The 230686-nt window shown below is 32.6% G+C and carries 198 protein-coding genes, 2 tRNA genes and 1 pseudogene (2 of these 201 cut by a window edge); 97 read left to right on the top strand and 104 right to left on the bottom strand.

What is annotated here, in order from left to right; genetic code table 11:
* On the top strand, positions 1–641 hold the 3' portion of the coding sequence (gene dusB / locus CELLY_RS06505) for a tRNA dihydrouridine synthase DusB (protein WP_013620868.1). Its footprint begins 352 nt before the window's first position; 641 of the gene's 993 nt are visible here — the last part of the coding sequence; its start codon lies beyond the left edge, outside the window; it ends in the stop codon at positions 639–641.
* 112 nt (positions 642–753) lie between these two features.
* Here the strand turns inward: dusB and CELLY_RS06500 are convergent, their stop codons facing one another.
* Positions 754–1962: an ABC transporter permease gene (locus CELLY_RS06500; RefSeq protein WP_013620867.1), complete on the bottom strand. Its 1209-nt coding sequence runs from the start codon at positions 1960–1962 to the stop codon at positions 754–756.
* Between the two features lie 2 nt (positions 1963–1964).
* Positions 1965–2357: a 30S ribosome-binding factor RbfA gene (gene rbfA / locus CELLY_RS06495; RefSeq protein ID WP_013620866.1), complete on the bottom strand. Its 393-nt coding sequence runs from the start codon at positions 2355–2357 to the stop codon at positions 1965–1967.
* Positions 2358–2471: 114 nt separating this feature from the next.
* Here rbfA and mce point away from each other — a divergent pair, with 114 nt between their 5' ends.
* Together mce and CELLY_RS06485 are read left to right on the top strand one after the other, a co-directional pair.
* Positions 2472–2885, top strand: a complete 414-nt coding sequence (mce, locus tag CELLY_RS06490) for a methylmalonyl-CoA epimerase (protein WP_013620865.1) — start codon at positions 2472–2474, stop codon at positions 2883–2885.
* A gap of 74 nt (positions 2886–2959) precedes the next feature.
* A tRNA-Ile gene (locus CELLY_RS06485) sits at positions 2960–3033 on the top strand.
* 40 nt (positions 3034–3073) lie between these two features.
* Here the strand turns inward: CELLY_RS06485 and CELLY_RS06480 are convergent.
* Positions 3074–4087, bottom strand: a complete 1014-nt coding sequence (locus CELLY_RS06480; protein ID WP_013620864.1) for a helix-turn-helix transcriptional regulator — start codon at positions 4085–4087, stop codon at positions 3074–3076.
* A 157-nt stretch (positions 4088–4244) separates the two neighbouring features.
* Here CELLY_RS06480 and CELLY_RS06475 point away from each other — a divergent pair, with 157 nt between their 5' ends.
* Complete coding sequence (locus CELLY_RS06475) at positions 4245–5624, top strand: RtcB family protein (RefSeq protein WP_013620863.1); 1380 nt, start codon at positions 4245–4247, stop codon at positions 5622–5624.
* A gap of 65 nt (positions 5625–5689) precedes the next feature.
* Here CELLY_RS06475 and CELLY_RS06470 read toward each other — a convergent pair whose 3' ends face one another.
* Positions 5690–6037 carry a YegP family protein gene (locus CELLY_RS06470; RefSeq protein ID WP_013620862.1) on the bottom strand — a complete coding sequence of 116 codons (348 nt, stop codon included), beginning with the start codon at positions 6035–6037 and terminating at the stop codon, positions 5690–5692.
* A gap of 394 nt (positions 6038–6431) precedes the next feature.
* On the opposite strand from CELLY_RS06470, the gene CELLY_RS06465 reads away from it, so the two are divergent.
* Together CELLY_RS06465 and CELLY_RS06460 are read left to right on the top strand one after the other, a co-directional pair.
* Positions 6432–7511: a metallophosphoesterase gene (locus tag CELLY_RS06465; protein ID WP_013620861.1), complete on the top strand. Its 1080-nt coding sequence runs from the start codon at positions 6432–6434 to the stop codon at positions 7509–7511.
* A 105-nt stretch (positions 7512–7616) separates the two neighbouring features.
* A complete protein-coding gene (locus CELLY_RS06460) occupies positions 7617–8792 on the top strand; it encodes a dicarboxylate/amino acid:cation symporter (RefSeq protein ID WP_013620860.1) in 1176 nt (391 codons plus the stop codon).
* Between the two features lie 129 nt (positions 8793–8921).
* On the opposite strand, the gene CELLY_RS06455 is transcribed toward CELLY_RS06460, so the two are convergent.
* The 10 genes from CELLY_RS06455 to CELLY_RS06410 all read right to left on the bottom strand — a co-directional run bounded on the left by CELLY_RS06455 (position 8922) and on the right by CELLY_RS06410 (position 26708).
* Positions 8922–10559 carry a sulfatase family protein gene (locus CELLY_RS06455; protein WP_013620859.1) on the bottom strand — a complete coding sequence of 546 codons (1638 nt, stop codon included), beginning with the start codon at positions 10557–10559 and terminating at the stop codon, positions 8922–8924.
* Between the two features lie 2 nt (positions 10560–10561).
* On the bottom strand, positions 10562–11491 hold the full coding sequence (locus CELLY_RS06450) for a carboxylesterase family protein (protein ID WP_013620858.1): 930 nt from the start codon (positions 11489–11491) through the stop codon (positions 10562–10564).
* A 9-nt stretch (positions 11492–11500) separates the two neighbouring features.
* The gene (gene bglX / locus CELLY_RS06445; protein ID WP_013620857.1) at positions 11501–13765 is read right to left on the bottom strand and encodes a beta-glucosidase BglX; all 2265 of its coding nucleotides are present in this window, start codon (positions 13763–13765) and stop codon (positions 11501–11503) included.
* Positions 13766–13822: 57 nt separating this feature from the next.
* The gene (locus CELLY_RS06440) at positions 13823–15205 is read right to left on the bottom strand and encodes a glucoamylase family protein (protein WP_013620856.1); all 1383 of its coding nucleotides are present in this window, start codon (positions 15203–15205) and stop codon (positions 13823–13825) included.
* A complete protein-coding gene (locus CELLY_RS06435; protein ID WP_013620855.1) occupies positions 15195–16532 on the bottom strand; it encodes a glucoamylase family protein in 1338 nt (445 codons plus the stop codon). The genes CELLY_RS06440 and CELLY_RS06435 overlap by 11 nt, the downstream gene beginning before the upstream one ends.
* A gap of 35 nt (positions 16533–16567) precedes the next feature.
* Positions 16568–18292, bottom strand: a complete 1725-nt coding sequence (locus CELLY_RS06430; protein ID WP_013620854.1) for a LamG domain-containing protein — start codon at positions 18290–18292, stop codon at positions 16568–16570.
* Positions 18293–18305: 13 nt separating this feature from the next.
* Positions 18306–19856: a RagB/SusD family nutrient uptake outer membrane protein gene (locus tag CELLY_RS06425; protein WP_013620853.1), complete on the bottom strand. Its 1551-nt coding sequence runs from the start codon at positions 19854–19856 to the stop codon at positions 18306–18308.
* A 5-nt stretch (positions 19857–19861) separates the two neighbouring features.
* Complete coding sequence (locus CELLY_RS06420) at positions 19862–22888, bottom strand: SusC/RagA family TonB-linked outer membrane protein (RefSeq protein WP_013620852.1); 3027 nt, start codon at positions 22886–22888, stop codon at positions 19862–19864.
* 232 nt (positions 22889–23120) lie between these two features.
* The gene (locus CELLY_RS06415; RefSeq protein WP_013620851.1) at positions 23121–25886 is read right to left on the bottom strand and encodes a helix-turn-helix and ligand-binding sensor domain-containing protein; all 2766 of its coding nucleotides are present in this window, start codon (positions 25884–25886) and stop codon (positions 23121–23123) included.
* 66 nt (positions 25887–25952) lie between these two features.
* A complete protein-coding gene (locus CELLY_RS06410; protein WP_013620850.1) occupies positions 25953–26708 on the bottom strand; it encodes a sulfite exporter TauE/SafE family protein in 756 nt (251 codons plus the stop codon).
* 74 nt (positions 26709–26782) lie between these two features.
* Between CELLY_RS06410 and CELLY_RS06405 the strand changes: the two genes are divergently transcribed.
* Together CELLY_RS06405 and CELLY_RS06400 are read left to right on the top strand one after the other, a co-directional pair.
* Complete coding sequence (locus CELLY_RS06405; protein ID WP_013620849.1) at positions 26783–28594, top strand: sodium:solute symporter family protein; 1812 nt, start codon at positions 26783–26785, stop codon at positions 28592–28594.
* Positions 28595–29680 carry an acyltransferase family protein gene (locus CELLY_RS06400; protein WP_013620848.1) on the top strand — a complete coding sequence of 362 codons (1086 nt, stop codon included), beginning with the start codon at positions 28595–28597 and terminating at the stop codon, positions 29678–29680.
* Position 29681: 1 nt separating this feature from the next.
* Here the strand turns inward: CELLY_RS06400 and CELLY_RS06395 are convergent, their stop codons facing one another.
* On the bottom strand, positions 29682–30266 hold the full coding sequence (locus CELLY_RS06395; protein ID WP_013620847.1) for a riboflavin synthase: 585 nt from the start codon (positions 30264–30266) through the stop codon (positions 29682–29684).
* 55 nt (positions 30267–30321) lie between these two features.
* Here CELLY_RS06395 and pdxA point away from each other — a divergent pair, with 55 nt between their 5' ends.
* The 12 genes from pdxA to CELLY_RS06335 all read left to right on the top strand — a co-directional run bounded on the left by pdxA (position 30322) and on the right by CELLY_RS06335 (position 42046).
* Positions 30322–31374 carry a 4-hydroxythreonine-4-phosphate dehydrogenase PdxA gene (gene pdxA / locus CELLY_RS06390; protein WP_013620846.1) on the top strand — a complete coding sequence of 351 codons (1053 nt, stop codon included), beginning with the start codon at positions 30322–30324 and terminating at the stop codon, positions 31372–31374.
* 167 nt (positions 31375–31541) lie between these two features.
* Complete coding sequence (locus tag CELLY_RS06385) at positions 31542–32075, top strand: YceD family protein (RefSeq protein ID WP_013620845.1); 534 nt, start codon at positions 31542–31544, stop codon at positions 32073–32075.
* Between the two features lie 9 nt (positions 32076–32084).
* Positions 32085–32282 carry a 50S ribosomal protein L32 gene (rpmF, locus tag CELLY_RS06380; protein WP_013620844.1) on the top strand — a complete coding sequence of 66 codons (198 nt, stop codon included), beginning with the start codon at positions 32085–32087 and terminating at the stop codon, positions 32280–32282.
* A gap of 172 nt (positions 32283–32454) precedes the next feature.
* Positions 32455–33450, top strand: a complete 996-nt coding sequence (locus CELLY_RS06375; RefSeq protein WP_013620843.1) for a beta-ketoacyl-ACP synthase III — start codon at positions 32455–32457, stop codon at positions 33448–33450.
* 40 nt (positions 33451–33490) lie between these two features.
* On the top strand, positions 33491–33976 hold the full coding sequence (gene accB / locus CELLY_RS06370; RefSeq protein WP_013620842.1) for an acetyl-CoA carboxylase biotin carboxyl carrier protein: 486 nt from the start codon (positions 33491–33493) through the stop codon (positions 33974–33976).
* 66 nt (positions 33977–34042) lie between these two features.
* Positions 34043–35398 carry an acetyl-CoA carboxylase biotin carboxylase subunit gene (accC, locus tag CELLY_RS06365; RefSeq protein WP_013620841.1) on the top strand — a complete coding sequence of 452 codons (1356 nt, stop codon included), beginning with the start codon at positions 34043–34045 and terminating at the stop codon, positions 35396–35398.
* 142 nt (positions 35399–35540) lie between these two features.
* Entirely contained in the window at positions 35541–36299 is a 759-nt protein-coding gene (locus CELLY_RS06360) for a DUF2314 domain-containing protein (protein ID WP_013620840.1), read from the top strand.
* Between the two features lie 95 nt (positions 36300–36394).
* Complete coding sequence (locus tag CELLY_RS06355; RefSeq protein WP_013620839.1) at positions 36395–37084, top strand: hypothetical protein; 690 nt, start codon at positions 36395–36397, stop codon at positions 37082–37084.
* Positions 37085–37088: 4 nt separating this feature from the next.
* Positions 37089–39029, top strand: coding sequence for a hypothetical protein (locus tag CELLY_RS06350; RefSeq protein WP_013620838.1), 1941 nt, complete (start codon positions 37089–37091; stop codon positions 39027–39029).
* A gap of 12 nt (positions 39030–39041) precedes the next feature.
* On the top strand, positions 39042–40439 hold the full coding sequence (locus CELLY_RS06345; protein WP_013620837.1) for a hypothetical protein: 1398 nt from the start codon (positions 39042–39044) through the stop codon (positions 40437–40439).
* A gap of 45 nt (positions 40440–40484) precedes the next feature.
* Positions 40485–41603 (top strand): NAD(P)/FAD-dependent oxidoreductase, encoded by a 1119-nt coding sequence (locus tag CELLY_RS06340; protein ID WP_013620836.1) that lies wholly within the window; start codon positions 40485–40487, stop codon positions 41601–41603.
* Positions 41597–42046 carry a GreA/GreB family elongation factor gene (locus CELLY_RS06335; RefSeq protein ID WP_013620835.1) on the top strand — a complete coding sequence of 150 codons (450 nt, stop codon included), beginning with the start codon at positions 41597–41599 and terminating at the stop codon, positions 42044–42046. The genes CELLY_RS06340 and CELLY_RS06335 overlap by 7 nt, the downstream gene beginning before the upstream one ends.
* 64 nt (positions 42047–42110) lie before the next feature.
* Here CELLY_RS06335 and CELLY_RS06330 read toward each other — a convergent pair whose 3' ends face one another.
* The 9 genes from CELLY_RS06330 to CELLY_RS06295 all read right to left on the bottom strand — a co-directional run bounded on the left by CELLY_RS06330 (position 42111) and on the right by CELLY_RS06295 (position 48724).
* Positions 42111–42497 carry a plastocyanin/azurin family copper-binding protein gene (locus tag CELLY_RS06330; RefSeq protein ID WP_013620834.1) on the bottom strand — a complete coding sequence of 129 codons (387 nt, stop codon included), beginning with the start codon at positions 42495–42497 and terminating at the stop codon, positions 42111–42113.
* Between the two features lie 35 nt (positions 42498–42532).
* Positions 42533–43066, bottom strand: coding sequence for a carboxymuconolactone decarboxylase family protein (locus CELLY_RS06325; protein ID WP_013620833.1), 534 nt, complete (start codon positions 43064–43066; stop codon positions 42533–42535).
* A 54-nt stretch (positions 43067–43120) separates the two neighbouring features.
* Positions 43121–43282: a hypothetical protein gene (locus tag CELLY_RS17050; protein WP_156099830.1), complete on the bottom strand. Its 162-nt coding sequence runs from the start codon at positions 43280–43282 to the stop codon at positions 43121–43123.
* A gap of 97 nt (positions 43283–43379) precedes the next feature.
* Positions 43380–44222 carry a helix-turn-helix domain-containing protein gene (locus CELLY_RS06320; RefSeq protein WP_013620832.1) on the bottom strand — a complete coding sequence of 281 codons (843 nt, stop codon included), beginning with the start codon at positions 44220–44222 and terminating at the stop codon, positions 43380–43382.
* 132 nt (positions 44223–44354) lie between these two features.
* Entirely contained in the window at positions 44355–45803 is a 1449-nt protein-coding gene (pyk, locus tag CELLY_RS06315; protein WP_013620831.1) for a pyruvate kinase, read from the bottom strand.
* Positions 45804–45805: 2 nt separating this feature from the next.
* On the bottom strand, positions 45806–46270 hold the full coding sequence (locus CELLY_RS06310) for an IPExxxVDY family protein (RefSeq protein ID WP_013620830.1): 465 nt from the start codon (positions 46268–46270) through the stop codon (positions 45806–45808).
* Between the two features lie 110 nt (positions 46271–46380).
* Positions 46381–47121: a ribonuclease III gene (gene rnc, locus CELLY_RS06305; protein ID WP_013620829.1), complete on the bottom strand. Its 741-nt coding sequence runs from the start codon at positions 47119–47121 to the stop codon at positions 46381–46383.
* 4 nt (positions 47122–47125) lie between these two features.
* The gene (gene fabF / locus CELLY_RS06300; RefSeq protein ID WP_013620828.1) at positions 47126–48376 is read right to left on the bottom strand and encodes a beta-ketoacyl-ACP synthase II; all 1251 of its coding nucleotides are present in this window, start codon (positions 48374–48376) and stop codon (positions 47126–47128) included.
* Between the two features lie 114 nt (positions 48377–48490).
* Complete coding sequence (locus CELLY_RS06295) at positions 48491–48724, bottom strand: acyl carrier protein (RefSeq protein ID WP_008269813.1); 234 nt, start codon at positions 48722–48724, stop codon at positions 48491–48493.
* 162 nt (positions 48725–48886) lie between these two features.
* Between CELLY_RS06295 and purN the strand changes: the two genes are divergently transcribed.
* The 5 genes from purN (at position 48887) to CELLY_RS06270 (ending at position 54698) form a co-directional block, all read left to right on the top strand.
* The gene (gene purN / locus CELLY_RS06290) at positions 48887–49453 is read left to right on the top strand and encodes a phosphoribosylglycinamide formyltransferase (protein WP_013620827.1); all 567 of its coding nucleotides are present in this window, start codon (positions 48887–48889) and stop codon (positions 49451–49453) included.
* Positions 49453–50085, top strand: coding sequence for a ribonuclease H1 domain-containing protein (locus CELLY_RS06285; RefSeq protein WP_013620826.1), 633 nt, complete (start codon positions 49453–49455; stop codon positions 50083–50085). Before purN ends, CELLY_RS06285 begins: the two co-directional genes overlap by 1 nt.
* An 86-nt stretch (positions 50086–50171) precedes the next feature.
* Positions 50172–51098 carry a PfkB family carbohydrate kinase gene (locus CELLY_RS06280; RefSeq protein ID WP_013620825.1) on the top strand — a complete coding sequence of 309 codons (927 nt, stop codon included), beginning with the start codon at positions 50172–50174 and terminating at the stop codon, positions 51096–51098.
* 48 nt (positions 51099–51146) lie between these two features.
* Positions 51147–53045 (top strand): amidophosphoribosyltransferase, encoded by a 1899-nt coding sequence (locus CELLY_RS06275; protein ID WP_013620824.1) that lies wholly within the window; start codon positions 51147–51149, stop codon positions 53043–53045.
* A 756-nt stretch (positions 53046–53801) separates the two neighbouring features.
* On the top strand, positions 53802–54698 hold the full coding sequence (locus CELLY_RS06270; protein WP_013620823.1) for a metalloprotease: 897 nt from the start codon (positions 53802–53804) through the stop codon (positions 54696–54698).
* A 407-nt stretch (positions 54699–55105) separates the two neighbouring features.
* On the opposite strand, the gene CELLY_RS06265 is transcribed toward CELLY_RS06270, so the two are convergent.
* On the bottom strand, positions 55106–55714 hold the full coding sequence (locus CELLY_RS06265; RefSeq protein WP_038507327.1) for a superoxide dismutase: 609 nt from the start codon (positions 55712–55714) through the stop codon (positions 55106–55108).
* A 122-nt stretch (positions 55715–55836) separates the two neighbouring features.
* Between CELLY_RS06265 and CELLY_RS06260 the strand changes: the two genes are divergently transcribed.
* From CELLY_RS06260 to CELLY_RS06210, 11 genes are all read left to right on the top strand, one after another.
* A complete protein-coding gene (locus CELLY_RS06260; RefSeq protein ID WP_013620821.1) occupies positions 55837–58956 on the top strand; it encodes a UvrD-helicase domain-containing protein in 3120 nt (1039 codons plus the stop codon).
* Positions 58957–58960: 4 nt separating this feature from the next.
* Positions 58961–60154: a glycine C-acetyltransferase gene (kbl, locus tag CELLY_RS06255; protein ID WP_013620820.1), complete on the top strand. Its 1194-nt coding sequence runs from the start codon at positions 58961–58963 to the stop codon at positions 60152–60154.
* Between the two features lie 114 nt (positions 60155–60268).
* A complete protein-coding gene (locus CELLY_RS06250; protein WP_013620819.1) occupies positions 60269–61627 on the top strand; it encodes an OmpA family protein in 1359 nt (452 codons plus the stop codon).
* Between the two features lie 68 nt (positions 61628–61695).
* The gene (locus CELLY_RS06245) at positions 61696–64428 is read left to right on the top strand and encodes a PD-(D/E)XK nuclease family protein (RefSeq protein ID WP_013620818.1); all 2733 of its coding nucleotides are present in this window, start codon (positions 61696–61698) and stop codon (positions 64426–64428) included.
* A 182-nt stretch (positions 64429–64610) separates the two neighbouring features.
* Positions 64611–65012 carry a response regulator gene (locus tag CELLY_RS06240; protein WP_013620817.1) on the top strand — a complete coding sequence of 134 codons (402 nt, stop codon included), beginning with the start codon at positions 64611–64613 and terminating at the stop codon, positions 65010–65012.
* Between the two features lie 78 nt (positions 65013–65090).
* Entirely contained in the window at positions 65091–65633 is a 543-nt protein-coding gene (locus tag CELLY_RS06235; protein WP_013620816.1) for a heme NO-binding domain-containing protein, read from the top strand.
* Entirely contained in the window at positions 65626–67608 is a 1983-nt protein-coding gene (locus tag CELLY_RS06230) for a PAS domain-containing sensor histidine kinase (RefSeq protein WP_013620815.1), read from the top strand. Before CELLY_RS06235 ends, CELLY_RS06230 begins: the two co-directional genes overlap by 8 nt.
* An 8-nt stretch (positions 67609–67616) precedes the next feature.
* On the top strand, positions 67617–68750 hold the full coding sequence (locus CELLY_RS06225; protein ID WP_013620814.1) for an FIST signal transduction protein: 1134 nt from the start codon (positions 67617–67619) through the stop codon (positions 68748–68750).
* Positions 68750–69811 (top strand): sensor histidine kinase, encoded by a 1062-nt coding sequence (locus tag CELLY_RS06220; protein WP_013620813.1) that lies wholly within the window; start codon positions 68750–68752, stop codon positions 69809–69811. The genes CELLY_RS06225 and CELLY_RS06220 overlap by 1 nt, the downstream gene beginning before the upstream one ends.
* A gap of 1 nt (position 69812) precedes the next feature.
* A complete protein-coding gene (locus CELLY_RS06215) occupies positions 69813–70130 on the top strand; it encodes a hypothetical protein (protein WP_013620812.1) in 318 nt (105 codons plus the stop codon).
* 3 nt (positions 70131–70133) lie between these two features.
* Positions 70134–70856 carry a LytR/AlgR family response regulator transcription factor gene (locus CELLY_RS06210; RefSeq protein ID WP_013620811.1) on the top strand — a complete coding sequence of 241 codons (723 nt, stop codon included), beginning with the start codon at positions 70134–70136 and terminating at the stop codon, positions 70854–70856.
* A gap of 43 nt (positions 70857–70899) precedes the next feature.
* Here CELLY_RS06210 and CELLY_RS06205 read toward each other — a convergent pair whose 3' ends face one another.
* Complete coding sequence (locus CELLY_RS06205) at positions 70900–72972, bottom strand: tetratricopeptide repeat protein (protein ID WP_013620810.1); 2073 nt, start codon at positions 72970–72972, stop codon at positions 70900–70902.
* Between the two features lie 226 nt (positions 72973–73198).
* Between CELLY_RS06205 and CELLY_RS06200 the strand changes: the two genes are divergently transcribed.
* The 3 genes from CELLY_RS06200 to CELLY_RS06190 all read left to right on the top strand — a co-directional run bounded on the left by CELLY_RS06200 (position 73199) and on the right by CELLY_RS06190 (position 76301).
* Complete coding sequence (locus CELLY_RS06200; protein ID WP_013620809.1) at positions 73199–73501, top strand: STAS domain-containing protein; 303 nt, start codon at positions 73199–73201, stop codon at positions 73499–73501.
* A complete protein-coding gene (locus CELLY_RS06195) occupies positions 73488–74723 on the top strand; it encodes an oligosaccharide flippase family protein (protein ID WP_013620808.1) in 1236 nt (411 codons plus the stop codon). Before CELLY_RS06200 ends, CELLY_RS06195 begins: the two co-directional genes overlap by 14 nt.
* A gap of 306 nt (positions 74724–75029) precedes the next feature.
* Positions 75030–76301 carry a glycosyltransferase gene (locus tag CELLY_RS06190; protein WP_013620807.1) on the top strand — a complete coding sequence of 424 codons (1272 nt, stop codon included), beginning with the start codon at positions 75030–75032 and terminating at the stop codon, positions 76299–76301.
* Positions 76302–76356: 55 nt separating this feature from the next.
* On the opposite strand, the gene CELLY_RS06185 is transcribed toward CELLY_RS06190, so the two are convergent.
* Genes CELLY_RS06185 through CELLY_RS06175 form a run of 3 tightly spaced genes read right to left on the bottom strand, consistent with a single transcriptional unit; the run spans position 76357 to position 82196 of the window.
* A complete protein-coding gene (locus CELLY_RS06185) occupies positions 76357–77880 on the bottom strand; it encodes a glycoside hydrolase family 2 TIM barrel-domain containing protein (protein WP_013620806.1) in 1524 nt (507 codons plus the stop codon).
* Positions 77877–79106, bottom strand: coding sequence for an Ig-like domain-containing protein (locus CELLY_RS06180; RefSeq protein ID WP_013620805.1), 1230 nt, complete (start codon positions 79104–79106; stop codon positions 77877–77879). The genes CELLY_RS06185 and CELLY_RS06180 overlap by 4 nt, the downstream gene beginning before the upstream one ends.
* A 3-nt stretch (positions 79107–79109) precedes the next feature.
* Positions 79110–82196, bottom strand: coding sequence for a membrane protein (locus tag CELLY_RS06175; protein ID WP_013620804.1), 3087 nt, complete (start codon positions 82194–82196; stop codon positions 79110–79112).
* A 215-nt stretch (positions 82197–82411) separates the two neighbouring features.
* Here CELLY_RS06175 and CELLY_RS06170 point away from each other — a divergent pair, with 215 nt between their 5' ends.
* Positions 82412–83563, top strand: coding sequence for a response regulator (locus tag CELLY_RS06170; RefSeq protein WP_013620803.1), 1152 nt, complete (start codon positions 82412–82414; stop codon positions 83561–83563).
* Between the two features lie 77 nt (positions 83564–83640).
* On the opposite strand, the gene CELLY_RS06165 is transcribed toward CELLY_RS06170, so the two are convergent.
* The 7 genes from CELLY_RS06165 to CELLY_RS06135 all read right to left on the bottom strand — a co-directional run bounded on the left by CELLY_RS06165 (position 83641) and on the right by CELLY_RS06135 (position 95842).
* Positions 83641–85278, bottom strand: a complete 1638-nt coding sequence (locus CELLY_RS06165; RefSeq protein ID WP_013620802.1) for a sodium:solute symporter — start codon at positions 85276–85278, stop codon at positions 83641–83643.
* Between the two features lie 3 nt (positions 85279–85281).
* Positions 85282–86826 carry a hypothetical protein gene (locus CELLY_RS06160; RefSeq protein WP_013620801.1) on the bottom strand — a complete coding sequence of 515 codons (1545 nt, stop codon included), beginning with the start codon at positions 86824–86826 and terminating at the stop codon, positions 85282–85284.
* A complete protein-coding gene (locus CELLY_RS06155; RefSeq protein ID WP_013620800.1) occupies positions 86819–87865 on the bottom strand; it encodes a glycoside hydrolase family 130 protein in 1047 nt (348 codons plus the stop codon). The genes CELLY_RS06160 and CELLY_RS06155 overlap by 8 nt, the downstream gene beginning before the upstream one ends.
* Before the next feature lie 62 nt (positions 87866–87927).
* On the bottom strand, positions 87928–89445 hold the full coding sequence (locus CELLY_RS06150) for a hypothetical protein (RefSeq protein WP_013620799.1): 1518 nt from the start codon (positions 89443–89445) through the stop codon (positions 87928–87930).
* Positions 89446–89501: 56 nt separating this feature from the next.
* Complete coding sequence (locus CELLY_RS06145) at positions 89502–91199, bottom strand: hypothetical protein (protein ID WP_013620798.1); 1698 nt, start codon at positions 91197–91199, stop codon at positions 89502–89504.
* An 11-nt stretch (positions 91200–91210) separates the two neighbouring features.
* Entirely contained in the window at positions 91211–92746 is a 1536-nt protein-coding gene (locus CELLY_RS06140; protein ID WP_244847083.1) for a RagB/SusD family nutrient uptake outer membrane protein, read from the bottom strand.
* A gap of 12 nt (positions 92747–92758) precedes the next feature.
* On the bottom strand, positions 92759–95842 hold the full coding sequence (locus tag CELLY_RS06135) for a SusC/RagA family TonB-linked outer membrane protein (protein ID WP_013620796.1): 3084 nt from the start codon (positions 95840–95842) through the stop codon (positions 92759–92761).
* 258 nt (positions 95843–96100) lie between these two features.
* Between CELLY_RS06135 and CELLY_RS06130 the strand changes: the two genes are divergently transcribed.
* Positions 96101–96973, top strand: a complete 873-nt coding sequence (locus CELLY_RS06130) for an AraC family transcriptional regulator (protein ID WP_013620795.1) — start codon at positions 96101–96103, stop codon at positions 96971–96973.
* On the opposite strand, the gene CELLY_RS06125 is transcribed toward CELLY_RS06130, so the two are convergent.
* Positions 96970–97491, bottom strand: coding sequence for an RNA polymerase sigma factor (locus CELLY_RS06125; protein WP_013620794.1), 522 nt, complete (start codon positions 97489–97491; stop codon positions 96970–96972). The genes CELLY_RS06130 and CELLY_RS06125 overlap by 4 nt on opposite strands.
* 126 nt (positions 97492–97617) lie before the next feature.
* Between CELLY_RS06125 and CELLY_RS16650 the strand changes: the two genes are divergently transcribed.
* The 4 genes from CELLY_RS16650 to CELLY_RS06105 all read left to right on the top strand — a co-directional run bounded on the left by CELLY_RS16650 (position 97618) and on the right by CELLY_RS06105 (position 106626).
* Positions 97618–98736: a FecR family protein gene (locus tag CELLY_RS16650; protein WP_013620793.1), complete on the top strand. Its 1119-nt coding sequence runs from the start codon at positions 97618–97620 to the stop codon at positions 98734–98736.
* A gap of 144 nt (positions 98737–98880) precedes the next feature.
* Positions 98881–102306, top strand: a complete 3426-nt coding sequence (locus CELLY_RS06115) for a TonB-dependent receptor (RefSeq protein ID WP_169309919.1) — start codon at positions 98881–98883, stop codon at positions 102304–102306.
* A gap of 13 nt (positions 102307–102319) precedes the next feature.
* On the top strand, positions 102320–103663 hold the full coding sequence (locus CELLY_RS06110) for a RagB/SusD family nutrient uptake outer membrane protein (protein ID WP_013620791.1): 1344 nt from the start codon (positions 102320–102322) through the stop codon (positions 103661–103663).
* Positions 103664–103809: 146 nt separating this feature from the next.
* Positions 103810–106626 (top strand): M16 family metallopeptidase, encoded by a 2817-nt coding sequence (locus CELLY_RS06105; protein WP_013620790.1) that lies wholly within the window; start codon positions 103810–103812, stop codon positions 106624–106626.
* Positions 106627–106694: 68 nt separating this feature from the next.
* On the opposite strand, the gene CELLY_RS06100 is transcribed toward CELLY_RS06105, so the two are convergent.
* Together CELLY_RS06100 and CELLY_RS06095 are read right to left on the bottom strand one after the other, a co-directional pair.
* Positions 106695–106771 (bottom strand) — tRNA-Ala (locus tag CELLY_RS06100).
* A 9-nt stretch (positions 106772–106780) separates the two neighbouring features.
* Positions 106781–107584, bottom strand: a complete 804-nt coding sequence (locus CELLY_RS06095; RefSeq protein WP_013620789.1) for a universal stress protein — start codon at positions 107582–107584, stop codon at positions 106781–106783.
* Between the two features lie 134 nt (positions 107585–107718).
* Here CELLY_RS06095 and CELLY_RS06090 point away from each other — a divergent pair, with 134 nt between their 5' ends.
* The 10 genes from CELLY_RS06090 (at position 107719) to CELLY_RS06045 (ending at position 115961) form a co-directional block, all read left to right on the top strand.
* Positions 107719–108219, top strand: a complete 501-nt coding sequence (locus CELLY_RS06090) for a GNAT family N-acetyltransferase (RefSeq protein ID WP_013620788.1) — start codon at positions 107719–107721, stop codon at positions 108217–108219.
* A 13-nt stretch (positions 108220–108232) separates the two neighbouring features.
* The gene (locus CELLY_RS06085; protein ID WP_013620787.1) at positions 108233–109567 is read left to right on the top strand and encodes an MATE family efflux transporter; all 1335 of its coding nucleotides are present in this window, start codon (positions 108233–108235) and stop codon (positions 109565–109567) included.
* A gap of 30 nt (positions 109568–109597) precedes the next feature.
* Positions 109598–110365 carry an enoyl-CoA hydratase/isomerase family protein gene (locus CELLY_RS06080; protein ID WP_013620786.1) on the top strand — a complete coding sequence of 256 codons (768 nt, stop codon included), beginning with the start codon at positions 109598–109600 and terminating at the stop codon, positions 110363–110365.
* A gap of 6 nt (positions 110366–110371) precedes the next feature.
* The gene (locus CELLY_RS06075) at positions 110372–110854 is read left to right on the top strand and encodes a DUF4199 domain-containing protein (RefSeq protein ID WP_013620785.1); all 483 of its coding nucleotides are present in this window, start codon (positions 110372–110374) and stop codon (positions 110852–110854) included.
* A gap of 254 nt (positions 110855–111108) precedes the next feature.
* Positions 111109–111393 (top strand): hypothetical protein, encoded by a 285-nt coding sequence (locus CELLY_RS06070; RefSeq protein WP_013620783.1) that lies wholly within the window; start codon positions 111109–111111, stop codon positions 111391–111393.
* A gap of 96 nt (positions 111394–111489) precedes the next feature.
* A complete protein-coding gene (locus CELLY_RS06065; RefSeq protein WP_042257316.1) occupies positions 111490–113082 on the top strand; it encodes a SulP family inorganic anion transporter in 1593 nt (530 codons plus the stop codon).
* Between the two features lie 5 nt (positions 113083–113087).
* Complete coding sequence (locus tag CELLY_RS06060; RefSeq protein ID WP_013620781.1) at positions 113088–113861, top strand: universal stress protein; 774 nt, start codon at positions 113088–113090, stop codon at positions 113859–113861.
* A 35-nt stretch (positions 113862–113896) separates the two neighbouring features.
* Positions 113897–114526, top strand: a complete 630-nt coding sequence (locus CELLY_RS06055; protein ID WP_013620780.1) for a carbonic anhydrase family protein — start codon at positions 113897–113899, stop codon at positions 114524–114526.
* A 188-nt stretch (positions 114527–114714) separates the two neighbouring features.
* A complete protein-coding gene (locus tag CELLY_RS06050) occupies positions 114715–115164 on the top strand; it encodes a 6-pyruvoyl trahydropterin synthase family protein (RefSeq protein WP_013620779.1) in 450 nt (149 codons plus the stop codon).
* Positions 115165–115193: 29 nt separating this feature from the next.
* Positions 115194–115961 carry a UDP-2,3-diacylglucosamine diphosphatase gene (locus CELLY_RS06045; RefSeq protein ID WP_013620778.1) on the top strand — a complete coding sequence of 256 codons (768 nt, stop codon included), beginning with the start codon at positions 115194–115196 and terminating at the stop codon, positions 115959–115961.
* Here CELLY_RS06045 and CELLY_RS06040 read toward each other — a convergent pair.
* The 5 genes from CELLY_RS06040 to CELLY_RS06020 all read right to left on the bottom strand — a co-directional run bounded on the left by CELLY_RS06040 (position 115958) and on the right by CELLY_RS06020 (position 120316).
* Complete coding sequence (locus CELLY_RS06040) at positions 115958–117076, bottom strand: OmpA family protein (protein ID WP_013620777.1); 1119 nt, start codon at positions 117074–117076, stop codon at positions 115958–115960. The genes CELLY_RS06045 and CELLY_RS06040 overlap by 4 nt on opposite strands.
* 125 nt (positions 117077–117201) lie before the next feature.
* Complete coding sequence (locus CELLY_RS06035; RefSeq protein WP_013620776.1) at positions 117202–118461, bottom strand: MFS transporter; 1260 nt, start codon at positions 118459–118461, stop codon at positions 117202–117204.
* 55 nt (positions 118462–118516) lie between these two features.
* Positions 118517–118873, bottom strand: coding sequence for a hypothetical protein (locus tag CELLY_RS06030; RefSeq protein ID WP_013620775.1), 357 nt, complete (start codon positions 118871–118873; stop codon positions 118517–118519).
* Between the two features lie 11 nt (positions 118874–118884).
* The gene (locus tag CELLY_RS06025) at positions 118885–119409 is read right to left on the bottom strand and encodes an FMN-binding protein (RefSeq protein ID WP_013620774.1); all 525 of its coding nucleotides are present in this window, start codon (positions 119407–119409) and stop codon (positions 118885–118887) included.
* The gene (locus tag CELLY_RS06020) at positions 119393–120316 is read right to left on the bottom strand and encodes a DUF6607 family protein (protein WP_013620773.1); all 924 of its coding nucleotides are present in this window, start codon (positions 120314–120316) and stop codon (positions 119393–119395) included. Before CELLY_RS06020 ends, CELLY_RS06025 begins: the two co-directional genes overlap by 17 nt.
* Before the next feature lie 102 nt (positions 120317–120418).
* Here CELLY_RS06020 and CELLY_RS06015 point away from each other — a divergent pair, with 102 nt between their 5' ends.
* Complete coding sequence (locus CELLY_RS06015; protein WP_013620772.1) at positions 120419–122551, top strand: TonB-dependent receptor plug domain-containing protein; 2133 nt, start codon at positions 120419–120421, stop codon at positions 122549–122551.
* 10 nt (positions 122552–122561) lie between these two features.
* Positions 122562–123647 (top strand): HmuY family protein, encoded by a 1086-nt coding sequence (locus CELLY_RS06010; protein WP_013620771.1) that lies wholly within the window; start codon positions 122562–122564, stop codon positions 123645–123647.
* Between the two features lie 107 nt (positions 123648–123754).
* Here CELLY_RS06010 and recJ read toward each other — a convergent pair whose 3' ends face one another.
* The 3 genes from recJ to CELLY_RS05995 all read right to left on the bottom strand — a co-directional run bounded on the left by recJ (position 123755) and on the right by CELLY_RS05995 (position 126480).
* Positions 123755–125443, bottom strand: coding sequence for a single-stranded-DNA-specific exonuclease RecJ (gene recJ, locus CELLY_RS06005; RefSeq protein ID WP_013620770.1), 1689 nt, complete (start codon positions 125441–125443; stop codon positions 123755–123757).
* Between the two features lie 103 nt (positions 125444–125546).
* Positions 125547–125900 carry a four helix bundle protein gene (locus tag CELLY_RS06000; protein ID WP_013620769.1) on the bottom strand — a complete coding sequence of 118 codons (354 nt, stop codon included), beginning with the start codon at positions 125898–125900 and terminating at the stop codon, positions 125547–125549.
* A 151-nt stretch (positions 125901–126051) separates the two neighbouring features.
* Positions 126052–126480: an OsmC family protein gene (locus CELLY_RS05995; RefSeq protein ID WP_013620768.1), complete on the bottom strand. Its 429-nt coding sequence runs from the start codon at positions 126478–126480 to the stop codon at positions 126052–126054.
* 54 nt (positions 126481–126534) lie between these two features.
* Between CELLY_RS05995 and CELLY_RS05990 the strand changes: the two genes are divergently transcribed.
* A complete protein-coding gene (locus tag CELLY_RS05990; RefSeq protein WP_013620767.1) occupies positions 126535–127137 on the top strand; it encodes a carboxymuconolactone decarboxylase family protein in 603 nt (200 codons plus the stop codon).
* 68 nt (positions 127138–127205) lie between these two features.
* Here CELLY_RS05990 and CELLY_RS05985 read toward each other — a convergent pair whose 3' ends face one another.
* The 6 genes from CELLY_RS05985 to CELLY_RS05960 all read right to left on the bottom strand — a co-directional run bounded on the left by CELLY_RS05985 (position 127206) and on the right by CELLY_RS05960 (position 131675).
* Entirely contained in the window at positions 127206–127757 is a 552-nt protein-coding gene (locus CELLY_RS05985; protein ID WP_013620766.1) for a hypothetical protein, read from the bottom strand.
* Between the two features lie 2 nt (positions 127758–127759).
* Positions 127760–128104 (bottom strand): HopJ type III effector protein, encoded by a 345-nt coding sequence (locus CELLY_RS05980; protein ID WP_013620765.1) that lies wholly within the window; start codon positions 128102–128104, stop codon positions 127760–127762.
* Between the two features lie 70 nt (positions 128105–128174).
* Positions 128175–129917: a M28 family peptidase gene (locus CELLY_RS05975; RefSeq protein WP_013620764.1), complete on the bottom strand. Its 1743-nt coding sequence runs from the start codon at positions 129915–129917 to the stop codon at positions 128175–128177.
* Positions 129918–129945: 28 nt separating this feature from the next.
* Positions 129946–130617 carry a 16S rRNA (cytidine(1402)-2'-O)-methyltransferase gene (gene rsmI / locus CELLY_RS05970; protein WP_013620763.1) on the bottom strand — a complete coding sequence of 224 codons (672 nt, stop codon included), beginning with the start codon at positions 130615–130617 and terminating at the stop codon, positions 129946–129948.
* Positions 130618–130631: 14 nt separating this feature from the next.
* Positions 130632–130988 carry a DoxX family protein gene (locus tag CELLY_RS05965; RefSeq protein WP_013620762.1) on the bottom strand — a complete coding sequence of 119 codons (357 nt, stop codon included), beginning with the start codon at positions 130986–130988 and terminating at the stop codon, positions 130632–130634.
* Between the two features lie 9 nt (positions 130989–130997).
* Entirely contained in the window at positions 130998–131675 is a 678-nt protein-coding gene (locus CELLY_RS05960) for a hypothetical protein (protein WP_013620761.1), read from the bottom strand.
* 103 nt (positions 131676–131778) lie between these two features.
* On the opposite strand from CELLY_RS05960, the gene CELLY_RS05955 reads away from it, so the two are divergent.
* The 8 genes from CELLY_RS05955 to arfB all read left to right on the top strand — a co-directional run bounded on the left by CELLY_RS05955 (position 131779) and on the right by arfB (position 139632).
* Complete coding sequence (locus tag CELLY_RS05955; protein ID WP_013620760.1) at positions 131779–132423, top strand: thymidine kinase; 645 nt, start codon at positions 131779–131781, stop codon at positions 132421–132423.
* Positions 132416–133522 (top strand): alanine racemase, encoded by a 1107-nt coding sequence (alr, locus tag CELLY_RS05950; protein ID WP_013620759.1) that lies wholly within the window; start codon positions 132416–132418, stop codon positions 133520–133522. Before CELLY_RS05955 ends, alr begins: the two co-directional genes overlap by 8 nt.
* Before the next feature lie 64 nt (positions 133523–133586).
* Positions 133587–133988, top strand: coding sequence for a large conductance mechanosensitive channel protein MscL (gene mscL / locus CELLY_RS05945; protein ID WP_013620758.1), 402 nt, complete (start codon positions 133587–133589; stop codon positions 133986–133988).
* 173 nt (positions 133989–134161) lie between these two features.
* Positions 134162–135151, top strand: a complete 990-nt coding sequence (locus CELLY_RS05940; RefSeq protein WP_013620757.1) for an aspartate-semialdehyde dehydrogenase — start codon at positions 134162–134164, stop codon at positions 135149–135151.
* Between the two features lie 208 nt (positions 135152–135359).
* Positions 135360–135992, top strand: coding sequence for a LysE family translocator (locus CELLY_RS05935; protein WP_013620756.1), 633 nt, complete (start codon positions 135360–135362; stop codon positions 135990–135992).
* Between the two features lie 53 nt (positions 135993–136045).
* On the top strand, positions 136046–138193 hold the full coding sequence (locus CELLY_RS05930) for a prolyl oligopeptidase family serine peptidase (protein WP_013620755.1): 2148 nt from the start codon (positions 136046–136048) through the stop codon (positions 138191–138193).
* Between the two features lie 58 nt (positions 138194–138251).
* Entirely contained in the window at positions 138252–139223 is a 972-nt protein-coding gene (locus CELLY_RS05925) for an ABC transporter ATP-binding protein (protein WP_013620754.1), read from the top strand.
* A 4-nt stretch (positions 139224–139227) separates the two neighbouring features.
* Complete coding sequence (gene arfB, locus CELLY_RS05920; protein ID WP_013620753.1) at positions 139228–139632, top strand: alternative ribosome rescue aminoacyl-tRNA hydrolase ArfB; 405 nt, start codon at positions 139228–139230, stop codon at positions 139630–139632.
* Between the two features lie 6 nt (positions 139633–139638).
* On the opposite strand, the gene CELLY_RS05915 is transcribed toward arfB, so the two are convergent.
* Entirely contained in the window at positions 139639–140988 is a 1350-nt protein-coding gene (locus CELLY_RS05915; protein ID WP_013620752.1) for a sensor histidine kinase, read from the bottom strand.
* A complete protein-coding gene (locus CELLY_RS05910; RefSeq protein WP_013620751.1) occupies positions 140978–142348 on the bottom strand; it encodes a sigma-54-dependent transcriptional regulator in 1371 nt (456 codons plus the stop codon). The genes CELLY_RS05915 and CELLY_RS05910 overlap by 11 nt, the downstream gene beginning before the upstream one ends.
* Positions 142349–142562: 214 nt before the next feature.
* On the opposite strand from CELLY_RS05910, the gene CELLY_RS05905 reads away from it, so the two are divergent.
* From CELLY_RS05905 to CELLY_RS05855, 11 genes are all read left to right on the top strand, one after another.
* The gene (locus CELLY_RS05905) at positions 142563–143909 is read left to right on the top strand and encodes a TolC family protein (protein ID WP_013620750.1); all 1347 of its coding nucleotides are present in this window, start codon (positions 142563–142565) and stop codon (positions 143907–143909) included.
* A 14-nt stretch (positions 143910–143923) separates the two neighbouring features.
* Positions 143924–145174 carry an efflux RND transporter periplasmic adaptor subunit gene (locus CELLY_RS05900; RefSeq protein ID WP_013620749.1) on the top strand — a complete coding sequence of 417 codons (1251 nt, stop codon included), beginning with the start codon at positions 143924–143926 and terminating at the stop codon, positions 145172–145174.
* A gap of 115 nt (positions 145175–145289) precedes the next feature.
* A complete protein-coding gene (locus CELLY_RS05895) occupies positions 145290–145991 on the top strand; it encodes an ABC transporter ATP-binding protein (protein ID WP_013620748.1) in 702 nt (233 codons plus the stop codon).
* A 60-nt stretch (positions 145992–146051) separates the two neighbouring features.
* Positions 146052–148409 carry an ABC transporter permease gene (locus tag CELLY_RS05890; RefSeq protein WP_013620747.1) on the top strand — a complete coding sequence of 786 codons (2358 nt, stop codon included), beginning with the start codon at positions 146052–146054 and terminating at the stop codon, positions 148407–148409.
* Positions 148410–148437: 28 nt separating this feature from the next.
* A complete protein-coding gene (locus CELLY_RS05885; RefSeq protein WP_013620746.1) occupies positions 148438–150870 on the top strand; it encodes an ABC transporter permease in 2433 nt (810 codons plus the stop codon).
* Between the two features lie 175 nt (positions 150871–151045).
* Positions 151046–153475, top strand: a complete 2430-nt coding sequence (locus CELLY_RS05880; RefSeq protein WP_013620745.1) for an ABC transporter permease — start codon at positions 151046–151048, stop codon at positions 153473–153475.
* A gap of 29 nt (positions 153476–153504) precedes the next feature.
* Positions 153505–154257, top strand: a complete 753-nt coding sequence (locus CELLY_RS05875; protein ID WP_013620744.1) for a head GIN domain-containing protein — start codon at positions 153505–153507, stop codon at positions 154255–154257.
* Positions 154258–154267: 10 nt separating this feature from the next.
* Positions 154268–156682 (top strand): ABC transporter permease, encoded by a 2415-nt coding sequence (locus tag CELLY_RS05870; RefSeq protein ID WP_013620743.1) that lies wholly within the window; start codon positions 154268–154270, stop codon positions 156680–156682.
* A gap of 177 nt (positions 156683–156859) precedes the next feature.
* Positions 156860–159247 carry an ABC transporter permease gene (locus CELLY_RS05865; protein ID WP_013620742.1) on the top strand — a complete coding sequence of 796 codons (2388 nt, stop codon included), beginning with the start codon at positions 156860–156862 and terminating at the stop codon, positions 159245–159247.
* A 23-nt stretch (positions 159248–159270) separates the two neighbouring features.
* Positions 159271–161715 carry an ABC transporter permease gene (locus CELLY_RS05860; protein WP_013620741.1) on the top strand — a complete coding sequence of 815 codons (2445 nt, stop codon included), beginning with the start codon at positions 159271–159273 and terminating at the stop codon, positions 161713–161715.
* 12 nt (positions 161716–161727) lie between these two features.
* Positions 161728–162390: an ABC transporter ATP-binding protein gene (locus tag CELLY_RS05855; protein WP_013620740.1), complete on the top strand. Its 663-nt coding sequence runs from the start codon at positions 161728–161730 to the stop codon at positions 162388–162390.
* 116 nt (positions 162391–162506) lie between these two features.
* Here the strand turns inward: CELLY_RS05855 and CELLY_RS05850 are convergent, their stop codons facing one another.
* The 7 genes from CELLY_RS05850 to dinB form a co-directional block, all read right to left on the bottom strand.
* Positions 162507–162893: a hypothetical protein gene (locus CELLY_RS05850; RefSeq protein WP_013620739.1), complete on the bottom strand. Its 387-nt coding sequence runs from the start codon at positions 162891–162893 to the stop codon at positions 162507–162509.
* Positions 162890–163309, bottom strand: a complete 420-nt coding sequence (locus tag CELLY_RS05845; protein ID WP_013620738.1) for a GreA/GreB family elongation factor — start codon at positions 163307–163309, stop codon at positions 162890–162892. The genes CELLY_RS05850 and CELLY_RS05845 overlap by 4 nt, the downstream gene beginning before the upstream one ends.
* Before the next feature lie 14 nt (positions 163310–163323).
* On the bottom strand, positions 163324–164607 hold the full coding sequence (locus CELLY_RS05840) for a Glu/Leu/Phe/Val family dehydrogenase (protein ID WP_013620737.1): 1284 nt from the start codon (positions 164605–164607) through the stop codon (positions 163324–163326).
* A 468-nt stretch (positions 164608–165075) separates the two neighbouring features.
* Positions 165076–166398, bottom strand: a complete 1323-nt coding sequence (locus tag CELLY_RS05835) for a sigma-54-dependent transcriptional regulator (RefSeq protein WP_013620735.1) — start codon at positions 166396–166398, stop codon at positions 165076–165078.
* Between the two features lie 3 nt (positions 166399–166401).
* Entirely contained in the window at positions 166402–167493 is a 1092-nt protein-coding gene (locus tag CELLY_RS05830) for a sensor histidine kinase (protein WP_013620734.1), read from the bottom strand.
* A gap of 94 nt (positions 167494–167587) precedes the next feature.
* Positions 167588–168226 carry a peroxiredoxin gene (locus tag CELLY_RS05825; protein ID WP_013620733.1) on the bottom strand — a complete coding sequence of 213 codons (639 nt, stop codon included), beginning with the start codon at positions 168224–168226 and terminating at the stop codon, positions 167588–167590.
* A gap of 101 nt (positions 168227–168327) precedes the next feature.
* Positions 168328–169425: a DNA polymerase IV gene (dinB, locus tag CELLY_RS05820; protein WP_013620732.1), complete on the bottom strand. Its 1098-nt coding sequence runs from the start codon at positions 169423–169425 to the stop codon at positions 168328–168330.
* A 27-nt stretch (positions 169426–169452) separates the two neighbouring features.
* Between dinB and CELLY_RS05815 the strand changes: the two genes are divergently transcribed.
* Positions 169453–170121, top strand: coding sequence for an NAD-dependent epimerase/dehydratase family protein (locus tag CELLY_RS05815; protein ID WP_013620731.1), 669 nt, complete (start codon positions 169453–169455; stop codon positions 170119–170121).
* Positions 170121–170594, top strand: a complete 474-nt coding sequence (locus tag CELLY_RS05810; protein WP_013620730.1) for a CYTH domain-containing protein — start codon at positions 170121–170123, stop codon at positions 170592–170594. Before CELLY_RS05815 ends, CELLY_RS05810 begins: the two co-directional genes overlap by 1 nt.
* A gap of 37 nt (positions 170595–170631) precedes the next feature.
* Here CELLY_RS05810 and rimK read toward each other — a convergent pair whose 3' ends face one another.
* The 15 genes from rimK to CELLY_RS05735 form a co-directional block, all read right to left on the bottom strand.
* On the bottom strand, positions 170632–172023 hold the full coding sequence (rimK, locus tag CELLY_RS05805; RefSeq protein WP_013620729.1) for a 30S ribosomal protein S6--L-glutamate ligase: 1392 nt from the start codon (positions 172021–172023) through the stop codon (positions 170632–170634).
* Positions 172024–172094: 71 nt separating this feature from the next.
* Positions 172095–172490, bottom strand: a complete 396-nt coding sequence (locus CELLY_RS05800) for a hypothetical protein (RefSeq protein WP_013620728.1) — start codon at positions 172488–172490, stop codon at positions 172095–172097.
* Between the two features lie 23 nt (positions 172491–172513).
* Complete coding sequence (gene pheS, locus CELLY_RS05795) at positions 172514–173533, bottom strand: phenylalanine--tRNA ligase subunit alpha (protein ID WP_034646745.1); 1020 nt, start codon at positions 173531–173533, stop codon at positions 172514–172516.
* An 81-nt stretch (positions 173534–173614) separates the two neighbouring features.
* Positions 173615–175480, bottom strand: coding sequence for a SulP family inorganic anion transporter (locus CELLY_RS05790; protein ID WP_013620726.1), 1866 nt, complete (start codon positions 175478–175480; stop codon positions 173615–173617).
* A gap of 123 nt (positions 175481–175603) precedes the next feature.
* Positions 175604–176233 (bottom strand): carbonic anhydrase family protein, encoded by a 630-nt coding sequence (locus CELLY_RS05785; RefSeq protein WP_013620725.1) that lies wholly within the window; start codon positions 176231–176233, stop codon positions 175604–175606.
* Positions 176234–176477: 244 nt separating this feature from the next.
* On the bottom strand, positions 176478–176753 hold the full coding sequence (locus CELLY_RS05780) for a hypothetical protein (RefSeq protein WP_013620723.1): 276 nt from the start codon (positions 176751–176753) through the stop codon (positions 176478–176480).
* A 64-nt stretch (positions 176754–176817) separates the two neighbouring features.
* Positions 176818–177570 carry a tetratricopeptide repeat protein gene (locus CELLY_RS05775; RefSeq protein ID WP_013620722.1) on the bottom strand — a complete coding sequence of 251 codons (753 nt, stop codon included), beginning with the start codon at positions 177568–177570 and terminating at the stop codon, positions 176818–176820.
* A 2-nt stretch (positions 177571–177572) separates the two neighbouring features.
* Positions 177573–179351: a BatD family protein gene (locus CELLY_RS05770; RefSeq protein ID WP_013620721.1), complete on the bottom strand. Its 1779-nt coding sequence runs from the start codon at positions 179349–179351 to the stop codon at positions 177573–177575.
* 8 nt (positions 179352–179359) lie between these two features.
* The gene (locus tag CELLY_RS05765; RefSeq protein WP_013620720.1) at positions 179360–180247 is read right to left on the bottom strand and encodes a tetratricopeptide repeat protein; all 888 of its coding nucleotides are present in this window, start codon (positions 180245–180247) and stop codon (positions 179360–179362) included.
* A complete protein-coding gene (locus CELLY_RS05760) occupies positions 180248–181294 on the bottom strand; it encodes a vWA domain-containing protein (protein ID WP_013620719.1) in 1047 nt (348 codons plus the stop codon).
* A gap of 15 nt (positions 181295–181309) precedes the next feature.
* The gene (locus CELLY_RS05755) at positions 181310–182308 is read right to left on the bottom strand and encodes a vWA domain-containing protein (protein WP_013620718.1); all 999 of its coding nucleotides are present in this window, start codon (positions 182306–182308) and stop codon (positions 181310–181312) included.
* Entirely contained in the window at positions 182309–183982 is a 1674-nt protein-coding gene (locus CELLY_RS05750) for a hypothetical protein (protein WP_013620717.1), read from the bottom strand.
* Entirely contained in the window at positions 183982–184848 is an 867-nt protein-coding gene (locus CELLY_RS05745; RefSeq protein WP_013620716.1) for a DUF58 domain-containing protein, read from the bottom strand. Before CELLY_RS05745 ends, CELLY_RS05750 begins: the two co-directional genes overlap by 1 nt.
* An 82-nt stretch (positions 184849–184930) precedes the next feature.
* Positions 184931–185932: an AAA family ATPase gene (locus tag CELLY_RS05740; protein ID WP_013620715.1), complete on the bottom strand. Its 1002-nt coding sequence runs from the start codon at positions 185930–185932 to the stop codon at positions 184931–184933.
* A gap of 245 nt (positions 185933–186177) precedes the next feature.
* Positions 186178–186531, bottom strand: coding sequence for a hypothetical protein (locus tag CELLY_RS05735; RefSeq protein WP_013620714.1), 354 nt, complete (start codon positions 186529–186531; stop codon positions 186178–186180).
* Between the two features lie 146 nt (positions 186532–186677).
* On the opposite strand from CELLY_RS05735, the gene CELLY_RS05730 reads away from it, so the two are divergent.
* The 7 genes from CELLY_RS05730 (at position 186678) to CELLY_RS05700 (ending at position 193631) form a co-directional block, all read left to right on the top strand.
* On the top strand, positions 186678–187553 hold the full coding sequence (locus tag CELLY_RS05730) for an aldo/keto reductase (RefSeq protein ID WP_013620713.1): 876 nt from the start codon (positions 186678–186680) through the stop codon (positions 187551–187553).
* Positions 187554–187568: 15 nt separating this feature from the next.
* Positions 187569–188327: an SDR family NAD(P)-dependent oxidoreductase gene (locus CELLY_RS05725; RefSeq protein ID WP_013620712.1), complete on the top strand. Its 759-nt coding sequence runs from the start codon at positions 187569–187571 to the stop codon at positions 188325–188327.
* A 27-nt stretch (positions 188328–188354) separates the two neighbouring features.
* The gene (locus CELLY_RS05720; protein WP_013620711.1) at positions 188355–189491 is read left to right on the top strand and encodes an ATP-binding protein; all 1137 of its coding nucleotides are present in this window, start codon (positions 188355–188357) and stop codon (positions 189489–189491) included.
* A gap of 106 nt (positions 189492–189597) precedes the next feature.
* On the top strand, positions 189598–190734 hold the full coding sequence (locus tag CELLY_RS05715) for an SPFH domain-containing protein (protein ID WP_013620710.1): 1137 nt from the start codon (positions 189598–189600) through the stop codon (positions 190732–190734).
* 57 nt (positions 190735–190791) lie between these two features.
* Positions 190792–191874: a TFIIB-type zinc ribbon-containing protein gene (locus tag CELLY_RS05710; protein ID WP_013620709.1), complete on the top strand. Its 1083-nt coding sequence runs from the start codon at positions 190792–190794 to the stop codon at positions 191872–191874.
* The gene (locus CELLY_RS05705) at positions 191871–192596 is read left to right on the top strand and encodes a metallophosphoesterase family protein (protein ID WP_013620708.1); all 726 of its coding nucleotides are present in this window, start codon (positions 191871–191873) and stop codon (positions 192594–192596) included. The genes CELLY_RS05710 and CELLY_RS05705 overlap by 4 nt, the downstream gene beginning before the upstream one ends.
* Before the next feature lie 39 nt (positions 192597–192635).
* Positions 192636–193631, top strand: coding sequence for an acyl-ACP desaturase (locus CELLY_RS05700; RefSeq protein WP_013620707.1), 996 nt, complete (start codon positions 192636–192638; stop codon positions 193629–193631).
* A 73-nt stretch (positions 193632–193704) separates the two neighbouring features.
* On the opposite strand, the gene CELLY_RS05695 is transcribed toward CELLY_RS05700, so the two are convergent.
* The 6 genes from CELLY_RS05695 to CELLY_RS05670 form a co-directional block, all read right to left on the bottom strand.
* Positions 193705–194304 carry a hypothetical protein gene (locus CELLY_RS05695; protein ID WP_013620706.1) on the bottom strand — a complete coding sequence of 200 codons (600 nt, stop codon included), beginning with the start codon at positions 194302–194304 and terminating at the stop codon, positions 193705–193707.
* Between the two features lie 20 nt (positions 194305–194324).
* On the bottom strand, positions 194325–195242 hold the full coding sequence (locus CELLY_RS05690; RefSeq protein WP_013620705.1) for an OmpA family protein: 918 nt from the start codon (positions 195240–195242) through the stop codon (positions 194325–194327).
* Positions 195243–195626: 384 nt separating this feature from the next.
* Complete coding sequence (amaB, locus tag CELLY_RS05685) at positions 195627–197180, bottom strand: L-piperidine-6-carboxylate dehydrogenase (RefSeq protein WP_013620704.1); 1554 nt, start codon at positions 197178–197180, stop codon at positions 195627–195629.
* A gap of 114 nt (positions 197181–197294) precedes the next feature.
* The gene (locus CELLY_RS05680) at positions 197295–197837 is read right to left on the bottom strand and encodes a 3-hydroxyanthranilate 3,4-dioxygenase (protein ID WP_013620703.1); all 543 of its coding nucleotides are present in this window, start codon (positions 197835–197837) and stop codon (positions 197295–197297) included.
* A 66-nt stretch (positions 197838–197903) separates the two neighbouring features.
* Positions 197904–198374 carry a CAP domain-containing protein gene (locus CELLY_RS05675; RefSeq protein WP_013620702.1) on the bottom strand — a complete coding sequence of 157 codons (471 nt, stop codon included), beginning with the start codon at positions 198372–198374 and terminating at the stop codon, positions 197904–197906.
* A 161-nt stretch (positions 198375–198535) separates the two neighbouring features.
* On the bottom strand, positions 198536–199006 hold the full coding sequence (locus tag CELLY_RS05670; protein ID WP_013620701.1) for a CAP domain-containing protein: 471 nt from the start codon (positions 199004–199006) through the stop codon (positions 198536–198538).
* A gap of 186 nt (positions 199007–199192) precedes the next feature.
* On the opposite strand from CELLY_RS05670, the gene CELLY_RS05665 reads away from it, so the two are divergent.
* The 3 genes and pseudogenes from CELLY_RS05665 to CELLY_RS05660 all read left to right on the top strand — a co-directional run.
* Entirely contained in the window at positions 199193–204703 is a 5511-nt protein-coding gene (locus CELLY_RS05665; protein ID WP_013620700.1) for an alpha-2-macroglobulin family protein, read from the top strand.
* Positions 204704–204774: 71 nt separating this feature from the next.
* Complete coding sequence (locus CELLY_RS17280) at positions 204775–204909, top strand: hypothetical protein (protein ID WP_013620699.1); 135 nt, start codon at positions 204775–204777, stop codon at positions 204907–204909.
* 12 nt (positions 204910–204921) lie between these two features.
* Positions 204922–205281: pseudogene (locus CELLY_RS05660) on the top strand (DUF5004 domain-containing protein); the annotation flags it as partial.
* A gap of 69 nt (positions 205282–205350) precedes the next feature.
* Here the strand turns inward: CELLY_RS05660 and CELLY_RS05655 are convergent.
* On the bottom strand, positions 205351–205860 hold the full coding sequence (locus tag CELLY_RS05655; protein ID WP_013620697.1) for a CvpA family protein: 510 nt from the start codon (positions 205858–205860) through the stop codon (positions 205351–205353).
* Positions 205861–205954: 94 nt separating this feature from the next.
* Here CELLY_RS05655 and CELLY_RS05650 point away from each other — a divergent pair, with 94 nt between their 5' ends.
* Complete coding sequence (locus tag CELLY_RS05650; protein WP_013620696.1) at positions 205955–206311, top strand: hypothetical protein; 357 nt, start codon at positions 205955–205957, stop codon at positions 206309–206311.
* 22 nt (positions 206312–206333) lie between these two features.
* The gene (pbpC, locus tag CELLY_RS05645; RefSeq protein ID WP_013620695.1) at positions 206334–208706 is read left to right on the top strand and encodes a penicillin-binding protein 1C; all 2373 of its coding nucleotides are present in this window, start codon (positions 206334–206336) and stop codon (positions 208704–208706) included.
* 29 nt (positions 208707–208735) lie between these two features.
* On the opposite strand, the gene CELLY_RS05640 is transcribed toward pbpC, so the two are convergent.
* The 3 genes from CELLY_RS05640 to CELLY_RS05630 form a co-directional block, all read right to left on the bottom strand.
* Entirely contained in the window at positions 208736–209584 is an 849-nt protein-coding gene (locus CELLY_RS05640; RefSeq protein WP_013620694.1) for a hypothetical protein, read from the bottom strand.
* A gap of 10 nt (positions 209585–209594) precedes the next feature.
* Complete coding sequence (locus CELLY_RS05635; RefSeq protein ID WP_042256708.1) at positions 209595–210263, bottom strand: hypothetical protein; 669 nt, start codon at positions 210261–210263, stop codon at positions 209595–209597.
* A 132-nt stretch (positions 210264–210395) separates the two neighbouring features.
* The gene (locus CELLY_RS05630) at positions 210396–210770 is read right to left on the bottom strand and encodes a nuclear transport factor 2 family protein (protein WP_013620693.1); all 375 of its coding nucleotides are present in this window, start codon (positions 210768–210770) and stop codon (positions 210396–210398) included.
* A 104-nt stretch (positions 210771–210874) separates the two neighbouring features.
* On the opposite strand from CELLY_RS05630, the gene CELLY_RS05625 reads away from it, so the two are divergent.
* Complete coding sequence (locus CELLY_RS05625) at positions 210875–211504, top strand: 2OG-Fe(II) oxygenase (protein WP_013620692.1); 630 nt, start codon at positions 210875–210877, stop codon at positions 211502–211504.
* An 11-nt stretch (positions 211505–211515) separates the two neighbouring features.
* Here CELLY_RS05625 and CELLY_RS05620 read toward each other — a convergent pair whose 3' ends face one another.
* The 12 genes from CELLY_RS05620 to CELLY_RS05560 form a co-directional block, all read right to left on the bottom strand.
* A complete protein-coding gene (locus CELLY_RS05620; RefSeq protein WP_013620691.1) occupies positions 211516–211929 on the bottom strand; it encodes a DnaJ-like cysteine-rich domain-containing protein in 414 nt (137 codons plus the stop codon).
* A 16-nt stretch (positions 211930–211945) separates the two neighbouring features.
* Positions 211946–212404 (bottom strand): hypothetical protein, encoded by a 459-nt coding sequence (locus CELLY_RS05615; RefSeq protein ID WP_013620690.1) that lies wholly within the window; start codon positions 212402–212404, stop codon positions 211946–211948.
* Between the two features lie 43 nt (positions 212405–212447).
* Positions 212448–213044, bottom strand: a complete 597-nt coding sequence (locus CELLY_RS05610) for a hypothetical protein (protein ID WP_013620689.1) — start codon at positions 213042–213044, stop codon at positions 212448–212450.
* 255 nt (positions 213045–213299) lie between these two features.
* Positions 213300–213878 carry a hypothetical protein gene (locus CELLY_RS05600; RefSeq protein ID WP_013620688.1) on the bottom strand — a complete coding sequence of 193 codons (579 nt, stop codon included), beginning with the start codon at positions 213876–213878 and terminating at the stop codon, positions 213300–213302.
* Between the two features lie 22 nt (positions 213879–213900).
* Positions 213901–214284, bottom strand: coding sequence for a DUF3037 domain-containing protein (locus CELLY_RS05595; RefSeq protein ID WP_013620687.1), 384 nt, complete (start codon positions 214282–214284; stop codon positions 213901–213903).
* A complete protein-coding gene (locus CELLY_RS05590; protein ID WP_013620686.1) occupies positions 214274–215053 on the bottom strand; it encodes a HipA family kinase in 780 nt (259 codons plus the stop codon). Before CELLY_RS05590 ends, CELLY_RS05595 begins: the two co-directional genes overlap by 11 nt.
* A 37-nt stretch (positions 215054–215090) precedes the next feature.
* Positions 215091–215672 carry a hypothetical protein gene (locus CELLY_RS05585; RefSeq protein ID WP_013620685.1) on the bottom strand — a complete coding sequence of 194 codons (582 nt, stop codon included), beginning with the start codon at positions 215670–215672 and terminating at the stop codon, positions 215091–215093.
* A gap of 16 nt (positions 215673–215688) precedes the next feature.
* The gene (locus CELLY_RS16645; RefSeq protein WP_013620684.1) at positions 215689–216195 is read right to left on the bottom strand and encodes a DUF2314 domain-containing protein; all 507 of its coding nucleotides are present in this window, start codon (positions 216193–216195) and stop codon (positions 215689–215691) included.
* Between the two features lie 11 nt (positions 216196–216206).
* Positions 216207–216623, bottom strand: coding sequence for a hypothetical protein (locus tag CELLY_RS05575; RefSeq protein WP_013620683.1), 417 nt, complete (start codon positions 216621–216623; stop codon positions 216207–216209).
* 94 nt (positions 216624–216717) lie between these two features.
* Positions 216718–217305 carry a hypothetical protein gene (locus CELLY_RS05570; RefSeq protein ID WP_013620682.1) on the bottom strand — a complete coding sequence of 196 codons (588 nt, stop codon included), beginning with the start codon at positions 217303–217305 and terminating at the stop codon, positions 216718–216720.
* Positions 217306–217414: 109 nt separating this feature from the next.
* Positions 217415–218086: a hypothetical protein gene (locus tag CELLY_RS05565; protein ID WP_013620681.1), complete on the bottom strand. Its 672-nt coding sequence runs from the start codon at positions 218084–218086 to the stop codon at positions 217415–217417.
* Positions 218087–218330: 244 nt separating this feature from the next.
* Positions 218331–219332 (bottom strand): NAD(P)H-dependent glycerol-3-phosphate dehydrogenase, encoded by a 1002-nt coding sequence (locus CELLY_RS05560; protein ID WP_013620680.1) that lies wholly within the window; start codon positions 219330–219332, stop codon positions 218331–218333.
* A gap of 274 nt (positions 219333–219606) precedes the next feature.
* Here CELLY_RS05560 and CELLY_RS05555 point away from each other — a divergent pair, with 274 nt between their 5' ends.
* Entirely contained in the window at positions 219607–220527 is a 921-nt protein-coding gene (locus tag CELLY_RS05555; protein ID WP_013620679.1) for a hypothetical protein, read from the top strand.
* Between the two features lie 74 nt (positions 220528–220601).
* On the opposite strand, the gene mqo is transcribed toward CELLY_RS05555, so the two are convergent.
* Positions 220602–222083 carry a malate dehydrogenase (quinone) gene (gene mqo / locus CELLY_RS05550; protein WP_013620678.1) on the bottom strand — a complete coding sequence of 494 codons (1482 nt, stop codon included), beginning with the start codon at positions 222081–222083 and terminating at the stop codon, positions 220602–220604.
* A 154-nt stretch (positions 222084–222237) separates the two neighbouring features.
* On the opposite strand from mqo, the gene CELLY_RS05545 reads away from it, so the two are divergent.
* Entirely contained in the window at positions 222238–223806 is a 1569-nt protein-coding gene (locus CELLY_RS05545) for a SulP family inorganic anion transporter (protein ID WP_013620677.1), read from the top strand.
* 1 nt (position 223807) lies between these two features.
* On the opposite strand, the gene CELLY_RS05540 is transcribed toward CELLY_RS05545, so the two are convergent.
* Both CELLY_RS05540 and CELLY_RS05535 read right to left on the bottom strand, forming a co-directional pair.
* Entirely contained in the window at positions 223808–224869 is a 1062-nt protein-coding gene (locus CELLY_RS05540; protein ID WP_013620676.1) for an aldose epimerase family protein, read from the bottom strand.
* A 20-nt stretch (positions 224870–224889) separates the two neighbouring features.
* Positions 224890–225654: an exodeoxyribonuclease III gene (locus CELLY_RS05535; RefSeq protein WP_013620675.1), complete on the bottom strand. Its 765-nt coding sequence runs from the start codon at positions 225652–225654 to the stop codon at positions 224890–224892.
* Positions 225655–225780: 126 nt separating this feature from the next.
* Here CELLY_RS05535 and CELLY_RS05530 point away from each other — a divergent pair, with 126 nt between their 5' ends.
* Positions 225781–226299 carry a hypothetical protein gene (locus tag CELLY_RS05530; RefSeq protein ID WP_013620674.1) on the top strand — a complete coding sequence of 173 codons (519 nt, stop codon included), beginning with the start codon at positions 225781–225783 and terminating at the stop codon, positions 226297–226299.
* A gap of 75 nt (positions 226300–226374) precedes the next feature.
* Here CELLY_RS05530 and CELLY_RS05525 read toward each other — a convergent pair whose 3' ends face one another.
* Both CELLY_RS05525 and CELLY_RS05520 read right to left on the bottom strand, forming a co-directional pair.
* Positions 226375–227916, bottom strand: coding sequence for a glycine--tRNA ligase (locus tag CELLY_RS05525; RefSeq protein WP_013620673.1), 1542 nt, complete (start codon positions 227914–227916; stop codon positions 226375–226377).
* A gap of 36 nt (positions 227917–227952) precedes the next feature.
* Entirely contained in the window at positions 227953–228849 is an 897-nt protein-coding gene (locus CELLY_RS05520; RefSeq protein ID WP_013620672.1) for a coiled-coil domain-containing protein, read from the bottom strand.
* Positions 228850–228934: 85 nt separating this feature from the next.
* On the opposite strand from CELLY_RS05520, the gene CELLY_RS05515 reads away from it, so the two are divergent.
* On the top strand, positions 228935–229579 hold the full coding sequence (locus CELLY_RS05515) for a ComF family protein (protein WP_013620671.1): 645 nt from the start codon (positions 228935–228937) through the stop codon (positions 229577–229579).
* A gap of 47 nt (positions 229580–229626) precedes the next feature.
* Positions 229627–230686, top strand: partial view of an Ig-like domain-containing domain gene (locus CELLY_RS05510; RefSeq protein ID WP_013620670.1) — the 5' portion only. The gene runs 551 nt beyond the window's last position; only the first 1060 of its 1611 coding nucleotides appear in the window; it begins with the start codon at positions 229627–229629; the stop codon falls past the right edge of the window.

Here is a 230686-nt window from a genome sequence, read left to right as displayed (position 1 = left end):
AAGACATAGATTTAATGGTTAAGCTTACCGATGCAATGGTAAAGCACACTAAATTACCTGTTACAGTAAAGACTCGTTTGGGTTGGGATACAGATTCTATTAAAATTGTTGAGGTTGCAGAACGTTTACAAGATGTTGGCTGTGCAGCAATAGCTATACACGGCAGAACACGTGTGCAAATGTATAAAGGTAATGCAGATTGGAAACCAATTGCTCAGGTTAAAAATAACCAACGTATGCATATTCCTGTTTTTGGTAATGGTGATGTAGACTCTCCAGAAGCTGCTGTAAAAATGAGAGATGAATATGGTTTAGATGGCGCAATGATTGGTAGAGCAAGTATTGGCTACCCTTGGTTTTTTAATGAGGTTAAACACTTTATAAAAACAGGAGAACACAAAGCACCACCAACAATGCAAGAGCGCGTAGAAGCTGCCCGTAGACATCTACAAATGGCAATAGATTGGAAAGGTGAAAAGCTAGGTGTTTTTGAAACCCGTAGGCATTATACCAACTACTTTAAAGGAATACCAGATTTTAAACAGTACCGTATGAAAATGGTAACTAGTGACGATTCTGTAGATGTTTTTGCTGCTTTTGATGAGGTTTTAGATAAGTTTGGTGATCACCAGTTTTCTTAATCCAAAGCATTAAATAATTGGCACTTTTAATTGTTTAATTTAATCTCTTAACAGTTAGAATTAGGTGCAACGTTTTGTTGGGTAGAGACCCAAAAAGAAGTGTTTTTATTTTTTATTGTGTAATTAATTTTTTGCTAATTCTGCTACTTGCAATTTTAGCAGATATTAATCCTAGTACAATAATAGTAGCTAGTACAATTACAACATTTAGTATTTTGTACTCTACAGGGTAAGCTAAAAAAGCGTTTATTTTTAGCCAACCAAAAGCTAGTTGAGACCATATTAGTAATGATCCAATAAAAACACCAACCAAACCACCAATACTGGTAACAAGTGTGCCTTGTACAAAATAAATTTTGCGCAACTCCTTAATAGTAGCTCCTAGGTAGTATAATGTTTTAGAGTTTTCTTTTTTATCTAAAATCATCATAATAATAGCGCCTACAACATTAAATAAGGCAATTATAAGCACTAATGTAAAAATTAGGTATGTAGCCAAGTTTTCTGTGTTTAGCATACGGTGTAACGTGCTATTTTGCTCTTGCCTATCTTTTAAAACTACATTTTGGTTAAAAACAGCAGCAATTTCTTTTTTGATACTGTTAATATTTTTAGTTCCATCAACCTTAAAATTTATAGCAGAAATCTGTAAACTGTCTTTCTCTAGTAATTTTTGAACTACAGGTAAACTTGTAAAAAGGTATTTTTTATCTAAGTCCTCTGCTACGTTATACATACCACTAACTACAACATTGTGCTGGTTGTAGGGTGTTTTATTAAATCCGCCTTGGTTAACCGCACCTTTTTTTGGTTTGGGTACTAATATTTGCAAAGGACTCCTGTAATTGTTAACCGTTAGCCCTAGTAAATTTGCAATACCAATACCTACTACACCTCTTTGGCTATCTAGTAACCACTCGCCAAAGTACAAGGTACTATCTACGCTTGTAACTTTATTGTAGTTACTATCTACACCTTTAATATAGCCAATATGACTTTTTTCATTATGTAAAAAGTATACCTTTTCTTCTAGTTCTTTAGAAAAAGAAAGTACACCGTCTATATTTTGTAATTTGGTTTCTTGTTCTGGTAAAACCGATATAAATTTTCCGGTTAACGGAGAAGCTTTTAAATCTGGGTCAAAACTTTCACTAAAACTAAGGCTATATGTTTTTAATCCGGCAAAGCCAGATAATACAATAAAAAGCGCTGCAGAACCAATAACAATTACTAAAAATGTAATAAAATTGATAATGTTTACAGCGTTTTGACTGCTTTTAGAACGTACATAACGCTTAGCGATGTATAGCGGAAAATTCAATCTTAAGATTTTTTTCTGCGTTCTAGTAAATCTGGATTTTCTATAGGGTTATCCTCTCCCTTTAAAGATTTTTCAATACCGTCTATGTACTCTAAAGAATCGTCTATAAAAAATAACAATTCTGGTACACGACGCAATTGGTTTTTGGTACGTTGAGCAAGCTCATGCTTTATTAATGGTTGGTTAGATTTTATACCTTCTAAAAGCTCATCTGCATTTTTATGCGGAAAAATACTAATATATACTTTAGCTATAGATAAATCTGTAGTAACAACCACCTTAGAAACAGATATAAGTGTACCACGCAAACCACCATCAATCACTGCGCGTTGTAAGATATCTGCGATATCTTTTTGTATTACGCCTCCTATTTTTTTCTGTCTTTGAGTTTCCATGGGGCAAAAGTACAATTTATATTATTAGACTCCTATACCTTAACCTAGTATCCTAGGTATTAGCTAAAAGATTAATTGTTGTAATTTTAGCATTTATATTTTTAAAGATAAATTATGCAAAAAATAGAACATATAGGAATAGCGGTTAAAGATTTAAAAGCATCTAATATTTTGTTTGAAAAATTGCTGGGTATACCAAGCTACAAAGAAGAAGAAGTGGCGTCTGAGGGTGTTAAAACCTCTTTTTTTATGCAAGGACCAAATAAAATAGAGTTGTTAGAGGCTACAAAAGAAGATAGCCCTATAGCAAAATTTATAGCAAAAAAAGGAGAGGGTGTACACCATATAGCCTTTGCTGTAGATGATATTGTAGCAGAAATTACACGTTTAAAAGCTGAAGGTTTTGTGGTTTTAAACGAAATACCAAAAAAAGGAGCAGATAATAAATTAGTTGCTTTTTTACACCCAAAGGGTACAAATGGCACATTAATAGAGCTTTGCCAAGAAGCACCAACTGTGGCAGAATAAAAAAAGTAAATATAACTGCAATGTTCTTTTGGATTGTAACAAAATAAATAGTAATATTGCATCCGCAAAATGCGGGTCCTATAGCTCAGCTGGTTAGAGCACCTGACTCATAATCAGGGGGTCCATGGTTCGAGCCCATGTGGGACCACAAGCAAACAAAAGCCTTTACAGAAATGTAAAGGTTTTTTTTATTCTTGTTGATTATAAAGGTTATTTGCTGCTATTAGTTTTGAATGTATTTTATCCCTTAATTTTTTAGGCTTTATAACCTCTATGGAATCTCCAAAACCTAGAATAAGTCTTTCCAATTCAAAGTTTATTTTGACAAAAATGTTAAAAATAATTCCATTATCTGTTTCCTTTATAATTCGTTGTGATTTGTGAAAAGGTTTGGTTTTTACGTAAGGAGCATTTTTTTTATCTACCCAAAATTGTATACGTTCAGCTCTTTTGTTATTAACTGTTACTCCAATCACATCTTTATAATAATTATCTCCATCAAAATTTATTATATTATAAGTAGTAGTTGTATCAAAATCAATAGAAATAATTCTGTCTAAAGCAAATGTTACTATTTTATTTGATTTATTACTTTTTCCAATTAAAAACCATCTGTTATTAAACTCTTTTAAAATATAGGGGTGAAAAATAATTTTAGATGGCTTGTGAGCATTAAAAGATTGGTATGTTATTCGAAGAACTATTTTTTTAAGAATTGCTTGGTATAAAGAGTCTAAATGTTCTAATCCCTTTAGTTTTTCATTTTTATCTAAATGAATAATTGAAGATTGATGCGTTTTTTCTGAATATACTTTATCTTCTAATCTCTGTATAATTCCACCAAGTTCTGAAAAAAGAGAGAAATCTTTAAATTGTTTTAGCATTTGAACAGTTTCAGATAACACATTCATATCATTTTCATTTAATGGTATATTTGTTATTGAAAAGTTTTCATCTTCATATTTGTAAAATTTTTTATCATAAACAACTATAGGAGCATTATAACCTAGCTTATTACTCCTCATCATTTGTATATCTAATTGTATAGTACGTTTGCTAACGTTAATTTCTCTTCCTTCATATTCATAAAGTGCATCAGAACATGCATTAATTAAGCCATCTAATGTCCATTTACGGTATTTATTTTGAAGGCACTTATCAATTGTTTTATACCTAATTAAAGCATTTTTGTTAACGGACATAAAATATTTTTACAGAAAAATATAACTTTTTTTTAACTACGCAAAATGATTGCGTAGGTAGGGCTAATATTTGTACCGGAATCATAATTAAGACCTTAGTAAAGGTTATTTGTAGTACTCCGCCGAACAAGGAGTCGGCGGAGTTAAAAAGATAAATATGGAAAACAAAAAAAGAATTACAGGAGAAGATTTAATTAATATGGGATATAAACCAGCTAAGTGGTTTAAAGAAGCTTTAAATTATATTAACGACAACGAGTTAAAAGGTAATGCTATAGTAAGATATTTGGCTGATTTTAAATCTCCAGATCCAATAGAATTAAATAAAACTCCAATTCCGTTTAACATTAATATAAAGGCAGAGAATGAAATAGAAGAAATAAATGTAAGTAGTGTTACTGACACAATGAATGAGTTAATGAAAACACCTACATTAATTACAGGAGCAATAATGCCAGATGCCTGTCCAACAGGTCCAATAGGTACAATTCCTGTAGGCGGAGTAGCAGTAGCAAAAAATGCAATACACCCAGGTATGCATAGCGCTGACATTTGTTGTTCTGTAATGCTAACTGACTTTGGAAAAGTTAGCCCTAAAGATGTTTTAGACACAGCGTATAGTATTACACATTTTGGACCAGGAGGTAGATCAAGAGACTCTCAATTTAGATTTCCATCAGACCTATTAGAGGAAATAGAGGCTAATTACTTTTTAAACAATCAAAAATGTATTTCTGTTGCTAGGTCACATTTGGGAACTCAAGGAGATGGTAATCATTTTTTGTTTGTAGGTACATCAAAAAAAACAGGAAATACAATGATGATTACACACCACGGAAGTAGGGGTCTTGGAGCAAACTTATATTCCAAAGGTATGAAAGTTGCAGAACGTTTTAGAAAAGAGTTATCTCCAGAAACATTAAAGCAAAATGCTTGGATTCCTTATAACACAGAGGAAGGAGAAGAGTATTGGAAAGCCTTACAAATTATTAGAAAATGGACTAAAAAGAATCATGAGTGTCTGCATGACGCCACTATAGATAGACTTGGAGTAGAAAAGAAAAACAGGTTTTGGAATGAGCATAATTTTGTTTTTAAAGATGGTGATTTATTTTACCATGCAAAAGGAGCTACTCCACTAGATAAAAAATTTATGCCAGATATTACAGGCCCTAGATTAATACCATTAAACATGGCAGAACCAGTTTTAATTGTTGAAGGAGAAACAACCTCTAAAAACTTAGGTTTTGCACCTCATGGAGCTGGTAGAAATATGAGTAGAACACAACATAGAAAAAGTAAAATAGGCACTTTAGAAGATATTTTTAAGGAGGAAACAAAAAACTTAGATGTTCGTTTTTACTCTAATGAAATAGATATAACTGAATTACCTAGTGCTTATAAAAATGCAGCAAGTGTACGCCAACAAATGGAGGATTTTAATTTGGGATATGTAGTTGATGAAGTTTTACCATATGGATGTATTATGGCTGGTAATTGGAAAAAAAATGCTCCTTGGAAGAAAAAAAGAAGATAATTAAGACCTCTCTGAATTAAAATTAGGAGAGGTTTTATACGGAGGTATAAAATTAGGTGCACAACCTACTCCTCTTCCTCACTAAAATTTTTAATTGTAGCCACTGTTGCATATAGCATTACAGATGCAATGCCTAGTTCTTTTGCTTCTTCTGTATTGTATGTATTGCTTTTGCCTAGCAACGTATCTTCATTTAAATACAAATAAAAGTAGTGTTTGTTATCTTTTGTTAATTTACTATGGTAGTAATCATAGTCATAAGCATATTGTTTTATAAAAATAATTTGCTGCTTACACTCTTCTAAACTTTTAAAAACCTCGCCATATAGTATTATTTCTCCTTCACTAGTTTTTAAATTAAAGTAGTACTCATTAGTAATGGTCTTCTTAATCTCGTAGTATGGTTTAGTCATATTGGTTGTGCGTAGAAAAATACAAACTTACATTATTTAGCTTACAATAAAATACAGAAATAAATAAATACATAAAGAAAAGGTCTTACCTACTAATTTGGATAACTTCCCCCATTACCGCATTAGCAAGCAGACCTATTACCTTACTAATTGTTACCAATAAAATAATAACAACGCAAACTTATAACTTGCGTTAAATAAAGTATTACGGAAATCTGTAATGGGGAGCTATTTTTTTAGGTTGACACTTTACAAATATGCTCCTTTTTTAATATTAAGTTAACTTTATATAATTTGTTTTATAGATTCCAAAAGTAATTTTTCAGTTATTTTTGATGACTAAAATAAAAGAAGACAATCAATTTTTTTAAGGTTGATAAATAATTACACTTGTATGAAAAAGGTTTACCAGTTTATAGTAGTAGCGTTGTTACTTTTTACAACCCAACAATCTATTATAGCCCAAAAAAAATACGAAGCACCAAAACTATCTAACCCAAACTCTTGGAGTTTAATCTTGGTGCCAGATACCCAAAATTACGTTAAGTACCAACGCAACCAAGGCACTTTAGATTTAATGACGGCTTGGATAAGTGAAAACGTAGATTCGCTAAATATTAAAATGGTATTGTGTACCGGGGATTTGGTAGAGCAAAACGATATGATTGTACCAAATGGAAAAAACGGAAACCAAACAAGCAGACAACAATGGATGGCTGTGTCTAGAATGTTTGGTAGGTTAGATGGGCAAGTACCTTATGTGTTGGCTGCAGGTAACCATGATTACGGATACAAAGGTGTAGAACACAGAGGATCTAACTACAATACGTATTTTCCGGCACATAAAAACCAAGCTAATTATAAGTTACTAAGTGCGGCTGCAAAAAATGCTGGCGGTCACCCAAGTTTAGAAAACGCAGCTTTTGATTTTACAGCGCCTAACGGGCGTAAATTTTTATTTATGACCTTAGAGTTTGCACCAAGAGATACTATTGTACAATGGGCAAAAAATGTGGTAGATGAGGATAAGTACAAAAACCATACAGTTGCAGTACTTACACACTCCTACTTAAACGCTAAAAACCAGCGTATAGAAAAAGAGAATTATCCTGTAAAAGATGCTAACTACGGAGAGGCAGTTTGGAAGAAATTAGTAGAGCCATCTAAAAACATACAACTAGTCTTTTCTGGTCATATTGGTGGTGCAGATGATTTTAAAGCTCACGTGGGCTTTAAAGTAGACAAAAATAAAGGAGGTAAAAAAGTGAGTCAAATGGCATTTAACGCTCAAGCTATGGGTGGCGGGTGGCAAGGTAATGGTGGAGACGGTTGGTTACGAATTTTAGAATTTTTACCAGATAATAAAACGGTAAAAGTGCATACGTTTTCTCCGTTTTTTGCAGCATCACCAGCAACAAAGCACTTAGCATGGAGCACAGAAAGTTATAACGACTTTTCTTTTTCTTTAGATTAACTCTAGTTTATAAACCTAACTAGTTAATAAGTAACTGTTATTATAAATTAGTGACTAGCTTACTTAGGCTATATTTGTGTTTTTTACAAACATAAAAACTAGGCTATGCTTAAAAAAATTACTTCAAACCTATTATTTAAAGTATTTATTGCAATTATTTTAGGTATTTTAATTGGGTTGTACTTACCAGAATCTGTAAATAGGTTATTTAACACTTTTAAAGCTGTTTTTAGTCAGTTTTTAGGCTTTGCAATACCGTTAATCATTTTAGGATTAATTATGCCAGCTATTGCAGATTTAGGCAAAGGAGCTGGTAAACTATTAGTTATAACGGCTGCTATAGCGTATGGGTCTACGTTGTTTTCTGGGTTTTCAACCTACTTTGTAGCATCTGGTTTTTTTCCTTCGTTTATAGAAGCACAAACAGTACAAAATGTTGGTGAAGGTGTAGAAAAATTAAGTCCGTTTTTTTCCATAACAATTCTACCTGTGTTAGATGTAATGTCTGCTTTAGTGTTAGCATTTGTTATTGGTTTAGGATTAGCAACGCAAGGAGAGAGTAGTTTAAAAAAGGTAGCTAACGATTTTCAAAAAATAATAATGCTGGTGATAGAAAAGGTAATTATTCCTTTATTACCACTATATATTTTAGGTATTTTTTCTGCCATTGCTTATAACGGTCAGGTAGAGTCTGTACTTAGTGTGTTTTTAAAAATTATAGGAATTATTTTTATAATGCACTTTTTACTAATGTTAGTACAGTTTATTATAGCTGGTGCAATAACCAAGCAAAATCCATTAAAAGCATTGCTTAATATGGCTCCTGCATATTTAACAGCTTTGGGTACACAATCTTCTGCTGCTACCATACCAGTTACATTACAGCAAGTACAAAAAAATGGCGTATCTCCTAAGGTTGCTAATTTTGTTGTGCCACTTTGCGCTACTATACATTTAGCGGGTAGTACAATGAAAATTGTTGCTTGTGCAGTAGCACTTATGCTTATGCAAGGTTTAGATTTTAACTTTACAATGTTTGCTGGTTTTGTAATGATGTTAGGTATAGCTATGGTTGCTGCTCCAGGAGTTCCTGGTGGTGCAATTATGGCTGCTGTAGGTATATTACAAACAATGTTAGGTTTTAATGCAGAGGCACAAGCGCTAATGATAGCGCTTTATATTGCAATGGATAGCTTTGGTACAGCGGCAAATATAACTGGTGATGGCGCAATTGCATTAATAGTAAATAAAATAGTAAATAAAGATGAGGTTAGCGCGTAATTGTTAATGCAACATTGATATTAAATTAACATTTAAGACTTTAAAAACAGTAACATTTGCGCTAGATTAATTGTTCTTTTATTAATCTAATTTAAGTCAGTTTAAAGTCGGTGTGTATGCACCGACTTTTTAATTTATGGGTGTTCCTCTTAACTTTTTAAATTGCTTGTATGCCTTGTCTACGTCTTCTTTTTTGGCTTTTGTAAACTCTTTATTAGTTATTTTATATTCTTTTTGAAGCTGTTTAAGCTTTGTATGCATTAACTTAATTTCTTTGGTATACGCTGCATTATTTATTTGGTTGTTTTGCTCTTTAGGGTCTGTTTCTAAATCGTAAAATTCCCAACTATCTATATCATCATAAAAATGAATAAGCTTATAGCGCTTTGTTCTAATACCGTAATGCTTTTTTACCATATGAAAAGCAGGATAGTCGTAATAGTGATAATAAATAGCGTCTCTAAAATCACTCTCGTTAACAGAACCATTTAATAAGCCCTTAAATGATACTCCTTGCATATCTTTTGCTTTATTAGGTATGCCAACAAAGTCTAAAATTGTTGGTGCATAATCTAAATTTTGTACTAAAGCATTAATTTGCGTACCTGGTTGTATGGCTTTGGGATATTTTATAAGTAAAGGTGTTCTAAAAGAGTCTTCATACATAAAACGCTTATCAAACCAACCATTTTCACCCATATAAAAACCCTGATCAGAAGTGTATACTACAATAGTATTTTCATCTAAATTGTTCGTCTTTAAATAGTTTAAAATTTCACCCACACCTTCATCTACAGCTGCTATGGTTGCCATATAATCTTGTAAGTACCTTTGACCTTTCCAAATTGCTATTTCTTCATTACTTAAATCTGCCTCATAAAAAGCGTTGTTTTTTGCTAAATAAGCGCTGTCCCAAGTAGCTCTCTGAGTCTCTGTCATTCTATCAAAATCAGTGGTCCAAGGGTTATGTGCAAGCTTGGTTTTATTAATACCAGTAGATAGTTTTAAGTCGTGCCCTTCATACATATCATTATAAATGGTTTGTAATTGAGCTCTGCTAGCTTTTTGATTATTAAACTCTGGAAAATAAGAAGTAGGTAAAGTGAAAGAAACAGAATCGTATTTATTTAAATGGCGTAAGGCTGGCATCCAATTTCTATGCGGAGCTTTATGTTGTACCATTAAAAAAAACGGAACACTATCTTTTCTTTTATTTTTTAACCAATTTATGGCATCTGCAGTAATTAAGTCTGTAGCATAGCCTTGAACACGGGTTGTATCACCATTAATTATAAAATCTGGATTGTAATAATTACCTTGATCTACAAGAATTTTCCAATCGTCAAAACCTTGTGGGTAATCATGTAAATGCCATTTGCCCATTAGGGCTGTCTGGTATCCTTCTTTTTTTAAAATTTTCGGCAATGTTTCTTGGTTTCCATCAAAATGATCTCCGTTTTGCCTAAATCCATTTATATGGCTGTGTTTACCGGTTAATATTACGGCTCTGCTTGGCCCACAAATAGAATTGGTAACATAACTACCATTAAAAATTGCGCCTTCTGTAGCTATTTTATCAATATTTGGCGTTGGTGCCAATTTACTAATAGGGTGGTTGTATGCACTAATGGCTTGTACTGCATGATCATCAGACATAATATAAATAATATTAGGTCTTTTTTTTGTTTGCTTTTCTGGAGATTTCTTTTGTTTGCAACCAATAGCAAATACTAATAAAACTACAATATAAAACTCCTTTTTAAACATAATTAATTTTTGTGCTTTACTTTAATTGTGCTTTGTATATTTTGTTTTTCTAAAACACTTTCTGTAATAAACTTGGCAATAAGGTTGGTGTAACTATAGGGGATGTTAGCCCAGTTATGGTTGCCATCTTTGTCACTTACAAGTGTGTGTGCAACATCTAATTTTTCTAATTTTTCTGCAATAGTATAAGAGCCATCTAGCATAATAAAACCAGGTTTATTTTCTTCACATAAATGATGAGGTGCAGTTGCGTATGGCACCATATTATCTTTAGCTCCGTGAAAAAGCATTGTTGGTATAGCTGTATTTTTAGTAATGTAATTTGCATTAACTATAGCACCTGCAAAAGAGATAACTCCTGCGTATTTAATAGTAGCATAAGGCAACTTTTTAAAGGTGTATTCATTCTTCATAAATACTGTGTTTAAAACAGCTTCTGCGCCAGCGCTACTACCAACAAGTATTATGCTTTCTGGATTAAATTTTAATTTACCTTTCTTATCAATTAAAAACTGTGTTGCTTTAATAATATCTCTAGATACAGATACAAATGTTTCTATTTTTTGATCTGCCGGACAATTACATCCAAAACCAAGTGAGTTGCCTTTGCGCACCAATCTATAGCTCATAGAGGCTACAGCGTAGCCTCTTTTTGCCATATCTTCACAAAATTTTATTTCTAACGGATTGTTGCGTTTTCCCCCACTGAAACCGCCTCCGTGAACTAAAATTAGTAAAGGTTTGTTTGTAACTGTATCTTTTTTGTAGCTATAAAAATCTAACTTTAAAGTATCTGCATAGCTATAGGTTTTCACCTTAATGTCTGAAAACACTTTTTGCGTATACCTTGTTTGTGCATAACCAATAGTAGTTGTAAGTACAATTAATATTAAAAAAGTAGCACGTTGTAAAAAAGTTAAATAATTAGGCATTTGTATCTTTTATTTTAGGGTTAAAGTAGCCTTTAATTGGGCGTTAGAATTTGTCCCTACAAATATTTCAAAATCTCCTGGTTCAGCAACAAAATCTAAAGTACTATTGTAAAACTTTAAATCGTCTGCAGTAAGTACCAATTCTACAGTTTTAGACTCTCCTTTTTTTAAGAATACTTTTTTAAATCCTTTTAATTGTCTCATTGGAGGTGTAATGCTACGTACAACATCTCTTAAGTACAATTGCACAACTTCTTCACCATCAAAATTACCAGTGTTTTTTACTGTAACAGATACTGTTACGTCTTCTCCTTGAGCAATTTCTTTTTTAGATAGGTTGATGTTAGAATACTTAAAACTGGTATAACTAAGTCCGTAACCAAAAGGCAATAAAGGCGCATTTTTAACATCTAAATAATTGCTTTTAAATTTTTCAAAAGCAGGAGAAGGAGCTGGTCTACCTGTATTTTTTATACTATGGTAAATAGGAATTTGTCCAACGTTTCTTGGCCATGTAGCTGTTAGTTTACCAGACGGATTATAATCACCAAAAATAACATCAGCAACGGCATTACCTGCTTCTATACCAGGGTGCCAAACTTGAAGAATACTAACAGGAAGATTAAATTCTTCTTCAATAGTTAACGGTCTACCGCTCATTAATACTAAAACAACCGGTTTGCCTGTTTTAACAAGTTCTTGTATTAATCTTTTTTGACTATTAGGAATAGAAATATCTGTTCTACTTGCAGCTTCACCACTCATTTCTGATGCTTCACCAACAACGGCAACAACAACGTCTGATGTTTTAGCAAGGTCTAATGCTTCTTGCAAAAGTTCTTCAGATGACCTTTTGTCAATATCTACACGTGTTCCAAAAACATTTACTTTTTTAGCTAACTCAGTATCATCTGTAATATTTGCACCTTTAGCATATGTTATTTTGGCTTTAGAAGCAACGTTTTTAAATCCGTTTAAAATAGGAATAGACAATTGCGGGTCTCCTGTTGGTGCCCAAGTACCCAGCATATTATTTTTGTTATTTGCTAAAGGCCCCACTAACGCAATTTTAGCTGTTTTACTTAGTGGTAGTATGTTATTATGGTTTTTAAAAAGTACAAAAGAGCGTTTAGCAGCCTCCCTTGCTAATGTTTTACTCTTTTTGGTTAAAATGTCTTTTTTAGGTCTTTTTGCATCAATATACTTGTACGGATCATCAAAAAGGCCAAGTTTATACTTAGCTTCTAAAATTCTTCTACAAGCATTGGTAATTTCTTCTTCTGTAACACGGCCTTCATCTAAAGATTTTTTAAGTGTAGTTAAAAAACCCTCGCCAACCATATCCATATCTAAACCAGCTTTTAAAGATAATGCAGATACATCTTGTAAATCTCCAAGCCCGTGAGCAATCATTTCGTTTACAGAAGTGTAATCTGAAACCACAAAACCTTTAAACCCCCATTTTTTGCGTAATAAGTCTGTAAGTAACCATTTGTTACCGCTTGCAGGTATGCCATCTACATCATTAAAAGAAGTCATTATACTTGCTGCACCGGCATCTATACCAGCTTTATAAGGAGGTAAGTATTGGTTAAACATTTTTGTTCTGCTCATATCCACAGAGTTGTAGTCTCTACCAGCCTCTGCAGCACCATAAAGTGCAAAATGTTTTACCGTGGCTAACATTGTATTTTTAGCAGTTAAATTGTTTCCTTGGTAGCCGTGCACCATTGCTTTTGCTATTGCAGAACCTAAATACGGATCTTCACCAGCACCTTCAGCAATTCTACCCCAACGAGGATCACGCGCCACATCTACCATAGGAGAAAAGTTCCAGTTTATACCATCTGCAGTTGCTTCTAATGCAGCGGTCTCTGCCATTTTTTTAATCAAATCCATATCCCAACTAGATGCTGTTGCAAGCGGAATAGGAAAAGTTGTTTTGTACCCATGTATTACATCAGAACCAAAGAATAACGGAATTTTTAAACGTGTATCATTTACCGCAAAGTCTTGTGCTATTTTTAGTTTTTTTGGTCCAGATATACCAAACATACCACCAACTTTGGCGGCTTTAATTTTTTCTTCAACGTTACTACTTACAACAGAACCTGTAGCAATACCTCCGCCAGGTGTTACCAAGTTTAGTTGTCCAATTTTTTCCTCTATAGTCATTTTAGCAAGCAAGTCTTCTATAAAAGGAACTTTTGTTTGCCCAATAGCCAAAAAGGTGCTGCAAAATGTGAGTATTAGTAGTAGGTTTGTTTTTTTCATATGCTGTAATTTTTATTTCCCGTGGTGGGTATTTTTTATCTTTTAGATTGATGTTTTTTATTCTGTATAGCTAAATTCTAACTTGTCTAAACCATTTTTTACATCGGTATTTTGCATAAATAAGTCCCATAGAAGTCCGGTTCTGTAATTCTCTATCATAAGTAAAATAGGTCCTTGGTCTATAGCTAAATACTGTTCTGCAACCCAATAATTATATTCCGGACTAAACGCATCATAAAACCCAGCAGGGCCTAACAACTTATCTTTATTTTTGTAGAAATAATGCAATGCCAGCATAGATTCTGTTGGTGTATACGGTAAAGAACTAATTGCTGCTGTTGGCGAGATGACTCCAGTATCATTAGACGGACTATGAGCATTATACCCAATTGTACCGTCTGAATTTCTTGTATAACTGGCTGTTAAACCCCAACAATCTTTTCCATAATCTTTAAATTGCTTTGGATTTTCTACACTATAGCTGTAATTTATTTTAGCGTGATTAGTGTTTACGTTCCAGTAATTTAAATACTCGTCTGATAATCCTTTAGGGTTTAGGCCCAAGTAGGAGTAATGAGCCCAAAATAAAGGCCCGCCATATTCTTGGTTGCCAGCGTGTTTAGCCAATATAGGAAACCCATACTTTGTGTTAGTAGATGCAATTGAACCGTTAGATGCCCAACCGTTTGTATATACCTCTTTAGAAATTGAATAATTGGGTGAAGCAGCAGCTAATACATAAGCAATTAATACTTCATTATACCCTTTTAGCTCTAGGTTTATTGCAAAATTGTTGTTAGGGCTCCAATGCCAGTATAGTGTATTTTCATTGTTTGTATACCAATCCCATTGCACACCTTTCCAAAGCTCATCTGCTTTTGCTGCTATAGCTTTTTCTTTATCAGAGCCATTTTTTAAATACTCCTTTAAACAAATTAAACCTTGAGATAAAAAGGCAGTTTCTACCAAGTCTCCGCCGTTGTCTAAGTCGCTAAAAGGCATAACCTTAGCAGTTTCTCCATTAATCCAATGTGGCCAAGCACCGTGAAAACGATCTGATTTTTCTAAAAAATCTAGAATTTTGGAAAAACGATCTATACCTTCTTCCTTGGTAATAAAACCCCTTTCTATACCCACAATAAGTGCCATAATACCAAAACCTGTACCACCTGTTGTAACTGTGTATTCACTATTACTTGGGTCGTTAGGATGGTAGCGCTCTCTTGCTGCGCCAGAATTTACCTCAGCAAAATCCCAAAAATATTTAAAGGTTTCAGCCTGTGTAATATCTAGCAGCTCCTCATCAGTTATTGTAGGTGTAGAAATTGGATCGTCATCAGTAGGAAATTCAATTGGAGTATACTCGTAATCATCTCCGCTTTTGCACGAGATAATTACAAGTATAAGTAATGTTGTAAAAAGACTATTTTTAATTGTCATTTTTGTGCGTTGTAGAGAAACCTAGTTTTTCTAACCCCTTATGTAAGTCTTTGTTTTTCATAAATAAATTCCATAATAAACCTGTTCTATAGTTTTCTATCATTACAGGAATTGGACCTTGGTCTATGGCCAAATAACGAGGTAAAGACCAGTTGTTTTCTAAGCTGAAAGCATCATAAGGGCCATACTTACCAACAAGCGAATCTTGCTCTGTATACATATAGCGTAAAAACTGCATACTTTCTTTTGGTGTATATGGCATAGAAGATAATGCTGCTGTTGGTGATATTACACCTAAGTCGTTATCTGGTCTGTGGCCAGCATAGCCTTTTACAGAATAGCTAGATGTTAACCCCCATAAGTTTTTGCCATAACCCTTATACTTATTTGGATTTTCTACGGCGTGTCTGTAGTGTATTTTAGCGTGATTAACATTTAGTTTCCAATAGTCTGCATAGGCATCTGTTAATCCTTTAGGGTTTAAACCTAAGTATGAATAATGTGCCCAAAATAACGGACCAACAGGAGATGCATCATGCTCATAATGATTAAGCTCTGTTTCTAAACCATAATAAACAGTGTCTTTTGCAATTTGCCCATTTAGAGCCCAACCTTTATCATAAACCTCTTTAGATACAGGGTGTGTTGGTGATGCAGCAGCTAATATGTACATTATTAATGCTTCATTGTAACCACCAACAGGGAAATTCATTTTCCAGGCTACATTAGGAGACCAATGCCAGTATAAGGTGTTTTCTCCTTTTGTGTACCAATCCCACTCTACTTCTTCCCAAAGTTTCTGAATTTTAGCAACTAGTTTTTGTTCACGTTCACCGCCATTTGCATAGTATTCTTTTACAGTTAATAAACCCTGAATTAAAAAGGCAGTTTCTACTAAATCTCCACCATCATCATACTGACTAAAGGGAGCAACTTTGCCACTAGGCATTAACCAATGTGGCCATGCACCATGAAAACGATCTGCTTTTTCTAAGAAATCTACAGATTTTTCAAATCTAGATAAAGCTTCTTCTTTGGTAATGTAGCCACGTTCTGCACCAACAACAATGGTCATTAGTCCAAATCCTGAACCGCCAATAGTTATAATGTCTTTATGGTGTGTTGGGTAAATACTGTCTAAATGTATACGTTCTCTAGCTAGTCCAGAAACAGGCTCTGCGCCATCCCAGAAATAGTTAAACGTTTGTTTTTGTACAGAGTCCAGTAAAGCTTCATCTGTCCAAACTTGTTTTTGAATTTTTTTTGGCTTGTTGTTGCATCCTGTTAATAAGGATGCAACAGCCAATACTACTAAAAATAATCTCATAAAAATGAATTAACTAAAAACTAAAAATGTATTTATTATAAATCTGCGTCTCTAATAGACTGTATTTCTTGTTGTGAAAGTGCTTTGTTGTATAGGCGTAGTTCGTCTATAGCACTGTTATCTGATTTATGATCCCAGTAACTAAATGTTTCACCACCAGAACCCACTGTTATAAGGTCACAACCTGTCCAGTCTATAGGAGCAGCTAAGTCTACAGAATTAACAGCAACACCATCAAAATAAATAGTGCTTTTTGTAGCAGAAACAACTAAGGTTACAAATACCCACTCTTGGTCTGCAACGTTAATAATGTCACCATCATTCCAGCTTTCATTAGTTCCGATACCAATATTGGCTTTAATTCTTTGTTCTGTGTCACTACCTTCTCTAAATAGCCTTAGTCCTTGAAAACGATCATCAGCATCATCACCAATAACTAAAATTCCTGCTCTGTCTGGGGTTGCATTTACTTTATACCAGAATGTTGCGCTAAACTCTGTGCCACTTAATAAGTTATTTGCAGGATAAGTTATATAAGAATCTGTAGTACTTGCAAAGGCGTTACTACCAATAACACTTTCATCTGCAAATCCTGGAGAACCAACTACGGTAGCCTCTTGAGCCGTAAATTTATTTTTTGTGTCGTTATCAAAAGCAGCGTAGAACATTTCTCCATCATAAACACCTGTATAAGGGTTAGTAACGTTTATCATATTTTCTATGTCGCTATCAGTAAGTGCTTTGTTAAAGAAACGTAGCTCATCAATAGCACTCTTGTCTGATTTATGGTCCCAGTAACTAAAAGTATCTCCACCAGCACCAATTGTAACAGTATTACAATTTGTCCAATCTACAGGTGCTGCCAAATCTGCAGTATTTACTGCAACACCATTAAAAAAGATAGTACTCTTGGTAGCAGAAACGGCAAGTGTAATATATATCCATTCTTGTTCTGCAACATTTATAACGCCACCATCATTCCAGCTTTCTCCTGCTCCTGTCCCTACATTAGCTTTTATTCTTTGCTCAGCGCCGTTACCTTCTCTAAATAATCTTATACCTTGAAAACGGTCTTCTGCATCATCACCAATAATTAAAATACCAGCTCTGTCTGGGGTTGCATTTACCTTGTACCAGAATGAAGCACTAAACTCTGTACCGCCAATTAAACCGTCTGTAGGATATTCTAAATATGCATCTGTAGCGCCTGCATATGCATTGGTGCCAACAACACTTTCTCCAGCAAAATTAGGGTTACCAACTTTAGTTGCTGCTTGTAAGCCAATAAGATCTATATAATCACCATCAAAAGGCATATATAAGGTTTCTCCGGCAAACAATGGTGTATAGGCAGGTTCTTTTTCAAAGTTTACAGAGGCTTCAGTGGTTTTACCTTCTAAATCTGTTGCGGTAATTGTTAGTTTATGTGTGCCATCAACTAAATTATCAAAAACTAAATCATCTATTAAAACACGTCTATAGTCTTTAAAACTTGTAAAAGATTGTATTGTATTATTATCTATGGCAACATTTATAGAGGCAACTTCTATATCATCAGTAACTTCAAAATCTATTACAATAGAAGTAACAATGTCTAGTACTTTAATTTTTGTGCCTTCTGTAGGATAATTTATTTTAACTTCTGGCGCAGTTTCATCTGCACCTGCAGCTACTTGCGTTATGTTATCTATACCTTGGTCACAAGAATAGAAAAATAATGCAGAAACCAAACAGGTTATTGTATATTTTAAATTTTTCATAGCGTTTAGTTTTTTAGTTTGATGAGTTTCCTAAAATTGGAAATTGGTCTACCTGTGGTTGTGGGTAAGGAAGGTAAACCTTGTCTTCAGAAAATGTTCTTCCGTCATAGTTTAGCTCGCTAAATCTGCCTAGTCTAACCATATCGTAATAGCGCTTGCCCCATTCCATACCCAGTTCGGCAAATTTTTCATCTATTACATTGTCTAATGTTACACCAGTAAGAGATGGCATACCAGCTCTTTCTCTTACCAAGTTTACAGCATTATCTGCAGTTATAGATGTTGCTGTTGCTCCTTGTGTAATGGCTTCTGCATACATTAATAAAATTTCTGCATAACGTATAACATTGTAGTTTTTGTTACTACCGTATTCTGTTCTGCCTTCTATTAATTGGTTTGATGGCAAATAGTGTTTACCACTAGAAAATAGGGCTCTAGAATAGTCGTTTATAACATCACCATCTCTGGTTGTGTTTTTTACAAAACTTGGTAGAGTAGCGTAATTTGGATCTGTTTGAAGCTCTGCAATACCGCGATCTGTAAATAGTACGCTAGTTTCTAAACGCACAGCTTCTCCACGGTCTAACATAAATTTTATAAATTTTAAGCTAGGCTCATAAAAACCCCAGCCAGATGCAGCACCAGTAACAGCCGGAGTCCAGTTTTGCGGGCCATAAGGAGCAAACAAATGTCCTTCTCTATCACCTTCACCTTGTCCAAAATCTGAATATTGTAAATCTAAAATACTCTCATCACTTAATTTACCAGGAGTTTTAAAAAGCTCATAATAATCTGTAAATAAACTAAACTTACCAGAGTTAATTATTTGTCCGGTTGCAGCAGCAACTTCTTGGTAATTTTTAAGTTCTTGGTTAGCCAATGCTTTTATAGCTAAAGCAGTATATTTTGTAACCCCTCCAGGGATATCTATACGCTCATTAGGTCTTGCGTCTGGTAAAAATGAAATTGCTTCATCCATCTGGTTAGATATATGTTGCATAACCTCATCCTTAGTAGGTAACTCTGTAACGTTTAAAAGGGCGCCAGTGTCTGAAGATTCTGGAATAAAAATATCTCCCCAAACCTGAGAAATTTGAAACAACATCATTCCTCTTAAAACTTTAGCTTCTGCAATGTATTGGTTTCCTTTATCAATACCGTCTGCATCTGCAAACTCCTGGTAACGTGCTATTTGTTCCATAGCTGTATGTGCTGTAATAACATCTACATATACGTTTTCCCAAAGAGAATTGTACATCCAATAATCTTTGTTATAATTAAAAAGGTCAGTTTCAGCAAAATCTTGTTGGTCACCTAAACCACCAGCATTAACATCGTCTCCACGAACAGAAATTAATAAAGGTTGTTCCCATCCACGAGATTGAAAAGCATCGTAAACACCAATGATAGACAATATCATATCCTCGGTTTTTGTAAAATCTGTACCACCAGCAAAGTTGTTGTTTTCCTGTGGCTCATCTAACTTGTCTGAACACCCAACAAATACTGATGCAATAAATGCTAGTATAAGTAGAGGTGATATATGTTTTTTATACAGTTTCATAAGTCTTATATTTTAATGTTAACTCCCATTGTATAAACTGCAGGGATAGGATATGTTTGGTTATCTATACCATTAGCAACCTCAGGGTTAAACCCGTTATAACCAAATATGGTTAATGGTTTTTCTGCTGTTAGGTAAATACGGGTTTTAGGAATACCTTTTAATTCTCCATTTTTATTAATTGTGTACCCAAGTGTTATGTTCTGAATTCTAAAGTAGTCACCATCTTCTACGTAGTAATCGTTTAATTTTTGGTTCCACCCTTTACGTACTGCGGCTGCAGATGGGTATGAGTTTGTAGTACCCTCACCGTGCCAACGATTAACAGCAAAGTCTCTGTCCCAGTTAGTATCACTAGTAAAAATTACTTCTAGTCTTTTACGGTTAAGTATTTTGTTGCCACCTTGACCAGAAGCAGTAGCCGTGAAGTCAAAATTTTTGTAGTTAAACCCAAAGTTAAATCCGTATGAGTATGTTGGTAAGTAAGATCCTAAAACTACGCGGTCATCATCATCAATAGTAGTAGGATCTCCACCGTTTTCTTTGTATTTAAAATCGCCAGGGACTAAGTTATTAGCTACAGCAACAGGATCTGCAAGTATTTCTGCTTCATTTTGGTAAATGCCAACAACCTCGCGACCATAAAAAGCGTAAAGAGGTTCACCAACTATAGAACGTTGACGAAATTCTGCTGAGCCAGCATCTATATATTGTTGACCATCTAAACTTAATACTTCATTTTTAAGTGTAGAAAAATTACCGCCAATGTTATAACTAAAATCATCTGATACTTTTTTACTCCAGTTTAATGACATTTCAAAACCAGAGTTTCTAATTTCTCCTACGTTTTGTCTGGTAGAACCAGGTATTAATGGTCTTTGTACAGGGATAACGGCGTCTTTTGTATCTCTAACATAATAATCTGCCTCTAAAGATAAATTGTTGGCTAAAAAACTAGCATTTATACCAATGTTAGTTTCCTCTGTAACCTCCCATTTTAAAGAAGTAAAATCACTACCTGTGTTTAAACCGCTAAACATAGTGTCTCCTAACGCAGTTGTAACTACAGAAGAAGTAATAGAACCGTTACTGCCAGCAACATTATCATTACCTAATTTACCCCAACTACCTCGTAGTTTAAGAAAATCAAAAACACCATTGTTTTGCATAAAAGGTTCTTCAGATACAACCCAACCAGCACCAACTGTAGGGAAATAACCCCATTTTTCTTGGTATTTGTTAGTTCCGTCTGCTCTAAAGGTTCCGTAAAGTAGGTATTTACCATCATAATTATAAGATACTCTACCAAAGTATGAGAAACCATATTCTCTTGCACCACCATCACCAACACTATTTTCTACAATAGTCTGTGCTTGGTCTAAATAATAGGCTTCTTCACCAGACAACGGAAAGTTTAATCCTGTTGCACTTAAAAACTGATAAGATTCATCTCTGAACGAAGTACCAGCTAAGACAGTTACATCATGATTACCAAAAGATTCTTTATAAGTTAAAGTATTATCCCATATCTGATTTGATATTGTTGTGTTACTCTTTGTTAATGAAGCATCTGGTCTTTGAAAACTATCGCCAATGTAGTAAGGTAAATTAACACTTCTGTACTCTAGAGTTTGGTAGTTGTGGTTGTATGCAGTTTTAAACTTAAGTTTAGTAGGTATTAAGTCTATTTCTGCATAAAAATTAGCAAGTATATTTCTAATTTTTGTTCTGTTTTCATTAAAATCTAAAAGGGGAAAAGGGTTTTGACCACCTCTATAGCCTAAATCTTGTGCATTAGCATAGTTTGTAGGGAAAACATCTGGGTCGTTAGCTAAAGCCTCATCATACACAGGTAAAATAGGTACAGCAAAATAAGCAGCACGCCAAGCAGAGTTATCACCATCATATCTAGTAGCGTTACTAATTACCGTGTTAGCACCAACTTTTAACCAGTCGTTTGCATTAAACTCTATTTTACTTCTTAAGTTAAAACGCTCATATTCATTTTTAGTGTCTAATATACCTTGCTGTCCAAAGTAATTAGCCCCTACAGAATAACTAACATCTTCACTACCACCAGTTACACCAATACTATGGTTTTGTATTAAAGCTGGTCTTATAATTTCATCATACCAATCTGTATTAACATTAGGTACATTTGGGTTAACTCTACTACGACCATAACGCTGCATAGCATTTAGAATATAGTCTGCATCTGGTGCAGAACCAGATTCTAACGCTAAGGTTGTAAATTGTTCTGCGTTAGCAACTTTTAAAACGTTTTGTGCTACCTGAAAACCAGAGTAGCCATCATATGTAATTTCTGCTTTTTTATTAAATGCTCCAGATTTTGTTTCTATTAGAACAACACCATTTGCAGCTCTAACACCATAAATTGCAGATGCAGAAGCATCTTTTAAGACAGAAATGGATGTTATGTCTGCTGTATTTAAAAAATCTATATTGTCAAAAAACATACCGTCTACAACGTACAAAGGGGCAGAGGCACCTGTGTTGTAAGACCCTATACCCCTTACTCTAATAGTTGGTCCTTGCCCAGGAGAACCGCTACTTACTACTTGCATACCCGCAACCTTACCTTGCATAGCCTGCATAGCAGAACCTGTAGGTACAGCTGCTAATTCCTCGGCTTTAACAGTGGTTATAGATGAGGTTAAATCCTTAGACTTCATTTCACCGTAACCAATTACAACAACTTCATCTAAAGACTCTGCATCTTCTTCTAAGGTTACATTAATTGTATTGGAATTATTTACAGCAATTTCTGATGTGATAAAACCAATGTAACTTATAACTAAAGTTCCGTTGTTTGGAACGCTGTTTAATTGGTAGTTACCATCAAAATCTGTTTGTGTTCCTGTTGTAGTACCCTTAATAATAATACTAGCACCCAATAAAGGTGTGCCATTATTGTCTACTACTTGTCCTTTAACCGTTATATTCTCTTGGGCGTAGGCAGACATCCCGAACAGAATAAAGCAGATTAATAATATTTGATTGAGTATTTTCATAATACATTAAAAATTGAGTTAGATTTTTACTAAATTAATAAAAGAGGCTGTTTGCTAAGGTTTTAGCAACTACATAAAAACTACATCAACACAAAAATTACGCTACACACCGCCAATAGTATGGTTTGCAGTAGTATTGTAACCTAGTTTTTTATACACTTTTAACACTTTGATGTAGTAATGATGTACTGCGTGTTATGTAATTGTTAAGCTGTTTATGACAGAAAAACCTTTATTTAAAGGTGATTAAGAAGTTAGATATGTTCTCTGAGCTATCTATATTTAATTTTTTTCGTAAACGGTAACGATGTATTTCTACACCCCTAACCGTAATAGCCATAAGCGGTGCAATTTCCTTAGTAGATAGGTTCATTTTAAGGTAAGCACATAGTTTTAAATCTTTAGGAGTAAGCTTTGGGTATTCTTTTAAAAGATTCTCAAAAAAGTCGCTATGCAATTCTTTAAAATTCATTTCAAATCGTTTCCAGTCTTCTTTGTTGTTAACAGAATTGTTTAACCTTTTCATAAAAGATTTATAACGTTGCTGATTAGGAAATTTATCTTTGTTTTGAGTTAATAGGTTTTTTAGGTCTAAAATAATTTCATTCTTTTTAGCAATATTTAATGTAGTATTAGCTAATTCTTTTTGTTTAAGCTTTACTTCTTTTGCTAATTTTTCTTTCTCTAAAAGCGCAATTTTTTCATCTTGCTCTTTTTGCATACGCTCTTTAAGCTTATTGTGCTTAAGGTTTAGTTTGTATTTGTTGTATTTTCTAATAAGTATTATGGCGGCTATTACAAGTAAAAAGTAAATTAAAAGTGCAGGGCCAGACAAATACCAAGGAGCTTTAATAGTAAAGTTAATGACATTTGGAACAGATTTTTTATTGTCAATACCTACACCGTAAACCTCTAAAGTGTAACTACCGTGACTTAAGTTTTGAAACGATATAAAACCATTATCTAATTTAGCAAATTGAGCATCTTTGCCATCTAAACTATAGTAATATTTTGGGTGCATAACGCCAGATGAAGCAATTTTAATACTAATATTACCAGCATCTTTAAAAGGCAGTGTTATGTTTTTTGTATGTATTGGGTAACTGTTTTGTTTACCAGTAAAACTCACTAATTTAGGAGTTGGTAGCCTATTATTATCTTTTAACTGATTGTTTAACTTGTTAAAGTTTATTTGACTGTAACCATCTACAAGGGTAAAATAAAATGTAGAGTCGTTTACCTTAATAATATTTTCTGCCTCAGGTATTATACGTTTTTTTAAACTTTGGTTTTCAATAATAATATTGTCTTCCTTAAAATTGGTATAAGTAATTTTTTTACTGTTTTCATTGTCAATAAACCAAAAATGATCATCATTATAATACAACAACTCATTATTTTTAAATGAGCTAAACTCCTCTAACGTTACAATTTTGTCTAAAATAGGATCGTATTTAAACCACTCTCCCTGACTGTAAAAAACAATTTGGTTTTTAATATTGTAGAGTTTTACATTGTATTTATTAGGGGCATTTTTTCCGTTATATTCTTTGGAGCTAATTACAGAGTCATAGGTGCTATTTAATTTTAGTTTGTAAAAACCTTTATATGGGTGAGCAACCCAAAGTGTGTTAGCGTCTTCAAAACACAATTTTTTTACTGGTAAATTAAAGCCTTTTAATCGTTCTACAGTCCATTGGTTAATATCATCTTTACTGTATTTTGCTATTCCGGTATAAGTACCCTGTAAAAAGGATGATTTGTCCTCAGGTATTTTCTCTATTTGATAGCCTCCAGAAATATTAGAAACCTTAACCAAGCCATCTTTATTTAACTTAAATGTTCCTGTATTATGTCCACAAAAGAGCTCATTGTTTACAACTGCAATATCCCAAACGTGCCCCTGAGTGCCTTTTACAAAATGTAGCACATCATTATCTACATAATACAAACCAGTATTAGATCCTAAGTATACTTTGTTGTTGTACAAAGCAATGTCATAAACAGTACCTAAAACACCAGTAAAATCTGTGTAATATGTAATTGGGTGGTCTAGTTGAATGTGGTCTATACCATTGTCTAACCCTAACCAAAGCTGATTTTTAAAAGCAACCATAGCTAAAATGGTGTTGTTTTGTAGTCCAACTTCGCGATTAATGCTTTTATAGGTTTTTGTGTTATTGTTGTATAAAAAGAGTCCGTTTTTTATAGTGCCAAAAGCAATGCTGTGCTGATTTAACACCATAATTTTATTAAGCTGATGCTGTTTTAATGTGTCGTTAATAGTGCTACCCCAAACATTAATTTCATTATTTTTAATTAAGTAACAACCGTTTAATTTGGTGCCAATTAACAAACCTTCTTTAATAGAAACCATATCTACTACAGTTTTATTTACAAAAGAAATGTTGTTTTTTAAGACAAGAGGTTCTAAGGTGTCACCTTCTAAATAAAACAAACCATCATCACCACCTGCAACTATAATTTGGTTGTTGTGTTTTGTAATATTGTTAACAATAATATCTGCTTTAACTACCGTTATTTTATTGTTTTTGTACACATATACTTTAGAAAATGACCTAAAAACAATTGCATTGTTATGAGGTATAATTTGCCAAAACTCTTCACTAGTAAATACGTGGTTTTTTATAAGATGTGTTAATGATGTGTATTTTAAAACACCTAGACTATCTTTTTTCCAAAATCCAAATTCTTCATATGAACCGGTGTAAATTTTATCATCTATAGCAGCAACAGATCGTATGGTGGTTTTACTAGGTAAGGCGTTAAGTTTCCATTCTTCTCCATTAAAATGTAAAAGACCAGCATTATTGGCAGAAAATAATTCGCCATCTTTATTAGTGGCTAATCCCCAATTTTTACTAGCAGCGTTGTAATCAAATATTTTATAGTTGTGTATAGGTGGAAAAAGATTTTGTCCAACAATAACGTAGCAACTAATAAAGAAAAGTAAAATAAGCGAGGTTAAATTTTTCATAGGGGATATAGAAAACTTAATGATTTTATGTATGAATATAAGATTATTACAAGGAAAACCAATTAATTATCTAAGCAAGATTAGCAAAGCACCTATAGCTGTAAGAATTAGTATCATTTTTCTGAAAAATTTATCCTTAATGTACTTTACTAGAATGGTGCCAACAATAAAGCCTACAAAAATAGCAGGTAAAAGTTTTAGGTTTAAAAGAACAGATTCTTTTGTAATGGTATGCCACACAAAAATGTGAAAAGGGAGCTTAAAAATATTGGTAATTAAAAAAAGCCAAGCAGCTGTGCCTATAAACTGATTTTTAGGCAAGCGCATTGCTAAAAAGTAGATGTTAGAAAAAGAGCCAGCCAAATTACCAATCATTGTAGTAATACCAGCAAGTAAACCCATAGAGCCGGCAAATGCCCAATGTGTTGGTACATTTTTAGATTTTTTTTGATCCCACCAAAGCATCATCAAAACGGTAATTAATATAATACCACCCATACAGTATTTAAAAGAAGCTTCTGGTAAATCTTTACCAACAAATACACCTATTAAAATACCGCTAATCATCCAGGGTAAAAACTTTAAAATGTATTTCCACTGGGTATATTTCCTATAATAAATTACAGCAAAAATGTCGCCTACAACAAGCAATGGTACAAGTAAACCTGTAGATGCTTTAGAACCAAAAGCCAAAGCCATAAGTGTAACTACAATTATAGAAATGCCTTTTAAACCAGATTTAGAAACACCCATTACAAATACGGCTGTAAAAGCCAAAACCCATGCAGTTGTAGAAATGTTTGCTGTTATTAATAGACCCATAATTGGCGTTTAGCTAAAAAAGACAAAAGTATTGTAAAAAATAATATCTTTACTAATTAACCAACTACTAAAAAATGGAATTAAGTGCACTAGATTATACGCTAATCATTGTTTTTTTTACAATTGTTTTAGGTATTGGAGTTGTGGTTTCTAAAAAATCAGGAAAAAGCTCATCAGAATATTTTTTATCTGGAAGAACAATGCCTTGGTGGTTGCTAGGTCTTTCTATGGTTGCAACAACGTTTTCTACAGACACACCTAATTTAGTTACAGATATTGTTAGAACAGATGGTGTTTCTGGTAACTGGGTTTGGTGGGCATTTTTAATTACAGGTATGCTAACTGTTTTTGTATACGCAAAGCTTTGGCGTAAATCTAATGTAAATACAGACTTAGAGTTTTATGAATTACGTTATGGTGGAAAACCAGCCAGTTTTTTAAGAAAATTTAGGTCTATATATTTAGGTGTTATTTTTAATGTAATTACAATGTCTGCTGTAACATTAGCAGCAATAAAAATTGGAGGAATAATGCTAGGTCTAGAGCCTTGGCAAACCGTAGTAAGTGCAGGTCTAATAACCGTTACGTTTAGTGCCTTAGGCGGGTTTAAAGGTGTGGTTTATACAGATTTTTTATTATTTTTTGTAGCAATGGGTGGTGCAATAGGCGCTGCTTACTATTTGGTTAATTTACCAGAAGTAGGCGGAGTAACAAGCTTACTAACACATGAAGATGTGAAAGGGAAATTATCTATTTTACCAGATTTTAGCAATACAAATGCTGTAATTACCTTATTAGTTATTCCTTTAGCTGTACAATGGTGGAGTTCTTGGTACCCGGGAGCAGAACCTGGTGGCGGTGGTTACATTGCACAACGTATGTTGGCTGCAAAAGATGAAAACCATGCTATTGGTGCAACTTTCTTTTTTAATATTATGCATTACGCATTACGCCCTTGGCCTTGGATTTTAGTTGCTTTAGCATCTATAGTTGTTTACCCAGATGTTGCTAGTATAGCAGAAGCTTTTCCTAATATAGCAGCAGATAAATTAGGACATGATTTGGCTTACCCTGCTATGCTAACAAAATTACCAAGCGGATTATTAGGCTTGGTGTTAGCGTCATTAATAGCTGCTTATATGAGTACAATTTCTACTCAACTTAACTGGGGATCATCTTATATAGTATATGATTTTTACAAGCAACAAGTAAATCCTAATGCATCAGAAAAACAATTGGTAGCTGTTGGCAGATTTTCTACTGTTGTATTAATGGTATTAAGTGCTTGTTTGGCCTTGTTAATGCAAAATGCTATGGAGGTTTTTGATATGTTATTGTTGTTTGGAGCCGGTACCGGACTAATTTTTATTTTACGTTGGTTTTGGTGGCGAATTAATGCCTGGACAGAGATTGCAGCAATGTTTGCATCAGGAGTCTTATCTATCTTACTAAAAGTTACTCCGCTAGGAAACTATCTTTTTGCAGTAGATACAGGAGTTTTTCCAGATTGGTTTCAGATTCCGTTTGTAATGTTGGTAACAACTATAATTTGGGTAGCGGCTACATTTATGACTAAGCCAGAGTCTAATGAGGTATTAAACAGTTTTTACAAAAAAATACAACCTGGAGGACCGGGTTGGAAAAAAGTGGTAGATAATGCTAAAGCAGATAAAATAGATATTGTAAACCCTAATGAAAAATGGAGTGTTCCTTCTGGCATAGGAGCTATGGTATTAGGCTGTGTACTTATATACACATGTATGTTTGCAACTGGGTATTGGATTTATGGTGAAACAATAAAGGCATTAATATTTACGGGAATTGCCTTGGTGGCTGGTTTATTGTTAATAAAAGCTTGGAATAAAATGAAAAGTAACATTCTGTAAATGAAAAATAGGGTTGTATCTGTAGACATTTTTAGGGGAATTACCATTGTTTTAATGATTTTGGTAAATAACCCAGGAACTTGGTCTAGCGTTTATGCTCCTTTTTTACATGCAGATTGGCACGGTTATACACCAACAGATTTAGTGTTCCCTTTCTTTTTATTTATTGTAGGTATTTCTATAGTTTATGCATATCATACCAAAGAAGTAACAGGAAAAACATATCGTAAAATTGTTATAAGGTCTTTAAAGCTAATTGGTCTTGGATTGTTTTTAGGCGCATTTACGCTTTCATTTCCTTTTTTTAAAGATTTTAATGATATACGTTTTCCTGGAGTATTGCAACGTATTGGTTTAGTATTCTTTTTTACAGCAATTTTGTTTATAAAATTAAATTGGAAAGCGCTAGTGGCCGTTTGCGCTGCTATTTTAATAATGTATTGGTTATGGATGGGTTTTGTACCTATTAATGGTACTGCTCCTACCTTTGATAGAGCGCCAAACAATTGGGCAAATTTTATAGATTTAAAAGTTTTGGGATCTCATATGTGGAAAACAGATTATGACCCAGAAGGTGTTTTAAGTACTTTGCCTGCAATAGCTACCTCTTTATTAGGGGTATTTGTTGGTTTGCTCTTAAAATCTGCCTACAAAAAGAAAACACAAATACTTTTACTTTTAGGTGTAAGCTTATTAACTGCAGGTCATATTTGGGATTTGTTTTTTCCTATAAATAAGGCTTTGTGGAGCAGTAGTTTTGTTTTAGTAACAGCCGGGTGGGCAACTATTATTTTGGCTGTTATTTATTATTTTTCTGATGTAAAAAACAAAAAGTTTGGAGGTGTTTTTAAATACGCAGGAGCCAACGCCATTACCGTTTTTTTCTTATCTAGTTTTATAGCTAAGCTATTTGCACTTATAAAAGTAGGAAATACATCTGTTCATGGTTGGTTATTTAAAAACCTCTATGTACATCAGTTTATATCTTTAAAAATTTCGTCAATAGTATACGCATTAACCGTAGTTACATTTTACGTACTATTAGCTTATGTGCTTTATAGAAAAAAGATTTTTATAAAAGTGTAATTTATTTGGCAATTAGTTTAGCAACATATTTTCCAATTACATCAAACTCTAGGTTTACAACTGTGCCTATTTTATAGGTGTTAAAAACAGTGTTTTCAAAAGTATAAGGTATAATAGCTACGCTAAATGTGTTTTTTCCGGAGTTAAAAACAGTTAAGCTAGTACCATCTATTGTAATAGAACCTTTTTCTATAGTTACATTATTATAATCTGCATTGTATTCAAAACTAAAAACAGCACTACCATCTTTTTCTTCAATAGCAGTACAAACTCCAGTTTGGTCTACGTGCCCTTGTACAATATGGCCATCTAACCTTGTACCTAAAATCATAGCACGTTCTAAATTTACGTAAGAGTTTACTTTTAAAGCACCAATACTTGTTTTTTGTAACGTTTCATCAATAGCAGTAACAGTGTAGGTGTCATCTTCTATAGCAATAACGGTAAGGCAAACACCATTGTGAGCAACACTCTGATCTATTTTAAGCTCTGGTGTTAAAGTAGATTTTATAGTAATGTGTAGGTTACTTTCTTCTTTGCGTAATGCGGTTACTTTCCCTAAAGTTTCTATAATGCCAGTAAACATATCGTTTTAATTAAGTAGTTTTGCGGTGTAAATTTAGACATTATACAGTTGAATTATGCAAGAAGATAAAAAAATTAAGGTAGGAATTTCTATAGGCGATTTAAACGGAATTGGCTGTGAAGTTGTTTTAAAGACTTTTGAAGACAACCGAATGTTAGATTTTTGTACCCCTGTTATTTTTGCATCAAACAAAACCATTTCTTTTCAAAAAAAAGAGCTAAATATAAATATTAATTACAATGGTGTACCTGATGCAGATAAAGCTGTAGATAACAAAATTAATGTAGTTAATGTTTGGAAAGAAATACCAAAGACACAGTTTGGAACACCTACTGAAGAAAGTGGTAAATACGCTCTAAAATCTTTGCAAGCGGCAACAAAAGCTTTAAAAGAAGATAAAATAGATGTATTAGTTACAGCGCCAATAAATAAAAATAATATACAGTCTGATGAATTTAACTTTCCTGGACATACAGATTATTTAGCAAAAGAATTAGGTGGTAATAGTTTAATGTTTATGGTAACAAGTACTTTAAAAGTAGGTTTGTTAACAGACCATATTGCAGTTAAAGATGTAGCAAAAGCAATTACACCTAAACTTGTAAAAGAAAAAATAGCAACTATAGAGCACTCTTTAAAAGCAGATTTTGCCATACAAAAGCCAAAAATTGCATTGTTAGGCATAAATCCGCATAGTGGAGATAATGGTGTTATTGGTAAAGAGGACGATACAGTACTAAAGCCAACAATAACCGAATTAAAAAATCAGGGTAAAATGGTTTTTGGACCCTATTCTGCAGATAGCTTTTTTGGGTCTGATGCTTATAGTAATTTTGATGCAATACTTGCAGCTTATCATGACCAAGGTTTAATACCTTTTAAAACGCTGTCATTTGGTAAAGGTGTAAACTACACTGCCGGATTGCAAAAAGTACGTACATCACCAGATCATGGCACTGCTTATGAAATTGCAGGCAAAGGTAAAGCAGACCATAGTTCATTTAAAGAAGCTGTTTTTACAGCGCTAAAAATCTTTAAAAACAGGCAAGAATATGCAGAGCTAACCCAAAATCCGTTAAAAAAACAACGTTTAAAGAGAAAAGAGTAAGATATTTTTTCTAGATTTAAACAAAATTAAGCCCTAAAACAGGGCAAAACAATACCTAAACTATTAAGTAATAATATATTTACAATTTTTTAGTTGGGTTTTATTAAAATAATAATATCTTTGCACCCGCCTTTAACGAGGCTGGTACTTTAAAATATAGTGTTGTTATGATGAAGCTAAAGGAGTATTCCATTCCTTTTTCTGGATTAAAGCAGGGAAAGCACAGTTTTGAGTATAATATAGACAATAAGTTCTTTGAATCTTTTGAGTACAATGAGTTTAATGATGCCAATATACATGTAGAGGTACAATTAAACAAAATGAGTACAATGTTAGAGCTAGAGATGAAAGCAGAAGGAACAGTAAATGTTTTTTGTGACGTATCTAGTGAAGCTTATGACCAACCTATAAACTCTACATTAGAGTTAGTAGTTAAGTTTGGCGAAGAGTATAATGATGAGAATGAAGAAATACTGATAATTCCTCACGGAGAACATCAGGTTAATATTTCGCAATATTTATACGAAATGCTGGTATTGGCCGTTCCATCTAAAAGAATACATCCAGGAGTTTTGGATGGTACTTTAAGATCTAAAGCCGTAGATAAGCTACAAGAGCTACAACCAAAAGAAGAGAAGGAAAATAAAGAAGATATTGATCCCAGATGGGACGCATTAAAAAAGTTAATAACGGATAAATAAAGTTTCATAATGGCACATCCAAAGAGAAAAATTTCAAAAACCAGAAGAGACAAGAGAAGAACGCACTATAAAGCGGTAGCTCCAACAATTGCAAAAGATGCAACAACAGGAGAAATGCACTTGTATCACAGAGCTCACTGGCACGAAGGTAAATTATACTACCGTGGACAAATTTTAATTGACAAAGCAGAAGAAGCAGTAGCTTAATTCTACTTTTGTACAGTATTTAAAACTCTCACCGTAAAAGTGAGGGTTTTTTTATTTTTCATCAATTTTTGTCAAAAAAAAGCCAGTTTTGGTAAAAAGTCGTAAAAATTGACTAATTTTCCATGATTTTTAGACTTTTTTAAAATTTTTGATTAAAAAATCAAACTTATATATGGGTAAGATATCAGCGGCAATAACTGCAGTGGGTAAGTATGTTCCTGACTATGTTTTAACTAACAAGGAGTTAGAAACAATGGTAGATACAAATGATGAGTGGATTACCACCAGAACAGGTATCAAAGAAAGGCGAATTTTAAAAGAAGAAGGTAAAGGAACTTCTTTTATGGCAATTAAAGCAGCTGAAGATTTACTGCAAAAAAGAGGTATTAAACCAACAGATATTGATTTAATTATAGTTGGTACTGCAACACCAGATTTACAAGTAGCGGCAACTGCTGCATATGTAGCTTCAGAAATTGGAGCAACCAATGCTTTTGCTTTTGATTTAGAAGCAGCGTGTTCTAGTTTTTTATACGGTATGTCTACGGCTACTAGTTATGTAGAGTCTGGCAGGTATAAAAAAGTATTATTAATAGGTGCAGATAAAATGTCATCTATATTGGATTATACAGACAGAACAACGTGTATAATTTTTGGAGATGGTGCAGGTGCAGCACTTTTTGAGCCTAATGAAGAAGGTTTAGGTTTTCAAGATGAATACTTAAGGTCTGATGGTATTGGGCGTAACTTCTTAAAAATTGATGCGGGCGGATCTATATTACCAGCATCTGAAGAAACAGTTAAAAATAAACAACATTACGTTTTTCAAGACGGTAAAACCGTATTTAAATATGCAGTTTCTAATATGGCAGAAGTATCTGCCAAAATTATGGAACGTAACAATTTAGAAGAGAAAGATGTAGATTGGCTAGTTCCACACCAAGCTAATAAACGTATTATAGATGCTACAGCTAACAGAATGGGCTTAGACGCATCTAAAGTAATGATGAATATTCAAAAATACGGAAACACAACTTCTGCTACATTACCACTTTTATTAGCAGATTACGAAAATCAACTTAAAAAAGGAGACAACTTAGTATTTGCTGCATTTGGCGGTGGTTTTACTTGGGGTTCTATTTTCTTAAAATGGGCCTATAACTCTTAAATCAAAATAAAAACTTACAACTAAACAAAATCTAATTTTTATGGATATTAAAGAAATTCAGAGTTTAATTAAGTTCGTTGCAAAATCTGGCGCTAGCGAAGTTAAATTAGAAATGGAAGACATTAAAATTACCATTAGAACAGGAGCTTTAAACTCTGGTGGGGAGACTACTATTTTACAGCAAATACCTATGGGGCAAGCACCAATGGCACCAGCCGCTGCTGCACCTGCACCTGCTGCTGCAACAGATGCTGCACCAGCAAAAGAAGCTAGTAAAGAAGATAAATACATAACAATAAAGTCGCCAATTATTGGTACTTTTTACAGAAAACCATCTCCAGACAAACCAGTATTTGTAGAGGTAGGTGATACTATTGGGCAAGGAGATGTTCTTTGTGTTATAGAAGCAATGAAACTTTTTAACGATATAGAATCTGAAGTTTCAGGTAAAATAGTTAAAGTATTGGTAGATGATTCTTCTCCAGTAGAATTTGATCAACCTTTATTTTTAGTAGATCCATCATAAGAAATTTTAGACACTAAATACTTTTAGTTTTTTAGAATTTAGAATTAAAATTTAAAATTTCATAAGATGTTTAAAAAAATACTTATTGCAAATAGGGGAGAGATAGCGCTTCGTATTATTAGGACCTGTAAAGAAATGGGAATTAAAACGGTAGCGGTATACTCTAAGGCAGACGAAGAGAGTTTGCATGTTAGGTTTGCAGATGAGGCCGTATGTATTGGCCCTGCTCCTAGTAACGAGTCTTATTTAAAAATACCAAATATTATAGCGGCTGCAGAAATTACTAATGCAGATGCTATACACCCAGGTTATGGGTTTTTATCAGAAAACTCTAAGTTTTCTAAAATATGTGCAGAGCATGACATTAAGTTCATAGGTGCATCTGGCGAGCATATAGACCGTATGGGTGATAAAGCTAGTGCTAGGGAAACCATGAAAAAAGCTGGTGTACCTACAATACCTGGCTCAGACGGTTTACTTAAAGATGTTGCTGAAGCTAAAAAAGTTGCTAAAAAAATGGGATATCCTGTTATGATAAAAGCAACTGCTGGTGGTGGTGGTAAAGGTATGCGTGCTGTTTGGTCTGAAGATAAAATGGAAGCTCTCTATGAAAGTGCCGTACAAGAAGCTACAGCTGCTTTTGGAAACGGTGCTATGTATATGGAAAAACTTATTGAAGAACCTAGACATATAGAAATACAAGTTGTAGGTGACCAATACGGTAAAGCGTGTCATTTATCAGAAAGAGATTGTTCTATACAAAGACGTCACCAAAAATTAACAGAAGAAACTCCTTCGCCATTTATGACAGATAAATTGCGTGACGATATGGGAGCGGCAGCTGTTAAGGCAGCAGAATACATTAAGTATGAAGGTGCTGGTACTATAGAGTTTCTTGTAGATAAACACCGTAACTTTTACTTTATGGAGATGAATACCAGAATACAGGTAGAGCATCCTATAACAGAGCAAGTAGTAGATTACGATTTAATACGTGAGCAAATTTTAGTGGCTGGTGGTGTGCCAATTTCTGGTAAAAATTACTACCCTAAATTGCACTCTATAGAATGTAGAATTAATGCAGAAGATCCTAGAAATGACTTTAGACCTTCTCCAGGAAAAATTACTACATTGCATACACCAGGCGGACACGGTGTACGTTTAGATACTAACGTATATAGTGGTTACACAATTCCTCCTTATTATGATTCTATGGTAGCTAAGCTAATTACTACGGCGCAAACAAGAGAAGAGGCTATTAATAAAATGAAACGTGCTTTAGATGAATTTGTAATTGAAGGCGTAAAAACTACAATTCCTTTTCATAGGCAATTAATGGATCATCCAGATTATTTGGCAGGTAATTATACCACAGCCTTTATGGAAGATTTTGTTATGGAACCTAGCAAAGACGATGAATAAATTAAAAAGCTCCGATATTTTATCGGAGCTTTTTTTTTGGTGGTAACTAGCTCATCCCTTTTCACGGTTTACAGGGTATTTGCTATTGTGTAATGCCTATATCTTTGCTGCATATAACTTTACACAAAAATTAAAACTACTTATGAGTAATTCAGATAATAATATATTTTTTGTAAAACAAGATGATGAAATGTCATTAGCCTTTAAAAAAGCACAGGAAACATTTAAGTATTTTTGGAGAGAAATGTACTGGGAGTACAGAAGAGTTATACCTGGGCTAGACTTGGCTATTGTAAAGTTTCCTTTTGAACAAACTTTTAAAGGAGAAAGTGAACCAACTATAGAGCATATGTGGGTGCGCAATATAAGTTTTGACGGAGAAAATATAACTGGCGTTTTAGCTAACAACCCAATGCAATTAACAAATGTGGCAGAAGGTGATACTGTTAGCTGCAGTAGGTCTAAAATAAGCGATTGGATGTTTGCAACATCAGGTAAAACATACGGTGGTTTTACAATACATACCTTAAGGTCTGGTATGAGCGATGAAAAAAGAAAACAACATGATAACGCTTGGGGTTTAGATTTTGGCGATTTTAATAAAATTATGTTGGTTAATGGCCAAGCAGAAAACCCTGAAAATCTTGTAGAGCATCCAATGTGTGTAAATACTGCAGATAAATTTTTAGAATTCTTTAAAGAAAATCCAGATGAAATTTTAATTAAAGATGAAGCTGGGTATACAGTTTTACATAGGCAAGCTATAGCTGGTAATAAAACCACTATAGATATTTTATTGAGTCTTGGAGCAGATAAAAATGTTACAGATAGTAACGGTTTAACAGCTTTAGACTATGCTAAAAAATTAAACTGGTCTCATATTATTTCTGTTTTGGCGTAACATATAATGCTATTGGTAGTCTAACTAATTAATTTAGGTTAACGGCAATTTTAGTGTTAAAACGCAGTTTACTATTATAATTTATATCAATTTATATGTTAAAAAGACTATTTACCTACACTCTTTTATTTGCATCATTATTGCTTTGTACAAGTTGTTTTGAAATTTTAGAAGAAATAAGCTTTAATAAAGACGGTAGCGGGCGTATAACGGTAACTGCAAACCTAAGTAAAAGTAAATCTAAGTTGGCTTCTGTAATGCTCTTAGACAGTGTTAATGGACATAAGGTGCCTTCTAGGGATGATATAGATTTGGCAATTAAAAATGCAGTAGATCACTTAAAAAAAACAGAAGGCATATCTAACATAGAAAAAAGTGTAGATTATGATAATTATATATTTTCTATAGCATGCGATTTTAAATCTGTAGCAAATGTTAATTCAATTTTTAAAGAAATGATTAACAACCAAAATAGAAGAGAAAAAACCAGTTTTAGCACAACTAATTTTTCATACAATAAAGTTAATCATCAGTTTAAGAGGCATTTTAAGTATGATGCTAGTATAAAAAGAAAATTCAATTCGCTTAAGTCAGAAGACAAGAAAGTTTTTAATGATGCCAGTTACACAACAATTTATAGGTTTAATTCATCTGTAAAAAGTGTTTCTAATTCAGGTGCTAAAATAGCTCCAAATAAAAAGGCCGTATTTATGCGTGTGCCTGCATTGTCTTTAATAACAGGCCAACAAACCTTAGAAAATACCATACAATTAATCAACAATTAAAAGAATGAAAAAATTACTATTAAGCCTAACCATTTGTTGTGCTGCATATACAGCGCAAGCACAAGATTTAATACAAAACATACCCGCCAATTCTAGTGCGGTTGTTACTATAAAAGGAAGTAATGTTACAGACTTATTTTCTATTAAAGAGTTTGAAAACTCTAAAATAGGACAGGAAATGGTTAAAGAGTTAGCTAGAGAATCAGACGGTGACCTAACAAGTCTTAATGATTTAGGTATAGATTTTAATGCAAGTGCATATTATTTTTTACAAGCAGAAAAAGGTGTTTTTTCTAACTACTTTGCTATACCATTACGTTCTAAAAATGGGTTTGATAACCTAATTAAAAAGAATAACAGTAGTACCGAAAAGATAAAAACTGACGGTGATATAACTTATATGCAAGATAATTATGACGGCATTACTGTAGCCTGGAATGATAGAATGCTTGTTGTGGTTATTTCTGAAGATACAAACGAAGATGATGACTATAATTACTACAGTTATGATGATGTTACAGAAATAGAAGAAGCAGTAGAAGTTGCTGTTGATGTCGCAGGAGATGCTGTTGAAGCAGTAGAAGTTGAGGAAGTTGAAGAGGCTGAAGAAGTAATTGAAATTGTAGAAGTAGAAATTGAAGATGTTGAAGAGACGGTAATTGAATCTACCGAAGATGCAACATACTCTAATGATGATTACTATAAAAAAAGAGAAGAGCGTTACAAAAGAGAACGCCAAGAAAGAGAAGCAAAAAGAATAGCTAAAACTCAAAAAGCAAAAGTGCGTAATTTACAAAAGGCAAAAGCTTTTATAAATGGCGACCATTCATCTAACAACATTTTACGTAACAAAAGTTATGTTGCTAGTTTAGGAAAGCAAAACTTTGAGGCACACGCTTGGGCAGGAGATTTTATGAATCTTTATAATGAATTGGTGTCAAATAAAATGTCAGACTATGCATATGGTATGTATAATGTAGAGGAGTTATACAGGAACTCTTCAGTGTCATCTACCTTAGATTTTACCAATACCAGTGCAGTTTTAAATATAGATTATACTATGAGTGATGCTATGGCTAAACACGCTAAGGCTATGTATAATGGTAAAATGAATAAAGACTTTTTTAAGTATTTTAATCAAGATAAAATGCTAGGTTATATGTCTGTTAACGCAAGTACAGAGGGTTTGCTTACAGAGTATCCAAAACTTATGAAGTCTATGTTTGCTAACTCTACAAATAACGAAATGGCAACTGCAATACCACTTGGAGCAGACTTATTATCTGTATTTTTAGATGAAGAGGCTGTTGGTGAATTGGTTAGAGGAGATATGTTATTTGTAGTTAATGATATTGCTAAAAAACAAGTAACCTATACTACGTATGATTATGATGAAAACTATAATAGAATTCCAATAGAGAAAACAAAAGAAGAAACGGTACCAGATTTTATTTTTATGGCCACTTCTAACGGAGAAAGTATTTTTAACAAGCTTATGAATATTGCTGTTAAAGAAAACGAAATGACGGTAGATAACGGTATTTATAAGTTTAACACACCAAGAAGTGTACCTGTAAATGTATACGCAATGCACGCTAAAGGAGTGTTGTTTTTTGCAACGTCTAAAGACCAGTTGTTAGCCATTAGAAATGGTAGTTTTAAAGGTAGTGTAAGTGGTGATCACAAAAAAAATATTAGCAAAAATACTTCTGCGGCATATGTTAACGGTAAAAATATAATTTCTCAAATACCAGTTAATGAGTTGCCAAGAGAGTTTAAAAGAAAAATTAACTTTTTAACTAGTAATACAGAAGATCTTTTAATTACTACAGGTAAATTAAAGGGGAATAAGTCTAGCACTAAAGTTATTTTAAATACTCCAGAAGAAGGACATAAAAATGGCTTAGCATACTTTATTAATTTTATAGATGCATTTATAGACTAAGTTTTAAGCAATATGCGTTTAAAAAAAATAGTAAAAATAGTAGTCCCAATAATTATACTTTTAGGTATAGTTTATTGGGGCTATAAATTTATAAACAACACATCATCCTTATTGGGAGTTGTGCACAAAAATGCAGATGCTGTTGTTAAAATAGATTTGCATGGTATACAAGAAACATTGGTTTTAGATGCGCTATCTTCACCTAAGTTTTATTATGATAATATATCATTTTCAAGTAGTAAAAAAGAGAAATATTCTACCTTAGATAAGGGCATTAACTTAAAACCATATACTGTAGTTTTATATACACTTAATAATGTAGACAATACAGTTTTTTCTACATTTCCAATAGATAATTTTACAGGTTTTAATGCATATGTAAAAGAGTACATAAAAAATAAAAAAGGTAAAATACAAGATGCAGAAGGTTATAAATACGCAGTATTAGAAAAATCTAAAGTTTGTATAGCTTGGAGCTCTAAAAACCTTGCAATTGCGGCTACACCAAGTAAAATAGATATTACAAAGGTTTCTGCCGTTTTTACAGATGTTTTGGTAGATGAAAAGTTGATTACAGATAAAAACAATAACTTAATTGAGCAATTAAAAAATGCCAAAGACCATGTTGTATACCTAAAAGGAACAAGTGTAATTGGTTTAAATTTTGAAGATGGAAAACTAGCTGTATCCGGACAATTAGAAGTTGATAAATCTTCAGTTTTTTCAAAAGAAATTACAGTAAATAGTGTGCCAAATGCTTCTTTACAAATGTATTTAGATTATAGTTTTGCTGATGAAAATCACAAGAAAGACTTTATATCAACCTTTAAAAATAGCTCTTTTTTACAAAAAAGTAATTTACAGATAGATAGTATTGCAAAGTACAGTAATGGTTTTTTTAGCTTGGTAGTAAGTGGTAAAACCAAACAGCAAGACACTATTATTACATATGATTATGATGATAATTTTAATAAAGTAGAAAAGAAAACGATACAAGAAAAAGAGGTGCCAAAAATGTATGTAAATTTAGGTGTAAATAAAAATGGTTTACCAGCTTATTTACAAGAACAAGGCGCTATAGAACAAGGTGTATTTACTGCGTTACCTATTTATAATTTTTATGTGTCATCAGCAACAAAAACAAGCTTGTTTGCTACTACTAAAAATAATCCTAAAACAGCGATTTTTAAAAGCGCTAACTTTTTAGATATTACAGCAGATTTCTCTAAGTTAAATAACGATATAAGCTTTCCTAAGTCTGACTTACTATTTGGACTTTTAAATACACTAGAAGTAAAAGCAAACCAGGTTAAACCGGGAGTTGTTGGTCTAAAGGGTACATTATCTGCAAAAAGAGACGATGTAAATATTATAACTCAACTCTTTTTTGGCTTAGAAAACGCTAAATAACATTTTTGCACGCAGTTACTTAGTTTTAGTTCTTATTTTAGTAAGATGAATTTTAGTTATTGGGAGCATAAAACGTGGTTATCTGCAATAGATTTTACTATTGTTGGTAGTGGTATTGTAGGGTTAAATTGTGCTTTGTATTTAAAAGAGCGTTTTCCTAAAGCTAAGATTTTAATTTTAGAAAAGGGAATGTTGCCACAAGGAGCTAGTACTAAAAATGCTGGTTTTGCTTGTTTTGGTAGTATTTCAGAGGTTTTATCGGACTTGGACTCGCATACAGAAGAAGAGGTTGTATCACTAGTTAAAAAAAGATTGGATGGTATAAATTTATTGCGATCTAATTTAGGTGACACTGCTATTGGGTATAAAAATTATGGCGGACATGAATTGTTTTTAACTGCTAATAAAGATTTATATGAGCATTGTTTAGATAAAATTAATGATGTAAACAGTTTGTTAAAGCCAGTTTTTAAAGCAGATGCGTTTGTGGCTACGCAGAATAAATTCAACTTTAAAAAAATAAAAGAAAACTATATAACTCATATTTTTGAAGGTCAAATTAATACTGGTGCAATGATGCAGTCTTTGTTGGCTAAAGCTCATCAAAAAGGTGTTTTAATTTTAAATAATACAAATGTAAAAGCCTTTGCAACAACGGCAAATAGTGTAGCAGTAGAAACTAGTAATTTTACTTTACAGACTAAAAAGCTAATAGTTACAACCAATGGTTTTGCAGCAGAATTACTACAAGAAAAGGTTAAGCCAGCAAGAGCACAAGTTTTAGTAACAACGCCTATACCTAATTTGCATATTAAAGGGACTTTTCATTTAGACGAAGGGTATTATTATTTTAGAAATATTGATGATAGAGTTTTATTTGGTGGTGGACGAAATTTAGACTTTAAAGCAGAAGAAACTACAGTATTTGGACAAACCAAAATAGTGCAACAAAAGCTTGAAGATATATTAAGAGAAACAATTTTACCCAACACACCTTTTAAAATAGATAAAAAATGGAGTGGTATAATGGGTGTTGGGAGCCAAAAAAAGCCAATAATAAAGGAAGTTGAACCTAACGTGTATTGTGGTGTGCGTTTAGGCGGAATGGGAATTGCTATTGGTAGTTTGGTGGGTAAAGAATTAGCAGATTTAGTAAAATGGTAAAGAAAGAAGATCTTTTAGAGTTTTGCAGAAATTTTATAAATAATAGGGTTTCTAGAATACAAAGCAATATTACTGGTGTGCAAGATTCGCTTGCATCAGAAACTAAAAGCAGTGCTGGAGATAAGCATGAAACAGGAAGGGCAATGCTACAGCTAGAAAGAGAAAAACTTGGAGCACAACTACTAGAAGCAGAAAAAATGCAACAGTTATTGTCTAAAGTGAATATTGCAAAAAGTACTACTTTGGTTGGTTTAGGAAGTGTAGTATACACAGAAAAAAGTAATTACTTTATAGCTATATCAGCAGGGGAATTTGTGCAAAATAAAAATAAGTTTTATTGCATATCTGCAAATACGCCAATTGGTAAGTTGCTGTTGGGTAAGAGCGCAACAGACAGTTTTGTTTTTAATGGTACAACAATAAAAATAATTAAGGTGTTATAAAACAAAAATCCTTAACTAGCTTGTTAAGGCCAATTAAGGATTTTATTGCACAAAATGATAACACTTATTTTACTGTAATTGTATTGTTTGTAGCCGTTGGGTTTAATGGGCAAAAATATACATATTCGCCTTTTTCTAAAACTGTAGCGTTAGACTTTTCCGTTTTACCGTTTGCAACTGCTTTTGTAACGTATGCAGTTTTAATGTGGTTTTCTGGTTTACTAACATCTTGTCCTTTTTTTACAAGAACAAAACCTACATCATGACCAACGTTATTGTTTGCAATCTCAAAAACATAAGTACCAGGCGCCACAGTTAAATTTTTCTGTGTAAACTCGCCTTTAGTTTGTTCTAAAGAAATTACTTTACTCATTTTATCTTGAGCGTTACTTGTAAATACTACACCTACTAATAGGGCTACTAATGCTATCGCGTTTTTTAAATTTTTCATCTTTTATTGTTTAAAGTTTACTATTGATTAATTTGTTATAAAGCCTGTGCTACCGGAAAATCTACAGGAACTTTTGTTGTGCTATGTATATAGTTAGAAATGGTTTTATCGCCAACTAAAACAATTGTGTCTATTAAATTTTCTTTAGTATACCCAGCGTTTAAAAAGTTTTCTACTACATTTTTATCTGTAGCACCTCTTTTTTCGGTAATGTTTTTAGCTAACGCCGCTAATGCATCTAATTTAGAGTCAAAAGAAGCTTTACCAGCTCTTAATTCCAATATTTCTTCATCAGAAAAACCATTCATTTTTCCTATTGCTGTATGTGCAGATAAACAGTAAATACAATTATTAACTTCACTTACTGCTAAGTTTACAGTTTCTTTTTCTTTAGCGGTTAATGATGTTTTTGCTCCGCTTAAATTAAGGTAGTTTTCTAAGGCATTGTTAGAGTATGCGTAAGTTGCATATAAGTTGGGCACAAAGCCTACTTTTTTCTCTAATGAATCAAAAATTCCTTGATTTTTTTCGCTTACTTCTGCTCTTGTTGGTACGTTAAATGTGCTCATAATTCTTCTTTTTTAGGTGGCCACTTTACAATGGCTATTGTTATTATTTTTTAGTTATTGAAAATTTTGGATAAAAGGTTTTTCTGCATCACAATAGAAATCATGATGGTATTTTTTTTCACAATGGTCTGTAGCTAATACAGTCTGTTGTTTGCTTTTTTTCTCTGACCTAAATATTTCTATTAGGTTAAAAATAGAGGTATGTATGAAGTTCATAATTGCGTTGTTTTATAATTACAATGCAAAGATGCAACCTATTAAGAGCTATTTGTTAATAGCAATTTCCCGACGGCTTGTAGAAATTTCCCGACGGTTAATTTTTGTGTAATTCTCGGTATTTTGTAGGCGAGTAATTGGTCATTTTTTTAAAAAATGAACTAAAGTGTGCAGGATCATTAAAACCTAAATCATACGCAATTTCTTGGTTTTGCTTGTCTGTATAATTTATTAGTCGTTTTGCTTCAAGTGCAATTCTACTTAATATTATTTGCTGTGGTGAACTTTGGTTGTATAAAGCAAAAATGTTAGAAAGTGTTTTGGGACTCTTAAATAACAGGTCTGCATAGTCACTAACTTTACGTTTGGTTTTAAAATGCTCGTCAACCAAAACGTTAAATCTACGTACAAGATCTATTTGCTCATTGTTTAACTTTTTTAAAGTAAGTTGTTCTTTGGCTAAACGTGTACATATAATTATAAGCCTTTTTAAGAGCATTTGAAGCATATCTCCTTGGATTTTGTCAGATGTACTAAACTCGTCTATAAAAATCTCATAGAGCGTACTAAATTTTCTTTTTTGGTCTTCCGGTATAGTTACAATTGGTAGTTCTTGTGTTCCAAAAAATAGAATTCCGTTACATGATACCTCACTGTCATGATCTCTTATGCAGTAAAAAGGCCTGTTAAACATAAAAGCGGTTAAAGGTTTTTCTGTTTTTTGATAAGATACGTAGTGTAAGTAAGTAGTTGTAATTAGTTGATTAGGTTGTAGTTCTATAATAGTATTATCTATTTCTAGAGTAACGGGCGTATTATTTTGGTTCCATAATATACTTATGGTGTCTTTATTGGTATTAAAATAGGTTAAATTTTTTTTAATATCATCTGTCATTCCAAAAACAGAATCTACTTTAGTGTCAGTAAATTTAAACTTCATAAATACGGTTGTTGTTGCTACATTTTAATAGTCTTTAAAACTAAGGTTTACTTACAGCAACTATATTGGTGTAAAACAAAAAGAATCCTGAGTAAACACTCAGGACTCTTTTTTATTAAACTTAAAAAGTTTTTATTTTTTTACGTTACAAGATTCTATTTCTGTAACACGTAGTGTATTAACCATACCTTTATTTGCTATTGGCATTGCGGCAAGACTAATAAGCATATCACCAACATCTAAAAATCCTTTTTGGCAGGCAATTGCATTTACGTCTTCTATAGTTTCATCTGTAGTTACATACTTATCATAATAAAAAGCTTTAACACCCCATAAAAGGTTTAATTGTGTTAATATTCTTTTGTTAGAAGTAAAAACTAAAATGTGAGCACTTGGTCTCCATGCAGAAATTTGAAAAGCAGTATAACCACTATTTGTTAAAGTAGATATTGCTTTAGCTTTAATTTCGTTAGCCATTATAGCTGCGTGGTAACATACAGATTTTGTAATGTATCTGTTAGTTTTAACATGAGGAGGGTTGTGAGGTACAGAAATTAAATCTGAGTTCTCCACGCTCATTAAAATGCTAGACATTTTTTCTATTACCTGTACAGGATAGTTACCAACAGAAGTTTCTCCAGAAAGCATAACAGCATCTGCACCATCCATAACAGAGTTTGCAACATCGTTAACCTCTGCACGTGTTGGTGTAAGGCTAGTAATCATTGTTTCCATCATTTGTGTAGCAATAATTACAGGAATACGTGCTTTTTTAGCAGTAAGTACCAATTGTTTCTGAATTAATGGTACCTCATGTGCAGGAACTTCTACCCCTAAATCTCCACGAGCAACCATTAAACCGTCACAATAAGCAACAATTTTATCTATATTTTCTACAGCTTCAGGTTTTTCAATCTTAGCTATAATAGGAATTTTATGGTCTGTGTGTTTTTTTATTAATGCTTGTAGGTCAATTAAGTCTTGACTAAAACGAACAAAAGAAAGTGCAATCCAATCTACATCTTGAGAAATTGCAAAAATTGCATCTTTAATATCTTTTTCTGTAAGTGCAGGTAAAGAAATGTTTGTGTTTGGTAAGTTTACTCCTTTTTTAGATTTTAATGGTCCACCTTGTATAACCTCTGCTTTTACTTCATCTTTTTTGTTTGTAGAGATTACTTTAAACATTAATTTACCATCATCTAAAAGAACCAATTCTCCTGGCTTAACATCTTTAGGGAAAGATGCATAGTTCATATATACCTTTTCTGCAGTACCTTCAAAAGGTTTTCCTGTTACAAAAGATATTTTATCTCCTGGAGCAACAACAACTTCACCAGCCATAACCCCAACTCTTAGTTTAGGTCCTTGTAAATCTGCTAAAATAGAAGTGTTAGAGCCTAGTTCATCACTTAACTCACGTATCATTTTAACACGCTCTGTAACATCTGAATAATCTGCGTGAGAAAAATTAATTCTGAAGACATTTACTCCAGCATTAATCATATCTCTTAAAATTTCTTTTTTACTTGTTGCAGGCCCTAGGGTTGCTACTATTTTTGTTTTTTTGTTAGTTGGCATTGTTAAAAAATTAAGTTGTTTTTAGATTTTAGGTTATCAACATCTATACTGTAAGCAGTAACAATTTTTGGTATGCTTACAATTTGTTTTAAAATTGAAGCTACAATTTCTTTGTCTTCTTGCTCTATTTTTAAAAAGTAATCTACATCCTTATATTCAGGAATAAGATAATGTGTTGTGTATGATAGTTCACTACCAAACAGACCTCCTTGTTCTTCTTGCTCTTCTATTTTACTATGGTTGCTAATTAAAGTCCAGTAATTGTGGTTGTCTACATCTTCCCATTCAAAAAAAGGAAAAGAAATGCGTTTGTTTACATCCAAATCTATTTTAGCTCTTCTAAAATTAGATTTTAAAAATAAATTAAGATTATAGCCAATTGCGTAATCTTCTAGACTGCTGTGTAGGGCAATTAATGAAAAAGAATCTTCAAAAAAATCTTCAGAAATTTTATGTATAGCTCCCATATTCTTTATGTCTGAAAGAGTAAATATAGGATTAAAACTTATACTAGCCTAGTATGTTTTAAGGTTTAAGCAAGGTATTTAAAACGAAAACGTTTTAGTTAACAATTATTTTACTTAGACTTCTTAATTTTGTCTTGTAAAGCAAAAAATGCACGTTTAGAAGCAGCTTCTTCTGCCTTCTTTTTTGATGTTGCTCTTGCTTTTGCAATTACATTATTGTCTATAGAAAGTTTAACGGCAAAGTGTTTTAAGGTGTCATTGCCTGTATCTTCATAAACATTGTAATTAAATTGCTTTTTTTGTTTTTGGCACCATTCTATAACCAAACTTTTATAGCTAATTACTCTGCCTTCTAATTGTTCTATATCTACGTATGGGCCAATTACTCTTTCGTTTATAAATTTTTCACAATATTGGTAGCCTCTATCTAGGTAAATAGCACCAACTAGTGCTTCAAAAACATTGCCGTGTATATTGTCTCCAAAGTGCGATTTAGAAATTCTACTCTCTACGTATTTTATTAGTTCTAAATCCTTCCCTAATTCATTTAAATGTTCTCTACTAACAATTTTAGAGCGCATTTTAGTTAAGTATCCTTCGTCTCCTAGCGGTACTTCGTTATATAGGTATTTAGAAATAATAGTGCCTAGCATAGAATCGCCTAAAAACTCCAAGCGTTCATAATTTAAAGGGTTACCGTCTTTATCTTTTTTGTTTGCAGATCTGTGCAAAAAAGCTTTGCGGTATATGCTTATATTTTTAGGTTTAAAACCTAAAATGTGTGTTATTCCTAAAAAAAAATCCCCATCTTTTTCTGGATGGGAATTAAATATTTTGGAGATAAAACTCATTATCTTAGTTTAATTTTTTGAAAATTACACAAGCATTGTGCCCACCAAAACCAAACGTATTGCTTAATGCAACGTTTACGTCTCTTTTTTGAGCCTTATTAAGTGTAAGGTTTAACTTAGGATCTATGTTTTCATCTACAGTTTCATGGTTAATTGTAGGCGGTACAACACCGTGCTCCATTGCAAGTATAGATGCAATTGCTTCTATTGCTCCGGCAGCTCCTAACAAGTGGCCCGTCATAGACTTAGTAGAGTTTATGTTAATATTATGTGCGTGTTCACCAAAAACTTTGCTAATAGCTTTTAACTCTGCTACATCTCCTAAAGGTGTAGATGTACCGTGTGTATTAATAGCGTCTACATCTTCTGGTTTTAAACCAGCGTCTCTTAAACAGTTTTCCATTACACGTACAACGCCAATACCTTCTGGATGTGGTGCGGTCATATGGTAAGCATCACTAGATAAACCACCGCCAGCTACTTCTGCATATATTTTTGCTCCTCTGGCAACAGCGTGCTCATATTCTTCTAACACTAAAGCGCCAGCTCCTTCACCTAAAACAAAACCATCTCTGGTAGCGTCAAAAGGTCTAGATGCTGTTTGCGGACTATCATTTCTGGTAGATAACGCGTGCATAGCACCAAAACCACCCATACCTGCAATAGTAACAGCAGCCTCACTACCACCTGTAACAACAACGTCACAATGGCCAAGGCGTATAGTGTTTAACGCATCTATAATTGCATTTGCAGAAGATGCGCATGCAGATACAGTAGTATAGTTAGGCCCCATAAAACCGTGTTTAATAGATATGTTACCTGGTGCTATATCAGCAATCATTTTTGGTATAAAGAAAGGGTTAAACCTTGGTGTACCATCTCCTTCAGCAAAGTTTAATACTTCGTTCTGGAAAGTTTCTAAGCCACCAATACCTGCTCCCCAAATTACGCCAACTCTAAATTTGTCTAGAGCGTCTAAATCTAATTTAGAATCTGCTATTGCTTCATCTGCAGAAACCATAGCGTATTGAGCAAACTTATCTAGTTTACGTGCTTCTTTTCTATCGAAAAAATCTGCAGGATTATAGTTTTTTAATTCGCAGGCAAATTTTGTTTTAAATTTTTCTGCATCATAATGGGTAATAGGGGCAGATCCGCTTTTTCCGTTTACTAACCCATCCCAGTATTCTTCTATGTTATTGCCTATAGGCGTTAAAGCTCCTAGACCTGTAACTACAACTCGCTTTAATTGCATGAACTCAAATTTTGTTAAATCTATTAATTAGATATGTGTAAATTAAAAAAAAAAATCCATGCAGCAAGACTACCACATGGATATTTTTTTAAATCTTGTTCAAGATATAATAAATTACTTTGCTTCTTCTATATAACTTATTGCTTGACCAACTGTTGCAATGTTTTCTGCTTGATCATCTGGAATCTGAATATCGAATTCTTTTTCGAACTCCATAATTAACTCAACAGTATCTAAAGAATCTGCTCCTAAGTCGTTAGTAAAGCTCGCTTCTGTAACAACTTCGTTCTCATCAACTCCTAATTTGTCAACGATTATAGCTTTTACTCTTGATGCAATGTCTGACATAATAATTTTGTTTTAATAATTTTAATTGAAGGCAAAAATAAAAAACTTTGGTTTAAATACACCATTTGTCGTTAAAATGTGTCAATTTTTAATTTAATTTAATATTGAAGTGTTAATTTTACACCTCATTTTTTATTCATTAATTACCTTATTTGGCGCTCTATGAAACGTATTGTTCTACTTGCTTCTGGTTCTGGTTCTAATGTAGAGAACATAGCAAATTATTTTAAAGACAACCCTTTGGTTACTATTACCTGTGTACTTACTAACAAAAGAGATGCCAAAGTCATAGATAGATGTAACAGACTGAATATAAGCTCCTTGTGCTTCAATAGAAAGGCTTTTTCTAAGTCAGACTGCTTATTAGACATAATTAAGGGTATGCAACCAGATTTAATTATTTTGGCGGGTTTTTTACTAAAAATACCCCAAAAGTTTGTTGATGCTTTCCCTAATAAGATTGTAAATATACACCCTGCATTACTGCCAAATTATGGAGGAAAAGGAATGTACGGCATGCATGTGCACAATGCAGTAAAAAATAATAATGAGTCAAAAACTGGCATAACAATTCATTATGTAAATGAAAATTATGATGAAGGAGCTATAATTTATCAGGCAGAAACAGCAGTTAATAGTAACGATTCTGTAGATGACATTGCAAAAAAGGTACACATGTTAGAGTATGAGCACTTTCCAAAGGTAATAGATCAACTTTTATCAAAATAATGGGTAAAAAAGGAAAATTTTATACAGTTTGGAAAGGTAAAAAACCCGGAATTTACGATTCTTGGGTTGCTTGCAAGGCTGCCATTAATAAAGAGAAAGGCGCCCAGTATAAGTCTTTTCCAACTTTTGAAGCTGCAAAAAAAGCTTTTAATGGTAGTTATGATGATTATAGAGGTAAAAAAATTACTACAAGCTTGTCTAAAGCAGAGCTAGATAAAATAGGGCAACTAAATTACAACTCTATTGCTGTAGATGCAGCATCTAGTGGCAACCCAGGTATTATGGAATACCGTGGTGTAGACACCCAAACCGCCAAAGAGCTTTTTAAACAAGGGCCTTTTAAACAAGGCACTAATAATATAGGAGAGTTTTTAGCTTTGGTACATGGCTTGGCATATCTTAAAAAAAATAATAGTAACCGTATAATTTATACAGACTCTAGAACAGCTATGAGTTGGGTACGCAAAAAAAAGTGCAATAGTAAATTAAAGGAGTCTAAAAAAAATGAAGATGTTTTTGAGTTAATACGTAGAGCAGAAGATTGGTTAAAAACAAATACATACACTACAACAATTGTAAAATGGGAAACTAAAGCTTGGGGAGAAATTCCTGCAGACTTTGGGCGTAAATAGTACTTTTTCTTGTTTTTATAAATTGATGTTCTAATGAATCGGAATTGCTATTTCAAAAATGTATCTTTGCACCAAAATTAACTTATATGAGCAAATTGTTAATTGTGGGTACAGTAGCTTTTGATGCTATAGAAACCCCTTTTGGTAAAACAGATGTTATTCTTGGTGGTGCAGCAACGTACATAGCTTTAGCTGCGTCACAATTTAAAGTAAACTCTGCAATAGTATCTGTTGTTGGTGAAGATTTCCCTCAAGAACACCTAGACTTATTAAAGAGTAAAAATGTAGATTTATCTGCCTTAGAAATTGTAAAAGGAGGTAAAACATTTTATTGGAAAGGTAAATATCATAACGATTTAAACTCTAGAGATACTTTAGCTACAGAGTTAAACGTATTGGCAGATTTTAAACCAGTAGTTCCAGAAAGTTATAAAGAAGCAGATGTTGTTATGTTAGGAAATCTACACCCTAGCGTACAAATGAGTGTTATTGAACAAATGACAAAAAAACCAAAGCTTATTGTTTTAGATACAATGAACTTTTGGATGGATAATGCATTAGATGAATTGTTAAACGTAATTAAGCATATAGATGTTATTACAATTAATGATGAAGAGGCAAGACAATTAACAGGAGAATACTCTTTAGTTAAGGCAGCTGCCAAAATACAAACAATGGGACCAAAATTTGTTGTTATTAAAAAAGGAGAACACGGAGCATTATTGTTTAAAGATGATAATGTGTTTTTTGCACCAGCATTACCATTAGAAGAGGTTTTTGACCCTACAGGTGCAGGAGACACTTTTGCAGGTGGCTTCTCTGGTTATTTAGCAGCTTCAGGTAACGTTTCTTTTGACAATTTAAAAAGCGCAATAATTCACGGTTCTAATTTGGCCTCTTTTTGTGTAGAACGCTTTGGAACAGAGCGTATGGAGAAATTAGAAAAAACAGAAGTAGACAAGAGGCTGCGTCAGTTTGCGGAATTAACCCAGTTTAACATAGAATTACAATAATAATTACAAGCCCATTTATGGGCTTTTTTTAATATCAATTTATAAGAAATGAGTGACGCCATTAAACACGAATGTGGAATTTCTATGATTAGGCTGTTAAAGCCCTTAGAGTATTACAAAGAAAAGTACGGTACAGCTTTTTACGGAGTAAATAAAATGTACTTAATGATGGAAAAGCAACACAACCGTGGACAAGACGGTGCAGGTTTTGCCAGCATTAAATTAGATATGAAGCAAGGAGAGCGTTATATGAGTAGAGTGCGTTCTGCTCAAAGTCAGCCAATACAAGATATTTTTGCTCAAATAAATGACCGCATAAACACTGCTTTACAAGAAAACCCAGAGTATGTAGACAATGTAGCTTTACAAAAAAAACACATTCCTTATATAGGAGAGGTGTTGCTAGGGCACGTACGCTACGGTACTTTTGGTAAAAATAGTATAGAGAGTGTGCACCCTTTTTTAAGACAAAACAATTGGATGCATAGAAACCTAATTGTGGCAGGTAATTTTAACATGACCAATGTTAATGAACTTTTTGACAATTTGGTGCAAATTGGTCAGCACCCAAAAGAAATGGCAGATACAGTAACTGTTATGGAAAAAATAGGTCATTTTTTAGATGACGCTGTAGCAAAACTGTACAAGCAAATAAAAAAGGAAGGGTTTACTAAATTAGAAGCTTCACCAATTATAGCAGAGCGTTTAAACGTTGCTAAAATTCTTAAAAAGGCAGCTAAAAACTGGGATGGTGGTTATGCTATGTCTGGTTTATTAGGCCATGGAGATAGTTTTGTGCTTAGAGATCCTGCAGGTATTAGACCCGTTTACTATTATAAAGATGATGAGGTTGTTGTTGTAGCATCGGAAAGACCAGCAATACAAACAGTATTTAACGTACCTTTTGATGAAATAAAAGAACTAGAACCTGGACACGCTCTTATAGTAAAGAAAAGTGGTAAAGCTAATATTAAACAAATTCTAGAGCCAGTAGAGCGTAAAGCATGTTCTTTTGAGCGTATTTATTTTTCTAGAGGTAGTGATAAAGAAATTTATAAAGAGCGTAAAGAGCTTGGTAAGTTACTTTTTCCGCAAATATTAGAGTCTATAGATGGTGATATTAAAAACACTGTTTTTTCATACATACCAAATACAGCAGAAACTTCTTTTTATGGTATGGTTAAAGAGGCGCAAAACCACTTAAACCGTAAAAAGGAACAGCAAATTTTATCTATAGGAAGAAAAATTACATCAGAGGAGTTACACGAAATACTAGAGGTTAGACCTCGTATAGAAAAAGTAGCAATTAAAGATGCTAAACTTAGAACATTTATTACACAAGACAGTAGTAGAGATGATCTAGTAGCGCATGTATATGATATATCTTACGGTTCTGTAAAAAAGGGAGACAACCTTGTTATTATAGATGATAGTATAGTACGTGGTACAACGCTTAAAAAGAGTATTTTAAAAATACTAGATAGGTTATTACCAAAGAAAATAGTAGTAGTTTCATCTGCTCCACAAATTAGATATCCAGATTGTTATGGTATTGATATGGCTAAACTAGAAGACTTTATTGCTTTTAGGGCTGCCTTAGCACTACATAAAGAAAATGACTCTATGGATATTGTAAAAGGTATTTATGAGAAATGTTTAACACAAGTAAACAGACCAGACAAAGAGGTTGTTAACTATGTGAAAGAGTTTTACAAGCCTTTTACGGCAAAGCAAATTTCTAAAAAAATAGGAGAATTACTTAGCTCATCAGAAATTAAAGCAGAGGTAGAAATTATATACCAAACTGTAGAAAGTTTACATGAGGCTTGTCCTAAAAATTTAGGAGATTGGTACTTTACCGGAGATTACCCTACTCCAGGAGGTAACAGAGTGGTTAACAGAGCATTTATTAACTTTTATGAAGGTAAAAGTGAACGAGCGTATTAAAATGCATCGATGAAATGCATTAAATAGTGTATTTTGTCGGTAATATATGCGTTTTAGCTTTTTTATGCAGCCAAAGGGTAGTTACATAGCTAATTTTGTGATTACCATAGCATAAGTAGGTTAAGTTCATGGTAAAATTTGGGGAAAAGGTGGAGGAAACTCCGCCTTTTTATTTTTTATACTATACCATTCATCGGATAATATGTAGTTGGACTGATGAAATGGGCGTTAATCCGATACTTTAGGAACAAAATATAAACTTAAGTTATCTTTGCTGTACCATAGCATAAGTAGGTTAAGTTCATGGTAAGATTTGGGGAAAAAGGTGGAGGAGACTCTACCTTTTTATTTTTTACTACTTTCCTGAAATTCAATTCCTTTTAAAAAAAATATATAAAAATCACTTAGTCTAGTAAACTCTTTAGTTTAACTAATATTGTTTATTGCACTATATAATTAATATACATTTGTTATCACCATAGCATAAGTAGGTTAAGTTCATGGTAAGATTTGGGGAAAAAGGCGAAGGAAACTTCGCCTTTTTATTTTTACCCATAATTTGTAAAGTCTTCATTTTTATTTAGCTGTAACTATCATAGTACTAGTTGTTTTCATTTTTTCAATCCTTATTTGAGTTCTAATACTCTAGTTATCCGATAGTTATATTTGTATTGTTAATTTTTTTAACTTATTGCATAAATAGTAGGAAAATATTTACTAATATTGTGTTAACTAATAATCAATACAATATTAATTATGAAAAACTTAAATTTTAAAAGAACCTACCTACTAGGGTTAACTTTTGTAGCAGTTTTACAATCTTGTTCTAAAGATACAGACTCTTTGGAACAGCAAACCGAAGTTGCAGAAGCACAAGAGTTGGCAATTTCTGAAGCTTTTGAAAACGAATTATATGAATGTGGTTATGTAGACGGAAACTGGAGTAGTACAGCATATTTAAGCAGTTCTATAGGAACGTCTTCTGAGACTAATTTTATGCAAACACAAAACTCTAAAATTGCAGCAGTATGGGGAAGACCAGCTGTGCCACTTAGTTTTGTAAAAGACAACTCTAACCCTAACTCTACTTACAATGCTATATCTTATGGTAGTGGTAAAATTTATTACGGAGAAGCCATTTATAATGCTGCAAAGGCACAAGGGCAAATAGCAAATGTTATGATATTAGCACATGAGTTTGCTCATCAATTACAATTTACATACGGTTACCCATCTAAAAATGAATCTACTGCCAGAGCAGCAGAATTAGAGGCAGATGGTATGGCAGGTTACTATTTAAGAAGACCTAATGGCTATAACAAAACTAGTTTTTCTCAGATAGCTACTGCTTATGAATTTGCAGCTTCTATTGGAGATAATAACACAACCAGTCCTGGTCACCACGGGCGTAGTTACCAAAGACGCTCTGCAGTAAGATTAGGGTTTTTATTAGGTGCTTATGATTTAAATGCGGCTAGTTTTGACTACAACTTTTTTTACTACTATAACGGAGTTTTAAATGGATCTTACAAGCAAGAAAAATCTGAATATTTTAATGCAGAATTAGATAAGTATATACGTTCTTACGCAAAAGAATTGCAAAAAATTAGCAACGGAGAAATGTCTGATGAAGAGTATTTTAATCTAGATTAAAAATTTATGAACACCTACTTTAGTATAATTTTTTAATTAGCGCTAAAATTTTAACAAAACTATGGGATTTTTGAGTTGAATTTCTAGTTGGTTTTTGGAGAAAAGACGAAGGAAACTTCGTCTTTTTGTTTGCTTGTAATCAAGCTATTAGGGTGCATTTCATCGATATTATTTGCAATATTCTATGTTATTGTGTTAATTTTTTTGCAGATTTTTTTTTTTATTAGACACAATACCAGTAATTTAGCAGAGCCATAGCATAAGTAGGTTAAGTTTATGGTAAGATTTGGGACGAAAAGGGTAGAGACTTCTCTGCCCTTTTCTATTTTATAGAATTAAGTAGAAATTTTATATAAAAAAAGCCACTCTAAAATTAGAGTGGCTTTTGTATTTTTAAGTGTAATTTTTTATTTGTTACTAGCGTAAAGTTCAGATACTTTTTCCCAGTTAATTACATTAAAAAATCCACCAATATAGTCAGGTCTTCTGTTTTGGTAATTTAAGTAATAAGCATGTTCCCAAACGTCTAATCCTAAAATAGGAAAACCGCCACAACCAACACCAGGCATTAATGGGTTATCTTGGTTAGGAGAAGAACAAACCTCTACTTTACCACCTTTATGTACACATAACCAAGCCCAACCAGAACCAAATCTAGTTGCTGCTGCAGTAGAAAAAGCTTCTTTAAAAGCATCAAAAGAACCATAAGCATCATTAATAGCTGTTGCTAACTCGCCAGTTGGTTCTCCGCCACCGTTTGGAGACATTACTTCCCAAAAAAGTGAGTGATTGTAAAAACCACCACCGTTGTTACGTACTGCACCATTACTCATATCTAAATTAGTTAAGATATCTTCTATAGGTTTCCCAGCTAAATCAGTACCTTCAATAGCACCGTTAAGTTTAGTTGTGTATCCGTTGTGATGTTTAGTATGGTGAATCTCCATAGTTCTTGCATCAATATGTGGTTCTAACGCATCATATGCGTAAGGTAATTTTGGTAATTCAAAAGCCATAATTATATCTATTTTTAAGTTAAAAAAATGTCGTAGCTCAAATTTACAATATTCTAAGGCATTTTCCATAACGTTTCTGTTAAGAACATTGTAATATTATGTAATTTGCAGCTAAAAACTAGTTGGAAACTTCGCCTTACAAAATATACAGTGCATCTGCAGGTTCTGGTAAAACGTATACCTTGGCCAAGGAATACCTTAAAATAATTTTATCTTCTGCAACAGCAAAAAGTTACAGACAAATATTAGCCATTACATTTACCAATAAGGCTGTTAATGAAATGAAACAGCGAATTTTAGATAATTTGTATGCTTTTAGTAAAGTAGATGAAGAGAATAAGCCATCAGACTTATTTTTAGATGTTGCTAAAGAGCTAAATGTTTCTACTGAAGAGTTACAAAAAAGAGCTAAACAAGTACATAAAAGTATACTACACAATTACGCTTTTTTTGATATTTCTACCATAGATAAGTTTACACACAGGCTTATTAGAACCTTTGCTAAGGATTTAAAAATACCTCAGAATTTTGAGGTTGTTTTAGATATAGAATTGTTGTTGTCTGAAGCTGTAGAAAGATTGCTAGCAAAAGCTGGTACAGATAAGCTTTTAACAAGCACGTTATTAGAATTTACTTTTGAGAAAATTGATGATGACAAAAGCTGGGATATTTCTTTTGATTTAAATAAAGTGGGTAAAATGTTGTTTAATGAAAACAACATAGAACACTTAAAAAGTTTTAAAACTAAAAGCATTACCAATTTTTTAGAACTTAAAAAAACGCTTTCGTCTACCATTAAAAATTTAGAAGATGCAGCTATACAAAAAGCAAAAACTGTAGATATTTTAATACAAACAGAAGGTATAGATGTTGCAGATTTCCCTAGGCAAACATTGCCAAATCATTTTAAAAAAATAGTAGAAGGTGAGTTTAGTTTACTTAAATTATATAAAAATAAACTAGGTGAAAATTTAGAACAGGGTAAAATATTTAAAGCTACCGTTAAAAATGCACCAGACCACATAGCTCCTATGTTGTTAGAAATTTATAACAGTGTAAAAAATACCATTTATCAAAGGGCAATGTATAAAAATGTGTACGCTAATCTTGTGCCATTAACTGTTTTAAATGAAATACAAAAAGAAATTAATGCTATTTGCAAAGAAAGAGATCAGTTAACTTTAGCATCTTTTAATGCAATAATTTCTAAAGAAATAAAAAACCAGCCAGCACCATTTATTTATGAGAGGCTTGGTGAAAAATACAGACACTATTTTGTAGATGAGTTTCAAGATACCTCAGAGCTTCAGTGGCAAAACTTAATACCATTAATAGGTAATGCTCTAGAAAGTTTAGATGATTATGGTAAAAAAGGATCACTTTTATTGGTTGGTGATGCCAAACAGGCTATTTACAGATGGCGTGGTGGTAAGGCAGAACAATTTATAAAGTTAACTAATAAAGAAGAATTGCCTTATGTTTTAGAACCAAAAACCACAGAACTACCAAGAAACTACAGGAGTTATTCAGAAATTATTAATTTCAACAATAACTTTTTTACCATTACAAGTAACTTGCTAAACAATACTGCTTATGCAGATTTGTATGTGTCTGGAAATAAGCAAGAAATAAACACAAAAACGGGTGGTTTGGTAACGTTGTCTTTTATTCCTAATGAAAAAGAGGAGCAAGATAACGACTTGTACTGTGAGTCGGTTTTAGAAACAATAACAGCGCTAACATCAGAAAAAAAATACAATTATAAAGATATTTGCATTTTAGTACGCTCTAACAACCACAGTTATGTGTTGGCAGATTTTTTAACATCTAAAGAAATTCCTGTAATATCATCAGAATCTCTGTTGCTAAAGAGTAGTGAAAAAGTAAGTTTTTTATTAAACCTTTTAACTTATAGTACGCAGCCTAAAGACAAAGACACAGCTTATGAAATTTTATATTTTTTGGCAGAGAAAGGTGAAGATACGCACCAATTTATACAAAAGCATTTAAACAGTTTAGAAGAGTTTTTATTACAGCAATATGGTTTTGCAATAGATAAATTAAAACAATTATCTGTTTTTGATGCTTTTGAAAAGGCTATTCATCAATTTAAACTAGCAGAAACATCAGATGCTTACCTTATTAGTTTAATGGATGAGGTTTTAGATGGAGAACAAAAAGACGGTGTTAGTGCCCAAACCTTTTTAACTTATTGGGACAAGAAAAAAGACAAATTATCATTAAAAGCACCAGACAATATTAATGCTGTGCAAATAATGACCGTGCATAAATCTAAAGGGTTAGAGTTTCCTATTGTAATTTTTCCGTTTGCCAATTCCTTTATATATGGTAAAGATGAAAAAATATGGCTGCCTGTAGATCCAGAGCAATTTAATGGTTTTTCAGAAGTATTAGTTACCAAAAAGCAAGAAATGGAACAATATGGAGACTTAGCGGCAAAACTATTTTTAGACGAACATAGTAAACAAGAGCTAGATGCCTTTAATGTATTGTATGTGGCATTAACCAGAGCAGTAAAAGCACTATATATAATAAGCAAAAAAGAGCTAAATACTAAAGGAGAACCTAGTGTTAACAAATATTCTGGTTTATTTATTAAATATTTGCAGCAACTGGGCTTGTGGTCAGACACACAATTAACCTATAGCTTTGGTAATTTGCAAATAGCAGAAGAAAGCACTGCTAAAGTAGAAAAGTTAAACCACATAAATTATCAATACTCTACTAAAGATAGGCCTAGTTTTAAAATACTTACCAAATCTGGTATGTTGTGGGAAACAGGCAGAGACGTAGCGTTAGAAAAAGGAAACTTAATACACCTGCTATTAAGTTATGTAAAAACTAAAAAAGATGTAGATAAGGCCATATCAATAGTAATAAGAGACGGACATTTAACTCCTTTAGATGTAGCAGTAACAAAACAAAAAGTACTTACTATAATAGAACACCCAGATTTAGCTAAATATTATAAAGAAGGAAATATTGTTAAGAATGAAAAGGATATAATTACAGCAGAAGGATTACTTTTGCGCCCAGATAGAGTTGTAATTAACACAAATAATGAGGCAACTGTTATAGATTACAAAACAGGTACACCAAATAATAGTTACCATCAACAAGTAAATAGTTATGCTTATGCACTAGAGGCTATGAATTATAAAGTAGTATCTAAGATAATAGTATATATAAATGATAATATAACTCCAGAATTTATAATTTAAAATTATGTACGGAAAAATTAAAGAACACTTACAAGAAGAACTAGACGCAATAAAAGAAGCAGGTCTATACAAAACAGAGCGTATTATAACGTCTCCACAAGATGCTGTTATAAAAATATCTACAGGAGAAGAAGTTATAAATTTTTGTGCAAACAACTATTTAGGGTTGTCTTCTCATCCAGATGTTGTGCAAGCAGCAAAAGATGCTATGGATACACACGGTTTTGGAATGTCATCTGTACGTTTTATTTGTGGTACACAAGATATACATAAAGAGTTAGAGCAAAAAGTAGCTAATTTTTATGGTACAGAAGATACCATATTATACGCAGCAGCTTTTGATGCTAATGGTGGTGTTTTTGAACCTTTATTAACTGCAGAAGACGCTATAATATCAGATTCATTAAATCATGCTTCAATTATAGATGGTGTACGTTTATGTAAAGCAAAGCGATATAGATATGCTAATAATGATATGGCAGATTTAGAAAAGCAACTTAAACAAGCTAATGAAGACGGATCTAGATTTAAAATAATAGTTACAGATGGAGTTTTCTCTATGGATGGTTTATTGGCGCCATTAGATAAAATATGTGATTTAGCAGATAAGTATGATGCATTGGTAATGATTGATGAATGCCATTCTGCCGGATTTATAGGAGAAACAGGTCGCGGAACACTAGAAGAAAAAGGAGTTTTAGACCGTATAGATATTATTACAGGTACTTTAGGAAAAGCACTAGGTGGTGCAATGGGAGGCTATACTACGGGTAAAAAAGAAATTATAGAAATTTTAAGACAACGCTCTAGACCATATTTATTTTCTAATTCCTTAGCTCCTGCAATTGTAGGTGCATCTATTAAGGTTTTTGATATGCTAGATAAAGACACCACCTTAAGAGATAAGTTGGCAGAAAATACGGCATATTTTAAAAAAAGAATGAAAGCAGCTGGATTAGATATTATAGACGGAGATTCTGCCATAGTGCCAGTAATGCTGTATGATGCCAAGCTTTCTCAAAAAATGGCTGATATGCTTTTGGATAGAGGTATTTACGTAATAGGATTTTTCTTTCCTGTAGTGCCAAAAGGTAAAGCAAGAATAAGAGTTCAGTTATCTGCAGCGCATAAAAAAGAGCATTTAGACCAAGCAATTGCAGCTTTTACCGAGGTTGGAAAAGAACTTGGAATCATTTAATTAAGTTAATTTTTTTACTAATTGTGTTAAAAAAAAGGGTTGTTTGATTTTGTTAATAAATCCTAACAACTTACATTTGCAGCTTACAAACACTTAAAACTTAAATTTTAAAGCATGAAAAATCTTAGCAAATTAATGCTTGTTGCCTTACTACTAGTAGGGGTAAACAACATACAAGCGCAAGACGAAAATAATCCTTGGCAGATTAGCTTTGGTGTAAACGCAGTTGATATGTACCCAACTAATGATGAGGATGCCGTTTACCCTACAGGAGAATTGTTTGATGAGTACTTTAACGCTACTGATCACTGGAACATTCTTCCTTCTATCTCTTATATTGGAGTTTCTAGATCTGTAGGTAATGGTTTCTCTGTAGGAGTTAGAGGTTCTTTAAATAGAATTGAAAACTTAGGAGACTGGTCAGCTGATGATCTATCTTACTACGGTTTAGATGGTGCAATTAAATATGCATTCTTAAAAAACACAACAATTGATCCTTTCGTTGAAATCGGTGGTGGTTACACGTGGGTTGATGAAATTGGATCTGGTACTGTAAATGGTGGTATTGGTGTTAACGTATGGTTCTCTGAGAACATAGGTTTAACATTACAAACTGGTTACAAGCACGGATTTGAAGATTACAGCGTTAAACATTTCCAACACTTAGCTGGTCTTGCTATCAAATTTGGTGGTGCTGATACAGATGGTGACGGTGTTTATGACAAAGATGATGCTTGTCCAGAAGTTGCTGGTTTAGAAGCTTTCAACGGTTGTCCTGATGCTGATGGTGATGGTATCGAAGACAGCAAAGATGCTTGTCCTAACGAAGCTGGATCTAAAGAAATGAACGGTTGTCCTGATGCTGATGGTGATGGTATTGCTGATAAAGATGATGCTTGTCCTAATGAAGCAGGTACTGCTGCATTAAACGGTTGTCCTGATGCTGATGGTGACGGTGTTGCTGATAAAGATGACAAATGTCCTTCTGAAGCTGGTCCTGCTGCAAACAACGGATGTCCTTGGGAAGATAAAGATAAAGATGGTGTTTTAGATAAGGATGATAAATGTCCAGAGGTTGCTGGTACTGTTGCTAACAACGGTTGTCCTGAAGTAACTGAAGAAGTTCAGAAAAAATTAAATGATTACGCTAGAACTATCTTATTTGATACAGGTAAATCTTCTATCAAAGCTGAGTCTACTGCTGTTATGGTAGATATCATTACTATCTTAAAAGAGTACCCTAACGCTAAGTTTACTGTTGAAGGTCATACTGATAGTGTAGGTTCTGCTACTTTAAACCAGAAGTTATCTGAGTCTAGAGCTCTTTCTGTAAAAGAATTTTTAGTAGAAAAAGGAATTGGAGAATTTAGATTATCTGCTGTAGGTTACGGTGAAGATAAGCCAATTGCTACTAACAAAACTAGAGCTGGTAGAAAGCAAAACAGAAGAGTTGAAATCAACTTAGTAAAATAATAAGAGTTTAAAACTCTAATTTTATAGAAAAGGCTCCGCAATTGCGGAGCTTTTTTTATTTTTAACCCATGCAAAGCTTTTTAGAAGAAACACTACTTACAATTATTAAAAAAGAAGGTTCATTAGAGAACCTTATTTTTGTTTTACCAAGTAAACGTGCAGGTACGTTTCTTAAAAATGCAATTTCTAAACATACCAGCAGCACAATATTTGCTCCAGAAATACAGAGTATTGAAGATTTTGTAGAAAACATTTCTGGCTTAGCTTATGCGTCTAGTACACAGCAACTTTTTGAGCTTTATAAAGCTTACACAACTACAGTAAAAGGAGAACAAGACACTTTTTATGCGTTTTCTAAATGGGGAACTACGCTACTACAAGATTTTAATGAAATTGATAGGTATTTGGTAGATACCAAAAAAATATTTTCACACTTAAATGCAGTACAAGAAATTAATCATTGGACTGTAGAAAAGGATAAGAGTACCATTATTACCAATTATATGGCTTTTTGGAACTCATTAGAGGAGCTGTATACAGCTTTTAATACATCATTAAAGCAAGATGGTCTGGGCCACCAAGGATTAGTATACAGAGAGGCTTGTGCTAATTTAAATGCTTATATACAAAGCACCAGTAAACAAAAACATCTTTTTATTGGTTTTAATGCTCTAAATACTGCTGAAGAATTAATTATACAAACCATACTAGAAAATACAAACGCAGAAATTTATTGGGATTTAGACGAGTATTTTTATAGTGACCCTGTGCATGATGCTGGCTTTTTTATTCGTCAGTTTAGCAAACAATGGTACTACTTTAAAGACAAGCCCTTACAAGTTACTAATGGCAATTATTTAACACCAAAAAATATAACTATTACAGGTGTTCCTAAAAATGTATCTCAGGCAAAATATATAGGTAGTGTTTTGGGTAAATTGTATAATGATAAAAAAAGTATGTTAACCAATACAGCAGTTGTATTAGGAGATGAAACACTTTTAAATCCATTAATAAATGCCATACCAGAAGAAATAAATGGCATTAACATAACAATGGGTTTTCCGTTACATAAATCGCCTTTAGAGAGTTTATTTTCACAGTTGTTTGACCTTTATATACGTAAAGATGAAAAAGGTTGGTACTACCAGCATGTAACAACTGTACTAAACCACCCATATATACAATTATTGTTTGCAACAGAAGACAATACAATAAATGCTGCAGATGCAATATGCAACCAAATTAAGAGTAGAAACTGGATTTATGTAGACGTAGCCAAACTGCAATTAATTAGTAGTACAAGTAATTTAGACTTACTTTTTTATAAGTCAAACTTAACTGTTCCTGTTTTTATTAAAAAATGCTTAGCACTTATTTTAGCTGTAAAAGAAAAAATAAACGCAGAGGGTAACGGGTTAGAGTTAGAGTATTTATACAGATTTCATCAATTGTTTAACCAGCTAAATAATTTAGTGGTTAAATACCCTTTTTTAAATGATTTGCAGTCGCTCTTTGGTTTATATAAAGAGTTATTATCTAGTGAAACTTTAGACTTTAAAGGAGAGCCTTTAAAAGGTTTGCAAATTATGGGAATGCTAGAAAGTAGAAATCTAGATTTTGAAACCGTATTATTAACATCTGTAAATGAGGGCATTTTGCCTTCAGGTAAATCTAACAATTCTTTTATTCCTTTTGATATTAAAAAGATGTATGGTTTACCTACCTATAAAGAAAAAGATGCCGTTTATACGTATCATTTCTACAGACTTCTTCAACGTGCCAAAAACATACATTTGGTGTACAATACAGAACCAGATGTTTTAGAGGGAGGCGAGGTTAGTAGGCTTATTAGGCAATTGTTAGCAGATAGTAATATATCAAACTATATTACAGAAACTATTGCTTTTCCTGAAATAAAATCACCCAAAAAGAAAGTTGTTTCTATACAAAAAGATGCTCATTTAATGGAACTAATTAAAGGCATTGCTGCTTATGGTTTTTCTCCAACATCACTATCAAACTATATTAGAAATCCTTTAGATTTTTATAAAAAAAACATTTTAAAAATTAATGAGCTAGAAGAGGTTGAAGAAACAGTTGCTGCTAATACCTTTGGTACAATTGTACATGAAACTTTAGACGAGCTATACCAGCCGTTTGTAAATACTTTTTTAGAAGCTGAACAATTAAAAGCGTTACTGCCAAAAATAAATAGCACAGTACGTAAACATTTTGCTATACATTATAAAAATGTAAGTTTAGAAGAAGGTAAAAATTTAATAGCCTTTAACGTAGTTTTAAAATATGTAGAAAACTTTATTAAATTAGAAATTGAAAGTGCTAAAAAACATAAAATTAAAATTATAGGCTTAGAACTGTCTTTAAAAACAGCTATTAATGTACCTGGAGTAAATTTTCCTGTTCATATAAAAGGTAAATTAGACAGAATTGATGAGATAGATGGTGTTTTGCGTGTTATAGATTATAAAACAGGTAAAGTAGAGCAAAGAAACCTTAATTTAAGCAACTGGGAAGACATTGTAGAAGAGTATGATAAAAGCAAAGCTTTTCAATTATTGTGTTATGCTTATATGTATAATCATTTGGTTCCTGTAGATAAAGTAGAAGCAGGAATTTTTTCTTTTAAAAATATTAAGGCAGGTATATTAAAGTTTTCAGAGAATAAAAATTCTATAATTACACAGGACACTTTACTTAAATTTACAAAAGAATTGCATAAATTAGTAGGTGCAATTTGTGATCCAGACCAGCCATTTGTAGCTAAAGAGATAAAATAAACTAACAGTGCATTTCGTCGAGTTTACCTGCATTTTAAAGGGGTTTTAAGACGTTGGTTAAATGTGCAAATTTATCCATCTACAGTAAACTACCATTCGTCTACACTAATTTACTGTTCAACTTTATAGTAAAAATTAATTAGAAATGGGATATTACATTTGCAGATATAAAAATTAGAGCTATGAATATTTTATTTATTGAAGACGACATGATCGAGACGATGAAGCTGAAGAGAACGATCTCTAAACTTCAATTAAAACACAACATTACCGAAGCAAAAAACGGTGAGGAAGCTCTAGATATACTACAATCTGGAAATACATTACCAGATATAATTTTGTTAGATTTAAATATGCCAAGAATGAGTGGCACTGAGTTTTTAAGTGTTTTAAAGGCAGATGAAAAGCTTAAATTTTTACCAACAATAGTATTAACTACATCAGAAAATAGAGCAGATTTATTAGAATGTTATAGAATAGGAATTGCAGGTTATGTAATAAAGCCTCTAAAATATGAGGATTATGAAACCAAATTACAAAGTGTTTTAAACTACTGGGACAACAATGAACTAGTAAAAGGCTAGTAATTTTAACACCTTTCACAACAAAAATTACACCCTAGGTATCCTTTTTCTTACTTTTACAGCTCTAAATGTCTAATTATGAAGGGAGTTGTATTTACAGAGTTTTTAGAAATGGTAGAATCTAAGTTTGGATTAGAAACTGTAGACACCATAATAGAAAACTCTAATTTGCCATCAGAAGGAATTTACACATCTGTTGGAACGTATAATTTTAATGAAATGGTAAGTCTTATTACCAGTTTAAGCTCTGAGGTAAAAACACCAGTAGGAGATTTAATTTATGCTTTTGGTTTATTTTTGTTTGACGGTTTGGCTAAAGCACACCCAGATGTTATTAAAAGCTATAACTCACCGTTAAGCCTCATCTATTCTATTGAAGACCACATACACGTACACGTTAAAAAATTATATCCAGACGCAGAATTACCTACGTTTAAAATTTTAGAAAAGACAGACACATCTATTTCTATGGTATACTCATCTAGCAGAGGATTGTACCAATTAGCGCACGGCTTAATAGAAAAATCTTTTGAGCATTTTAATAGCAGTGCAACTGTAACGTACAAACTTTTAAATGAAAACGGTACCGAAGTAAAATTTGACATTACCCAGAATGGATAGTAACAAAGAAATTTTATTACTAAAAAAGGCGTTAGAAAGACAGAAAAAAGCAAGGCTACAAGCAGAAAAAATTTTAGAAGTAAAATCTAAAGAGCTTTTTGATACTACCTTACACCTTAAACAAGCTAATAATAAATTAGAGAATTTATTAACCGAAACTACCTCTAAATTAGATGGTGGTTTTGTTAATATTATAGACCCATACGTAGTAATGGATCTTAGCTTTAATGTTGTTAATATGAACAGTTCTGCTAGAGAATTTTTAGGGTATGACAACACTAAAGAAACTATTAACCTGCCAAAATTAGTGCACAAAGATTTTATGCAATACACCATAGAATCTTTTAAAACTCTAATGCAAATAGGTACGTTAAAAAACTACAGATCTAAAATTATCACAAAAAATGGCACACATAAATGGGTGCAAATAAATACTAGTGTAATTTATGATAAAGAACAAAAACCAATAGGTGCACAAGGTATTATAAGAGACATTAGTAAAGAAACTGAAATTAAGGAAATGCTAAGCGAGCAAAAAAGACAATTAGACATAATTGTAGAAAACTCTCCGCTAGGTATTGTACTAACAGTTAATGATGAAATAATAAAGAGTAACGCTACATTTGCGGCGCTTTTAGGATACCCAGAAAATGTTGCCAGAAAATTAAAATTATCAGACATATCTGAGTCCGAGGATGAAGAAATGACAAAAAAATTAGAGTCTGACTTAAATGCAGGTTTAATAGATAATTTTTCTATTGTAAAAAGATTTTTCAAAAAAAATGGAGCTCAGATTTTAGCAAAAGCTAGTATTAGTGCCGTTAAAAATAACGAAGGCAAAGTAGAGTACCAGGTTTGCGTAATAGAAGACATCACAAAAGAGCGCCAAGCAGAAGAAAAAATAAAAGCAGAAAAAGAAAAGTACAGGGGTATTATTGCTAATATGAATTTAGGTATGGTAGAAGTTACCATAGATAATGAAGTACAGCTTGTTAACCAGAGTTTTTGTAAAATGAGCGGATACTCTAAAGATGAACTTTTAGGGGAAGATGCTGTAAAAATATTGAAGATAGAGAACTCTGAAAGAATAGAGAAAAAGTCTGAAAATAGATTAAAAGGAATCTCTGACTCTTATGAAATAAAAATAAAAAATAAAAAAGGAGAAACAAGACACTGGCTAGTAAGTGGTGCTCCAAATTATAATGAAGAAGGCAAGGTTGTAGGTTCTATAGGTATACATTTAGATATTACAGAGCAAAAAGAATTAGAGTTACAAAAGGAGCAATTATTAAAAGAGCTTAAAATTAGTAATGATGGTTTACAAGAATATGCCCATATAGTTTCTCATGACCTTAAATCTCCATTACGTAGTATTAGTGCTTTAGCTACTTGGACTTATGAAGATTATAAAGACGTTTTAGATGAAGCAGGTGTGCAAAACCTAACGTTAATGCAAGAGAAAGTTGCATTCATGGACAAGCTAATTCACGGAATTTTAGAGTATTCTACAGCTGGTAGCGCACAAATGTCTACCAGTAAAGTAGATTTAAATACTGTAATAACAGACATTACAGAGAGTATTTATATTCCAGATCATGTACAGGTAGTTGTTCCAAAAAAACTACCGCTTTTAAACGCAGATAGTACAAAAATGCATCAGCTTTTCCAAAATATTATTGGAAATGCAGTTGTTCATATTGAAGCAGAAAAAGGATTAGTACAAGTACTTTATAAAGAAGAACCACAGCATTGGCAATTTTGTATAGAAGATAATGGTGTTGGTATCCCAGAAAAGTTTCATAAAAAGATATTCGAAATTTTTCAATCAATAGGAGATAATGAGCGCTCTACGGGTATAGGCCTATCAATAGTTAAAAAAATTGTAGACCGTTATGAAGGTAATGTATGGGTAGAGAGTGAGTTAGGTAAAGGGACAAAATTCTTTTTTACTTTAAAAAAAGATCTTAATAATTAATTTTAGTTATGAAAATAGTACAAGCAAAAAAAGAAAAAGGAGCTAATTTTATTTTTATAACAGATAAAATTACTTTAAAAGACCCTTTGGTTTTAGTTTTTGGTAATAGATTTTTATTAGAAGAAGAAAATCTATATCAAGAAATTAAAGAGATGTTTCCTAACGGAAATGTTGTTTTTGGGAGTACTTCAGGAGAAATAATTGGAGATAAAGTATCAGAAAATACAATTGTTTTAACTGCTATAGAGTTTGAAAAATCTACCTATATAGTAAAAAGTAAAAATGTAAAAGAGTTTGGTTATAACGATTTGGATTTAGGAGCTAAGTTAATTGAAGAGTTTCCTAAAAAAGATCTGAAACACATTTATATAATTTCTGAAGGAAGCACGGTAAATGGTAGTGCTTTAATAGAAGGAATTGAAAAAGAAAAACACATATCTATTGGGTTGTCTGGCGGTTTATGTGGGGATGATGCTAGGTTTGAAAAAACACTAGTGTCTAATAATGCTACACCTAAAGAAGGAGAAATTGTAGCTATAGGTTTTTATGGCAAAACATTAGAAATTACAAGTGCAAATTATGGTGGTTGGACCGGCTTTGGGCCAGAACGTATTATAACAAAGTCTAAGGGTAATGTTTTGTATGAGTTAGATGGGAAACCTGCATTAGACTTGTATAAAAAATACTTGGGAGATAAGGCAAAAGAATTACCAAAGTCAGCATTACTGTACCCATTAAATGTAAAAATTACTGAAGATTCACAACCAATTGTACGTACCATTATAAATATTGACGAAGATACAAATACGATGATATTAGCCGGTGATGTTCCGCAAGGATCTACTGTACAATTAATGATGTCTACTGTAGATGACATAGCTGAAGGTGCAAGTGTAGCTGCTAAATATGCTATTAGAAACAGAGAAAATCTTCCGCAATTAGCATTACTTGTTAGTTGTGTTGGCCGTAAGTTAGTTATGGATCAAAGAACAGAAGAAGAGGTAGAAGAAGTTTTAGATGTAATTGGCAACCAGTCTAAAATTATGGGGTATTATTCTTACGGAGAAATGGCTCCTTTTGAAGGTAACAATGCTTGTATGTTGCACAACCAAACAATGACATTAACTTTAATAAGCGAGTAATGCATTCACTTTTAAGAAGACAAATACGCAAAAATTTGCCAGAGGAGCTAAAAGGTAATCCAGATTTAGACAAATTTTTTAATGCAATAGAAAAATCTTATGAAGATTACGATGATAAAATTGCAATGATACAACGTGCTACTACTATTAGTGCACAAGAATTAAAAGCAGCAAATATAGAGTTGGCACAAGAGGCGCAAGAACAGAAGAAGACACTGCAAGCCTTAGAGCAAGCAGTTAATAGTCTTAATTTAAATTTAGATAATACAGAAGATATAGTGCACTCTAAACAAAATATAGTTAGTGCGCAAAAACTAGCCAAACATATTAGTAAGCAAGCAGAACATATTGCTTTGGTTACTAAAGAAAAAGATAACTTAGTTAAAGATTTAGAGGAGCAAAATAAATCTTTAAACAACTACGCCCACGTAGTATCTCATGATCTAAAATCTCCTATGCGTAATATTAATACGCTAATGAGTTGGATTGTTGAAGAAGAAAAACACAAGTTTACACAAGATAGTATTAATAATTGCGATTTAATATCTCAAAACTTGGTAAAAATGGACAAGCTAGTTAGTGGCATTTTAAAACACGCTACTATAGGCAATAATGAAGAAGCTAAAAGCAATGTAAATATTTCATTACTTTTAAAAGACATAAAAAGTACTATTTACATACCTAAAAACGTTACAATAAAAGTAGCAGACAATTTACCAACCTTATTTTTAGACAAATATAGGTTAGAGCAACTTTTTATGAACTTATTAACTAATGCTGTAAAAGCAACAGAGCATTTAGAAAATGGTATTGTAAATGTAGATGTTTTAGAAAAGCCTAACTATTGGCAATTTAGTATTAAAGACAATGGCAAGGGAATACCACAAAAATATTTGAATAAAATATTTGAAATGTTTAAAAAGCTAGATAATGATGTAGAATCTAATGGAATAGGGCTAGCATTAGTAGAAAAAATTGTAACTTTCTATGGAGGTAAAATTTGGGTAGATTCTAAGGAAGATGAAGGAACGGTATTTTATTTTACCATTAAAAAAAATTAATATGGAACAGCCCAACCTAAATTACGTACACAAACTAGCAGATGGTAATACAGAGTTTCTAAATCAATTTATAAGTATTATTAAAAGTGAGTTTCCTGAAGAAAACGAAACATATATTAACGCTGTTAACGCTAAGGATAATAAAGCCTCTGCAGAAATAGTACATAAGCTAAAACACAAATTTAATATTCTAGGGTTAGAAAAAGCATATGGTTTGGCAGTAACGTATGAAGAACAACTGTTAAAGGGAACATATGACTTACATACAGAATTTAAATTAATTTTAGAAAAAATAACAACCTACCTAAAAACCATTTAAACTATGAATTGTATTATAGTAGACGACGAGGCAACAGCTAGGTTAATAGTTGCACAACTTTGCTCTAACGTTGAAGAGTTAGAGGTTATAGATGCCTTTGGAAGCGCAATGGAGGCTATAAAGTTTTTAAATCAGAATACAGTAGATGTTATTTTTTTAGATATACATATGCCTGGTTTTAGTGGTTTTGACTTTGTACAAACATTAAAAAATCCGCCAAAAATTGTTTTAACAACCTCAGATACCAACTTCGCTATTGAGGCTTATGAGTATGAGTCAATTGTAGATTATTTAGTAAAACCAGTTACACAAGATCGTTTTAATAAATCTATACAAAAAGTAAAAGCAGCACTTGCTAAGGCTCCAGAACCAGAAACTGTTTCTGAGGACACTACAAAAAGCAACACAGCATTGGGCCAAGAACTATATATTAATATAGATAGACGTCTTATAAAAATTAACTTTAATGATATACAACTTATTGAAGCTAAAGGAGATTATATAGAGGTTAAAACAACAAAAGAAAACTACAGAGTACGCAATACTCTAAAAAAAATTAAAGACAAGTTACCAGAAAAGTTGTTTTTGCAAATACATAGATCTTATATAATTAATTTCACAAAAATTATAGATATAGAAGACAATAGTGTACTTATTGAGAAAAATGTAGTGCCTATTAGTAGGTCTAACAGGCCAGAATTAATGAGAAGGTTAAACCTATTATAATTTATATATCAGTAAAAAAAGCCCCAAATTGTATTGGGGTTTTTTATTTTATTTGATATTTTTTCTTCAGCTTATCTAAAAATAATGGTTTTTTTGTTAGGTAGTATTTTAGTTTAATACCAACTTCTGTAAACTCAAAACCAGCAGCAGTTGCAGAGGCAATGTTACTATATTTGCCATACACATCACCAATAAGTCTTTCAGAAAACTGGTGTGTTAAGCCAGCTTCGGCTCTAAAGAGTGAACTAGCATCTTGCTCCTCTACATATTGTAAGCCTGTAGCTGCACTAGCAAAATAATTTGTTTTTTCGTTTATTTTACCTCTTACATCACCAAAAAGTTCAAAGGCTTTATAGGTTTCTGGACTAAAGTAAATTACTGGTAATTGGTCTTTAAAAGTTATGTATTGGTAGTTTAGTCCAAATTTTAAAGCTGGTTTTCTTAACACATTATAATACAAAGAGGTAAAAAGTAAATTTCTCTCGTTATCATCTGTCTGTTTAGTATGTATTAGTTGTGTGTACCAACCTAAGTTAAAATTAGTGCTTAAATTGTAAATTAAGCTATAGTGGTTCATTACTATTTCTCTTTCTATAAGTTCTGCATTAAAACTTTGTACTTCTCTTTGGTAGCCCAAATCTAAGTTTAAAAAAGACAAAGGTTTAGTTTGTAACTTGGCTTGTAGTATAGGTTGTGTGTATGACGTGTTAGAAAACCTAGAGTTGTTAAAACCTGCAGAAGCTAATAAATTAGTTTGTGGCATTAACTTATACTCAACATCTGCTTGTACTAAATGTGCTGTTGCTTTATTGTTTGTTGTAGTGTTTTCTGTGGTTCTGTATTGGTATGTTACAGTTGTTTTAAATTTGGTAGATAAAGGTACCATCGCTGCTGTTTTTAAAGAAAGAGCAGTGTTGTCTCCATTATCAAACGTGTAGCTAACTTGTTGTTCTGCAAACGGAGTGTAGTTTTTATTTAATTTTTTTATAAGCCCAGTAGCATCTTTCTGTTTCGGAAAAATTTCTAATGTTTTATATGTTGTAACGTATGCAGGTACAATTTTATCTGAAGCAAATAAAGCATTTGCTTTACCTAAATTACCGTCAAAAGACAAACTATCATTAGCCAATATAGTATTGTAATTACTAATACTGGTTTTAAATTTAGAAGTATACATACCTAAAGTTGCTTTTAAAGACATCACCCAATTACGGTTTGGATATTTTTCTTCTAATACCTCTATTTCTTTTTTTGCAGAAACAAATTTGCGGTTCCAAATTAAAGCCTGTACGTAACGTTCGTTACTTTTTTCAATAAGTTCAAAATCTTCAATTTTTTCTGCCTTTTGTTTGGCATTAATGGCTGTTTCTAAGGCTATTTTGTCTTTTTCTCCAATATGCTCTGCTAGTGCAATTCCAATTAATGCGGTTACAGTATCTTTAGGTGTTTTAGCATATTGGTAATATGTATTTTTAGCTTTGTTTACATCTTTGGTAATTAAATAAATATTGGCCAAATTTAGGAGTGCATCTTTATCGTCCTTAAAATCTTCAAGTATTTCTTTTAATAAACTTTCTCCTTTTTTATAGTTTTGGTTATTAACGTAATAATTAGCGTAACCAAGCTTAATATACTTTTTAGATACTTTGGCACTATTATTATCAGGATCTACCTCTATAGCTTTGTTAACCCACTTTAAAGCCTCTTTATACTCTTTTAAGTTACTTAATGTGTTGGCATAACCTAATATGGCAGCAAAGTTTTTAGGGTTGTTTGCAACTAGGTCTGCGTATAATGGTTTGGCTTCTTTAAATTGATTGGCCCATAAAAAGGACTCGTAATAGTTTATTTGAACCTCAAAATCATTTGGGTGCTTTTCTAATAAACCTTTAAATATGGTATTAGCAACTTTAGGTTCTCCACTTAAACCTACTGCTCTACCGTAACATATTAATATTGTTTTATTGGTAGGGTAAGCTTGTGCCAATGGTTTAAAAAAAGTTTTAGCCTCTTTAAAATTGCCTTTTTCTAGCATTTTAAAACCAGGAGTTAAGTCTTCCTGTGCATAAACTGTTACAGTTGCAATAAGTAATAAATAGAATACAATTTTCTTCATTATAAAAACGGTAGGGTTAGTACTACAGTACTATAACGTACACATTCTGTATTTATTAGGCTTTTATGATTTAATTATGAGTTAGTTAAATTTTTAATTTAAAGATTAAAACTTACCATTCGTCTACAGTAAACGGCCAATCATCTACAGGCGGCAATTTTTCCTTTATTAAAAAAAGATATTTGCTGTAACAAATAATACAAACTTAACCTAAAACACAATTATTATGGCATTACGTATAGATCACATTAACAATTTTATGGAAGTTAAAGGAAACCTTAACTCTCAGAATATGAAAGCACTTAAAAGCCATATAGACTATTACTTAAAAGGTAATGAAAAGCTAATTTTATCTCTAGACAATGTAAATAACATAATGTATTCTAGCGCAAAGCAGTTAGAGCAACTATACATTAAAGTAGCAAAAAACAATAAGGTTTTAGCTATTGTTGGTCAGGAGAATAAACAAATTGCTTCTATTATGGAAATGTCTAACACTTCTTATATCTTTAGCAATGACCGCGTTTAGTTTTGTAAATAAAAAAATAACTCCAGAACAAATATTTATGACAAGTGTACTTGTTGTAAATGGAGGCAACTACCTGTATAACTTAATACTAGGGCGTATGTTAGGGCCTGCTGCCTTTGCAGATGCAGCTTTACTAATAACATTATTGTTGGTGCTTTCTTTTGTAGGAATGACTTTTCAGTTGGTAACCACCAAGTTTAATATTTTGTTTTCTGGTAACCAATGGAAAGCTTTTGAAAACTATATGCACAAATACGCCATTATTTTTGGTGTTGCTATAGGGGCTTTATTATTTTTATTTGCAAACAATTTACAGCAGTTATTTAATACAGAATCTGTAACAATGTTTAGAGTATTTGCTGTAGGTATTCCGCTTTACTTTATAATGTCTATTAAAAGAGGAAAATACCAAGGCAAACAAAATTATACTAACTTATCTGTAACCTACCAATCAGAAATGTGGAGCAGATTGTTAGTAACACTAGCTTTATTGTTATTAGTACCAATGAACTCTGCTTTTTTAGTAGCTGTAGGTATAGTAATATCTTTTGTTTTTGGATTAATGCCAATAAAATTTAAGAAAATATCTTTTGCTGCATCTAATATTTTAACTGTAGAAAATAAAAAGAAAGTTACCACATTTATACTATTAACAGCCGGTTATGAGCTTACGCAAATTATTATAAACAATAGCGATGTACTTTTAGTAAAACATTATTTTAATTCTTTAGATGCCGGGCTTTATGCTTCTTTAGCATTAATAGGTAGAGTAGTTTATTTTGTAGCTTGGATGTTTGTAATGTTATTATTACCAGCAGTAATAGAAAAAAGAAAAGAAGGTAAACGTACAGCACCAATTTTATTTAAGTATGTTGGTTATATAAGTTTACTATCTGTAACTATAGTTGCTGGTTGCTACCTTTTTCCAGAAACAATTATATCATTAATGTTTGGTGATGCCTATTTAGAAATGTCATCTTTATTATGGCAGTATGCATTAGCAACATCGCTTTTTGCTATATCTAACATATTTGCATATTATTTTTTATCTCTAGACTATTATGTTCCGGTAATATTATCTGGTATACTAGGATTATCACAAATAGGATTAATCGTATTTTTTCATAGCAGTTTAGCTATGGTTGTACAACTACAAATTATAGTAATGTTGGCATTACTTTTTGCACAACTACTTTACTTTTCATCAAAACGAAACATATAAACCTACTTTTAATTTGGTTAGCATTCCCCCCAATTAATTGCCTAAAGCTTTTTAAGTTTTAGGCTTTTTTACTTTTATACGTGCCTGTAATATTATGTAAGATTTTAACTTCTTTTTTAAACTCATTTTATAACTACTTCTTCATTAAAATTCTGTTTTAGTTTTGTTAAAAAAACGTTAACCGCAGGGTGCTTTCCATTCGTCTACAGTAAATGGTATTTGGTCTCTTAACCCCTATTAAATAAGGCTTTAAGATGGATATTTGTATAACAATTTATCCCAAATAAATTATTAAAACTTAACCTTATGAAATTAGCAATTGTAACAGCGTACCCACCAAGTAAAGTAACTTTAACAGAATACGGATACCACTTGGTAAAACATTTTAGACTACAAAAAGAAGTAACTGAAATAGTCTTAATTACAGACAAAACCAAAGAAGCAAAAGATCTTTCTTTTACAGAAGAAGGCTGTAAAATTACAGTAAAAGAATGCTGGAGTTTTAATAGCTATAAAAACGTTTTTGGTATTATGGGCGCAATTGCAGACACTAAACCAGACGCAGTTTTATTTAACCTTCAGTTTTTAAAATTTGGAGACAAAAAAGTACCTGCTGCGTTAGGTTTAATGTTGCCTTTAATATGTAAATTAAAAGGAATACCAACAATATCTTTACTGCACAATATATTAGAGCAGGTAGATTTAGAAAATGCTGGTATAACTAAAAGTAGTTTTCTTAAAAAAGCATACAATTTTATTGGAGCTTCATTAACTAAAGTAATTTTATCTTCAGATATTTTAGCCGTAACAATAAGCAAATACAAAGGTATTTTAGAAAGCAAATACAAGTCTAGAAACGTTGCTTTAATTCCTCATGGTGCTTTTGAAACTCCGCCAGAACCAACTTATCAATTACCAAAAGGTCCTAAGCAAGTAATGGCTTTTGGAAAGTTTGGAACATACAAAAAAGTAGAAATTTTAATTGATGCTGTAGAAATTATTCGTCAGCGTACAAAACAAGATATAGAAATAGTAATAGCAGGTACAGATAGCCCAAACACACCAGGTTATTTAAATGAAGTGAGCGAAAAATATAAGCACGTAGACCAACTTAGGTTTACTGGTTATGTTGCAGAAGAAGATGTACCTGTTATTTTTAATGATAGTGCAGTGGTAGTTTTTCCTTACACATCTACAACAGGTAGCTCTGGAGTTTTACACCAAGCAGGTAGCTACGGAAAAGCAGTTGCGTTACCAGATTTAGGAGATTTAAGCATACTAGTTAAGGAAGAAGGTTATAAAGGTGAATTTTTTGAGCCAGAAAGTGCAGAATCTTTAGCAGATGCAATAGAAAACATTATTACATATGATGATTACCGCGAAGAATTAAGTAAAATAAATTATAAAGCAGCGTGCTCTTTACCAATGTCTGATATTGCACAGATGTATGTAGATTATTTTGCAGCAATACAAATGGCTAAAGCCGGAAACATAAGTATTGATACTATTATAGCAGAAAGAGAAAAAGAAAGAGAGATGGAGAAAGAAAGAGAAGCAGTAGAGCTTTTAGTAAAATAAATTATGGTGAGGTTAAGCCACAAAAAGGGAAACAGTATGGTTAGCTGTTTCCCTTTTACTTTTTAGGTTTAATATATTGTAATGCATCCTTTGGCTGTCCGTCTACAGTAAATAAGCCAAAATACTTTTGCTGATTTTTACGCCAAGGTAACCTACCAACAACGGCTGTTGGTATTGTTTCAAAATCATACAATGTCCATAATACAAAAGGAATATTCTCTTGTTCTATATACAATTGCATTTCTTTGTAATAAGCAGCTTGGTCATCTATAGAACCTGTGAATAGGTTCCAAAAGCCACTGTAAGACGAGTAGCCGTACTCTTGTAAAACCAAATCTTTACCCTTAGCTTTGTTTTTTAATACAGCAAAGGATTTTAAAAAATCTTTAGGCTCTTTGTAATAATGAAAAGATACAATATCTACTTCTTCAACTAGGTTTTCTGCAGCTTCTGTACTAGACCATCCAATAGTAATATTGGTTTTAGAATCCCACTTTCTTATATTTTTAATCATTTCTTTAAGCCAAGCAATTACTTTTAGTTTTCCTCTAGATTCAAAGTCTAAATCGGGTTCATTTTTAATATCCCAAGCAACCAAGGCAGGATGATTTTTAAGAGCATTTACAATTTGCTCTGCGTGTCTGTGGTTTAATGTCCAGTCTTGTACATCATAATTACCATAAAAGTCAAAAAGAGTAACTATTACATTAAGTTTGTGCCTTTCTGCAATATCTAAAGTTTGTTTTAATTGCATTAACTTTTTAGGGTCTACATTAGCTTTTCCAAAAGCTTCATAAGGAACAAAAATACGAATTGTATTTAGCTGTAACTCTTGTATTAATGCAAAGTCTTTTTCTATTACACTACTGTTGTATGTTTTGCCAAACATATTCCAAGGAGTGTTTTTTGGGTAATAGTTTATACCAGATGTTATGGTTTTGCTTTGCTGTTTTTTTTGTGGTATTAATGTATTGGCAGTGTTTTTTTTATTTATTTCTACCAGGTGTCTAATACGCCAAAAACCATCTTCTAAAAGCATCATTACCTTATAACTGGGTGTGCTGTAAAAATTGCTTACCAAAGTATTATTGCTGTAAACCTCATTGTATTGTTCTGCATTATTATCTGTAAACACTACAAGTTTACCATCTGCACTGTAAAAGTCTACAGTTGGGTTATGTTGTATAGATGTGGTAACTAGCGTAATTCCGTTTTTAGAATTTAGTTTAATAATGCTATCTAATTTAGCTCTGGCACTAGTTGTAAAAAAATCATCTACACCATACATATTGTTACTTGCTAAAGCAATGTTGCGCACATTCCAAGCATTTTTATAATCTTCTTCTATAGATTGTAAAGTTTGATCTTCAATTTCTCTGCCTTCATTAGTAGTGTTATGCCAAACTATTTTAGGAGAATATGTTTCTTCAAAATTTTGCTCAATATGTAAAATAGAAGTTCTTTCTGCTCCCGTATTTAAGTAAGATAGCATAGCACTTATGCCAATTAACACCAAACCATTTAAGGCTACAAAAGACAGTAGTAAAAGTGCACGATATATAATTTTATTTATCTTCATTTTAGCATTATTACTTTGTTTTTAATAATTCCGGCAGCTTCAATTTTAATAGTATAACTTCCTTTTTTATAAAAGTTTTCATCAAAATTAAACCTAGCAACTCCTTTTAAAGTTGTAGTTTTAATGGTGTTTAATAAAGCACCTTCTTTAGTGTAAATAAATACAGTTACGGTTAATCCGTCTGGTACAAATTGCTGCATAAAACTTTCTATTGGCCCAATAGTAATTGTTCTGTTGTTTGCAGATAAGTGCACTTTATAATCTTTTACTGCAGAGCTAAAATCTACCTTAATAGAGTCGCTTTTTGCCGCTCCTGTAACATAGGCAGTAACAGTCCAAGATTCTTTTTTAGATGGGTGCAATAGTTTTGCTATAGCTACACCGTTTATGGTTGTACCATTTGTTTGTAGCAAGTTGCCTTGGTTATCTTTTACAGTAAAAAGAACCAAAGTACCATCACTAACTACATTACCGTGGTTGTCTTTTATTGTAGATGTTGTAAATGTTATAATTTGGTTGCCATCTGCGTACTTATGGTTTCTGCTGTAATTTATTGTAAAGTTAGATGCGTTATCTGGCAATATTACCGAGGTTAATTCTTTAGATTTTGTACTGTCTACCAAAGATGTAATTAATATGCGTCCCGTTTTTTGTGGAGAAAAAATATTGGTCCAAGCCACCAAATTTTTAACCTTTAAAGTGTCTGTTGTAACCTCTTTTCTAAATTGATGTTTTATAGCCACTTTAGTGCCTGCTGCCAAAGGATTATCAAACCTATCTGTAGGCGCATTTACAAGCATAGAAAAGTCGTTACCGCCAGCAACAATACTTCTTGGTCCTAAATAGGTTTCTAGTTTTGGGTAGTTGTTAGCTTCAGGCATTATCACAACGGTATCTTGCAATTTTATATGGTTGTTTAAAACCAGTAGCCAATGCAAATTACCAACAATTTTAGTGAAATTTTCTGGTACTTTATAGGTTAACTTGTTGTTGCTTTGTATTGGTTTAATTGCGGTTATACCATAAGCATTTTTTAAAACCAAAACCGCATTACTTTGTTTGCTGGCAGTAAACTCTAAAGTAATAGAATCTGCAACGGTATAATTTTTTTTAGCTGTTAATGTAGTAAAAGTTACGTTACTGGTATTTTGTTTTTTGGGTGTTTCTTTTTTGCTGCAGCTAGTGCAGAAAAGAAATAATAATATTATGTATAAGTAATTTTTCAAGCTTTATTTTGGATTACCAATGTAACTATTAACCTCTAGTCTTATAAAATTAAAACCATCTCCTTTTTGTTCTTGTAGCTGCTCTAACATATGGTTGTGGTTCCTGTCCGGAAACATTTTTTTAGCTATTTCTATGTTAGGAGAGCCATTTACAAAACAATTTGTCATATCATCACTAATAACTTTTAAATTGCTAAGGTTTAATAGGTTGTAGTTAAAATGTTGTTTTCTTTGTATACGTACACCTTCAGATAAAAAATTATGATCTACCCAAACTAGTTTTTTATCATTGTCATAATAAGAAATTAATAGCTGAGGTATAGTAACCTCCTGTACGCCAGAGTTAAAAAGGGAGCCGCTCATTGTATTGTTAGTAAAGTTTAACTCTTGCAAAGACAATTTTTTATACAAATCTGTATTGGCAACATTGCCAGCGCACTGTAAATTAAATTTGGTTGGTATTTCTTCTAAATTAATTGGTGTAAACTCATCCGGATTAAATGTTGGCGGCAAAGTATCTTTGGTAGAAGACCAAGCAATACCCTCAAAATTAATTTTAAATGCGGTAATCTCCTTAGGCATTAGCTTGTGTTTTATGTTGTCTTTAGCATTATAGTTAGCCAACTCTTTATTTTTATCATTGTAAAGGGTGCCTTTAATAACAACATCAGACGGTACGTTGTCTACATTTTGTATTTGCCCAATTATACTATACCTGCCATTGTATTTTATTAATTTTGCAGTTAAAATTTCTAAAACGGGTTGTTTTAAAACATCTTCATGGTGTGTTTGCTCTGTGGTTATTTTTCTTCTGCCATGGTTAAAAAATGTAGTAGAATTATCTGTAAACAACTGGTCTGGTGGTAAGTCATTATCTAACTTAGAAACGCTTAAGTACCATTTATTTTTTTTCTTTTTTACAGTGTGATAAAACGTTTTTTCTACTGCATCTAAAGGTGTAATCCACCTTGTGTCTACTTTAACCTTTGCACTGTTTTTTGTTTTGTTTACAAATGAAATGCCAATGGAGTCTAACTTTGCGTATGAACTTAAAATACCATCTGTAACAGAAATTTCTAACATATACTGAGAAAGGCTAACACCGTCATCTGGATTAATGTATGAAAAAGCCCTTTCAAACTCTTTAAAATCTACAGCATCATAATAAGCAGTTACTACATTTTTAGCAGACAGTTGTGTGCTGTTTTCTACATAAAATAAATATCCGCCGTAGGCTAAACAAACCATAACAATTCCTGCCCAAATATGATTAACGGTTACTAAGCCTCTAGAAAATTTTGTGTACTCTATTCTGTATTTTAAGTAAGATGGTAACGCTAGTTTTTTAGATTTTAGCGTTCTGTACCACACCATTTGAATATTAATAATAAAGGCCAGTAAAATGGTTAAAACAGGAATAGTACTCCACATTATTTTTAAAAATGTAGGTACGTCTTCTTTTGGTATAATTGCAGGTATTGGAGGTACATTTAGTTTCTCCCAAACCATTATGCCGTTTTCTAACTGTTGCAAACGTTGCCAGCCAGAGAAATACAATATGGGATCATAAAACTTATCGTTAGAAAAAATATACTTTAAATTGTATTTTTCTGGTACCGTTAAAAATTGTTGTAAGGATCCAATACCTTCTACGCCTCTAAATTTTGAATTTTCTAAGCGTTCTATAGCTCTAGTGGTAAGCTCTGGTAACCTTCGAGCAGAATGGTAATTGCCATCTACAGTCATTGCTTTTGTTTGCGCAGATAGCCAAGCCATTTGGTCTCCAAAACCAAGAGTTAAGTAACGCCAATGATCATGCTGATCCTGATTTAAAAAGTTTACAATAGGCAGCATTTTAATTTTTGCTGGCTGTGATGGTCTAAAATAGCCCAAGCTCATTGTAAAAATTACCATAAATAATATGCCAACCATAAAAAAACCACCCACAATTCTGTGATATACAGCTCCAAACCTTTTTTGAATGTTGTTTTTTAAATCGCCTTCTATCATCCTATATGCAAACTCACCAAATATTGGTAAGGCCATAATTGTAGCCCAAAGAGTAAAACGGTCTAAGGTTAAAATATTAAAAGCGGTTTCTCCTAATAGTTTTAAAGGAATAGGTGTTGTGCCACCTGTTCCTAAAATAGTTAGCATAGAAAAAGATAGTCCAAAAAATAAGTAGCGCTTGCTGTAAAACCTATAAAAAATATAAGGTAGTATAAATAGTAATATTCCCCACGGAATCATAAAAAAGACCAAGCCAGAAGATAAAACCTCTAAAAAGTTGTCTCTAGAGCCATGCGGAATAGGAACCTGAGTTATTGGATTTTTTTTAGAGTTTACCCAGTACGGAAGAATACAAAATATAATGAGCATTAATGATGAAAAACCAAAAGTTACAATACGCCAAAATAGCTTTTTAAATGCCCAAATAAATGTTTTTAAATGTATTGCTTTAGTGTCTTTTACTTTGTCTTTAGCTGTATCCATTATCACCATACCAATTAACGGAAATATAAAGAATACCATACCAAAAATTGGTGTAACATGATGAGACGTTACTGTTACAGCAATTAAAGATAAACTTGTAACCAAGTACCTAATTCTACCTTCTTTTATCCACAAATATATTTCTGGTATACTATGCAGTAATATAGATAAGCCCATAATGCTGGGCAGTTGCCCAAATATGTGTAGGGTTTCTATAAATGTTGAAGAAAAAACAGCTAGTAATGCAGTATAACCAGCAACGCGCCTATTAGCGGTTATAAGCAACCCAAATCTATACGCACCAGTTATAAATAATACTATAGCTAAAAGAGCAACGGTAAACATACCAAATTTTAAACCGCCTATGTAAGATAAAAGACCTATTAGTTGGTGTACTAAAGGCGGGTACGCTTGTACTGTAAAACCAGTATACCACCTATAATCCCAAGGCTCAAACCAACTATTAGCGTAATGGTCTGCAAAAAACAGGTGAATTAATGCATCATAAGTATTCTCTAACGTAAAGAAAATACTAGACCCATGGAAAGCAATACCAACAATAAGAGCTAATATTAATAAAATATTGGTTCTCTTCATAAATTTTAACCTGTAAGAATATAAAACAAGATAAAGATAAACATATTGTGGTATTATAAATAATGTATGTTAACTTGCTTACAAAACCACTCGTCTACAGAAAACGGTTATTGACCTTGCTGCTAACTTTTTAGTTATATAACCGTAGTACCTTTGTACCAGAAAGTTATGGTAAAAACTATAACCTTTTCCCCAAAACAAAAAAACCTTAACCTATGAAAATTTTAGCTATTGATGATCAGCAATTAATTTTACTCTCCGTAGAAAAAAAATTAACTGATTTAGGATACCAAGTACAAACAGCAAGTTCTGGAGCAACCGGAATAGAAACTTTTAACTCTTTTAAGCCAGATCTTGTAATAGTAGATATTAATATGCCAGATATGAGCGGTTTAGATGTGGTAAAGCACATTAAAAACAATTCTAGTACGGCAATAATGGTAATGTCTGGTAATACAGATGAAGATATAATTTTAGACGGATTTAATCTTGGTATAGATGACTATATGAAGAAGCCTGTAAGTTTAGAAGAAGTAGCAGCACGTGTTAAGCGTATTGTTGGTGCTCCTACAGAGGCTAAAACCGCTACAAAGGTTGATGGTGCACAAATGCTACAAAAAAATTGTGTAGGTGTTGTTATACCTTGTTATAATGAAGCAGATAGGCTATCTAGTGCAGAGTTTAAAGATTTTGCCCAAAAAAACCTGGGCTACCACTTGTGTTTTGTAAATGATGGTAGTACAGATAATACTTTAGAAGTTTTAGAAGAATTAAGAAAAGAAAGTGAAAATACCATTAGTGTTTACAATTGTAAAAAAAATGGAGGTAAAGCAGAAGCGGTTCGTCAAGGAGTATTGCATTTAGCAAAAGATTCTCAGTTTGACTATATAGGCTATTTAGATGCAGATTTATCTACAGATTTTAGAGATTTTGATGAATTAGTTAAAACCATAGAAAACTCTGAGTATAAAATTGTAAGTGGTTCTAGAATTAGCAGAATGGGAGCAGATATTACTAAAGAATCTGCTCGAAAAATAATAAGTAAAACCATAAACCTTATTATACAAAATATATTAAAAATGCCATTTAAAGATACCCAATGTGGAGCTAAAATAATGGACAGAGAAATAGCAACTACAATGTTTAATAAAAAGTTTATTACACGTTGGTTGTTTGATGTAGAGATCTTTATGCGTATGAAAAAGAAATACGGAAAAGATAATGTGCAGCAGTTAATTTGCGAGCAACCATTAAAAAGGTGGATACACGCAGATGGCTCTAAATTATCTATGAAAGATTCTATTAAAATTGTTGGTCAGTTAGCGCAGATTAAAATGCACTACGGAAATAAAAGTTATGAAGTTTAGGTTAAGGTTCTCTTCTAACTAAAAAAATCCCACATTGTAATGATGTGGGATTTTTAATTAACTAAACTTAGACTTTTTTAATAAAATAAGCCATACATAACAAAGCAAGCTATAACTAACAAAATAGCTTGTACTCTAAAGTTTTTATACCAAACAATACCTTTAAGTTCTTTAGTTTCATCTATCCAAATTTGTTTGGTCCAAGTGTTTTCTGCAACCTTATCTGCTGGTGGTGGTGCAGTAGCTAAACTCACAATTATAGATACTACCAAGCTTATAATTAGCAGAACAGGAGCTAATAGTAAAAAGTGAATATTTATTTCTACGTTTAGCACATACTTTAATGTCATAATTAAGGCAGCAACAGCTAAACCTGCCATTAAGCCGCTAAAAGCGCCCTTAGCATTGGCTCTTTTCCAAAATAAACCTATAAAAAATGTACCTACAATTGGTGGTGCCAAATAAGAAACTATTTCTTGGTAATAGGCTATAAGCGAATCAAAAGTCTGAATATAAGGAGCCCAAATAACAGCAATTACTAATGTTACAACAGCTGTAATTTTACCAACTTTTACCTTTTTAGCGCTACTGGCATTTTTATCTATTTTACTATAAAAATCCATAGTAAATAAAGTAGATACAGAGCTTAATGTGGCACTTAAGGTAGATGTTAAAGCAGATATCATTGCAGATAAAATAATACCAATAAGGCCAACAGGTAATAACTTAACAATAAGCCTTGGATATACTTGGTCTGTATTTATACCGTATTTTTCTTTTAAATCAATTCCGCTTATTAATTCATGCGGCAAATTTTCTACTCCAAAAAGGTTTATACCACGTGCAATTAATCCGGGAACAATAAAAATAAATAATGTAAATAGGTATAAAAAACCTACTAGTAAAACACCTTTTCTTCCATGGTCTATAGATTTTGCAGATAATACACGTTGTACCATAACTTGGTTGTTAGCCCAAAAGTAAAACCCAAGAATAGGAATACCAATCCACATTCCTAACCAAGGTACAGTAGGGTCATCTAACGGTCTGGTTAATTTTAACCAAACACCATCGTTAAATTTATCTATAAAAGATTCCCAACCACCAATACTACTAATAGCGTAGAATGATAAAATTGAAGAACCAATAATTAACACAGCAGCTTGTATCATATCTGCATTAATTGCAGAAGACAAACCACCAATAATGGTATAACTACCTGCAACAGCTGCCATACCTATAATAATCCAGAAAATTTCTACTTCCGGAAAAATCATTTTTATAATTAAGGCGCCTGTGTATAGGGTAGCAGAGGCATCTAAAAAAACGTTACCAATAATTGTAATAAAAGAAAAGTAAGATCTAGACTTACCATCAAACCTGCGTTCTAAAAATTCCGGCATTGTAAAAATTCCAGATTTTATGTAGAAAGGCAAAAAGAACATGGCAAAAAATACCATTATTAAAACCGATATCCAGTTGTAATTAAACACAGCAATACCGCTAATAAAGCCTTCTCCAGAATGCCCCATTAATGTAGAACTAGATACACTTGCGGCAAATAAAGATAACCCAACCATTGGCCAAGTTAGGTTTCTGCCAGCTAAAAAATAGGCGTCAGAATCTTTACTTTTTCCATTTTTTAAGGCCCACCATACTATAAAAACAATGTACAGTACTAGTACAGTAAGGTCTATATAACTTAAGTTACTCATAATTTAATAATTGTAGGTTGTGTAAAGTAATACGCTTTTTGCAGGAATAGTTATTTGCTTTGAGTCTGATGTAAAACTTAAATTAGTTTGTACTGCTTTAGGAAAGTTATTGCCGTCTACAGGTCTGTTTTTTTCACTGTATATAAACTTTTTAAAGTTTTTATTTTGTAAATTTTTGGTGTCTAGTGTAAAAGTTGCGTTTTTACTACTATTATTTACAATAGAAAACGTAACGTGGTTGTTTGTAGACCAGCCAGATACCATACGTACTTTGTTTAGCTTTAAACCAGTAGTTTTTACAATTTTCATATCTTCTGTAAAGTATCTGGTTATAATAGACCACGTATAAAACCAAGGTCTAATATCTTCTTCTTTAGCATCACCAGTTAGTTCTTTGCCAAGAATATTCCACATTCCCCATTTTTTAAGCTGATTTTTATCTCCGGTGTCACCGTTGGTATGCATAGCATCATCTAACCCCCAAGCAATAACGGCATCAAAACCGCTATTCATAGATTGTATTAGCACATCTGCCATATCTACACCATAGTCATAATCATAAACAGATAATTGACTATCTGGGCTAGCAAACGGGTCTGCCTCATACCTTTTTATGTTTTCATCTACATATTTTTCAAACCCAATTTCGCCTAAAATAAAAGGTTTTTTTGCAACGCTATCAGCAAAAGAAATCATTGCAGAGTATTTTTTTTCAAACTCACCAGAACGTACAAACTCTTTTGTAGGGTAATCATGTACATCATAAGCAGCTAAAACATTGCTTAATTGTAAAACAGACTCCTTTGCCCATTCTGTTCCTGTATATTTAGATTTGTCATTATTAAAAGGTGTAGCATCTGGTCCTATAACGTGTACAGGTGTTTTCAGTTTTTTAGACACTAATGCACTATCTAATTTTTTAACACCAAGTTTCCACTCGTCCCAATTACCATCTATAGAAGACCAATAGCCGTTTGGCTCATTTACTAAGTTGTAATACTTAATACAGCTGTATCCTTTAGTATTTACAAGGTAGTTTAGGTGCTCTGCAATGCTATTTAACCATTTAGGGTCTGTAGCACCAGTAAAGGTATTTTGCATTTTTAAATGTGTGTCATGCACCTTGTACGGTTGTCCCCATTCTCCAAGTATAACTTTAATGTCATTTTTTTGGCAGTAGTCTAGCAGCTTGTATAAAGCGTGCATTTCTTGGTTTTCAAAATTAAGAATTGGGTTGCCATCTTTGTCTATACCCTCTAGGTACCTCCAATTTGCTTGGTCTAGTACACGTACTATTTTGGGTTTCATATAATTTAACCTTTTAAAAACAGTTTCCCATTTTTTATTGGTCATTAATAAGCCCCATTCTGCGTCATCTGCATCTGCGTGTGGATACGCAGACCACTCTACTCCATTGCCAATAAATTCCGAAGAGATAATAGTATTGGCATCAATTGTAACTAACTCTTCCTTTTTTACCGTTTGGCAAAATGCTAACGGCAAAAAAAGGAGAAGTAATAGGTAATTAAATACTTGCTTTTTAAGCATTTTTAAGTTCATTTAATAATTCATCAATATTACATGTTGCAAGACCAACATACCTGTCTGCAGCACCATAATATACGTATAAAGTATCATCAATAATCATATTTCCTGTTGGAAAAACACAACCTTTGTAAAAGCCATCAATTTCATAATCGTGCTCTGGCTCCATGATCCAATTGGTTAGTCTAGATTTTACAATTGTAGGGTCTTCTAAATCTAAAAGAGCCGCACCAACACGGTAATAACCTAAGCCGCCATTTTCTACACCATGATATATAATTAACCAGCCATCTTTAGTTTTTAAAGGAGGTGTGCTACCGCCAATTTTTTCTTCCCAGCTATTATTAATACCTGCAAGTAGCAATGTACTTGGCTCTTCCCAAACCATTAAATCGTTAGAAAAACGAATCCATATAGAAGGTTTATCACAGCCATACTCTTCACCAATCCATTCTTTTGGTCTGTGTAACATTGCATATTTCCCGTTTATTTTTTCTGGAAAAATAATAACATCTCTATCGTCTAAATTACTTTGTGTAATTCTTCCTAAGCGTCTGTAATTTTTAAAATCTTTGGTTAAAAGTAAGCCCGAGTTTGCAATGTTGTTTTTTAAAACCAACGGAGCATCAGCATCACAATCTGGTAATAAAATTTGATCATGATCAAAATTCCAATACTGTCCTGGAGGATGAGGTCTGTAAGCATATGTTACATAAAACTCATCTCCAAATTTTACAATTCTAGGATCTTCTACAGCGCCCATATCTGGCCCATCTGTACTTGGACTAAAAACAGGTTGGTTAGAGGTACGAGTAAAGTTTACACCATCTGTACTTGTGGCTAAACCAAAACGTATTTGATGCTCTTTATCATTACCAGCGGCTCTGTACAGCATAAAAAATGTACCGTTTTCATACCAAACTCCTGGGTTGCAAACAACTAAACTTTCCCAATCGTTTTCTGGATTTGGACTTAAAACTGGGTTGTTTTGGTGTTTTTTAAGACGTAATAATCCTGTTTTTTTTTGTTCTACAGTATTCATACTAATTTTTATTTCCTTATTTGTAAATTATATTGATTGATTTTTTAATTCTACTTTATAGATTACTCCATATTTGTAAATAGTATAAAAGACTCCCCTTCTAGGGTCATATTTACACCATTTGTAAAGTTTAATTCTTTGTTATTTTCTATTGGAGTAGCAAAGCCATTTTCATCTACTTTACCAACAAAAGAGCCATCTGCGTTAGACTTGTAGCTGTATTTATTTGCAGTAATGTTGCCTAAAAAGTCCGATTTTAAATTAAGCTCATAGGTACTGTAATGAGAGTTTACAATAGCAATTGTTTGTTTACCATTGTATGTACCTACTACGGCACGTAATCCTTTTTTATTAGGTAGTTCTACGTTATAAATATCACTACCAGCAGGAAAAAAGCGAGTTAATAATGAAACAGGATAAAAGTATGGTCTAATGTCTTCATCACTAACATTGCCAGTGTGTTCTTCGCCTAAAATGTTCCAAAAACCCCAACGTTTTAATTTATCAGACTGGTAATCTCCGTTGTCTGGACTATTGTACATAGCGTCATCCATATTCCAAACTAAAGAGCCAGAGAAGCCTTCTCTCATTGCTTGTATTAAGGCATCTGCCATATCTATGCCGTAAAAAGCTTTGTAAATCATCATATTAGAATCTTCACCAGCATATGGGTCGTTAGCAATAGCTTCTTCGTTTTCTAATTTTAGCTGCGCATCTACCTCTGTGTATTTAAATCCTATTTCTCCTAAAACAATACGCTTGTCTGCCGGAGTTATTTTTTTATATGCGCTAAGCATTTGTGCAAACTCACCATTACGAATTAGTTGTTGTTGTGGGTACACGTGAATGTCATACAAACCTACATTGTCTCCTAAATCTGCCTCAGTTTTTGTTAACCATTCTGTTTGGCTAGCGGTGTTAAAAACGGCTATATCTGGCCCCATTACTTTAATGTCTGCCAAGCTGTAGTTTTTCATTTCTTCTAAATAAGCTAGCTGTACATTTTTCCAAATGTTGTAATCTCCTTTAGTACTAGACCAATCGCCATTAGGCTCATTAATAATATTTATTGTTTTAATGTTGGTATAGCCTTTTTCGTTTACCAAATGATTTAAGAATTTCACAGATTTTTCAATCCAATCCATATCTATAGTGCTAATGTCACCTGTAGAGCTGTGGCCCCATTCACCATACGTAATTTCTATATTGCGTTCTTTGGCATAGTCTAACATTTTAAAAAGCGATAACGTTTTTGTAGTCTCATCATACACACCATCATTATCATAAGACCAACCAGAATTGGTTACAATTCTTAAAAACGGAGGCCTCATAAAATCTATACGCTTAAATAGGGTGTTCCAATCTGCATCACTAAGTGTTTCTGTTCCTAACCAGGTTGGCACCATATCATAACCACCCCATTGTGCACCATTACCAACAAAATTGGTAGAAACAAGTTCTTCTGTAATTAGTACCTCTCTGTTTTTTTCTATAGAAGTAAATGCAGGCTCATCATCATTACAACTTGCGGCAACAAGTAGCATTGGTAATACAGCAGTGAAAATATTTTTTAGTGTCATATTCTATTTCTTTAGTATTGTTGTAGCACCTTAATTTATAGTTAAGGTGATGATCTTTATTTGCTTAAGTTGTACCACATTTTTTTAGACATATGTGCTGTCTCTTCGTAATTGTAGTTTGTGTCTGTCCAATTGTATAATTCAGATAAATACTCTACTTCTGAGGTTATAGCAATTTCAGTTTCAGAATTAATTTCTAGTGTTAAAACAAATACAGTGCCTGCACTATCTGTAATAGTTACTGTGTCTCCTACAAGTTCCCAAGTTCCTGTACCTGTAGGCACTTTTCTAAATCTTGCATTAAATTCTGTTTCTGGCCAAGTAGTGTCATCAGAAACAAAATCTCCGTGCTCGCCATCTGCACCAGCATTGTTTTCAAATGTGCCGTAAGGGTTGTCTCCGTTTTTACCTTCTACAACAAATGAAATTGTATTATCTAGTTCTTTACCTGCACTAGGTAGGTAATTATTTAAAAGTTCAGTTTTTTCCCAGCCCCAGCTTTCCCAGGTAAACATATCACAGTAAACGCCTATTTCGGAAATGTTCCAAGTTCCTGCAATAGACACGTTACTTAAATCAACATCTATTTTTAGTTTAACTGTCCATAAAGTGCTTTCACCAGTTTGTGAAGTAACATTTATTGTAGTGCTATTGTCTGTAGAAAAATTTAAAGTATTACCAACACTTGTGTCTGCTGTAGCTGCATAAGAAATGTTTAGGCCTGTAAGTTCTATAGCAGAAATGTCTGCTCCGTTATCTGCAACAGTAACTGTAATTTCTTTAGCATCTGCATCTATTTGTGTGTCTCCTACTTGGTCTTTAACAGTTAAGCCAGTAATGCTATTACCTGTTTGTAATACACGTTTTTTGGTTAATGTATACCAGGTTAGTTTAGACATATGAGCTAATTCTTCATAACTCCAGTCAGTATCTGTCCAGTTAAAGTTTTCGGCTAAGTAAGGAACTTCAGTTTTTAAATTTACTTCGTTAGTTGCGGTTAGTAACTCTAAATCTAGTTCATGTTCTACTTTGTTTGCATCGGTAATAATTACTTTGTTTCGTTCAAAATCGCGCAGCCAAGTACCTTTACCTGTTGGTATTTTACGAAATCGTGTATTAAAGTTCCATCCTTTGCTAGCATCAGTATAACTACCAAAAGCACCATCATTACCTGCGTTATGCTCATAATTACCAAAAGGGTTTCCTTTAGCATCTGCGCCTTCTACAGTAAAAATAATTTCGTTGTCTAACTCTGGGTTTAATTCTGCTAAGTAACTAAACATACTTTCATTCTTTTCCCAGCCCCAGCTCTCCCAGGTAAACATATCACAATACATACGTACATCACCAATGTACCAAGTGCCTTCTAGGTCAGACTTAAATGGTAGTAATGTAACTTCCCAATTTAGGGTTTCGCCAGCCCCAGCTGTTACAGCAATTGTAGCTGTACCAGAACTTAAATCTAATGTTGTGCCCTTTTCATTTGCAGAAGTTGCACCATATGAAAGCTCAATATTTTTAATTTCTACCTTAGATAAATCTGCTATATTTTCTGTTTTTGCATAAATTTTAATTTTAGCATCATCAAAATTACGTTCTATAATAGCTGTACCTATTTGACCTTCAACTAAAATAGAAACCACGTTGCGTTCTTTTTGCCAATCTGTGCCCTCTACATCTTCTAGAGGATTTTCTGTACAGGCCACAAAAAATAGTGCCAGCACTATAAAATATATGTTATTTAATTTTTTCATTGCGCTTTAGTTTAGTTGATGTTAGGGTTTAAGTCTATTTCACGTTGTGGAATAGGATAAAAAGCAACTGCTTCTGGAGATAAACCAGCGGCATTGGTTACATTGCTTTGTACTGTGTTTGTACGTCTAAGATCCCATAGGCGGTCTCCTTCGTAAGCAAGTTCTCTTTGGCGTTCTTCTACAACCAGTTTTCTAAAGTCTGCCTTAGATAAACCACCTATACTAGCTAACTCTGTAGCGTTTGCTCTGCTTCTAATTTGATTGTATTGTGCTAAACCATCTGCATTAGCAGTAGCTTCTGCATAAACCAATTGTATGTCTGAGTAACGAATTAAGTATGGTCTTGTACTTGTTTTATCGCCTTCAAATAAAGGATCTATGTATTTTCTTGTAAACGGATAAATTACAGTACCATCTGCAACAGAACCTACAGCAACACCATCTTGGTTGTATATTTCAGAAACAAACAAATCTGTTTTACGTTTGTCTTCTGTTTCATAAGAAGTAAATAATTTATCTGTAGTCTGAAAAACGCTCCACCCGTCATGTGTTGGAGAAAAAGTGCCATTTGTATTTTTTAGATAAACTGTTGCACCATCTATATAAGGAATAAAGTATTTAGATAATTTAGAGTAATCTCCTTCTTCTGTGCCAGACCTATCTAACGATAATATAAAAATATGTTCAGGTCCGTTAGGAGAGTCAACATTATAAATATTTTGTAGATCAGTATCGTGACTATATTCTCCTTGGTTGTTTAGAACCATACCTGCATACTCTGCTGCTTTAGCATATAAATTGTCTACACTTTCTGTAATAGTATTGTATTTAGGAACACCACTTTCTTTAGCAGAAGCAGCAAATAAGTACACTTTAGAAAGCAGTGCCTGTGCAGCAACTTTATCTGCACGACCAGTAACTCTGTTTACCTCTAAGTTGTCTATTGCTCTAGTTAAATCGTCTATTAAAAAGGTGTAAACTTCTTGCATATCTGCAGGCAGTGTAGCTGTGGTTTCATCTAACTTATCTATTAGAGATTTTTGTAAAGGGGCTAAACCAAAGGCTTTTACAGCGTTAAAGTGGTTGTAAGCTCTTAAAAACAAAGCTTCTCCTAAAATACGTTTTTCATCTTCTGGATTAAAACCTTTACCCTCTATATTTTCTATTACTGCATTTGCACGGTTTACAGCAATATATATAGATCTGTAATACTGTGTTAGTAATTGGTTTTGAGCTGTTACCTCCCAATTTACAAATGCCTGTGCATCTGCACCTTCATCTGCTTTAACAATGCAGTTGTCTGACGCTAATTCTGTAAAGTAATACGTAACAGGAGCGTAACTCACTAATGTTAGTGCATCATAAGCATATAAAATAGACGCCTCTGCATCTTCAATAGTCTTGTAAAAGTTTTCATCAGAATAAAAACCAGTAGGCTCTACGTCTAAACCTTCGCAAGAAGTACCACCTACTACAAGAGTAAGTGCCACTATTAATTTTTTAAATTGCTTCATTTTCAATTCGTTTATTATTGTAAATGTTTTCATTTTTAACTGAATTTAAAAGGTTAACTCTACACCTAAAGTCCAGTTTCTTAACTTAGGGTAACCACCCCAATAAATACCGTCTCCACCTAATTCTGGGTCATAACCATCAAAATCTGTTATGGTGAATAGGTTGGTTCCGTTCATAAAAATTCTACCTTTTTTAAACCAAGCAGTGTTTAAGTTTTTTATGTTATAGCCAATAGAAACGTTTTGTAAGCGTACAAAGCTTCCTTTTTCTATAAACCAGTCAGACATATAAAGTGTGCGTCCGTCTCTTAAGCTTGGGTAGTTGTTTGTAGTGTTGTCTTGCGTCCAGCGTAATGGTATGTTTCCTGGCTCACTAAATGCTTTTGTATTAAAAATATCTTGACCAAAACTACCGTTAAAGAATAAAGAAAAATCAAAGTTTTTGTAACGGCCATTAAGGTTTAAACTAGCTGTAAAATCTGGATTAGGATTACCAATTATAGTACGGTCATTTTCATCTATAACACCATCTTCATTTAAGTCTACATATTTAAACTCTCCTGGTTGCGCTAAGTTGCCTTGTAAACCTGCTGCTAAGCCTTCGGCCTCAGACTGTATAATGCCATCTACTTTATAACCATAAAATACATTTATTGGTTGCCCAACAGCTAGTATGTTTGGTATAGCACGGAAAGCTTCTACTTGGCTGCCTGAAAATTCATATTTAATACCAGTTAACGCATCAGTATTTAAACCAGAAGAAACAGCATTACCAAGACTAACAACTTTGTTTTTGTTTCTAGAGAAAATAAACATACCGTTTAAGCCCCAGTCTTCTTTGTTAACCATAGTACCATCTAATGTAACCTCTACACCTTGGTTTTCTATTTCGCCATCATTAACCCACATTTTATCATAAGAAGAAGAAGGGGAAAGCAAACGCTCGCGTAATAAGTCTGACGTGTGTTTTTTGTAGTAATCTGCAGTAACTTTTAATCTGTTATTAAAAAAGGCAAAATCTGCACCAATGTTAAATTGCTCTGTAGTTTCCCATTTTAAATCTGGATTAGGAATACCTCCCCACGTTTTTTTACCACTTTGACTATCTTGCCCAACTACATAACCAGGGCCAATTGTTGTTTGCCAACGGCCATTAACATAGTATTGGTCTTGTCCGTACCTACTATTAATTAAGTAAGGAGAAATACCTTGGTTACCAGATATACCATAACTAGCACGTAGTTTAAGTTCATCAAAAACATTTAAATTACGTATAAAATCTTCTTTATGCATTTTCCAACCTAAGGCTCCAGAGGGGAACATAGCCCATTGGTTGTTTTCTCCAAATTTAGATGAGCCGTCTGTACGCATCGTAAAAGTTACCAAATACTTGTCGTCATAAGAATAATTTAAACGCCCAAGACCAGAGTACATAACGGTTTCAGAAAGGCTATTGGCAACAGATTGCTTTTCTGGGTTACCAGCAGCAAGGTTACCATTGCCTAAAGATTCATTTAAAAAATCATACGCTTTTAGGTCAGATGTTCTGGCCTCATACCCTTGGTAAGAGAAACCACCCATTGCAGTAAAGTTGTGTATGTTATTAAATGTATTGTTGTAGGTTAAAAAAGTTTCTGCAACGGTTTCACTACTTTCCCAATTGTTAATACCACCAGAACCATTATTAAAGGTGCCGTCTTCTGTATAAATTTTTGGGTTGTAGTAATCTGTAATAGAACGCCCAAATTTATGGTTTACTTGGGTTTTAAGTTTTAAATTTTTAGTAAAATCTACCTCAATAAAAGCAGAGCCAATAAAGTCTAAAAATTTGTTTTTATTGGTTCTGTTTTCTGTTAATGCAATAGGGTGAGAGTAGTCTTGAGAACCTGCTAAGAAGTAATCATTAATAGGATTGCCATCTTCATAAATAGGAAAAATAGGGTTACGCCAGTAGGCTAAATCACCATTGTTATTTTGGTTTCCTTTAGAGTAAATAATGTTACCACCAATGGTAACCTTATCATCATAAATTTTATGAATTACATTTAAGTTAATGTTTAGTTTTTCATAATCATCATTAATATAAACACCCTCATTGGTATAATATGTTGTACTTAGGCTAAACTGTGTGCGGTCTGTTTGGCTACGTACAGCAACATTTGTGTTGTTAGATACGGGGTCACGAAAAACAATATCATCCCAACGTGTATTGTAAGCCCAATTGCCATTTTTAAGTTCATTAACAGAAGGGTAGTAAACGCCATTTGCATCTTTAGCACCAATGTAAATAGGGGTAAAACCACCATTAATTCTGCTTTCGTTACTTAATTCTGCCATTAAAACAGGATCTCTCCACAGGTTTAAATCAGACGTAAAACTAGCATATGTATTTTGCTGAGACACGGTAACCTCTGTGGTATGTTTGGCACCTTTTTTAGTTGTAATCATGATTACACCATTTGCACCTCTAGAGCCATAAATTGCAGCAGCAGAAGCATCTTTAAGTACTTCCATAGAGGCAATATCTTGTGGCGATATTTGTTTTAAATCTCCGGCATATCCAATAGGAAAACCATCTACAACCACAAGCGGATCATTACCACCACGTAAAGAGCTACCACCTCTAATTCTTATAACTGCACCAGCACCAGGGTTGTCTGATGGTGTAGTTACTTGCACACCGGCAACTTGCCCTTGTAATAAACCGTCTATAGAGTTGGCAGGTTTAGATGGTATGTTGTCCATTTCTACAGAAGTAACAGACCCGGTAAGGTCGCTCTTTTTTACAGAGCCATAACCAACAACTACCACCTCAGATAATTGTTCTAAATCTTCAACTAACTGTACGTTTACAATGTTGTTTTCTGGTATCGAAATCGTTTTAGTAATAAAGCCAATGTAAGATATTACAAGTACATCTTTAGGACTATCAACTTCAATAGCAAAGTTTCCGTCAAAATCTGTAGTGGTTCCGTTTGTGCTAGAACCCTGCTCCATAATGGTAACACCAAGTAGAGGAACACCGTCGTTAGATTTTACTGTTCCGGTTACCTTAATTTGTGCAGCTCCAGTAAAGCCTATAATTAAGAAAACAATAAAAATCATACTTTTTTGAAACTCATATTTCATTAGTTCATGAATTTTTTAGTTAGTAATTAAGTTGTTTACAAAAGAATAACATATCATTAACATTAATTTTGTAAATGATGTTAAATAGTGATACTTATATGAATTTTGGATTGTATTATTGATATTTTAATTCATATTTTTTGTGTTTAACAGTTATTTTTTAAGTTATTTTTATTTAATTTGATAAAAATGTAGTCGTTTATTTACATTTTTATATAATTGACACCTTGTTTTTTGTAAATTTGATTTGATACTATTATGAATAAAGAAGCGCGTATTTTAAGAGAATTAGTGCCTATTTCTGAAGATGATTTTTTCATTGTCCTTAATCATCATTCTGCTAAGTTTGATTTTCCTGTGCATTTTCATCCAGAATTAGAGCTTAATTTAGTGCTAAACTCGTCAGGCAAAAGAATTATTGGAGACTCTATACAAGAGTATGTAGCTAATGATTTGGTTTTGGTTGGCTCTAACACACCACATGCATGGACGGGTGAAGACAAAAACACAAATGCTCATGTGGTAACCGTACAGTTTCATGAAAAGTTTTTATCGGAATTAGCATTAAACAGAAAGTTAATGTTGCCTATAAGAGATTTAATAGAAAAATCTAAAAGAGGTATTTTATTTTCTAAAGAAACAATAGCAGTTTTAAAACCAAAAATATTACGTTTATCAGAATCTCAGGATTTTGATTCCTTGCTTAATTTTTTATCTATTTTGTATGATTTGTCTATTGCACGCAATACAAAAATGTTGGCATCTCACTCTTATGTAGACCATTATACAATACATAAAAGCAGAAGAATAGAAAAAGTGAACAATTATATTAAAGAAAATCTGCATCAAAAAATACCTTTAAAAGATGTGGCAAGTTTGGTAAATATGTCTGAGTCTGCATTTAGCCATTTTTTTAAAAAAAGTACAAATTCTTCATTCTCTGACTATGTTAGTGATTTGCGCTTGGGGCACGCAGCAAGGTTACTTATAGAGACAGAACGCTCTATAAACGAAATTTGTTTTGATAGTGGTTTTAATAATATATCTAACTTTAATAGAACCTTTAAACGTAAAATGGGGTATACTCCTAGTTATTTTAGAGATCAACAGAAGTTAATAACAAAGCATTAGTTTTTAAATCCCTCTCTTATTTTTTTATAAGCAATTTGTAATTGAGCATCTACCGTTTTTAGAGAAATTTGCAAGTGCTCTGCAATTTCTTTATATTTTAAATTCTCTTGTTTGCTGAGCTTTAAAATCTCTTGACATCTAGGGGGTAATGAATTTACAAGAGACATAAGTTTTTTTGTTCTAAAGTCATCATCCTTTTCGGTTAAACATTCTTGTAAGGCTAATACCTTAAACTCATTTATAAAAGTGTTGTGTTTTTTCTTTTTTCTATATTGGCTTATATAATTATTATAGGCTATTTTGTATAAATAACTTTTAGAAGATACGTTTTTTTTAAGTTTTTTTCTTTCTTCCCATAATGTTATAAAAGCCTGTTGCACGATATCTTCCGCATCCTTACTATCATTGGTGAAAGTTGTAATATATGCTAACAAGGGTTTGTGGTAACGCTTAAAAAATATTTTAAAAGCATTACTATCACCATTGTAGATTGCATTTGCTAGCGATATATCATTCATAAATTATTGTAGAAATAGTATATTTTCAGTGAATATAAACTAAAGATGAAAAAAAAAATAAATTTTTGTTAGGGGATTATTAAGTTTTTCCCGTATTGCCAATATAAAGCTAATATTTAAAGCGTTTTGATAGAACTAGTACAAAAATTTATAGATAACACAATTTCTGAAGAAGAACTAATTACACTTAAAGATTGGTTAGTTGTCCCAGAAAATAAGACTTTAATGGAAGAGTACATTAAAGACGACTATAATTTAAACTACTCTTTTCTTGAACCAGATACAGCTGCGTCATTTGTTAAAATTCAACAACAGATAAATAACAATAAGCCAGCAAAACGTATTTGGCCAGTTGTTTTTAAATATGCAGCGGTTATTATCTTATTAGTTGGTTTTGTATATGGAATATACATGTCAGGATTTTTAAACATAGATAATAAATTAGAAAACCAAATAACATTAGAACTCCCTGATGGAACCATAAAGCCTATAAATGTAGGTAAGAAAGTTTTTTTTAAGATTAATGAAAGTAATACGCAAGTAAAACAAGAGTATACCAAATTGGTATACGACCAGAAAGAAGATGAAAACAAAAAGCTTGTTTATAATAAGCTAGTGGTTCCCTATGGTGAGCGTTTTCAAATACAATTGTCAGACGGTACAATAGTATTTTTAAATGCCGGTAGTTCTTTAAGATATCCAGTAGCTTTTAATAAGCCAAATAACCGAAAAGTATATTTACAAGGGGAGGCTTATTTTGATGTAGCTAAAAATAAAAAAAAACCATTTTTTGTTGAAACAGAAAAAGTTAATGTGACTGTATTAGGGACAAAGTTTAATGTTTCTACTTATGCTAATGAAAATAATAATTCTGTTGTATTGCAAGAAGGTAGTGTTAGGGTTGTAAGTAATAATGTAGTAGATAATGATTCTCTAACAATAATGCCAGGAGAACGAGTTAAACTCGTTAATAATAAGTTTATAGCAGAAAAAGTAAATGTTAATAAGCATATAGCTTGGATAGACGGTAGCTTACTTTTTATAAATGATGAGTTTAAAAATATTATTCTAGAATTAGAAAGACACTATAATGTTAAGATTAATAATACTAATGATGCGCTAAATAATATTAGGTATACGGCTTCTTTTAAAAAAGGGGAAACTCTAGAGAGTATATTAGAATTATTTACAGAGAATACAAATTTTGAATTTAAAATAGAAAATAAAGTAGTAACTCTAAAATAAAATAGAAAATGAAAGAAAAACGGGAAATGCGCCAACATTCCCCGAATTTTTAAAAATGTTGATTAAATAAGCTGAATCACCAACCTAAAATCACGTAAAAATATGAAAAAAAACAATGAAAGAGCACTCAAAATTTGGGTGTTTATGAAGTTAGATTTAAAGATGAAACTCTCCTTTTTACTTTTTATTACTGTAATGTTTCAAATGCTTGCTAGTGAAGGCTACTCGCAAAAGACTAAAGTGACACTAGAATTATATAATGTTAACCTTTTTGAGGTGTTACAGGATATAGAGTCAAAAACAGATTTAAGTTTCTTTTTCAAGAACACAGATGTTAACTTAAACAGTAAGGTTTCTATAAACGTAAAAGATAAAAGAATAGAGTCAACCTTAGAGGATTTATTTAAAGGAACGGGAACTACTTTTAAAATAAAGAAAAATCAAATAATCTTAAAACACAATTCTAGAAAGTCAAATTTAGAAAAAGAAAAGTTAGAAATTGTATCACAGCAGTTTGAAGTAAAAGGTAAGATTGTTGATGAAAATGGCATCCCCTTGTTAGGAGCTACGGTAGTAGTTAAGGGAACCGGTAGAGGTGTTTCTGCAAATAAAGATGGTAAGTATACTATTGTAGCAAACAATGGTAATGATGTACTGGTTTTCTCTTACATTGGTTTTCAGAATTCTGAGATATTAATAAATAACAAATCCACAATAAATGTAACATTAAAGGAGTCTATTGAAAAAATGGAAGAAGTGGTTCTTGTGGGCTATGGAAAAGTAAAAAAGGAAAATTTAACAGGCTCCGTATCTACTATAGATGTAAAAAATATAGCAAACCAAGCACCTACTGTAAATATAGACAATGCTTTACAAGGGCAAGTTGCTGGTGTTTATGTGTCTAGTTCTACAGGGCAACCAGGAGCAGCTGCAAGAATTAGAATTAGAGGTACTACTTCGTTATTGGGTTCTAATCAGCCTTTATTTGTAATAGATGGTATCCCTGTTGTGCCAAATAGCAATATACCAATAGGAGGTACAGAAGGAGGTAATTTGGGTAATGAGTTAGCACAAGAGGGGTTAAGTACACCTATAGGAAATATAAATACATCAGATATAGAATCTATTAGTATTTTGAAAGATGCATCTGCAGCTGCAATTTATGGCTCTAGAGCTGCAAATGGAGTAATCATTATAAATACAAAACAAGGTGTATACTCTGGTAAAACAAAATTTGATGCTAGTGTGTCTTTTAGTAGTCAAAATGCACAAACATTAGATGTTTTAAACGCTGATCAATTTAAGGATGTTTGGACACAGGCAGTTACAAATGGTTCTAGAAATGATGCTTTTGCTCGTAGTGTTTTAGATGGCTCATACTTTGGGGATGCAGATACAGATTGGGAAAAAGAAGTTGGTCCAGGAATACCTTTAGCAACTGCATATAACTTAAATGTGTATGGAGGATCCAAAACTACTAGGTATAGTGCATCCTTAGGTGTAAATACTCAAGAAGGTGTTTATGATAATACTGGATTTGATAAGTACACCTTTAACACAAATTTAGATACAAAAATAAATGATCGTTGGTCATTTGGCACTAAGTTAAATGTGTCCTCAACAGATCAAGAATCTGTAGATGGAGGTCTAACTCAATTAATATACAATTTTAGACCAGATTTAACTGTTTTTGATGAGGGTGGTAACTACTCATTTTCTAGTCAGTTTAATTCAGAGAATCCGGTAGCACGGTCTAACGGTACTAACAGTAATGTAACACTACTCGTGTTAGGTTCAATTTATACACAAATAAAGTTGGCGAAAGGATTAAAATTAAAATCTCTTTTTTCTTTAAACTACAATAACGGAAACCAAAAAAGTTTCTATCCTGCGTACACATTTACTGGTGGTTGGGGAAGATTAACTGGAGATGGAGACGGTTATGCTCAAGAGAGTAGGAGTAGGTTTACTAATACACTTTGGCAAAATACATTAACCTATGAAGGTTTTTTTGGTAAACATAATATAAACTCCGTTGTAGGAGTATCTTTTGAGAAAAATAAGTCCTCTAATACTAAAGGTTGGGGGGAAGGCTTTTTTAATGATGTACTAACTAATATTAATAGCGCAACGGTATTTACAGACGCTTCATCTTTTGAATCTGGTTCTGGCTTAGAATCTTATTTTGGAAGAGTAAATTATGATTATGATAATAAGTATTTATTAACGTTGTCTGCCAGGGTAGATGGTTCATCTAAGTTTGCAAAAGATAACCAATATGCATTTTTCCCAGCAGCAGCATTAGCATGGAGAATATCAGGAGAACCTTTCTTGAGAAATAATAAGTTTATCGATGAATTAAAAATTAGAGCCAGTTTAGGTAAAACTGGTCAGCAAGATTTTGGAGATTATGCTTGGAGAACATTGTATGAAACTGAAGATTATGGACCAGACCCATCAATAATATTAACACAGTTAGGTAATGATAAATTGAAATGGGAAACAACAGATCAATTTGATTTAGGATTAGATTTTTCTTTATTCAATTCTCGTTTATCAGGTACATTAGGTTACTATACAAAAGAAACTAAAGATGCCTTGTTTACAGCTATTACACCCGGTAATACAGGAGTAAATAGAGTAATTGCAAATATTGGTAACACTAAAAATGAAGGCTATGAATTAGAGTTAAAAGCAAGTATAATTAGAAAAAAAGATTTTGCTTGGAATGTGTCATTTAACATCAGTAAAAACGATAATACTTTAACTAAGATATCTGATGATTTTAAAGATGATGATGGATTTTTAACAGGCTTTCCAGGAGGAGGTAGACTTAGAGAAGGGAGTCCAATTGGACTTATTTATGGCTATGTAGCAGATGGTCTTTTTCAAGAACAATCAGAAATTGATAATCTAAATGAAGGGTCAGAAACAGGCGTCTATCAAAATTCATTAACGGCTCCAGGAGATATAAAGTTTTTAGACATAAATGGGCCTGATGGTGTTCCAGATGGTAGAATAACAAATCTAGATCAACGTGTAATTGGAGATACACAACCAGATTTCTTTGGGGGTATAAATAATACTTTTACATATAAAGGTTTTTCTTTGTCTACATTTTTTACCTACTCTATTGGAAATGATTTAGATGCATTTGGTTTAGCAAGAGGAACAAACTTCGCCAGTACATTTATTGGAGAAAATAAAATTAACACTGTGCTAAACGCTTGGTCTCCAGAAAATACAGATACAGATATTCCTAGGGCAGTATATTTTGATCCAAACAATAATGATAGAGTCTCTACCCATTATGTTTATGATGCATCTTATTTAAGATTAAAAACAGTTAATCTAAGTTATAATTTCTCTAAACAACTAATAAACCAATTAAAAGGAATAGACCGCGTATCAGTTTATGTAACAGGGCAGAATTTGTTTACAGTTACAGATTACCCTGGAGCAGATCCAGAGGCTTCAAACTTGTATAATAATGACATTAGTGCAGGTAGAGACAACAATCGTTTTCCTATATCTAAAGTATTTACTACAGGTATTAAAATTGGATTTTAAAAAAAATACAGCTATGAAAAAAATAATAATATATATATCAATTATATCTTTAATAACATCTTGTGAATTAACAGAAGTGTTAGACAATGATCCCCCAAATAATTTGGTATCAGAAAATGTGGTAAAGAATGAAACAGATGCTAAAGCATTATTAAATGGTGCATATACTACTATTACATCTCGTACTAATGCTCTGTATTATATGTATTCAGAGTTAATACCAAGTGCAATGGTAGGTTCTATGAGTCAAACTGGAGGAGGCTCAATAAATGGTCAGTTTTCTGTTAATGATGTTTTGTTTGATAATTTTTACGTTAGAGATTTTTGGCTGATTTATTATAAAGTTATAGATGCAGCTAATAATTCAATTAAACTAACTTCTCAACTCACAGACAGCCAAATTACAAGAGCTGCTAAAGAAGAAATTATAGGTGAGGCTCACTTTTTAAGAGCAATGGCAACATTTGATGCCTTGAGATATTTTGGTCAGTTTTTTGATTCTAGTAGCAACTTAGGTGTAATTTTACGTACAGAACCTTCAAATTTTGTAACAAGAAATAAAGCCAGAAGTACTGTAGCAGAAACATATGATCAGATTTTATCGGATATTGAAATTGCCTTAGAAAAAGCACCAGAGTATTCGGTATCTTACAGAGGTTCAAAAACAGCAGCAAAAGCATTAAAAGCTAAAGTTCTCTTATTTCAGGGTAAATATGAAGAAGCAGCAGCAACAGCAAATGAGGTTATTAATGAGGGTTTTGTAACCTTAGAACCTACTTTTGAAGAAGCTTTTGCAAAAGGATTGAATTCTTCTGAAATGATATTAATGACCTATAGAGATGAAAACTCAGATAGTGAGGATAATAACCGTAAACGTTTTTATTTTGGAAGAGTTGGAAGCAGTTGGTTTACAGATTTAATGGAAGGAGATCCAAGGCAACAATTTACTTATTCTGGATCTACGGTTTTAAAGACAAATAATGTAGAGACCTATAGACCTACATACTTTATGCGTTTGGCAGAAATGTACTTATTAAAAGCAGAAGGTTTAGCTTTTAGTGGTGCAAGTTTAGAAGAAAGTAGTAAACCATTAAATATCATAAGGAATAGAGCTGGAATTGGCGATTCACAGGCAACCACTATAGATGAGTTAAAAAACGACATCTTTGATGAGATAGCTCGTGAGCTAGCCTTTGAGAATGGAAGTGAATGGTTTGCAGCTATACGTTTTAATAAAGTTATGGAATTAAAATCTACCATAATAAGCTCTAATCAATTTATATTGCCTATTCCTGAGGAAGAAATTAATAGTAATGGAGCCATTACATTAGCAGACCAAAATCCTGGTTACGAATAATAAAATTTGAGTTGGTTTTTAGTTTAATAATAGGGTTACTTTTTCTGTAGCCCTGTTTTAATATACCTTAAACTTTAAGAGTAGTTATACTACTATGGCTTGGTTATAAGTCAAGTAGAAATCCAAAATTTTTAACCTTATATAAAATGAAAAAAACAGTAAGCACAATTTTTACTTTTTTATTTTTAAGTTTTTGTGCGCTTAGTGCTCAACAAAAAATTAATTTAAAAGAGCCAATACCTACAGATCCATCAGTTAGAATTGGGGTATTAAAAAACGGACTTAAATACTATATTAAGCATAATACTAAACCAGAAAATAAAGCAGATTTACGCTTGGTGTTAAATGCAGGTTCTATTTTAGAAGATGAAGATCAATTAGGCCTTGCTCACTTTATAGAGCATATGGCATTTAATGGAACTAAAAACTTCGAAAAGAATAAATTGATAGATCATTTGCAAAATTTAGGAATAGAGTTTGGAGCGGATCTTAATGCACATACAAGTTTTGATGAAACAGTTTATAAATTAGCGGTACCCACAGATAATAAAGAAGCTTTTGATGTTAGTATACAAATACTTAGAGACTGGGCAGATGGTATAACGTTTTCTAACGAAGAAATAGATAATGAAAGAGGTGTTGTAGCAGAAGAATTAAGGTCTAGAAGCGGAGCTGGATCTAGAATGTATTACAAATCTTTACCTGTATTAACAAATAACTCTAGGTACGCAAATAGGTCGCCAATTGGTACTTTAGATGTAATTATGAATTCTGACTATGATGCACTTAAGCGTTTTTATAGGGACTGGTATAGACCCAGCTTAATGGCAATTATAATAGTTGGTGATTTTAATGTGGATGAAGTAGAGGATAAAATTAAATCTACATTTAAATCTCTTAAAGCCCCAATAAATGGCAGAGAGCGTATTTATTATAAAATCCCAAGTAATAAAGGAGTAAAAATATCTATACAAAAAGATAAAGAAGCAAGAGGAGCAAGTGTGGCGATTTATTATAAAAGAAAAAAGGATAACGAGGTTACGCTTGCAGATTTAAAAGAAGATTTAATTCAAAAGTTGTATTCTGGTATGCTTCGCCAAAGATTATCTGAAGTACCATTATCCGGTAATGCTCCTTTTTTATCAGCAACAGCCGGTATAGGTAAGTTTTTAGGAGATGTAGATAGTTATTATTTAAAAGCAAATTTAAAAGAAAAACAGATACAAGAAGGCTTAGAACACTTACTATTAGAAAGTCAAAGAGTCAATAAACACGGTTTTACTGTAACAGAGTTAAAAAGATATAAAATTAAATTGCTTAGTAATATTTCTACTATTGTAAAGGAAAGAGGAAAAATATCTTCTAAGTTTTATTTAGAACAATACATAGATAATTTTACAGATAATGTTTCTATACCAAGTGAAGCTTTTTTGTATAAATTTTACAAGGATGCTTTTTTAGATATAACAGTTGATGATGTAAATAAAATTTCAGATAAATGGATTACAGAAGATAATATATCGATAGTAATAAATGCTCCTGAAAAAGAAGGTTTAGTTCTACCTAATGAAGACGAGGTTTTGTCAATTTTTAAAAATAGCAAAGAGCAAAGTGTGGCTCCTTATGTAGACACGTTAGAAGATGTGGTTCTGTTTAATAAAACACCAAAAAAAGGGCAAATTGTTAAAACAGAGTACAATAAGGATTTAAATGTTACTATTTGGAAACTATCTAACGGTGTTACGGTTTATGCGAAACCTACTAAACTTCAGAATGATATGATTACTATGAATGGTTTTAGACCAGGAGGTAGTTCTACATCATCTGCAGAAGATTATATTTCAGCAAGAAATTCTGCTGATATTATTGCTTCCAGTGGCGTAAATGGGATATCAGAAATTAATTTAAATAAATTAAATATAGGTAAAACAGTAACTGTTCGTCCCCGGATAAATTTTTATGATGAGTTGTTTTCAGGTAAAAGCTCCTCTTCAGATTTAGAAACTATGTTACAATTAACTTATTTATACTTTACAAGTCCTAATAAGGATAATAACGTTTTCAAATCTAAAAAAGATAGAATGCTTGCTTTGTATAAAGACCAAGATGTAAACCCTGATGCCTATTTTGAAAAGAAAAAGGCTCAAATTATGTCCCAAAATCACTTAAGAGGAACCCCTTTTACAGAAGAGCAACTACAAAAAGGTCTTTCACTGGATAAGGTTTACAATTTTTATAATGATCGATTTAAAAATGCAAATGAATTTAACTTTGTTTTTGTTGGTAGTTTTAATCTTGATAAATTAAAAGATTTTGTAACACATTACCTCGGTAGCTTACCTTCTAATATAAATAAATCAAGTGATTGGGTAGATTTTGGCTTAAGAAGACCAAAAGGGATTATTAAAAAAACTTTTCACAAAGGATTAGAGCAAAAGGCTAAAGTTGATATAAACTTTACAGGAACATTAGACTTTTCAATAGATAAACAAAAAAGAATAATGTTATTAGGAAAGTTGTTAAAAATTAAGCTTACGCAAGAATTAAGAGAGAAAATGTCGGGAGTTTATGGTGTTCAAGTTTCTGGTTTTGCTACTGATAAACCGTACAGTTGGTACAGGCTTAGTGTCAGGTTTACATGTGCTCCAGAAAATGTAGATAAATTAAAGGCTAAAGTCTATGAAGAAATAAATAAAATAAAGAAAAATGGCGCTTCTGAATTAGATTTAAATAAGATTAAAGAAGCAGAAATAGCTAATAATACCTCTAATATTAAGTATAACTCCTACTGGGCTTATAAAATTAAAAGCGCAGTTGAAAATAATTTAGATATGAGTGATATTTTAAATTTTAATGAAGAGATAAATAAGTTAAAATCAAATGAATTTAAAAATATGGCAAATACTTATTTTAATGAGTCTAACCTAGTAGAGCTTATTTTAATGCCTCAGAAAGAAAAATAAAACCACCTTTTTCCCTTACAAAAAACCCCTTTACGCACTGTAAAGGGGTTTTTGTTTGTAAAGCAATATGGTGGAGAATACCGGAGTCGAACCGGTGACCTCTTGCCTGCCAGGCAAGCGCTCTAGCCAGCTGAGCTAATCCCCCAAAAAGAACTTAGTCTTTTTTAACACTTAAAACCAATACTGGTACAGGAGCAAAAAATTCAGATTTTGCAATGGTATTTTTCTCCCATAATTTTTTAAAAAAGCCTCTTTTTCTTCTAAACACACACAGCATATCTGGTTGTTTAGTTAAAAAGTGCTCTAACACTCCAAGGTAGGTAGTAGCATTTTCAGAAAGTGTCATTTTAGAGCTAATATCTAAAAGAGCAGTATCTACTTTTAAGTCGTCATCTGTGTAGCCAGGAGTTTTTACCAATAGTAAATTTACGGTACAATTAAATTGCTTTTTAATGGTAATTAAAGGGTTTAGTATTCTTTTTCGTTTTAAAATACCAGATTTAAAAGCTGTAAGTATAGAAGTTACAGGTTTAAACACATATCCTTTAGGTACAATAAGTGTAGGAATATCTGTTTGTTTAATAATTTTTCCTGATGTGTTGCCAAGGTAATTACTCTCATTAATATCATTACTTCTTGGAGCCATAACAATTAGGTCTATTCCTAAAAATTGTTTGTCTATTTTTTTTAATCCTTCAATAATGTCACCTTGGTAGGTTGCTATTTTTATTTCAGTTCCTTTTTTATCAACCTTACTAACAACATCTAACAATTGTTCTCTACTATTTTTTTCAATTTTATCTGTAGCATTTGCTAAGCTACCAGCACCAGCAGATTTTACATTAAAAATTTCCATTACATAAATAGTTGCGTCAAAATTTTTAGCAAAATCTACGGCATATTGTAATGTTTCATGGCTTTCTGTAGATGTTCCTATAGGAACCAATATGTTCTTCATTTTTCTCTTTTTTCAGTTTAATTAGGTTACTAGATATGCACATTATTGGCTTGGTTAATGGCCAATTAAAAATACTAGTACATTTTATCAGTTGTATTTTATACTCTAAATTTACAATTTAATTTATACCTCGTATGATTCGTTTAGCAAAAAAATCAGAAATTGATAAAATTATTACCGTTACAAAAGCTTGTGCAGCTTTTATGATTAAAAATGGTATTTACCAATGGAACGAGCACTACCCAAGTAAACAGGCTTTTTTACATGATATTGCTCAAGAAGAATTATATGTTTTAGAAGTTGATAAAAAAATAATAGGAACCATTGTACTGTCTACACATATGGATGATGAGTACATACCTATTACCTGGCTAACAAGTAATGAAGCTAACTTGTACATACACAGGCTATCTGTGCACCCAGAATACCAAGGCCAAGGTTATGCACAAAAATTGATGAATTTTGCAGAGGAATATGCTAAAAATAATGACTTTAAATCTGTACGTTTAGATACTTTTAGTGTAAACAAACGAAATGTAAATTTTTACCAAACCAGAGGTTACAAACAATTAGGAGATATATTTTTTCCTAAGCAAAGTGAACATCCTTTTCATTGTTTTGAACTAGTTTTATAAAACCCACTTTTTTTTGAATAAAATTGTAAATCTTAAAAACATAAACAAGCTAGCTATACCGGCTACAATTGCTGGCATATCAGAGCCATTATTATCTATTACAGATGCAGCTATTGTTGGCAATATTCCTAAGTTTGGGCTAGAGTCTTTGGCAGCAGCAGGTATTGTTGGTTCTTTTTTATCTATGCTTATTTGGATTCTTGGGCAAACCAGAAGTGCTATTTCTGCTATAATTTCTCAGTATTTAGGAGCTGGCCGTTTAAATGAGGTTAAAACATTACCTGTACAAGCTATTTTTTTTAATATACTACTTAGCATTATTATACTGCTTTCTACAGTTTTTGTAATAGAAGAAATATTTGTGTTTTTAAAGGCAAAAGGTAAAATTTTAGAGTTTTGCGTGTCTTATTACGGTATTAGGGTTTGGGGTTTTCCTTTAACCTTATTTACGTTTGCAGTAATGGGCATTTTTAGAGGCTTGCAAAATACAAGTTGGCCAATGGTAATAGCCCTAATTGGGGCTGTATTAAATATATTTTTAGATTACATTTTTGTGTATGGCATACAAGGCGTTTTAGAACCAATGTATTTAGATGGTGCTGCCTGGGCAAGTTTACTGTCACAAGCAATTATGGCAATAATAGCATTTTTCTTATTGGTTTTAAAAACAGATATTAGTTTAAGGCTACGTTTTCCTATACACCCAGAGCTGGGACGTTTGGTAATTATGAGTTTAAACTTATTTGTACGTGCTTTATCTTTAAATATAGCATTGGTTTTAGCGGTAAGGGAGGCTACAGACTTGGGAGATAGGTTTATTGGCGCACATACAATAGCTATAAATGTGTGGTTGTTTTCTGCTTTTTTTATAGATGGTTATGGCGCTGCAGGTAATATTTTAGGAGGTAAATTATTAGGTGCTAAAGATTATAATAGCCTTTGGCTGTTGGCTAAAAAAATTCTTCAATATGGAATAACAGTTAGTTTGGTTTTGGCAGTTTTAGGCTTTGTTTTTTATTACCCTATAGGTAAAATTTTTTCTAATGAACAAGTTGCTTTAGATACTTTTTACGCTGTTTTTTATATTATAATTTTAAGTTTACCAATTAATGCTGTAGCTTTTGTTTTTGATGGATTATTTAAAGGCTTAGGTGAAATGAAATATTTAAGAGATACACTTTTAGATGCTACTTTTTTAGGTTTTGTACCTATGTTATACCTAAGTAAAGAGTTAGGTTGGGGCTTTACAGGAATTTGGTTGTCTTTTGTGGTTTGGATGCTAATAAGAGGTGGTGCATTGGTGGTTAAATTTAACACAAAGTTTCGTCCGCTCTTGCAAAAAACGTAATTTTGAATTTTACACAATAAAAAGGTTTTTATGGGTACAACAAGAGCAAACGGTAGTTTATATACCAATATAGATAATAAAATAGCAACAGTAGAATTTGGTCATCCGGCAAGTAATTCATTTGTTGCAGAATTGCTAGATAGGTTAACCAAAGAAATTTTAAAATTATCAGAAGACCAAACGGTAAATGTTATTGTTTTAAAGTCTGAAGGTGAAAAAGCTTTTTGTGCAGGAGCTTCTTTTGATGAGTTAATGGAGGTTACAAACTTAGATGAAGGGCAACAATTTTTTAGTGGTTTTGCAAATGTTATTAACGCCATGCGCAAATGCAAAAAACTAATTGTTGGCCGTGTACAAGGTAAAACTGTTGGTGGCGGTGTTGGTTTAGCTGCAGCTTGTGATTATGCTTTTGCTACTGAGGCGGCATCCATAAAATTATCAGAACTATCTATTGGTATTGGCCCATTTGTAATTGCTCCGGCAGTAGAACGCAAAGTTGGTAAAAGTGGTTTAGCAGAACTATCTTTAGCTGCTACAGATTGGCAAAGTGCATATTGGGCAAAAGACAAAGGTTTGTTTGCAAAAGTATTTGGCTCTATTAAAGAAATGGATAAAGAAATTGAAATTTTCACAGAAAAACTGGCATCATACAACCCAGAAGCCTTGCAAGAAATGAAAACAATATTGTGGCAAGGAACAGAAAATTGGGATGCATTGTTAAAAGAAAGAGCAATAATTTCTGGTAAGTTAGTATTGTCAGATTTTACTAAAAATGCATTATCAAAATATAGAAAATAAGCTTTTATGAATAAGTTTAAAACAGAGATAAAATGGGGTTTTATCTTTACTGGTTTTGCACTTTTATGGGCATACATAGAAAAACAATTGGGATGGCATACAGACCAAGTTAGTGAACATTTAATATATACCAACTTGTTTGGTGTAGTTGCTATTGCTATATATGTTTTTGCTTTAAAAGATAAAAAACAAACAGATTATAAAGGTGTAATTACTTGGAAGGAAGGTTTTATTAGCGGTATTGTTTTAAGTGCAGTAATAGCTATATTAAGTCCAGCTACGCAATACATTACGTACGTTTACATATCTCCTGAGTATTTTTCTAACATTACAGAGTACATTGTAGGAGCAGGAAAAATGACTCAAGAAAACGCAGAAGAATATTTTAACATTAATAATTATATACGACAAGGCATATTTACATCGTTATCTATGGGAGTGGTAACGGCAGCAATTGTGTCTTTTATCATTAAAAATAAAAAAAAATAAAAATATGGGAGGTGATATTGTATTTCCATTACTAGCACTATTTGTAGTAGGAGTTTATGTGTTTAACAGAGTTAGAAATAGCAAAAAGTATAAAAGAAAGTAAATAGTATACAGGTTTAAAGACCTGTATATTATATAAAGAATAAATATGGTTAATTACTTAAAAATGTTTTTGTTAACATTTTTTTAAGGATTAGCTATTTTATATAAAGCGTTTTGGTTTTATATTTGTAAACTTCTGATTATTAAAAGAAATGTATAAAAAGATTATTTCTATATTTTTTACCGTATTATTCTTGGCGTTTTTATCTGCGCCAACCATAATTACTATGGTGAATGATTCTGTAGATATTTCTGCTTTTTATTCCATTTCTGAAGAAGAAGATAATTGCGCTAAAAAATATTTAAGCGTAGACAGTTTTTCTGAAACAAACGTTTCTTACGTTTTAAAAAGAGAAAAACAAGGGTATTCAGATAAAAAATACCCTAGACCTCTTATTAACCTTGTTTCGCCCCCTCCCGAGTACCACATAGTATAATTAGGCTTTAACTACGCACTGTAGTGTAGTTATTATTAATTTATTTTAATACCCTCTTGATAAAAATATGCTCAAGAGGCAAAATTTACTATGTTTATGTTTAAAAATTTAAAAAGCGACTTACCAGCGAGTATTGTCGTATTCTTTGTTGCATTACCATTATGTTTAGGTATTGCATTGGCTAGTGGAGCACCACTTTTTTCAGGTTTAATTGCCGGTATAATTGGTGGTATTATAGTAGGAGGCTTAAGTGGCTCTAGAGTTGGGGTTAGTGGACCTGCAGCAGGTTTAGCAGCTATTGTACTAACTGCAATTGGCTCATTAGGAGGTTATGAAAACTTTTTAGTAGCCGTTGTTTTAGGAGGTATAATACAATTGGTTTTTGGGTTTTTAAAAGCTGGTATTATTGGGTATTACTTTCCTTCTTCAGTAATTAAAGGGATGCTAACAGGTATTGGTATCATTATTATTTTAAAACAAATTCCACACTTTTTTGGGTATGATGCAGAACCAGAAGGAGCAGATAGTTTTATAGAGGCTTCTGGTGAAAATACCTTTTCTGCTATCTTTAATATTTTTGATAATATAGCAGTTGGTCCTACAGTAGTAGGTCTTATAAGTTTAGGTATATTATTACTTTGGAGCAATGTTCTTGTTAAAAAAGGAAAGTTTTTTGAAGTAATACAAGGTCCTTTAGTAGCTGTTGCTGTTGGTATTATATTTTACGTAGTAACACAAACTAATGATGCTTTGGCAATTTCACCTGCGCATTTAGTAAGTGTACCTGTGCCAGATAGTTTTGACTCTTTTCTTGGTCAGTTTAGTTTTCCTAATTTTTCAGCAATTACTAATCCTGCAATTTGGGTTACAGCTTTTACTATAGCTTTAGTAGCAAGTTTAGAAACTTTATTGTGTGTAGAAGCTACAGATAAACTAGACCCAGAAAAAAGCGTAACTCCTACAAATAGAGAGTTATTAGCGCAAGGAACAGGTAATATTATTTCTGGTTTAATTGGTGGTTTGCCAATTACACAGGTTATTGTAAGAAGTTCTGCAAACATACAGTCTAACGCAAAAACAAAAATGTCTGCAATTTTACATGGATTTTTGTTATTAATTTCTGTAATACTTATACCAACGTTACTTAATAAAATTCCGTTATCTGTATTAGCTGCAATTTTATTAATTGTAGGTTATAAGTTGGCTAAACCAGCTTTATTTGCTAAAATGTACAAACTAGGTTGGAAACAGTCTATCCCATTTTTTGTTACAGTAGCTGGTATTGTTTTTACAGATTTACTAGTAGGTATAGGTTTAGGTTTAGCTGTTGGTATAGTTGTAATTTTACTTAAAAGTTACCAAAATTCTCACTTTTTACACATAGAGGATAACAGTAATGGTAAACACAAAATTAAAATGTCTCTTGCAGAAGAAGTTACTTTCTTTAACAAAGGAGCTATTTTAAAAGAATTAGATAGTTTGCCAAGAGATACATACTTAGAGTTTGATGTTACTAAAACTAGATACTTAGACTATGATATTATTGAAATATTAGAAGATTTTGCCTTTAAAGCAAAAGAACGTAATATTGATATTAAGCTAATTTCTAAAAGAGGTATAGTAGAGAACCCAGATAGTTTTATAGAATTTTTTAAACTAAGACCAAAATCTAAAATTAGTTTAAGCTAATTACTATGTTAAAAAAGAAATATAAAATTCTTGTATTATCAGATTTAAAAAAGACAACAGTATCTACTGTAAAAAGTACTGTTAACCTTGCAAAAATGATAAACGGAGATGTATCTTTTTTTCATGTGAAAAAAGCATCTGATGTAGTTGTTAGAGACAACCAACTGTCTGCTATGCGTGCTATTAATGAGCAGTACAATAGTACAGACCGTATAATTAGTGCTATAATTAAACCAATTTCTAAAGTACAAAACATAAAAATTAAATATAGTTTTTCTTTTGGAAACGTTAAAAACGAAATAGCTAAACAAATAGAAGAACAGCAACCAGATATTATTGTTCTAGGAAAAAGAAAACCTAAGATGATAAATGTAATTGGTGATCATGTTACAGACTTTGTGCTTAAAAATTACAAAGGAGTAATTATGATAGCTGCTAATGATGGCGCTGTTAAACCCATAGATACATTAGCATTGGGAGTTTTAAATAAAAATGAAGAACCACTAAATTTAAAATTTACGCAAGATTTAATTAAGCACAGTCAGCAGCCATTAACTTCTTTTTCTGTAGTAGAAAAAGGAAGCAATTTAACTGATATGCAAAACTCTAAAAATGCAGTAACATATGTTTTTGAGCAAGGAGACAATGCCATACAAAACATAGCTAATTACTTAACAAAAAGTAACATTAACCTACTGTGTGTAAATAGGGCTACTAGAGGTATAAATAGTGTAATAGATAAAACAAATGTTTCTTTACTCTTATATGCTAACGCGTAGTAAACATTAAAAAAATAATAACTAAAATATAATATATGAAAGCACATACAAAAGAAACACAAGCTACAATGACACCAGAAAAGTCATTGCAATTTTTAAAAGAAGGAAACCAAAGATTTCAAAGCAACTTAAAAGCAAATCGTAACTTACTAGAGCAAGTTAATGACACTAGTGAAGGCCAGTTTCCTTTTGCAACAATATTAAGCTGTATAGACTCTAGAGTATCTGCAGAATTGGTTTTTGATCAGGGTTTAGGAGATATTTTTAGTGTACGTATTGCAGGTAACTTTGTAAACGAAGATATTTTAGGTAGTATGGAGTTTGGCTGTAAACTAGCAGGCACAAAACTAATTGTAGTTTTAGGACATACTAGCTGTGGTGCAGTAAAAGGAGCTTGTGATAATGCAGAATTAGGAAACTTAACAGCAATGTTAAGCAAAATTAAGCCTGCAGTAGAAGCAGTATCAGAACCAGCAGATGAAAGCTTACGTAACTCTAAAAACTTAGAATTTGTAGATAATGTAGCTGCTAAAAACGTACAACTTACTATAGACAGGATTGTTGCAGAAAGTGAAGTTTTAGCAGATATGCAAAGTAAAGGAGAAATTAAAATAGTTGGCGCTATGTATGATATTAACTCTGGTGCTGTTACTTTTTTTGAGTAAAAACTATAAATAGCCACAACACTAAGCTTTATAGCGTTAATCTAGTAAAAAGGCAAACGTATAAATCTCTATCATTAGTTAAAAAGGCAATTGTTTTGTCTTAATTAGCTATTTGGTAGAGATTTTATTTGTTCTTAAGTAAAAACATCTGCCGTAAAATAATACCTTTGCAGTGCAAATAAGTAACTATGAGTAATATTAGAATAACAAAACAGTTTAGTTTTGAAACCGGTCACGCATTATATGGTTATGATGGAAAATGTAGAAATGTACACGGACATAGTTATAAATTATCTGTTACCGTAATTGGGGCTCCAATAGCAGATAATACTAATGTAAAATGGGGAATGGTTATAGACTTTGGCGATCTTAAAAAAATAGTTAAAGAAGAAATTGTAGATGTGTATGACCATGCTACGGTTTTTAATAAAAACACACCACATATAGAGTTGGCAAATGAGTTAATGCAAAGAGGGCACAGTGTAATACTTGCAGATTACCAACCAACTAGTGAAAATATGGTGATAGATTTTGCTGCAAAAATTAAAGCCAGATTGCCAGAAAACATTAGTTTGCACTCATTAAAACTGCAAGAAACAGACTCTTCTTTTGCAGAATGGTACGCGGCAGATAACTAAAAAAATCTGTTTACGTATCTTTACTAGCAATGAAAAAAATTACAATTCCTAAAGGTAAAAAAGTATACTTTGCAAGTGACAACCACTTGGGTGCGCCTACTATGGCAGAAAGCAAGCCAAGAGAGAAAAAGTTTGTTGCTTGGTTAGATAAGGCTAAAGAAGATGCTGCTGCAATTTTTTTGTTAGGAGATTTATTCGATTTTTGGTTTGAGTATAAAACTGTAGTGCCTAAAGGTTTTACAAGGACCTTAGGTAAACTTGCAGAGCTTACTGATGCTGGCATACCTGTGTATTATTTTGTAGGTAATCATGATCTTTGGATGGATGGTTATTTTGAAGAAGAATTAAACATACCAGTTTACCACACACCTCAGCAATTTTTATTTAACAATACGTCATTTTTTATTGGTCACGGAGATGGTCTAGGACCACATGATAAGGGGTACAAAAGAATGAAAAAGGTGTTTACAAACCCTGTTTCTAAATGGTTTTACAGGTGGTTGCACCCAGATATTGGGGTATCTTTAGCTCAATATTTTTCAGTAAAAAACAAAGCAATTTCAGGTGATGATGATGTAAAGTTTTTAGGCGAAGATAATGAGTGGTTGGTGCAATATGCAAAACGCAAATTAGAAACCAAACATTATGATTATTTTGTTTTTGGACACCGCCATTTACCAATGACTATAGACCTAAACGGAAAATCTACCTACATTAACCTTGGCGACTGGATTGGTTACTATACCTACGCAGTTTTTAATGGCGAACAACTAAGTTTAGAAAAGTTAGAAAATTAATTTTCTAGCATCTTAAACTCTACCCTTCTGTTTTGTGTACGGCCTTCTTCAGTAGTGTTATCAGCTACAGGTTTGCTACTGCCATATCCTATCCATTTTACACGGTTTTCATCAATTCCACTATCAATTAAATAGCTCGCCACAGCTTTAGCACGTTGGTTACTAAGTTCTAAGTTACGTTCTTTAGAACCAACAGCATCGGTATGCCCATAAATCTCTATAGAAAGCTTGTTGTTGTTGCGTAAAATTGTAGTTAATACATTTATTTCTTCTTCAGAAGCAGTTAGTAAATCAGCCTTATTAAACTCAAATAAAACATTTTTAAACGTGTATACTTTATTGCGCTCTATTTTTGGTGTAGCATCTGCTTTTTGTGGTACAGTTTCAGCATACAAAGGAGGCAATTCTCGGTCTTTTGCTTCAACACTAACATCATCTATGTAATAGTATGAGAAATCTTTTTCGTTTACCTCAGAGACTTTCATTTTTTGGGTTCTACTATTGCTAGCAAAATTTCCAATGGTAAAATTAGTTTCGTATCCTTTAGCGGTAAAAGGAATGTAAACTTGCATCCAAATTTGTTTGCTCTTATAAAAAATAGGATCTGGTTGCATATAATGGTCGTACACTAAACCATTAATTTTAGACAGTGTTTTGTGTGTAACTAAGGTTTTTTTGCTGTTTGTTATAGTAGAGCCAGCAATAGGTTTGTTGCTAAAAACAATACTAAAATCAGAAATTGCAAGCGTAGCATAATCCGCTAAGCTTACATAAAAGGTAACAATATATTTTTTGTCTTTTTCTAGCTTTTCATTTAAAGAGCCTTGTATATATTCTCTATAATCTTTATTAGAGTATGTAAAAATGCCAGCGTAAGCAAAACCGCTACGAGCTATTTGTTTGCCGTTGTGGTTAAAAAAACCAACAGTTCTACTACAAGAATTTAAGTAATCTGTAGTGCCTTGTAGTGTAGACCAATCTACTACATTGTTTGTAAACCTGCCAATGTCTTCTGGGCAATGTTTATAATCTTCAAAACTAGAGTTTTTAACAAGGTTTTGTGCAGAGCCAATTGCACTACTAAGTACTAAACATACCGCAAATAATATTCTCATTTTTTTTATAGGTTGATAACTGCCTCTTTATGAGCTGTAGTGCAAAATCAGCTAGTTTTTATCGTGTATTAAACGTAAAAATATAGGGTTTTATTTTGTTTAAAGAGTAGAATATTTAAAATTGATTATTCCTCTTTTTCGTGTTCTTCTACATCCTTGCTAAGGTCTAATTTTCTAAAGCTAGGAGAAAAAATAGCAGTGGCACCAACGGTAATCAACGTCATTGTTCCGCCAAAAACCACTGCGGTTACAGTACCCATTAATTTAGCTGTAAGTCCGCTTTCAAAAGCACCAAGCTCATTAGAAGAGCCTACAAACATAGAATTTACAGAGGCTACTCTGCCACGCATATGATCTGGTGTTTTTAATTGTAAAATAGTTTGCCTTATAATCATAGACACACCGTCTACAGCACCACTAAAAAATAAGGCAGCAACAGACACCCAAAAATAGGTAGACAATCCAAAAACAATTATACAAATACCAAAAGCAAATACAGCAAGTAGTAGTTTTTTACCAGCAAATTTGTGTAGCGGAAAACGGGTAGACATTAACATCATTAACGCTGCGCCAACAGCTGGCGCGGCTCTTAATACTCCAAAGCCTTCTGAGCCTACTTGTAAAATATCTTGTGCAAAAACAGGCAATAGAGCAACAGCGCCACCAAATAGTACGGCAATCATATCTAAAGTTAATGCGCCTAATACAGCTTTAGTTTTAAAAACAAAGGTTAGTCCTTCTTTTAAACTCTTAAAAACTGGCTCGCCTATTTTAGGATTAAGAATGGGTTTTTTAGGAATTTTCAGTAATACAATTAAAGCAAATAACGAAAACCCAAAAATTACACACATAGACCAGTGAACACCAATCCAACTTATAAAAAAGCCAGCTAAAGCAGGACCTAAAACAGATGCCATTTGCCAAGTAGTACTACTCCACGTAGCAGCATTTGGGTATATTTTTTTTGGAACAATTAAGGCAATTAACGAAAAAATAGTAGGGCCTAAAAACGCACGTACTAAGCCCCCTAAAAAAACTAAAAAATAGGTAGTGTATAAAATTGTCTTGGTAGTAGTTTGTGCTATAACACTTGGCATACTAATAACAAATAAGCCAAAGCTAATTACAGAAAAACCTAAAATGCATTTAATTAAAAGGTTTCTTTTTTCTTTTTGGTCTACAATATGCCCTGCAAATAGCGCCATAGACACTGCAGGAATAACCTCCATAAGTCCAATTATACCTAACGAAAGCGGATCTTTAGTTAAGGAGTACACTTGCCACTCTATAACTATAAATTGCATAGACCACGCAAAAACCATAGCAAACCTAACTAGTAAAAAAGTATTAAATTCTTTGTAGCGTAGTGCTGCGTACGGATCCATTTTATAACTGTTTAGTTAGTGTAAATGTATTACAATTAACAAAGAGTTACTAAACTTAATTGTTACAGATGTCACTTAAAAAATTATCTATGTTTAACTGAAAAATAGTGCCCTCTATTAAGTCGTTTATCGCTGTTAACTCATTAACGCTAACAGCCAAACTAACTTGTGGTACTGGTGTTTCTAATAACATGGCTCTGCACGATTTTTTTTTAGCGCAACAACTGCAAACGGCATTAGAGTTCATAGTGTTTTGTACATGCTCTGCAAAACGTATTAACTCCTTATGAGTAAGTAAAAAACCAGTATCTCTAAACACCACTTGTATTTTACTTCGGTAATTTTTAGTCTCTTTTTTCCAATGAAAGGCAATTCCAAAATCATTATAATAAATAGCGTCTATGTCTCTCATAATCGTATAGGTTAAAGAAGTTTTTTATTGTTTAATTTCTGAATAGTTTCTAGCACATCTTTAACCGCAATTGTCATACTTTTTGCAGAAATAGTTGCACCAGAAATAGCGTCTACATTTTCACCATACACTGGTTTTTTGTTTACAGATAAACCAATAAATTGTTTTAGCCAACGCTGTGCGCCTATTTGCCTGCCGTGGTCTTCTCTGTAAATTAAAACTTTTGTTTTTTTAATGCTTAAATCCTTGTTTACAAACACCACATAGTCAAATACATTTTTCATACTATTTGCTTGTCCAACGTATGCGTAACCTAGCAACTCTGCATCTGTGTTAATTTTAAAAACATAATCTTTAGGCGGAATCACATCACTTGTGATTCCGTTTAAACTAAAAGATTCTGTACCGTAAGCAAAGCTTATAGCTGCATCTACTTTTTTTTGTAATTTTTCTGGTAGTTGAGGGGTAGTAAACGCCAGTAACAAAAATGTAAAAGCAATACATAGTAGGGTAGTTCTTTTATTTTCCTGGTGCATTTTCTGTTGTTTTGGTTGATGCAAATTTTTGTATTAAAGCAAGGATTTCTTTTTCGTTAGCATTCTTTTTTTCTAACTCATAAAAATGCATAAATAATGGTTTTTTATCTACAGCTTTAGCAAGTTCTATTTTACTGTTTTTAGTGTATACTTTATTCCAAGCAGATCTAACTTTTGCCCAAAATTTCTTATTATTTTTCCACCAATCTTTTGCAGCTTTACATTGCTCATCTGGTACTCTTACATAGGTGTTATATCCTTTTTCTTGAGCTAAAAGCACATCTTTTTTTCCGGTTTCTCTAATAATTTTATCATTGTCTTGTTCGTGTAACCAGCCATAATCTGTAATTTCTTGGCGGTTGCCTCTTGCCATAACATTGTAATCACTTCTTTTAGAGTATTCTCTTCTTGGTAATGGAGAATCTGATTTGTTTTCCCAGTAATTTTTGCCATCTGCATGTATCCAAGTTGCAGATCCAGAGTATCTAGGGCTATCATCTACTTGGTAAACCAATTGTGTCCATTGTCCTTTTACTTCATTTTCCGGTAACTCTGTAAATACCCACTTTTTGTCTTTATCGTAATGAAAAACACGATTGTTTTCATACAACCAATCTTGCCTCCAATGCTTAATTACCATAGTATCTTTTATAACCAATAGGTGCTGTATAGACAGTTTGTTGTTTTCATCTTCAATTAACTCTGCCCATTCTAAAGCTCCAGAGGTATAATCTAAATGCTTTTCATAATCAATTTCTGGTGCAAAAGTTTCTGTGTACTTAAAATTCACTTTAAAACAACCACACATATCTTTAATAGATTCTTTGTCTAATTGTTTTTTGTCTTGTGCAACTCCTTGCAAACTAAAGCCAACTATTACTATGGCTAAAAAAAGTACTTTTTTCATAATTGTGTATTTGTATGTAATGTCTGTTTTGTTCCTACAAAAATATTAAATTTATTTAGATTGATTAAAAATAACACATATATTTGTCGAAAATTATTAGGAATGATTCTAAATAGTAAATATTTATCTATTTATTTTATGCTTTTTTTCTCTGTTTTTGTGTTCTCACAAGAGTTAAAAAAAGACTCAATAAACTTAAATAAGTTAGAAGAGGTAGTTGTTACGGGACAGTATAATCCGCAATCAATAAAAAAATCGGTACATAATGTTATTGTAATAAACAGAGAGCAAATAGAAAACCAGGCAGCCAATAATTTGGCAGATATATTAAACTTTAATTTAAACCTAACAATAGTTCCTAATGGGCAAACAGGAAAATCTACAATTTCTTTTTTTGGTTTAGATGCACAATACTTCAATATTTTGGTTGACAATATTCCTCTTGTTAGCGACAGCGGACTAGGTAATAATATAGATTTAACACAAATAAATCTTGATGACGTTGAGCGTATTGAAATTGTAGAAGGAGCAATGGGAGTTGAGTATGGAGCTAATGCTGTTTCTGGAGTTATTAATATTATCACCAAAAAATCTAGTGATAGTGATTGGAAAGTACAAGCAATTTTACAAGAAGAAACAATTAGTGATGAGTATGCTTGGTTTAATAAAGGTAAGCACATACAAGGACTAAATATTGGTCATAATATAAACAACAACTGGTATACTAGATTAGGAGTAAATAGAAATCAATTTGCAGGTTTTTATAATGGCAGGCAAGGTAAAAACTATTATAAAAATGATGGTTTAAGAGGGTATGATTGGTTGCCTAAAACACAAATAAACACTAACGCATTATTAAATTATACTAAAAATAACTTTAAGCTTTTTTATAAGTTTGAATACCTAAATGAAGTTGTTAATTACTATGATGCAGCTGTTAGAGCTAATATAGATACACAATCGCAAACTAGTAACCCGTCTGCAACAGATAGAATTTTTACAACCAATAGATTTGTTAATAATTTAAGTGTAAACGGAAGATTAAATTCTGGCGCTAATTACAAGGCTTCTGCATCTTATCAAAAACAAAAGCGCAACCTAAATGAGTTTAATAATTATATAATTACAAACCAGAGAAGTAATGAAACTGATGAGGTTTACCAATCTAGTAGTGTGTTTTTCTCTAAAGGAAGTATTAACAACCTAATTAAAAGTGATTCTTATAATTTTCAATTGGGTTATGAATCTCGTTTTATTAAAGGTTTTGATACCCAGGCTTCTGGAGAGGTAACAGAGCAAGACAAAGAACAGTCTCAAAGTAATTATGCAGTATTTGGATCTTCAGAAATAAATGCTTTAGATAAAATTCTTTTACGCCCTGGTTTACGCTATGAATACAATTCAATTTTTAAATCAAAACTTTTAGGTTCTTTAAGCGCACGCTACCTTATAAAAAATGGGTTTGAGTTAAGAGCAAACCTAGGGAACTCCTACCGTACACCAAATTTTGAAGAATTGTACTATTATTTTGTAGATAGCAATCATGATGTTAGAGGTAATGAAAATTTGAAGCCAGAAAACGGTTTTACGTCTTTTTTAAATTTAAAAAAACGTAGCTGGATTAAAAATACGTCGCTTTTAAACACATTAAAATTTACCTATATAGACGTAAAAGATAAAATTGATTTAGCCATTGTAAACCAAACGCCATTACAGTATCAATACATAAATATTAATGAGTATAAGTTGTGGGGTGTAACATTAGATAATAGCTTAAAAACAGATAATTGGACGCTTAATTTAGGTGCTACAATACAAGGTATTTCTCAGGTTGCTAATGATGAGGCAAACTCAGGAGATAAATTTCTTTATTCTTTTCAATTAAATACAAGTAGTACATACCAGATAGAAAAATGGAATACAGCAGTAACTGTACTTTTAAAACACACGGGAGAACAACAAAACTATAGCGCTACAGGAACTGATGCTAACGGAAACCCAACGTTTTCCAAAACAACTACCAATGCTTACAATTGGGTAGATGCCTCATTTAAAAAATCTTTTTTAGAGAATACCTTTCAGGTTACTCTAGGAGCCAGAAACTTATTAGATGTTACTACTGTAGATGTTAATGGCCCTGTAGGAGAGGGAACTCATTCTTCTGCTAGCAATGGTATTTTACTTGGTTACGGACGATCTTATTACTTAAAACTATTATATAACCTTAAATTTTAAAATTACAATTATGTTAAACAAATTATTAACTATTACACTATGTGCTACAGTTATAGCTTTTACTAGCTGTAGTAAGGATGACGAGCCTGGCGAAGCTATTAAAGTTGTTATAGAAGGAGCGTCAATAGCTCCAAATGTAGGAGGACCAAACGAGCCAAACCAAGTATATGTAGATTTAAGTGCCAATACATCTTCAGTAGTACAAAGAGATACTTGGGATTTAGGATTTTTCTCTGGTGAAAATTTTAGAGTAGTGCTTAATGGTTCAATATATATGGCAACAGCTAAACTTTCTGTTATAGATATTGATGCTATAAACTCCACTTCACAAGAAATTAAAGATTTACAGCCACAGGTAGCTATTGGTACTTTTGATCCTGCAAATTCTGAATTTGTTGATGCCCCAGATGGTAACATTTTAGAAACTGCTTTAGATGAAATTTCTAGTACAGATGCCAATAACTCAGTATACCTTGTAAACTTAGGTTTTAAAGTTGGTACAGAAGTTCCTGGTACAGGTAGTGTTGCTGTTAGTGGAGAGTCTAGAGGCTGGAAAAAAATTAGAATTCTAAGAAATGGTAGTAATTATGTTTTACAATATGCAGATTTAGATGATACAACACATAAAGAAGTAACTATTTCTAAAAATGGCGACCATAATTTTACATTTTTTAGTTTTGATACAGAGACAGAAGTTACTGTTGAACCAGAAAAAGAGAATTGGGATTTAAATTTTACTGTTTTCACTAATGAGATAGAAGGTTATGGGTCTTATGGGTATTCTGATTTTGTGGTTAATAACGTAAAAGCCAATGCACAAGTATATATGATAGATACAGAAGTTGAAACCGATTTAAATTATGACAACTTTACGTTAGCAAATGTTGATGCTTCTAAATTTATTAATGACCAAAGAGGTGTAGGAAGTAGTTGGAGAAATGGTGGTGGACCAGGCGCTCTACCTTCTTTAAAAGATAATGTTTTTTATGTGATGTCTGATACCGACGGAAACCTATACAAAATTAAGTTTTTAGCACTTACAAATGCAGACGGTGAACGTGGTCACCCAGAGTTTGTGTATTCATTATTAAAGTAAAAGAATAAACAATTATTTACCCCTAAAAAAGGAGTTAATAGCAAAGTTAAGTTTTGAGTTAGTTTTTTTCTAAAAAGTCCAAGCATTTAATTTGTGTTTGGGCTTTTTTATCTAATATCCCTAAGTTTTAATTGTAAGCTAACAACCCCTTGCCACTCATTTTCGTCTAAAGAAAAAACAGCGCTAAAAGGCTTTTTGTTTTGTACTAAAGGCAATTTATTTCCTAAATTAAAACCAATAGCTCCAATTGGGTTAGAACCGTTTTGTACAGCAGCTAATTTTAAATGCGCTTCTTCTTGCCCTACGCCTTTGGCATAACCTGTGTCTTGTAGGTTTTCTGCCATAAATACAGGCGACATATTACCTGGGCCAAAAGGTTCCATTTGTTTAATAATTCGCATTAATTTTGGACTTATTTCATTAAAATTAAGCTCTGCATCTATAGTAATTTCAGGAGTTAAAAGGTTGGGATCTATAGTTTTTGTAACAACTTTTTCAAATTCTTTTTTAAACCCATCATACTGTGCTTCAGATAAGGTTAAACCAGCAGCATATTTATGGCCTCCAAATTGTTCTATGTGGTCTGCACAAGCTTCAAGTGCATTGTAAACATCAAAACCTTTTACAGAGCGTGCAGATGCAGCTAGTTTTTCGCCGCTTTTAGTGAAAACTAAAGTAGGTCTGTAATACGTTTCTGTTAGTCTAGATGCTACAATGCCAATAACACCTTTGTGCCAATTTTCATTATAAACTACAGAGGTAAAATGTTTTTCTTCTTTGTTATCTGTAATTTGTACTAAAGCTTCTTTGGTAATTTCTTGGTCTAGTTCTCGCCTATCTGCATTGTACTGTTCAATGGCAGCAGCAAATTCTTCTGCCTGCTCCAAATTTGTTTCGGTAAGTAAATTAACAGCGTGCAAACCGTGTACCATACGTCCCGCAGCATTTATACGAGGAGCAATTACAAAAACAACATCTGTAATAGTAAGTACATCTTTTTTAATCTGATTTATAATAGCTTTAAAACCAGCTCTAGGCGTACTATTAATAACCTGTAATCCATAATAGGCAAGCACCCTATTTTCGCCAGTAATAGGGACAATATCTGCACCAATTGCCGTAGCAACCAAGTCTAAATAAGGTACTAAATCCTCTATAGTTTGTCCTCTTTTGCTACCTAAAGCTTGTATCAATTTAAAACCAACACCACAACCACAAAGCTCATCATACGGGTAATTGCAATCGTTCCTTTTGGCATCTAAAACAGCAACAGCATTTGGTAACGTAGCACCAGGTCTGTGGTGGTCACAAATAATAAAATCTACACCTTTTTCTTTTGCATAAGCAACTTTATCTACCGCTTTTACACCACAATCTAATGCAATAATTAGACTAATATCATTATCATCTGCATAGTCAATACCGGCATAAGACACACCATAACCTTCTTTATATCTATCCGGAATATATGTAGTAACATTAGGGTAGTAACTTTGTAAATAAGATGATACTAACGCAACAGAAGTTGTGCCATCTACATCATAATCGCCAAAAACCATAATATTTTCTTCATTGGCAATAGCTTGCTCTATACGAGCAATAGCCAAATCCATATCTTTTAATAAATATGGGTCGTGTAAATCTGATAGTTGTGGTCTAAAGTATTTTTTAGCCTCTTCAAAAGTTGTTATACCGCGTTGTAGTAATAGTTTAGCCACAATTTCATCAACCTGTAATGCATTTTGTAGTTCGGCTACTTTAGCAGCATCAGGTTTAGGTTTTATGGTCCAGCGCATGTAGTGTTTTTTGTATTTAAGAATCAAGAGTCAAGAGTCAAGAATCAAGATGAAAAAATTAAGTTGAAATTCAAGCACAAAGAATCAACCTAAAGCTCAATAGTTATTTCTTCTTATTTTTAATAATAGTAGCAATAATTTTAATTAGTTGTTCAACTTCATTTAATAACAAAGCTCTTCTTTTTTCATTGCCATAATTTACTTTTGTCAAAATTTTTAGATTAACTCTAGATTCTTTTAATTCTTTAAGTGATAGACTTGCTTTAAAAATATAATCTCTATTAGAATTTGTTCCTTGCGCTTCTCCAAAGTTAAGTGCAGAACTCCCTCCAGAACGTAAAAGTTGATTTCCATAATATTGACCAGTCATATCTGTTGGTAAATCTTTACAAAAAAGTATTATTTCTGAGGCAAATTCAACTAGCCTATCTTCAATATCAAATTTTTTCTCGGACATTCTTATGTTTTGCTAAAGCTAATGCTTTTAATTTGAACTTGTTTCTTGAGCTTAAATTTATAACTTTTAAGAGCCAAGAAGCAAGAGTCAAGATAAAAGAACTTTAAACTTATTTTTTTTGAGCTTTAGTTTATAATCTACAACAGTTAATTTAAGCGTGATGAAAAATAGTTTTAATATCTAATGTTGCAAAACGTCTAAACATTTCCATAACACCACAGTATTTTTCAACTGATAAATCTACCGCACGTTGCAATTTTTTTTCATCTAAATTACTGCCGTGAAAATGGTATTCTATAGTAACAGCATCATAATACTTAGGGTGCTCATCTGTTAAGTTTGCAATAGTTTCAATTGTAAACTCATCTACATCTAACTTCATTTTTTTCATTAAAGATGCAACGTCTAAACCAGAACAACCTGCTAAGCCAGCAAGCATAAGCGCTTTAGGTCTGTAACCTTGTCCGTCACCACCATCTTCTTTGGCAATATCTATAGTTAGGTTATTCCCAGACGGGTTGTTACTTTCAAAAGCCATGTTGCCCAACCATTTGGTTGTAATATGATTTGTTGTACTCATAATTTTTTTTCGTTTCTTGTAGATTCAAAAATACAACTAAATATAAAAATAACTATGGCTTTAGTAAACCCTTTAGATCCTAATCACGATTCTGAAACAAAAGAATTGGCAGAATTTTTTAATGAGACCTTAGGCTTTTGTCCTAATTCTGTTTTAACAATGCAGCACAGACCAGCAATATCCAAGGCTTTTATAAACTTAAATAAAGCTGTTATGGCTAATGAGGGTAATGTAACATCTGCATTAAAACGTATGATTGCTTGGGTTAGTAGTAACGCTACTGGTTGTAGATATTGCCAAGCACATGCTATTAGAGCAGCAGAACGTTACGGAGCAGAGCAAGAGCAGTTAGATAATATTTGGGAGTACAGAACTCACGCTGCTTTTTCTGATGCAGAACGTGCAGCCCTAGATTTTTCTTTAGCAGCATCTCAAGTGCCAAATGCTGTAAATGCAGAAATTAAAGAGAATTTATACAAGTATTGGAACGAAGGTGAAATTGTAGAAATGTTAGGTGTTATTTCTTTATTTGGATATTTAAATAGATGGAATGACTCTATGGGAACTTCTATTGAAGAAGGCGCTGTAGAAAGTGGAAATCAATATTTAGGTAAACACGGTTGGGAAGAAGGTAAACACAACGGAAGTGCTTACTAAAAAGAAACCCGCATACTATTTATAAGCCCTGCCATTTTGGTGGGGTTTTATTGTTTTAGATTGATGTACTATTTGCTTGTAACAGTAAGTTCACCATCATTAGGAATGGCATATTCTTCACAAGAATTTTTAATTTCGTTGTAGCGTTTAGGGGAAACATCTAACCAGAAATCATCACCAAAAAGATTAAAAAAGTACCTGTTATCAACGTGCTTTTGATACATACTTTCCATCTTATAATTGTTTTTTGTAGTGGTGGAGTTTGTAACAGAATCGGTAACAGTTATAGGGTAGTTGTTTTTATTTGCGTAGTGTATATAAATAGTGTCCTTACAAAACAAAAAGTTTTTAGGTTCTCCGCTGCCCAAACTCCAGTTAACATCTGGTTCATGTAGTAAAACATTGTATTTGTAGGTGTGCGTAGTACCGTAATTTGTGCCTGTTAATATACCTATAGATGTTTTGTCTTTATTGGTTTTAAAAACAGTTAATCGCATACCATTTGGTAAAACCGAGCTTTTTTCGGTAGTACTTTCTTGTGTATTGCTTTTACAACTTAATATGCTTACACTAAAAGCAAATAATATGGTATAGTTAATTGCTTTAAAATTGATTTTCATCTTTATTTTTTTATTAAAGCTTCAGTATCAAAAGCTAAGCCGCTAAAACCAGTTTTTATAAAATTTCTAATGTTTAAGTGTCCGTTTCCCTCCGGGTCTTGTAACACATCTTTTCTATAGTAATCTCCAAAACAAGCCAAAGTTTCTTCTTTGGATAATTCTTGTTTTAAAGCAAAAGCAAACAATTTACAAGAACCAGAGTTTTCCCCCTCTTTATTCTCTAAGCTGCCATTTTTAAAAGCAGTTGGTGTAAAGGTGTAATTATCTTCTATAACCTGCATTGTATCTGTAAAAGCAATAGCAGTTGGGTTGTTTTTTAGTTTTTCTTTAAATTGATCTAAAGTCATATGGTAAAAGTATAATTGATTTTTAATATGTTTATCCCGTTTTACAGTGAAAAAATAAGAAGGGAAGCTCTTACCTTTTTAGCTCAGCAATGCAATGTTCTGCAGTTAGCTTTATTGTTGCTTGGGCATTAACAATGGTAGCATTTATGGATGATGTGCTAGTAACCATATCTAAAGTTGAATTAATAGCTTTAGTATACCAATTTTGCCAAGCATTTATAATGTTTATTTGTGTTTGTAGTTTACCTCCTTTTGCTAATGCTAGCTTTCCTTGTTTTAGCTCTTCGTTTAGGCGAGTAATAGCAGCTTTTTCAATATCAGAAATAATAATTTTTGCGGTATGTTTATTTGCGTTTAAAAGAGTATAAGCACTAATTAAAGCTGCTGTGCCTACGTTTTTAAGTGTAGTTTTAGAAACCTTATCTAGTCTGTCATTATCTGTGTGATAAAATTGATCTGTAAAATGCCAAAATAATACTCCAGGAATATCTGCAGCTAAAAACGGGGTATGGTCACTACCACCTTCATAAGGATTTGTATTTACCTCCCAGTTTGTACGTTTGCCTTGTTCTTTAAATATTTTTAGTACAAAATCATTTAAATAATGTGGTTTCATTTGTTCTAAAGACAAAACGCTGCCGCCCCATTCTGTATGTTTATCGTTTCCTCTTGTCCAAATTGCACTTGGATCTGGCATTTTTTCAATTAAAAACGAACCTCCTGTAATAGCGGTATTTTCGCCAACCATATCTAAACTAATTCCCCATTTTATATTTTTAGCTCTTGCTTTATCTTCTTGCACATACCTTCTGGTAGATACAATTTCATCTCCCCATAAAAAGGTTAATGTTCTTTTTGGGCTTAATTTACCTTCTTTAATAAATTTGGCTGTTAATGTGGCCATCTCTAAAGCAACGCCAACACCTGTAGCATTATCGTTTGCACCAGGTTCTTGTACGTGTGCGCTATATACAAGTCTTTGTTCTGGGGCAACTGCTCCTTTAATATCTGCAACTAACGTTAATTCTGTAGATGGGTAAATGTTGGTTTTAATATTTGCAGTAACAATTACTTTTTCTTTTTGCAATTTCTTTTTAAGTCTTTGTTTGGCGTGGTAAGACAGTGCTATTGCCCAGCCTTTAACATCTTTATTTTGTGGTATAGACCTAAACTGTATAGATGTTGTGTTTTTTTCTGGTTGTAAATAGCTTGGGTTGCTGTATGATAATATTCCTGCTGCGCCACCTTTAACTACGGCAGTATTAAAAACTCTAGCCGGACTAGTTTCTACAAAAACAATTTTACCTTTTACGTTAGTATCTTTTAGTTTAGAAACATCTGCAATATAAATCACCTCTGCAGTTACACCTTTTTTTGGTGTGCTGTAAGAGTTTAAAGCAATCATATTACTATTGGTGCTATTTTGCAATAAAGGCAATTTTTCACCTTGTATTGTTAGGCTAGCTGCTACAGATTCCCAAGTGGTTTTTTTTAATGGCCTTTCTTCTATTCTATAAGTTAAAATGGTAGAGCTATTCGTCTTTTCTTCTTTAATAAAACCAGCCTTTTCTAGCTCTTCAGCAACTTTATGTATGCTTTTGTTAAAACCAGTATTACCTACTACACGCCAATACTTTTCTACAAAGGCGGTAGTGTTGTAAGCTAAGTCTCCTGTAAACTCATTAACAACTAATTTGCTATAGTCTACAGTAGTATTTTTTGTTTCTACTTTGTTTGTAAAAGTAGTTGTAGGTCTAGTTTTGCAAGCTGTAAAAGCTATAAAAATTAGGAGTGATATAATTTTTTTATACATACAAATGAGACTTACAGGTTTTTTGGTTTTATTTTTTACCACCAACAATAATCACAATTTCCCCTTTAGGAGGTTTTGCTGTGTAGTGTTCTAAAACTTCTTGTGCAGTACCACGTATTGTTTCTTCAAACATTTTAGTAAGTTCCCTAGAAACAGAAACGGGCCTGTCTGTGCCAAAATATTCCACAAAATGTCCTAAAGTTTTAATAAGCTTGTGTGGCGACTCATAAAAAATAATAGTTCTAGTTTCTTCAGCCAATAGCTTTAAACGTGTTTGTCTTCCTTTTTTAACAGGTAAAAAACCCTCAAAAACAAATTTATCATTAGGTAATCCGCTATTAACCAGTGCTGGCACAAAAGCTGTAGCTCCTGGTAGGCAGTCTACCTCTAAATTATTTTCTACACAAGCGCGAGTTAATAAAAAACCAGGATCTGATATGGCAGGAGTTCCTGCATCAGAAATTAAAGCAATATTTTCTCCTGCTTGTATGCGTTTAACAATGCCGTCTACCGTTTTATGCTCGTTATGCATATGGTGGCTGTGCATTTGCGTGTCTATCTCAAAATGATGTAATAGTTTTCCGCTAGTACGTGTATCTTCAGCTAAAATTAAATCTACTTCTTTTAAAACTTTAATAGCTCTAAAAGTAATATCCTCTAAGTTACCAATTGGTGTAGGTACCAAATATAATTTTCCCATTGTAAAAAGTATAATTAAGGTCTTTGGTTTTTACCAAAGTAGTAAGATAGTGCAGCACCTACAAAGGCTATAGCAGCAAATAGGTAACCACCATTATCTGTAATATAATGTGCGGCAAATGCCATTGTTGTATTTAGGAAAAAACCAAAGTAAGCCCACTCTTTAAGTGTTTTAGAAAAATTACCCCAAATAGCTACTAAGCCCAAAATTTTAGCAATTGCTAGTGGGTATATCAAATATGTAGGGTAGCCTAAGTGTGTAAAATACCCAGATATGGCATTGTGGTTAAAAAAATAGTTGTAAACAGAAAAGCACATAATTGCAGTAAGCAATAATGTGCCAATCCAATAAAGTATTTTAGTACTATTCATAAAAAAGTTTTATGCAAATTTACGTTCAATAATTGCCATAAAACGTTCTTCATACTCTTCTTTTCCTATCCAATTGTTATAATCTGGTTTTACCATATTATTTATAAATGAAACAGAACGCTCCTCGGTATCTATAGTACTAAGCTGAGACAATACTCTTTGGTAATCTTCATTACTATTATTAAATAGGTGTTTTACAAAAGCAAGTCTGTCATTTAAACCAATTTTTATTTCTCCATTTACAATTTTACTTGCTGTTTTTTCTTGTGTAGCAGCAGTTTTAGTATCTGGCACAAAAAGTTCTTGGTCGTTTTTAGCGTACTCAGGTTTTTGTGCAAACTCATTAAGCATATCATCTGTAGGTATTGGCTCACCCATTTCTGGCATCATATCCATAATGGTATTAATCCCAGGAGTAATAATATCTTCTTGGTGAGGATTACTTTCTGGTACAGATGTATTCTCATAAATTACAGCGTTTGCTAATTTTTCAAATTTTTCTGCAATAATATTTTTTGTAACATCTACTTCTACGTCGTGTAATTTTTCTTCAATAAATTTTAGTACTGCTAATTTCTCATATAACTCTTTAGCAGTTTCATATAAATCAGAAATATTATCTAATTCATTGGAAGTTAGTATGTCCGTAGACATTTTCATTAATTCTTGTTTTAATTTTTCCTTCATCTCCCTAATATTTTAAAACCTTATCTGGTTAAAATTTTCAATAATTTTAATCGATCTACTAAATAAGAACGAAAAACGCTTTATTTTCGTCTAAAAATACAAAATGTTTCTTGAAAATACGGTTAACCCCAAAGAACAATTTGGCTGGATAGAGGTTATTTGCGGATCTATGTTCTCTGGTAAGACAGAAGAATTAATTAGAAGACTTAAACGTGCGCAGTTTGCAAAGCAAAAAGTTGAAATTTTTAAGCCTATTGTAGATACGCGCTACCATGAAGAAATGGTAGTGTCTCATGATGCTAATGAAATAAGGTCTACGCCTGTGCCTGCTGCTGCAAATATACGGTTGTTGGCAGATGGTTGTGATGTTGTAGGTATAGATGAAGCTCAGTTTTTTGATGACGAAATTGTTACAGTTTGTAATGATTTAGCTAACAAAGGCATACGTGTATTGGTAGCAGGTCTAGATATGGACTTTAAAGGAAATCCATTTGGGCCAATGCCAGCCTTAATGGCTACAGCCGAGTATGTAACTAAAGTGCATGCAATTTGTACACGTACGGGTAACTTAGCCAATTATAGTTTTAGAAAATCTAATAATGATAATTTAGTAATGCTAGGTGAAACCGAAGAGTATGAGCCACTAAGTAGAGCAGCATATTACAAAGCAATGCTTAAAGAAAAGGTAAAAACTATAGACGTAGACGCAGAGCAAATAAAAGACCCAAAAAAAGATAGTAATGCCTAAGGCAACAGAAACTGTTCTAGAAATTAACTTAAATTATTTAGAGCAAAACTACAAATACCTAAAATCTAAACTAGCACCAAACACAATGTTTTTGGCTGTGGTTAAAGCATTTGCATATGGTAGTGATCAAGTGCAAATTGCCAAAAAAATTACAGAACTAGGTGCAGATTATTTAGCTGTTGCATATACTAGTGAAGGTGTTGCAATACGCAAAGCAGGCATACAAACACCTATATTAGTACTGCATCCGCAAGAAGTAAATTTTGAAGAAATTGTGGCTTATAATTTAGAGCCAAGTATTTATTCTGCCAGAATTTTAGATCAGTTTATAAAATATACTTCATCAATAAATAAAGAAGATTATCCTGTACATTTAAAATTTAATACAGGATTAAATAGGTTGGGTTTTTTAAAGGCTGATGTGCCACAAATTGTTCAAAAAATACAAGAAACAACAACAATTAAAGTTGCTTCTGCTTTTTCTCATATGGCAGCGTCAGAAGATTTAACAGAAAAAGAGTTTACAGAGCAGCAAATACAAAAGTTTAAAAGTATAAGTAACACACTAGATGGTTTACTTTGCTATTCACCTATAAAACACATGTGTAATACATCTGGTATTTTAAATTATCCAGACGCTCACTTTAATATGGTACGTAGTGGTATAGGGTTGTATGGTTTTGGTAACGATGCAAAGTATGATGTGTATTTAAAACCAATAGCTAGTTTAAAAACAGTAATTTCTCAGTTGCATAACCTAGACCCAAACCAAAGTGTAGGGTATAATATGGCATACAAAGCCACCCATAAAATGGTAACAGCAACACTACCTTTAGGTCACGCAGATGGTATTTATAGAATTTATGGCAACCAAAAAGGATTTGTATTTATTAACGGCAAAAAAGCACCAATAGTTGGCAATACCTGTATGGATATGATTATGGTAGACGTAACCAATATAAACTGTAAAGAAGGCGATGAGGTTATTGTTTTTAATGAAGTGCATACTGCAGATGCATTAGCTACAGCAGCAGGTACAATCTCTTATGAATTGGTAACGGGAATATCACAGCGTGTTAACCGAGTTTTTATTTTTTAAGATAATTTTAAGAAACTGTAATTTTTAGTATATTGCAGGTATTAACTAAATAAATACACTAAACATGTTTAAAGAATTTAAGAATTTTATTATGACTGGCAACGTTATAGACTTAGCGGTTGCAGTATTATTGGCAGGCGCAATGGGGCTTGTAGTTAGCGGTTTCGTTAGCGATATTATGATGCCTCTTGTAGGTCACTTCTCTGGAGGAATTGATTTTGCAGATATGAAAGTTGTTCTAGATGAAGCAGTAGTTGCTACAGATGGTACTGTTACTAAGCCAGAAAACGCAATATTATATGGTAAATGGATTAATGCTATAATTAACCTTATTATTGTTGGTTTTGTGTTGTTCTTAATCGTAAAAGCTTACAACAAAACAAAAACTCCTCCGGCTCCAGCTGCACCAGCAGGACCAACACAAGAAGAGTTATTAGCACAAATTAGAGACTTACTAAAAAAGTAATTCCCTAATAATTATATAAAGCCGCTAAGCTTACCAGTAAGCTTGGCGGTTTTTTTATTTCTTTTTTAAAATGTTATAAATAAAACAATTTGTTATATTTATTTTATTCTATTAAAACTTGCTTGGCGGTTAAACTACATTAAACTACATTTGTTATTCTAAATATTATAAAAATGAAAGTAGCCGTAGTTGGTGCCACAGGAATGGTAGGAGAAGTAATGCTTAACGTATTACAAGAACGTAATTTTCCATTAACAGAGTTATTATTAGTAGCCTCAGAACGTTCTGTAGGTAAAAAAATGACCTATAACGGCAAAGAACATACCGTTATTGGCTTGGCAGATGCTGTTGCAGCAAAACCAGATTTAGCAATTTTTTCTGCAGGCGGAGACACCTCTTTAGAATGGGCTCCAAAATTTGCAGAAGTAGGCACAACCGTAGTAGACAATTCTTCTGCGTGGCGTATGGATCCTACAAAAAAATTAATAGTTCCAGAAATTAATGCAAGTGAACTAACCAAAGAAGATAAAATTATTGCAAATCCAAACTGCTCTACCATACAGTTGGTAATGGTTTTGGCACCTTTGCATAAAAAATATAAAATGAAACGTGTAGTAGTTTCTACCTACCAATCTGTTTCAGGTACAGGCGTAAAAGCTGTAAAGCAACTAGAAAATGAAACGGCTGGCATAAAAGGAGAAATGGCTTATCCTTATCCAATTAGCAGAAATGCGTTACCACATTGTGACGTTTTTATGGATAACGGCTACACAAAAGAAGAGATGAAACTATCTCGTGAACCACAAAAAATATTTAACGACCGTACCTTCTCATTAACAGCAACAGCAGTGCGTATACCAACAGCAGGTGGCCACTCAGAGTCTGTAAACGTAGAGTTTTATAATGATGCAGACGTTAGCGAGGTAAGGCAAGTATTAAGCAAAGCAGCAGGCGTAGTTGTACAAGATAATCCAGATACAAACACCTACCCAATGCCAGTTTACGCACATAATAAAGACGATGTTTTTGTAGGGCGTATACGTAGAGATGAGTCGCAAGCAAACACATTAAATATGTGGATAGTTGCAGATAACCTACGTAAAGGAGCAGCAACAAATGCAGTGCAAATTGCAGAATACCTTAACAATAATAAGTTACTGTAATACGCAGTTTTAGTTTTGGGTGTTCCTAACGGGCGGGCTTTACATTGCAATCTTTTTTAAGAAAAATAAAAAAGGATTTTCATTACAATCCCTAACACAAAAATAAAAACCTTTAAGAAGAATTCTTCTTAAAGGTTTTTTTGTATTATTTTTAAAAACATAAAGCGCTAAATGTGATATAGTTTGCAACAGCTTAAAGCCAAAAAATATGATACCAATTAATGATTTACTAATATTTGGATTAGCGGCATTGATAATGGTGCTTTCGCCTGGTCCAAATATGATTTATTTAATCTCAAGGTCTTTATCGCAAGGAAAAAAAGCTGGAGTCATTTCTCTTTTAGGAGTAATGTGCGGATTTTTATTTCATATACTTATGGTGTCTTTTGGACTTACGGCAATATTTTTTGCGGTTCCATATGCATTTATAGTGGTTAAATTTCTTGGAGTAGCTTATTTATTATATTTAGCTTATAAAACTGTTAAATCCAAAAACAAAATATTTGACGCTGACCAAGGTCTTAAATCAGACAAACCTCTTAAACTCTTTAATATTGGTTTTTTAACAAATATATTGAACCCTAAAATGGCAGTATTTTATCTTTCATTTTTTCCTCAATTTATAAAACCTAAATATGGCTCTATATTAGGTCAAAGTTTTCAACTTGGAATTATACAAATAATAATAAGTTTTTCAGTTAATTTTTTGATTGTCATATCAGCTGCTAAAATGGCAAGTTGGTTCTCCAAAAAGCCAATATGGTTAAGAATACAGAAGTGGTTTATGGCTTCTGTATTAACCGGACTTGCCATAAAAATGGCATTGGCAAAAGCAAAATAAAAACTGTTACACAAAACAGTTAAGTTTTATCAACCTAAAATAAACAAATTCTTATGAAACATTTAAGCATATTTATTTTTACGGCTATTACTTTTGTAGCTTGTAAATCACCCTCAAAAAAAGAAGCAATTATGATCTCATATCCATCAACCAAAAAGGTAGATACAGTTACAAATTATTTTGGCACAACTGTAGCAGATCCTTACCGCTGGTTAGAAGATGACCGCAGTACAGAAACAGAGTCTTGGGTTAAAGAGCAAAATAATACAACCTTTGGGTATTTAGATCAAATTCCGTTTAGAGAAAGCCTAAAACAAAGATTAGAAAAACTTTGGAATTATGAGAAACTAGGAGCTCCTTATAAGGAAGGAGATTACACCTATTTTTCAAAAAATAATGGATTACAAAATCAATCCGTAATCTATAGAAAAAAAGATGGCGAAGAAGAGGTTTTTCTAGATCCTAACAAGTTTTCAGAAGATGGTACAACATCATTAGCAGGTTTAAGTTTTTCTAAAGATGGTTCTTTGGCAGCGTACTTAATATCTGAAGGTGGTAGCGACTGGAGAAAAATAATTGTTTTAGACGCAAAAACAAAAAATATAGTAGAAGATACCTTAGTAGATGTAAAATTTAGTGGCTTATCTTGGAAAGGTAACGAGGGCTTCTTTTACTCTAGTTATGACAAGCCAAAAGGGAGCGAGTTGTCTGCAAAAACAGATCAGCACAAACTATACTACCATAAACTAAAAACACCACAAAGCGCAGATGAGCTGGTTTTTGGAGGCACACCAGAAGAAAAACATAGGTATGTTGGCGGTAGTGTTACCGAGGATGGTAAATATTTGCAAATTACAGCAGCAGTATCTACATCTGGCAATAAATTATTTTTAAAAGACTTAGAAACTAATGAGGTAAAAACAGTAGTTGAACACACAAAATCTGATACTTATGTAATAGATAATGTTGGCACTAAGCTATATGTAGTAACCAACTTAAACGCACCTAACCAAAAGGTAGTTGTTACAGATTTTAGTAATCCAACACCAGAAAATTGGGTAGATTTTATACCAGAAACTGAAAATGTGCTTACTGCAGGTACAGGTGGTGGTTACTTTTTTGCCAATTATATGGTAGATGCTATTTCTAAAGTATTACAATATAATTACAATGGAGATTTGGTACGTACTATTGAGCTTCCGGGTGTTGGTACAGCTTCAGGTTTTGGAGGTAAAAAAGAAGAAAAAGAGTTTTACTTTTCTTTTACCAACTACAATACACCAGGATCATCTTACAGTTATAATGTAGAAACAGGAAAATACAAACAATATTGGAGTCCAAACATAGATTTTAACTCAGAAGATTATGAGTCTAAACAAGTATTTTATACCTCTAAGGATGGTACTAAAATACCAATGATAATTACCTATAAAAAAGGATTAGAATTAAACGGTAAAAACCCAACTATACTTTATGGATATGGTGGTTTTAATGTAAGCTTAACTCCTAGTTTTAGTATTAGTAATGCTGTTTGGATGGAGCAAGGCGGAGTATATGCAGTACCTAATTTAAGAGGTGGTGGTGAGTATGGTAAAAAATGGCATGATGCAGGTACAAAGCAGCAAAAGCAAAACGTCTTTGACGATTTTATTGCAGCAGCAGAGTATTTAATAGAAAATAAGTACACAACACCAGAGTATTTGGCACTTAGAGGTGGCTCTAACGGAGGTTTACTGGTTGGTGCAACAATGACGCAGCGTCCAGATTTAGCTAAAGTAGCATTGCCTGCAGTAGGTGTTTTAGATATGTTACGCTACCATACATTTACAGCAGGTGCAGGTTGGGCTTATGACTACGGGACAGCAGAAGACAACAAAGAAATGTTTAATTATTTATTAGACTACTCACCAGTACACAATGTTAAAAAGGGAGTAGCATACCCTGCAACTTTAATAACTACAGGAGATCATGACGACCGTGTAGTGCCTGCTCACAGTTTTAAATTTGCGGCAGAGTTGCAAGAAAAGCAATCTGGTAACAACCCAACATTAATTAGAATAGATATTAACGCAGGTCACGGAGCGGGTAAATCTACCGAAGCTATAATTAATGAGCAGGTAGATGTACAAGCATTTACATTATTTAATATGGGATATACAGAGTTGCCAAATAAGGCAGTTTTAAAAGATTTTAAAGAATAAGAACTATTAATTTCAAAAAAATCCGTTTCTTACTAGAAACGGATTTTTTTATCTATTTATGTTACACGTAAACAATATATCATTTTCATACAACACAACGCCAGTTTTAAAAAACATAGACTTTACAGTAAATGAAGGCGAATACCTAGCAGTTTTAGGAGAAAGTGGCAGCGGAAAAAGTACACTTTTAAAAATTATATATGGTCTTCTTCAGTTAAAGGAAGGGACTATTTTTTGGAAAGACAACCAAGTTTTAGGGCCAGATTACAATTTAATTCCAGGAGAAAAGTATATGAAATACCTATCTCAGGATTTTGACTTAATGCCTTTTCTTACTGTTGAAGAAAATGTGAGTCAGTACTTATCTGTTTTTTATCCAGAAGAATTAAAGGCCAGAACAGAAGAGCTTTTAGAAATGGTAGAAATGACCAGTTTTGCTAAAACAAAAGTGAAATTGTTAAGTGGTGGTCAGCAACAACGTGTTGCTTTGGCTAGAGTATTAGCGCAAGAACCAGAGTTGTTATTATTAGACGAACCTTTTAGCCACATAGATAATTTTAGAAAAAACAGCTTGCGTAGGCGACTTTTTGGTTACTTAAAAATGAAAAAAATTACATGTATTGTTGCTACACATGATGAAAAAGAAGTACTGCCATTTGCAGATCGTATTTTAGTAATAAAAGATGAAGAAATAATTGCAAATGAAAAGACAGAAACACTATACAACAACCCAAAGTCATTGTACATAGCAAGTTTATTTGCAGAGGCAAACTTAGTTCCTGTTTCTACTATAAAAGAGAATACAGATACAAAAAAACAGATTGTTGTGTATGCACACGAGTTTAAGGTATCTGAAACTTCTGGAATACAAGTACGTGTAATTAATAGTTATGCAATGGGATCTTATTATTTAATGGAAGGTGTAACAGAGGAGCAAAGCTTATTTTTTACGCATCCTAAAAGTATAGAAGTAGGCAAAAAAGTGTTCTTAAATGTTTCTTTAGAAATAATAAATAAAAGAATAGAATAAGGTTTTGGATACAGCACAAATAGTACAGGAGTTGCAATTTAAAGCAGTGCGCAGTAGTGGTGCTGGTGGCCAGCACGTAAATAAAGTTTCTACTAAAATAGAGCTTACTTATGATTTGCAAAACTCTACAGCAGTTACAGATAAAGAAAAAGAACGACTATTATTAAAACTAAGTAATAGGCTTACAAAAGAAAATGTTTTGTTGTTACAGTGTGATGATTCTAGAAGTCAGCATAAAAACAAAGACTTGGCTATAAAACGCTTTTTAGAGCTTATAAAGTCGGCCCTAATTGTGCCTAAAAAACGCAAAAAAACAAAACCATCTAGGTCTGCTATTGAAAAACGATTGAACACTAAAAAGAAATCGGCCTTAAAAAAAGCAAATCGTAAAAAGCCAAGTTTAGAGTAGCAACACTTAAAACAACAATGTAAAAACGGTTTCGTGGTTTGGAGTACTTCTTAATTTTAAGCTTCCGCCGTGTAATCTTAATATTTGTTTAGACAAGCTAAGACCAATTCCTGTTCCGGTATTTTTGGTTGTAAAAAACGGAATAAAAATCTCATCTATTAATTCCGGAGGTATACCAGGACCATTATCTGCAACAGTAATAAATTTTTCTTTTTCATCTGTGATGCCAGCGGTAACAGTAATATTTCCGTTCTCTTGTTCGCCTATAGACTGTACTGCATTTTTACACAAGTTTAAAAGTACCTGTGTAATTTGTTTTTCATCTATAAAAAAGGCTAAGTTTTCTGTTGTTAAATTAGATGCAAAATTAATATTGGTATTCTGGTTTTCTTGGTCTATTAAAACAAACACTTTGTGTATTAATTGTTCTGCTTTCACAAGACTTTTGTCTGGTGCCGGAATACTTAAAAAGCTACGGTAGCTTTGTACAAAGTCCATTAGGTTATTACCTTGTTCTTTTACAACAGCTAAGCCTTTAGAGGTATTTTGTATGTGCTTTTCGGTTAATTCTTCAAGCGGTATTAATCCGTCTTCTTTTTTGTAATAATTTAAAATAGACTCAGATATTGATGTTATTGGCGCTATAGTATTCATAATTTCGTGGGTTAAAACTCGTATAAGTTTTTCCCAAGAATCTGCTTCTTTTTCTTCTAGTTCTCTTTGTATATCTTGTACTACAACTAGTAATAAGTTTTTATTGTCTAGTGTAACGGTAGTAGATTTTAAAGTAAGTTGTATTCTTTCTCTTTCGTTGGTTAACTCTATTAATTTACGCTGAAAAGGCTCTAGTTTGGCAAATAAATTATACAAATTAGTATCTACCTGCTGCAATTGCTTAATGTGGTTTAGTGGTTTGTAGTTTAACAAATGTTCTACTCTTGGGTTGGCAAAAAGTATATGTCCTTTATCATTAATAGTTAAAATACCAATATCAGCGTGTTTTAATATTTCTTGGTAGTACTTTTCCTGAACCTGATTTTTCACGTGTATTTTATGAATCATAGCATTAAGCATATTAAGACTACGATTTAGTTCTTTTAAAGATTTTACATTTTCGTACTCAGGAAAGCGTAGTGTAAAATCTTCATTTTTAATAGACTGAAAAAAATAAGCAATTTTACGGTTGGTATGGTTTACATAATTAATTAAAAAAACGGTAAGCAAAATCAATGCAATAAAAAAAGCACCAGAAACTATGTAATTTTTTTGTAAGCCAAAATAGGCTAGTCCAACAGCAGAAAGTGTAATAAAAACAACCCTTAACACTAATTGAAAATAGAAGCTTTTACTCGCCATTTCCTGTCTTTTTAATTTTGTTATATAATGTTTGTCTAGATATGCCCAATTGGTTTGCAGCGGCACTATAATTACCATCGTGCTTTTTTAAAGCATCATTAATCAATAGCAATTCCATTTCAGATAAGGTAACATTAGTAGTATCTAACGTAGGAGTTCCTTTTTCATTTAAAATAAAATCTGTTGGTTTAAGCACATTTCCATCGCATAAAATAACAGCTCTTTCCATAGTGTGTTGTAATTCTCTAATATTACCAGGCCAGCTATAAGCAAGTAATTTTTCTTGAGCCTGATTATTAATACGCAAACCAAGCTTACCATATTTAGTCATAAACTTGTTCAAGTAAAATTCAGCTAAAATTAACACATCACCATCTCGCTCTCTTAGTGCAGGTACTTGCACGTGTATGGTATTAATACGGTACAATAAATCCTCTCTAAACAAGCCATCTGCAACCATTTTTTCTAAATTGCAATTTGTAGCACAAACCAGCCTAATGTCTACAAGTATTGGTTTGTTAGAGCCTACACGCACTACAACTCTGTTTTGTATGGCAGATAGTAATTTAGCCTGAGTTTGTAAGCTTAGATTACCTATTTCATCTAAAAATAAAGTTCCACCGTTTGCGGCTTCAAACTTACCAGCTCTGTCTTCCTTGGCATCTGTAAAAGCTCCTTTTGTGTGTCCAAAAAGTTCGCTTTCAAATAAGGTTTCAGATATAGAGCCCATATCTACACCAATAAAAACCTCATTTTTACGGTTAGATAAGTTGTGTAACTCTCTTGCAATTAATTCCTTTCCTGTTCCGTTTTCACCAGTAACTAGTACATTTACGTCGGTTTTAGCTACTTTTTGTACCAAGTTTAATACAGAAGTTAATGCTTTAGAGTTGCCAATTATGTAGTTTTTATTTTGGTTAATAACCTGTTTTAAAGAACTCTCTTTCTCTTTTAATTTAGAAACTTCTTTTTGAGACTTGCGTAATTGGTATGCAGATTTTAATGTGGCTAGCAGCTTATCATTATTCCACGGTTTTAAAATAAAATCTGTTGCACCTTCTTTTAATGCTTGTACAGCAAGGTCTATTGCCCCATAGGCGGTCATCATAATAACAGAAATATGCGGAGCACGTTTTTTAATTTCTCTATTCCAATACAAACCTTCATTACCAGTATTTACACCGGCAGAAAAGTTCATATCTAACAGAACAATGTCATAATCACTTAAATTTTCAAATGAAGATAATAAGTTAGGATTTCCTAGTGTGTCTACTTTTTCATATTCAAACTGTAATAAAATCTCTAATGCACTTAGTACACTTTTGTTATCATCTACAATTAATACTTTACCTTTTTGCATTATAAAGTTGTTTGGGTTGAGGAAGGTTTATGCATTAAAACTACAAATGTTATACATTACAATTTTACAAGTGTAAAAAAATTAGACATTATTTGTATATATATTTTACACTTGCTTTTTGGTTTTAACAGGTGTTTAATTGTAAGTAATTGATAATTAGTAAATTATGTTTTTGGCACAACAATGGCTTTAGTTTTGGCACACAATAAAAATTATGAACATAAAAATTAAACATATTCTATTTTTGTTACTCTTGGTAAGCTTGCCAAGTAGTGCACAACAAAGCTGGTCTTTAGATGAGTGTATAAACTATGCTATAACGCATAATTTAGAATTAAAAAATCAGGAGTATACAGTTGCATCAAGTAAAGAAACCCATAAGCAAGCTGTACGTAATTTGTTGCCAAGTATAAATGGTTCTGCAAGTTATGATGTTAGATATGGTAGGTCTGTAGATCCAAATAACAATAATATAATAGACACAGATTTTTTCTCTAACAATTACAATTTAAATTCTTCCTTAGATATTTTTAGAGGTTTTCAGAGAATAAATAGTATAAAAGCAACAAAGTATATTTATAAAGCAGTGCAAGAAGATGCGCAACAACAAAAATACTTGTTGGCATTTAGGGTAATGTCTGCCTTTTATGATATTCGTTTTTTTCAAGGCGCATTAAAAATTGCTAAGGAGCAAGTAAGTATATCAGATACAAATTATTCATTTGTAAAAAAACAATTAGAGTTGGGTTTAATTGCACAGGCAGATATGTATGAGGCAGAATCTGTATTGTTAACAGATAAGTTAGCAGTAACCCAAGCAGAAAACCAATTGGCAGCAGCTAAACTAAATTTAATACAAGAAATGAATTTAGAAAACGTGTCTACCATAACCCTAAAAGCAGATGCTTTAGACCTAAAAAAAGTGGCAGATACTACATTGCAAACCAATACAGTTTACAGCAAGGCTCAAACATTTTTGCCAAGTATAAAAGCAGGGCAATTAAAGGTAAAGGCCGCACAAAAACAAGTAGCTATTGCAAAAGGAGGTTTGTACCCATCATTATCTTTGTTTGCAGGCTATGGTACAGGATATTATGAAACTAATGTAGATGATATTACTAACGAAATAATATCATTTAAAAATCAAATAAGAGACAACGCATCTAGGTCTATAGGTTTGTCTATGAATATTCCTATTAGTAACAAATGGTCTGGTAGATCAGAAATTAAACAACAAAAAATAGCGTTGCAACAGGCAGAAAATAATTTAAAAATTCAGGAGCAAGAGCTGTATAAATTAATACAGCAATTGGTACAAGAAAAAAATGCTTTAGAAGTAGAAAATTTACAAAGCTTAAAAAAGTTAAAAGCACAAGAACTAAGTTTTTCTATAGCTCAAAAAAAATACGAAAAAGAAATGATTTCTGCAGTGGAATTGTACCAAGCAAAAGTACTGTACACTACAGCACAAAACGAGAATTTACAAGTACAAATAAGATTAAAAGTAAACCAGAGTACATTAGATTTTTACAACGGTTTGCCCGTATTTACTATAAACTAACAATTACAACATAAATGGATATTCAATTAGAAAAGAAAAAAGGATTACGCCCAAAACACTACGCATACATTGCAATTGGGCTAGTAGTAGCTTTTGCAGCATATAAAATAATATGGAGCAGTTCTGTGTCTACGTTTAGAACAGAAAAAGACAAACTATCTATAAGTGCAGTTACACAAGGTAAGTTTGATGATTACATAACCATTAACGGTAGTGCAGCACCAATAGCAACTATTTATATGGATGCTTATGAAGGTGGTAGAGTTACAGAAAAGCTGATAGAAGAAGGTGCAATGGTAAAAAAAGGAGATATTATTTTAAAACTAGAAAATAGTAACCTTTACGAACAAATTTTAGCTAGTGAAAGTAACCTAGCACTAAAACAAAACGATTTAAGGTCTACCAAATTAACCTTTGACTCTAGGCAAGTAGAAGGGCGTAAATCTTTAGCAACAGCCTCTTACGAGCTAACACGTTTAAAACGTAATTATGAGCAAAACCAAGAGCTTTACAAAGACGGTTTAATCTCTAAAGAAGCTTTTTTAACCGCAAAAGAAAATTACGAGTTATCTTTAAAACAGCATAACATTGTAAAAATACAAACAGAGCAAGATGATAAAATGAGGAGAACATCATTAGCTGGTTTAGATACAGATTTAAACAGAATGCAAAAAACCTTATCTATGGTTTATGAGCGTTTAGACCATTTAAATGTACGTGCGCCAGCAGACGGTCAATTAGGATTTTTAGATGCAGAAATTGGGCAAAGCATAAACCAAGGTCAGCGTATAGGACAAATAAACGTACTAACAGACTATAAAATAGAAGCAGAAATAGATGAGCACTATATAGACCGTGTAAAAAGAGATTTAAACGCCTCTTTTGAGCGTAACGGTAAAACATACAACCTGCGTTTACGCAAAGTGTACCCAGAAGTTCGTGGCGGTAAGTTTAAAGTAGATCTAGTATTTACGGCAGAAAAACCAGAAAATATACGTGCCGGACAAAGTTTTAATGTAAAACTACAATTAGGGGCCTCATCAGATGCACTTTTAGTATCTAAAGGTAGCTTTTTTCAAAGCACAGGAGGCCAGTGGATTTTTGTAGTAAGCCCAAACGGTACAGAGGCATTAAAACGTAACATTAGAATAGGCAAGCAAAACTCTAAATATTACGAAGTTTTAGAAGGGCTGCAAGCTGGTGAAAAAGTAATTACCTCTAATTACGACACTTTTGGAGAAGCAGAAAAAATAGTTTTAAAATAGGGTGTTCCCTACGGGCGGGCTTTACGTTGCAATCTTTTTTAAGAAAAATAAAAAAGGATTTACACTACAATCCCTAACACAAGATATAATCACATTAAAAAAATCAATCAACAAAATGATACAAATTAAAGACCTTAAAAAAAGTTTTAGAACAGAAGAAGTAGAAACCTTAGCACTAAATAGTGTAAACCTAAATGTGGGTCAAGGAGAGTTTGTTGCCATAATGGGGCCATCTGGTTGTGGTAAATCTACCTTACTAAATATAATAGGTATGTTAGACAACCCATCAGAGGGTAGTTACCAATTTGCAGGTCATGAAGTAGGTGGTTTAAAAGAAAACCAACGTACCGGTTTGCGTAAAGGCAACTTAGGTTTTGTTTTTCAGAGTTTTAATTTAATAGATGAGCTTACTGTTTTTGAAAACGTAGAATTACCACTTATCTATTTAAAAATGAACAAAGCAGAACGCAAGCAAAAAGTAACAGAAGTTTTAGAGCGTATGAAAATTGCACACAGAGAAAAACACTTTCCGCAGCAATTATCTGGTGGTCAGCAACAACGTGTAGCCATTGCCAGAGCAGTAGTTACAAACCCAAAACTAATACTTGCAGATGAGCCAACAGGTAACTTAGACTCTAAAAACGGTATAGAGGTAATGAACCTGTTAACCGAGTTAAACCAAGAAGGTACAACAATAGTAATGGTAACACACTCAGACAGAGACTCGCATTACGCACACAGGGTAGTAAACCTTTTTGACGGCCAAATAGTAACCGAAAGTCACAACAAACCTTTTGAGGCAGTAGCATCAAAATAAGTAGAGTTCATCATCAATCAAAATCATCTATCAATCAATCAATCAAAATAGCCAATCACCATGTTCAAAAATTATTTTAAAATTGCATTTAGGAGCTTATTAAAAAATAAAGGCTATAGTTTTCTCAACATATTTGGGTTAGCAATGGGCATAACCTGTGCTAGTCTTATTTTTTTATGGGTAGAAGATGAGGTAAACTACGATGCAATTTTCCCTAATAAAGAACAGGTGTACTATTTGCCAACAAACCAGCAATATAATGGTGAGTGGCGTACGTTTACATCTACTCCAGGACCTATGGCAGAAGCTTTAAAAAAAGAAGTGCCAGGCATAGTAAATGCAACAAGAGTTAGAGATGAAGAGCATCTTTTTACCATAGATGAAAAATCGTTTTACAAAAAAGGATATTACGCAGATAACGACTTTATAAACATATTTAGTTTAAGTTTTATACAAGGTAATGCGCAAACAGCATTTGGCCGTACAAATGCCATAATACTTACCAATGAAACTGCATCACAATTTTTTGGAGAAGGCAATAATGCTATAGGCAGAATTTTAAAAGTAGACCAAACAACAACGTATACGGTAACAGGTGTAGTAGCAGATTTTCCGGAAAATGTTACCGTAAAATTTAATTGGCTTGCACCTTTTGAGCCGTATGCAAAAGATAAAGAGTATTTGCAAGAGTGGGAAAATAACTCAGTAGATACCTATATACAATTAGATAAAAAAGTAGATGCAGCAGTAGTAAATACTACTGTAAAAAAGTTTTTGCAAACTAAAGTAGAGGATAGTGATACCTATGCTTTTATGCATAGTATGCTAGACTGGCGTTTACGAGATAATTTTGAAGGCGGAGTACAGGTTGGTGGTAGAATAGTGTATGTAAATTTATTCTCTGTAATTGCTTGGATTATTTTAATAATTGCCTGCATTAATTTTATGAACCTTTCTACAGCACGTAGCGCTAAAAGAGCTAATGAGGTTGGTGTGCGTAAAGTTTTAGGCGCTGGTCGTAAACGCTTAATTTTTCAATTTATAACAGAATCTTTAGTTATTGCAAGTATAGCAACGTTGGTAAGCATATTGTTAGTGTTTTTAGTATTGCCACAATTTAATATCATTATAGAAAAACAATTGGGAATGGGGTTAACTAATCCTATACACTGGTTAGTTTTACTTGGTATAACTATTTTTTGTGGTGTTTTTGCAGGCTGCTACCCAGCATTTTATTTGTCTTCATTTTTACCTGTAACAGTTTTAAAAGGTATTAGTAGCAACCAAAAAGGTTCTGTTTTTATTAGAAAAGGATTGGTTGTAACCCAGTTTGCAGCTTCAATAGTACTAATAATATGCACTATAGTGGTGTACAAGCAAGTACAGCACGTAAAAAACAGACAGTTAGGGTATAACAAATCTAACCTTATAACAATGAATGTAAGGGGTGATATGGTTAAAAATTATACCGCTATAAAACAAGAGATGCTTGCTACAGGTTTAATAGATAATGTGGGTTTAAACAGTTACAACACACTGTCTATAGGTAATAATGGATCTGGAGCAACTTGGTCTGGTATGGCAGATGAAAATAATGAAATGCTTATATCATTTAGGTATATAAATTCAGATTTTCTTTCTACTGCAGGTATGGAGATTATTGATGGCAGAAACTTTAAGCCAAAACCAGAATTAGACAGTGTAAATTTTATAATTACAGAGTCATTTGCAAAACTAATAGATCCTGTTTCTGCAGTTGGTAAAAGCATTTATTTTGGAGAGGATAGGTATAATGTTGTTGGTGTAGTTAAAGACTTTTTATATGGTGATATGTACGGTAAAAGCGATCCTGTAATTTTTCTTAATGCACCTACAGAGGCACAATATATGTATGTGCGTATTGCTAAAACTGCAGACACTAAAAATGCAATAACAGCAATGGCAAGTGTTATGCAAAAAAACAATGCAGCTTTTCCGTTTGAGTATGAGTTTGTAGACGATGCGTTTAACCAAAAGTTTAAAAGCGAAATGTTGGTAGGTACATTATCTAAACTATTTGCAATATTAGCAATACTTATTTCTTGTTTAGGCTTGTTTGGTTTAGCCGCATACACATCAGAACAAAGAAGCAAAGAAATTGGAGTACGTAAAGTTTTAGGTGCTAGCGTAGCTAATATAGTAAACCTACTTTCTAAAGATTTTATAAGACTAGTTATTTTGTCTATTGCTATAGCCATACCGCTGGCTTGGTGGGCAATGTCTAGCTGGTTACAAAGTTATGCTTACCGCATAAACATACAATGGTGGATGTTTGCTTTGGCAGGCTTAGGAGCCATTACAATTGCTATGTTAACTGTAAGTTTTCAGGCAATAAAAGCAGCTGTAAATAACCCTGTAAAAAGCTTGCGTACAGAGTAACACATCATCAATCAAAAAACAAGTAGTTATGTTTAAAAATCAATTAAAAATAGCGTGGCGTAGTCTTAAAAAAAATCCGTTACAAACAGGTATAAATATTCTTAGTCTTACTGTAGGTACAATATGTTGCTTAATTATAATATCTTATGTTAACGCACAATTTGGGTATGATACGCACCATAACGATGTTGCTTCTGTATACAGAATACGTACTAAAATAAAGTCAATAAGTAACAACAGTATAAATGCAGATGTAGCTACAAGTAGCCCTCCAATAGCTTTTGCTTTAAAAGAAGATTTTCCTGAGGTGGTAGATGCTTGTAGAGTTGTTTATTTTGGTTCAGGAGAAGAAGCTCTCATTCGTAACCCTAAAAACAATCAAAGTTATTATGAGAGTAAGGGGTATGTAGCCGATTCTACCTTTTTTAAATTTTTTAATTATACAGCCGCAGAAGGTAATTTGGCTACAGCCTTAGAAAAACCAAATAGTATTGTTTTATCTAAAAAACTAGCTTCAAAATTATTTAAAAATGAAAATCAAATTATTAATAAAACATTGGTTATTGGTGCAGGTGAAAACCAATTTAACGCAACTGTAACAGGAGTTTTTAATGAACCAACCACTCCAACCCACTTAAATCCTAATTATATATTGTGTATGAACTCGCCTGGCATTGGTGAATACACTAACAATATTAGCAATTTTGCAACGCAAAACTTTGCGTACAGTTATATAAAACTAGGAGCCAATGTTAGCAAAACCAGTTTAGAAAAAAAGTTACCGAAGTTTTTACTAGATCGTGGAGGAATTGATTTGGCTGATATGGGTTTTGATAAAAAATTACTATTGCAATCTGTTACAGATATTCATTTGCACTCTAAAGGTATAGATAAGCAAATAGAAGAAGTATCTAATATAGAATACTTGTATGCATTATTGTTTTTAGCATTTATAGTACAACTAGTTGCCTGTGTAAACTTTATTAATTTAAGTACAGCCAGAGCTAGTAAAAGAGCAAAAGAAATAGGTGTTAGAAAAGCCATTGGAGCACAAAAAAGCTCATTGGTACAACAATTTTTAAGTGAGTCTATTTTAATAGCATTTTTAGCAGTATTTATTAGTATACCTATAGTTTTATTGTTGCTTCCGGTAGCTAATGTATTAACAGGTGGCAACATAGAGCCAGAACACATACTAAACCTTAAAATTTTATTATTGTTGGGATCTATGGGTTTGTTAACAGGTTTAATAGCAGGTATTTACCCTGCATTGGTGTTGTCTTCTTTTAAGCCATCTAAAGTGCTAAAAGGGGCAACAGAACTACAATCTAGCAATGGTTTGTTAAGGCGTGGTTTGGTTGTTTTTCAGTTTGTAGTATCAATAGTTTTAACAGTAAGTGTTATAATAGTGTCACAACAACTAAAATTTGCTAAGCAAAAAGATTTAGGCTTTAACAAAGACAATTTGCTAGCAATACGTTTAGGTACCCAAGAGTTACAACAAAATTTTAGTGCCATAAAATCACAACTACAAGGAGTATCTGGTGTTAGTTCTGTTACAGGGAGTAATAATTACCCATCTAGATCTATTATGGGCGATTTGGCAATGCGTTTACCTAGTCAAGATGATAATAACCTAACCTCTGTTTTTTACAATGGTATTACTCCTAATTATTTAGAAACCATTGGAACCAAAATGATTAAAGGTCGTAAGCTTAGAGAAACAGACTCTACAGGTATATTGGTAAATATGGCAACGCTAAATGCTTTTAATATTGATATAGAAAACGCCTTAGCAGCTACAATTGTTAGCAGTTATGGTAGTGAAACAGAGAATTATGAAATTGTGGGTGTAACAGAGAATTTTCATTTTGAAGATTTTAAACAAGCAATTTCACCTATGCTTATGTATAGTGAAACAGAACCAGATTGGATAGTTGCTAAGTTAGAAACCAACAATTTAAAAAGTGTTTTGAGTGGTTTAGAGGCCAACTGGAAAAAAGTGAATCCGTATGCGCCATTTGAGTATGTTTTTGTGGATAAAGAAACCGAAAAGTTATACGCAGAAGAACAAAAATTATCTAAAATATCTATAGCATTTACCATATTGGCCATTTTAATTAGTTGTCTAGGGTTATTTGGTTTGGTGTCTTATGTTGCAGAACAAAAGAAGAAAGAAATTGGGATACGTAAAGTTTTAGGTGCCAGTGTAAAATCTGTTGTACAGTTATTAACCAAAGATTTTTTAAAGCTAGTATTGGTTGCGTTTGTAATTGCATCTCCTATAGCATACTATTTTATGCAAAATTGGTTACAAGATTTTACCTATAAAATTGAAATTAAATGGTGGGTGTTTTTATTAGCAGGTGGTTTTGCAATGCTAATAACAATTGTAACTGTTGGTTTTCAGTCTATAAAGTCTGCAATAGCAAACCCAGTTAAAAGCCTACGTACGGAATAGTTCTTTTTTAACGTACAAAATATGGACAGTCTGTGTAAATTTTTTTTACAGTTGTATCAATTTTTCAGTTAAAAATAATACGTAAGTACTTGTATATTAGCATTTTGATATTTTGGCATAGAATTAGGGTATTAGTAAGCATCAATCAAAAAACGAACAGTAAAGAATAAAAATTATGTTTAAAAATCAATTAAAAATAGCATGGCGTAATTTAAAAAATAACCTGTTTTTTACATTTTTAAATGTATTTGGCTTAGCTATAGGTGTTGGAGGTGCGCTACTAATTTCATTATATATTTATGATGAGCTTAGTTATGATAAAATGTTTGCAGATGAAGCGCTAATTCATAGAATAAATGCAGATATAAAATTTGGGACATCTTCTAATAATTTAGCTGTTGTAACGCCACCAATGGCATCAGTTTTAGAAAAAGAATACTCAGAAGTACAGCTGGCAACAAGGTTAAGAGGTTGGGGCGGAATGTTGGTGCGCCAAACAAATTCTACTAAAAATATAAAAGTTAATGGCAATGCTTTTGCAGATCCTTCCTTTTTTAAAATGTTTGGACTAGGCTTATTACAAGGTAATACAGAAACAGCATTGCAAGAGCCAAATACTATTGTAATTAGTGAATCTACAGCAAAAACACTTTTTACAGAAGAACAAGTAATAGGTAAACAAATAGTTTTAGATAATGATGAGGTATATACGGTAACAGGAGTTATAAAAGATTTTCCTAAAAACTCGTTTTTAAGAGATTATAGTATGCTTATGTCTATGGCTAGTAACCCAAATGCAAAAGAAGTTACTTGGGGCAGCAACAACTTTAGCACTTTTGTAAAGTTAAATCCTAATACTAACATAGCTAGTTTTAATAAAAGGTTGCAAAATGTTTTTACAAGTTATGTTGTGCCCTATGCTCAAAAAACATTTGCGCCTACAATGACGGTAGAACGCTTTAAAAGCGAGGGTAACTCTTATGTTTTTAGCACTATACCATTACGTAAAATACACTTACACTCAGACCGTGTAGCAGAATTAAACCCAAACAATAGCATACAAAATATTTATATTTTATCATTTATAGGCTTGTTTTTAGTGGTTTTGGCCAGTGTAAATTTTATGAATCTTTCTACAGCTCAATCTCTTAAAAGAGCTAAAGAAGTTGGTGTTCGTAAAACATTAGGTTCTTCTAAATACCATTTAATAAAGCAATTTTTAATAGAGTCTGGTTTGGTGGCTTTTATAGCATTAATTTTTGCTGTCTTGGTTACTTTTTTAGCATTGCCATATTTTAATGAGTTAGCAAATAAAAGTATAGAAATTCCGTTTTTAAATCCCTTTTTTTGGATTTCACTTTTGGTTTTCACACTGTTTTTAGGATTACTTTCTGGTAGTTATCCAGCATTTTTTATGTCAAAATTTAAACCAGTAACGGTATTAAAAGGAGGAGGTAAAACAACAGGTACTGGCGGAAAAATAAGAAACGGATTAGTCGTTTTTCAATTTGCAATCTCTGTGTTTTTAATGGGTAGTACATTAGTGGTTTTTCAACAATTACAATATATAAAAGGGAAAGATATTGGTTACACCAAAGAACAGGTTTTGGTTTTAGATGATGTATATGCTGCTGGTGAGCAAGTAACATCTTTTAAGCAAGAAATAGAGAAACTAGCAAGTGTAAAAAGTGTGTCGTTAACAAGTTTTTTACCAACGCCATCTAACAGAACAGACCAATCTTTTACGGTAAAAGGAAGAGCTGTTGAAGATGCTGTAGTACAAATGCAAAAATGGGATGTAGATGAAGATTATATTTCTACACTAAATATAAATTTATTAGCAGGAAGAAACTTTGACCCTAAGTACAAAACAGACTCTACTGCTATTATAGTAAATGAAACAACATTAAACAGATTGGGAATTAACCCAACGGATGCTATTGGAATGGCATTGGTAGATGATTCTGATAATATAGAATATAAAGTTATTGGCGTGGTTAAAGATTTTCATATCTCTACATTACGTAATACAATAGACCCTGTAAGCTTTAGGCTAAGTCGTAGAGTAAGTAGCAAATTAGTAGTAAAGCTAAGTCAAGGAGATTTTGCTAAATCTATAGCAAGTATGGCTGGTTTGTGGGCAAATGTAGCCTCAGAACAACCATTTAATTATTATTTTTTAGACGATTCTTTTAATGATGTTTATAAAGCAGAAGAGCGTTTAGGTAAAATATTTATTGCTTTTACCATTTTATCAATTTTAATAGCTTGTTTGGGGTTATTTGGTTTAGCAACATTTAACGCAGAAAAGCGAATTAAAGAAATAGGAGTACGCAAAGTGCTAGGAGCAAGTATAAGTAACATTGTATACAAATTAACATTAGACTTTTTAAAACTAGTAGCAATATCTATAGTAATTGCTATACCATTGGCTTGGTTTGTTATGACAAAGTGGTTAGAAGATTTTTCATACCGAATAGAAATTAACGGATGGTCTTTTATTTTAATTGCAGTGTTGGTGCTTATAATTTCTATTGTAACAGTAAGCTATCAAAGTATAAAAGCAGCAATATCTAACCCAGTAAAAAGCTTACGAACAGAATAAAATCATCAATCAAAAAATAAATAGAATCTATGAAAATCAATCAAATTAAAATAGTAACAGCACTTTTTTTAGTAGTAATGACTATGAGTGTTAGGGCACAAGTAAGTGAAAAAAAAGTAGCATCGTTTAACAAAGTAATTGTTAGTCCGCATGTGCAAGTAACTTTTATAGAAGGAGAAACAGAAAGTGTAATAATAGAAAGTAGCACGGTAGCAGAAAACAAAATAAATGTTGAGGTTTCTGGAAAAACTTTGCGCTTGTATTTAGAAGGGGCAAAAGAGTTTACAAAAAGCGAAAAGGTAACAAAAAACGGATACAAACAACGTAAGTCTATTTACAAAGGCACCGTTGTAAAGGCAATTGTTACCTATAAAAAAATAGAAGAATTGTCTTTAAGGGGAGAAGAAACTATAGTGTGTAAAAGTCAGTTTGCCCAAAACAAATTACGATTAAAAATTTATGGTGAATCACAAGTGTTTATAAATGATACAGACCTTAAAGAATTACACGCCACTATATACGGAGAAAGTTTTTTAGAACTTAAAAAAGGTAGTGTAGAAAACCTAAAAATTACAGCTTACGGAGAAACTAAAATTAACACTTTAGGCATAAAAAATGACAACACAAAAATTACAGCTTACGGTGAGGGTAGTTACCGTGTACAGGTTTCAAAAAAATTAAAAGTTACAGCTTATGGTGAGGCAACCGTTGCTTACCAAGGAAATCCAGAGTTAAATAAAGGTCTAATTATTGGCGAAGCAACTATTCAGAAAATACAGTAATACTAAAGTTATGTTTAAAAACCATATTAAAATAGCCTGGAGAAGTCTTAAAAATGAAAAACTTTTTACTGCAATTAAAGTTGGAGGTTTTGCTGTTGGTATTGCAGCTTGCTTGTTAATAACTCTTTTTATTAAAGATGAGTTAGGATATGATCAACACTATAAAAACAAAGATGTAATATACAGAGTTGTTCTGGAAGGAAAATTTAACGGTGAGGTAATGAAAAGTGTTCATTTTCAATTGCCATTTGCAGATGCTTTAGTATCAGATTTTCCAGAAATTAAAAAGGCAGCAAAAGTAAATGCGAGTGAGCTTTTTGGAGCAGGAAAAAGAGGCCTTAAAATTGCCGGTGAATCTCAAAATAAGTTAGAAGACGGTTTTATATTTGCAAATCAAGATTTAATAGATGTTTTAGAAATTGATATAGTACAAGGCAATAGTGGTACTGCATTAAGCGCTCCAGGAAAATTGGTGATTTCAAAAAGTAAAGCCGATATTTTTTTCCCTAATGGAGATCCAATAGGAAAAAATATTATTTTAGACAATAACACGTCTAAGCCCTATACTATTAGTGCTGTAATGGCAAATAGACCCCCAAACACCCACTTAAAATTTGATTTTTTACTACCTATTGAAGATACAAATATGAACTGGACAAACCAGAACTATTTTACATATATCTTGGTAGATAAAAAAACAAATATAAAAGAACTAGAAAAGAAGATGTTTTCTATAATGGAAAACTATGTAATACCAGCACAAAAAGAAAGAGGAAGAGCACCAGATTTTTTAGAAGTACTAAAAACTATAAAATATAAACTACAGCCTGTAGAGGATATATATTTAAAGTCCGACCTAAAAATGGGAGACGGTTTGCAACACGGAGATATTAGATTTGTATGGCTTTTTGGGGCTATTTCTGGCTTTATTTTAATATTAGCTTGTATTAACTTTATAAATTTATCTACAGCAAAATCTGCTAACAGAGCTAAAGAAGTTGGACTACGCAAAACTATAGGGGCTTATAAAAGTAACTTGGTTTCTCAATTTTTAACAGAGTCTGTTTTATTTAGTGTTATTTCATTTGCGTTAGGAGTGCTTTTGGCCTGGGTATTATTACCTTCTTTTAATGCTATAGCATTAAAAAATGTAAGTATGCCTTGGCAATCTATTTGGTTTATACCAATAATAGTTTTGTTTGCGGTTATAGTAGGTTTATTGGCAGGACTTTATCCTGCATTTTATTTGTCTGGTTTTAGACCAATAGCAGTATTAAAAGGCAACCTAAGTATAGGTAGTAAAAGCGGTAGATTACGTAGTGGGTTGGTTATTTTTCAGTTTGCAACATCTGTAGTACTAATAATAGGTACGCTAATTATTTACAAACAAATGAACTTTATACTCACTAAAGAATTAGGGTATAATAAAGAGCAAATAGTTGTTTTAGAAGGAGCATCAATATTAGGAAATAAAACAGAGAGCTTTAAAAATCAATTGGTACAGCTACCTTCTGTAAAAAAGGCTACTGTTAGTAGTTATTTGCCTATTGAAGGAACAAAAAGAAATGGAAATACATTTAGAAAATCTACAGCAGGTAATGAAGAAAAAGGAATTGCGGCACAAATATGGCGTGTAGATTATGATTACATTTCAACTCTAGGTATGGAAGTAAATAATGGTAGAGATTTTTCTGAAGACTATGCCTCAGATGCTATAAATTCTATTATTATTAATGAAAAAATGGCAACTGAACTTGGGTATAAAAACCCAATAGGGAAGCAAATTTCTAATGGTGAAAATTGGACGATTGTTGGTGTCGTTTCAGATTTTCATTTTAAATCATTAAAAGAAGATATTACACCTTTAGCACTTGTTATTGGTAAAGATACAGGTATAATTTCTTTAAAATTAAGTGGCACTACCGTTAATGAAGCTTTAACCGAAATTGGTGCAGTTTGGGATAAAAATGTGCCCAACCAAGCTTTTAATTATACTTTTCTAGATCAGAAATTTGCTCAAATGCACCAAGATGTTAAACGTATGGGTAAAATTTTTAACAGCTTTGCCTTATTTGCCATTATGGTTGCTTGTTTAGGGCTATTTGCCTTGTCTGCTTTTATGGTAGAGCAACGCCAAAAGGAAATAAGTATAAGATTGGTTCTAGGCGCTCCTTTTAAAAGCATTTATAAATTAATTACACTAGATTTTTTAAAGCTTATTTTTATAGCTATGCTAATAGCTACACCAATAGGCTGGTATTTAATGAGTAACTGGCTGCAAGATTTTGCTTATAAAATAAATTTAAGTTGGGGAATTTTTGTAGGTGCTGGCTGTATTGCTTTATCAGTTGCAGTAGTAACCATAAGTTATCAAGCAATAGGCGCTGCTTTATTAAAGCCGTTAAAGAGTTTAAGAGCAGATTAGTTCTTTTTTAACGTACAAATAATGGACAGGTTATGTAAAATATTTTTACACTTTAATTTTAGTTAATTTTATTCTATCAATATAAATAACTGATAATTAGATTGTTGTCTTTTTTGGCACAGAATTAGAAAACAATATTGTATCAATCAAAAAAACTACAGCTAACAATTTAAAATTATGTTTAAAAACCATATTAAAATAGCATGGAGAAGTCTTAAAATGGACAAAATGTTTTCGGCATTAAATGTTTTAGGGTTATCTATTGGTTTAACAATTGCCATTTTACTTTTTGCATTTATTACTTTTGAGAAAAGTTATAATACACAGTATAAAAATTATGCAGATATATACAGAGTATTAGTTAATACTACCGGAGATGCTTTTGATAAAGAAATTATGGCAACAGCACCAGCTGCAGTTGCGCCAGCTTTAAAAGAAGAATTGCCTGCAGTAAAATATGCTGCCAGAATGTTGCAACACAGTTTTGGCGAAACAGCCTTTATAAAAGCAAACAATAATAATTTTTTAGAAAAAAGATTGTTTTGGTGTGACCAAGAATTGTTTTCAATTTTTGATACTAAATTTATAAAAGGAGATCCTGCTTCTGCAATTACAAGACCAAATACTGTTGTATTATCTAAAAGTGCTGCACAAAAATACTTTGGCACTATAGACCCTATGGGGAAAACCATAAAAGTAGATGATAAAACAGAATTAGAAGTAACGGGTGTTTTTGAAGACTTTGCCAAAAACAGTACTATAGATTGTAACTTAATAGCATCATTTAGTACAACATACTTTTTTAAAGAACCAAGCTGGAGTAACTCTAGTTTTGAAACGTATGTTCAGTTAAAAGACAATGCATCTAAAGTGGCTTCTGAAAATCAAATACAGCAAATTTTAGATAAAAATGTAGACAAGCAAGGACAATGGTATACACTTTCATTACAACCATTATCAGAGGTACATTTATATTCTAAAGATTACACAAGTACATATACATCTAGAATTGGTAGTATTTCTGAAATTAAAAACTTATCGTTTTTAGCATTACTTATTTTACTTATTGCTTGCGTTAATTATATGAATTTAATGACTGCACGTTCTCAAAAAAGAGCAAAAGATGTGGGTATAAATAAAACACTTGGTGCATCATCTAAAAGCTTAGTTGGCAGGTTTTATGCAGAAACAGGTTTACTAACTTTAATTGCATTGTGTATTGGTGTAGTATTATCTATTGCAATTATTCCTATTTTTAATACTATAACAGGTGCTAGTTTAGATTATAAGTTTCTTATGGCTCCAAGCTTTATAATTGGTGTATGTATTGTTTGGTTGGTTACTACCTTGGTTGCGGGTTCTTACCCTGCTTTTTACTTATCGGGTTTTTCACCTAGCGCTATATTAAAACCAGCAAACAGAACCGTAAGTAACGCAGTTATTAGAAAAGCATTGGTTGTATTTCAGTTTACAGCTTCTGTGGTTTTAATTGTGGGTGTATTAGTGGTGTACCAACAGTTAGAGTTTATGAAAAATAAAGACTTAGGGTACAAGCCACAAAACGTTGTAGCTGTTTCTACGGCTGCAATTAAAACTTATAATAAAAAACAAGCTTTAGCTAACGAGGTTAAAAAATTAAGCTCGGTTATAGAAGTAGGCGCTGCACAAGGCTTCCCTGGTATGGATGTTAGCGGAAGATCTTTACATAAAAACGACCAAGATGAAAACGGAAAAAGTATACAAACCAATGTAGCAGATGCTAGCGTTTTAGATGTATTGCAATTGAAGCTTTTAGCAGGTAAAACATTACCAAGTGTAAAACAAGAAGGAGATACGCTTGTAGATGTGGTTTTAAATAAAAAAGCAATTACCTATTTAGGATTAACACCAGAAGAAGCTATTGGTAAAAAAGTAGATATGCAGTTGGGAGACGATGCTACAATAATTGGTGTTGTAGACGATTTTAATTTTGAGTCTTTACACAAGCCAATTGGTGCTTATGCTTTTCATAACAGTAGGTTTGAAGGCAAACCTTACTTGCTTGTTCGTTTTAATAGTGCATCTGTAACTAGTACAATGCAACAGTTAGAAGGTGCCTATGCTAAAGTTTCACCAGACTCTAGTTTTGACTATACTTTTTTAGATAAAAATATGGAGCAATTGTATGAGCAAGACCGTAAAACTGCAAAGGTAGGACTACTATTTTGCTTGCTTGCTATTTTTGTTGCTTGTTTAGGGTTATTTGGGCTAGCAGCGTTTACGGCAGAACAGCGTAAAAAAGAAATAGGAGTGCGTAAAGTTTTAGGCGCAAGTGTGTTAGGTATAACAAAAATGTTGTCGGCAGATTTTTTAAAGCTAATTGTAGTATCTATAATTGTTGCCTTTCCTGTAGCGTATTTTATTATGCAAAAATGGTTAGAAACGTTTGCCTTTAGAGTAAGTATAGGATGGCTTGTATTTTTTGTAGCAGGTATGTGTGCCGTTATTATAGCGCTAATAACAGTAAGTTTTCAAGCTATTAAAGCAGCAGCTGCAAACCCAGTTAAAAGCTTAAAAGCAGAGTAAATTATAACCTATAAATAATAATTATGATTAAGAATTATTTTAAAATAGCGTTTAGAAATCTATGGAATAATAAGCTCTTTTCTTTAATTAAGATTAGTAGTTTGGCTATTGGCCTAAGCGTGTCTTTTGTTATAGGTTTAATGGTGTATTACGATTTTACTTTTGATAAATTTCATCCAGATAAAGATTATATATACAGAGTAACAACAGAGTTTGTAACACCAGAAGGGAGTTTTTACAATCCGGGAGTTTCATTTCCTTTGGGTGATGCCTTAAAACAAAACTCGGCTAGTTTGGCTGCTGTTGCCCCTTTTTTAACTACGTATCCGTTACACATAAAAAATACAGTTACAGATAAAACATTTAAAAATCCGGATTATGTTATTTATGCCGATAAAGGTTTTTTTAATGTATTTAAATATAGATGGTTGGCTGGCTCTAAAGAAAGTGCGCTAGAGAGTCCAAATCAGTTAGTACTATCAGAAAAAAGGGCTAAAAAATATTTCCCAAATACTGCTTTTACAGATATAATTGGTGCTCATATGGTGTATAATGATACCATAAATATGCAAGTAACTGGTGTGGTGGCTAATTTTACAGAGCGTACAGATATTGTTTTTGAAGAGTTTATTTCATTAAAAACAGCTCACCAGTCTGATATGACAAGTGCTGTATTAAGCAGTAATTGGAACGGAACAAACTCGGCCTCACAATTATTTATAAAGACAAGTAAAAATACTAAAGCCAAAAATGTACAGCTTACATTAAATAAGTTGGCAAAAGAGCATAAAGACCCTAATGAAGAAGAGTTTGGAAATGAGCGTAAGTTTTATATGCAGCCGCTAGAAGAATTGCATTTTGATACTAACTATTACACTTTTGATTTTGACTCGGAGCCAGCGAGCAAATCGGTATTAGTAAGTTTAGGTTGTGTTGCTCTTTTTTTACTGCTGCTAGGTAGTATTAATTTTGTAAATTTAAATACAGCACAGGCAACGCAAAGAGCAAAAGAAATTGGTGTTAGAAAAACACTAGGAGGCTCTAAAAAACAACTAATTTATCAGTTTTTAGGAGAAACTTTTTTACTAACCATTTGTGCTGCAATTGTGTCTATAGCACTTTCTTTTTGGCTGTTAAATATATTTGCAAACTATATACCAGCAGGTCTAAGTTCAGAGCTATTTGCGGAGCCTACAGTTATTGTATTCATTATTGTATTGCTTTTAGTTGTTACATTATTATCTGGTTTTTATCCGGCAGTAGTACTCTCTCATTTTAAGCCAATAGCAGTATTAAAAAATCAAATTGTAGCGTCTAATGATAAAACATCATTACGTAAATACTTAACTGTTTTTCAGTTTATAATAGCACAGATTTTTATAATAGCTACGCTTTTGGTGGGGAAGCAAATATCATTTTTATTACAAAAAGATATGGGTTTTAAAACAGAAGCCATAGCATCTGTTAGAGCTCCTTGGTATTCTATGACGCCAGCAAAACAACAACGACTATTAACTAAAATTGAAGCAATACCAGAGGTAAACAAAATAAGTTTGGCAGAGTATCCTCCGGCTTCTTTTAGTACCAGTGCAACAAACGTTAGCTACTATGGTGATGCTAACGCACCAATACATACAGAATTACAATTATTATACGGCGATAAAAACTATTTAGACCTTTACGGAATTGAATTGCTTGCCGGTAGAAAGCAAAACAATGATAGTATTAAAGAGTTTGTGATTAATGAAACGTACTTGCGTTTATTGGGTTTTAAAAACCCTGAAGATGCTTTGGGAGAAATGATTAAAAGTGAAGGTGAAGAACACCAAATAGTTGGTGTTATGAAAGATTTTAATCAGCGTTCATTAAAAACTGCTATTAACCCATTAGCATTTATGGGTACAGGAGGTACAAACAGAAGTTTTAAAACGTTTCACATTTCTTTTGCCAATGTAAACGGAGAAAATTTACCCAATGCAACTAAAAAGTTAGAAAATGCTTGGAAAAGCGTATATACAGAAGAGCCTTTTGAGCTTATTTTTATGGATGACACTATAAAACGTTTTTATACCCAAGAGCGTAAAACTGCTGTATTGTTAAATTGGGCAACAGGTTTAGCTATTGCAATTAGCTGTTTAGGTTTGCTTGGTCTTGTGGTTTATACTACAGAACGCAGAACCAAAGAAATAGGTATACGTAAAGTATTAGGAGCCTCTTTATTAGAGCTAAATCTGTTGCTAAGTAAAGAGTTTTTAAGCTTGGTTGCTATTGCATTTATAATTGCTGCGCCAATAGCCTATTTTGGTATAGATTATTGGTTGCAAGACTTTGCAAATAAAACTAGTTTAAGTTGGTGGGTTTTTGCAATTAGTGGTGTTATTATGCTAATAGTTGCAATGTTAATTATGGGCGTGCGCACCTACATATCATCTACTAAAAATCCAATAAAAAGTTTACGAACAGAGTAAAAAATACAAATTATGTTATTAGAATTAAACAATATATACAAATGGGTACAGTCTGGAGGCCAAAAAATATTTTTGCTAAAAGACATCAATTTAAAAGTAGAAGAAGGCGAGTTTATTTCTATTATGGGGCCGTCTGGCTCAGGAAAATCTACCTTGTTAAATATTATAGGTATGTTAGATGTATTTAATGAGGGTGAATATAATTTTTTAGAAGATTCTGTGCACAATTTAAAGGAAAAACACCGCTCTAACTTGTATAAACAGTACATTGGTTTTGTTTTTCAGGCCTATCATTTATTAGATGAGCTTACCGTGTATGAAAATTTAGAAATGCCCTTGTTGTACAAAAAGTACAGCTCGTCTGAGCGTAAAGCATTGGTTGCAGATATGCTAGATAAATTTAATATTGTAGGTAAGCAAAACCTATTTCCTAGTCAGCTTAGTGGAGGTCAACAACAATTGGTAGGTATTGCTAGGGCATTAATATCTAATCCAAAACTTATTTTAGCAGATGAGCCAACAGGTAATTTAAACTCTAAACAAGGTGAAGAAATAATGGAGATTTTTAAAGAATTAAATAAAGAAGGCGTAACAATTATACAGGTTACACACTCAGAAAAAAATGCAGCTTATGGGTCTAGAACCTTACATTTATTAGACGGGAGACAAGTATAAAAGCTATAAAAAAAGAACACAACAGCCCCCACTGTTGTGTTCTATCTAGGCCTAAATGCAAAAACCTAGTTATAGTAAGAAGGATCAACTTATATATAAAAACCTTCTTATATAATTTATGCGGTTTTAAGTAAAATCAGAGAAAAAGTTTTGGTTTTTGTTTTTCTGTATTTGCGTATATGAGCTAAATATTCATTTCTTTTTCTTTCGTGATTTTCAAGATAAAAAGCATCACACTCTACAGTGTCACATTCTAAATTGCCAAGTGTAGTATTGTTATATCTACGCATTTCTACTACCATTTCTGCATTTTCTTTTTGTAAATTATGCAGCTCTTGTTTTATAGTTTTTTGATTGGCAATACGACTTTCAATCTCTATTAAATACCCTAATTCTTCAGCAATAAACTCTAAATTACTTATCCAATTACGCAGCTCTTCTTTGTCTTTTTTCATCATTATACTGCGGTCTTCCTCGTGGTTGTAAAACAATTTTGTATTCATACCAATGTATTTATATCTATGTAATTATTTTTTTGTTCTACGTTGTTTACCGTAAGGGTTTTTTCTCCTGCTGGGAACTCCCATAAAAGTTTATCGCCCTTTGCGTAACCAATTACAGCAGTGCCCATAGGAGTTAAAATAGATAATTTTTTGTTTTTTAAATCACTATCAGATGGCTTAACTAACTGAAAACTCTTTTGCCATCCTTCATCTGCTGTAACTGTAACAATAGAGTTAAACCTAATAACATCTGTAGGCATATCTTTTTCGTCTTTTACAGCAGCAGTCTTTAGCTCATTATTAAGCTTAGCAATAGATTTTTTATATGTTGCATCTTTATGGTAACCAGACAGGTTCATCAACTTTTTAAGCAACACATATTCTTTTTTTTCAATAATTAAGCCTCCGTATTTCATTTTTTTACAATTATTTATGGAAAAATTCCTCTTTGTACATATGCCTGTTCTAAACGCTCTATGGCAATATTAAAAGCAGCAGTACGCATATCTATATCTTTTTCTAAAGCAGTTTTCATTACCTTATTAAAAGATTCTTTTAGTTTTTTGTGCATTTTTTCTAGCACTTCATCTAACTGCCAAATTTCTCCGTTTCTATTTTGCAACCACTCGTAATAACTACCAATTACCCCTCCAGAGTTGCATAAAATGTCTGGTATAATAGCAACACCCTTTTCTAACAGTATTTTTTCAGCTTCAACATCTGTTGGCCCATTTGCACCTTCAGCAATTAAAAAAGCCTTAATACTATCTGCGTTATTTGCTGTTATTTGGTTTCCCAAAGCGGCTGGTACACATATGTCGCAATTAATTCCAAAAAAGTTTTCGTTTAATATTGGTGTAGCATCGTTAAAGCCAGCAACAGCACCTTTGTGCTGCATAGTGTGCTTGTATAAATCTTCAACAGATATTCCGTTTTCATTTATAATAGAGCCAGATGCATCTTGTACGCCAACTAAAATGGCACCTTCATTTTCTAAAAAATGAGAAGTCCAGTAACCAACATTTCCAAAGCCTTGTACAATATATTTTTTGTCTTTTAGGCTTACTTTTTTGTTTTCTGCCCAAAATTTTATACTTAAAAACACACCATAACCTGTAGCTCTGTCTCTACCCTCAGAGCCACCAGCACCCACAGGTTTTCCTGTTACAACGTGCATATTTTTAGAGCGTTCTGATGGTGCTTTTGTAGACATGTACGTATCTAAAATCCACGCCATTGTTTGCGGATTTGTATTAACATCTGGTGCAGGAATATCTAATTCTGGGCCAATATTATCTCCTAAGGCATATGTAAATCTCCTAGTAATACGCTCTAACTCTGCTTGGGAGTACTTGCTAGGGTCTAACTGAATGCCACCTTTTGCACCACCATAAGGTAAGCCAGCTAAAGAGGTTTTCCAAGTCATCCACATTGCTAAAGCTCTGGCAGCATCTATATCTACAGTTGGGTGGTAACGCAAACCACCTTTATACGGGCCAAGCGCATTGTTATGTTGTACTCTATAGCCTGTAAATACTTCTACATCTCCATTATCCATTTTTACAGGAAAATGTACAACAAGCTCGTTGTTAGTGATGCTTAATATTTTTCTAATATTAGGATTTAAGTTTATGTTGTCTGCGCTGTAATTAAATTGTCGCATAACATTATCTAGCATCCCTTGCTTCAACTTTTTCTGCTGTTTTGCTATCATTATATTTAATTTAAAACTAATTCTGTTTTATCTTCTTTTTTTAGATCAAAGTCTTCATTTGTCCCGTGTTGATAATCGCTACAGTTGTATATAGAATTTTTATTTTTTGTTAGTACACAAAGTCGCTCGTGCTCACAAGTATTGCAAAGGCTCTTTTCTATTATTTTTATCATTATGTTGTATTTAGATTATTAAAATGCTACTTGACTTTCACAAAAAAACCACACCACTTGAGTTAAACATTTAGAAAGCCAAGTAGACAAATCAATCAATCAACTATAAAAATCTAATATCATTTTTATAATAACTTACTCGTGTGTGTATTGGCAAGCTGTGTGCCTAAAAAAAATTAAAATTGCAGATTTATTTCAAGCAACTGATTGTCAGGCAAATAAATAAGGCAAATTAATTTTAAAGAAAAAATGAGGTGGGGAGAAATGCCCCAGTTGGGGAAAAATTACCCGTTTTTTACTTTAATTTTTGACGTAATGTTTTACGGTCTATTTGAAGAATTTCTGCAGCCTTAGTTTTGTTATTGTTTGTGGCAGCCAACACTTTTAAAATGTACTCTTTTTCCATTTGCTGTAAGCTTGAAAAAGAAGCATCTGGAAATTCTATTTTGTATTTTAAATAATCAGGAAAATCTTTTATGTCAATTTTTCCATCGCTCATAATAACGGCGCGTTGTATTACATTTTCTAGCTCTCTAATATTGCCTTGCCAATGGTACCTTTGTAGCATTTTTAAAGCATCATCTGTAATTTGTAATAAACGGTCTTTGTATTCTACACCGTATTTTTTTAAAAACTGCTCTACCAGTAACGGAATATCAGATTTTCTTTCTCGTAATGGTGGCACGTTTATTTGCACTACGGTTAGCCTGTAATACAGATCTTCTCTAAAGGTTTTGTTGGCAATATCTTCTTGTAAGTTATTATTTGTTGCAGCAATAATGCGCAAGTCTACTTTTTCTGCTTTTTGCGAGCCTACTTTTGTAATTTCTTTTTCTTGTAAAGCACGTAGTAATTTAGCTTGTACAGCTGTAGATGCGTTACCAATTTCATCTAAAAATAATGTACCGTTATTTGCTGCCTGAAAAAAACCATTTTTATTTTCGTTAGCACCTGTAAAAGCACCTTTTGTATAGCCAAAAAGCTCAGATTCTAATAAGTTCTCAGGTATGGCACCACAGTTAACAGCAATAAAGGGTTGCTTGGCAAATTTACCAGAAAAATGAATAGCCCTAGCCACAAGCTCTTTACCAGTGCCACTTTCACCTTCTATTAAAACAGTAGCCTTGTTGTCTTTTACGCGTTCTATAATTTGAGTTACTTTTTCAAAGGCAACAGATTGCCCAATCATTTGTCCGTAACCTGTAGCTGTTAGCTTTTTTTTAGGTTTTTGTTGCTGAGTTTTTTTAGCAGTTTCTAATGACCTATTAACGGCTTGTTTAAGTTCTTCTTTTGTAAAAGGTTTGGTAAGGTAATCTGTTGCGCCAGATTTTATTACGCTCATAGCATCATCTACAGACGGGTAACCTGTAATAACTAATTTGGGAATATGTGGGTAATGTTCTGCAGTATATTTTAATAGCTGCAAGCCATCAATTTCTGGCATTTGTATGTCTGTAATTAGCAAATCTATAGTAGAGTCATGCAATACGTATAAAGCCTGTTTTACAGATACAGCTTTGTATACGTGGTAATTTAAGGCTTGTAAATGGCGTTGTAAAAGTTCTAAAATGTGTATATCATCATCTACAATGAGTATGTTCTCTTTTTCTAGCTCCATTTTTTACAATTTAGGAATTGCTACAGTAAATATAGTGCCCTTTGGCATATTAGCACTAAAGCTTATATTTCCTTTATGACTTTTAACAATGCCGTGTACTACGCTTAATCCTAACCCAGATCCTTCGCCTACCGGTTTGGTAGTAAAAAAGGGCTCAAAAATTTTATCACCCAAATTAGTATCTATACCAGTACCTTGGTCTTTTATATGTATTTCTACTCTAGCAGATTTATCTTTTATATCTAATACAATAACACCATTTTCTTCAGAAAAATAAATAGCATTTATAACCAAGTTAAATAGCACTTGGGTAAGTTGTATGCGGTCTATTTTTAATGCTATTTTGCTATTACTAGAACTAAAGTTAAGTGTTATATTTTTAGTTTTTAGTATAGGTTTTAAAAGTTCTATGGCTTCTTTACAGATAGGAATAATATTGACTAAACTTTTTTGTTGAGGCATTTCACAAGCAAAAAACATTAGTTTTTTTACTACTTCTCTAGAGTAAATAGCACTATTAATAATTTTATCTAAATCTTTAGTAGCTTGGGAGTCTTGCTTTGTGCGGTCTTTTAAAAGTTCTGCAAAGCCTAAAATATTAGCAAGTGGTGTATTTAGCTCATGAGCAATACCTGCTGTAATTTCACCAAGTATACGCAACCTGTCTGATTGTTCTACTTGCCTTTTAATTAAAATTTCGTTTTCCTTAATTTCTTTACGTTCTAGTAAGTTGCCAACCTCTAAACAAACATTATTTAGCAGTTGTTGTTCTTCTTCAAGAAAATCTAAAACACTATATTTTTTAGATGGGTAACCAACTTTTATAGTCCCAATTTCTTTATTAAATAACGTAATAGCGGAGGTTAAAAAAACGTAGTCTTTATATTCTTTTTTAGTTTCAATATGGTACTCATCGGTTTTAAGCACAACATAGGTGTCATTTATATATTGCCATGCGTTTTTTAAGCAAGATACAATGGCTTGTAAACCAACTTCAATTTCATTATAATCGCAATTAACAATTATAGAAGTAACGTCATACAAACAGGTGAGTTCTTTAATACGCTCTCTAAGTTTTTCTTCTGCTGTTACCATAAGTATAAAATTAAGGGAAGATAAATGTACTACAAAAAAATAGCTCTAGTAAACAAAACGTCTACTAGAGCCAGGTTTTATACAAACAACTTTGTTAGGCAGTAGGGTCTGGTGTCATCCTTAAATAAGGTTTAATTTCTTCTACTCCTTTAGAAAATATTTTTTCTGCATCGCTAGTAGCAATAGCCGGACTAACAACTACTTTTTCACCATTTTTCCAGTTAGCAGGTGTAGCTACTTTATGGTTTGCAGTAAGTTGTAAAGAGTCTATTACGCGTAACAACTCATAAAAATTACGCCCTGTAGATGCAGGGTATGTAAGTGTTAATTTCACTTTTTTATCTGGCCCAATTATAAATACAGAACGTACTGTTAAGTGGTTGTCTGCATTAGGGTGTATCATATCATATAAAGTAGATACTTTTTTGTCCTCATCTGCAATTATAGGAAAAGTAACTGTAGTATTTTGTACTTCGTTAATGTCTTTAATCCACTCGTTATGAGAAGCTGCACCATCTACGCTTAATGCAATCATTTTTACGTTACGCTTGTCAAACTCATCTTTAAACTGTGCAGCCGTACCTAATTCTGTAGTACAAACTGGTGTAAAATCTGCTGGATGAGAAAAAAGAATTCCCCAGCTGTCACCTAAATAATCGTATAAATTTATTGTTCCTACAGAACTGTCTGCAGTAAAATCTGGTGCTTCATCACCCAATCTTAAACTAGCCATATTATTGTATTTTTAATTAAAAATCTATTTACCCTACAAAATTAGTAGATTATTTACTTTTAAAGCGTTAAAATAGGTTAAACTTTGTGTAAATTAGAGAGTTAAAACATGAACTTTAACTGTACGCTAATACTTTCTTGTTCAGGTTTTTTCTTGTCTGGAGTATTTAAATTAGCTAATGAAATTCCCAATAAACGAACAGAGTTTTCAAGCTTTTCTTGGTACAGTAATTCTTTAGCAATTTCTAGTATTAGGTCTTTATCTGCTATAAAATAAGGTATGGTTTTGCTTCTTGTTTGCAATGTAAAATCGCTATACTTAATTTTTAAAGTAATTGTTTTACCAGCAATTTTACTTTTTTTAAGTCGGCGTTCTAATTCATTAGCAATATTTTCTAATCGCTCTAACATAAAAATTTCACTACTTAAATTCTCATTAAAAGTGCGTTCTGCACCCACAGATTTTGGTATTCGGTTTGGTTTAACTGGACTATTGTGTATGCCTCTAACAACGTGGTAGTAATAGGCACCACTTTTGCCAAAATGTTTTTCTAAAAATTCTAAGCTTTTATTTTTAAGGTCTAAACCCGTAAAAATACCCACTTTGTACATTTTTTCTGCGGTAACCTTACCTACACCATAAAATTTACGAATTTCTAACTCTTCTAAAAAGGCTAAAACTTCTTCTGGGTTAACTGTTTTTTGTCCGTTTGGTTTGTTGTAATCACTTGCAACTTTTGCAATAAATTTATTTATAGATATGCCTGCAGATGCTGTTAATCCTAACTCATTGTATATACGCTCTCTAATTTCTTTTGCAAGTAAAGATGCAGATGGATTTCCTTTTTTGTTTACAGTAACATCTAAATAAGCCTCGTCTAAAGAAAGCGGTTCTACTAAATCTGTATAATCATAAAAAATGGCTCTAATTTTTTGAGATATCTCTTTATATCTTGCAAATCGGGGTGGTACAAAAATTAAATCTGGACAATTACGTTTTGCCATATAGCCACTCATAGCAGAGCGTACACCAAATTTACGAGCCTCATAACTAGCGGCAGAAACCACACCTCTTTTTTCACCACCACCAACAGCCAATGGCTTGCCAATAAGCTCAGGATTATCTAGCTGCTCTACAGATGCGTAAAAAGCATCCATATCTACATGAATAATTTTTCGTAATGGTAAATCCTTGGTCATACACAAATTTACGGTATATTTAGGTTGATGAAAACAAAAGAAAAAACAGCTATTGTATTGGGCGCAACCGGTGTAACTGGTAGTGCTTTGGTATCTTTATTAACTCAACATAATGCCTATGCAAAAATAAAGCTATTTTCTAGATCTTTAAGCGGATTTACACATGCTAAAATTGATGAGTATTTGGTAGATCTTCATGATCTAGAAAAACACAAAAGTAGTTTTACGGCAGATGAGGTGTATTGTTGTATTGGCACCACAAAGGCAAAAACACCAGATAAAGAAACCTATAAAAAAATAGATTACGGCATACCATTACAAGCCGCAAAATTATGTAGAGAAAATGGAATAGGAACATATATGGTAATATCAGCCTTAGGAGCAAATGCATCTAGTTCGGTTTTTTACAATAAGGTTAAAGGCCAAATGGAAGATGCTGTAATTGCATTGCAAATACCCAAAACGCATATACTGCAGCCATCTTTAATTGCAGGTAAAAGAGATGAAAAAAGAATGGGAGAGTGGTTGGCAAAACAGTTTTTTAAGGTGTTTCAGTTTTTATTAATTGGCTCTTTAAAAAAATACAGACCAATACACCCAGAAACAATTGCAAAAGCTATGGTTTGGTTAGGGAATAATGAAGAAAACACTATAAAAATACAGTCTGATAAGATTAAGGAATTAGGAGGTGAATAATGGTAGAAATAGAACGTAAATTTTTGGTAAAGAGTGATGCTTTTAAAGCTGAATCAATTGCAGAAAAAAGAATAGTACAAGGTTTTTTAAATACAGATCCTGAGCGTACTGTTAGGGTTAGAATAAAGGGCGATGACGGTTTTTTAACCATAAAAGGAAAATCTAACAGCACGGGAACATCTAGGTTTGAGTGGGAAAAGCAAATACCAATTAATGAAGCAGAAGCTTTGCTTAAGTTATGCGAAGAAGGTGTAATTGATAAAATACGTTACAATGTTACTGTAGCAAACCACTTGTATGAAGTTGATGAATTTTTTAGTGACAACCAAGGCTTAATTGTTGCTGAAGTTGAGCTAAAGGATGAAGATGAGGAATTTGTAAAACCCAACTGGTTAGGAGAAGAGGTTACTGGTGATATTAAATATTATAATTCTCAGTTAAGTAAAAATCCCTTTAAAAATTGGAGTTTATAAATAAAAAAGTCTAGTAAAATTTACTAGACTTTTTTATTTAGTTAGATGTGTAGTTGAGTTTTTTCTCAATAGCTCTAATCATCACATTAGCAATATCTAAACCAGTTGCATACTCTATGCCTTCTAAACCAGGAGAAGAGTTTACCTCTAGCAATAAAGGGCCCTTATTAGAGCGTATAATATCTACCCCAGCAACAGCTAAGTTTAATATTTTTGCTGCTTTAACTGCTAGTTTGCGCTCCTCAGACGTTATTTTAATTAATGATGCAACACCACCTTGGTGAATATTAGCTCTAAATTCTCCTTTTTGAGCTTGGCGCTGCATAGATGCTACAACTTTTCCGTTTACCACAAAACAACGTATGTCTTGGCCGTTTGCTTCTTTAATAAACTCTTGTACTAAAATGTTTGTTTGTACACTTTTAAATGCATTAATAACACTCTCTGCTGCTTTATTTGTTTCTGCTAAAACAACACCTTTACCTTGTGTGCTTTCTAATAATTTTATTATTAACGGAGCCCCATTAACCATACGTATAAGGTCTTTGGTGTCCATTGGAGATTTTGCAAAACCAGTAATAGGAATGTCAATATCGTTTTTAGAAAATAACTGAGAGGCAAATAACTTGTCTCTAGACTGTGTAATTGCTTCTGCTGTGTTTAAACAATACACACCAAGATTATCAAACTGTCTAATTAATGCGCAACCATAAAAAGTAACCGATGGCTTAATTCTAGGAATAACAGCATCAAACTTATTTAAAACATTACCACCTCTGTAGCGTATTTGTGGCGATTTTGTATCTAGTTTCATATAAGCGTTTTCCACATTTAAAAAAACAACTTCATGACCTCTAGCTTCACCAGCCTCTATAATTCTTTTGTTACTGTATAAATTAGGATTACTGGCTAATAATGCAATTGTTAAACCCGATTTTTCGGCCATATGAGAAGCGTATTTCTCCTGAATTTCTTCTTCGGAAAAATTTTGCATACAATAGCTTTCTGCAGGGTTAACAATATAACGTTGGTTTATAGCCTCACGACCTAATAACATACGGTATTCCATAGTGTCTCTGTTGGCAAGCGTAAGCTCTACACTATGTATATTGTTGCCTAATTTAATAGAGGTTTTTACCACTAAGCGTTCCTCAGAAATACCAACAGAACTTTTTACCGTTCTACGGTCTACTAAAGGAGCCTCACAAGTAATGGTTACACTTCTGTTTTCTTGTATAGGGTTTACCTCAAATTTTACCCATTCTTCTACCCCCTTGTTGTAAACTTTTACATTATTAGCTTGTATAGAAGATGTTTTTGCGCCAGAGTCTACACGCGCTTTTATAGCAGGTATTCCTAGTTCTTCAAAAACACACCACTCTTCTCCTCCAATAACTTGTAATTCATCAAACTTAGTAGTATTGCCCATAGGTAAAATTTTTATTTTAAAAAGTGCGAATGTAACTTAAAAACTGACAAATGTATGTTTCCTTAAGGCTATTATTTTGCTAAAACTCCGTCCTTATCAATAAGTGGAATTGTAGTTAAATTAGCTTCGTTAACCGTATTTTTTTCAAAAACAAAACGCTTTTCAAAAAGCTTATTATCAGCAAAAAAAGTTACAAAAAACTCGTTGTTTAATTGTAAAACATCTTCTTGTACCATTTCTACTTTAGCATAAGATTTACCATCTAGCTTAGCAATAGAATGTCTCATTGTAGAGGTTATTCTATCATTATCATACCCTTTAGAAACAACCAAAACCATTTCTATGGTTTCTGTTTTGTTGTTAATTACATAAACATTCCACTCTTTATCTAAAAACTCCTTGTTAAACTCGTGTATAATAGCAACGTGTACATCTTTAATCACTGGTATTATGATGTCTTTTTTCATCTATTTATAGCTTTAAGTTGTTTTTACAAGGCACTTTTAAATTGCTCTAAAAAGCGAACATCGTTTTCACTTAATAAACGAATATCTGTAATTTGGTGTAATAACATAGCAATACGGTCTATACCAACGCCAAAGGCAAAACCAGAGTATTCTTCTGGGTCTATACCACAGTTTTTAAGTACGTTAGGATCTACCATACCACAACCACCAATTTCTAACCAACCGGTTCCTTTGGTAATTTTATAGTCAGACTCTGTTTCTAGTCCCCAATACACATCTACTTCTGCACTAGGCTCTGTAAATGGAAAATATGATGGACGCAAACGAATTTTAGATTTTCCAAAAAGCTCTGTCGTAAAAAATTGTAATGTTTGCTTTAAATCTGCAAACGAAACATCTTTATCTATATACAAACCTTCTATTTGGTGAAAAAAGCAGTGAGAACGAGCAGAAATTGCTTCGTTTCTGTATACTCTACCCGGAGAAATTGTACGTATAGGTGGCTTGTTGTCTTCCATATACCTTACCTGTACAGATGAGGTGTGCGTGCGCAACAAAACATCTGGATTGGTTTGTATAAAAAAGGTGTCTTGCATATCTCTTGCTGGGTGATATTCTGGCAAGTTAAGTGCAGTAAAATTGTGCCAGTCATCTTCAATCTCTGGGCCTTCAGAAACATTAAATCCTATTCTAGAGAAAATCTCTATAATTTGATTTTTTACTATAGATATTGGATGCCTTGCACCAATAGACATTGGTTGTCCTGGGCGTGTTAAATCTCCGTAAACACTATCGCTAACCGTTGTGCTAGCTAAAGCATCTTTTAAAGAGTTTACCTTTTCTGTAGCAGCGTTTTTTAACTGATTTATAGTTTGGCCAAACTCCTTTTTTTGTTCGTTTGGCACATTTTTAAACTCAGCAAAAAAGTCATTTAACAATCCTTTTTTACCTAAATATTTTATTCTAAAACTTTCTATTGCGTCTAGCTCTGTTGAGGTAAACTCATTAACCAATGCAATATGTTTTTTTATTTCATCTATCATAACACAAAAAAATCCAATACGCGGCAAATTTAGCAATTATTCCCGTATTGGATTGTATTAATTAATGTTTTGTAGTCACATTTAATAGGTGTCTTTCACATTTTCTTTAACCCAGGCAACAGCATCATCAAAATTAGAGAATAAATGCTCTACAGGAATTAGGTCAGGAATAATGTCTATACGCTCCATCATGTACTTGGGTTGTTGTAATAGATTTACAAAAAGTACGTTTACGTTATTTTTTTTAAGATCTACCAAAACATCTTCCATTGCATACAGTCCGGACTGGTCCATATACTGCATTCTTCCGGTTCTAATAATTACAGTACTTGCCGTACTAGGTATTTGTGAAGCCAACTGTTGAAATTCACTAGTAGAGCCAAAAAACAAAGGACCTTTTATATGTTTAATAAAAACCTCTTCTTTTAAATTAACAGGAAAGTTAGCTTCGTCCTTCCAGGCTTTTTCTTGTAAGAGCGATTTAACATCTGAGCGTTCTGCCGTAAGATCGCCTATTTTTTTCATAAACATTAATGATGCAATAACAAGCCCAATACCTACAGCATATACTAAGTTCCATACCGATGATAGTACTAGAACTACAAGCATTATTATTACTTCTGAGCTTACTTTAAGTGGTCCAATTTTTAAATCGCGAGGTAAACTAGGAATAGCTTTTAGTCCTTTATAGTCCATAACTCCAATACCAACGGTAATTAAAATACCTGCTAATACCGCTGCTGGTATTTGAGAGGCAATAGGTCCTAATGCTAATAATACAACTAAAAGAACTATACCTGCAACCATACCAGATAATTTTGTTTTACCACCAGAATTAATATTTACAACCGTACGTATGGTAGCGCCTGCTCCTGGTATACCATTAAAAATTGCTGCAATGGTATTACCAATACCTTGACCAATTAATTCTTTATTAGGCTTGTGTTTAGTCTTAGTCATATTATCTGCAACAACAGATGTTAGTAAAGAATCTATGGCACCCAATAGCGCTAAGGTAAGCGCTGTAAAAATGTAAGGCGTTAAAGATGTTATGCTAAATTGAGTAAATATTGCCATATTAGGCATAGGCATACCTGTAGGTATTTCCTCAATTCGTCTGTATGGCAGTTTAAATATAAATGCTACTCCAGAAACAGCTATAAGTGCCACTAAGGTACTTGGTACGGCAGTTGTAATACGTTTAAAGCCATAAATAATAACAATGGTAGCAATTGCTAATGCAAGCTCTAGCCAACTAATAAATTGTATTGCTCTTGGCAGTACTTTTAAAGAACCTATTACGCCAGATGCTTCTTTTGCAGCTAACGTTTTTGCTTCTTTAAGTGTATCTGCATCTGTAACAGTATTGGCTCTTTTTATGGTTTCTTCAAAGTGATCTAAAACCAAAATACCTTCGCCAGCTTCTTCTTTTAGAATATTTTGCAATATAATTTCTTCTGCTTGCGGTTTAAATTGGTTTACTAAATCTTCATCTTCCTTAGGATAATAACCAATAGCAGGTAGTATTTGTGTAACCAATATAATAACCCCAATTGCAGTCATGAAACCAGACACTACTGGGTAGGGAATGTATTTTATGTATTTACCCATACCAAGTAAACCAAGACTAATTTGCATTAATCCTGCTAAAATAAACACAGATAATATGTATGGTAGTGCTTTTTCTACATCGCCATCATGAACAGCAATAATACTTGCAATTACAACCATACTTACAGCCGTCATAGGTGCTGTGGGTCCAGAAATTTGTGTGCTTGTACCGCCAAATAGTGCAGCAAAGAAACTAATAAAAATAGCTCCGTATAAACCAGCAGCAGGACCAAGGCCAGAACTAACTCCAAAAGCTAGTGCTAAAGGTAAAGCAACTATACCAGCGGTAATACCACCAAAAATATCTCCTTTTACATTAGAGAAAAGATTTTTCATAGATTTAAATTGATTTTTTTTTAGAACAATTACCAATCAAAAAAATTGAACTAAATAGTTATATAATATACAATAAAAATGATAGAACTACTAAAAAGTAGTTTGTGTTATTTTTTAGTTTAATTACTCAAAAAAAGTAACAGCACCAGAGTTAATATCATACATAGCACCAACTATTTTAATTTCTCCTTTGCTTTGCATATCTGCTAAAACTTCACTTTCTGCAACAATCCTGTCTATAGTAAGTTGTACGTTTTTAGCAGCTACATTATCTACAAATTCTAAGTTTTTAGAGTTACGTAAGCTTTCATCTGCTGGTTCTGATACTGCTTCTACTGCAGGCTTAATTTTGCTTAACATTGCTGTTAAGTTTCCTAATTCTGCATTATCACAAGCTCCTTTTACTGCACCACAGCTAGTATGTCCTAAAACTACAATTAGTTTTGTGCCTGCTAGTTTACAGCCAAACTCCATACTACCTAAAATATCTTCGTTTACAAAGTTACCTGCAATACGTACACTAAAAATATCTCCTAAACCTTGATCAAAAACCAATTCTGCAGATACTCTAGAGTCTATACAGCTTAATATTGTTGCAAAAGGAAACTGGCCTTCACTAGTGTCATTAACTTGCTCTAACAGGTTGCGGTGAGCTTTTAAATTGTTTTGAAATCTTTGGTTTCCTTCTTTTAAAAATTGCAATGACTTTTCTGGTGTCATTGTAGCTTGTGTTTCTTTTGTATGCGCTTTCATAAAATAATTATGTTTTATATAAGTTGAATTTTTAGTTGATATATTAAACTAAAAAATGAATTTAAATTTTAATAATAGTCAGTCCGTAAATATGCGTAAAAGCAAATTTATAGCTGATAAATTTTTGGTTCTAACACTAAGTTTAAAACTAAAAATAGATGTAAAATAATTTGACTTAAAAGTACCGTTTTACTTTTTGGGTGTAGTGTATTTTAGTCTAAAAAAGCTAAAATATAACCAAGTGTTAACTTAGCTCTGGAGGTGGCAATAGTAGGTTAAAATGTGGTTTAGAATAGGTTTTACTATAATAAACTGGTGTAATACTAGATGTAAAAGGGTGTAAAAAAGTCCAATTAGTGGTTGAAGATATAATCTCTAAAGAGTTGCACTCTTCATCCTCACCAGAATTAAGTGTTATAGATATTTCTATGCTATCATCTAAATGCAAAAGCACGGTTGGAGTAATAATAAAACCAACGAGTAAAATTGCTAAAAATATGGATGAAAACTTTTTGAACATTATAAATTTTAGGAGGGCAAATGTATAAAACTGAAATTTAAATTAGGTTGTAATAAACGTAAAGTTATTTAATTTCTTTTATTTCTTCAGATGAAATCCAGCCCGTTTTGCCGTCAGCTAATTTTATTTTATAATACTGTTTTAATTCGTCAAGTACAAAAACTTTAGTGCCCTCATGTAGTCTAAATACTTCTTTGCTTCTAGTATTTGGTTCCTCTAATACTAAAGATTCTTCATTAAAAACAATTGCAGGTCTATTTTTTTTAAAATCAGAATAATTTAAATATGCAGCTGTAATTGCTGTAATTGATAAAAGTAAAAAGGTGATGCTTGCTACAAACGAAATTCTTTTTTTAGTAGAGTAATTAAAAAACTTAAAAGCAATATAACTAATAACAAACAAAATTATTAGCACAACGCTTAAGTATGCCCATTGGTCAAAATTAAAATGACCAACTACTTTATTGTAAATAGATTTTAGTGTAGTAACCGGCAAAGGGTTAATAACATCTAAAGTCATATTTTTTGCATACGCTAAGTTATTTTTTATTTCGCTGTCATTTGGTTTTAGTAATAGTGCTTTTTCATAATAGTAAATACTAGGAGCAACCTTATTAAGCTTGTAGTAAGAGTTTCCTAGGTTGTAGTAAAGCTCTGCAGAGTGCTTGCCGTTGTCAATTATTTGTAGATAATCTTTTATAGCAGCATCATACTTGCCATTATTATAAGCATCAGTAGCTTTTTTAAATAGGTCGTTGTTTTGAGAATATCCCAAAAACGAAACGCATAAAACAAGTATAAATAGTATTTTTTTCATAATTATAATTGTTTATCCATTTGTGAAATTACTTCACTTGCTTTATTGTAATCTTGTTGCATTTGCACATTAGAAAACGGACTATAACGTGCCATTTCACAGTTTTTTAAGAGTGATATAAATCCGTCTATAGTGCTTTGTTCTATGCCTTTCTGATTTAGTAAATCTGTAATTTTATCTTTACTAAAATCAGATGTTTCAATTTTAAGTTTTGCTTTTAAATAATTATGCAACGCTTTTTCTAGGGCAACATAAAATGCTTCTTTTTTACCCAGAGTTTTCTTGGCTGCAGATAAATATTTACGAGCCAGTTTATTTGCTTTTCTAACTTTGTTACCCACTACGTCAGATGCCATTGCTTCTCTTTTACGACCCAACAATATAGCTATAGGAATTAATAATATAGGCAGTAATAACCATAAATAATAAGCCGTAGACTTAAAAAAGTACGTATTAGAAATTGGCTTTAGGGTGGTTTGCGTTTTTATAAAATTAAATTGCTTGCCTTTAGTTTCTACAACTTGTTTAGTAGTTGCGTTGGCGTTTTTAGCCGCAGTATCTTCTGTGTTAGTTGGTCCTTCTACCACATTTATAACCAATTCTTCTGAGTTAAGCGTGTGGTATTTTTTAGTTTTAGGGTTAAAATAACTAAACGCAATACTAGGTATTGGGTATTTGCCTCTGTATTCTGGTACAATAGTGTAACTGTCACTAATTTTACCTTCCATACCGGTGTAAGAGGTAGTTACTTTTTCGTCGTGTTCAGGATCATAAACCTCTAATGAACCAGGTAAATTTAACGTAGGGATATCAAATAACTTTAAATTACCTTTTCCGTTAATTTCTACTTTAGCTTGCAGAGATTCTGAAGCATTTAAATGGGTTTTACTTGTGGTAACCAAGAAATTAAAATCTCCTACAGCACCTGTAAAACTTGCTGGTTTACCTTCTTCTGGCAAAGGTTTGACGTTTATATACCTGTTACCAGCAGATACTCTTAAGTTAGCTTGTGCGTATATTGGTCCACCAAAAAAGTCCCTTCGTTGTGTAGGTACTTGCACACCAACGTCTAAAGAAAGTGGCTCTAAAGTAAGTTTGCCTGTTTTTTGTGGATACAAAACAACACGTTTTAAAATTACAGACCTGTATTCTTCTCCTTTATACGTATCATCTTTAGTTGTGTATCTTTTTACAGGAATATCTTGACTCCAAAAATTATTGTACTTAGGGTTGTCTACAGCTTGGAAACCAGACACCTCTATAGAAGGACTAACATACATTTTATAAACAACTGTAATAGCCTCGTTTAAATAAGGGTTTGGTTTGCTTATTTCTGCAACAAGATGTAAATTTTCTTGAGCTATGTCGTTAGCAGACGGTGGAGCATTAGGGTTTACAACAGCATCTGTAACCGTTATAGTTTTTGCGTCAGATTTATATTCTTGATCATCTATAGTAATTTTTGCAGGATCTATAGTAATACTTCCTTTGGTAGTAGGCTGTAAAATGTAAGAGTATGATAATGAAAATTTACGCTTACCATTGTTCCAAGATCTACTTATAGATGTTGCAGGCCCCATTAATACAGTAAATCCGTTAAAATTAGGAGCAACAAAATTATCACCTTGTTTATTGGTGGTAAACTCTACCTTTAAACGCTCATTAAGCCCTAGTTTTTCTTTACTAAGTTTTACAGAAAACGTAACTTTATCTTCTTGTGCAACAGCACTACTGAGCGTAAAAAAAGTTAGAATATATAATATGTATAGTTTCGTTTTCATGTGTTTAATTACCAATCTTTTTCGTTCTTTACTTTAGCGCCTTTTACTTTTTGGGCATCCATTTTTTCTTGAACTTTTTTCTCCTCATTCTCCATAGCTTTTAATAGGTTTTTTACCTGTTGCTTAGAGAGCTGATTAGGCCTTGGTTGCTGTTGTTGGTCTTGCGGCTTTTTATCTCCTTTATCATTTGGCTTTTTTTGGTCTTTTTTATCGTCACCTTTGCCGTCCTTATCATCTTTATTTTCTTTGTCTCCTTCGTCCCCTTTATCCTTTTTGTCTTCGCCGTCTTTTTTATCTTTATCTTTTCCTTGGTCGTCTTTTTTATCGTCTCCGTCCCCTTCGTTCTTTTCTTTGTCTTCGTTTTTATCTTTTTGGTCTTCCTTATTGTCTTTTTTGTCGTCCTTGTTTTGGTCGTTTTTCTTTTGCTCGTCTTGTTGTTTTTTTAGTAGCTCTTTAGCCAAGGCAAAATTGTATCTAGTTTCTTCATCAGAAGGGTTATTTCTAAGAGCTTCTTTGTATGCTTCTACCGCTTTTTCATACTCTTTGTTTTTCATAAAAACATTACCCATATTGTGGTATGCCTTATGTTTATCTGCTTTGCTGCTAGCTAACTCACCAGCTTGCTTAAACCTGCCAAAAGCTTCACTATACGTTTCTTTATTGTAATAAGCACTCCCTAAATTATATGGAGCAACAGCATTTTCTGAACTTTTAGAAATTGCTTTACGGTAATTTGCTTCTGCTTGTGAAAAATTATTTTCAGATAGTTCTTTATTAGCCTCCCAAGTTAAATTTTTAGAGGTGTTTAATGCTTTTTCTTTTTCTTTAACGTCTGCATCATCTTGTGCATAAGTAAAGCATCCTATTAAAAAAACAATGTATACTAGCTTTTTCATTTATTCTACTTCTTTTTCGTTAAACAAATTAAGTTTTTGAAGCCATTTTGTTTTTCGGTCTAAAAGAAAAATATCTATAAATAAAAACAACAATCCTGCACCAATAAACCATTGAAACTGGTCTTTGTACTCAGAAAATTGTTTGGCTTCAAACTCTGTTTTATCCATTTTATTTAATTCTTCTTTAATAATAGTTACAGCATCATTAGTATTTGTACCATCTATAAATTGGCCATTACCTTCATCTGCAATATCTTCTAAAACGCTTTTGTTAAGTTTTGTAATTACAACTTCTCCTTGTAAGTCTTTTTTAAGACTTTGTAAAACTCCATTACGCTTTATAGGTATTGGAGCTCCTTTTTCTGTGCCAACCCCAATGGTAAATATTTTTATACCTTGGTCTACTGCTTTTTCTACTGCACCTTCTGTAGATCCTTCAGAGTGGTCTTCTCCGTCAGAAATTATAAATAACACTCTGTTTGTTTGCTCATCATCATCATAATACGTAGAAGCCAAATCTAACGCTTGGTTAATAGCTGTACCTTGGGATGATAGCATATTGGTGTTTAAACCTTGTAAAAACATTTTAGCCGCACCATAATCTGTAGTAATTGGTAATTGTGGGTACGCTTGCCCTGCGTAAGCAATAATACCAATACGGTCACTACCAAGTTGCGCAATAATTTCTGAAACAATACGCTTTGCTTTAGCTAACCTGCTAGGAGCAATGTCTTCTGCAAGCATACTTTTAGATACATCTACAGCAAAAACAATATCTACACCTTCTCTTTTTACAGTTTCAAGTTTTGTGCCAATTTTAGGGTTTGCCAATCCAACTATTAAAAGTGTTAATCCTAAAATAAATACACAGAATTTTAAAATTGATTTAAAGGTAGATTTAGTAGGTGTTAAGCGCTTTAGTAAGTGTATATCTGCAAATTTCTTTTGCGCTCTTTTTTTCCAGATTAAAAGCAGCACAAAGATGACCACCATTACAGGAATGATGAACAGTAAATAGAAATATGTTTTTTCGTCTATTTGTATCATTTGTCTTTCTTAATCTTAGATAAAACTTCTAAATAAAGTGTTACGCATTATCCATTCTAGTAAAAGTAAAATACCAGCTAACAGTATTAATGGTCTAAACTTTTCTTCAAAATTGGTATATTTAATTTCTTCAATATCTGTTTTTTCTAGCTTATTAATTTCATTATAAATAGCGGAAAGCTTTTCATTGTCTGTAGCTCTAAAATATTGTCCGCCTGTTACAGTAGCAATTTCTTCCAGCAGTTTTTCATCAATTTCTACTTGCCTCATACCATACCTGTAAGTACGGTCTGGATTAAAAGCAATTGGAGTTAATGCGTTACCATTTGTACCCAAACCAATGGTGTATGTTTTAATTTTATATTCTACAGCTAAATCTGCTGCAGTTTTTGGCTCAATAAAACCAGAGTTGTTTACGCCATCTGTAAGTAATATTATGACTTTGCTTTTAGATTTGCTGTCTTTTAAACGGTTAACAGCCGTTGCTAAACCCATACCAATTGCGGTACCATCTTCTAATTGCCCGTGCGTTATTTGGCGTAATGATGATAGTACAATAGACTTGTCACTAGTAATAGGTGTTTTAGTATAACTTTCAGCAGCATAAGCAACTAAGCCAATACGGTCATTAGGTCTTTTTTTAATAAAATCTGCTGCAACTTTTTTAAGGGCAGTTAGCCTGTCTGGTTTTAAATCTCTGGCAAGCATACTAGAAGATACATCTATAGCCATAACAATATCTATACCCTTAGTAGTTTTTGTTCTGGTAGAAACGTCTTTAGTTTGTGGGCGTGCTAAGGCGGTAATTATTGCAGCCATAGCTAACAAGCGTAAAACAAAAAGTATAGGTTTTAATTTAGATAAAATACTGGTATCTGTAAAACCTTGTGTACTTGATATTTTTAGTGCTGCAGTTTCTTCTTTATGTTTAAAAAAATACCATAGCACAGCCAATGGTAGCAATAATAGCAACCAAAAAAGCTGAGGATTTGCAAAAGTGATATTCTCTAACATTTATTCTTTTTTATCTTCTTTAACTTCAATTGAATTAAATATGCGATCTGCAATTTGTTGTGCATACTCGTCATCTGCCAAGTAGGTTACAAGTATTTGTTGCTGAAAACCTTTGCCTCCAAAACAAATTATTGCATACTCACCATTAACCAATTCTTTAGAATTTGGCATTTTAAACTTGCCAGAACCATATATTTTTAAGCCTTTAGTGTCAGATGAAAATGTATTAAACTCCTCTTGCTTTGTGGTTATATTTTTAGTCCCAGAAGCCTCAAACTCTGCCAATATTTTTTCTGCTACCTGATTAAAATCTGGTTCTGTTTGCGGATTAGCAAATGTTGCAGATGAAACACTAACAGCAAACAGTGTTTTGTTGCTTTTATAGGTGAACAATTGCAGTTCTTTAATATTTGCTTTAGCCTCTGGAGGCAAATTAACTTCTTGTCTAATTAAAACCTCTGGTGTTTCTATTTGTATTGGTGGGTAGCCATAAGAGCTTTGTATCCAATCGTTCTCTAATAATTCTTTTACAGGGTGGCCTAAAGCTGTGTCCTTTACTGTTTTAAAGCCATATACTTTAATTAAGACCCCTAAACCAATTAATAAAGCACCTACAAAAGTGGCAATGGCAATAATCCATTTTTTCTTTTCTTTTTTACGCGCTAATTCTTCTAGGTATTCTTCATTTTTAAGCAATTCTTCCTCTGTAGGCTCTGGTAACGCCTCATGTGTTTTTTCTACAATCTGAGCTATTGCCACGCGGTCTTGTTCTGCAATAGAAGTTTCTGGTTTCTTTTTGGCAAATTTTACTAAATCTGCAGTTTGCAAAACACGTTTAAATTGTGATATAGTATCATTATCTAACTTTAATTGCCCTGCATCTTTTAAAAGTTCTAGCTTGGTAATAAGTTGGTCTGTAGTGCTTTCTAGGGCAGATATTTTTACATCTTCCTCTAAATAAGAACGTACAATAGTGGTAAGCTCAGAGTAATACTCCTTATACTCATCTTGTATAATGTATTTAGAATTTTCTAGTTTTTTAAGTTCTATAATTGCTCGGTCATATGGTGGTAATAGCGCTATTTTTTCTTCGTCAGTTAATGGTTTTTTACGTAAAATAAACCAGTAAATTAAACCTATAACCACTAGTAAACTAGCTACAATAATACTAACTAGCAACCAAGGGAATGAAGAAGATTTTTCGACCTCCATAAGTGGTTTAATGTCGTACATTTTTTGAGCAAAAGTATCTACTTTAACAGTACCAACATTAACCCTTAAAGAATCTGTAAAAAAAGCTTTACCATTAATTTCTATACGTTGTATAGGAATGGTATAAGCACCAGAATCAAACTGAGTAAGGGCATAAGAACGCTGTAATGTAATACGGTCTTTATACTTTGTGGTATCTATTTCTAAGGCCTCAACCATTTCTAAAGGAGAAAAGGTTTGGTCTTCAGGGAACAACACTTGTGCGGTAGAATCTGCATCTACAAAAATGGTATATTTAATTTGCTCACCAATTCTAATAGCAGTAGTATCTATATCTGCTGTTATTTTAGGTTGGTTTTGGGCATAACTAAAAAATGAACCAAAAACAAGGCACACTAAGGCACACATTATTTTTAGTAATGTGTTACTTGTACTAATTATTTGCTTGTTACTAATTGTCATTATCCTCTTCGCTTAAAATAGCCTAATAGCTTTTTAACATAACTCTCGTCTACCCTACAGCTTAGTGTTCCGCAGCCCGATTTTGTAAATGTTTCTTTAAAGTAAGTTACTTTATCTTGGTAGTACTTACCATAAGCTAATCTTACTTTTTTAGATTGTGTGTTTATAAGTTTTATGGCGCCAGTTTCTGCATCTTGCATTTGTACCATACCTATGTTTGGTATAGTTTCTTCTCTTTCATCAAAAATACGTATGCCTGTAACATCATGTTTTTTACCAGTAATGCGTAACGTTTGTAAATAATCATCAGTAATAAAATCAGACAGCACAAATACTATGGCTTTCTTTTTCATTACATTGGTTAAATACTTTAGGGCTTCAGATAAGTTTGTTTTAGTGCTTTTTGGTGTAAATTCTAACAGCTCTCTAATAATGCGCAATGCGTGACTTTTTCCTTTTTTTGGAGGAATAAAAAGCTCTACTTCATCAGAAAATAAAATTAAACCAACTTTGTCATTGTTTTGAAGAGCAGAAAAAGCAAGTGTAGCAGATATTTCTGTAATAATATCTTTCTTAAACTGATTGGTTGTGCCAAAGTTTTCAGAGCCACTTACATCTACCATAAGCATCATTGTAAGTTCTCTTTCTTCCTCAAAAACTTTAATGTAAGGTTCGTTATAACGTGCGGTAACGTTCCAGTCTATAGCACGTACATCATCGCCAAATTGGTATTGGCGCACCTCACTAAACGTCATACCACGTCCTTTAAACGTAGAATGGTACTCTCCGCCAAATATGTGGTTAGAGAGACGTCTAGTTTTTATCTCAATTTTTCGTACTTTTTTAAGTAATTCTTTAGTATCCATTTTTCAGTTTGCAGTGTACATTATTAGATTGTAGTTTTTGTTTGTATAAAAACAGAACCACGACATATAACTGACGACTGATTTAAGGCACTTCTACTTCGTTTACAATCTTGTTAATTATTTCTTCAGAAGTAATGTTTTCTGCTTCAGCCTCATAAGTTATTCCAATTCTATGTCTTAACACATCATGTACAATGGCTCTAACATCTTCAGGAATAACATACCCTCTACGTTTAATAAAAGCATAACATTTAGCTGCTGTAGCTAAGTTTATACTACCACGAGGAGATGCTCCAAAACTTATAAGTGGTTTTAAATTTTCTAGATTGTATTTTTCTGGGTAACGTGTGGCAAATATGATGTCTAAGATATATTTTTCAATCTTTTCATCCATATATACTTCCTTTACAGCTTTTTGTGCATTTAATATTTGCTGTACAGTAACCACAGGTTTAACCTCATCATAAGAACCTTTTAAGTTTTGACGCATAATTAACTGCTCCTCATTAATTTTAGGATAGTCAATTACTGTTTTTAACATAAAACGGTCTACTTGTGCCTCTGGCAGTGGGTACGTACCTTCTTGCTCAACAGGGTTTTGTGTAGCCATTACTAAAAAAGGTTTTTCTAAAACAAAAGTTTCATCACCAATAGTAACTTGTTTTTCTTGCATTGCTTCTAACAAAGCCGACTGAACTTTTGCAGGGGCTCTGTTAATCTCATCTGCCAAAACAAAGTTTGCAAATATTGGTCCTTTTTTAATAGAGAAATCGTTCTCTTTAATATTGTATATCATTGTACCTACAACATCTGCAGGCAATAAATCTGGTGTAAACTGTATTCTGCTAAAGTCACCGCGGACTGCTTTAGATAAAGTGTTAATTGCTAATGTTTTAGCTAGTCCTGGCACACCCTCTAATAATATGTGTCCTCGTCCTAGTAATCCAATTAGTAGGCGTTCTACCATATGCTTCTGACCCACAATTACTTTGTTCATCTCTAGCATTAGTAGATCTATAAAAGCACTTTCTTGAGCAATTTTCTCGTTAACCGCACTAATATCTACTGTAGTATTTTCTTCCATAAGCCATTAAAATTGTTCTGCAAAATATAAAAGTATTTAATAAGATGCAAAATCTTAATTTATTTACGGTTCTGCTGTTAATAATAGGTTAAATGTTGTATAACGCTACTATTATTATGAACTATTTAAGGAAAATATTTTTAATTTTCACATAGTGTTATGAAAACCAGATGGTAGCAGTTAAAAGGAGGATTTTTTGAATGTACTTAAAAAGTTGAAAAAAGTTTTTAAAACCGGACAAAAAATTAGTTCATTTTTTCTTTAGCTTCAAGAGTAATCGGTTTTATAAATATACTAGAAACTTCATCTGGAGATAAATTTAAGTCGTAAGTAGCTAGTTTTTTTCTAAAAGCATCGCTCTTTTCAGCCTTGTTATCTCCTAATTCATTTAGAATATAATAATAACTACTTTTATTTAAAACTTTTGATGTTGTAAGGTTAAATTTTTTATAGTTAAAAAGGGTATAGGCTAGTAACGAGGAATGCCATTCTTTGTATTCTGTAGTTTGTTTAATTTCTTGCATAATTTTAGAATTGTCTTGTTGAGAAAAACAATTGTAAGAGTTTAAAAAGAAAAGTATAAGTATGAGGTTTTTCATAATTAAGTCGTTTGTTAAAACAATCAACTTAATGAAGTTAAGAAAAAACTCTAAAATATAAAAGGACGATAATAAAATACTTCTTGCTATAATTCATTTCTTATTGTTATTTGTTGGAGATTTTATTTTTTACTTTTACAACTATTATGAAGATAACGCAAAATTACTCGAGAATTATAGCTGGTACAATGACCTGGGGAAGCTGGGGGAAAAACTTATCTACAGCAGAAATAGATAAGCTAATACACCATTGTTTAAATGTTGGCATAACAACTTTTGACCACGCAGATATTTACGGTGGCTATACAAATGAGGCTATGTTTGGTGCTGCATTTGCAAACAGCGGAGTTTCTAGAGAAAATTTACAGCTTATTACCAAATGTGGTATACAATATGTTTGTGATGCTAGAGAGGCTAAAATTGGACATTACCAATACAACAAGGAATATATTATTGAGTCGGTTCATCAATCTTTAAAAAATTTAAAAACAGATTATATAGATTTTTTATTGCTTCATAGGCCAAGTCCATTAATGCATCCTTTAGAAATATCTGAGGCTATTTATCAGCTTAAAAGCCAGGGTAAAATAATAGATTTTGGAGTCTCTAATTTTACACCTTCGCAAATACAAATGATTGAGACTGTGGTTCCTGTTGCTGGTAATCAGGTAGAGTTTTCATTAACCCAAAACACTGTTATGTATGACGGTACTTTAGATGACTGTATTACAAATAAAAGAATGGCAATGGCTTGGAGTTCTTTAGGGTCTTATTTTAAGGAGACAAATGAGCAAACTAAACGTATTAAGGATAGTTTAAACCAACTTACTAAAAAATACAATGCAACCGAAGATCAGTTGTTGTTGGCTTGGGTTTTAAAACACCCTGCTAACGTGCATCCTGTGGTTGGTACTGCTACTCCAGAACGTATAGCGGCATCTGTTAACGCTTTAGATATTAAGTTAGAATTAGAAGATTGGTTTGTGTTGTTAAAAGCTAGTCAGGGGCATCCTGTTCCTTAAAAAATTATACAAAAAATGAATAAAAATAAAATTGCATTAATTACTGGCGCTACAAGTGGTATTGGTATGGCAACGGCCAAATTATTTGCTCAAAATAATATAAACTTAGTGCTATGCGGACGCAGACAAGAGCGTTTAGATACGCTTAAAAGGGAGTTAGAGAAAGAAGTTGCTGTGCACACTTTAACTTTTGATGTACGCAACAAAACAACTGTTTTAGCACAAATAGAGAGTTTGCCAAACAATTTTAAAGATATTGATATTCTTATTAATAATGCAGGTAACGCACACGGTTTAGAGCCTATACAAGATGGAAGTTTAGAGGACTGGGACGCAATGCTAGATATTAATGTTAAAGGGTTGTTATATGTTTCTAAAGCTGTAATTCCTAATATGATAGCTAAAAAGTCTGGGCACATTATAAATATTGGTTCTACAGCTGGTAAAGAGGTATACCCAAAAGGCAACGTGTATTGTGCTAGTAAGCACGCTGTAGATGCCATAAATCAAGGAATGCGTATAGATTTAAATCCGTATAATATTAAAATTGGTGCTGTAAATCCAGGAATGGTAGAAACCGAATTTAGTGAAGTAAGGTTTAAGGGAAATACAGAAAAAGCGGCAAAAGTTTACCAAGGCTTTAAACCATTACAACCCGAAGATATTGCAGATATAATACATTTTGTTGTAACCAGGCCATACCATGTAAATATTGCAGATTTGGTGGTAATGAGTACAGCACAAGCAAGTAGTACAATTGTAAATAAAAACTGATTTTTTTTGTAACGCAGCACTTTTAAAATGATTAATAAGCGACTTTTAGTTAAAAACCTTCTGGCTCATAATGACGAGAATAGTTTTTATGACAAAAAGCGCTTTATAGATATTGGTCAAAAAGAAGGCAAAGCAAAATTTTTAAAGCACGTATGCGCTTTAGCAAATAGTAATCCTCACAACAATTCATTTATTGTAATTGGCGTAGAAGATGAAGATAACACAATAGTTGGTGTAGATTTTTTTGATGATAGTAAAATACAAAATTTAGTAAATGCGTATTTAGATAATCCTCCTTTAATTTCTTATGAAAACATACCGTTTCCTCAGCTTCCAGAAGGTAAAGTGGTGGGTTTAGTAACCATAAAATCTAACGGTAAAGTATGTGCGCTGCGTAAAAATATTTGGAAATATTACGGTGGCTCTGTATTTTTTAGAGAGGGTAGTATAAGCTTGCCAAAAGCGTACAATGTAGAACTAAAAGATATTAATTCTGCAGCAGTTGCAACTATAGAAAAACACGCCAAAAATAATATAGAACTTACTTTAGATGGTGTTATAGACTTTATAAACAACCGTCATAAAGACCTAACAAGTAATTATAAAGTTTTTAAAGAACAGTTTGTGGTTTGTTGGGCCGGAAATCAAAAAAAAATAAAAGACCAAACATTCTATTCCAGGGTAGATATAGAATTAATTAACGAGCAAGTAAAACTGTTTTATTCTAATTTAGATGAAATAACAATAGCCTTTAATGACGATTCTTTTACCACTACAGAGTATGTGCAATTGGGTTTGGGTAAGCAACAAAAGTATTATCCGTTTGAAAAAGTAATTTTAAATTTTAATGATAACGGAAAGTATTTTATACAAAGTACTTTAATATTTAATCCGCCACAATACAATAAAAAATCATTGCATCATATTTTTAATGCAACCAATACTTTAGTAGATAAGTTAGAAAAGCAACAACAGCTAACAAAACAAGAAGAAGCAGATTTGCAACAGTTGCCAGACATTTATTTAATTTGTTTTTTAAATGATTTTCCTGATGCATTTTTACAAATGGAAAGAGCAAAACCATTAATAAAAAAACACAATAAAAATGTGTATATGTCTTTAAAAGAGGCTTTTAGAATTTTAAGAAAAGTAAAGTATAATTAAACTTGCCTAGTTAAGAACATAAATTTAATAGCTTTTTAAAGTTTATTAGTTTGATGATAGCCTTAAAAACACTATCTTTTTTCAGTAAAATTAAAACACTACCACAATGGGAATATTTGATGAAATTAAAAAGAAATTAAGTCACGAATTTATAGATATAATAGAATGGTTAGATAATACTGACGATACTATTGTACACCGTTTTGAGCGTTACCAAAACGAAATTAAAAATAACGCAAAACTAATTGTTAGAGAAGGACAAGTTGCAGTATTTGTAAATGAAGGGCAACTAGCAGATGTTTTTAATCCAGGGACATATACTTTAAACACTCAAAACTTACCAATTTTAACCACTTTAAAAGGTTGGAAATATGGTTTTAATAGTCCGTTTAAAGCAGAGGTTTATTTTGTAAACACACGCTTATTTACAGATGAAAAATGGGGTACTAAAAACCCAATTATGCTTAGTGATGCACGCTTTGGGTTAACAGAAATTAGAGCATTTGGTACGTATAGTTTTAGAATAGAAGATGCAGGTAAATTTGTAGTAGATGTTGTAGGTACAGATGGTAATTTCACAAACTATGAAGTTAATGAACACCTTAAAAGCTTAATAGTTACACGTTTTACAGATACTGTTGGTGAGGCTAATTTGCCAATAGAACTATATGCAGCTAATACAACAGAATTGTCTGACACTTGCCAAGAGGTAATGAAGCCAGAGTTTAGTCGTATTGGTATAGAATTAGAGAAATTCTACATAGAAAATGTGTCTATGCCAGAAGAGCTTAAAAAAGAAATTTTTGAGTACAGTAGGTTGGATAAGTTAGATTTAAATAAATTAACCCAATTTAAAACAGCAAAAGCAATTGAAGCAGCTGCCAAAAATGATGGTGGTACAGCAGGTGCTGGTATGGGAATGGGAATGGGCTTTGTAATGGCGCAACAAATGGGCGGAATGATGAATCCGCAAATGATGCAACAACAGCCAGCAGTACAGCCACAAGGAGCGGCCGTGCCTCCGCCAATGCCAACACAAGTACAGTATTTTTATGCTGCAAATGGTCAACAAATGGGTCCTGTTACTTTTGATAAGCTAAAAGAGCTTTTTGCAAACAGAACTATTAATAAAGATTCATTAGTTTGGAAACAAGGAATGGCAAATTGGTCTGCTTTGCAAAACGTAGAAGAATTAAAAGTGTTTTTAGGCGGTAACACACCACCACCTTTACCAACAGTATAATACTCTAATCTTCATCAACCTAAAAAAATTTTTACCCTTTAGTTAGTGGTAATTTTTATGGAAGAATTAAAACAATCTGAACAAAAGAAATCTTGTGCCAATTGTGGTGCAGAGTTAAAATACAAACCCGGCTCACAGCAATTAAGCTGTGGGTATTGTGGGTATGAAGAGTTTATAGAACAAGCTAAAAGTAGTTTTGAAGAGTTAGAACTAGAGCATTACTTAAAAGCTGTTGGAGACAATGCTTATACAGAAACTATAGAGTTGTTGCATTGCAAAAACTGTGGAGCAAATCAGCATATAGAAGAAAACTACAAGTCCTTACACTGTGTGTATTGTAGTGAGCCCTTAATTACAGAAGACATAGAAAAGGAAGGTTGGATTTTGCCAAGTGCTGTAGTGCCTTTTCAAATAGATACAAAAAAAGCAAGAAGCATTTTTAAAAACTGGGTTAATGGTATTTGGTTTGCGCCTAATAAGCTAAAAAAAGCGGCACTAGATCCAGAAGGTATTCGTGGGTTGTATATGCCACATTGGACTTTTGATGCTAATATGACTGCAGATTATATAGGCAAAAGAGGAGAGTATTATTATGTTACCAAAACATATAAAACCAAAAACGGAACAAGCACAAGGCAAGAGCGTAGAACAAGATGGTACCCAGCATCTGGTACTGTTAATGGCTTTGTAGATGATATTTTAATTAATGCGTCAGAAAAAAAACAGAGAGAAGTACCATCAAAAGTTGCTTTTTGGAATCTGAAAGAATTAAAACCGTACAACTCTAGTTTTTTAGCAGGTTTTGTAACAGAAAAGTATACCATTTCTTTAAAAGAAGGGCATCATCAATCTTTTGCTAAGGCCAAACAAATTGCACACAATTGGATACGAAGTGATATTGGTGGAGATACACAGCAAATATCTTCAACAGATATCAAACTAAAAGATGAAACTTTTAAACATATTTTATTGCCAATTTATATTAGTGCATACAATTACAATGGTAAAGAGTATAGGTTTTATGTAAACGGACAAACAGGAAAAATAAGTGGTACCAGACCATATTCATTCTGGAAAATATTCTTTTTAATACTTTTTATAGTGCTAGTAATTGCATTATTTATATTATTTGCTCAATGAGAAAATTAGTAATAGGAGACATACACTCAGGCTTAAAAGCATTAGAACAGTTGTTGCAAAAAGCAGCTGTAACTACAAACGATCATCTTATCTTTTTAGGTGATTATGTAGATGGGTGGAGTGATGCCGTAGAAACAATTAATTATTTAATAGCGTTAAATAAAACGCATAACTGTACTTTTATTAGAGGTAATCATGATGAGCTTTGTCTTAATTGGTTAAAAACAGATGAGCATAATGATACTTGGGTTTTACACGGCGGGCAAGCTACACAAACCTCTTACTTGGGTATTGATAATGCTACAAAAAAAGAACATATAGCTTTTTTAGAAAATCTAGAAAACTATTATTTAGATGAAGAAAACAGGCTTTTTTTACATGCAGGTTTTACCAATTTAAAGGGTGTAGATTTTGAGTATTTTGAAAAAACTTTTTATTGGGATAGAACATTGTGGGAGCTTGCCTTAGCAGTAGATCGTGCCTTAGCAAAGGAAGATAAAAAATACCCGCCCCGCTTATTAAAATATAACGAAATATATATAGGGCACACACCTGTTACACGCATAGGAAAAACAGTGCCGCAAAATGCTGCAAATGTTTATAATATAGATACAGGTGCTGCTTTTAAAGGACCTTTATCTATGTTAAATGTAGATACAAAAGAGGTGTGGCAAAGCGACCCTGTTACAACTTTTTATCCTACAGAAAAAGGAAGGAATTAAAAATTATTGTCGACCTTTGTTAAAAATAACTAGTATTATATGTCTGCACACAACATAAGATTAGAGGTAATGAAAGCCATTGAGGACAAAGTAGAAGGTTTTATAGACAGCTACTTAGTTCCTATTGAAAAAATATGGCAGCCAACAGATTTTTTACCAGACTCTCAGAGCGATAACTTTTTTAATGAGGTAGAGCAAATTAGAGAAGAGGCCAAAGAATTAGGATATGATTTTTGGGTTACTTTAGTGGCAGACACTATTACTGAAGAGGCATTACCAACCTATGAGTCTTGGTTAATGGATGTAGAAGGTGTAGACCAACATGATGGTCCTGAAAATGGATGGGCTAAATGGGTTAGAAACTGGACAGCAGAAGAAAACAGACACGGAGATGTGTTAAACAAATATTTATACTTATCTGGTAGAGTGAATATGCGAGAGGTTGAAATTACTACGCAGCATTTAATTGCAGATGGTTTTGATATTGGAACGGATAGAGATCCGTATAAAAACTTTGTTTATACTTCTTTTCAAGAATTGGCTACCAACATATCTCATAAAAGAGTTGGGCAAATGGCTAAGAAAAAAGGAAATACTTTACTAGGTAAAATGTGTAATATTATTGCTGGTGATGAAATGCGTCATCACTTAGCATACAGAGAGTTTGTTAAAGTAATTATGGATCAAGACCCTAACGGAATGATTTTAGCTTTTGCAGATATGATGAAGCGTAAAATTGTTATGCCAGCACACTTTTTGCGCGAGTCTGGCGGTAGCATAGGTACTGCTTTTGAAACTTTTAGTAATTGTGCACAAAGGTTAGGAGTATATACAGCTCAGGATTATATAGAAATTCTTAGCAAGCTTAACGGTTATTGGGATATTGAAAATTTAAGAGGTTTAAATGATTCTGCAGAAAAAGCAAGAGATTATTTAACTAAATTACCATCTAGATTACAACGTATATCAGACCGTATGAAAATTGATGAAGACCAATACCACTTTAAATGGGTACAGGCAAATGGTATGCTTTAATACCGTTTTATACATAAAACAAAACCCCAATTCTTATAAGGAATTGGGGTTTTTTGCTTGGTTGTTGATGTTGTTATAGTTTACCGTGTTTGTGCTCACTTTGCCATTTTTGCAAATCGGCCCATTTGCCTTCATAGCACATTTTTGCTTGCATTGGCCATGAAGATGGGTCATGTATTCTATAACGTTCTCCACCAGAGTTTAAAACTTCTTGGCACTTAGCTACTGTAGCTTCAGATAATGCTTTCCAAGTTTTAATATCAAACGTATGAAAAAGACCTTCAATTTTAGGTCCAATTCCTTCTACTAGTTTTAAATCGTCTTGTTTTACTTTTTTACCAAAAACAGCTTTTGCTGCAGCAGCATCAAAAGCAATGCCGGCATCTTGTGTTGGAGTTGGTGCCATTGCAGCTACAGGTGGTGTAACAACTGCTTTGGCAGCTTCTTTGGCTTTAGCTCTACAAGTATCTAAATCTGCCTGTAATTGTGTATTTTTAGCGGTAAGTTGGTCTTTGTCTGTTGTTAGCTTACTGTTTTTGTCTTTCCATAACTGTAAGTCTTCAGAGTTGTCTATAATCTCTTTATTGCCTTTGCCTAACAGATAGCCAAGAATTGCACAAATTATGCCTACTAAAGCAGGTATAATCCAGCACCAGATGTTTGTGTTTTCCATATTTAAGATAGTTTGTGTGTTTATTTTAATGTTATTACTGTTCTTCTATTTTGAGCTTTACCTTCTTCTGTGTCATTGGTTGCTATAGGCTCATCAGGGCCTTTAGAAGATGTGTTTATTTTAGAAGGAGAAATGCCGTTGTTTGTTAGGTATTCTTTAGCAAATTCTGCTCTTTTAAGTCCAAGGCCAATATTTGTTGTTCGGTCTCCTGTATTATCAGTATGGCCAACTACATTGCACATTGCTCCTTCTACTTTATCTAAATATGTAGATATATCTGCTATTTTTTGTCTCTGTTCTGCAGTTAAATTTATGGCTGCCTGTCCTGTTTTAAAATGAAGAACTAATGGATTGGATTTAATTTTTAAGTAAAGAGCATCCATTTGTGCTGTGTTGTCTTCTGCTATAACAGCGTCATAGGCAACTGGACCAATATAAATACTATCTTTAGGTACCATAGAATTCATTAATTGTCCGGAAATATTTAATTTAGAAGAGGGTACGCCGCTTGCAACTACATAATTTTTAATGGTATTTGCCCTGGCTATACCTAAGTTTGGGTAAGCAGACTTGTTCTCTTCTTCAGCCGTGTAGTAGCCTGTAATGGTAACTGCGTTTTTAGGATCTTTATCTATGTACTGTTGTATTGCAACTACACCTTTATTTACATTTTCAGATAATGGCTCTTGGTATGCAAATTCTGAGCTTTTAAAGTTAAAATTGTCATTGCTGTCAAATTCAAAACCATTTCCTTTTAAAGAAAAAGGATAAGCGGTTGCTTTTGGTTCAATTGGGGTTTGAACTTCTTCATTTGTGTCTGTTACAGTATTTGAATCTGTAGTTGCAAATCCGCAACATGTACAGCACGTAATAAAAAAGTAAGTTCCTACCAGAATTGTGATAATAATTCCGAGTAGATACATTAGTTTTTTTGTCATAATGGTCTGGTTTTTTTGTGTTTACGCTACAATGTAAAAAAAAATTATTTAAAATGTTAAAAATGTTAAAGAAATACGCATTCTTAAACTTTTTTTAATGAATTTTTTACTTTTTGCAGTTTAACTTACCAGTTATGTACTAAAACCTACCAGATATACATTGTTTGCTTGTAAATATATAATTCTATGCAAAACGTAGAAATATTAATATTACTTTTATGGTATCATAGTAGGAAAAAAACCCTGTTCTCCCGCAAAGTGCGGCATTGAATTTGGGTTTTTTTCATTATAATATTAGTTAGTTAGCTAAGTTTATTTAGTGATTACAAAAAAAGCCGCTGTATACAATTGTATGCAGCGGCTTTGTATGTTGTATTAAACTAGTTACAAGTTAAATTTAATTCCTTGTGCCAGTGGTAATTCTGTAGTATAGTTAATAGTATTTGTTTGTCTTCTCATATATACTTTCCAAGCATCTGAACCAGACTCTCGTCCTCCTCCAGTTTCTTTTTCGCCACCAAAAGCACCACCTATTTCTGCACCAGAGGTACCAATGTTTACATTAGCAATACCACAGTCAGATCCTTGAACAGATAAAAAGTGTTCTGCTTCTCGTAAATTATTAGTCATAATTGCAGAAGACAAGCCTTGTGCAACACCGTTTTGCATTTCTAGGGCATTTTCTACACCACCAGAATATTTTAATAAGTATAAAATAGGAGCAAACGTTTCATGTTGTACAATTTCAAAAGAGTTTTTAGCTTCTGCAATTGCTGGTTTAACATAGCAACCACTTTCATAACCTTCTCCTTCTAAAACACCGCCTTCTACTACAATGTTGCCACCTTCTTTAACAACTTTGTCTAAAGCATCTTGATACATTTTTACTGCATCTTTATCTATAATTGGTCCAACGTGGTTATTTTCATCTAAAGGATTACCAATACGCAGCTGATTGTATGCACTAATAACGGCATCTTTTACCTTATCATAAATAGAGTCATGTATAATTAACCTACGTGTAGATGTGCAACGTTGGCCAGCAGTACCAACAGCACCAAATACAGCGCCAATAACAGTCATTTTTATATCTGCATCTGGTGTAACAATAATGGCGTTGTTACCGCCTAATTCTAACAAAGATTTACCCAAACGCCCAGCAACCTCTTTAGCAACAATTTTACCCATTCTTGTAGATCCTGTGGCAGAAACTAGAGGAATACGGGTGTCTTTAGTCATCATTTCACCAACCTTATAATCGCCATTTATTAAGTTACAAATACCTTCTGGCAAGTTATTAGCAGCAAAAACTTCTGCAGCAATGTTTTGGCATGCTACGCCACACATAGGTGTTTTTTCGCTAGGTTTCCAAACGCATACATCTCCGCAAATCCAAGCTAAAGCAGTATTCCAAGCCCACACAGCAACAGGAAAATTAAATGCAGATATAATACCAACTACGCCAAGTGGGTGGTATTGCTCATACATTCTATGTCCTGGACGCTCAGAGTGCATTGTTAGTCCGTGTAGTTGTCTAGATAATCCAACAGCAAAGTCGCATATATCTATCATTTCTTGAACTTCACCTAAACCTTCTTGGTAGCTTTTTCCCATTTCATAAGATACAAGTTTACCAAGCGCTTCTTTTTTTTCTCTTAATTTTTCTCCAAACTGACGTACAATTTCTCCACGTTGTGGAGCTGGCATTGTCCTCCAGGTTTTAAAAGCACTAGTAGCAGTTTGCATTACAATATTGTAATCTTCTTTTGTGGTAGCTTTTACTTTACCAATAAGTTTGCCGTCTACTGGGGAATAACTTTCTATAATGTCTCCGTTAGAGAAATTATTAGAACCGGTAGAAGTTCCTTCATTAATATCTTTAAGGCCCAATTCTTTTAAGGCGCTTTCTATTCCAAAAGATGCTGCTATTTCTGACATTTTTATAACTTTTATATTAAAAATTGTTACGTTTCACACAAAGTTACAAATAAATGTTCTTTGTTTAACAAAACTAGGTATTGGTTTGTTTTAGGAATTTTTATGCTTTGGTAGCTAATCTTCATCTGCCGTATACCTACTATCTACAGGCATTACAGTGCCGCAGTTGTTGCAAGTACGGTGTTCTTTAGAACCATAAAATATTTTAAAATGACTTAGAAAGTCTTTTTCAATATCGTTTAAGGTAAAATAAGCTTCATAAAGTTTGTGGTTACAATTGTCACAATACCAAAGTAAACCATCATCTACACCAAGGTTGTTTCTTTTGCGTTCTATAACTAAGCCAATAGAGTCTTTGTGGCGTACAGGAGAATGTGGTACTTTTGCGGGGTGCAGGTACATATCTCCAGGGCCTAGTTGCATAGTTTTCTTTTTACCGTCTTCTTGTATGTGTACTTCTATAGTACCTTCTAGTTGGTAAAAAAGTTCTTCGGTTTCATTATAGTGGTAGTCTTTTCTGGCGTTTGGGCCTGCTACAACCATAACTATATAATCACCTGCATCTTTATATAAGTTTTTATTACCTACAGGTGGCTTTAAAGTATCTCTATTTTCAGAGATCCATTTGTTTAAATTAAAGGGTGCTTTTATAGCCATATATCTTTTCTTTTGTTAGCAACAATGCTTATCAAATTTAAGAAAAGAAAATAGTTTAACCGCGTGTTACTTGTATAAGATTTGGGTAACGTAGTGTTCACCGTTGGTGTTTGTAAGTATACAAATTCCTGTATACTCATAATTGGTTTCTATATTATCTTTATGGTTAGGACTATTTAGCCAAGCGTTTAGTATTTGTTGGGCGTTACTGTATTGGTTTGCTACATTTTCTGCTACTAAAGTTGCATTAGTTTCAGAAGATAAATTTTCTGCTCTTTCTATAAAATTATCATGATTAATAGCATTAATTTTTATCATATAAATATTGTGCTCTTTAGCGTACCTGTAAGCATTATTACTTATTTGTAATTTTTCTAAGCCAATATTGGTTCTGTGGTTGTTAATTAAAGTAATTAGTTCAGCCTCCATTTGAGTTGCTGCAACTTCTTCATAAAGTTCATCTACACCATCAGTTTTATTACAGCTTATAAAAAAAATAAGCAAAAGAGAAATTAGGGGAATTTTCATCTTACACATAACAATCAATTTTCATTTAAAAAATATAGTTGTTGTAAAGGTATAAGTATAAGTGCTTGTGTTAGTGTTAAATACTATGTATGACGAATTAAAAACGGTGAAATGTTTTTTTTTAGATTAAGTGCATTATTAAAAGTTAATTGTAGTTACCAATGATATTTTTACTTGTAAAAAAGTTGGGTATAATAATAATCGCCGTTTTGTTTGTGCATAACACTAATACCTGTGTGGGTGTAATCTCCTTCTAAATTGGCTTTATGTCCTTCACTTTGTAGCCAACTTTGCAATGTTTCTTGAGCAGATGTGTAACTACTAGCAATGTTTTCTGCTATGTAATTGGCTCCGGTTTCATTGGCTATGGCTTTTGCCCTTTCCTCAAAATTAGCATGGCTTAAATCTTTTGTGTTAGCCATATACTCGCTATGTGATGTAGCATATTTTTTAGCAATAGTACTTGTTTTTAATGGCTGTAAACCTAAAGATTCTCTATGAGAATTAACTTGTATGAACAAGTTGTTTTCTAGCTCTGCATTGCTCATTAAGTTAATTTCATCTTCTAAATTATCTTTAGAGCAGCTAAAAACAATAGAGGTTATAAGGACTAGTAATACGTAAGTTAACTTTTTTAACATGGTTAGTGTAAAAGAGGTTTAATGGTTAAGTTGGTTTAATTTATGGTTAAGATAAATAAAAAGTGGCAACAAAAGGATAAATAAATACGTTGTTGTTAAATAATTTATTTTTAACAGGATAATACCCAGTTTACAGGGAGTATTCTATGTATTTTAAATAGTACTTTTACCAAAACTAATTTTTTTATGAAAACCAAGTCTATCTTTTTTGTTTTATGTTTAGCCCTTTTTTTTGGGTGTAAAAAAAAGGTCACAACTGTAGATGCAGAGTCCGCTGCAAAATATGCAGAGTATGTGTCTGAGTATACACAAGGTATTATTTCTACAAAAGCACCAGTGCAAATTGTTTTAAGTAAGCCTGTAAATGATTGGACAAATGGTAAAGATTTAAGCTCAAGTATTTTAGATATTTCTCCTAGTGCATCAGGAAAAATAAAAGCTATAAATGAAAATACTATAGTTTTTACTCCGTCAAAAGCTTTAAAGCAGAATACTGAGTATACCTTTTTAGTAAACTTAAAAGAAATTTATAAAGATATTCCTAGTGATTTAGAAGAGTTTGCTTTTTCTGTTAATACAATAAAGCAAGAGTTTAGTGTAACGTTAAGTCCTATGCAGGCATACTCAAAAGAATATCAATATATAGACTTGCAATTAAGGTCTGCAGACGTTTTAACTCTAGAAACCGTAAAAAAACTAACCACTGCTACTTATAAAGGTAAAAAGTTAGCTTTTAAATATAATAACAACCCTAAAAATGGAACTCAGTTTCAGTTTAAGTTAGATAGTATTAAAAGGTACAAAGAAGATGAAAAGTTAGAATTGGCTTATGATGGTAACTCTTTTGATATTGACACAAAGGGTAAAATTGATGTTGTGATTCCTGGTAAAAACAACTTTTCAATATTAAACGTAGATGTAAGACAAACAAGTAGTCCGGTTGTAAAAATTAATTTTTCAGACCCATTAAAAAAAGGTCAAAATTTAAAAGGGTTAGTAGTTTTAGAGAATGATGCAAACCCTAAATTCTCTATTAAAGGAAATACATTATACCTATACCCGTCACAAAACCACACAGGATCCTTATTGTTAGAGGTTTTTGATGGTATACAAAGAGGAGACGGTGTAAAACTTAAAAAAAAATATACAGAGCGTATAGCTTTTGAGCAAATTAAACCACAGGTTAGAGCGTTGTCTAACGGTGTTATTTTGCCATCATCTACCAACTTAAAAGTAAATTTTGAGGCCGTAAACTTAAAAGCTGTAGATGTTAAGGTATTTCGTATTTATGAAAACAATGTACTTCAGTTTTTACAAGTAACAGAGTTAGGTGGTAACAACCAATTACGTAGAGTTGCAAGGCCAATTGCAAGTAAAAAACTAGAATTAATAGATGAGCTTACGGTAAATAGTGGTAAATGGCAAGCACATGCTTTAGACTTAACAAACTTAATAACACCAGAAAAAGGAGCTATTTACAGAGTAGAGTTTTCATTTAAACCGCAATACAGTTTATATACTTGTAGTGATGGCACAAACTTTAGTCCTTTTGATGAAGAGGAAGACAATGATGATTTTGATGAAGAAACTGAAAGTAGCTATTGGGATAATTCTGAAAGTTACTACAACAATGATTATAGCTGGAGTGAAAGAGAAAATCCTTGTCACACATCATACTATGTAAATAAAAAAGTAGGAATTAATGTTTTGGCCACAGATATAGGTGTTACTGTAAAAAAAGGAATTAATAACAGCTATTTTGTTGCAACATCAGACCTAGTAACAGCCAAGCCAATAGTAGGTGCCAAAGTTACTTTTTACAATTACCAGCAACAGGCATTAGGTACTGTAACAACAAGTGCAGAAGGAGTTTCTTTTTTTGATGCAGACCACTTAGCATTTTTTGCAGTAGCAGAGTTTAAGGGGCAAAAAACTTACGTTAAACTTAATGACGGTAACGCATTATCTGTAAGTAAGTTTAAAGTAAATGGTGTTAAATTACAAAAAGGAATTAAAGGGTATATTTTTGGAGAACGTGGTGTTTGGCGTCCAGGAGATATGTTGTACTTGTCTTTTGTTTTAAATGATAATGCAAATAAATTACCAGCAAATCATCCTGTAAAATTAGAATTGTTAGACCCATATAATGATGTGGTTCATAGAGAGGTAAAAACTGTAGGTGTAAATAATTTTTATAGTTTTCCTATACAGACAGATGAAGATGCTATGACAGGAGACTGGTTGGCAAAAGTATCTGTAGGAGGTGCGCAGTTCACAAAAACCATTAAAATTGAAACCATTAAACCAAATAGGTTAAAAATTAAAAACGATTTTGGAAAGGGCATCTTAAAAGGAGGAAAACCAATAAAAGGAACAATGGAAGTTAAGTGGTTGCACGGTGCAATTGCAAAAAATTTAAATACAGATATAGCTGCTAAATTTAATGCGGTAGAAACAAAATTTAAAAATTACCCAGGCTATATTTTTGATGATCCAAGTAGAGGTTTTTCTGCAGAAGAACAAATGGTTTATAATGGTAAAATAGATGCAGAGGGTAAAGCTAATTTCGCTATAAATCCACAATTAGAGAGTAACCCTCCAGGAATGTTAAAAGCATCTTTTGTAACTAAAGTTTATGAAAACGGAGGAGATTTTAGTACAGATGTTTTTACTAAAGAATACTCTCCTTACCAAACTTATATAGGGCTTAATGTGCCAAAAGGCGATAAGTCTAAAGGGATGTTGTTAACAGACATAAAGCATAATTTTGAAGTGGTTTCTGTAGACCAAAACGGAAAGCCAAAAGCAACTAAAAACTTAAAAGTAGCCATATATAAAATACAATGGCGCTGGTGGTGGGAGACTTCTGAAGATAACCTAACTCACTATGGCAATAGCGGTTACAGAAATAAGATTTTTGAAACTACAATTAGTACAAACTCTAAAGGAAAAGGAAATTTTGAATTTGAATTGAAATATCCAGATTGGGGAAGGTATTTAGTTAGAGTAGAAGATGAGAATGGCGGACACGCAACTGGTAAAGCGGTTTATATAGATTGGCCAGGTTGGGCAGGTAAGTCTAAAAAGAACGATCCGTCTGCGGCTACAATGCTATTATTTTCATCGGATAAAGAAAAATACAATGTTGGTGAAACAGCAACCTTTACATTTCCTAGCTCAGAAAATGGAAGAGCATTGGTTACCGTAGAAAATGGGAATGAGGTTTTAGAGTCTCTTTGGGTAGAAGCCCAAAAAGGAGAAACTAAGTTTACAATACCAATGACAAAAGAGTTTACACCTAACGTGTTTATTCATATTTCTTTATTGCAACCACACGCTTCTACACAAAACGATTTGCCAATACGTATGTATGGTGTAATTCCAATCTCTGTAGAAAATAAGGAAACAAAATTAGAACCAGAAATTGAAATGCCAGATGTGCTTAGGCCAGAAGAAACAATTAATGTTAAAGTAAGCGAAAAAGATGGCAAAGCAATGACGTATACTATTGCTATTGTAGATGAAGGTTTGTTAGATTTAACAAGGTTTAAAACACCAAACCCTTGGGGAACTTTTTATGCAAATGAGGCATTAGGAGTAAAAACTTGGGATATTTATGATGATGTTATTGGTGCCTTTGGCGGCAGAATAAATCAGGTATTTGCTATTGGTGGTGATGATGAACTTGCTGGGGCTAAAAACAAAAAAGCAAATAGGTTTGAGCCTATGGTGGTGCATTTAGGCCCTTTTAAATTAGAAAAAGGACAAACTAAAGCGCACAAAATAAAAATACCAAAATATGTAGGTTCTGTTAGAACTATGGTTGTTGCAGCAGACTCAGAAAAAGAAGCCTATGGTAGCCAAGAAAAAACAACCCCTGTACGTAAACCGCTAATGATTTTAGCATCATTACCACGTAAAATAACTCCAGGAGAATCTGTAATATTACCAGTTACTGTTTTTGCTATGGAGAAAAAGGTTAAAAACGTAACAGTAAAAATTAAAGAAAATAAAGCCTTTACTATAGAAGCAGGCAATAGCAAGTCGTTAAAGTTTACTACTCCAGATGAAAAAATGGCGTATTTTGTTCTTAAGGTTTCAGACTTTAAGGGTATTGGTAAAGTAGTTGTAGAGGCGTCAGGTAACGGAGAAAAAGCATCTTTTGAAATTCCAATAGATGTGGTAAATCCAAATCCAGTAACAGCAGAGGCTACAAGCTATGTATTAAACGCTAATAGTAGTAAAACCATTAGTTTAGAAACCTTTGGTGTAGACGGTACTAATACTGCATCTGTAGAGCTATCTACATTACCTCCAATGAATTTTAATGGTAGAATGCAGTATTTAATTCGTTACCCACACGGTTGTGTAGAGCAGACTACATCTGGTGCTTTTCCACAGTTATTTTTAGCAGATATTTTTGATATGCCTAAGTCTAAAAAAGAAAAAGTACAGAAAAATGTAGAAATGGCTATAAACCGTTTAGCAGGTTTCCAAAAATCAAACGGAGGTTTATCATATTGGCCAGGTCAAAGTAATGCTAATGACTGGGGAACAACCTATGCAGGACACTTTATGTTAGAAGCAGAAAAAAGAGGATATGTGTTGCCAATAGGGTTTAAATCTAAATGGATTACATATCAAAAAAATATAGCAAAGCAGTATAGAACCAGTGGTAGATATACACTGTTGCCGCAAGCATACCGTTTATACACTTTGGCATTAGCTGGTAGTGCAGATGTTGCGTCTATGAACAGGTTACAAGAAACAAAAGACTTGTCTAACCAATCTAAATTAAGACTAGCAGCTGCTTATGCCCTTATTGGTCAAAAATCTGTAGCAGCTAAGTTAATGAACAGTGCAACGTTAGATTTTACAAATAGTAAACATAATTATGGCACTTATGGGTCTACAGAGCGTAACAAAGCTATGGCATTAGAAACTATGTCTATAATGGAGAACAAAAAAGCGTCTCAGCAGTTGGCAAAAGAAATTGCAGAAGCTTTAAATAGTGATAAGTATATGAGTACACAAAGTACAGCATATAGCTTATTAGCAATGGCTAAGTTTGCAGATATGGTTGGTGGTAAAGGCATTAAAGCTACGCTAAAAGTTAATGGTAAAAGAGATAATGTTAGCACTAGTAAAACATTAGCTAACAGAGCGCTTTCTATTAAAAAAGGAAGCAACTCTGTAGAAATTAAAAATAATGAGGGTAATACACTTTATGTAACCTTAGTTAATAGTGGTAAGTTACCTGTTGGGCAAGAAAAAACAGTGCAAAATAACCTTAGTGTTAATGTAGTGTATAAGTCTAGAAATGGAAATGTTATAGATGCATCACAAATACAACAAGGAACAGATTTTGTTGCTGAGGTTGTACTTAAAAATACTACCAATAGTAAAATTGAAGATGTAGCGTTAACAGAAATTTTTCCTAGTGGATGGGAAATTGTAAACACACGTTTTACAGATTTTGGAAGCTTTGCAGAAAACAATGTAACCTATACAGATTTAAGAGATGATAGAGCTAATTTTTATTTTGACTTAAGAGAAAATGAAACTAAAAGCTTTAGAGTTTTACTAAATGCATCATACCTAGGAACATATTATTTACCTGGTGTGCAAGCAGAAGCTATGTATGATAATGATTACCTGGTACGTACAAAAGGACGTTGGGTAGAGGTTGTAAAATAAATACAACTTCTACGCAACCTTTTTTAAATTTTTGGTTCTAATTAGTATATAACAATTATAAAATTAGAATTATGAAATTTAAATTAGCTTGTATTGGTTTACTTGGTGTTTTATTCTTGAATTGTTCTTCAGATGATGATCTGGTTTGCGCAGAAGATTATACAGGAGAATTAACAGCGGTAGAAAGCGTGTTACAAGGTACTTAGGTATTAACGGCGGTAGAATCTAGTGTGGCGGTAGATTTAACAGATGATGAAGAAGATAACCCTATAAAAGACATTTTTGTACAAAGTACAGATTGCCAAAATGATGCTATATACAGTTTTATGGCAGACAGAAGTTTTACGTTTAAACAAGGTTTAACAGCTGCAGATTGTGAGCAAAAGAGTGATATTTTAGGAACTTGGCAATTTACGGGTAGCGTTTTAAATTTTTCTAGTGCGTGTACAATTTTTAGTTCGCAAATAAATTTAAATGAAGATGAAACAGCTTTTTCTATAGAAAGTCTGTTAAATATAAGAGATATAAATAACCAATTGGTTGAAGCTGAGGTAACATATACCTACACTAAAAATTAATTATAACCAACAAAGCTTAGAGCGTCTAAGTTTTACTTAGGCGCTTTTTTATGCTTAAAAAAGTAGTTTTTAAAGGGTTTCTGTAGGGTGTTCTTGTGTTTCTTCCATAACAAAAGTAAAAACTAGCTCGCCTATAGTTTTTATAGGTGTGTAAAGAGCAGAACTTTTTATAGTTTCTTGTTTTACAATTTGTAGTTTGTTGTTGGCTTGGTCTAAAAACAAAAGTAATGCTCCAATAATTACGGCAACCTTTAACGCACCAAATAGTCCGCCAGCAATTCTATTTAAAGTGCCTAGCATAACAGCTTTAGCTACTTTGGTAAGTAATTTGCCAACCAAATTAATAATAAGTACAACAACAATAAAAGTTAATATAGAAGATGCAATATGTATAGTGCTTTGGTCCCATTGCCATTTTTCAGTTAGGTAATTGCCAATAATATAAGAGAAGTGTATGGCGGTATAAATACCAGCAACTAAAGCTACTAGGGAGGCTACCTCTATTAAAAGTCCGTTTTTAATGCCTTTGTAAAGTCCCCAAATTAGTAGTATGCCAAGTATAATGTCTAAAAAATTCATTCTCAAGTGTTTTTACAAATATAGGATATTGATTTGTACCTTTACATCTTATTAAAAAACAGAATAAAACAACATAAATTTTGCAACTATAACAATGTCAAGAGATACCGAATTAAAAGAGAGATGGGATGTTTTAGTAGAAAAACTATCAGCACAATTTGCAGATGGTGATACGCTAGAGCTAGATGCAATTATATACTTGGTAGGCATACAAGAATTAGGTAAACCACACGCTAAATATAAAAAAGACGAAAAAATAAATTTAATGCATATTGCCATATGTAGGTTACTAGAGCCTTATGGTTATTATGAGTTTGAAATGTTTGATGAAGACGGATGGCCACATTATAAAATAAAAGAAGAGTTGCCAACATTAAAAGCAGGCGAACAAAGTGTTTTAATGAAAGAAGCTTTGGTAAACTATTTTGTAGAAAAACAATACATAGACTAAATAGTAAAGTACAATTATTAATATGGGTTTTGTAGGAAAACTTAAAAATACGGTAATTGGTAAATTTTTACGCAACAACCCTAAAAAAAGCATAGCAGTAGCAGTACTGCTTATTGCATATTATTTTTGCTTACCAAAACAACTTTTTAATGTGCCAACAGCTACTGTTGTAGAGAGTGAAGAAGGTTTGCTTTTAGGAGCGCAAATTGCTAGTGATGGTCAATGGCGTTTTCCTAAAGTAGATAGCATACCTAAAAAATTTGAGCATTGTTTACTACAGTTTGAAGATGCACACTTTTACAAGCATTTTGGTTTTAATCCTGTTTCTATAGCAAAAGCTGTTGGGCAAAATATAAAAGCAGGTAAAACAGTACGTGGTGGTAGCACCATAACACAACAAGTAATACGTTTAGCGCGTAAAGGCAAAAGCAGATCTTATGCAGAAAAATTTATAGAGCTTATATGGGCAACACGCCTAGAGTTTAGGTATAGCAAAGAAGAAATACTAAAAATGTATGCTAGTAATGCACCCTATGGAGGTAATGTTGTAGGCTTAGAGGTTGCATCTTGGCGTTATTTTGGACTAAAATCTCATCAATTATCTTGGGCAGAAACTGCAACATTGGCCGTTTTGCCAAATGCTCCAAGTTTAATATATCCGGGTAAAAACCAGCAACGTTTGTTAGTAAAAAGAAATAAATTACTGCGTAAGTTGTTAGCTAATGGTATAATTAACAAAACAACTTATGACCTAGCCTTGCTAGAAGAGTTGCCTCAAAAACCATATGCTTTGCCGCAAAATGCACAGCATTTGGTTACACATTTATCAAAAAAACATAAAGGAGAAAGGGTAGTAAGTACTATAAAAGCTCCCTTGCAGGCAAGTGTAAATGCTGTAGTACAAAAACACTACTCTCACTTAAAACAAAACCAGGTTTATAATGCTGCTGTTCTAGTTTTAGATGTTAATACACGCAAAGTATTAGCATATGTAGGTAACACAAAAACAGATAAAAATCACCAAAAAGATGTAGATATGGTGCAAGCCAACCGTAGCACAGGTAGTACCATAAAACCATTATTGTATACCGCAATGTTAGATGCTGGTGAGCTATTACCCAATATGTTGGTTGCAGATATACCTACACAAATTGCAGGGTACACACCTCAAAATTTTAATGAAGACTTTAGTGGTGCTGTAGAGGCTAAAAAGGCATTAGCTAGATCATTAAATATACCTGCTGTTAGGTTGTTACAATCCTACGGGCTGCAAAAATTTAGAGATCAGTTAGACTTGTTTAACCTAAAAGGTATAAACAAATCTGCAGATCATTATGGATTAACATTAATTTTAGGAGGTGCAGAAAGTAGTCTTTGGGACTTGTGTAAAACTTATGCATCTATGGCATCTACGGTAAACCATTTTAATACAACATCTAGCGAATATTTTACAAAGGAATTTGCAGAACCAGTGTTAAAAGCAAATGATACTGTAGATTTTGGAAAAAAATCTACAGAAAAAACAATTTTTGATGCAGCAAGTATATACCTCACTTTTGAAGCAATGAAAGAGGTAAATAGACCAGAGGGACAAGAATCTTGGGAGTTTTATGACTCGTCTAAACCAATTGCCTGGAAAACAGGTACCAGTTTTGGTAATAAAGATGCTTGGGCAATTGGAGCAACCAAAAATTATGTTGTTGGTGTTTGGGTTGGTAATGCAGATGGTGAGGGTAGGCCAAATGTTACAGGTGTTACTAGTGCAGCACCAATTTTATTTGATGTTTTTAATGTTTTACCTAAAACAAGTTGGTTTTTAAAGCCTTTAGATGAGTTTACAGAAATAGATGTATGCAGTAATAGCGGTTATTTAGCAACGCCTAACTGCCCTACTAAAAAAATAGGTATACCTGCCAAACAAAACTATGTAAAGGCTTGCCCTTACCATAAATTAGTGCATTTAGATGCCAAGCAGCAGTTTCAGGTAAATACTTCATGTGAGTTGTTAGAGAATATGGTAACTAAGCCTTGGTTTGTATTGCCTCCTATACAAGAGTTTTACTATAAAAAAACCAACGTTACGTACAAAACATTACCAGATTTTAGAAACGATTGTAAAACTGAAAATGCTAAGGTAATGGAGTTTATTTACCCAAAATCTGGAGCAAAAATAACCTTGCCTAAAAATTTTGAAGGAGAAACCAATGAGCTGGTTTTAAAAATAGCACACTCTAAATCTAAAACAAAAGTTTTTTGGTATGTAGACGATAGATTTGTAAAGCAAACAGCAACATTTCATGAAATAGCTATTTTGCCAAAACCAGGCGTGCATAAAATTACCGTTGTAGATGAGGTTGGTAATGATGCTGTTATTTGGATAACAATACTAGAGTAGCTGTAACTACCCTAGTATTAAATTATATTTTATGGTAAAAGAACACTAGCTATTTTAAACTTTAGTTCTTTTAATGCTTGTTCGCTTTCTACTAAAACTTCTATAGTCCAGTTTGGCTGTGCTTCTTCTTTTAAGCTAATACTAAGCTTATGTGAGCCATACTTACTACTGCCGTAATTCATTTTTTCACCATCAGCATTATAAATTAAAATTTCAACAATTTTTTCGTTAGGATCTTCTACATAGAAAGACAATGCATTTTCATTTCCAAAGCTTCCAAAACCATCAAAAAACTGTTTAAAAGCATCAACAGTTTCTGCCATACCTTCTGCTATTACTCCAGATTCTTTTAACTCGTTAAGCTTTTTTTGGTATTCTTTTTCATCTTTTTCTTTAAGTTTTTCCAAAGCAGCTTTGTCTACTAAGGTAACTTTAACGTCTTTGTATTTTTTACCAAGTAAATTTTTATTGTAGTAGTTAAGCGGATTTTTAACAACTACTTTTCCTCCATTAGCTTCGGTAGGACTAAAATATTTTAAAACACCTTCTATGTTAACCAAATTAGTGGCTTTACGCGTTGGTGCTTCAAGCTTAATATCTAATTCGTTATTATTGCTATAGTCATCACCAAAAAAGCTTTCCTTTTTTTGTAATGTGCTACCATCATCAGCAGCTGCGTTAGTGATAGATTTTATTTTTACCTGGTTAAATTCATCAACCTTAATGCCTTTAATTAGAGCAGAAAGTTCTACAAAACTTTTATCAGACTCTAAATGTCGTTCTTCTTTAATATCATTTACAAATAAATTTACGTCTTGTGCTAATGTTAATTTGGTGCATAATCCTAATGCTATACAAACAAGAACTTTTTTTGTCATTTTTTTGTTTTTAAAATTGAATAGTTGAAAAATAAATAGTTTTTTTATAACCTGCGGTGTATAGTTTATTTCGTATTTTTTTATACTGCTGCACGTGTGTTGGTGTATAAATAAAATAGGTAGGAATCTCTTGGTTGTCTACGGTTAAAAACAGTGGTATTAATGCTTCAGTTTTGTTTTCTAATGGTAGTTTGTGCATTACTTTATATTCGCATTTTATACCTTTAGCCTCACATTCTTTAGTTATTTCACTAATAGCAATAATAGCATCTACCCTAAGTTTGCCAGTTACACTAATTTCCGGAACATTTGAAAATAGCTCGTTGTTAATATTGGTTTTAAAAGTAAGATTGTCTTTTTCTAAGTTTAAATCTTGATACTGAAAAAACAAGCCCTCGTCTAACAAATTATTTACTTTTTTGGTGCCCATTGCACTTCTTATTAAAATAATTGGAGCAATAATAACAAAAATAATAATGGCTAAAATTAGCCCAATGATTGAGGAAATAATAGCGCGCCCACTAAAGCAACTTTTAAAAATTAAGTCCCAATAATTGGCAATAGAGTTGGTTTGAAAACAGTATTTAACAATTTTAATAATGTTTCCAGAATTGATAAAAAAATTGATAAGTAAAATAATAACACCTGCTACAAGCAAAAGTATTCTAATTCCGTCCATAAGGTTATAAATTTGGTTAAGGTTATTTGTTTTAGGCAAATGCTTAAAACTGGTTAAAACTTATAACGGAGATATTTTTGTAAAAGTACTTTTGGGTAGTTTTTTTAGTTCTAGTGCATAAAACAATGCACATTAGTACATTGTATTTGGGTTTTTAGACGTTTTAGGAATTTGCTGTATAGCATCCCAATGTTCTACAATTTTACCATTTTGGTCAAATCTAAAAAAATCCATAGTAACGTATTGGTCTTTACCAGGCCACGTTTGGTGCGTGTGTAAAGCAACAAGGTTACCCTCTGTAATTGCTCTTACAAACTCAATGCTTTTATCTGGGTATTCTGTTTGCATACGCTCAAAATATGCTATAAAACCTTCTGTGCCATTTTCTACGTCTGGGTTGTGTTGTATATATTCTTCACCAACATATAATTCTACTGCTTTTTTAGGATTTCCTAAATATGCAGTTTTGTAAAATGCAATTGCCTTTTCTTTTAAATCCGTACTCATTATCGCTTTTTTATTTTAAAGATAATGCTTTTTCAAGGGAGTTGTTATCTGCGTGTTTTACGCACACTTTTTTAATCTATATTTGCCGACTTTCTTAAAAGAATTTGAACACTGAAATACAAATAGAGAAGTGGCTCTCCTGGGTAGATGAGCTTTCTTGTAACGATTATGTGGTAATTGATAATTTTTTAGATACAAGCACGTATTTAGAAGTTAGAGAATTCTTTTTATCTAAGCTAAATTATTTTGCACAAGCAGGTATAGGCGCATTAGATAAAAATGCAGTACACACAGAAATTAGAGGCGACTATACTTTTTGGTTAACTAAAGAACGAGATACAGAAATTGCTGCATTTTGGGAGGTTGTAGACCAAGCAATACAGGTGTTTAATAGGTATTGTTTTTTAAGTTTATCTGGGTACGAGTTTCATTTTGCAAACTATCCTCCAGGCGGTCATTACACTAAACATCTAGACCAATTTAAAAACCGAAATAACCGTACCATTTCTTTTATTGTGTATTTAAATGAAGGTTGGCAAAAAGGAGATGGAGGAGAATTAGAAATTTTTAAACCAGATAATAGCTCGTTTTTAGTAGAGCCATTAGCAGGTAGGTGCGTATTGTTTAAGAGTGATGTTGTGCCGCACGCTGTACTAAAATCTTATAAAGATAGATATAGTTTAACAGGATGGTTACTACAGACACCATTTAAATTAGGGCAGTTTTTAGGGTAGAGACTTACTATTTAAAAGAAAGACAATATTTTTTCTCCCCAGATGGCAAAAATAATGATGGTTATAGTTAGGGCTGTCATAAAAAAGTAAAACCAACGGTACACTAAAAAAAAGCAAATTAAACCTATAGCAGCAGCTATGTAAAACGTATCTGTAAAATGCTCTAAAGTTATCCAGTAGCCAAAAATAAAAGCAATTGTACTTATAGCAAGCTTAATAAATTTAGTGTTTTTGTTTGGTTTAGGACCAGTTTTATCCGTACCCGAAGTTGTAGGAGGTTTTGGTGGTGGCGGCTGTATAGGGTCTGCTATTCTAATATTACCTGTGCCATCACAAGCGTTACAATGTTCTGTGGTAGCGTGTGTACCACCTACAAAAGTTTTTTGTCCAGTACCAGAACAAGCATTACAGGTTTTATATGCCATAACAGGGTTATTTTTATTACTTACTACGCATTGCCATATTTCTAAGATCAATAAGAGTTTGCTCTGCGTCTTTACTCTCAAAAGAAAGTAAAGATCTATTGTTCATTATTAGGTATTTCTCTTGACTTTTGTCTTCGTTTTGCATTTCTACAATAGTGTATTTAGATCTTTTTAAATGAAAAGACTTTGGATATCCTATTTTATCAAACGGGTAGTGTTTAGCTGCTCTAAACTTCTTTTTTAACACTAGTTTGTCTCCAATTACACGAGCATCACAGATGTACATAAATTGGTACACAATAAACCCAATAAGCGCTATAAAAACAGCAGCAGCTACAATCATACCCATATGAAAATCTTGATCTTGGGTAACTTTTGCTAAAATTGGAATCATTATGAATACTACAATTGTACCCAAGTACAAACCAAGGTTGGTCCAGTTAGATGATAATTTAATTTCTGTATCACTCGCCATTTTTTTCTTTTAAAGATATGAAAGTTTGTGGTAGGTACAATTTTTAATGCTGGTAGCAGTGACCTCCTCCTTTTACTTTTCTTTTACAATAACCACCAGATTTAGTGAGAGCGCCACAAGTAGATATTACACTACTTCTAGATGAATTGAACCCTTTATTGTATGAAGGCTTACTTTGAGAAGAAGGAGTGTTTGGGTTTGTTGAGGGCTTTTTTTTTAGCGCTTTAATTGCTTTGTTATTTATAATATCTGATTCTTTTATATAACCAATTTTATTATTGTAAATAGCTTTGTAATATTCACCATATTCATAGTATTCTATTAGATAAAGTTGTTTTTTTTGATTTATAGATTCCAGTATTCTTGTTTTTTCACTTGGAAGTTCGTAAAAATTAAAATTTCTTTTTAATGAGGTTTTTATTGCGTTAGTTTTTAGTTCCTGAATCGCAATTTTGTCTTCAATGATAAGTATGTTGTTTGTAATTGAATCTATTTGATTTTCAATAGCTTTTTTTTCAATGAGTAAAGCATATTTTTTTACAGTTAAATCTATTTTCTTTTTTGATAAGCCCTCTATATCTTGAGAGTTAGAAAGGGTTGATATTAGGATGAATATAATTAATGTAATTGTCTTTTTCATATTACTAACTTTGGAGAGTAGTATTTGCTTAATCTTCTTAAACTGTAATCAATTTACTCCCTTCCTCTTTACCAAAAAAACAGATTTCCGTAAATGGTATGTAATAGTGTATACTTTGTAGTTTTTTAAGGGTATTTGGTAGTTGTGGTTTTTTGTATGCTGTTGTAACTAACTCTAAAACAAACAAAAACCTTTGCTTTTTAGAGGTTTGTCTAAAAAGCAAAGGCTTAATTTTTTATGGTAAATGGGTAAAAGTTACTCTGTTTCTTCTACTTCTTTTATAGAGTAAATAATTTTATCTAATTCATTTTTATACAAATTTTCATTACTTGCCAACGTCCAACTGTTTGCTTGGTAATATCTTGTTTTACCTTTAAAAATACCTATAGAGTAAAAAATGTCTACGCCGTTAATTGTTCCTCTTAAATGCGTGGTAATTGCTTGCATATTATTAACTACAGTGTCTTTTGTATTAAACATTTCTGCATTTGTAAGCTGTGTTTTATAATCGTCTAGTGTCATTTTTTTATAATCTACTAGCGTATTTTTGTAAGCTATATTTTCTTCTTCTTCATAATATTCAATAGCAGTCTCTACTTCCTCAAAAGATTCTTCTATTACTGCTATATAAAATTCTCTTCTTTCATTTTGGTACTGTAGTGTTGCATCATCATTTAAGTCATTGGTTTTGGTTAAAAAAGAAGGTAAAACAATTGAAAATCTGTTTTTAACGTTAACTGTCTCATAAGTGGTTTCTATATTGCAAGACTGTACTATAACTGCCGTTACCAATAGTAAAAAAATGCTTTTTGTGTATTGTTTAATGTTGGTCATTTTTATAGGGTTTTGTTGGTTGCTACAATACGTAAGTAGCAAATAATTTTTCTAAGGTTTCTTCTGGGTTGTTGCACAAACCAGGGTGTGTTTTAGAGCTTTGTATAACGGTGCTTCTAGAGGCTGCCAACCACCTAAACCTGTCAGATAGTTCTAACTTGCCAATTGGTCCGCCTGCAGGCTCACCTTTGCAAACCAGTTCCCAAGCTTTTAGGTAATCTTCTAGCAAATTATAGTTGAGCTCCTTACAAAAAGCTTCTAGTTTAGTACGGTCTATATGGTATTTTACACCTAAAAATTTTTTTCGTTTACTAAATAAAATAACGCCAATGTTAAAAAATTCTTCGCGTTCTACTTTGGGTACAATGCGTATAACGGCATATTCAAACGTAACTTTATCTTGCATCTTTAGCTTCATTTATTAGCGCATCTACCATACCCAATTTTGCATTTAAATAGGTGGTGTAGGCAGCTCTCATTTGCGCAGGAGTTAAAGAATCGGTTTGGTTTATAAGCCAATCTTCTGGTATACTGTTGGTGATGTTTTTTATAATTTGCGGTGTAATTTTACTTGTAATTTCTTGTTTTGCATAATCTAGTTCTGTAGCCTGTGGCAATAATACGTGGTCTTTTATTAACGGAAAGGTTCTGGTTAAGTGGTTTTTCCACAAAGGCCAGTTATGATGAAAATAAAAGCTAGCACCATTGTCTATAATCCACAACTCTTGGTTCCAAATAAGTAAGTTGGTGTTTTTTGCAGTACGGTCTATGTTGCTAATAATACTGTCTAGTAGTACCACTTTAGAAGCGGTTTTTGCATCTACGGTAGTTACCAACGGATCAAAAGTTATAGCGCTAGATAAATAGTGTAGCCCTAGATTTAAACCAACACTAAATTTTAGTAAATCCTGAATTTCTTCGTCGGGTTCTGTTTTGCTAAATGAGTCGTCTAGGTTAGCAAATACCAACTCAGGTACTTTTAGTCCAATAGCACGTGCAAGCTCGCCACCAATAAACTCGGCAATAAGTGCTTTTGTGCCTTGGCCAGCGCCTCTAAATTTTAAAACATAAAGGAAATCATCATCTGCTTTAACAATAGCAGGTAAAGAACCACCTTCTCGTAAAGGTTGCACATACTGTACAACGTTTACGGTTCTAACGTCTAATTTGTTCATACATCTAAGGTACTAAAATTTACAAGTTGTATGGTTATTATTTGCTTAGCAAACGTACTAATTGTGGTCTGTACAAGTTGTCTTTTTCGTTTAAACCAATGGTGTTTAGTAAAAAATTGAAGTTTACAAAAAGCTCTGCATTTTCTTCATCGTCCTCTAAAAATATTTTAAATCTACTACTGCCATTTTTGTAATTTACAGCATCTTGATTAAGGTTAGCGCAAGTAAAAATTTGTTCTTGTTTTAACGCATAGTCTTTAGCAGGTAAATTATATTTTTTACGCATAAAGTTTAATAATCTGTTGCTTTGCTCTCCAATAGATGTAAATTTAATACCATTATCTACAAACATATTTTTTGGCTCACCATTTACAAAACCAGCTTTAATATCTTTTTTTAAAGAAACCAACATACCAATAGTGTCATTATCTACAGTGGCCTTAATGGTGTATTGGTAATAGTCTTTATCTTCTTTAGTGTTGGTAATAGTAAACGGGAAATCTATAAAACCATCTACTGAATATAGGTTAGATAAATTGCTTACTTTTTGCTCTTGGTCTGTTTTACAACTTGTAATAGTTAGTAAAATAAGAGTTGTAATGGCTAGTGTTTTTTTCATATTGTTTTTTAGCTAGTTATTCAAATAGTAATCCGCTTTGTATGTCAAACTGCTTTTGTTCTTCTGAAGACATTTGGTCACGTAGCACTTTAATAGTGTATGCGCCTTTTGTTACTTTACCATCAAAATACATCCAATCACTAATATTAGACTCGTCTACCACAATAGTATCTCCGTATTTTACATTAATCTCGTATAGTGGTTTATTACCAACAATACCTTTAAATTTATTGTTATTAAAAGTAACGTCTTGTATCCATATGTGCTCTGAATTGCCTTCTGTATCTGTAAACTTTTGTTTAAGCGTAAAACCTTGATAGTTTTTGTTATTGCTTTGTATAGCACTTTTGAAATTAGATAATGTTTTGTTTGCTTCTGCAATGGCTTGGTTCATTGCAATATTTTCATTAGCTACATTCATTACATCTGGCTCGCCTTCACGTTCAATTTTAGAAGAAGAGTTCTCTTTACAAGAAGTAATTGAAAGAATAATAATAGCTGTAATAGTTAAGATTTTTTTCATATTGTTTTTAATTATTTTATGCGTACGCTTTCAAAATCGTTTTTTATTTTATCTAAAGTAGGACTTAAAAATACCATATACAGTATAATTAAAAGTCCAAAAAGCATAAAGTCTGGTTTAAGAAATAGAATGATAAAAGCAGCACCCTCTAAAATTGCCCATCTTATAATTGATGCAGTTTGGTACACACCAAATTTGTCTTCGAGCTCTTTAATGTCCTTGGCTTGTTTTAGGGTGTTTTTAAATACAAAATTACTAGCAAAAACAGCAATTAGCGGTAGTGCTAAAAATACAACTGAAGACGCATCTAAAGCAGGTACTTTAAAACTTTTTAAAGCCGTAATATCTCCTAAAGTAAAATAAATAGCAACAATCCCAAAGGTTATAGCTAAGTGAATAATTTTTAATGTTTTTATTTTCTGATCCATAGTTTTATAGTTCTTTTTTATAATTCTCAAGTTTTGGTTCTTGACTCTTTTATCTCTTCTCTATTTTCTCCTTTAAACGATCTTGTCTCTCCATTTACTTAGGTAAAAACCTATTAGGGTCTTCTTTGGCTTTACGGTCTTGTTCTTTTTGTTCTGCAGAACGTGTATCTGTATTAGTAGCAATTGGTTTTTTAGCTTCTTGTACTACTTTAGGTTCTGGAGCTTGTTTACCTCCAAAAAATGAGAGTACCATAAGCAGCGCTAAAATTCCCCATACAATACCAAAAATAAGGTCTGTAACAGATTTCCCTTTTTTATTTTCGGTATCAATATCTGCTTGTGGGTCTTCAGAAACTATATTAGGGTTTTCTTTTAAATAGTATAGTTTTAGTTGAGGGAAGTTAGGTAGTGTAGTTAACAAAATTTCATCAGCATAAGTCCGTCCATCAACAGTAAAAGAGTAATTAAATTTATACATTTTTATAACCCTAGCCAGAGTGGTTTCTGTATACTCGTTAGATAAGTCTGCCATAACAAAAGTGTTATCATCTAACATTTGTTGGCGTTCTGCAATTTTATCTTTGTCGCCTTCGTAAATATAGTCGCTAACACAAGATTTTGCTAGGAAAGAAAATACAATAATAAATACAATTCTGTATAAAACAGATTTTACTTTTTTCATAGGTTTGTTGGTCTTTGGTTATTTGTTTTGGTCTATTTTATAATTCTCAAGTCTTGATTCTTGACTCTTTTATCTCTTCTCTATTTTCAATTTTAAAAAGTTTTACATCTTAGCTATGGCTCCTTATTCCCAGCTCATATTTACTTTTTATTTTAAAAAAACTTTGTTGTTTTAAGTAAGCGCCTATAAAAAAAACAACTAAGGAAAGTCTTATTGTGAGGTATACAAATGGACTAATTAAATTAATAATTTTTGGTAAAGCACCTCTTCTGTTTTCTAAAACATTGTTACTTATGGCATAAATATAAGGTGATGGTAATTTAAAAATGATGAGTTCTAACAAGGTAAATACAAGATATGCAATTACAATATACAATGTAGTTTTTAAAAGTAATTTTCTGTTTGATGAAGCAATTAAAATAATAAGACCACTAATAAATGTTAGTAAGCCAAAGATATGATTGTTGTTTATTTTTAATAACGCACTTCCAAGAGTTATAATTCCAAGTATTAATAGCAAGTAAGCACCATTTTTAAAGATGTTTAATGCCTGTATGTAGTCATTAAATTTAAGAATAATAGCTAACCTACTTTTTTTTATGTCTTGTTCTTCTTTAGATAGATTATCAAATTTTTCTCCTGACGGATTAAATATTTGTTTTTCGACATCCTTTCTTAGTCTAGACTCATTTATAGACTCTAAAATAAGATTAGGAAAAATCCCTTTTTTTAATTGAGCTTGTCCCTCTCTTATAAGTCTATTTTTATCTTCTAAAGACATTTAATGCGTATTGTTATTTTATGAATAATTGCTGTTAGTATCCTGATTCTTGACTCTTATTTCTCATTTTGGTCTCTATTCTCTCCTCTATATTCTTTTCTCTTTTTTTTAAAAACCGAATCAATTTCTTACAATTTATGTTGTTTTTAGAAATACACAAATAAAAAAGCTTGTTTTTAGAGCAATTGCATAGAATTACTATAAAAACAAGCTTTATATAATTTAGTCTTAGTTAAGGTAGCTTTTAGTCTAATTTATCGGTTAAATTATTAAATACTTTTTTAGGATTTTTTCCATCATACAAAATAGCATAAACAGCGTCTATAATAGGAGTTTTAGACTTTTTGTTATGTTTTTCATTAATTAAATGAGCACTTTTAGTGGCGTAGTAACCCTCTGCAACCATACTCATTTCCATCATAGCACTTTTAACAGTGTATCCTTTACCAATCATATTACCAAACATTCTGTTTCTACTAAAAACAGAATAGCCAGTAACAAGCAAATCACCAAGGTAGGCAGAGTTGTTAATGTTACGTTTCATATGGTGTACACGTTTAATAAAACGTTTCATTTCTCTAATAGCATTACTCATAAGCACACTCTGAAAATTGTCTCCGTAGCCCAAACCGTGAGCCATACCAGCAGCAATAGCATAAATGTTTTTAAGCACGGCAGCATACTCGGTACCAATAATATCGTCAGATGTTTTTGTCTTTATATAATCGCTACTTAAGTTTTTAGCCACCAATTTGGCTTTTTTCTCATCTGCGCAGGCAATAGTTAAGTAAGACAAGCGCTCTAGGGCAACTTCCTCTGCGTGGCAAGGACCAGCAATAACACCAATATTTTCTAATGGTATATTATAGGTTTGGTTAAAATGTTCACCAACAATTAAGCCTGTTTCTGGTACAATACCTTTAATAGCAGAAAATATAGTTTTATTCTCTAAAGACACTGTAAGTTTTTGTAGTTCTGTGACTAAAAAAGCAGACGGAATTGCAAAAATTACCACATCAGAATTTTCAATAGCAGTATTAATATCTGCAGTTAGTGCTAGTTGTTGTGGGTTAAATTCAACAGCGCTTATATAATTAGGGTTGTGACAGTGCTCTTTTATATGTGCAATAGCATCTGTATTACGCATATACCAATTTACTGTACTTACATTTTCAGTAAGCATTTTTACAATTGCAGTAGCCCAGCTACCACCACCCAAAACAGCAAATTTTGTAGTATTCTTCATAAAATAAATTTAGAAAATCAAAAGTAGATAAAATTTAATTGAAAGCAGAAATTTATGCCTTCTATAGCTTTAATTTAATAAAACTTTAGGGTACTGTCAACCTTAATTTTACATACTATTTTATTAGTACTTTTTATGCAGATTTAGTTTTTATTAATCTATAAAATGTTAGCGTAGGTAAAGTTTAAAATGTTTATGTATCTGTAAATTAGCGATTTAAAATTTTTGGCACGCCCTTTGTTTTATACTTGGCAGAACCAATACATTTTTTATTATGAAAACAAAATTACTATTAGGATTACTGTTATTGGGAACCTTAGTTTCATCATGCTATTCTGAAATAATAATAGAAGATGATTTTATAGAACCAGGATTTTCTGTAGAACACGCAATACATAAATATGACCTTTGGTATGTAGATATTAACGCAACACAAGGTAACGGGGAAGTTCCTTTTTTACAACGTGCATTTACTATAACATTTAACAATGGCCGTTTGTATGCTAATAATAATATTGTTGGTATTGGTAAAACCGGTGGCGGCTATGGTGTAGATGTTGGTAATTATGATGTTTTTAATGATGGTATACGAGTAAACCATAGTGTAGATGGTAGGTGGCCACTAGAAGTGTATGTGGTAAATAGCAATACATTAGAGTTGTTAGATGTTGTCACAAACACATCATACTACTTAAGGGGGTACAGACAAAGTACGTTTGATTATGATTATGTTTTTTATGATAATTTAAAATACTTTTTACAGGAATATGATGCTTGGGAAAAAACATACACAAGTAAAGAAGGTGCTATAAATGATTTTGATGCAGAAAACTTTTTGCAATTTTTTACAGATGGTAATGCCGATGTTTTTAGGTCATCTATAGATAATAATGGTACCAGACCAAGAAACTTACAATGGGATTATGAAGGTGAGTATAAGGTGTTTGATGTAGAAGGAGATGAAACCTTAAAGTTGCTAGAGCTAGATTATGATTTTTTGGGTGATGATTATTTTGAGTTTTATGTTATTAATGATAGTACAATAGAACTGTACCATCCAAATTCTGGCACGGTTTATGAATTTACAGGAATAGGATACATACAATACTTAAAAGGTGATGTATCTACTACAGATAAAAAAAGAACAAAGTCTACTAACAGTGTAAAAACAGTAAAGAGACAGCGTATAAAATAAAAAGAATTTTTAGGTTGGTTATTAGTTGTAAAACTGTCTTAAACAGTAGTATGTTTAAGGCGGTTTTTTTATGTTTATTGGTCTTCTAATTTTAAAATAGCCGTTGTGTAATTTCTTGTGTTTATACACAGTTTTTCATCTGTAATTAGTGAACGTCCTAATGACGGAATCATTTCTGTTAACTTTTGCTGCCAAGCTTTAGATTTTACTTGCATTGGAAAACATTGATTTAATACAGATAACATTATAGATACAGATGTAGATGCACCTGGTGATGCACCAAGCAAAGCAGCCAACGTTTTGTTTTTGTTGGTTACAATCTCGGTTCCAAACTTAAGCACGCCACCTTCTTTGGCGTCTTTTTTAATTATTTGTACACGTTGCCCAGCTGTAATAAGCTCCCAGTCTTCAATTTTAGCATTTGGGTAGTACTTTTCTAATGCTTTAAAGCGTTCTTCTGGCGACTGTACAACTTGTTCTATTAAGTATTTGGTTAATGATATGTTGTGTAAACCAGCCCTAAGTATAGGAAAAATATTATGGGCATCTATAGACAGTGGTAAATCAAAATAAGAACCATTTTTTAAAAATTTTGTAGAAAAACCAGCATATGGCCCAAAAAGTAAAGAGCGTACGCCATTTAGCATTCTAGTATCTAAATGCGGAACAGACATTGGTGGTGCGCCAACTTCTGCCATGCCGTATACTTTGGCTTCGTGTTGTAAAATAACTTCAGGATTATTACATTTTAAAAACTGTCCGCTCACCGGAAAACCACCGTAACCATCTGCTTCAGGAATATCAGATTTTTCTAATAGTTTTAAAGCGCCACCACCAGCACCAATAAACACAAAATTACTTTCTATTGTTTTTTCTTTATCTGTATGTAAATCTTTAACCTCTATTTCCCAAGTGCCATCTTTTTTATCATCAATATCTTCTACTTGGTGACCTAAAAATACTTCTACACCATCACAAGACTGCAGATAGGCAATCATCCCTCTGGTAATAGTTCCAAAATTTACATCTGTACCTATAGACATTCTTGTGGCTCCTATAGTTTGGTTTTTGCTACGGCCTGTCATCATTAAAGGTACCCATTCTTTAATTTCATCATAATTTTCAGAATGCAACATATCTTTAAAAATAGGATAAGCTGTAAGTGCTTTGTGTCTTTTTCTTAAGAAGTTTAAATTTTCATCACCCCATACAAAACTCATATGGTCAATGTCATTAATAAAAGGATCTTCTGCAGGAAGTAAATTGTTTTTTACCAAATAAGCCCAAAGTTGTTTAGACACCTCAAAAGATTCACTAATTTTTAATGCCTTAGAAATATCTATTTCTCCTTGCTCATTTTCTGGTGTGTAGTTTAACTCACAAAAGGCAGAGTGCCCAGTGCCAGCGTTGTTCCAAGCATCAGAGCTTTCTGCGCCTACTTTATCTAAACGTTCATAAATAGCTATTTTAGCATCTGGTATTAGTTGTTTTAATAAAACGCCAAGCGTTGCGCTCATAATGCCAGCTCCTATAAGTGTAAAGTCTTGTTTTGCCATTGTATAGTTGTGTTTACTACAAAGCTAAGAAACGTTTTGGTAGTGAGTAGTGTTAGATTTTTATAATTTTAAGGTGTGTTTCTTAGTTTTATACAGTTTATTTCTCTAAAAGCGTAATAAAGACTATTTTTGCGCCCTTAATTTATAGGCTAAAATGAAAAAGTATTTAAATTTATTTGATTTCCAGCAGAAGGTAGATTATAAAAATGAAATTTTAGCAGGATTAACGGTGGCAATGACAATGATTCCAGAGTCATTAATGTTTGCTATTCTTGCCGGTTTTTCGCCTTTAGTAGGTTTGTATGGTGCTTTTATTATGGGATTAGTAACAGCAATATTTGGCGGTAGACCAGGATTAATTTCTGGTGGAGCTGGTGCAACCGTAGTAGTCCTTATGGCGTTAATGAACTCTCACGGTTTAGAATATGTTTTTGCAGCAGTTGCTTTGGCAGGTGTTATTCAAATGATAATAGGTCTTTTAAAACTAGGTAAGTTTATACGCTTGGTTCCACAGCCGGTAATGTTTGGGTTTGTTAATGGTTTAGCTATAATTATTTTTATGGCTCAAATGGACCAATTTAAGGCAGGTGTGGGAGATGCAGCAGTTTGGCTAACAGGTGAGACATTGTATACTATGCTAGGTTTGGTATTGTTTACAATAGCAATAATTGTTTTTGTTCCTAAGGTTACTAAGGCAGTGCCAGCTTCATTAATAGGAATTATTGTTGTGTTTTTAGTAGTGTATTTTTTTAATATAGAAACCAAACAAGTAGTAGATATTATAAATCAAGATACATTACCAGGAGAGCCACTAAAATCGCTTAGTGGTACATTACCTTCTTTTCACATTCCTACTATTCCGTTTACATTAGAAGCCTTTAAAATTATTTTACCTTACGGATTAATAATGGCAGCTGTAGGTTTAACTGAAGGTTTGCTTACGTTAAACTTGGTAGATGAAATTACAGGAACAAAAGGAAATAGTAATAGAGAGTGTGTAGCTCAAGGTGGGGCAAACATATTAAACGGTTTCTTTGGCGGAATGGGTGGTTGCCCTATGATTGCTCAAACTTTAGTAAACTTATCTGCAGGTTCAAGAGCAAGATTATCTGGTATAATTGCTGCGTTAACTATATTGGTTATTATATTGTTTGGAGCGCCGGTAATAGAGCTTGTGCCAATAGCTGCATTGGTTGGTGTTATGGTAATGGTTTCTGTAGGTACTTTTGAGTGGGCTAGCTTTAAGGCTTTACGAAGAATGCCTAAACCAGATATTTTTGTAATGATATTGGTTACCTTAATCACTGTATTTTTACATAATTTGGCTTTAGCTGTATTAATAGGAGTAATAATTTCTGCATTGGTATTTGCTTGGGAAAGTGCTAAGAGAATTAGAGCTAGAAAGTATGTAGATGAAGACGGAGTTAAGCACTATGAGATATACGGACCTTTATTTTTTGGATCTACCACATTATTTAATGAAAAATTTGACGTACAAGGTGATCCAGATAAAGTAATTATAGACTTTAAAGAAAGTAGGGTTACCGATATGAGTGGTATTGAAGCTTTAAATAAGATAACAGAACGTTATGCTAAAGTGGGTAAAAAGGTTCACTTAAGACATTTAAGTAAAGATTGTATACGTTTGTTGTGTAATGCAGATGATATTATTGATGTAAATGTAATGGAAGACCCAACGTACAAAGTAGTTGCTAATAAGTAAACTATTTTGCTACACTAAATTTATATAAAGTTACGCTGTGGTATTCTTCTTTAGGACGCAATACCACAGTAGGAAACTGAGGCTTGTTAGGACTATCTGGATAATGCTGTGTTTCTAAACAAAAAGCAGCTCTAGGATGGTATTTTTTACCCGATTTACCTACTAGCTTGTCACTTATAAAATTACCCGTATACAATTGCACTCCTGGCTCTGTAGTGTATACATTCATAGTAATACCCGTTGATGCTTCTTTTGCTGTTGCGGCCAAATTTAAAGTTGTGTTTTGGTCTATAACATAGTTATGGTCATAGCCATTACCAATAATTAACTGCTCATAATCTGCATTAATATCTTTGCCAATTGTTTTTTCTTTTCTAAAATCCAAGGGTGTATCATCTACAGCTGTTAGTTCTCCTGTAGGTATGCAAGTTGTGTCTACACTTGTAAAAGAAGACGCATTAATTTGTAGTTTATGATCTAAAATGTCGCCATTACCTTCTCCTTTTAAATTAAAATAAGAGTGGTTTGTTAGGTTTACAACCGTTGTTTTATCGGTAATTGCCCAATATTTAATTTTTATGGCATTTTTATCTGTTAGGTGGTATTGTACTTTAACCGCTAAGTTACCAGGGTAACCTTCTTCCATATCTGCAGAAACGTAGGTTAATTCTAGTGTATCTCCGGTAGGTTGCTTAGCATCCCAAACAACAGCATCAAAACCTGTTGTGCCACCGTGTAAGTGGTTTTCACCATTGTTAACAGCTAAATTGTATGTTTTGTTGTCTAGTGTAAATTTACCCTTTGCAATTCTGTTGGCATATCTACCCACAATACTGCCAAAATAGGCATTAGGATTGGTTTGGTATTCGTGTAAAGATTTATATCCTAAAACAACATCTTTAAAATTATTGTTTTTGTCTTTTATCCATAATGAGGCTAAAGTGCCGCCATAGTTTGTTATTTGTGCAATAGAACCTTGCGCATTTTTTAAAGTGTATAGCGCTACTCTTTTACCGTTTATTAAGGCTTCAAAATCTTTTGGGTTTAGTAGTTGTGGTGCCATTTAAAAGTTGGTTTAGGTGTTTAGTTTTTTAGTTCTACTAAAATTGGACAGTGGTCACTGTGCTTAGCTTCTTTTAAAATAACAGCTCTTTTTAAGCGGTTTTCTAAGGTTTTGCTAACCATACCGTAATCCAATCGCCAACCTTTATTATTGTTTCTTGCGTTAGCTCTGTAGCTCCACCAAGAGTAGTTGTGTGGCTCTTTATTAAAGTGTCTAAAACTATCTATAAATCCGCTTTCCATAAAATTTCCAATCCACTCGCGCTCTACAGGTAAAAATCCAGATACGTTTTTATTGCGTACAGGATCATGAATATCTATAGCTTCATGACATATATTATAGTCGCCTACTACAATAATATTAGGTTTGTCTTTTTTTAATTCATTAATATATTTCTGAAAGTCATCCATATATTTTAGTTTAAAATCTAGTCTAGCTAAATTTGTACCAGATGGTAGATACATACTCATAATAGAAATATCTCCAAAATCTGCTCTAATATTTCTACCTTCAAAATCCATATAATCTATACCTGTACCGTAGGTAACATTATCTGGTTCTGTTTTAGATAAAATAGCAACACCACTGTAGCCTTTTTTTTGTGCGCTATACCAATAGTTATAGCTGTAACCAGCCTCTTCAAACAAAGATAAATCTAACTGTTCTTTAAGTGCTTTTATTTCCTGAAGGCATATAACATCTGGGTCTGTAGCGGTAAGCCAATCTATAAAACCTTTATTAATTGCTGCGCGAATACCGTTAACGTTATAGGATACTATTTTCATTATATGTAATTATAAAGGTTAAAAATAGAAAAAACAAAGGGTTCTATGAAAAATGAATGACAGAGATTCTTACAAAAAGTTCTATTTTTGCCAATTGAAAAATGAGATATAGAAAACACTAACATTATGAAAAAAGGATTATTAGTAGTAGTATTTTTATTGGGAGCCAAAATGGCATTTGCTCAAGCTTACTCTAATTTTGATAAAAATCAAGAAATTAAATTTAACATTGGTATGTTTTTAGCAACAACTTCTGTAGAATTTGGATACGAGTATTTTTTAGGTGATGATACTAGTGTTGGTGCAATTCTTCATTTTGATGGTGACGGTGAAGATTACAATGGTAGCTTTGGTTTTGGACCAAACTTTAGGGCTTACTTTGGAGATTTACCTAGAAGTGGCGCTTTTGCAGAAGCTTTTGGTTTGTATTTAAAGGGAGAAAAAAAATACAATGATATGGGCTCTAGAATTGTTGGAGAATACAGTGGTGTAGCTCTTGGTTTAGGTGGTGGTTACAAGTGGGTAACACGTAGCGAACGTTTTACATTAGAGCTAAATGGTGGTTTTGGTAGAAATATAAATCCTAAAGAATTTCAGGACGATTTTATTTTTAGAGCAGGTTTATCTGTAGGGTTTAGATTTTAAAAAAATAAAGTCATAAAAAAAGAGCTCACTACTGGCAAATGCTTTAGTGAGCTCTTTTTGTATAAGTACTTAAAATTATATTTTTTTAAGCCATTCTTTCATAGATACTTCTGCGTTAATAATAGATTTTAAATCTGCTATAGCCACACGTTTTTGCTCCATAGTATCTCTGTGACGTATAGTTACTGTTTTGTCTTCTAAAGTTTGGTGATCTACTGTAATACAAAACGGAGTACCGTTGGCATCTTGTCTTCTGTAACGACGACCAACAGCATCTTTTTCATCATATATTACTTTAAAATCCCACTTTAAATCCTCTATAATTTCTTTAGCAACATCTGGTAAGCCATCTTTTTTAACAAGAGGTAAAATAGCAGCTTTTGTTGGTGCTAATACAGCAGGTAGCTTAAGAACGGTTCTTGTAGATCCGTTTTCTAATTCTTCTTCTATAAGAGAATTAGAGAAAACAGCTAAAAACATACGGTCTAAACCTATAGATGTTTCTACCACGTAAGGTACATAGCTCTCGTTAATTTCATGGTCAAAATATTGTAATTTTTTACCAGAGTGCTTTTCGTGGCTACTTAAATCAAAATCTGTTCTAGAGTGTATACCTTCAAGCTCTTTAAAGCCAAACGGGAATTTAAATTCTATATCTGCGGCAGCATCTGCGTAGTGTGCTAATTTATCATGGTCATGAAAACGGTAATTGTCTTCTCCTATACCTAAAGATAAATGCCATTTAATACGGTTTTGTTTCCAAGCCTCGTACCATTCTTTTTGTGTGCCAGGACGCACAAAAAACTGCATTTCCATTTGTTCAAATTCTCTTTGGCGAAAAATAAATTGTCTTGCAACAATCTCGTTTCTAAAAGCTTTTCCTATTTGGGCAATACCAAAAGGAATTTTCATACGTCCAGTTTTCTGTACGTTTAAAAAGTTTACAAATATACCTTGTGCTGTTTCTGGTCTTAAGTAAAGATCCATAGCACTGTCTGCAGAAGCTCCTAGCTTGGTGCCAAACATTAAGTTAAACTGCTTAACATCTGTCCAGTTTTTAGATCCAGATACTGGGCAAACAATATCTAATTCTTCAATTAAACTCTTTACGTCTGCTAAATCTTCATTTTCTAAAGACTTACCCATTCTAGATAAAATAGTATCAATTTTTTCTTGATAACCTAAAACGCGTGGGTTGGTAGTAACAAATTCTTGTTTATTAAAAGCTTCACCAAAACGTTTAGCAGCTTTGGTAACTTCTTTATTTATTTTGTTTTCTAATTTGGCACAGTAGTCTTCAATTAAAACATCTGCTCTGTACCTTTTTTTAGAATCTTTATTATCTATTAATGGGTCGTTAAAGGCATCTACGTGTCCAGATGCTTTCCAAACCGTTGGGTGCATAAAAATGGCAGAGTCTATACCAACAATGTTATCGTGCAATTGCACCATTGCTTTCCACCAATATTGCTTAATGTTGTTTTTTAATTCTGCTCCGTTTTGTGCGTAGTCATATACAGCACTTAAACCGTCGTATATTTCACTAGATTGAAAAACGTAACCGTATTCCTTAGCGTGAGATATAACCTTTTTAAATTTGTCTTCTTGATTTGCCATATGGCAAAAATAGAACTTTAGTGTTAATAGATTGAATTATTTTAATTCAAATTCTATAGAAGAAAGTAATTTTTCTTCTTCAAAAACATTTAAAGTATACATACCCGGCTTTAGAGCGCCTGTAGGAAACTTAATGTGCTCACAAATTTCTTCATTAACACCTGTGTAAATAATATCTACAGCTTTGCTATACTCATTACCTTTTACATTAATAATATTAGCATTGTTAGCTATTACTTTTTTGTTAGGGTCTAAAAATTGTAAGTACAACCTTTTTTCTATGTTAATGTCATTTGGGTTGCCACTAATGGTAGTGCAAGCTCTTAATTTAGAAATTAGACTTGCTTTATTGGTATTAATATCTCTACCATTACGCACTCTAAAAGCTAGAGCCTCAGAGCTTCTAATTTTTAAATATGTTTTATTTTTTAATTCTTTATTTAATTTGCTGTTGGCATCTTTTAAGTCTTCTTCATTCTGCGCAGCAGCAAGTGCTTGAGCCTTGTATTGTTCTGCACGTTTTTTAGCATTTTGTACGGTTTCGCTTAAAACAACATTGCTATATTTTAAGGCATTGTATTTCATATTAAGACTGTCGTACTTAAGTTGCCACCTGCGTAAATCTCTTTTGTTTTGATCGTATTTTTTACTATCAAAATTTAACTGCCCAATAGAGTCTAATAATCTAGATACATCATTGTTTGCTACATCTAAATCTATTTTATTTACTTCTATTTCTGATGATAAACTTTCTATGTTAGCTTGCATATTGGCAAGCTTATCGGTAAGCATTTTCTTTTCTCGTTCCAGGTAACTTATATTACTGTTGGACTGTGCGTTGCTGTAATAAAAAGCAATTAATATACCCAGTATTACGGCCGCAAGCGCAGCTATAATTACTTTGTATTTTAAATTGTTATCTTGTGAGTCCATCAAAAGTTGGAGGTAATTTTAAGTAGGGTTAAATTTGGGACATTATAAGTTGTCAAATATACTAAATCATATCAATAAAATACTAATGCCCTTAGGGTGTTTTGGATGTAATACACCTTTGCGTAAAGGTGAACGATTAATTTGTACCGTTTGTCGAAATGAATTACCACTTACCGAGTACAATTTTACCGATGAAAACCCAATTGACCGTGTTTTTTATGGCAGAATTAATGTTAAAAAGGTTAATTCTTTCTTATTTTTCACAAAAAATGGGGTGGTAAAAAACATAATTCATCATTTAAAATATAAAAATCAGCAACAACTAGGGACCTTTTTTGGGCGCTGGTATGCGCAGTCAATTAAAGAACGTTTAGATATAGATATTGTTGTGCCCGTACCTCTACATAAGAAAAAATTAACAAAAAGAGGGTACAACCAAGTTAGCTTATTTGGGCAAGAATTGGCATTGCATTTTAATGCTAGTTACCAAGAAAATGTTTTATTTAAAACTGCTAATACTAGAACGTTAACTAAAAAAAATAGGTTTTCTAGATGGAAAGTAAATCAGGATTTATACAAGTTAACTAATGAAGAAAATGTGGCTGGTAAAACCATTTTATTGGTTGATGATGTAATAACAACCGGAGCTACAATTGAAGCTTGTGCTACTGCATTACATAAAGCAAAAAATGTAACAATTTATGTAGCAACAATTGCCGTAGTACCATAGTTTTATGTTTGTGTAAATTGTTGTTACTTTGCGTTAATATTTAGGTTATGGCAAGACGTATTTTTAGCTTACTTTTTTTAGTGTTGGTTGTGTTTGCATTGGTGCATTGTGCAAGAAGAGGAACACCGTCTGGCGGACCAAAAGATATTACGCCTGCAGAGCTTATAAAGGCTACACCTGCTAATAAAAGCATAAATTTTAAATCTAAAACTATTAGGTTGGAGTTTGATGAGTATATAAAATTAAAAGATATACAAAAGCAACTTATTGTATCTCCTCCTTTAAAATATCAGCCAGATATTACGCCACAGGGTTCTGCTAGCAAGTATATAGAAATTACTATAAAAGACACTTTAAAACCAAATACAACTTACACATTTAATTTTGGACAAAGTATTGAGGATAATAACGAAGGAAACCCAAGTAGTTTTTTAAGTTATGTTTTTTCTACAGGAGATTATATAGATTCTTTAAGTATTTCTGGTGTTGTAAATGATGCTTTTAAACAAAAGGTAGACGAGTATGTAAGTGTTATGCTGTACAAGGTAGACAGTACGTATACAGATTCTACTATTTATAAAGAGCCACCTTATTACATAACTAATACATTAGATAGCACCAATATTTTTTCATTAAAAAACCTTAAAGAAGGTGAGTATGCTTTATTTGCATTAAAGGATGAAGGCAATAACAATACATTTGATCAGGGTATAGATAAAATAGGTTTTTTAGATCACTACATAACAATACCAACAGATTCTATTTATGTGTTAGATTTGTTTAAAGAGGTGTCAGATTTTTCTATGTCTGTACCAAGTTATGCATCAAAAAATAAAATAATATTTGGGTACAATGGTGATGGTAGTGATGTTGAAATTATTCAGAAAAGTTACTTGCCAGATAGTGTAAAAACTAAAGTAACTAAAGAATTAGAAAAAGATACTCTAAATTATTGGATTACTCCTTTTGAGGCAGACTCTTTAATTTTTAATGTAGTTAGTAATCGCCAAAAAACATTAGATACATTTATTGTTAAAACAAGAAAACTTCCTGCAGACTCATTAAAATTTACAGCTGTTTCTAATAAAAGAATTAGTTTAGAAAACC

This window comes from Cellulophaga lytica DSM 7489 (assembly GCF_000190595.1).
Lineage (GTDB): Bacteria > Bacteroidota > Bacteroidia > Flavobacteriales > Flavobacteriaceae > Cellulophaga > Cellulophaga lytica.
Note: the sequence above shows the minus strand (reverse complement) of the source record. Positions and strands in the feature narration are given on the sequence as shown.

What these genes read in the sequence shown, in the direction of transcription:
- CELLY_RS05570 (WP_013620682.1), bottom strand. Translation starts at nt 217,305, where the DNA reads ATGAAAAAAGTAAAATCTGTTTTATACAGAATTGTATTTATTATTGTA.
- CELLY_RS06185 (WP_013620806.1), bottom strand. Translation starts at nt 77,880, where the DNA reads ATGAAGATAAATAAAATTATATATCGTGCACTTTTACTACTGTCTTTT.
- CELLY_RS05830 (WP_013620734.1), bottom strand. Translation starts at nt 167,493, where the DNA reads ATGGTAACAGCAGAAGAAAAACTTAGAGAGCGTATTAAAGAACTCACC.
- CELLY_RS05815 (WP_013620731.1), top strand. Translation starts at nt 169,453, where the DNA reads ATGAAAACAAAAGAAAAAACAGCTATTGTATTGGGCGCAACCGGTGTA.
- CELLY_RS06280 (WP_013620825.1), top strand. Translation starts at nt 50,172, where the DNA reads ATGAGCAAATTGTTAATTGTGGGTACAGTAGCTTTTGATGCTATAGAA.
- fabF (WP_013620828.1), bottom strand. Translation starts at nt 48,376, where the DNA reads ATGCAATTAAAGCGAGTTGTAGTTACAGGTCTAGGAGCTTTAACGCCT.
- CELLY_RS05680 (WP_013620703.1), bottom strand. Translation starts at nt 197,837, where the DNA reads ATGGCTATAAAAGCACCCTTTAATTTAAACAAATGGATCTCTGAAAAT.
- CELLY_RS06200 (WP_013620809.1), top strand. Translation starts at nt 73,199, where the DNA reads ATGGCATTACGTATAGATCACATTAACAATTTTATGGAAGTTAAAGGA.
- CELLY_RS05590 (WP_013620686.1), bottom strand. Translation starts at nt 215,053, where the DNA reads ATGAACAAATTAGACGTTAGAACCGTAAACGTTGTACAGTATGTGCAA.
- amaB (WP_013620704.1), bottom strand. Translation starts at nt 197,180, where the DNA reads ATGTCAGAAATAGCAGCATCTTTTGGAATAGAAAGCGCCTTAAAAGAA.
- CELLY_RS06460 (WP_013620860.1), top strand. Translation starts at nt 7,617, where the DNA reads ATGCTTAAAAAAATTACTTCAAACCTATTATTTAAAGTATTTATTGCA.
- CELLY_RS05875 (WP_013620744.1), top strand. Translation starts at nt 153,505, where the DNA reads ATGAAAATCAATCAAATTAAAATAGTAACAGCACTTTTTTTAGTAGTA.
- CELLY_RS05745 (WP_013620716.1), bottom strand. Translation starts at nt 184,848, where the DNA reads ATGGATACTAAAGAATTACTTAAAAAAGTACGAAAAATTGAGATAAAA.
- CELLY_RS05635 (WP_042256708.1), bottom strand. Translation starts at nt 210,263, where the DNA reads ATGGACGGAATTAGAATACTTTTGCTTGTAGCAGGTGTTATTATTTTA.
- CELLY_RS05690 (WP_013620705.1), bottom strand. Translation starts at nt 195,242, where the DNA reads ATGACAAAAAAACTAATGTATCTACTCGGAATTATTATCACAATTCTG.
- CELLY_RS06250 (WP_013620819.1), top strand. Translation starts at nt 60,269, where the DNA reads ATGAAAAATCTTAGCAAATTAATGCTTGTTGCCTTACTACTAGTAGGG.
- CELLY_RS05780 (WP_013620723.1), bottom strand. Translation starts at nt 176,753, where the DNA reads ATGTTCAAAAAGTTTTCATCCATATTTTTAGCAATTTTACTCGTTGGT.
- CELLY_RS05610 (WP_013620689.1), bottom strand. Translation starts at nt 213,044, where the DNA reads ATGAAAAAGACAATTACATTAATTATATTCATCCTAATATCAACCCTT.
- CELLY_RS16645 (WP_013620684.1), bottom strand. Translation starts at nt 216,195, where the DNA reads ATGAAAAAAATCTTAACTATTACAGCTATTATTATTCTTTCAATTACT.
- pyk (WP_013620831.1), bottom strand. Translation starts at nt 45,803, where the DNA reads ATGCCAACTAACAAAAAAACAAAAATAGTAGCAACCCTAGGGCCTGCA.
- CELLY_RS06475 (WP_013620863.1), top strand. Translation starts at nt 4,245, where the DNA reads ATGGAAAACAAAAAAAGAATTACAGGAGAAGATTTAATTAATATGGGA.
- CELLY_RS06275 (WP_013620824.1), top strand. Translation starts at nt 51,147, where the DNA reads ATGAGTGACGCCATTAAACACGAATGTGGAATTTCTATGATTAGGCTG.
- CELLY_RS05990 (WP_013620767.1), top strand. Translation starts at nt 126,535, where the DNA reads ATGGCTTTAGTAAACCCTTTAGATCCTAATCACGATTCTGAAACAAAA.
- CELLY_RS05750 (WP_013620717.1), bottom strand. Translation starts at nt 183,982, where the DNA reads ATGACAATTAGTAACAAGCAAATAATTAGTACAAGTAACACATTACTA.
- CELLY_RS05545 (WP_013620677.1), top strand. Translation starts at nt 222,238, where the DNA reads ATGAAAAAGTATTTAAATTTATTTGATTTCCAGCAGAAGGTAGATTAT.
- dinB (WP_013620732.1), bottom strand. Translation starts at nt 169,425, where the DNA reads ATGACCAAGGATTTACCATTACGAAAAATTATTCATGTAGATATGGAT.
- CELLY_RS06425 (WP_013620853.1), bottom strand. Translation starts at nt 19,856, where the DNA reads ATGAAACTGTATAAAAAACATATATCACCTCTACTTATACTAGCATTT.
- mce (WP_013620865.1), top strand. Translation starts at nt 2,472, where the DNA reads ATGCAAAAAATAGAACATATAGGAATAGCGGTTAAAGATTTAAAAGCA.
- CELLY_RS06340 (WP_013620836.1), top strand. Translation starts at nt 40,485, where the DNA reads ATGAATTTTAGTTATTGGGAGCATAAAACGTGGTTATCTGCAATAGAT.
- CELLY_RS05705 (WP_013620708.1), top strand. Translation starts at nt 191,871, where the DNA reads ATGAGAAAATTAGTAATAGGAGACATACACTCAGGCTTAAAAGCATTA.
- CELLY_RS06320 (WP_013620832.1), bottom strand. Translation starts at nt 44,222, where the DNA reads ATGAAGTTTAAATTTACTGACACTAAAGTAGATTCTGTTTTTGGAATG.
- CELLY_RS05975 (WP_013620764.1), bottom strand. Translation starts at nt 129,917, where the DNA reads ATGTATAAAAAAATTATATCACTCCTAATTTTTATAGCTTTTACAGCT.
- CELLY_RS05935 (WP_013620756.1), top strand. Translation starts at nt 135,360, where the DNA reads ATGATACCAATTAATGATTTACTAATATTTGGATTAGCGGCATTGATA.
- CELLY_RS05840 (WP_013620737.1), bottom strand. Translation starts at nt 164,607, where the DNA reads ATGATAGCAAAACAGCAGAAAAAGTTGAAGCAAGGGATGCTAGATAAT.
- CELLY_RS05650 (WP_013620696.1), top strand. Translation starts at nt 205,955, where the DNA reads ATGTCAAGAGATACCGAATTAAAAGAGAGATGGGATGTTTTAGTAGAA.
- CELLY_RS05675 (WP_013620702.1), bottom strand. Translation starts at nt 198,374, where the DNA reads ATGTGTAAGATGAAAATTCCCCTAATTTCTCTTTTGCTTATTTTTTTT.
- CELLY_RS05955 (WP_013620760.1), top strand. Translation starts at nt 131,779, where the DNA reads ATGTTTCTTGAAAATACGGTTAACCCCAAAGAACAATTTGGCTGGATA.
- CELLY_RS05720 (WP_013620711.1), top strand. Translation starts at nt 188,355, where the DNA reads ATGATTAATAAGCGACTTTTAGTTAAAAACCTTCTGGCTCATAATGAC.
- CELLY_RS05865 (WP_013620742.1), top strand. Translation starts at nt 156,860, where the DNA reads ATGTTTAAAAACCATATTAAAATAGCATGGAGAAGTCTTAAAATGGAC.
- CELLY_RS05725 (WP_013620712.1), top strand. Translation starts at nt 187,569, where the DNA reads ATGAATAAAAATAAAATTGCATTAATTACTGGCGCTACAAGTGGTATT.
- CELLY_RS06375 (WP_013620843.1), top strand. Translation starts at nt 32,455, where the DNA reads ATGGGTAAGATATCAGCGGCAATAACTGCAGTGGGTAAGTATGTTCCT.
- CELLY_RS06090 (WP_013620788.1), top strand. Translation starts at nt 107,719, where the DNA reads ATGATTCGTTTAGCAAAAAAATCAGAAATTGATAAAATTATTACCGTT.
- CELLY_RS05565 (WP_013620681.1), bottom strand. Translation starts at nt 218,086, where the DNA reads ATGTCTTTAGAAGATAAAAATAGACTTATAAGAGAGGGACAAGCTCAA.
- CELLY_RS06335 (WP_013620835.1), top strand. Translation starts at nt 41,597, where the DNA reads ATGGTAAAGAAAGAAGATCTTTTAGAGTTTTGCAGAAATTTTATAAAT.
- CELLY_RS06035 (WP_013620776.1), bottom strand. Translation starts at nt 118,461, where the DNA reads ATGGATCCGTACGCAGCACTACGCTACAAAGAATTTAATACTTTTTTA.
- CELLY_RS05770 (WP_013620721.1), bottom strand. Translation starts at nt 179,351, where the DNA reads ATGAAAACGAAACTATACATATTATATATTCTAACTTTTTTTACGCTC.
- CELLY_RS06405 (WP_013620849.1), top strand. Translation starts at nt 26,783, where the DNA reads ATGGAATTAAGTGCACTAGATTATACGCTAATCATTGTTTTTTTTACA.
- CELLY_RS05985 (WP_013620766.1), bottom strand. Translation starts at nt 127,757, where the DNA reads ATGAAAATCAATTTTAAAGCAATTAACTATACCATATTATTTGCTTTT.
- rbfA (WP_013620866.1), bottom strand. Translation starts at nt 2,357, where the DNA reads ATGGAAACTCAAAGACAGAAAAAAATAGGAGGCGTAATACAAAAAGAT.
- CELLY_RS05960 (WP_013620761.1), bottom strand. Translation starts at nt 131,675, where the DNA reads ATGAAGGAAAAATTAAAACAAGAATTAATGAAAATGTCTACGGACATA.
- CELLY_RS06480 (WP_013620864.1), bottom strand. Translation starts at nt 4,087, where the DNA reads ATGTCCGTTAACAAAAATGCTTTAATTAGGTATAAAACAATTGATAAG.
- CELLY_RS05560 (WP_013620680.1), bottom strand. Translation starts at nt 219,332, where the DNA reads ATGAAGAATACTACAAAATTTGCTGTTTTGGGTGGTGGTAGCTGGGCT.
- CELLY_RS06360 (WP_013620840.1), top strand. Translation starts at nt 35,541, where the DNA reads ATGAGTAATTCAGATAATAATATATTTTTTGTAAAACAAGATGATGAA.
- accC (WP_013620841.1), top strand. Translation starts at nt 34,043, where the DNA reads ATGTTTAAAAAAATACTTATTGCAAATAGGGGAGAGATAGCGCTTCGT.
- CELLY_RS05880 (WP_013620745.1), top strand. Translation starts at nt 151,046, where the DNA reads ATGTTTAAAAATCAATTAAAAATAGCATGGCGTAATTTAAAAAATAAC.
- CELLY_RS06115 (WP_169309919.1), top strand. Translation starts at nt 98,881, where the DNA reads ATGAAGTTAGATTTAAAGATGAAACTCTCCTTTTTACTTTTTATTACT.
- CELLY_RS06195 (WP_013620808.1), top strand. Translation starts at nt 73,488, where the DNA reads ATGACCGCGTTTAGTTTTGTAAATAAAAAAATAACTCCAGAACAAATA.
- CELLY_RS05615 (WP_013620690.1), bottom strand. Translation starts at nt 212,404, where the DNA reads ATGGCGAGTGATACAGAAATTAAATTATCATCTAACTGGACCAACCTT.
- CELLY_RS05555 (WP_013620679.1), top strand. Translation starts at nt 219,607, where the DNA reads ATGAAAACAAAATTACTATTAGGATTACTGTTATTGGGAACCTTAGTT.
- CELLY_RS05800 (WP_013620728.1), bottom strand. Translation starts at nt 172,490, where the DNA reads ATGAAAAAAGACATCATAATACCAGTGATTAAAGATGTACACGTTGCT.
- CELLY_RS06030 (WP_013620775.1), bottom strand. Translation starts at nt 118,873, where the DNA reads ATGAGAGACATAGACGCTATTTATTATAATGATTTTGGAATTGCCTTT.
- CELLY_RS05965 (WP_013620762.1), bottom strand. Translation starts at nt 130,988, where the DNA reads ATGAATAGTACTAAAATACTTTATTGGATTGGCACATTATTGCTTACT.
- CELLY_RS17280 (WP_013620699.1), top strand. Translation starts at nt 204,775, where the DNA reads ATGAAATTTAAATTAGCTTGTATTGGTTTACTTGGTGTTTTATTCTTG.
- CELLY_RS06210 (WP_013620811.1), top strand. Translation starts at nt 70,134, where the DNA reads ATGAATTGTATTATAGTAGACGACGAGGCAACAGCTAGGTTAATAGTT.
- CELLY_RS06175 (WP_013620804.1), bottom strand. Translation starts at nt 82,196, where the DNA reads ATGAAGAGAACCAATATTTTATTAATATTAGCTCTTATTGTTGGTATT.
- CELLY_RS06070 (WP_013620783.1), top strand. Translation starts at nt 111,109, where the DNA reads ATGTATAAAAAGATTATTTCTATATTTTTTACCGTATTATTCTTGGCG.
- CELLY_RS05700 (WP_013620707.1), top strand. Translation starts at nt 192,636, where the DNA reads ATGTCTGCACACAACATAAGATTAGAGGTAATGAAAGCCATTGAGGAC.
- CELLY_RS06040 (WP_013620777.1), bottom strand. Translation starts at nt 117,076, where the DNA reads ATGAGAATATTATTTGCGGTATGTTTAGTACTTAGTAGTGCAATTGGC.
- CELLY_RS05995 (WP_013620768.1), bottom strand. Translation starts at nt 126,480, where the DNA reads ATGAGTACAACAAATCATATTACAACCAAATGGTTGGGCAACATGGCT.
- CELLY_RS06450 (WP_013620858.1), bottom strand. Translation starts at nt 11,491, where the DNA reads ATGCCTAATTATTTAACTTTTTTACAACGTGCTACTTTTTTAATATTA.
- CELLY_RS05515 (WP_013620671.1), top strand. Translation starts at nt 228,935, where the DNA reads ATGCCCTTAGGGTGTTTTGGATGTAATACACCTTTGCGTAAAGGTGAA.
- CELLY_RS05530 (WP_013620674.1), top strand. Translation starts at nt 225,781, where the DNA reads ATGAAAAAAGGATTATTAGTAGTAGTATTTTTATTGGGAGCCAAAATG.
- CELLY_RS06270 (WP_013620823.1), top strand. Translation starts at nt 53,802, where the DNA reads ATGAAAAACTTAAATTTTAAAAGAACCTACCTACTAGGGTTAACTTTT.
- CELLY_RS06400 (WP_013620848.1), top strand. Translation starts at nt 28,595, where the DNA reads ATGAAAAATAGGGTTGTATCTGTAGACATTTTTAGGGGAATTACCATT.
- CELLY_RS05710 (WP_013620709.1), top strand. Translation starts at nt 190,792, where the DNA reads ATGGAAGAATTAAAACAATCTGAACAAAAGAAATCTTGTGCCAATTGT.
- CELLY_RS06095 (WP_013620789.1), bottom strand. Translation starts at nt 107,584, where the DNA reads ATGAAGAACATATTGGTTCCTATAGGAACATCTACAGAAAGCCATGAA.
- CELLY_RS06220 (WP_013620813.1), top strand. Translation starts at nt 68,750, where the DNA reads ATGCATTCACTTTTAAGAAGACAAATACGCAAAAATTTGCCAGAGGAG.
- CELLY_RS06440 (WP_013620856.1), bottom strand. Translation starts at nt 15,205, where the DNA reads ATGACAATTAAAAATAGTCTTTTTACAACATTACTTATACTTGTAATT.
- CELLY_RS05910 (WP_013620751.1), bottom strand. Translation starts at nt 142,348, where the DNA reads ATGCAAAAAGGTAAAGTATTAATTGTAGATGATAACAAAAGTGTACTA.
- CELLY_RS06170 (WP_013620803.1), top strand. Translation starts at nt 82,412, where the DNA reads ATGAAAATTTTAGCTATTGATGATCAGCAATTAATTTTACTCTCCGTA.
- CELLY_RS06150 (WP_013620799.1), bottom strand. Translation starts at nt 89,445, where the DNA reads ATGACACTAAAAAATATTTTCACTGCTGTATTACCAATGCTACTTGTT.
- CELLY_RS05890 (WP_013620747.1), top strand. Translation starts at nt 146,052, where the DNA reads ATGTTCAAAAATTATTTTAAAATTGCATTTAGGAGCTTATTAAAAAAT.
- CELLY_RS06050 (WP_013620779.1), top strand. Translation starts at nt 114,715, where the DNA reads ATGAGTAATATTAGAATAACAAAACAGTTTAGTTTTGAAACCGGTCAC.
- CELLY_RS05540 (WP_013620676.1), bottom strand. Translation starts at nt 224,869, where the DNA reads ATGGCACCACAACTACTAAACCCAAAAGATTTTGAAGCCTTAATAAAC.
- CELLY_RS06125 (WP_013620794.1), bottom strand. Translation starts at nt 97,491, where the DNA reads ATGAATGATATATCGCTAGCAAATGCAATCTACAATGGTGATAGTAAT.
- CELLY_RS05925 (WP_013620754.1), top strand. Translation starts at nt 138,252, where the DNA reads ATGTTACACGTAAACAATATATCATTTTCATACAACACAACGCCAGTT.
- CELLY_RS06350 (WP_013620838.1), top strand. Translation starts at nt 37,089, where the DNA reads ATGAAAAAATTACTATTAAGCCTAACCATTTGTTGTGCTGCATATACA.
- CELLY_RS05900 (WP_013620749.1), top strand. Translation starts at nt 143,924, where the DNA reads ATGGATATTCAATTAGAAAAGAAAAAAGGATTACGCCCAAAACACTAC.
- CELLY_RS05775 (WP_013620722.1), bottom strand. Translation starts at nt 177,570, where the DNA reads ATGAAAAAAATACTATTTATACTTGTTTTATGCGTTTCGTTTTTGGGA.
- rsmI (WP_013620763.1), bottom strand. Translation starts at nt 130,617, where the DNA reads ATGGGAAAATTATATTTGGTACCTACACCAATTGGTAACTTAGAGGAT.
- CELLY_RS05525 (WP_013620673.1), bottom strand. Translation starts at nt 227,916, where the DNA reads ATGGCAAATCAAGAAGACAAATTTAAAAAGGTTATATCTCACGCTAAG.
- CELLY_RS05755 (WP_013620718.1), bottom strand. Translation starts at nt 182,308, where the DNA reads ATGTTAGAGAATATCACTTTTGCAAATCCTCAGCTTTTTTGGTTGCTA.
- CELLY_RS05915 (WP_013620752.1), bottom strand. Translation starts at nt 140,988, where the DNA reads ATGGCGAGTAAAAGCTTCTATTTTCAATTAGTGTTAAGGGTTGTTTTT.
- CELLY_RS06420 (WP_013620852.1), bottom strand. Translation starts at nt 22,888, where the DNA reads ATGAAAATACTCAATCAAATATTATTAATCTGCTTTATTCTGTTCGGG.
- CELLY_RS06310 (WP_013620830.1), bottom strand. Translation starts at nt 46,270, where the DNA reads ATGGGAGCTATACATAAAATTTCTGAAGATTTTTTTGAAGATTCTTTT.
- CELLY_RS06265 (WP_038507327.1), bottom strand. Translation starts at nt 55,714, where the DNA reads ATGGCTTTTGAATTACCAAAATTACCTTACGCATATGATGCGTTAGAA.
- CELLY_RS05620 (WP_013620691.1), bottom strand. Translation starts at nt 211,929, where the DNA reads ATGGCATATAAAACCTGTAATGCTTGTTCTGGTACTGGACAAAAAACT.
- CELLY_RS06135 (WP_013620796.1), bottom strand. Translation starts at nt 95,842, where the DNA reads ATGAAATATGAGTTTCAAAAAAGTATGATTTTTATTGTTTTCTTAATT.
- CELLY_RS05730 (WP_013620713.1), top strand. Translation starts at nt 186,678, where the DNA reads ATGAAGATAACGCAAAATTACTCGAGAATTATAGCTGGTACAATGACC.
- CELLY_RS06325 (WP_013620833.1), bottom strand. Translation starts at nt 43,066, where the DNA reads ATGAGCACATTTAACGTACCAACAAGAGCAGAAGTAAGCGAAAAAAAT.
- CELLY_RS05670 (WP_013620701.1), bottom strand. Translation starts at nt 199,006, where the DNA reads ATGTTAAAAAAGTTAACTTACGTATTACTAGTCCTTATAACCTCTATT.
- CELLY_RS06105 (WP_013620790.1), top strand. Translation starts at nt 103,810, where the DNA reads ATGAAAAAAACAGTAAGCACAATTTTTACTTTTTTATTTTTAAGTTTT.
- CELLY_RS06025 (WP_013620774.1), bottom strand. Translation starts at nt 119,409, where the DNA reads ATGCACCAGGAAAATAAAAGAACTACCCTACTATGTATTGCTTTTACA.
- purN (WP_013620827.1), top strand. Translation starts at nt 48,887, where the DNA reads ATGAAACGTATTGTTCTACTTGCTTCTGGTTCTGGTTCTAATGTAGAG.
- CELLY_RS05740 (WP_013620715.1), bottom strand. Translation starts at nt 185,932, where the DNA reads ATGGAAGAAAATACTACAGTAGATATTAGTGCGGTTAACGAGAAAATT.
- CELLY_RS06285 (WP_013620826.1), top strand. Translation starts at nt 49,453, where the DNA reads ATGGGTAAAAAAGGAAAATTTTATACAGTTTGGAAAGGTAAAAAACCC.
- CELLY_RS06235 (WP_013620816.1), top strand. Translation starts at nt 65,091, where the DNA reads ATGAAGGGAGTTGTATTTACAGAGTTTTTAGAAATGGTAGAATCTAAG.
- CELLY_RS06415 (WP_013620851.1), bottom strand. Translation starts at nt 25,886, where the DNA reads ATGAAAAATTTAACCTCGCTTATTTTACTTTTCTTTATTAGTTGCTAC.
- alr (WP_013620759.1), top strand. Translation starts at nt 132,416, where the DNA reads ATGCCTAAGGCAACAGAAACTGTTCTAGAAATTAACTTAAATTATTTA.
- rpmF (WP_013620844.1), top strand. Translation starts at nt 32,085, where the DNA reads ATGGCACATCCAAAGAGAAAAATTTCAAAAACCAGAAGAGACAAGAGA.
- CELLY_RS06140 (WP_244847083.1), bottom strand. Translation starts at nt 92,746, where the DNA reads ATGAAAACATTTACAATAATAAACGAATTGAAAATGAAGCAATTTAAA.
- CELLY_RS06435 (WP_013620855.1), bottom strand. Translation starts at nt 16,532, where the DNA reads ATGAGATTATTTTTAGTAGTATTGGCTGTTGCATCCTTATTAACAGGA.
- CELLY_RS06000 (WP_013620769.1), bottom strand. Translation starts at nt 125,900, where the DNA reads ATGTCCGAGAAAAAATTTGATATTGAAGATAGGCTAGTTGAATTTGCC.
- CELLY_RS05940 (WP_013620757.1), top strand. Translation starts at nt 134,162, where the DNA reads ATGAAAGTAGCCGTAGTTGGTGCCACAGGAATGGTAGGAGAAGTAATG.
- CELLY_RS05760 (WP_013620719.1), bottom strand. Translation starts at nt 181,294, where the DNA reads ATGATACAAATAGACGAAAAAACATATTTCTATTTACTGTTCATCATT.
- CELLY_RS06410 (WP_013620850.1), bottom strand. Translation starts at nt 26,708, where the DNA reads ATGGGTCTATTAATAACAGCAAACATTTCTACAACTGCATGGGTTTTG.
- CELLY_RS05640 (WP_013620694.1), bottom strand. Translation starts at nt 209,584, where the DNA reads ATGACAAAAAAAGTTCTTGTTTGTATAGCATTAGGATTATGCACCAAA.
- pbpC (WP_013620695.1), top strand. Translation starts at nt 206,334, where the DNA reads ATGGGTTTTGTAGGAAAACTTAAAAATACGGTAATTGGTAAATTTTTA.
- CELLY_RS05575 (WP_013620683.1), bottom strand. Translation starts at nt 216,623, where the DNA reads ATGGATCAGAAAATAAAAACATTAAAAATTATTCACTTAGCTATAACC.
- bglX (WP_013620857.1), bottom strand. Translation starts at nt 13,765, where the DNA reads ATGAAAAAAACAAACCTACTACTAATACTCACATTTTGCAGCACCTTT.
- CELLY_RS05520 (WP_013620672.1), bottom strand. Translation starts at nt 228,849, where the DNA reads ATGGACTCACAAGATAACAATTTAAAATACAAAGTAATTATAGCTGCG.
- CELLY_RS05885 (WP_013620746.1), top strand. Translation starts at nt 148,438, where the DNA reads ATGTTTAAAAATCAATTAAAAATAGCGTGGCGTAGTCTTAAAAAAAAT.
- CELLY_RS06465 (WP_013620861.1), top strand. Translation starts at nt 6,432, where the DNA reads ATGAAAAAGGTTTACCAGTTTATAGTAGTAGCGTTGTTACTTTTTACA.
- CELLY_RS05930 (WP_013620755.1), top strand. Translation starts at nt 136,046, where the DNA reads ATGAAACATTTAAGCATATTTATTTTTACGGCTATTACTTTTGTAGCT.
- pdxA (WP_013620846.1), top strand. Translation starts at nt 30,322, where the DNA reads ATGCAAGAAGATAAAAAAATTAAGGTAGGAATTTCTATAGGCGATTTA.
- CELLY_RS06020 (WP_013620773.1), bottom strand. Translation starts at nt 120,316, where the DNA reads ATGAAAAAAGTACTTTTTTTAGCCATAGTAATAGTTGGCTTTAGTTTG.
- CELLY_RS06345 (WP_013620837.1), top strand. Translation starts at nt 39,042, where the DNA reads ATGCGTTTAAAAAAAATAGTAAAAATAGTAGTCCCAATAATTATACTT.
- CELLY_RS06075 (WP_013620785.1), top strand. Translation starts at nt 110,372, where the DNA reads ATGAATAAGTTTAAAACAGAGATAAAATGGGGTTTTATCTTTACTGGT.
- CELLY_RS06060 (WP_013620781.1), top strand. Translation starts at nt 113,088, where the DNA reads ATGTTAAAAAAGAAATATAAAATTCTTGTATTATCAGATTTAAAAAAG.
- CELLY_RS06230 (WP_013620815.1), top strand. Translation starts at nt 65,626, where the DNA reads ATGGATAGTAACAAAGAAATTTTATTACTAAAAAAGGCGTTAGAAAGA.
- CELLY_RS05855 (WP_013620740.1), top strand. Translation starts at nt 161,728, where the DNA reads ATGTTATTAGAATTAAACAATATATACAAATGGGTACAGTCTGGAGGC.
- CELLY_RS06430 (WP_013620854.1), bottom strand. Translation starts at nt 18,292, where the DNA reads ATGAAAAATTTAAAATATACAATAACCTGTTTGGTTTCTGCATTATTT.
- CELLY_RS06015 (WP_013620772.1), top strand. Translation starts at nt 120,419, where the DNA reads ATGATTCTAAATAGTAAATATTTATCTATTTATTTTATGCTTTTTTTC.
- CELLY_RS05895 (WP_013620748.1), top strand. Translation starts at nt 145,290, where the DNA reads ATGATACAAATTAAAGACCTTAAAAAAAGTTTTAGAACAGAAGAAGTA.
- accB (WP_013620842.1), top strand. Translation starts at nt 33,491, where the DNA reads ATGGATATTAAAGAAATTCAGAGTTTAATTAAGTTCGTTGCAAAATCT.
- CELLY_RS06160 (WP_013620801.1), bottom strand. Translation starts at nt 86,826, where the DNA reads ATGCTTAAAAAGCAAGTATTTAATTACCTATTACTTCTCCTTTTTTTG.
- CELLY_RS06130 (WP_013620795.1), top strand. Translation starts at nt 96,101, where the DNA reads ATGAATAAAGAAGCGCGTATTTTAAGAGAATTAGTGCCTATTTCTGAA.
- mscL (WP_013620758.1), top strand. Translation starts at nt 133,587, where the DNA reads ATGTTTAAAGAATTTAAGAATTTTATTATGACTGGCAACGTTATAGAC.
- CELLY_RS06165 (WP_013620802.1), bottom strand. Translation starts at nt 85,278, where the DNA reads ATGAGTAACTTAAGTTATATAGACCTTACTGTACTAGTACTGTACATT.
- CELLY_RS05600 (WP_013620688.1), bottom strand. Translation starts at nt 213,878, where the DNA reads ATGACCAACATTAAACAATACACAAAAAGCATTTTTTTACTATTGGTA.
- CELLY_RS17050 (WP_156099830.1), bottom strand. Translation starts at nt 43,282, where the DNA reads ATGAACTTCATACATACCTCTATTTTTAACCTAATAGAAATATTTAGG.
- CELLY_RS06225 (WP_013620814.1), top strand. Translation starts at nt 67,617, where the DNA reads ATGAAAATAGTACAAGCAAAAAAAGAAAAAGGAGCTAATTTTATTTTT.
- CELLY_RS06055 (WP_013620780.1), top strand. Translation starts at nt 113,897, where the DNA reads ATGAAAGCACATACAAAAGAAACACAAGCTACAATGACACCAGAAAAG.
- CELLY_RS05785 (WP_013620725.1), bottom strand. Translation starts at nt 176,233, where the DNA reads ATGAAAGCGCATACAAAAGAAACACAAGCTACAATGACACCAGAAAAG.
- CELLY_RS06385 (WP_013620845.1), top strand. Translation starts at nt 31,542, where the DNA reads ATGATGAAGCTAAAGGAGTATTCCATTCCTTTTTCTGGATTAAAGCAG.
- CELLY_RS05535 (WP_013620675.1), bottom strand. Translation starts at nt 225,654, where the DNA reads ATGAAAATAGTATCCTATAACGTTAACGGTATTCGCGCAGCAATTAAT.
- CELLY_RS05735 (WP_013620714.1), bottom strand. Translation starts at nt 186,531, where the DNA reads ATGAAAAACCTCATACTTATACTTTTCTTTTTAAACTCTTACAATTGT.
- CELLY_RS06110 (WP_013620791.1), top strand. Translation starts at nt 102,320, where the DNA reads ATGAAAAAAATAATAATATATATATCAATTATATCTTTAATAACATCT.
- CELLY_RS05790 (WP_013620726.1), bottom strand. Translation starts at nt 175,480, where the DNA reads ATGAAAAATCTTTTCTCTAATGTAAAAGGAGATATTTTTGGTGGTATT.
- CELLY_RS05835 (WP_013620735.1), bottom strand. Translation starts at nt 166,398, where the DNA reads ATGGAGCTAGAAAAAGAGAACATACTCATTGTAGATGATGATATACAC.
- CELLY_RS06455 (WP_013620859.1), bottom strand. Translation starts at nt 10,559, where the DNA reads ATGTTTAAAAAGGAGTTTTATATTGTAGTTTTATTAGTATTTGCTATT.
- CELLY_RS05850 (WP_013620739.1), bottom strand. Translation starts at nt 162,893, where the DNA reads ATGAATACAAAATTGTTTTACAACCACGAGGAAGACCGCAGTATAATG.
- CELLY_RS06330 (WP_013620834.1), bottom strand. Translation starts at nt 42,497, where the DNA reads ATGAAAAATTTAAAAAACGCGATAGCATTAGTAGCCCTATTAGTAGGT.
- CELLY_RS06190 (WP_013620807.1), top strand. Translation starts at nt 75,030, where the DNA reads ATGAAATTAGCAATTGTAACAGCGTACCCACCAAGTAAAGTAACTTTA.
- CELLY_RS05715 (WP_013620710.1), top strand. Translation starts at nt 189,598, where the DNA reads ATGGGAATATTTGATGAAATTAAAAAGAAATTAAGTCACGAATTTATA.
- CELLY_RS06080 (WP_013620786.1), top strand. Translation starts at nt 109,598, where the DNA reads ATGGGTACAACAAGAGCAAACGGTAGTTTATATACCAATATAGATAAT.
- CELLY_RS05905 (WP_013620750.1), top strand. Translation starts at nt 142,563, where the DNA reads ATGAACATAAAAATTAAACATATTCTATTTTTGTTACTCTTGGTAAGC.
- CELLY_RS05585 (WP_013620685.1), bottom strand. Translation starts at nt 215,672, where the DNA reads ATGAAAAAAACACTAGCCATTACAACTCTTATTTTACTAACTATTACA.
- CELLY_RS05825 (WP_013620733.1), bottom strand. Translation starts at nt 168,226, where the DNA reads ATGGCTAGTTTAAGATTGGGTGATGAAGCACCAGATTTTACTGCAGAC.
- CELLY_RS05870 (WP_013620743.1), top strand. Translation starts at nt 154,268, where the DNA reads ATGTTTAAAAACCATATTAAAATAGCCTGGAGAAGTCTTAAAAATGAA.
- CELLY_RS06355 (WP_013620839.1), top strand. Translation starts at nt 36,395, where the DNA reads ATGTTAAAAAGACTATTTACCTACACTCTTTTATTTGCATCATTATTG.
- mqo (WP_013620678.1), bottom strand. Translation starts at nt 222,083, where the DNA reads ATGGCAAAACAAGACTTTACACTTATAGGAGCTGGCATTATGAGCGCA.
- CELLY_RS05860 (WP_013620741.1), top strand. Translation starts at nt 159,271, where the DNA reads ATGATTAAGAATTATTTTAAAATAGCGTTTAGAAATCTATGGAATAAT.
- CELLY_RS06065 (WP_042257316.1), top strand. Translation starts at nt 111,490, where the DNA reads ATGTTTAAAAATTTAAAAAGCGACTTACCAGCGAGTATTGTCGTATTC.
- CELLY_RS06045 (WP_013620778.1), top strand. Translation starts at nt 115,194, where the DNA reads ATGAAAAAAATTACAATTCCTAAAGGTAAAAAAGTATACTTTGCAAGT.
- CELLY_RS06215 (WP_013620812.1), top strand. Translation starts at nt 69,813, where the DNA reads ATGGAACAGCCCAACCTAAATTACGTACACAAACTAGCAGATGGTAAT.
- CELLY_RS05765 (WP_013620720.1), bottom strand. Translation starts at nt 180,247, where the DNA reads ATGAAAAAGCTAGTATACATTGTTTTTTTAATAGGATGCTTTACTTAT.
- pheS (WP_034646745.1), bottom strand. Translation starts at nt 173,533, where the DNA reads ATGATAGATGAAATAAAAAAACATATTGCATTGGTTAATGAGTTTACC.
- CELLY_RS06205 (WP_013620810.1), bottom strand. Translation starts at nt 72,972, where the DNA reads ATGAAGAAAATTGTATTCTATTTATTACTTATTGCAACTGTAACAGTT.
- CELLY_RS06155 (WP_013620800.1), bottom strand. Translation starts at nt 87,865, where the DNA reads ATGAATACTGTAGAACAAAAAAAAACAGGATTATTACGTCTTAAAAAA.
- CELLY_RS06010 (WP_013620771.1), top strand. Translation starts at nt 122,562, where the DNA reads ATGTTAAACAAATTATTAACTATTACACTATGTGCTACAGTTATAGCT.
- CELLY_RS05655 (WP_013620697.1), bottom strand. Translation starts at nt 205,860, where the DNA reads ATGAATTTTTTAGACATTATACTTGGCATACTACTAATTTGGGGACTT.
- rimK (WP_013620729.1), bottom strand. Translation starts at nt 172,023, where the DNA reads ATGGGCAATACTACTAAGTTTGATGAATTACAAGTTATTGGAGGAGAA.
- CELLY_RS05630 (WP_013620693.1), bottom strand. Translation starts at nt 210,770, where the DNA reads ATGAGTACGGATTTAAAAGAAAAGGCAATTGCATTTTACAAAACTGCA.
- CELLY_RS06470 (WP_013620862.1), bottom strand. Translation starts at nt 6,037, where the DNA reads ATGACTAAACCATACTACGAGATTAAGAAGACCATTACTAATGAGTAC.
- CELLY_RS06240 (WP_013620817.1), top strand. Translation starts at nt 64,611, where the DNA reads ATGAATATTTTATTTATTGAAGACGACATGATCGAGACGATGAAGCTG.
- CELLY_RS05595 (WP_013620687.1), bottom strand. Translation starts at nt 214,284, where the DNA reads ATGCAAGATAAAGTTACGTTTGAATATGCCGTTATACGCATTGTACCC.
- CELLY_RS05665 (WP_013620700.1), top strand. Translation starts at nt 199,193, where the DNA reads ATGAAAACCAAGTCTATCTTTTTTGTTTTATGTTTAGCCCTTTTTTTT.
- CELLY_RS06295 (WP_008269813.1), bottom strand. Translation starts at nt 48,724, where the DNA reads ATGTCAGACATTGCATCAAGAGTAAAAGCTATAATCGTTGACAAATTA.
- CELLY_RS06145 (WP_013620798.1), bottom strand. Translation starts at nt 91,199, where the DNA reads ATGAAAAAATTAAATAACATATATTTTATAGTGCTGGCACTATTTTTT.
- kbl (WP_013620820.1), top strand. Translation starts at nt 58,961, where the DNA reads ATGTACGGAAAAATTAAAGAACACTTACAAGAAGAACTAGACGCAATA.
- CELLY_RS05695 (WP_013620706.1), bottom strand. Translation starts at nt 194,304, where the DNA reads ATGGAAAACACAAACATCTGGTGCTGGATTATACCTGCTTTAGTAGGC.
- CELLY_RS05810 (WP_013620730.1), top strand. Translation starts at nt 170,121, where the DNA reads ATGGTAGAAATAGAACGTAAATTTTTGGTAAAGAGTGATGCTTTTAAA.
- CELLY_RS05845 (WP_013620738.1), bottom strand. Translation starts at nt 163,309, where the DNA reads ATGAAATACGGAGGCTTAATTATTGAAAAAAAAGAATATGTGTTGCTT.
- CELLY_RS06245 (WP_013620818.1), top strand. Translation starts at nt 61,696, where the DNA reads ATGCAAAGCTTTTTAGAAGAAACACTACTTACAATTATTAAAAAAGAA.
- CELLY_RS06395 (WP_013620847.1), bottom strand. Translation starts at nt 30,266, where the DNA reads ATGTTTACTGGCATTATAGAAACTTTAGGGAAAGTAACCGCATTACGC.
- recJ (WP_013620770.1), bottom strand. Translation starts at nt 125,443, where the DNA reads ATGCGCTGGACCATAAAACCTAAACCTGATGCTGCTAAAGTAGCCGAA.
- rnc (WP_013620829.1), bottom strand. Translation starts at nt 47,121, where the DNA reads ATGAGTTTTATCTCCAAAATATTTAATTCCCATCCAGAAAAAGATGGG.
- CELLY_RS05980 (WP_013620765.1), bottom strand. Translation starts at nt 128,104, where the DNA reads ATGACTTTAGATCAATTTAAAGAAAAACTAAAAAACAACCCAACTGCT.